The following is a 190,896-nucleotide window of genomic DNA, read 5'->3' on the forward strand; positions in this document are numbered from 1 at the left end:
GCACAGGTTGGTCTTGCCCGAAAGGCACGACTTACACTGGCGGCATTCGGGGGTGTAGAGCGGGATGACATGATCGCCCGGCTTCACCGAGGTGACGCCGGCGCCGACCTCGCGCACGATGCCGGCGCCTTCATGGCCGAGGATCGAGGGGAAGATGCCCTCGCTGTCGAAGCCGTCAAGCGTATAGGCGTCGGTGTGGCAGATGCCCGTCGCCATGATCTCGACCAGAACCTCCCCAGCCTTCGGCCCCTCAAGGTCCACTTCGACGATTTCCAGGGGTTTCTTCGCTTCAAAGGCGACAGCGGCACGGGTCTTCATTTTGATCCTCCGGAGTTTCACGGAAGCGTTAGCCGGTCAGAGCATCATCGGGAAGCCTGTCCCGTGCAATCGGAAGGGACCTCTTATTTTCATTTGCGTTATGGTCTCACCCGATGGAATCGGCCACATAGCCGCCGATATGCGGCTAATAGGCTTTACCATTGCCCTGCTCGCTTCGTTGCTCGGGCCGGGCGTTGGACACGCTGCGTTACCGATCACCTTGTGCGAAGGCGTCTGGCTCGATGCGGTGCGGAGCCGTCCGGTGCCGGTGCGGATCCGCATGCCCGGGGGTGGAGGCAAGGTCGGAGTGATCCTGTTCAGCCATGGTCTCGGCGGATCGCTCGATGCGGGAGCGATCTGGGCGCATGGCTGGGCCGAAGCGGGCTTTGCGGTGATCAACATCCAGCATCGCGGCACCGACAGCGCAATCTTCGGCAAGCCGGGCTTCCGGTCGGCGCTGAACGGCGAGCAGCTGATTTCACGAGTGCGCGACATCCAGTTCGTGATCAGCGAGCTCGGCCGGCGCAAGGCGCAGGACCGATGCGACCTCGACCGGATCGATCTCAGCCGAATCGGCGTGGCGGGCCACAGCTTCGGCGCGCAGACGGTGCAGGCGATCGCCGGGCAGCGCTTTTCCGCCGCCATCGAGCCCCCTCTCGGCGATCCGAGAGTCCGCGCCGCCGTGGCGCTGAGCCCTTCGCCGCCGCTCAGCGGATCTCCCGAAGTGGCTTTTTCGACGGTTCACATCCCCTTTCTGTCGATAACAGGCACAGAGGATGCGATTCCCTTCGTCACGCCGATCACCGCGCGACAGCGCCAGGAACCGTTTCGGTTCATGCCGGCCGGCGAAAAATATCTGCTGGTCTTGCAGGGCGCCACCCATGAGATGTTCGCGGGCCAGATCATCCACACGATGCTCAATGGCGAACCTACACCCTACATCCGGGAGACCGTGATCGCCGCGACGGTGGCGTTCTGGAGGGCGACGCTCGACGCGGACCGGGGGTCGCTGCGCTGGCTGCAAAGCCCGGAGGGTCTGCGCGCCGAACTGCGGCCAAGGGACCTGTTCGAGAGCAAGTAGACCCGCCGGTCGTTCAATGGAAATCGCGCGACCGGGGCAGGATGCGCACATCGCGCGGGTGGCTGCCGCGTTCGACATGGTTGCGCGGCGCCTGAGGGTGCTCGAACTCATCGGCGCGTGCCAGCGTGATGGTGGGGCTATGATCCTCGGACAGCCGACTGAGCTCGGCGGTGCGATCATGGACGCGCGACGCCATCAGGTGGACGACGCCCTCGGGGCTGCGCTGGATCTCGCCCTCGACCACCATCAGCCGCGACGCCATCACCGCATGCCGCTGCATCTCGAACAGCCGCGCCCACATCAGGACATTGGTGATCCCGGTCTCATCCTCCAGCGTGATGAAGATCGCCTTGCCCTCCCCCGGCCGCTGGCGGACCAGGACGACACCGGCGACGCGCGCCTTCACCCCGTTGCGCGCCGCGCTTGCCTCGCGGCAGCTCAGCACGCCCTCGCGCCGGAAACCCTCGCGCAGGAACTCCATCGGATGGCCTTTGAGCGACAGCCGGGTCAGCTGGTAATCGGCGGCGACATGCTCGGACATCGGCATGACCGGCAGCATCGCATCGGGCTCCTCGCCAAGCTCGCGCGCCTTGACGGCAGCGAACAGCGGCAGTTCGCCATCAGGGGTGCGCCGCACCTCCCACAGCGCAGTGCGGCGGTCGAACCCGATCGAACGAAACGCATCGGCATCGGCCAGCAGGTGTAGCGCCCGGCGCGGCAGCGATGCGCGCCGGGCAAGCTGCTCGATAGTATCGAAGCGCCCACCGGCGCGGGCTTTGCCGATCGCCTCGGCCCAAGCCTGGCGGAAGCCATCGATTTGGCGCAGGCCGATCCTGAGCGCGAGGGCTCCATCGCGCGCCAGCTCGAGGCTGTTGTCCCAGTCGCTCGCATTGATGTCGATCGCGCGCACCTCGACGCCATGTTCGCGGGCATCGCGGACGATCTGCGCGGGAGCGTAGAAGCCCATCGGCTGCGAGTTGAGCAAAGCGCAGGCGAACACTGCCGGATAGCGGCATTTTATATAGGATGAGGCATAGACCAGCAGCGCGAAGGACTGGGCATGGCTTTCGGGGAAGCCATAGCTGCCGAAGCCCTCGATCTGCGTGAAGCAGCGCTCGGCGAAGTCGCGCGGATAGCCTCGGCCGACCATGCCCTCGACCATCTTGGTCTTGAACTTCGGCATGCCACCGGCGTTGCGGAACGTGGCCATGGCGCGGCGCAACTGGTTGGCCTCGGCGTCGCTGAATTTCGCCGCGACGATCGCCAGCTTCATCGCCTGTTCCTGGAACAGCGGCACGCCCAGCGTCTTGCCGAGCACATCCTCCAGTTCGTCAGCATTGCCATGATCCAAGTGAGGCCTGGGATAATCGATGTTCAGCCGGCCTTCGCGCTGCTCCTTGCGGCGCTTGAGATAGGGATGGACCATGCCGCCCTGGATCGGCCCCGGCCGCACGATCGCCACCTGTACCGCCAGGTCATAGAGCGTGCGGGGCCGTAGCCGCGGCAGCATGTTGATCTGGGCACGGCTCTCGACCTGGAAGACGCCGATGCTGTCGCCGGTACACAGCATGTCATAAACATCGGCCTGGTCCTCGGGGATCCTGTGCAGCGCATAGCGCTTGCCGAGATGCGTATCGATCAGGTCGAACGCCTTGCGGATGCAGGTCAGCATGCCCAGCGCCAGCACGTCGACCTTCATCAGCTGCAGGGCGTCGATATCGTCCTTGTCCCATTCGATGAAGGTGCGCTCGTCCATTGCACCATTGTGGATCGGCACGGTCTCATCGAGCCGGTCCTCGGTCAGCACGAAGCCGCCGACATGCTGCGACAGATGGCGGGGAAAGGTCAGCAGTTGCTCGACCAGCATGTTGAGCCGCGCGATCTCGACATTGCCGATATCGAAGCCGGTCTCGTGGAAACGCTTCTCCTCCATCTTCGAGGAGAAGCTGCCCCAAATCGTCGAGGTCAGCTTCGTGGTGACATCCTCGCTCAGCCCCAGCACCTTGCCGATCTCGCGCACCGCGCTGCGCGGCCGATAGTGGATCACGGTCGAGGCTATGCCGGCGCGATGGCGGCCGTAGCGCGCATAGATATGCTGCATCACTTCTTCGCGCCGCTCATGCTCGAAATCGACGTCGATATCCGGCGGCTCGTTGCGATCCTCGGAAATGAAGCGCGAGAAGAGCAGCTTGTGCTTGACCGGATCGACCGAGGTGATGCCGAGCACATAGCAGATCACCGAATTGGCGGCCGATCCCCGCCCCTGGCAGAGGATGCCCTTGCTCCGCGCGAACTTCACGACATCGTGGACCGTCAGGAAATAATAGGCATATTTGGCCTGGCGGACGAGCTTGAGTTCGGTTTCCACCAGCTCGGCGACCTCGGGCGCCGGATCCTCGCCATAGCGTTCGCGCACCCCTTCGGCGACGAGATGCTCGAGCCAGGCCTGGGGCGTCCAACCGGACGGAACCGGCTCATGCGGATATTCATAGCGGAGCTGGCCGAGGTCGAACTGGACTCGTTCGAGCAGTCGCAGGCTTTCGGCAAGCGCCTCCGGATAATGTCTGAACAGCCGCGCCATCTCGGCCATGGGCTTGATGTGGCGCTCGCCATTGGCGGCGAGGCGGGTTCCCGCCTCGTCGAGCCTGAGGCCAAGACGGATGCAGGTGACGACATCGTGGAGCGGGCGCTGCTCGGCGGTGGCGTAAAGGACATCGTTGGTGGCGATCAGCGGGATGCCGATATCGCGCGCCAGCTTGGCGTGCCTGGCGATGCGGCGGCGGTCGGGACCGGAATAGGATGTGGCGAGGCCCAGCCAGACGCGTCCGGGCGCGGCATGGTTGAGGATCGATAATACTCTCCCCAGACCGTCACCCCAGCCCTTCGACTGCCTGCAAGGCAGGCGCTCAGGATAAACTTCAGCCAGAGGCTGAAGGCTGGGGTCCATGTCTGTCTTCACTAGGGATAGTCTGGGAGGTGAGCTCTCAACCTTCCCTCCTGCCGCAAGAGACATGGATCCCAGCCTTCGCTGGGATGACGAAAATGGGAGAAGAAACGACGCAGGAGCCAGCGGCCCCTGCCATTTCGGATGCAGCCTTGCGCCGACATCCCCGAGCTTCAGCCCCTGCCCCGCCGGCATCACGATCAGCAGCAGATCATCGAGATGATCGAGCAGGTCGCCCAGATAGAGGACGCAATCGCCCTTGATCGCGCGGCGATTACCGGTGGTGAGGAGCAGGGTCAGCCGCCCCCACCCGCGCCGGGTCGCGGGATAGGCAACGATGTCCGGCGTCCCGTCGGCAAAGACCAGCCGCGCGCCGGCCACCAGCCTGAAGTCGATATCGGCCCCGCCCTCCGCCGCCAGATTGGCGCGCGCCGTGCGCAGCGCCTTCCAGGCGCGCACCACGCCGGCCACCGTGTTGCGGTCGGCGATGCCGATGCCGGCATGGCCCGCCGCGATCGAAGCGGAGACCATGTCCTCGGCCGCCGAAGCGCCGCGCAGGAAGGAGAAGTTGGTCGCCGCGACCAGTTCGGCGAAGGTGGCGGCCTCGGTCATGCGAACAGGCCGTGGATATACCAGGTCGGGATCTTCGCCTCGCGGCCGTAGAGGCCGTGGCGGAACAGCCAGAAGCGGCGGCCCTGCCTGTCCTCGACCCGGTAATAGTCGCGCGCCATCCCAGCATTGTCGGCCCGGCGCCACCACAGCGCCCCAATTCGCTCCGGCCCTTCGGCCAGGACGATGTCGTGCAGCCGCTGCCGCCAGCGGAACTGGCGCGGCGGGCCGTCCGGCACAGAGGCGAGGACCTCGATCGGCTGGGGTGGATCGAACAAATGGGTGGGCCGCAGCGGCGGCTCGCCGGGCTCGGGCGACGGCCAGCCGCCGGGCGGCGCTTCCCCGATCGCGGGAAAGGCCAGCACCGCCTGCTCGGGAATATGGCTGTCGCGCGGCGCAAACCGCCGCACGCGGTTGCGTCCGAGCCGGGTCGACAGCCGATCGAGCAGCTGGGCCAGCTCCCCCTCGGCGATCGCCCCGCCTTCGAGCGGCAGCTGGAGCGGTGCCAACGGTTCGAACAGCGGCACCGACAGCCGCACCAGATCGAAGCCGAAACCGGGATCGACCGGATCGGACAGCGTCTCCAGCCGCTCGTTGAACAACCGCATCAGCAGCGGGACATCGCGTACCGGCAGTCCGGTCTCGATCCGCAGGCTGCGCACCAGCCCGTCGGTGCGGAACAGCTGCGCCTCGAAGCGCCGCCCGCCGCGATGCCCCTCCTCCATTCGCCGCGCCGCCTGCTGGGCCAGCGCCTCGATCGCGGCCAGTGCGGGATCGACATGACCGATCGGCTCGGCGAAACGCCGTTCGAGCACGAGCGCCGCTTGCGGACGCCGCGCGGTAATGCGGATGTCGCGCCCGCCCGAGATCCTGTCGAGCCGGTCGGCAGCGTCTTCCCCAAAGCGCGCCGACAGCAGCTGCGACGGCCGAGCGCTGAGATCGGCGAGGCGCTTGAGCCCGGCGCGGCGCAGTGCCATCGCCTCCCCGGCCTCGAGGCCCAGGGCTTCGACGGGCAGCATGGCCGTCGCCTCGGCGGGATAATGCGCCAGCGCATGCGCCGCATCGGGGGTGTCGGCGAGCGCGCTGCGGACATGCATGCCGAGCCGCTGCAGCCGCGCCACCAGGTCCTCGCGCAATCCCGCCTCGCCGCCGAACAGATGCGCGCAGCCGCTGATATCAAGGATCAGCCCGTCGGGCGGATCGAGTGCCACCATCGGCGTGTAGCGATCGCAGCCGTCGGCGATCCGCTCGATCCATTCGCCATCGGCGCGCATATCGATATCGACGACGCCGAGATCGGGCATCCGCGCCCGCGCGTCGGCCAGGCTGAGGCCGGGCGCCAGCCCGAGCGCCAGTGCAGCCCGGCTGACGGCGGCCAGCCGCATCGCACCCTTCTGCTTCTCCACCAAAGCGAACGGGGCATCAGGCGGAAAGCCGGGCTGGACCGCTCCCGTCCGGATTGCCCGCGCCAGCCGATCGGCCGGCAGGAAGGGGAAGCACAGCGCCAGATAGCGTCGCTTCCCGGAAGACATGCTCGTCACGATTCCACTCCAGACAGGCGCGTACCCCAGCCAGTCCCCCGCGATGCCGCAACAACTCGATCTCGATCGCCGGATGGCCAGGCGCACCGGCCTCGAGCGCCGCCGACGCCAACGATCGCACCCGCCAACGGCTATAGGCGGCGCTCGGGACCGGCTCGGCCTCGGCGCGCAGCAGCAGCACGGTCACCCCTGATTTCTCGGCCGCGACCGCGAGCCGCCGGCTCACCGTCAGATCGAAGCCGCGTGCCGCCTTCCAGGGCTCGATCAGCACCGCCGAGACATCGGCACAGCGCACCGCATCGCCCGCGGCGCGCAGCAGCGCCGCCTCGTCCGGCGCGACGATCTCGATCAGCCGAGACGGATCCAGGCCGAGATCGGCGAGCCCCGGCCCGTAAAGTGCCCCACCGGCACGCACCGCTCCATCCTGCCGCAGCCAGAGCAACGGCCCTTCCCCCCGTCGTATCGCCAGCATCAGCGCGGTCCCGGCCAGAGCCGCGCGATCGTCCGGCTCGGCAGCGAACAGCTCGTGCAGCTTGCCGCACGGCAAACCACCCCCCAATTGCGCGTCGAGCGGCTCGGCGCCCAACGCAAACAGCGTGGCTTCCGGGGGCTTCGGCCCCTCGATCGCACAGATGCGCGATCTCAGGGCGGCCAATAAGATCCGCGACTCATCCATGGTTCTTGTTTTGTTCTTATACTCCCTTCAACAAGGGAGGAGTCAAGGATGCACTAAAGCTGGTAGTGAGGTAGTTTCAAATTGGGGTTATGGAAACTCATCCTCGGGTCAGTCTCGCTAACCCCGCTCGACGTTATCGGTCGTGTGTTGTGGGAGTGCCCACGCAGATTGAAGCCTGCTTGTCCCATGCGCCGCCTCGATCCAAACACGCATCGACATCGAGGAAATTCTTGAGGGAGCGAACGGCAAAAATGGCTGACAGCGTTGCCACTATTATCACAAGGACAGCCACCCTTCGTCTCATCTCAGTATCTCTTGTTCAGACCGTTGGGCCTAAAATGATCACATGCCGCAGTACATTGATGCGCTCCCGAACCCCCTTCGCGAATGCGCCGTCCCGCACTCCGGCCTGCCACGTTCGCCCGTTGATCCGCGAGAGAGGCGGACCTAGGGTCACCTTTGATACGCTGGTCCACGATTTCTCGCCCATTGCTTATCGTTCGCGCGACAGCCTCTCCTGTTTCACCTAGCGACGATGCTTCGCAGTTGGCTTTGCAATGAAAGTATTTGTCCGCGCCGATCGTGTTAGCATCCCTCATATCTCCGTAATTACGAAAGAAATTGCCACCTGCCTTGGCTGCCTCTTTCAAAACTCGCCCATCTCGCTCGCCTTGCGCGCGCATCGCCTCATACTCATTCCAATTCGAATTGCCGAGTTCGGCAAGTTGAATGGGCTTTTCCTCTCCAAGACGCCTGATGGACTCAAGCTCCTCATCGCGCTTGCGATCCAATTCGTCCCAACTCGCGATTCCCGCGCGATTCTGCTTGCCGGAATTCCGACCTGTGAGCTTTGCCTCATCTCGCTCCTCGTCGAGATAGATGACGTTCCAATTCTCATCGACGCGAAACGGCCTAGGCATCTTGCCGTCAGCCCCAGGCAGCGATTTGATTCCGGCATATCGATAGTAAACCATGCGAGTCTCCGCGCTCGAGAATAGAACATAGAGTGAACAAAATCAAATCCTACATTGCAAGTAGAATCTGCCCCCCCGCCCTTTCGATCTTGATCCGGAGTAATAGACCAGTGCTCGGCTTATCTGCGGCGGCCATACCCACCTAATGAGCAGGTCGTTGTCTTCCATTACAAGATCGAAGCGTTGAATAGATGGATCTGCCGCGTTGATGAAGTTCATTTCAGATGGTGATGATGGGATACGGTCGTACCTCACCTCTTTCTTACCTGCGAAATATGCATGGAACGTGGCATTTTTCGTTCCGTCACTGGTGACTCGCCAACTATTTAGGCCGCCAGCCCATTTATCAAAATCCGACTTCAAAATGCCGAACAGTGACCCATCTTCTCTGAAACTGACTCTCATATCGATAGCGAGCGGCCCGCTTCCCAATCGCCAATCTCCTGTGAGCCGTTCAACCGGCAATTGCGCGAGCACGGTTGGGGCTGGAGGGCCTATGAGCGCCCGCGCATCCATCGCATCCAGAAGAGAGCGAGCTTTGACAGCCGCCGAAGCTGCGTCTGATGAGCTCTCAGAGTCCTTGACGACACTCTCGACGAAGCTGTCATACTCCTTTCCGCACACAGCTTGTGCGGCTTTCATATGAGCTTCCGGCGAACCGGCGTCTTGACGACGATCATAAGCTCCTCGGGCGAAGCACATCACATAGGCTTCATACCGATTCTTCGACTCCGCCGAGTAGCGTTCTTCGAATATGTTCAAAGGCTGAGACTGCGAGACAATTTCTGCCAAAAGAAGTGTGGCTAGGATCATCGAGCGTCATCCCCGTCGGCGAGGCGTTCGGTCTAGTATGCCTGATACGGGGATGCAAAACGTCGCTGAAAACCGGAGCAGCGCTCGTATTTGGTTAGCCAAACTGACGCCAGAAGAGGCGAGAGTCGATTTTCAATAACCGGGTTGGGCAAACTACCTCACCACCCTAAAGCTAGCTCGCCGCGCCGCGCCGCCATGGATATCCGGGGAGCTGCCCTGCGAGCGGCCAGAGGACGTTGATGGCCAATCCGCCGATCACCAGCGCCGCAGCCACCAGCTTCCACGCAGGCAGCGACTCTCCCAGCAGCAGCGCCGAGGCGCCCATGCCGAATACCGGCACCAGCATCGCCGTCGGCGTGATCGTCGCGGCCGGATGGCGCGACAGCAGCCAGCCCCAGGCTGCATAACCAAACAGAGTGTTGCCGATCGACTGCCACAGCACTGCCGCCCAGGCTTCCGGCCCCGCATGGTTGACCGCAGCGCTGATCGCTGGCCATCCCTCCATCAGCAGCGAGCCCATAAACAGCGGCGGGATCGAGAACAGGCTCGCCCAGACCACGAAGGAAAGCATGTTGGTGGCGCCGCTCGCCTTGGCGACATGATTGCCGCCGGCCCAGCCCATCGCGGCGAGCAGCACCAGCCCGAGGCCCAGCGGGGTAGCGCTGCTGTCCCCATGCAGGATGATGATCGCGATGCCGATCGTCGCCATCACCAGCGCCACGAGCTGGAACGGCCGGACCTTTTCGCCGGTGAAGGCCATCGCCAGGCCGATGGTGAAGAACACCTGGCTCTGCACCACCAGCGAGGCGAGGCCCGGCGAGATATGGCCGTTCATCGCGATATAGATCATGCCGAACTGGCCGAAGCCGATCAGCACTCCATAGGCGGCCAGCGCCTTCCACGAAACCGCCGGCTTGCGGATGAACAGGGCCGGTAGCAGCGCGAAGCAGAAACGCAGCGTCGCGAACAGCAAGGGCGGCAGCTCGTCGAGCCCGATCCGGATCACCACGAAATTGGTGCCCCACACGACAACGACCGCGAGCGCCAGCAGCAGATGGCGCAGCGGCAGGCCCGGCGATGGAGCAGTGGCGTTCATGCGGCGGCCATATCGGGCAACCGACCGGAACGCCATCCGGACAATCGCGCTTCATTGTCTTGCCTTCCCTGGCGCGAAGTGGGCCTTACCCCCGCGCCTCGCGCGCCAACAGCGCCCGCTTGCGCTCGACGCCCCAGCGATAGCCTGAAATCGAACCATCGCCACGCACCACCCGGTGACACGGCACCGCCACCGCGAGATGGTTGGCGGCGCAGGCGCCGGCGACGGCGCGGACCGCAGCGGGATCGCCGACAGCTTTGGCAAGCTCGGCATAGCTGCGGGTCTCGCCGGCCGGAATCGCCTGGAGCGCCTGCCACACGCGGCGCTGGAAAGCGGTCCCGCGAATGTCGAGCGGCAGCGCCAGCCCTTGTGCCGGTTCCTCGATCATCGCCACCACATGCGCGACCTTCTCCTGGAAGGCGATATCGGCGGCGATCATCCGGGCATTGGCGAAGCGCCGTCCGAGATCCCCAACCAGCGCGTCGTCATCGTCACCGATCAGGATGGCGCAAATCCCTCGCTCGCTTTCCGCCGCAAGCACCCGGCCGAGCGAAGATGCGCCGATTCCATAACGGATCTCGGTGGCGGCGCCGCCCTTGCGATAGGCCGCGGGAAGCATGCCCAGGGCAGCATCGGCAGCAGCGTAGAAGCGCCCGCTCGATCCGAAACCCGCCTCGTAGAGCGCCTCGGTCACCTGCGTGCCGTTCCCCAGCGCCGCGCGGACTTTCCGCGCCCGTTCGGCATCGGCATAGCCTTTCGGCGTCAGGCCGGTGACGCTGCGGAACAGGCGGTGGAAATGGTGCGGGCTGAGCCCTGCCCCGGCGGCGAGTTCGTCGAGCGACAACGCCTCCTCGGCCTGCTCGATATGGCGGCATGCCGTCGCGACCAAGGCGGCCTGGCGCTCGGCAAGCGGCGCCTCGTTGGGCCGGCAGCGCTTGCAGGGCCTGAACCCGGCAGCCTCGGCCGCAGCCGCATCGGCATGAAAGGCGACATTGCGCCGATTGGGCGTCCGTGCGCCACAGGCCGGGCGACAATAGACGCCCGTCGTCGCCACCGAATATACGAAGCCATCTGCCCGCGCGTCCCGCGCCAGCACCGCTTCCCACCGCGGATCATCGATCGTCAACGTCATCGCCGATACCTTTCGCACATATTGCCTGTGCGATCATCTGGCACCTATGACGCCGGGACGCCTCCCGGCGCTTGCTTTCGAATCGAGAAGACCCGCCGGCAGCTCTCAGGCGGCTGCGCGGGCCTCGGCTTCGCCTTCGCAATCGGGGCAACGGCCGCCGTGAGGATAGGCGGCATCGGCATTGTGCCAATGCCCCACCATCGCCTCGAAAATCTCTATTCCCTCGCCATAGCCGAGGCCGCGCAGCACATCGTTCGTCAGCAAATCGATCGCGCGGTGCGCCGCATGGCCGTGCATCGTCTCCACGATCAGACGCGCGCGATCGGCAAACTCCTTGGCGGTCATCAGGGGAGCGGGCTTGGTCATCGCCGCGCCCTAACGCCCAAAACCGGCCATTTCAAGGCTGAGCTGTTCAGGGCCGAGTGGACGGCGGCGTTACGGCCTCGTCGCGGCAGAAGCCCTCGCCCTGCTGGATCATCAGGCAGTTCTGCTTGCCCGCCAACCATTTCAGCCTGGTCTCGTCGCCGGTCGCCGCGCGGATGCTCTCGGGCCGGCCATTGCGGGTGAAGCGGATCATGTCGCCATCCGCGGTGCCGTCATAGCTGTTGGTGCCGTCGAGCAGCGTCACGCTCAAGATGTAATGGCCGTGCTCTCCGGCCGGCTGGATATCGAGCATCAGCCCCTCGACCCCGATCCACTTGCCGACCCAGGCATCGGTGGGCAGCGCCGTGGCGGCGCTGTTGACCGTCGGATCGACGTCGTCGATCATCTCGTCGGCGGCGACGTTGCCGGTCTCGGCGACATTGTCGATCGGATGGGCATCCTCGCCCTTGGCGCACGCAGCCAGCAGGAGGACCGCGGCGAGGCTTGCGCCAAGACAGGCAGATGTGCGGATATTCATCGGGTCAACTCCCTGCGCGCGACTGCCACCGCTTCAAGAGGTCATCGCGGGCGAGGTCAACAGCAAAGATGGCGGCGCCCATTATGATGGAGCTCGGCATTGCGATAACCGGCTATCATCCCTAGAGACCGGCCAGCACCCGACTCGTCAGCACTGGACAGGATATATGGCCGAAATCGTTGCCATCGCATCCGATCATGCCGCGTTCGACTTGAAGGCCGCGCTCGTCCTGTGGCTTCGCGAAGAAGGCCATGAGGTTCGCGATCTCGGCCCCGACAGCACGGCATCGGTCGACTATCCCGATTATGGCTATCGGCTCGCCGAGGCGATCGCCGCGGGCGAAGCGACCAAGGGCATCGCCCTATGCGGTTCCGGCATAGGCATATCGATCGCGGTGAACCGCCATCCGGCGGCGCGCTGCGCGCTGGTGTCCGAAGTGCTGTCGGCCAGGCTCGCACGCGAGCATAACGATGCCAATGTCATCGCGCTCGGCGCGCGGCTGATCGGCATCGAGCAGGCCAAGGCCTGTGCCTCCGCCTTCCTGTCGACACCGTTCGGGGGCGATCGCCACGCCCGCCGCGTCGACAAACTCACCCACCCCCGTTTCCATAAGGAACCCGCATGAGCAGCAAGCCCGCCGCCACCCTTTCGGACGTCCAGCCCGACGGCTTCTTCACGCGCGGTCTCGCCCAAGCGGATCCGGCGGTGTTTGGCGGCCTCCAGCAGGAAATCACGCGCGAGAAGAAGCAGATCGAGCTGATCGCATCGGAGAACATCGTCTCCAAGGCGGTGCTCGAGGCGCAGGGCTCGGTATTCACCAACAAATATGCCGAGGGCTATCCGGGCAAGCGCTATTACCAAGGCTGCCACCCCTCGGACGTGGTCGAGCAGCTGGCGATAGACCGCGCCAAGCAGCTGTTCGACTGCGGCTTCGTCAACGTCCAGCCGCATTCGGGCGCGCAAGCCAATGGCGCGGTGATGCTGGCGCTGACCAAGCCTGGCGACACCATCATGGGGCTCAGCCTCGATGCCGGCGGCCACCTCACCCACGGTGCCAAGGCCGCGATGTCGGGCAAATGGTATAACGCGGTGCAATATGGCGTGCGCCCCGACGATCACCGTATCGACTTCGACCAGGTCGAGGCGCTGGCCCGCGAGCACAAGCCGACGCTGATCATCACCGGCGGTTCGGCCTATCCGCGCCACATCGACTTCGCCCGCTTCCGCGCCATCGCCGACGAGGTCGGGGCGCTGTTCATGGTCGACATGGCGCATTTCGCGGGCCTGGTGGCGGGTGGAGTCCACCCCACCCCGTTCGGCCATGCCCATGTCGTCACCACCACGACTCACAAGACGCTCCGCGGCCCGCGCGGCGGCATGATCCTGACCAATGACGAGGCGATCGCGAAGAAAATCAACTCGGCGGTGTTCCCCGGTCTTCAAGGCGGCCCGCTGATGCACGTCATCGCCGCCAAGGCGGTCGCGTTCGGCGAGGCGTTGCAGCCCGACTTCAAGGCTTACGCGGCGGCAGTGGTCGAGAACGCCAAGGTGCTCGCCGCGCGCCTCAAGGAACGCGGCGCCGATCTCGTGTCGGGCGGCACCGACACCCATCTCGCGCTGGTCGACCTGCGCCCGATCGGCGTCACCGGCCGCGATGCCGACGAAGCGCTCGAACGCGCGAGCATCACCTGCAACAAGAACGGCGTTCCCAACGATCCGCTGCCGCCGGTCAAGACGAGCGGCATCCGGGTCGGCTCGCCGGCCGGTACGACACGCGGCTTCGGCCCGGCCGAATTCCGCGACATCGCCGACATGATCGCCGATGTGCTCGACGGCCTCGCCAAGAACGGCCCCGAGGGCAACGGCAAGATCGAAGCCGACGTCAAGGCGCGGGTCGAGGCGTTGTGCGATCGTTTCCCGATCTATCCGGAGCTTTGATTTGATCCGCTCACGCGGATGCGGGAGCAGGCCGGTGCCGTGCGCCCGTAGGGCACAATAATGCGCTGCCCCTTCTGCGCCCATGACGACAGCCAGGTGAAGGACAGCCGCCCCACCGACGACGGGGCGGCGATCCGGCGGCGGCGGCAGTGCGAGGGATGCGGTGCGCGCTTCACCACTTTCGAGCGGATCCAGCTGCGCGAGATGACGGTGGTGAAAAGCGAGAACCGGCGCGAGCCGTTCGACCGCTCGAAACTCGAACGCTCGATCCAGATCGCCTGCCGCAAGCGTCCGGTCGACCCTGTCCGGATCGAGCGGCTGGCCACGGCGATCCAGCGCCAGATCGAAACCCTGGGCGACAACGAGATTCCCGCCAGTGCGGTCGGCGAGATGGTGATGGACGGCCTCAAGGCGCTCGACAGCGTCGCCTATATCCGTTTCGCCAGCGTGTATAAGGACTTCCGCGAAGCCAAGGATTTCGAGGATTTCGCCGGTGCGGTAAGCGAGGCGGGGCGGGAGTGAACATTCCAGCTTCCGTCCCATCTTCATCGGCCCGCTCATCCTGAGTAGGGGCTGAGCTTGGCGAAGCCCCGTATCGAAGGACCCTTAAAGTGAGTTTCTGGGCCTATATGCTGCGCTGCGCCGACGGCAGCTTCTATGTGGGTCATTCCGATGATCTGACGAGCCGGATCGCTCAGCATCAATCCGGCGCCATTACTGGTTATACGCAAAACCGCCGCCCCGTCAGTCTGGTGTGGTCCGAGGAGTTTCCGGAGCGCGATCAGGCTTTCGCGGCGGAAAGGCGGATCAAGGGCTGGTCGCGCCTCAAGAAGCAGGCTCTGATCGATGGCAACTGGTCCGCCCTCACGCGGCTCGCCAAGAAGTCGAGCATCCTTCGAGACGAGGCTTCGGCAAGCTCAGCCTCTCCTCAGGATGAGCGGCAAGAAATGCGGAAGCCGCAAACAGCAGCCAGCCCCCCCGTCATCGTCCTCGTCCGCCCCCAGTTGGGCGAGAATATCGGCAAGGCCGCGCGCGCGATGCTCAACTTCGGGCTAATCGAGCTGCGATTGGTCAGCCCCCGCGACGGCTGGCCCAATCCCGATGCAGGTCCAGCGGCCTCGGGTGCCGATATCGTTCTCGAGCGCGCCCAGGTTTACGACAGCGTGGCGGAGGCGACCGCCGATTGCGCGCATGTCTATGCGACGACGGTGCGCAAGCGCGGTGTGACCAAGCCGGTGGTGACGCCCGAGGCGGCCGCCGCTGATATTCATACGGAGAGCGGCCGTAGCGCGATCCTGTTCGGGCCCGAGCGATCGGGTCTTGAAACCGACGATGTCGCCTTGGCCAGGACGATCATCACCGTCCCGATCAATCCCGAGTTCGGCAGCCTGAACCTCGCGCAGGCGGTAATCCTGATCGCCTATGAGTGGTCCAAGGGCGTCGAACTCTCTTCGCCGCCAGCGGTAGATCTCGATCCCCCCGCACCGCAGGAAGATCTTGACGGCCTGATCGACCATCTCGATCGGATGCTTACCGACACCGGTTATTTCTTCCCACCGGACCGCGCACCGGTCACCAGGCGGACGCTGCGCAGCCTGCTGACGAAGCCAGCGTGGAACGCTCAGGAAATACGGACGCTGCGCGGAGTTCTCAGTACTATCGACAAGCCGCGCCGGCGCTGAAATGCTGCGGCGCCGCGAATATATCCCCTAAATCATCGGACTTACATGGTTGATGGGCGGTCACCCTGATTGTAAACTAGATGTAAATCCCAGTTTTCCGCGGAATCTTGCATCGATCTTCGAAATGTCGTAAGTATCTTGGATTGCGTTCTGTGATCGGGGGATCTGTGGTCATGCGTATCAAGCTGTTCGCCCTCGCGGCGGCTGCCATTGCCTGTGCGGCGGGAGGGCCGGCTCAGGCTGCGAACCTGCTCGTCAACGGCGATTTCGACCTGGTCACCATGACCAATGGCAATGCCCAGCATTCGACGATCTTCGGTGATGGCACCGATGGCCTCCCCACCCTGACGGGCTGGACAACCACTGGCGGCTACAACTTCGTCATGATGGACAATCCCAGCTATTTCGGGGGCGGCTCGCTGACCGGCGCCGATGATCTGTTCGACGGGGCCTATACCACCGCCAATCCCGGCGATTCCCGCTTTTCGCTGTGGGGTCCCGATACATTCGGCAGCCCGGAGATGAACGGCCTGACGAACAGCCCGATCACCTCGACCGGTGGCGGCGGCAATTTCATCGCTGCGGACGGCGCCTATCTCAACCGTCCGATCGAGCAGGTCGTGACGGGCCTCCAGATCGGCCGGCAATATCACCTGACCTTCGCTTGGGCCGCAGCCCAGCAGCAGGGCTTCTCGGGCGACACCACCGAAGGTTGGACCGTCTGCTTCGGCATCTGCTCTTACACCATACCAAGCGGCGAGGAGGGCAGCACCGTCTTCGATCCGGGTTCCGAATTCTACACGACCCACATCGAAGCCAATGCCAGCCATGGCTTCGTTCCGTGGCAATATGAGAACATGACCTTCACCGCGACCGCGACCACGCAGACACTGTCGCTGCTCGCTTATGGTACGCCGATCGGCCAGCCGCCCTTCGCGCTGATCGACAACGTCAATCTCTCGGTGCCCGAGCCGTCGACCTGGGCGATGATGCTGATCGGCTTCGGGCTTGTCGGCGGGGTGATGCGGACGCGCCGCCAGCCATTGACGGGCCGGCGCGCGCTCAACGCGCAGATCATCTGAAAATCGATCCCCGCCGGCCGACGGCTGACAGGACAGCCGCCACGCCCTAGGATCGGCGGCCGGCCGTTTTGGAACCAGGGCGGAACAACATGTCCCCCGAGCTGATGCACCTGCTGCTGATCCTGAGGAGCCAGATCATCTGGCTGTTCCTCCTGATCGCGCTGTTCGTGCCGCTCGAGCGCCTGTTCGCCGTGAACCGACAGCCGACTCTTCGTCCGCAGATGCTGGTCGACCTCGGCTATTATTTCCTGACCGGCCTGATTCCAACGCTGATACTCGCCTTCCCGTTGGGGGCCATCGCCGCGCTCTCACGACAGCTTGTTCCGGATAGCTATTTTCTCTGGGTCGCGATGCTGCCGATCTGGATCCAGATTGCCGCCGCCTTCGTGATCGGCGAACTGGGCTTCTACTGGGGCCACCGGGCGATGCACCAGGTGCCGTGGCTATGGCGCTATCATGCGACCCACCACGAGCCGGAGCGGATGGACTGGCTCATCAACAGCCGTGCCCATCCGATCGACATCATCTTCACGCGGATGTGCGGACTGTCGCTGGTTTCGATCGCGGGCTTCGGAGCGCCGGGATCGGGATCGGGCAGCAGCATACCGGTGCTCGTGCTGATCGCCGGCACGGTGTGGAGCTTCTTCATCCACTCCAATATCGGCTGGCGGCTCGGCTGGCTCGAACATGTCCTGTCATCGCCACGCTTCCACCATTGGCATCATTCGCGGATCGATCACGTCAACCGCAACTATGCGTCGATCCTGCCCTTGTACGACCGGATATTCGGTACGCATCACCTGCCGCCAACGGCGTGGCCCCCCAGCTATGGCATTGCCCCGGAGAACCGGCCTGACATGACGATCGCCGAACCCGAAGCGGGGGACCCACCCTAAAGCAATGATCGTCTGAGGTGGAAGCGCGTGGCGCTTCCGCCGAAAGCGTGAATCAAGGTCTAGGATTGCCGCCTGTCGAACGTCTCGAACTCATAAGCGATCGATCCCTCCACCAGCATGTCGTACAGCTGGTAGGCAAGCTTCGGCGGAAAGCCCCGGTCGTTGGCGACCTTGACCGCATGCGCCACCACCGCCGCCTTGCGGACTTCGTCGCGCACGGCGTCGCGGCTCGGCTTGATCCGCGCGGCCGCCTCGATATAGCGCATTCGTTCGGCCAGCAGCGTCACAACCAGCGTATCCAGCGCATCGATCGCGGCGCGGACCTGGCTCATATCGGTGCAATCGGCGGCGGGTACGGTTTTTTGGTCGGTCATGCGCGGCCCTTAGCGCGGTCCGGCAGGCTTGACTATCCGCCCTTTCGCCGCCATAGGCCCGCCTTCGCAATAGGCCCCACACCCCGGTGAAGTGGTGGCCCTGCCGTTCGCAAGGACCAAGCAGAGCGAAATACCGGGAAAGAACCGTCCCTGCCGAAGCTGGGACGAAAACGTTGTAGCGATTGAAGGAAATATCATGACGAAGCGCACCAGCGCCAAGTACAAGCTCGACCGTCGCATGGGCGAGAATATCTGGGGTCGTCCGAAGAGCCCGGTCAACAAGCGCGAATATGGTCCGGGCCAGCACGGTCAGCGCCGCAAGGGCAAGATGTCGGATTACGGCATCCAGCTGAAGGCCAAGCAGAAGCTCAAGGGCTATTACGGCGACGTCACCGAGAAGCAGTTCAAGAAGAACTACACCGAGGCTTCGCGCATGAAGGGCGACACCTCGCAGAACCTGATCGGCCTGCTCGAGCGCCGCCTCGACGCCGTCGTCTATCGCGCCAAGTTCGCGCCGACGATCTTCGCCGCGCGCCAGCTGGTCAGCCACGGCCACATCCGCGTCAACGGCGTGAAGTGCAACATCGCGTCGCGTTTGGTGAAGCCGGGCGACGAGATCTCGCTGGGTTCGAAGGCGCAGGAAATGGCGCTGGTGCTCGAAGCACAGGGCCTGTCCGAGCGTGACATTCCCGAATATATCGCCGCCGACGGCGGCTCGAAGGTCACCTACGTCCGCGTGCCGACGCTGGACGAAGTGCCTTATGCCGTGAAGATGGAACCGAACCTGGTCGTCGAATTCTATTCGCGCTGATCGGTCCCGAATCGGGGAATTACAGAGGGCGGCCTTCGGGTCGCCCTTTTTCGTTCAGGGGGCGTAGGCGCGCAGGAAGATGTCCATCGCCGCATCGGCATCGGCGGCGATAAGCTCGGGCGTCGGCGCCTCCAGCTGGCCGAGCAGCAACTGCTGGTAACATCCCGAGACGCACAGGCTCGTCAGGACCTTCGCGGCCCGCATCGGATCGTCGCAGCGGAGCAGGCCACGCTCCATCGCCGACTCGACAAAACCCTCGAGGAGGGCGTGAATTGTGGACGGCGCACGCTCGTAGAAAATAGCTCCCATCTCCGGGAAGCGGCCGGCTTCGGCATGCACCAGCCTGTGCAGCGCGATCGCTTCGGGACTTGTGACCTTGTGCAGGTAGCTTCTGCAAAAGGCTCGGAGTGTCCGCTCAGGATCCCCGCATGGATGGAGCAACGTCGAAACCTCGAGGCGATACGCCGATGTGGCGCTGTCGAGCACCGCCTCGAACAGAGCCTCCTTCGACGGGAAATAGCTCCATAGCGTAGCCTTCGACCCGCCGAGGGCCGCTGCGATGCCGGACATCGTCGTCGCGGCATATCCTTGCTCAAGGAACGATCTGCGGGCAACCGCCAGAATGGTCTCCCGGCGATCGAGCCGCCTGGCCTCCCTCCGCCCCAATATCGGCTTTTCATGTACCATGATCATTACCGTACTATATGGTACAGATCAGCATTGACAAGTGGCCAACTTGGGATCACATGCCGAAATAATACCAGGCAGTACGGTTTCATATGCATTCGAATCGGTTCTCGATGTCCCGCCTGACCTTAGCCGCCGCGATGGCGGCTTCGCTAACGGCGTGCGCGGCCGTGCCAAATCTCGGAGCCAGACCCCAGATCCGCTCGGCAGCGACGATGGCGGCCGAGCGAAGCCTGGCGACTCCCACGTCCGCTGATTGGCCGGATGGCGACTGGTGGGAAAGCTATGGCGACGTCCAGCTTGCGCAGCTTATCGACGAGGGCCTCAAAGGATCCCCTGATGCCGTCGCAGCGGCAGCGCGCTTCCGTCGCGCGCAGGGACTGGCGCAGGCGGCCGGCGGCTCCCTGCTTCCGTCGCTCGACGCACAGGGCAAGGGCGGCGTGGAAAAACAGAGCTATTATCTCGGGATTCCACCGGCTTTCGTGCCGCACGGCTGGAAGGACACCGGACAGGCGGCACTGAACTTTTCATTCGACCTGGACGTCTGGGGCCGCAACCGCGCTGCTCTCGCCGCAGCAACCTCCGAAGCGGAGGCGGCCCGGATCGAGCAGGACCAGGCCCGGCTGATGCTCACCACGAGCATTGCAGCAGCCTATGCAGACCTCGCGCGGCTCTACGCCGAACGCGATGTGCAGGCAGCGGCCATTGAGCTGCGGCTCGCGACCCAGAAGCTGGTCTCGGATCGGGTCAGGACCGGGCTCGACACCAGGGCTGAGCTCAAGCAGGCGGACGCTGGCGTTCCGCAGGCGCGAGCCGAACTGGCCGAGATCGACGAGATGATCGCGCTGGGCCGCAACCAGCTCGCCGCCCTCGTCGGTGCCGGCCCGGACCGCGGATTGACCATAGCCCGCCCCTTGCTGACAAGCCTCCATCGACCTGGCTTGCCCGCACAGGTGACGACCGATCTCATCGGCCGGCGACCGGATATCGTGGCGGCGCGGGCGCGAACCGAAGCTGCCGCAAGCCGGATCAAGGTCGCACGCGCCGATTTCTATCCTTCGATCAGCCTCGGCGCACTTGTCGGGGTACAATCGATTGGGCTGGAGAATCTCACCAAGGGCGGATCGCTCTTCGGCAATGCAGGACCTGCCGTGAGCCTTCCGATCTTTCATGGCGGCGCCTTGAGCGGCCGCTATCGCGAAGCGCGCGCACGCTATGACGAAGCGGTAGCGGATTATGACAAGACCGTCATAGGCGCCTATCGCGAGGTTGCCGACGCCGTGACCAGCCAGCGAGCGCTGGCCGATCGCCTCGACCAGTCTCGCCAGGCGCTCGCCGACTCCGAGGAGGCCTATTCGATCGCCCGCAAGCGCTACCAGGGTGGATTGTCGACCTATCTCGACGTGCTGACCGCCGAAGAGCGGGTATTGCAGGCGCGCCGCTTCGTCGCCAATTTGGGCGCCCGCGCGTTTGCACTCGACGTCATGTTGGTCCGAGCGCTTGGCGGAGGCTTCACGACCACTACCGCACATCTTGCCAAGGACAGGCCCAATGGCTGATGCCGATCCAGTGACCAAGCCTTCGGATGCCTCGATGCACGAGCTTGAAGACGCCGCCAAGGCTGTTCGGCTGCAGGCGCGCAAGACCTGGTTGACGCGACTCGCGCTTGCCGTGGCGGCGGCCGCCTTGCTCTATACGCTCTGGTACCTGCTGATCGGCCGCAACCATGTCAGCACCGACAACGCCTATGTGAATGCCGAGGTGGCCCAGGTGACACCACTGCTCTCGGCGCAGGTCCTCTCGGTCACCGTCAGCGACACCCAGCCGGTGCGGCGCGGCGACATATTGGTGCGCCTGGACGACAGCAACAGCCGGATTGCCTATGCGCAGGCGGAGGCGGAACTGGCGCGCGCCAGGCGCATGTTCCGTCAGGCGTCGGCCACCAGCACCTCCCTGTTGGCACAGGTCGAAGCACGCCGCGCCGACATCGCGCGCGCCGAGGCCCAGCTCGCCAACGCCCGCGCGGATTACGACAAGGCCCGCATCGATCTCGATCGGCGCCTCGAACTTCAGCCCTCGGGTGCGGTGTCGGGCGAAGAGCTGACCAGTGCGCGCAAGGCGTTCGCGGCCGCTCGCGCCAATCTCGACGTCGCCCGGGCGGGCATCGCCCAGGCGCAATCGAGCCGCGGTGCCGCATCAGGCGAACTCGCGGCCAACCAGGCGCTTGTGTCCGGCTCGACGATCGAAACCGATCCGATGGTGCTGGCCGCGAAAGCGAAGCTCGAGGCTGCAAGGCTGGATCTCGATCGCGCCGTCATCCGCGCGCCCATCGACGGGATCGTCGCACGCCGGCAGGTTCAGGTCGGGCAGCGCGTTGCGCAGGGCACCTCGATCATGACCATCGTGCCGCTGTCGAAGGTCTATGTCGAAGCGAACTTCAAGGAACGGCAGCTCCGCCGCGTGAAGCCTGGCCAGCCGGCAACCCTGACGGCCGACATCTATGGTGGCGATGTCGAATTTCATGGCCGGGTCGTCGGCTTTTCGGGGGGCACCGGCTCCGCCTTCGCCCTGATCCCGGCGCAGAATGCGACCGGCAACTGGATCAAGGTCGTCCAGCGCGTGCCGGTGCGGATCGAACTCGATCCCAGGGAGCTCGCCGCGCACCCATTGCGGGTCGGGCTGTCCATGGAAGCCGAAGTCGACGTCTCCGGCGACTGAGCTTCCATGGACCACAGGGAAACATATGACCTGGTCACCGGACGGCGCAGGTTCCTCGCCACCATCGCCTTGGCGTCCGCCAACCTGATGGTCATCCTGGACCTGACAATCGCGAACGTGTCGGTGCCGCATATTGCCGGCAACCTCGGCATATCACCCAGCCAGGGGACGTGGGTGATCACCTCCTATGCGGTCGCCGAAGCCATCTGCGTACCGTTGACCGGCTGGCTCGCCGAACGCTTTGGTGCGGTGAGGACATTCGTGCTGGGCGTGCTCGGTTTCGGCATCTTCTCGGTGCTGTGCGGCATGTCCGTCAGTCTGGGGATGCTCATCGTCTGCCGGATCGGGCAGGGAATATGCGGCGGTCCGCTAATGCCGCTCACCCAGACGCTGTTGCTTCGGCTGTATCCGCCGGAAAAACGCGCCCAGGCAACGACCCTTTGGGCGATGACATCCTTCGTGGGACCGGCGCTGGGCCCAATTCTGGGCGGCACGATCAGCGACAATATAAGCTGGCACTGGATCTTCTTCATCAACGTGCCAATCGTCGCCTTCTGCGCCATCACCGCCTACAGGCTCGTGCGGCCGATCGAAACGCTGACCGTCAAACGGCCGATTGACATAATCGGACTGGCCCTGCTCATCACCTGGATCGGTGCGTTTCAGATCATGCTCGACATAGGTCGCGAGCATGACTGGTTTGCCGATCCGACCGTCTTGGTCTTGGGGATCGTCGCCGGGATCGGATTCCTCGTTTTCGTAATCTGGGAATTGACGGAAGATCATCCGATCGTCGACATCAGGATGTTCCGTTACCGCGGATTTTCGATCGGTGCGGTGTCGCTCGCGATGGGCTTCGGAGCCTATTTCGCGGGGATCGTGGTCATACCCCAATGGATGCAGCTGTCGCTCGGCTATACCGCCACCCAGGCGGGCTTCGCCACCGCATTCACAGCTATGTCGGGGATAGTCGTAGGACGCTTCGCTCCGCTCCTGGCAACGAAGATGGATCCGCGGATCATCCTGTCAGCCGCCCTGGTCTGGATCGGCATCGCGACGCTGCTCCGTACCAATTGGACCAGCGGAGCGGATTTCTGGACGTTGGCGCTGCCCCAGATGTTGATGGGCTTGGGCATGCCCTTTTTCTTCGTGACGGTCACGACGATGACGCTGGGATCCGTCGCGCCGGAAGAGGTCGCATCGGCTGCCGGTCTTCAGAACTTCGTGCGCACGATAGCCTTGGCGGTCGCGACGTCGTTGACGATGACCTACTGGGATGACCAGGCACGGAGCTTCGGCAGCGATCTGGCCGGAAAAATCCACGCCGACGTGACCAGCGCCGCGCTGACGGCCAGAGGTTTCTCGACCGAACAGACCCGCACGATCATCGCGCAACTTGTCGACAAGGAGGCGCTGACCCTTGCCACCGACAAGGTATTCCTGATCGTCGCGCTAACGATGTGGCTGATCGCAGCCTGGGTGTGGCTGTCCCCCCGCCCGAAGGGCAATGTGCCAGCCGAGGCCGCCTTGCACTGATCGAGCACAGGCGATCCCGTGCGTAAGAAGATCGGTCAGGGGTCCAATCCCTGCTCCAGCGCGTCCTCGACCTTCTCGAGCCATATGAACTCGAGCTTCTCGCGGGCATTTTGCGGGATGTCGTCATAGTCCCGGCGGTTGCGGGCCGGCAGCATGACACGGGTTATGCCAGCGCCTGCCGCAGCAACGACCTTCTCCTTTATGCCGCCGACCGGCAGCACCAGTCCCCGGAGCGATATCTCGCCGGTCATCGCGGTATCGCTGCGCACGGTCTTGCCCGTCAGCAGCGAGGTCAGCGCCATGAACATCGCCACCCCGGCGCTCGGACCATCCTTTGGCGTGGCGCCGGCGGGGACGTGGACATGAACGTCGCTCTTCTCGAACGATGTGGCATCGATTCCCAGTGCGTCGGCCCGGCTCTTGACGAGGCTGAGCGCTGCCTGCGCGCTCTCCTTCATCACGTCGCCGAGTTGCCCCGTCAGGATCAGCCGCCCGGAGCCGGACATGCGGCTCGCCTCGATGAACAGGATGTCGCCGCCCACCGGCGTCCATGCCAGCCCGGTGGACACACCCGGCACACTGGTCCGCTGTGCCACCTCATTCTCGAATATATGGCCGCCGAGTATCTCGGTCACATCCGCCTCACCCAACGCGACATGGGTCGCGCTGCCCTCGGCGATCTGGACTGCCGCATGGCGGATCACCTTGCCGATCTCGCGCTCCAGATTCCGCACCCCCGCCTCGCGGGTATAGTGGCGGATGATGGCGCTCAGCGCGGCGCCGTCGATCTCGACCTGCCCGTCCGCCACACCGTTCGCTTCGAGCTGGCGCCGCACGAGATAACGTTCGGCGATGCGGAGCTTCTCCTCCTCGGTGTAGCCGGCGAGCGAGATGATCTCCATGCGGTCTCGCAACGGCCCGGGGATGGTATCGAGCATGTTCGCCGTGGCGATGAAGACAACTCGGCTGAGATCGAATGGAACGCCGAGATAATTGTCCCGGAAGCTGTTGTTCTGTTCGGGATCGAGCACTTCGAGCATCGCCGAGGATGGATCCCCCTGGATGCCGCGGCCGAGCTTGTCTATTTCGTCGAGCATCATCACGCAGTCGCGCGTGCCCGCCTTGCGGATCGCCTGGATGATGTTGCCGGGCAACGCGCCGATGTAGGTGCGGCGGTGGCCGCGAATCTCCGCCTCGTCATGTACGCCTCCGAGGCTCACGCGCACGAACTCGCGCGCCATCGCCTTCGCGATCGACTGGCCGAGCGAGGTCTTGCCCACGCCGGGAGGGCCGGCGAAGCAAAGGATCGGCGCCTTCCCCTCCGGCGCGAGCTTGCGCACCGCCAGATATTCAACGATCCGGCGCTTGATCTTGTCGAGCCCATAATGATCCGCGTCGAGCTGCTCTCGGGCCTGGGCGATGTCGATCGGCTTGGGATCGGGCGTCGCCCAGGGCAATTCGGTCAACCAGTCGAGATAAGTGCGGATGATGCCATGTTCGGCGGCGCCGTCGGGCATCCGCTCGAGCCGGCGCAGCTCCTTCGTCGCCTGCTTCTCGATATCCTCGGGCATGCCGGCCTTGGCGATGGCATCGCGGAGTTCGGCGATCTCGGCGGAATTGCCTTCGTCCTCGCCGAGCTGACGCTGGATCTCCGCCATCTGCTCGCGCAGCAGATGCTCGCGCTGGCGATTGCCGAGTTTCTCCTGCACGCCGCGGCCGATCTCCGCGGACAGACGGAGCACTTCAAGACGTTGCGCGAGCAGCGCCAATACGCGGTCGAGCCGCCTGTCGAGGGCGACAGTCTCCAGTATCTCCTGCTTCTCCTCAGTCGTTATGTCGAGATAGGCTGCCGTCATGTCGGCAAGCGACGCCGCGGATGCGATGTTCTGGATGGCGTCGCTCAGCCCTTGCGGCGCCTGCGGCAGAAGCTGCACGGTTTCCAGTGCCTGTTTGCGCAGGTTGATGAACCGCGCCTCTATCTCAGCGCCTTTGGTCGATGGCTCCTCGATCCGCTCGATCCTTGCGACGAGGAACGGCCAGCCATGCAGGAACTCGAGGACGCGAAAGCGCGACTCACCCTGCACGATGAGGTGATTGGATTCATCGGGGCCGGTGATGTAGCGCAGCACGTTGGCGACCGTACCCATGCGGTGCATGTCGAGCGCCGTCGGGTCCTGCAGTTCCGCGTCTCTCTGGGTGAGAATGCCGACCGGCCGGCTCTCACGCACCGCCGCCTGGGCACCGTTGACCGAAGCGGGACGCCCGATCGTCAGCGGCATCACCACATCGGGAAACATCACGAAGTTGCGCACCGGCAAGATGATCATGGCGTCGGCCGGCAATTCCGGCATCGTTGTGCGGATCTCGACAGCCTCCGTCCCCGCCTCCGCGCGGTCCGTTCCAGTCAGGGCATCGGTCATCTGCGTGCTCCCCCGTTTGCCTTGTGCAACGTCACCAGCAGGCAGCCATTGAGGCTGGACCGGCGCACCGCCTCATAGCGGCCGGCAGGCAGCGGGAGCCGGCGTTCGAAGCACCCCTGCGGAAGTTCCAGGCGATGGATCTTCGCGGTGCGGAGTTCGGAGGGAAGGATCCGCGAGCCGCGCACGATCAAGATGCCGTCTTCGATCACCGCCTCGGTCTGCTCGACATCGACGCCCGGCAAAGCCACCAGCACCAGCACCTGGGCGTCGGTCTCGAGCATGTCGGCGGGCGGCTCCCAGCCGGGCGCACCACCCGCCGATCGCACCGGTGCGAAAGATTGCCGGTTGAGGCGCTGGACGCGATCGATCAGATCGACGGCGTCTGCCCACATCCAGTTGCGTGTACGACCGGTCATTGGCGAGTCCTCTCTCGTGGCACGGAAGCGGATCGCGCGGACGACCCGGCCACTCTCTTCCTAATAAGGAAACGGCCAGCGCTGATTTCAAGCAGCTGTGGCGAGTGATACGCTTGGCGATCGTGACGGTTCCGGCAGGCACGCGGCCTGAATGGCGGTGCGCGGAAAAACGCATGGTATACAACCACATGTCTTGTGCTTATGGTAAAGTTGAGCGCCCGGGTTGGGGGACCCATCAATGGACTTGCCGATCATCCTGGTTGTCGAAGACGAGAACATCATCCAGGCGGTCATCGAGGACGCACTCGTCAATGCAGGCTTTGCCGTCATGCTGGCCGGGGACGGCCCCGGCGCGATGGCTGCCCTGGAAGGCGACGGTCAGCCGGATGCAATCGTAACCGACATTCGGCTGGGAAGCTCGATCTCGGGCTGGGATGTCGCGCGCCATGCGCGCGAGCTGAAGCCGAACATCGGGGTCGTGTATATCAGCGCCGACAGCGGCGTCGAATGGCACTCCCAGGGCGTACCCGGCAGCTTATTCATCCAGAAGCCATTCGCAGAAGCCCAGATCGTCACCGGCGTGTCCACGGTGATCAACAATGCCGACAGAACGCCGCCAAGCTGAGCCGCCGTGCACGCTGTCGTGCCGGACAGCGAACTGATCGGTAAAGGGCGCTGGCCACATGGTCCCTTATGCGAAGCCGGATACGGTGCTCGCAGCGATCGATCGAGCTCACCAGCGGGCGACTAAGGTCGCTCCCGCGGGCGAGGAGATCATCGCAAATGTGACGAGGCGCGGCCGCGCGCATGGCTTCCTGCTCGAAGCTCCGCCGCAGAAGTGCTATGAGGTGACACTGACAAGCGGGGCCCCCGAAGGAGAAGAAAGACGGAAAGTCTCGCCATCCGCAGCCGCGCCGAAGAGCAGATGGATGCCGACGATCTCGACCCGGCAACCTATGCCGCCGTTCTGCACGATCTTGCCCGAGTGAACCGGCTGACATTCACCACGCAGCCCACCCTCCGCTATCTCGCGGGCGCAACGATGGGACTTCGCAATTTCCGCCTGCTCGACGTGGGCTTCGGTGCCGGTGACATGCTGCGCGATATCGGCCGTTGGGCGCGCAAGCGCGGGATCGGCGCTGCGCTCGTCGGCGTCGACCTCAACCCGCGCAGCGCTGCGATCGCCCGCGCCGCCGACCGAACCGATCTGGATATCCAGTATCTCACCGGCGACTATCACGATGTGCCCGGACCGTTCGACTTCATCGTCAGCAGCCAGGTCACCCACCACATGACCGACGACCAGCTGCGCGAGTTCATCCGGCACATGGAGCAGCATTCCAAACGCGGCTGGCTGATCAGCGACCTGCATCGCCATCGCTTCTCGCACGCCGGCTTCCCGCTGCTCGCCCGCCTCATGCGCGTCCACCGGATCGTCCGGGAGGACGGCACCCTGTCGATCGCGCGGTCCTTTCGTCCCGCGGAGTGGCAGTCGATCCTTGCCGATGCTGGCATCTCGGCCGACCAGGTCAGCATCGTGCGGCGCTTCCCGTTCCGGCTGTGCGTCGAACATGTGCGGTGACGGCAGGATGCAGGGCGTGCATCCGGGCGGGGCGCCGGCATGGTCCTGATCCTGCCGCGCCGGCCCATCGGCGTCGCCGCGGTCGCCGATCATTATGACGAACTCGACCCTATCTACCGGGCGCTGTGGGGCGAGCATGTCCATCATGGGCTGTGGCGATCCGGACGGGAGACGGCAACCGCCGCCGTCGAGGCCCTGAGCGACGCCGTGGCCGATCGCCTCGCCTGCAGGCCGGGCGAGCATGTCGTCGACATAGGTTGCGGCTATGGGGCAACCGCGCGGCGGCTGGCCGGACGAGGTTTGCATGTAACCGGCTTCACCCTGTCCGCTGAGCAGGCCGCGCACGCCCCACCGATGCCCAACGTCACGCTCCATTGCCGCGATTGGCTGAACAATGGCCTGACATCCGCCAGCTTCGATGGGGCCTATGCGATCGAAAGCACCGAGCATATGGCGGACAAGGCGACCTTCTTCAGCGAAGCCCGCCGGGTCCTTCGGCCGGGAGGCCGGCTGGTCGTCTGCGCGTGGCTTTCCGCCGAGGCCCCCAAGCGCTGGCATGTCCGGCACCTGCTGGAGCCGATCTGCCTGGAGGGGCGGCTGCCGTCGATGGGCAGCCGATCGCACTATCTCGATCTCGCCGCACAGGCCGGCTTCGCCTGCGAGCAGCACCAGGATCTCAGCGCGCAGGTGGCCCGGACCTGGACGATATGCCTGCGGCGCCTGCTCCGCGCGATGATGACCGATCCGGACACCCGCAGCCGCGTGCTGCGGGCGCGGAATCGGCTTTTCGCGCTGAGCCTGCCGCGCCTCATCCTGGCCTATCGCACGGGTGCGATGCGCTATGGCATGTTCACGTTCGTCGCGTAGCAGGTGGCCCTGCTCGCCTGGAGATCGGGATCGTGCAGGCCGAGCAAATCGTGGAGCGTAATCTGGCTCATCCCGGCATTCGGTCCGGCGCACGAACACATCGCCATCACGCCGGCGCGCTCGCTCTCACCCGGCCTGCATCCCTGCCATCCGAAAGATACCGCCGGAGCAGGAGTATCGCGGCACCGGCATGAACAAGGCCCCCTGGTACCCACATGATGAGACCGGCAAGCGCCTGGTCCTCGGTAGGCGTGACACCGAACGGCATCATGCCCATGGCGGCGTAGGCCGAGTACCAGGGGCTCGCCGAAAGCGCCATGAGCGCGCCGAGCGCCGCGCCGATCACCGACGTCGCGAACAGGCACAGGGCGGCCAGGGCGCGATTGGGCGTGCGCAGCATTGCCCACCAGAATAGCAGCGCGGTAATGAGGAAGGATAGGTGCTGTGCCACATGCCAGCCGGGATGACCGAGCGCGCGGTTGAACAATGGCGGTGCGTGCCACGCCCACAGCGCGGCGGCCTGGAGCGCGGTCGCGAGCCCGGGGCTGGCAAGGCGCCGCACGAATCGCCCTGGCGACGCCAGTACCGCCCGCATGGGTCTGGAAAATGCCCACAGCATGACGCCCCATGGCCGCGACAGCGGCAGCAGCAGCGCAGCGACCAGCATGATCAGTTCATGCTCGATCATATGCAGGGTAAAGCTGCGCTCACCGGCCTCGTGTAGCGGCGAGATCAGGGCCAGAGCCAGAACGAGCCACCCTGCCCCGAATGTCGCGGCACTCCTCCAAAGGCTTCGGCGCGCGCGCAGGCGCGTGAAGCCGATCAGATACACAGCGAGCGCCAGCGCCAGCGGCCCGATCACGCCCGGATCCAACGTCCAGCCCGGCGGGCCGGCTGCAACGGCATGGGCACCACCATGGGCATGGGCCGCCGAGGCCGTGAACGACAATAGCAGCAGAGCCGTCAGGCGTGACATTGCGGGAGAATGAAAGAGGATGCGGTCTGAAAGATGATCGCAAGGAGGAAGATCACGGCGGCAAGTTCGCCGGTGCCTGCCACGAAGCGGCGGCTGCCGGCATGGGGCTGGGAGAGGTCGCCTTCCGCGCGCCGCCAGATCGGCCAGGAGAGCGCAGCGCCGAGGAGCAGGATCGCCGCGCCAGCCAGGCCGAAGACGCAGGCGAGAAGCGTCGCATGGCGGCAGTCGAGCTGGACGAAGTCCGATCCCAGTTGCTGCGACATAAACCAGCCCGCAATGCCGCCGATCCAGGCCGACCAGGGTCTCAGCCCGCTCATCCGTGCAGCCTCGGCACCCAGTAGATCATGCCGTAGACGAGCACCCAGCTCGCGGCGATGAAATGCCAGTATAGCGCGTTCTCGCTGGCATCGACGAAGCGACGGCCCTTAAGGCCATGGCGGGTGTGCATGAGCGCCGTCAGCACCAGCGTATCCACCCAGTCGGTGATCAGATGGACTGTGTGCAGAAACAGCAGCGCCCAGGTGATCGAGCCATAGGCGTTGCGATCCCACCCGATATTGAGGTGATCGAACTCCAATGCCCGCGTGGCGAAGATCGGCAGGACGACCAGGCTCATCACGACAAGCCCGATCCTAACTCTGGCGATGTCCTCCATTTCCGCGGCGCGTTTCACCCAGATGTTGGGCAGTTCCGATAGCAGCAGCAGGACCAGCGTCACCGTTCCCCACAGCAGGTCCGGCGGCAAGGCGCTGGCAGGCCATTGCCGTTCCTGCGCCATAAGGAAGAAATAGGCGGCGAAGGCGAGCGCAAAACCCGTTCCCTCGATCGCCATGAAACCACCGGTCCCCCACCAGGTCGTGCTGCGATGGCCGAAGGCATGATCGGGCAGAGCCGATGCGTCACCGGTGAAGCGCGGCTCACTCATCGCCCTGCTCCGGCAACGGCTCCAGCGGATCATGCGGCCAGAACCAGAAGATCAGCGGCACGGCCATCAACAGGGTGCCCCAGATCACCGCCCAGGGATTGAAGATCGAGCCCAGGAACATGATCGTGGTGGCGATTGCCGCGAAGAAGGGCCAGCCATTGGGCGGCGGGCTGGCTTCACGCAGATCGGGAACGGCATCGATGCCCGTGGTCAAGAGCAACTCGCGCTTGTCAACCTGAAGACCGGGAATGACCTGGCGATCTTCATCCCACAGGGGGGTGCGGCTCTCGACGCGTGGAATGTGGGCGAAATTATAATTGGGCGGCGGCGAGCTTGGCAGCCATTCAAGGCTCGAAGCATCCCAAGGGTTGGGGCCGGCAGCCCTGCCCTTGCGATAGCTGATGGCAATATTGCCGATGAACAGCAGCACCGAAGCGGCAAACAAGAAGGCTCCGACGGTCGAGATCAGGTTGAGCGTCGACCAGCCGGCGCTGGCGGGATAGGTGTAGACGCGACGGGGCATGCCGAGCAGCCCGGTGAGGTGCATCGGGAAGAATGTCAGGTGAAAGCCTATGAAGGACAGCAGGACGTTCCACTTCCCCAGCGGCTCTGCCATCAGGCGGCCGGTGAACTTGGGGAACCAGTAGGTGACGGCACCGAGCAGCGGGAACACCGAGCCCCCGATCAGCACATAATGGAAATGGGCGACCACGAAATAGGTGTCGTGGAGCTGGAGGTCGAGCGGAACGCTCGCGACCATGACGCCGGTGAGCCCGCCCATCACGAAGGTGATGATGAACGCCACGACCCACAGCAGCGGCGTTTCCCATCGCGGCCGGCCGCTCCAGATCGATGCGATCCAGCAGAATATCTGCACGCCGCCGGGGAGCGCGATCATCATGCTGGCGGCGGTGTAGAAACTATAGCCGACCCTCGGCAGGCCGGTCGCGAACATGTGATGGACCCACAGGCCGAAGGCGAGCAGCCCGATCGAGACCACCGCCAGCACCATCAGCGGATAGCCGAACAGCTCGCGGCGAGTGAAGGTCTCGGTCATCTGGCTGACGAAACCGACCGCCGGAATGAAGATGATATACACCTCCGGATGCCCGAAGAACCAGAACAGATGCTGCCATAGCAGTGCGTCGCCGCCCTCGGTGGGATTATAGAACTGCGTGCCGATCAGCCGGTCGGAAATCAGGAAGGACGAGGCCAGCATGACCGCCGGCATTGCGAAGACGATCATGAAGCTGGTCACCAGGATCGACCATGCGAACAAAGGCATGCGGTTGAGCGACATGCCGGGCGCGCGCTGCTTGAGGATGGTCGTGATCAATTCCACCGCGCCGGCCAGGGCGGCCACCTCGGTGAAGGTGATGAGCTGCGCCCACACGTCGGTGCGCTTGCCCGGGCTATATTCGGGGCCCGAGAGCGGCACATAGGAAAACCAGCCCGCTTCCGGCCCGATATTGAGCACGAAGGCGATCCACAGGAAGATGCCGCCGAACAGATATATCCAGTAGCTGAAGGCATTGAGCCGCGGAAAGGCGATTTGACGCGTGCCCATCATCAGCGGGATCAGGTAGACGGCCATCGCCTCCATCACCGGCACGGCGAACAGGAACATCATCGTCGTGCCGTGCATCGAGAAGAGCTGATCGTAGCGATCGGCGCTGATCAGGCCGCTGTCGGGCGTGGCGAGTTGCAGACGCATGAGCAGAGCCAGGATGCCGCCGAGCCCCAGGAAGACGAAAGCTGTGACGATATAGCGTCGGCCGACGCGCTTGTGATCGACGGTCGTGATCCAGCCCCACAGGCCGGGGACGTCGGACCAGGTCTTCTCGAGCGCCTGGTGCAGGGCATCGCCGGTGAACTCCGGCCCGTCGACGCGGCTCATCGCAGCGTCTCCAGATAGGCCGAGGTCGCGTGCAGTTCGTCGGTGTCGAGCGGCACGCGCGGCATGTGGCTGCCGGGCTTGATCGCCTGCGGGTCGTCGATCCAGCGTTCCAGCCACGAACGGACGTTGGGAAGCTCGCCCGCGGCCAGCGTCGCGCGGCTGGCGATCCGGGTCAGATCGGGGCCGACCGTCCCGAAGGCGGGCGTGCCGGTGATTGCATGGCATCCCGCACAATGACGCCCGGTGACGATGGCGTAGCCGCGCTTCTGCTCATCGGTGACGGGTACAGGCGCGGGCTGAAGCGAGCGACCGTACCAGGTTGCGAATCGGGCCGGCGTCTCGACCAGGATGTCGAGTGCCATATGGGCATGCTGGAGACCGCAGAATTCGGCGCACTGCGCTCGGAAATGGCCGGTCTGTCGCGGCAGCAGCGCCAGGTCGGTGGTGCGGCCGGGGATCAGGTCCTGCTTGCCGGCAAGGTTGGGAATCCAGAGACTGTGGATCACATCGTCGGAGGCCAGCTCGATCTCGACGGGTCGGCCGGCCGGCAGATGCAGTTCGTTGGCGGTGATGACGGTCTTGGAGGGATTGTCGTCCTGATATTCCACTTCCCACCACCATTGCTGCGCGGTCATCTTGATCCGCAGCGGCTTTTGCCCGGCGCCGGCGAAGGCGAGACTGCGATCCGCGAAATAGCTCCCCAAGGTCAGCACGGAGAGCCCGATCGTGATGAGCGCCGCCCAGCCGGCGACGCCGACGCGCAGCTTCTGCTCGCGATCATCGTCGCGATCCCTGCGCCAGATCGCCCATCCCAGGAACAGCAGCACGAGAAAGAAGAAGAAACCGGTGATGCCAAGAAACACATCGAAGAGCTGATAGATGATCGCGGCATGGTCACCGGCCGGATCGAGCGCGGACTGGTTCACGCTCACCGCGCTCCCGCATCTTCGCTGCTGTCGTAGAGCGGCTTGCTCTTCTCCAGGGCCAGCGACTTGGTGTTGGCCAACGTGTCGGAACGGCTCGGCGGAACATCCTTGGGCACCTGTCCGGCCATCGAGCGGACATAGGCCGCGATCTGCCACATCTGCTGCTCGGTCAGCAGCCGCCGGAAGCTCGGCATGCCATTGGGCCGCCCCTGGATCAGGGTGGCGACGATCTGCGGGCTCGACGAACCGTAGATCCATTCGTCGTCGATCAGCGGCGGCCCGATACCGCCGCCGCCATGGGCATGGCACTCGACGCAGTTGAACTCGGTGTAGAGGCGCTGGCCTTCGCTGACATGGAAAGCGTTGGTTTCGAAGCGGGTGATCCGCGGGTCCGGCGCGTCCGGCGCCGCTCCGCCCGCAACCACGGTGGTCGTCGTCGCCAGCCGCATCTGGCTGAACGGCACCGGCGGGTGGGTCTCGCGCGTCTCCCGGTGGCAAGCCGCCAGCAGCGCGAGGAGCAGCAACGCGGGAAAACGCATGACCCCTTTCCTTATTGGCCGGTGGTGAAACTTTGCTGCGAGCCGAAAGTTTCATGAGCGAACTTATTGATTTCAGGGAAATAATATATGTTAGCAAGGGGGCTAGCGATCACCGGTCTGATGCTGGCGGCGGGGTGCCATCGCGGCACCTCCTCCGGCCGCGCCGATGCGCCGCAACCCACGTCGGAGACGGCCCGCCAGGCCCTCGCCGCCGGCCGCGCCGTCGCCCCCGCGTCCGCCTCTCCCGAGGATGACGGGATGTGGACGATGCCGAGCAAGGATTATGCGAACACCCGTTTCAGCGGGCTGACCCAGATCACCAAGGCCAATGTCGGCCAGCTCCAGATCGCGCTGACCTTCACCTCAGGCACTACGCAGGGGCAGGAATCGGCGCCGATCGTTGTCGGCGACACTCTCTATCTGGTGACGCCTTATCCCAATATCCTCTACGCGATCGACCTCAACAAGGCGGTCGACCCGACATTGCCGGGCGGTGTCGCCAAATGGCAGGTGAGGTCGATGGCGGCGGCGGCCTCGCAAGGCGAGGCCTGTTGCGACGGCGTCAATCGCGGGCCGACCTATGCCGACGGCACCGTCTATTTCAACACGCTGGATTCCTACACGGTCGCCGTCGACGCGAAGACCGGCAAGCTCAAATGGAAGACCCCCGTATGGGATTACACCAAGGGCGAGACGATGACGATGGCGCCGTTCGTCGTCGGCAACAAGGTCATCGTCGGCAATTCAGGCGCGGAGTTCGGCGCGCGCGGCGGCGTTGCGGCGCTCAACGCGAGCGACGGTTCGATCGCGTGGCGGGCTTATGCGACCGGTCCGGACAGGGACGTGTTGATCGACCCCGCTGTCTTCAAGCCATTCTACGCGCAATATCGCGGCAAGGATCTGGGCCGGACGAGTTGGCCGGGCGAGGCCTGGAAGATCGGCGGCGGCGGCACCTGGGGCTGGATCAGCTACGATCCCGACCAGAATCTGATCTTCCACGGCACGTCCAACCCGTCGCCCTGGAACCATGCGGTGCGCCCCGGCGACAATCTGTGGACCGACGCCGTGTTCGCCCGTGATCCGCAGACCGGAAAGGCGCATTGGGCGTACCAGTACACCCCGCACGACCTGTGGGATCATTCGGGCGTGAACGAGAATATCGTCCTCGACCTGCCGTGGCGCGGGCAGGCGCGGAAGGTCATCATCCGGCCCGAGCGCAACGGCTATATCTATGTGCTCGACAGGACGACCGGCGAAGTCCTCGCCGCCGATCAATATGTGCCGAACACGGTCTCGAACGGCGTCGACCTCAAGACCGGCCGCCTCCGCCACAAGCCCGAGATGATTCCGCAGCCGGGCAAGGTGGTGCGCAATGTGTGCCCCAATGCGCCCGGCGCGAAGGACTGGAGCCCGAGCGCGTTCAGCAAGGTCACCGGCTGGCTCTATGTGCCGCACAACAATCTCTGCATGGACTGGCTGCTGGGAAAGCCGAATTATATCCGGGGCACCCCCTATATCGGCGTTACCCCCCGCTTCTTCCCCGGCCCTGGCGGCAACGCCGGCGAATTCATGGCCTGGGATCCCGTCAACCGCCGCAAGATCTGGACGATCAAGGAACGCTGGCCGGTCTGGAGCGGCGCCGCGGTGACCGCGTCGGGCATCGTCTTCTATGGAAATCTCGAGGGCTGGTTCAAGGCGGTCGACGCCGACACCGGCAAGCTGCTGTGGCAATATCAGACCGGCTCCGGGATCATCGGCCAGCCGACCGTGTTCCGCGGCCCCGACGGCCGGGAATATGTCGCGATCATCTCCGGCATCGGCGGCTGGATCGGCTCGATGGTCGCGCACAACCTCGACCCGCGCGATCCCACCGCCGCGAAGGGCTGGGGCAATATGACCGCGGACCTGAAGAAGATCACGACCAAGGGTGCGGGAACGCTGTTCGTGTTCGCGATACCGCCGGCGGGCCGGCTGGCTCGGCAATAGTCCTTGCCGTCAGATCAGGATTCTCGCCAGGCCCCAGACGATGAGCACCAGGCCGGCACCTCTTGAAACCGGCAGGCTGCCCGGCAGGAGCTTCTCGGCTGTGACTAGGGCTGTCAGCGCGGCGATCCACAGGAAGTTCATGACGCCCCCGACGAACAGCAGCGCCATCAGAAGCCAACAACATCCTATGCAATAGCCGCCGTGCATCAGGCCAAGTCGCAACGCGCCGCCGACTCCCGGTCGCCAGTGTCGTGACAGAAATGCGGCAGGGGACCGGCAATTGCTGAGGCAGGCGTTCTTCATCGGCAGAAGCTGATAGAGCCCGGCCGCGATCAGGGTCGCTCCGGCCAGGGATGCGTGGCTGGACCGCATCGTCGCGCCGTTCAGCAGTCCTGCCCGTATCGCCCATATCTGCAACAGCGCGGCGAGCGCGGACATGCCCAGCCAGGCGAGCAGATAGCCTGACAGGAACACAGCCGAGCCGGCGATTGTGGACTGACCGCCTCGCTCCCGCCGGACGCGGCCATAAAGCAGGATCACGGGGGCAGCGGAGGGCAGCATCATCGCCGCCATCATCACCCACCACATGGCAAGGGTGAGCAGAAGAGACGGCGGAGGCGAGCGCGGCATGCCAGCCATGCCAGCCATGCCGCCTTCGTCCATCGGCATAACGGCGCCCGTCATGGTCCAGAGCCACGCCAGTCCCGCGAGCAGGGCAATCGCGCCGAGGATGATCGTCCGTTCCTTCCGGACCATCCGTTCCGTCAGCGCGGACCGGTCAGCTGCGGACAACGCCATGGCTGTCGAGATGGATATGGGCGAACTGGCCGTAGCTGTCGCGAAGGTCCAGGCTCATCGGCCCGGTCACCCTGCTCGAGGCGCTGCCGATGTCCGCGACCGCATATTCGAACCCTTGAGGCAGGACGATCTGGGCACGGGTCTCGGCCCCGCTGGCCTTGTTGCGGATCGGCTCGCCTGTCATCTCGACATAGCCCTCGATGACCAAGCGGCCCCGTCGGCCATCGATGTCGAGGTCAAGGTCGATATCGGTGAACACCGGCGGATGCATCGTTTCGATGGTCGAGCTATAGACTGCGAACATCGTCGCGAACGGGTCGGTATCCTGGCCGGTCATGATCCTGAGCAGGGCGTCACGCTGCTCGTCGTCGGCGCGGTCTTCCAGGAAGGCGAGCGCCTCGCCGTGCCCTTCGTGGATCGGCCCGGGCCATTTGAAAACCGCCGCGATCCGAAGTCCGTCAAGACGCGTCTCGCGATAATGCCCCTCATCGATCTGGATGCCGGCCACCGCGTAGCAATGGCCCTTGTCGGGGAGACCATCGAATTGACAGTTGCAGCCATAGTCGCACGAGCAATTGACGAGCTCTCGACCCTTGAACTCCCATATGGCCATGGATGCCTCCCATAAAGGTTGGACTCGATCCATTTAGCACAGAACAGCGCACATCTGAAGGACCAGCAGAGGTTTCCGGGGCGCTTTCGACCTACGAATATTACGCGCCCCGCATTTTGTTCGGAGCCCGATCGGTTCGAGCGCGTTATGAGTGCAAATGTGAGGAAGTTGCGTGCGAAAAAACCTTGTTGCGTTGCTGCTGTCAATTTCAGTGATCGCCTTGTCGAGTTGTCATGGTCTGCCTAGCGATGGCGAGGCGAGCGGGGCCGAAGCGCCGGCGGCCTGGACACGGGACAGCGCAAGCCAGCTGAAGAAGGCGATCGAAAACCGTGCCGCGCACGGCCTGGACCGGATCTCGTTCGGGATCGACGCCGATCCGGGCAGCGTGGAGGACGACGCTCGGCTTACCCAGGCCGCATTGGCGTTCGCCGGAGCGCTCGGGCGCGGCGTGACGGACCCCGAGAAACTCTATGCGCTTTACACCGTGCCCCGGCCGAACCCCGATCTGAAGCGCGGCCTTGCAATCGCCCTCGCCTCCGGCAAGCTCGAGCAATGGTTCGAGAGCCTCGCGCCCCAGGACCCCAATTACCGCAAGCTTTCGCAGCAATATCTGGCCTTGCGCGAGAGCGACGGGAGCGGAACGCCGAAAATCCCTCCGCCTCCGGAGCCGATAAAGGCTGGCGCGCGCGATCCGCGCGTCCCGGCCATCGCGCGGCAGTTGATCGAGTATGACTATCTCGCCCCGCAAGCGTTGCCCAACCGTTATACGCCCGCGATGGTCGCCGGCGTGAAGAAGATGCAGGCGGACTACGGGATCAAGGCGGACGGCGTGATCGGGAGCGATGTGATCGCGATCCTCAACCTCTCCGACGAGGAGCGTGCGCGCGCCATCGCCGTCAACATGGAGCGCCTGCGCTGGCTGGAGCGCAGCCCGCCACCCACCCGGATAGACGTCAACCTCGCCGCGGCGCGGCTGAGCTATTGGCGCGACGGCAAGATCGTCGATATCCGCCGGGTCGTCGTCGGCCGGCCCGACCGGTCGACGCCGCAGCTTCAATCGCCCATCTACCGGCTGGTCGCCAACCCCACATGGACGGTGCCTCGCTCGATCCAGGAGAAGGAGATCGCCGCGAAGGGCCCAGCCTATCTCACGGCCAACAACATGTTCTGGAAGGACGGTTGGATCGTTCAGGGCTCCGGCCCGAAGAATTCGCTCGGGCTGGTCAAGTTCGACATGAAGAACGAGCATGCGATCTATCTCCACGACACGCCCGCGAAGCCGCTGTTCAAGCTGCCACAGCGCCAGAGAAGCCATGGCTGCGTCAGGGTCGAGGATGCCGTCGGATTCGCCGACATGCTGGCCCGCGACAACGGGATCCTGGAGCAATGGCAAAAGGCCCGCGCGGGCAACGAGGAGGCTTATGTGCCGCTTCCGAAGCAGCTTCCCGTCCGGATGCTCTATCAGACGGTGCTGTTCGATGAGACAGGCGATCCGGTTCTCAGGGCTGACCCCTATGAGTGGAATGACCGTATTGCCGCCAGGCTCGGCTTCTCGCCGCGTGCGACATATCATCTGAAGTCCGGGGAAGATGATCTCGGGCCGTGATTGCAACGCCGCCAACCGGGCGCATGATCGCCTTGGCTGTTGCACTGACGATCGGAAGCCAACAGAAGGGGAAGGATGAGCGCTGACCAATCCGCGAATCCCACGCCCAATCGCCGCATCGCGCTGCTGATCGATGCCGACAACGTCTCGCACGCGAAGATCGCCACGATTCTCGCGGAATTGTCGAAATATGGCACGGCGAATATCCGTCGGGCTTATGGTGACTGGGGCAGCGCGGGGCTGAAGGGCTGGAGAGACAAGCTTCACGCCTTTGCCATCCGGCCCATCCAGCAGTTCAGCTACTCGACCGGCAAGAACGCCACCGATATCGCGCTCGTCATCGATGCCATGGAGCTCCTCTACACGCAGGATCTCGACGCCTTCTGCATCGCCTCGAGCGATGCCGATTTCACGCCCCTGGTGATGCAGCTCAAGGCCAATGGGCACGATGTCTATGGCTTTGGCGAGCGCAAGACGCCCGACCCTTTCGTGAACGCCTGTACCACTTTTCTCTATCTCGACAGCCTTGCCGATGCCGAGGCGCCAGCGCCGCCCGCAGCCCCCCCGCGCTCCCCGAACAAGACGCCCAAGGCCAAGGTGACGGAAGAGGCCCAGCCCGGGCCAGCCGCGGGCCCGAACCGATCGCTCGCGCAGGATGCGGCGCTGGTCATCGCGCTGCGCGGCGGTGTCGAGGCGGCGGAGCGCGAGGACGGTTGGGCATTGCTGTCCACCGCCGGCAGCGCCGCCAAGCGGCAGGCGCCGATCGACCCGCGCAACTACGGCGTCAAGAATTTCCCCGCCCTCTTCGAAGCGACAGGGCTGTTCGACATCGTCAAATGCGAGAACGGCCAGACCTACGTCGCCGACAAGCGCAACAAGGACCGTACCCCACGACCGAGCATTTAGAGGGGCCCGCCTTTAATATGAACCGCTCATCCTGAGTAGGGGCTGAGCGGGAAGTGCTTCAGATCAACAGCACGCGGCTCTAGGCAAGGGCATGGAGGCTCGTACACGGCAGGATCCCGGACGCCCCCGATAAACCGGGAGCCTCGCGGCAAGCGGCCAGGCCGGAACCTTTTTCCGAAAAACAGTGAACCGAAACACCTGTCTCGGGCACTCACTGCCACGCTGGAGCGATTTTCCAGTCGGATGGAATCCATCTGACGGCTCGGAAATCGCGGTAAAACAACAGTCTGGAGCGGCCGACCCGGTGCAACCGGCAGTTCGTACAACGGCATGTCTTCCGGCGCATCAGCCAACGGCTATGGCTATGGCGGCTACGGCAGCCAGATATATGGCACGCCGGGAGACGACACGCTGACCGGCGGCACCGGTGACGATCTCCTCGATGGCGGCAATGGCCATGATGTTCTCCTGGGTGGCGGCGGCAACGACCGGCTGAATGGCGGCGATGGCAATGACCACCTCTTCGGCCAATCGCCCATGGGCGGAGCCGATGGCGCCGACAGCCTGAACGGTGGCGACGGAAGCGACTATCTCCAGGGCAATGCCGGCAACGACATGCTCGACGGCGGCATCGGATCGGATCGCATGAACGGCGGCGCCGACGACGATGCGATGACCGGTTATGTCGGCAACGACACGATGAACGGCAACCGCGGCAATGACATGGTCGATGGCGGCGACGGCAATGACTCGCTGCGCGGCGGCCAGGGCAATGACACGCTGAGCGGCGGCGCGGGCAGCGACATCCTGTCCGGCGACCTCGGCCAGGACAGCCTTGCCGGCGGCGGCGACAGCGACGTCTTCCTCTTCTCCGGCCAGGCCTCGCCGATCGCCACCCCCGACAGGATCGCCGATTTCGATCCGGCGGCCGATCGTCTCGCGCTCGGCTTCGCGCCGGCGGCGCTGTTGACGGGCGCATCCCAGGCCGATCCTGCGGCCGCAGCCAGCTTTGCCCAGTCGCTGCTGGACGGCCACGCCGGCGACCAGGAGGTGGCCGCGCTGGCGGTAGGCGCGGACACCTACCTGTTCTACTCGAGCACCGGCGGCGCGACGGCCGATTCCGCTGTGTTGCTGGCCGGGGTGAACGCGGGCGCCGTCGTGGCGGGAGATTTTATCTGAAGGCGTGGGTGACGCTGGGTCGGAACGGATAGGTCTTTCCGAAGGTAAGCGCCTCGCGGCAGCCGTTAACCCTCGTAATTCTTGCCCCCCACTGAGTCGGGACTAGCAATCGCGTCATAAAGCCCGCGCTGGAACCCGTGGAAGGTAGCACGGATCTCAGCGACGGACCCCAGCTCGCGCACGGCATCGCCCGGCGATCCATATTTCAACTGAAGCAATTCGGGCAGCTTGTCGGGGTCCAGTTCGCTTTCACCGACCAGCACATATTGTGCCAGCACGAAATCGAGAAACGCGCGCTGGCGCGGCTCGTAATGGGCCAGGATCGCATCGCGCCGTCCACCCGCCCGTTCAACCCGCTTCAATGGCGCGCGCAGGAAGGCGATATAGGCCAGCACGTCGAACAGATCGCTTTCCTGCGCGTCGGTCGCAGTTCGGATCGCTTCCAGTTGGTCCCCGGCAAAGCCGCGTTCGGCCAAGCCTTCGATCAGCTTGCGGCGCGTGTCCGGCTGGCTCCAGATCGCGCGCAGTTCGTCTTCATCCTTGAACAGCTCCGGCAGCTTGCCGAACAGGGCTTCGATGAACTGCTGGGCGGAAACCGGCTTGCCGTCTTCGCTCCAGAACGTCGTCGCACTGATATGCTGGAAGGTTCGTTCCTTCCCGTCGGCCAGCTTGATGACCAGCTTCTGCTTCGGCGGATCGGGTTCGCCGGGCGGTTCGGGCGGTTCGCCGGGCGGGTCTCCAGGGCGCGGCGGTTTCGGCGGTTCTGGGTCCAGCGGCTCTCCGTCCCATTCGGGATCGTTGAAGTGCTCATAGGCCTTCACGAAATCGAGGATCGTGAAATAGTCCTTGCCGTCGAACAGCCGCGTCCCGCGCCCGATGATCTGCTTGAACTCGATCATCGAATTGACGGGCCGCATCAGCACGATGTTGCGGACGTTGCGCGCATCCACCCCGGTGGACAGCTTCTGCGAGGTGGTCAGGATCGTGGGGATGGTCTTGTCATTATCCTGAAAGGTGCGCAGCCACTGATCGCCGATCGCGCCGTCCGAGGCGGTCACACGGACGCAGTAGTTCGGGTTGGTGCTGGTCTTCACCTGATTGATCAGGTCGCGCACGATCCCGGCATGTTCCTGCGTCGCGCAAAACACCAAGGTCTTTTCGCGCTGGTCGATCATGCCCATGAACGTCCGCACGCGATATGCCTCGCGCTCGCGGATTTCGATGGTGCGGTTGAAATCGCTTTCGGTGTAGCGCTTGCCGCCTTCGACTTCGCCTTCGATCACCTGATCGTCAGGCGTGAAGACATAGTCGTCGATGGTGGTGCCGATCTGGCGGACCTTGAACGGAGTCAAATAGCCGTCATTGATCCCCTCTTTCAGCGAATATGTGTAAACCGGCTCGCCGAAATAGGCGTAAGTATCGACATTATTCTTCCGCTTGGGCGTAGCGGTCAGGCCAATCTGCACGGCTGGCGCGAAATATTCGAGGATCGCGCGCCACTCGCTTTCGTCCTTCGCGCCGCCCCGGTGGCACTCGTCGATCACGATGCAATCAAAGAAATCGGGAGGATAGTCGCCGAAATAGGGCGCGGGATCGCCATCCGCGTCGGTACCGCTGGTGAAGGTCTGGAAGATGGTGAAGAACACGCTAGCGTTCTTGGGCACCGCGCCCTTCTTCTTGATCTCGCCCGGCTTGATCCGCGCCAGGGCGCCATCATCGAAGGCGGCGAAGCTGTTGTAGGCCTGATCGGCGAGGATGTTGCGATCGGCCAGAAACAGGATGCGCGGGTGCCGGGTAGGGGCTTCCTCGCTGTTCCAGTCGGCCAGGTTCCAGCGGGCATGAAACAGCTTCCACGTGACCTGGAAGGCCACGGCGGTCTTGCCGGTGCCGGTGGCGAGGGTGAGCAGAATCCGAGTCTTCTTCGCACTGATCGCTTCCAGTACGCGCTCGATGGCGTTGTGCTGATAGTAGCGCGGTTCGAACCGCCCACCGCCGGTTTCATAGGCCACGGCAGCGAAGCGGTCGCGCCAGGCGTTGGCGGCGGCGAATGTGGCGTCCCACAACTCCTGCGGTGTAGGAAAGGCATCAACCAGCGCCTCGGCCCCGGTATCCATGTCGATCCGGTAAATCTGCTTGCCGTTGGTAGCAAAGGCGAAGCGGGTGAGCAGGCGGGCGGCATAGTCCTTCGCCTGTGCTACACCCTCGGTATAGCTTTTAGTCGCCGCCTTGGCTTCGATCGTGGCGAGCCGAGTGTTGCGATAGACCAGCACATAATCGCAACTGAGCGGTTTGGCTCGCTTGGCCTTCCCCATAATCCGACCTGGCGCGATCACCTCGCGGCGGGTGCGGCTGCCATCGACGACGCCCCAGCCGGCCTCGCGCAGCGCGGGGTCGATCAGTTCGGCGCGGGTCTCGGCTTCATTCATGCGGCAATGGTTTCCAGCCTGGTGGCGGTCAATTTGCCGGTGAACGCGTGGTGTAGGAGGGATTGTTCGAGAGCTATCAAGGCTGAAAGCTTTTGCCGAAATATGCGTTCGAGATCTTCGACTTGCGCTCGGATGGCATCAAGTTGCTTTATCATTCGGTCTTGTTCCGTTAGATTAGCCGGAAATGATAAAAGCACCTCACGAATTTCTTCAAGGTGTAGATTTGGAACGCCGGTTCCTTTTAGCCGTTTGTTGAACTGAGATTTCGCCACGGGCGAGTTGATAAAATACAGCAGAAATTCTGGTCGGATTACCGGCAACGCCCTAAGACAAGCCAAGCTCACATATATGTCGAATACAGTGTCTCTGTCGACGATTGCAGCAACACCTGTAGTGCCATTTTTAGCTAACAATATATCTCCGCGCTTAGGTGCAACGCGTTTGTGCATTTTAGCGTGCTGATCTTCATCAATATACTTGACGTTATCCCAATCAATCCTGCCACTTGTCACATTGCGCGATGAAAGAAACACGATTCCTTCTTTAAAATATTTTGGCGTTTGATGGGTACCATCCGTAATTTTTTCGCAAACATCCTTCAGACGGCATTTGACCCAACCTTCACTTTGTTGAGTGAAGGTGGAATGGAGGTAGCTTCCAAACAAAACCTGCGCATTGATGAGGTTCTTTTCGGCGTCAACGGTTGCGGCGGCGATGGTGGCGAAGGCCTCATCCAGCACCGCCACAATCTGCCGCTGTTCTTCGAGTGGAGGCAGGGGAATAGGGAATTTGCCAAGGGCGGAAGAAGCAAGTTCCTTAAAGGTCGCGCCCGTCCCAAGGTCGTTTAGAGCTTCCCGGCTCAAAAAAAGGAAGTAGTAGAGGTATTTCGTGTCCAGATGCTCGTTCGGCACCAGCCCACGACAACCTTGGTTGAAGGCCATCGGAACTTCGGGGATGGCCAAATGCCCTATCGGAGCGCGGGTGGACATGATCACCGCGCTGACTGGCACTTGCCGGGCCGAGGAATTTTTCAAGCCGGCTTGCGTGATGGTGCGCGCAGTTTGGTGGATGTACGGCGATTTGAGTTTCCCCATCTCAGCGGGCGTCAGCCAAGCGACGTCACCCTTCCAATAGTCGGCAATGCCGCTCTTGGGCGTGCCGCCATTCACAATGCGACACACTTCCGCAAGGGGAACAGCCTTCACAGCAGCCCCCTCACCCGCGCCAGAATCTTCGCACTCTGGGCATCCAGAGCCGCAATATCGGCCAGTATTTCCTGCGGACTGCGAAGCGCCTCGGCTTCGGGCGCATTGGGGTTGCGCACGGTCAGGTCGAAAGTCGCGGGATCGAGCGTATCCGCCGCCACGCTCCATGCGTTCGGCCCTTCGGCGAAGCTCGCCTGCCGATCGACGAAATCCACCATGTCAGCATCGTTCAGCGGGTTGGTCTTGCCCATGTTGCGGCCAGGATCGAGCCGGTAATACCAGATGCTGCGGGTAGGCTCACCCTTGTCGAAGAACAGCACCACGGTTTTGACGCCCGCGCCCTGAAAGGTGCCGCCGGGCATGTCGAGCACGGTGTGCAAGTCGCAGCTTTCCAGCAATTCCCGCCGTAGCGCCACGCTGGCATTGTCGGTATTGGACAGGAAAGTATTTTTGATAACCACCGCCGCCGATCCGCCCGCGCGCAGCGACTTGATGAAGTGCTGGAGGAACAGATAGGCGGTCTCCCCGGTCTTGATCGGGAAGTTCTGCTGGATTTCCGGGCGCTCCTTGCCGCCAAAGGGCGGGTTGGCCAGGATAACGTCGAAGCGGTCCTTTTCCTGAATGTCCAGCACCTGCTCGGCCAGCGTGTTGGTGTGGACAATGTTGGGCGCTTCGATCCCGTGCAGGATCATGTTCATCGTGCCGATGACGTAGGCCAGGCTCTTCTTCTCCTTGGCGAAGAAGGTGCGCCTCTGGAGCCGTTCGAGGTCGCCGGCTGTCTTCGCCAGCGGCCGGAGATATTCATAGGCTTCGCACAGGAAGCCGCACGAACCCGCTGCCCCGTCATATACGGTATCGTTCAGCGTCGGCTTCACCACCTTGATCATCGCGCGGATCAGCGGGCGCGGGGTGTAATATTCGCCGCCGTTGCGCCCGGCGTTGCCCATGTTCTTGATCTTGGCTTCGTACAGCTCCGAAAGCTCATGCTTCTGAACCTGGCTGCCGAAAGACAGTTCATCGATCGCGTCGATCGCGTCGCGCAGCGAGTAGCCGGACTGGAACTTGTTGCGGATTTCGCCGAAAATCTCGCCGATCTTGTATTCGATGGTGTCGGCGCTGGTGGCACGGCCCTTGAACCCCTCTAGATAAGGGAACAGCTCGCGGTTCACATAGGCGATCAGGTCCGGCCCGGTCCTGGCGCGGTTATGATCCAGCTTGCCGCCGGCATCCTTCGGCGCGGCCCATAGGCCCCAGCGATGCGCGGCGTCGATGATCGGGGTGTAGGCCTGCCCGCGCAATTCGGCCTCCATGGCGCGGGCAAACTCCAGGTCGTCGAGATATTTCAGGAACAGTAGCCAACTGGTCTGCTCGGTGTAATCCAGTTCGGACGCGCAACCGGCTTCCTTGCGCAGAATATCGTCGAGGTTTTTGAAGGTCTGTTCAAACATGGCGTCAGCTAGCAGGGCTTCGCGCGGTGCCGCAAGCGCCGGTGGATTAGCCGCTTTGGAGACAGGCAAGTCTCGGCGCTCTCCGACCATGCGTGTCTCCCCTTGTCCTTGACATGTAGGACCTCGAAGGCTGGAATAACTCCCATTTCACACGCGGTACACTCGCGCTGTGAACGCTCATTCTCATGACTGGATATAGCACCCGTTGCCTGTTCGGTTGCCGCATGGTTTCACCCTGCGCGGGGCGGGTCGGCGGGAAAAACTTAAAAAACGAACACACAACCCCATGCACCCGGAAAACTGCGAATCATTCGCATCTAGCAAGGCAATCGCAGTCCCGGTTTGCCGACGCCTCCCCCTCGCTTCCCCCTCTGGAAAACGGCGGGCAAGCGCCTCGGAACGATGCGCCATCCTATCGCGATCAAGGAAATGGTGCGCTTACAGGACTCGACAGCGGTGACTTTCCTATTTGAAATTAATGACCTTTTTTCGGCCACGGGGCCACGTGGCCCCAACGGGCCCCCCAAAAAATTCAGGCCTCGAACCTGCGCCGGTTGCCCGCTGCCAACTCTTTGAAGTCATTGGCTGTTTTTCGGCCCGATTCGGCTTCCAGCCCAGCCGATGCGGTCGGCATTTTCAAAGGCGGACTCATATAGCTCGATCTATGTCGTTGTTATTCAAAGTGATAAAGGTTGTGAAAAATGTATGCGCGGCATTGTGGCCCCCAAAATCGATGTGCTGGTATGCCACGCCGTCACGCCCAGACCGCTAGCTGATCGGGCGTGCCGTCTGGGCATTAAAAGTTGTTCGGCATGCCACGGATCATACATTTGGCGCAGCGAAATGGTATGTCCGTGTTATTGCCGGTGTTGGGCCTTTTCTAGAAACCTCTGAAGCCCAGCAACCGGCACAAGGGTAATTGCCCCGACCTTGACGATCTCGATCTCACCGTCTGCAATCAGCTCGTAGAGTTTCGATCGCCCGATGCCGGTCATGCGGCAGGCCTCCTTGATCCGAACCGTCAGCGGCTGGAGCTGGACATGGGTCACTGCTGCCCATCCTTCGCTTTGGTCGCGGCTAACAGCCGCGGCACGCCGCGATTGTTCGCGAGCCGGCGCGCGACCTGATCGATGAACTGCTGGTAGCGCTGCCGACCAAGCTGCCCGGTCTCCTGATCGAAAGGCGGCTGGTGCGCGGTCAGCGTGAGCTGATGCGCAACAAACAGATCGAGCATTTCGGCTATGGCGCCCAGCATGGCTTCGCTGCGCTGCGCGATCCGCTGCTGCCGGTCGAGCCGTGGCCCGAAGCGCTCGTCGATCTCGTTGCCGGCCTTGCGCTCCATCCAGGCGCGCAGGGCATCGGTCAGGATCGCGGTTTTCGACGTGCCGGGCTTTGACGCAAGGTCGTCCAATGCCCGTGACAAATCGTCGGGCAGATAGAATTGGTGGCGGATCTTGGCTGTCTGCATCGGACCACAATAGCTGCCGCTACCATCGTTGATGATGGTGCTGATGGGCGCTGTTGGGCTCCGCGTGGGGCGATCAGGAGACACCCAGCCCCCGGCTGCGGCCGATCGTCCAGCTGATCCCACCGGTCTCGCGCATGATGCCCGATACCTGCTTGCCGATCGCCTTCTCAAGCACCGGTCGCCAGGGCACGAGCGTGAAGTCACGGGCTTTCTCGATCAAGGCGTATTTCCCGTCGCCAATCTGGATCTGTCGGCGATAGATGCCCTCGACCGGCTGGCCGTGTTTTGCCTCGGCGAAGGGTATGCCCAGCTCCTCGCTCAACTGACCCGCCACCCGGCGCAGGTCTCGCTGCCGGAGCGTCGCCAGGAGATTGGCGCGCACGCGGATATTCTCGCCCTCGCCGTCGGCCAGTTGCTGCTCGACCAGCCATTGCCGCCGAAGGTCGAGCGCCTTGCGCACCTCCGCACCAAAACCCCGCCCCGTCGGTGTCGGGTTCGGAGCGGTAATCTCCCGATCGAGCCAAGTCACGCCATCATGCCGCGCAAGCTGGTCGACCGGCGTGGTAGACAGCGTCTCGATCGTGACCGGTTGGTCACGTAGCTTGCCGCGCTCCCAGGCTTCAACCCGCGCCAGGTGATCGGGCGCGATGGTCCAGCTTCCGTCGGGCCGGCGCTCGACGCCATCCGTGCCCCGGCGGAAGGCTTCGAGCCGGCGCACATGCGTCTCGGCAAAGGCTTCGGTCGCGGAAGAGTCATGTTCGAGATGCAGATCGACGCTGTAGCTGCCGCCATGCGCGGCGGCGATCTCGGCGACGGTACGATCGACCGGCCGCACGGTCACGGCGGCAGGCGCAATCCTGACGATGGCCCGTGTACTGGTGGCCGGGGCATCAATCCCGATATCGACATAATTGCTGAGACCATCGGCGCCATCGACGATCAGATAATGGCGGTCGGCAAACTCGTCGGCCAGGCCCCGCGCGACCACTTTGCCGATAATCGGGGCGGCTTCACCTCCGGCCGGATCATAGATGGTGTAATCGGCCGGTGATCGCTCGGGCGCGCGCTGCGTCATGGCGCGCTGCATCGTGCGGATGATGTCGCCACGCTCGCCCATTCGGCGCAGCGTTTGTTCAAGAGCGGCATCGAGCCGCCAGCTTCCGCGCCCCTCCTCGCTCGCCAGCCCCATCCGCCCGAGCGTCTGGAGCCGCCCGGCGCGCAGCGATTGCTCCACGCCCTCGGGATGGGCGGGACGGACCAGCCCGTCCTCGCCGACCGCCTGCAACAGACGCCGGTCGATCCCGGTGAAGCGCTCCTGCTCAACCTCGCGCAAATTGGTGCGCAGGATTTCTTGGTAGCTTCGCGGCCCCAGGTCGAGGTCGACCAGTTCGGCGGCACGAGTACGCAAACCCTGGGTCATATATTCGCGGGCGATGATCAGATCCTTGCCGCGATCATCCTTGCCGCGCACGATGACATGGGCATGGGGATGCCCCGTGTTGAAGTGATCGACTGCCACCCAGTCGAGCTTCGTTCCCAGGTCCTGCTCCGCCTGGGCCATCCAGCGGCGGACCAGTGGTTTCAGATCCTCATATTCGGCGCCATCCTCGGGGGCGACGATGAAGCGGAACTGGTGGCGATCGCCCTGCCCGCGTTCGAGGAAGGCTTTACCGTCGACGGTCTCGTCGCCCCGGCCATAGAGCTGGCCGCGCTCGCCATCGCGCGTGGTGCCGTCGCGCTGGAGATAGCGCAGGTGAGCGACCGCCGCGGCCTGGCCCTTGCCGGCGAGCTTGACGATGCGGGCTTTGACCACGACGCGCCGGCCAGTCCAGCCACCGCGCGAGGCGAGTATGCGCCCCACCCCAGAACCGCGCCCGATCCGTACGCCGGTAAAGCTACTCGCCTTCCTCTTCACCGTGCCGCCCGCGCGGTTGACCGCGCCGCGCATGCGGTGTGCGAACGGACGGTCACTTCCCAAACGGCCAAGCCAGAGTTCGAACGGATCGTCGGGCATCACAGGAACCTCACCAGGCAGGATCGCCGCGATGAGGTGATGACCGCGCTGCCGTTCAAGGTGCTCCATAGCTGGCACCGTCGCAGCGCCCGGCTCTGCGCGATTCCCGGCCGGCATGGCACTGGGGTGGAGGCAATTGCCGGTTCAGCCCCAGCTTATGCCTCCTCCTTAAACGACGTGCAGACGCCAGTTTCTGGGTCTCATGGAGGCACAGCTTTCAATCTTGCCATCCCACCCTCACCCCATTCTTGCACTATGTTCGCTATTTGTTCTGTTCTTCCTGCCCTGCCGAATCATGAAGAGGACCATGTCAGTGGGCGTTCAAATCGAAGCGATCGATGGTCACTCGTTGAGACTGACCGGTGATGTCGAGACGCTGCTCGACCTACCCGCGCGGGCGAAAACCGAAGAATTTTCGCTGGCGATTTCCGACGGCAGTCTGATCCGCGGCTACTATGATGCCGGCAGCAATGGCTGCCGATTTTCCATCGCCGTCGAGGGGGCCGCGATCATCAAAATCGCACGCGAAGATAGTGGCGATCGGCTCGAAATTGACTGGCGGATCGACTGGATTACGCTCGCCTGCGGCAGCGATACGCTGTGCCCGATCGATGCCGTTGACGCGCAGGATACAGGAGGACTCGTGCTCGACGTCGACGCGCAGGTGGCAGCCTAACGTGTCATCTGCTTATCGGCACAGCGCATCCCCAACATCTTGCATCTGGCGCGCGCAGAAGGAATCTATCCGACTGTGGGCGGACTTCGCCATGCATGTCAGGGCGTAGACCCTGTTTAGATTTTGAAGCCGCCCCATTCTGCGGAGAGTGGTCATGGCAACAGACAGCGGAGTTTGGGCAGGGCTCGACACCTCGACCCGAACGTTTCGCGTTTGCCTCATCGATCGGCAAGGCGAACTGATCAAGGAAGAGACGGTCCCCGCTTCGATCGATGATCTGGAGGAAGCCCTTGGCGGCTATGGCCCGCACATCGTCTCGATGTGTGCTGAGACGGGCACAACGTCGATGGACATAACCCGAAAGCTGAGAAATCGCGGATACAACGTGACAATATACAACCCTCGGCATGTCCACAATTTCATCCGCGTAAGATTGAATAAGACCGACGATAATGATGCCAGGGGATTGGCCGAAATCGCGCGAATTGGCGGAGAGTATTTACACCACTCCTACCTGAAATCGGTCGATCACATGTGCATCAGGAATCAAATCGTGGTGCGTGATTTGTTGATCAAGCATCGCAAGGGAATTGAGCGTGTGATGTTCAGCATCATGCACATGCATGGCGTGCGGGCAGCGGGTCGGATTTTCTCTGAAACCTCATTGCAGCGTGAAGTTCAGGGTTTGATTGAAACGATCAGCCTCGATTACGGAGACAACATCCGTAAGCAAATCCTGCCACTTCTCGAGCTTGCAATCGCGCTGCGGCGCATGGTGCGCCAGCTGAATTCGGAGCTCAGGCGCATCGCGCTAAGCGACCCGGTTTGTCGACGATTCCTGGAAATTCCTGGTGTTGGCGTCCTGAGCGCTCTCTCGTTTACCACCGCGATTGGCGAGCCACACCGCTTCCAACACGTGACCGATGTCGGCGCATTTCTGGGCCTGACACCACGTACTTGGCAGACCGGTAAGTACCGCCGTCGATTCGGCATTTCCAAGGCCGGAAGCCCCTTAACACGCAAGCATTTGTTCAGCGCCGCCAAAGCGATGCTCAATTCCCGTAAAGACGTCCCTTTAAAACAGTGGGCACTCAAACTTGCGAAACGGAGCAATCGCCGAAAGGCCATTGTGGCCCTATCCAGAAAACTGGCGATTTTGATGTTGGTAATGTGGAAAAATGGCACTTCCTATGAGCAACGCCCGGTGGTGACCATATGAGGCAGCGCGGGCAGCCGAAGACTCCGAAATTCGTCGAAAGGCTGACAACCTTGCATTAATTCGTGGAGCTCGGTGCTCATCGGAGAGCGAGCCATTTCTTGGCTCGCTCTCCGTCAAATTTAGCAAGCCGGGTGCTGAGAACGTGCAAGAGAACACGCGCCGACACCTTTAGCGATGATCGCCTGGACATTCGCACCGGCCACCCGGCAATGGACTCGTATCTCACACTATCCGCGCGCAACGCGCGGAAAGAAACGACCTAAGCCGCTTTGGCGAGGGTCTCGATTCGCATCTCGCAGGCTTCGCGCACCAGGGCCTGCAGCAGCGTCACCCGGGCCGCGATCCAAGCGAGTTGCTCGACGTTGATGCGATAGGACCGCGAATAGCGCGCCTTCACATAGGCGTCGCGCAGAAGCGCGTAATAGCGCTTCTCGAAGCGGGTTTCGCGTGGCCAAACAGCTTTGAGCGAGGGTTCCAGTTCCTCCGCCAAGTCACGTAGCCGGTTCAGATTGTGGGTCTTGGGACTGTACAGCGTCCGGACCAGAAATAGGCAGTGATAGAAGCGTTCGGTGGCCTGATGAAAGTCAAAGGCCGCTTCCTTTAAATAGCCTTTCGCGAGGTCTTCATTGGCTATTTCCAAACGGCGGCGCGCGCTCTCGAACCACTCATCAAAATAATCCTGCGTCTCTTGCAAGGCCTGCGCGGGAGACAGTGGCTGTGGGTCGGCGAAGGGATGGCCCGGCTCCTCGAACAGCACGATGCCGTCGCGCACGATGTCCATGAAGAAATAGCGGCCGAGCCTGAGCTTCTCGTTCACATCGTCGAGGCTGTGATAGATCAGGCTGACGGGCGTGCGCAGCACGGTGCCCGCCGACAAGTCGGCGAGAAGCTGGCTTTCGGTCTTCTCCCAGAATTCGGCGAGGTCAGTCAGATCGTCATGATTGACGACGACCAGCAGGTCATAGTCCGAGAAATAGCGCCCGACCGGATCTTCGATCCAGTCGCCGCGCGCATAGGAACCGAACAAAATGACCTTGAGCAGCTTGCCGTTGCGGAAGCGCGGCTGGGTACGCTGCGCGGTCGCGCGTGCGAACCAGGTGCGCACGATCTCGACCACGTGCGCCAGTTCGCGCTGCTTGCCGTCAGGCAGATGATCGAGGCCGGTCTTCATCGGAACAGTCCTAACTCGGCATGACACATTCGCCAACCGTGCCGCGCGCAGACGGCAAGATTGGCGGTGAAATCATCGCCTTTGTCGCCATTTCTGCCACCAATGCCGATGCGGTGGGGCTTCGCCATGCCGTAGATGGTAATTAAGCTTGCGCAGGGCGCGGACCATCTGGCACTCGACAGCTTTGACGGAAAGGCCGGTTACTTTCGCGATCTGATCATAGGACATGGCATCCAGCCGCACCGCCAGAAATATCTCGCGGCGGAGCTTGGGCATCGACAGCAACGCCGCTTCAAGTCGTACCAATAGTTCGGGATCGGGTGCCCCGCTTGGGATCGGATCGACCGGTTCGATCGATCGCTCCAGCGCGCGCCGGGCGCGCTGCGTCATGTCAGGTTCGGGGGTGTCGGTCATGGGATATCTCCCATACAACAAGAGACCGGCGCCCCGCAGACCGCCGGTCAATGAAGGTCACGCAGCCTGCGCCATGGGCGCGACATCGCTCCCGGCTGTGCCCGCCGGGGTCGTTGCCTCGGTCGTGCTGGCCGTCCGGTTGACGCTCGCGACGCCACCACGTTCGGTGTAGCTGGTCGCCGGGAACCGTAGCCAGCGCGGCACCCAGCCCTCAACCTTGGTGCGGCCATTGGTGCCGTCGAGGCAGTCGCGGATGATCTGGCGTTTGACCTTGCCGGTTTCCTTGATGTTGGCGTCGGCAATCTCCTTGCCCGCCACCTCGGCCAGCATCGCGTCGATAACCTCGCGGTCGCGAATGCCGTCGAGCAAGGCAGCATCGGCCTGCCAAACCTCTGCCATGTCGATGCCAAGCTGGATCCCCAGCGCATCGACAAGATCACTGCGGGCATCGAGCGTTTCGCCCATCACAACCGCCAATATGTCCATGACCGTCGCATCGTCGAGGGTGGACAGCTTGGCGAGCAGGCCGGTCAGCGTGCCGCCGCCCCGCGCGATGGTCGGGCTATCGGGATCATAGTCCAGCACCGCCAGGAGCTTGCGCCGCTGGGCATCGAACCGCGCCTCGGACAGGCTGTTCTCGACGCTCTCGACAATGGCATCGGACCCACGCTGCGTTTCGATCCTGACCGTCCAGAGGGATGATCCCGCAATCATATGCGCGACCGCGACGCGCAGGCAGATGCCGGGCATGGTGATCATCCGCGCCCTGACGGCGGCATGACGGTGCAGGTCGATGTAGCCCTGTTGGCTGCTGCTGATCTCGGGCCGCTTGGGAGTGTCGATGGGTTCGCCCCCTTCGGCCCTGCTCAGGACATGCTTCGCGAGCTTGCGCGCCTCCCTGACGGTCACATAGCCCTCATGGAAGGCAACGTCACCGCGCGCACTGACGACGACATAAACCTTGCCGCCCTTGCGCTTCGGGCAACGCTCATGCTCCCAGCTGTGGAACGGCTCACCCTCCGGCAGCAGGACGACATCGCTCCACCCCGCCTCGCGATAGGTCTCGACGCGGGCCTCGATCGCTTCATTCTGCGCGGTCCAGAAGGCCGCGACATCGGCGAAATAGCGATCCTCGCCGAACAGGTCGGAGACGATACCGCCGCTGTAGCCATCGACATCGAACAATGCGGCACTGACCGGGATCGACACACCGCCGAACACCCACGCCTTCAGGGAATGGCCAGTCGGACAATAGTTGTTCGGATCGTCAAGCAACGCCAGCCATTGCTGCTGCTGCGCCTTGGTCGCGAGGGTCAGGTGCCGCACGGTGGCCGCATCGATCTCACCGCGCCGGTAGTGGTTGCGAATGCGCGGGAGCAGGTTGCCCAGCGCGAGCGTCCGTTTCACCTGCAACTCGGTGAGGCCAAAGGTAGTCGCGATATGCTCGGGGGTTCGCCCTTCGCGCACCAATCGCGTGAAGCATTCCCAGCGGGTCGCTTCATCGGGATCGAGCCGAGCGATATTCTCGATCAGCGAGGCTTCGAGGGCCGCCGCGTCGTCGCCTGCTTCGATCACCGCGCAGGGCAATGCTTCTGCTTCGCCGGTTTCCTGCGCCACCGCCAGCGCGGCCTGATAGCGCCGCTTGCCCGCGACAATCTCATAGGTGTCCGGTGTGCCGTTATGTCGCACGATGAGCGGGACCAGCACGCCGCGTGCGCGCACCGAGGGCAGGATGTTGGAAAGGTCGGCCTTGCCCTTGCCGCGTATGTTGGCAACCGAAACGGCGAGGTTGGCGATGTCGATATGCCTGAGTTCCATGGTCTTCACTCCTTCAAACCGCCGCAACCGGCGCCGGAATGGCGGGTGGGCGGCAGGAGCGAACCGGCAGGCCCGCCGACAGAGCCGGGGTGCATCCGCAGGACCGGAACGCAGTGGAGGACTCGGCGAAGCCGAGTTGCGGCCCGGCGCGGCGGGCCTAAAGGGCAGCGACGCCCACCCGCCAGATCGACGCCGCCAGGCCAACGCCGCCCCGCCGTGAAACGCCAACGGCGTGAAACGCCAACGATCTTTTCGAATTTCGGTCTGACTGTGATCGCCGACTTAACGGACATCCGGCCCGATCAACGGTGTGACTAGAAGCTGCCGTTTGAGAGGGCGGCCCTTCCCAGAGATCCGCCCACAGCGTTGATTGTTAATTAGGTGGATCAGGGATATCCCTTTACCCATGAACACGATTGGGAATTTATTGGCTTCGCTGGATGCGCGCCCTCTGACGGCAAGCTGGCCGTTGTACGAATGCGATTCCCATTTTGATCTAGGATTCCACTTTCCGTGGAATGATAGCGATGCGTTCTGCCCTTCTGCGAGCCATCACGCATTGGCTCACCAAGGAATAGGCGTGTGGGATTGCGACCTCGCAGACAATACACTGACGTGGTCGGACGGGGTCTACGAACAATTCGGTCTGCCTCGGGGGTAGTGCCGCTTCTCGGGAGACTGCCGTGTCACTGTATGAGGAAGGCTCGCGTGCCGCGATGGAGCGACTAAGGGCGTATGCCATTCAACATCGACGGGGCTTCACCCTCGACGTTGAGATACGCCCAGCGGATGGAGGAACCCGGCGGCTGCGACTTATCGCTGCGCCGATTTGCGTCAAGTCTCGGCCGGTAAGGCTGCGGGGTGTCAAAATCGATATCACATCATAGATCGGCGACTTCACTTTCCATTGCCCGGCCACGCCGACAAGCGGCCGCTCCCCGTCTCCGATTAGCATATCGAGAACTGCCATACGTTCAGGCACTCGCCGATGACAGCAACTGGGCCGCTAGCGGACTGGCAGGTCTCGAGAAGAACTTCGGGATAGCTGCCGTTCACGCGCGCCGATCTGATTGGTCTGCTTGCGCCTTAATAGCGGACGATCGTCGGGCCTTTCCGGTTTCCGAAAGCGGACAGTCGGCTTTCAGTCGCGGCCGAGGCAGCTTGGCGTCAGCATTGGGTGGAAGGTGGACGCTAGAAGCCAGCCTTCAAAAGGGTCTTTCGAAGACGCTGATCATCCTAAGGGAGAGCAGAAGCCCGTCGGTGCGGGGGGATTGCAAATCTTCCGGGCGGCAGCCGACGGCGATCGCCGGCCTGGCCACTGGTCGATCTAGCCGAGCGCGCGACGGATGAATTCCGTCGCGGCGTTGAGGCCGTCCTGGCCGACGCTGTGCCCGACCCCTTGCGAAACCTGGGTCTCGACCGCGACCCCGGTAGCGGTCAGCGCGGTCTCGGCGAGCTCCATCGAATGGAATGGCACGACGTCGTCCGCAGTGCCGTGGATCAGGAGCACTGGCGGGCGGCTGCGGATCTCGGGCTCCAGCCTGTCTGGCGCGACGAGCATCCCCGAGATTCCGACGATGCCGGCGACAGCTCGCGGCCGCCGCAGGCCGACATGGAGCGACATCATCGTGCCCTGGCTGAAGCCGACCAGGACGAGGCGATCGTCGGTGAGCCCGACCCTTTCGAGTTCGCTGGTGATGAACGCATCGAAGGCAGGGGTTACCGCCGCAGCGCCGGCGGCGCGCTCGGCCATCGAGAAGGTCTCGATCGGCCACCACTGATAGGCGGCCGCCATATGCGGCATCTGCGATGGGGCATGGGGCGCCACGAACGCCGCGTCCGGTAGGGCGGGCTGGATCATCTCGGCCAGCGCGATGAGGTCGTCGCCGTTGGAACCATAGCCGTGGACCAGGATGACGAGCGCGATCGGCTTCGAGCCGGACAGCGGAGGCAGGCGGGGGCCATCGAGCGGCACGATATTCCTTTCAGACGGGGCGGGATGATCAGGGCTCTCCTACACGCTAGCTCAGCATAATGTCGGAACGCAAAACGCGATGCTCCGGCTAGAAATCTGCCGCGCCTGCAAGAACATGGCTTGCTCGGATGGTCATTACAGAATTGAGTGCCGAAACGACCTGGACCTCGGCTAGCCGAGCACAAGGCCGCAGACGCCACAATTTAGGTGAGAGAGTCGCATGGGGAACAAGCCGAAGATGAAAGCTACGCAGGCGATCGGCCACGTGTCGTCTATCGCGGCGCTGCGATCGTCAGCCATCGGGGGATCCGTCTCTTTCGGTATAGAGGATGCTGGGCTTCCCGCGATTGACGCTCTCCAAGCAAATTGGATGGCTCAGCTGGATGGCTTCGCCTTCTGGCGCGCCGCAAGCGATGGGACCTATCGTCCCGACAGAGGCCTCTGGCTCCCTCAGCGGCGGGCGGTCGCCTTCGCGCATGCCTATTTGGCGGCCTGGGACACCGGCGCTGCCGCGGAGCAGGCCGCTCTCGTCAAAATGCCGACCGGAACAGGTAAATCCGCGGTGATCGCAACTTTGGCCTGTGCCTCACCACGGGTGAAGAAGGTCCTCATTCTGACGCCCCGCGAAGGGTTGGTCAGCCAGATGCGCCTCGATCTGTCCTTCCGATTTTGGGGCAAGGCCTTTGGGGCGGTCTACGACGGGGAGGCTTTGCGCGAAGGCGTTGATCAGACAGAAATCGAGCGCGTCGGGAAGGCGGTAGCGGGTGGCAAGATCGCTCCAGCGCGCGCCCTCGAGGCGGCGCAATATGGCAAAATCATCAACGACGCAGAGGCCGGCAAGGATCGGCAGATCCTGGTAGGCACATTCAACGCCTTGCATCGCGTGTTGGGTCTCGAGCCGCCACCGCACCGCGACTTCCACGGCCGCAACGCGCCCGAACCGGCGGCAAGCCTGAGCGGATTGCCGGGAGGCCCCGATGCCCTGCGAGATCTTCTGGCCGAGGTCGACCTCGTAATCGTCGACGAAGGCCATTACGAGCCTGCCTATGCATGGTCGCAGGCCGTTCGCGCCCTTGGTTGCCCGACGATCATCTTCTCTGCGACGCCCTATCGGAATGACTATAAATATTTCAAGATCGACGGAAGTTTCGTCTTCAACCTGCCGTGGGACGAGGCTGTCGGCCAGCGCCTGATCCGCGACGTTCGCGTGGAGCCCCCGTTGGCTGTCACGGGTGCCGCACCGGCAAACCCGACGCGCGAAGCGTTGTTCGTCCACCAGTTTCGTAAGACGTTCGCGGCAATACCCGAAGGCAAGAAGGTGATCGTGCATGCCGCGACCTTCAAGTCGCTCGCCGCCCTTCAACGTGCCTTTTACGAGATGCTGGGGCAACCGGCGGCACTCATCCACGATGTCGCGACCAAAGGCGGCAACGCCAAGCTCGGCCTCGATGGCCTCGCCGAAACCGCCGTCGAACAACTCAAATCGCTGCGCTTCGAGAAGGTCCGGGTCGCGGTCAAGGACCAGCAGGCCAAGACCACCCGGATCTGGCTCCACCAATATAAGCTGCTCGAGGGCATCGACGATCCCAGCGTCGTCGAGATCTGGCTCCTCGATCCCTTCGGTTCCGCCCGGCAGCTCGTCCAGCAGATCGGTCGCGCCACCCGCTTGCCCGACCTGCACGACGCGACAGGCCAGTACGCTATCGTCCGCGGCAGCACCGGGAGGATCGATCGATATGTCGGTGCGCCGACCGTGCACGAGCAGATCGGCGAGCGCTGGCAGAATTACCTCGCTTATGAGCGATATGCGGCAAGCGAGGTCGACATGGCCTTCCGGGCCGAAACCCAGTTGCTGGCAAGCGTCAAGCGTGCCGCCCCGGCAGTCCAATATATAGCGCGGGAGTTTCGGGGCGGGCATCTGCTCGACGAGACCCCGACAATGGCCGCCTTCATCCTGCCGCGCCGTGCGAGCGTGCATGTTCTCGAGGGCATGCCGAAGAGCGTGAAGACGGAGACGCTGGACGGGCTGGCCGCGGCGTTTCGCGAAGCGATGCTGCTCGAGGAGCGCTTCGATATTTCGGAGGTCTCACCACCCGCCGGCCTCGAGGTCGACTATGCCGATGTGCGGATGATCCGGTACCTGCTGTGGGGCAATTCGCGCTATCTCGCACACCACCACATCCCCGAATGGCGGCTCGGCGTGGCCGTCATCGCGCGGGCTGGCCCCCATATCTTCCTCCTCGATACCGAGGGCGTGCCGATCGACAAGTCCCGCCTCAAACTGCTGGCGCCTCCGACCGAGGATTTACGCCGGCTCTTCCCTGACACCAAGAGCGACGCCGCGCTCCGCACGCGGATCGTCGAGACCGCGGCCGCAGGCCTGGATCTGGGCGAGCGCGGCCTCCGGTCGCTGCGCGTTCGGCGGCATGCGATGGAAACCGGCTATTTCGATCTGGCCGAAGCCAGCCAGGTACCGACGTCGATCAGCGGGATCGCACCGCATGACGGCGGCACCGCGCGCCGGCGACTGTCGCTGGGGACGTCGAGCGTGGCTGACAGCAGTTATGCCTATCTGGCCGTAGACAAATGGCTCGCATGGGTGCGCGTGATCTCGGCGGCGATGACCGCAGACGCGACGAAGCCGCACCAATATTTCAGCCGTTTCGCGCGCGAGGTGCCGCCGCCGTCATCCGGAGACGGCAAGGCCAAATCGATCCTGCTCGATCTGTGGGGGGTCGTCGATGAGGTCGCCAGCGAAGAGGCTGATGCTAAGGGCTGGGACGAGAACAAGCTCAAGGCCCTGCTTGATCACGACACCTGCTGCGAGGTCAAGGACGTCGTCGACGATGAAGGCAATGTGATCGGCCAGGCGTTCGAGTTCGGACCATATCGGCTTGCGATCGAATATGTTTACCGCGGTACCACGCCACCGCGGGGCCGATACAAGATCGAGGGTGAGAAGCTCGATCAAGCTGTGACCGGGGGCGAGACCGCCAAGGATGCCGGCGTCGAGCTGCACGAGGATGATCGTGAGTTCGGTCGCAAGCTGCCAACCTCGTTGATCCGGATCATCAACCAGCAGCAGTCGTTTCGTGTCATTCCGGCAAGCGGTGACTGCGTCTACTCGACAGGTCATTTCTACAAGCCCGAGCTCAACCAGTCGATGCTCGAGATTCTGGAAGGGTCGGCGCATACCAAGACTGTCCTCAGCGAGAAGGGGGACACGCGCGTCAAGGATGCGGCGAAATGGAACACGCAGACGTTGTTCGGACTGGTTTTTGGGTGGCTCGACGGAAGCCTTCCCAAACCGGCCGAGCAGTTCGGCATCGATCTGATCGCTTCGCAGGTGATCATCTGCGACGACAGCACTGTCGAGACCGCTGACTTCTATGCGGTCGACCCAGTCGCCCGGCGCGTGATGCTCATCCACGCCAAAGCGTCAGAAACCCGCAATCCCGAAGCTGCGGCAGGCAAATTGCAGGACGTCACCCGCCAGGCCCAGGCGAGCCTTGCCTTCGCGGGTTCTGCGGGGGTGGGCCTCGCGAAGCCGTCAGGCTGGGATGATGACTGGTCCGTCAAGTTAAAGGATGCCCCGAGCAAGCCTGTTGTGAAACAATCCCGTCTCCTCAAAGGATCGCTGACGATCGACGAAGCCCATAAGACGCTGGCAGCCGCGCTGGCGGACCCGTCCTATCGCAAGGAGGTGATCATGATGACCAGCGGCCTTCTCAGCGCCGATGCGGCGAAGAAGGCCTTTACCCGGCGGAGCACTCAGGATCTCCAATTCCTCTATTTCCTGGCCGGCGCCCGGACCGCCTTCGATCGCGCCGGGGTGCGATATCGCATCATCTGCAACCCTTGACGGGCACCTATCCCAAGCTCGCATCGGCGAAAATCCTGTTCGGCGACCGCAAGCGCCTCGCGATTGATGATCTGCCTCATTCGCTGTTCGAGGAATGTGATGAGATCGAAACCATGCGAAATCGCCTGATCCATGACGGTCTACTCGACGACATGCCCAACGCCTTTGAGGTCTGGACAGCGGGTGCCGTGACTGAGTGCTTTCTTCTCCTGCCCGACAGGACCGGCCGGCGCCTTGATCGCTATAAGGGACGGAGCCTGTTCTATGGCCGCGAGACAAGATCAATCTGCGCCTGCCGACACTGATCTCGACGTTCAATGCGCGGATGGTCGTCACCTTGAAGGACATCCACCGCTCTTTGATTCAGCGCGGCGCGGTTCGTGACGAATAGCGACAACTCGGTTTCGGACGCTATTGTCCGTTCGACGCTGTGCGTCGCTCTTTTCGTATCGCGCGGGTCTGATATAGCAATGCCGCAAAGGGGGGCCGGGTCTGCGGCGCCGATGGACGGTGGGCCCGGAGTGATGCATGCGCGGTAAACAGCCAACCGTAGCCAGCTTGTTCGCCGGATGCGGCGGATTTGATCTGGGTTTCAAGTCGGAAGGCTTCCGCCCCGTCGCGGCCTTCGACATCGACCCGATCGCCGTCGGCACGTTCAACGCAAATATCGTCGATGTCGCGAGGGTGTGCGACCTCTCGGATACCACGCCGCAAATATCGGCGGACGTCCTTCTCGCCGGATCGCCCTGCCAAGGATTTTCGACCGCTGGCAAGCGCGCGCTGGAGGATCCGCGCAACAATCTCCTGGTTCGCGCGGGCGAAATTGCCCTGACCGTCCGGCCAAAGGTCTTTGTGCTGGAAAATGTGCCGGCGGCGATTTCTGGCCGCCATGGCAGCCGTTGGGAGCAGGTCGAGGCGATGCTCCGCGCGGGCGGATATATGGTTGAGCGGATCGTCGCCGAGGGGCCGGCGAGCGGCGTTCCTCAATTGCGCAAGCGCTTATTCCTGCTGGCCTGGCGGGGCGATATTCCCGTGCGGTGCGATCTACCGCCGCGGGCGAGCCCTCCGCTCCTAGAGACGATTGGCGGGATTGGCGACGCCTCGGGCCATGATCCGCTACCGTTCAGGCGTGGCTCGCGGGAAGCGCATATCGCGGCGAGGATCGGACCGGGTCAGAAACTGTGCAATGTCCGCATCAGTCCAGCGGCCGTCCACACCTGGGATATTCCGGAGGTCTTTGGCGCCATAACCCCAAGCGAAAGAAGCGTGCTTGAGGCGATCGTGCGCCTGCGGCGCCGCGACCGGCGACGCGATTTCGGTGATGCCGACCCGGTTGAGATCGAGCGCATCTGTTCGCATCTCGGAAGCTGTTGCCATGCCGAGGTGGAGCGCCTCATCTCGCTCAATTATCTCCGGTGGGTAGGCCACTATATCGATCTGAAACATACCTATAATGGTAAATTCCGACGTCTGTCGCTCGATGGCCCATCGCCAACCGTCGATACCCATTTCGGCGATCCGGCGCTCTTCCTGCATCCACGCGAGCATCGCGGGCTGACGCCCCGCGAGGCGGCGCGGATACAAGGATTTCATGACGGGTTCGACTTTGGTGACGTCAAGGCGCGCGCCTTCCGCCTGATCGGCAACGCTGTCCCTCCCCCCATGGCAGGGCGACTCGCGCATTTTGTGCGCAACGCGCTCCTGCCGGTGGCAGCATGAGCGACCGGCTCCGCACGCTTCTCGCCCGCTGGGGGCTCCATGATTGGGCCGAGGGCGAAGAAGCCCTGCTCGACCTGGAGTCCGTGTTATACTTGGGACGCCGGGTGTGGGACGATTATGAACCCGCGCAGTTCGACCGCTTCGAAAATCGGCTGGATCGCTGGCTGCACAACGTCGATGACGAGCATGACCGGCTCACCCTTTTTCGACTGCTCGAAAGACTGTTCTTCGTTGGCCGGCCCGAATTTGAATCGCTGTGTCGCGCGGCCTTTCATGGCCCCGTTACGCGCTGGCTTGTCGACCAGTGCGATATCGACATCGCCGATGCGGCGGCGGGCGATCAGATCGGGACGGCCGTCGAACGGACATGGTTCTGTCCCGCGACCGACAGCATGCGGATCAACGCCTTTTTGAAGGTCAACGGGCTCACGGGAAAATCTCACCGGCCCGAATGGCGGTCGTTGTGCAAATTCGGCGATGTCGACAAAATAAAGAGCTATCTTAAAGTCGAAGATGTGCAACGCCTCGTGCTGCTCGAGGATTTTGTCGGAAGCGGCACTCAAATGGGGAGCGTGTTGCGCTTCGTCGCCAACAATTTTCCCGACATTCCGGTCCTCGCCTGCCCCCTTGTGGTCTGCCCTAAGGGCGACGCGGTCTGCGACAAGATCATGACCGACCATGCCATGATCAGCTATGAACCGGCGCTCAGGATCGCCGCCGACACGCTCATCGCCGCCGATCCCGTAGCCGACGAGGCGCCGTTATATGGTAAGGTGCGCGACCTGACGCTGCGCGTGAAGGCCCGTCTCAGCCCGACCGAACCGGATGCCGCCTCGCAACGCCACCATGGTTATAAAGGAACCGGCGCGGTCGTCGCGCTCTATTCCAACTGCCCGAACAACTCGCTGCCGATCCTCTGGGATGCTACCGATGGCTGGAAACCACTTTTCCCGCGGCTGAAGCGCGCATGACGATGCAGATCAATCCCTTTTTCGAGGTCTATGTCGGCGACCGCCTGACTAGCAGCGAGTTCGTCGGAATTTTCAGTCCCTTTCTCGTGGAACATGCGCAGGCGCTATTCCTGCCCGGCAACGTCGTCGTGAAGGGCATACAGGGGAGCGGCAAGAGCATGCTCCTGACCTTGCTCAAGGCAGAAGTCCGTCGCGAATATGGGCGGGCAATGGCACCTTTTCCTGTCCAGGGCGCAACCGGCGACTTCATCGGCGCCGGCATCAACCTCGCGCACGATAACGCTATGGATTTCGGATATCGGCGGCTCACCGACGATCCGGAAGAGAATGCGCTGCTCTTCGCGGATTTCGTCAATCACCATATCCTGCTCGACCTGTTCGAAGCGCTTCGCAAGCTCTCTGAGCCGGGCCGCGAGATCAAACATTACCCGGTCGTATCACTCAATCCCGAGCGGACGCACGATTTCGCGCAGCGCGTCCAGGCACATCCGGTGTTTCAGGGATTTCTGGCCGGCTGCGCGACGATCGCGGAGATCGAGGCGCGGATGCGGCACCGGATCAACGCCTATGTGCGCTATCTGCACCGGAACGATCGCCAACTCGACGATGACGTCCGCGCGACGAAGACCGACATGGGCACACCGATTTCGACCATCGTCGCCGAACTCAAACGGGCCGGCATCATCGCCGAAAAGCTGCCCGTCTTCATCCATATTGACCAATATGAGGAACTCGCCAACATCGCGTCACCCGACGAGCGGACGCCCGATTATCGCGCGGTAATAAATCGGGCCTTGGCCCGCCGCGACCCCGCCATCTCCTACCGGATCGGCACGCGCGGCCACGCCTGGCGCGACCATGGCCGTATCCTTGGAACGACCGCGCGGCTCGAGGAGGAACGGGACTATAAGTTCGTTGACCTCGATCTGCTGCTAAAGCGCCCGGAAAATCCCAAGACCTATATTTTCCCGAACTTCGTCGCCGATGTCTTCGCACGGCGGTTGCGGCATGTCGGATTGGCGTCGGACGACGCGAAAGGCGACAAGCTTCTGGGTATTATCTTCGGTAACGGCATCGCGCCCCAGGAAAAGGCGCGCCGCTATGGCGGGCGGAACCCGGGACGCGCCGTCAAGGTCGATCCGGACTGGCCCGAACCATTTTCGGCGGCGCTCAGGGAAATAGTCAATGGCGAGCCTCTCGACGCGCGGCTGCTGGAGGCCAGGGCGCTGCAGCGGATCGACCGGACGGCACCCCGGGCAACCCGATTGCTGCCCGCCGAACTGACGATGGCCATCCGCGACGATGTCGAACGCGAATGGTGGCGCAAGGAACGGGTCGAACTGGCCCTCGTCCAGATTGCTGGGCGCTGCCAGGAGCGGCCGATCTGGTCGGGCAAATCCGAGGTCATTGAGCTGAGCGGCGGCAATATCCTGACGTTCCTCAACATCTGTCAGAATATCTGGGACACGAACAACCAATTGGGCCGCCGCAGCCGCGACACGGGGCTGGCGCGGATCGAGGACGACCTGCAGGCCATCGGGATACTGAAAGCCAGCGAATATTGGCTGCGCAAGATCCTGCGCGAGACCGGGCGCAGCGGCGACCGTAGCCGTTTCGTCCAGCTGCTGGGAACCTTTCTCGCAAGGCGGCTTCATGCCGACCGGCAAATGAGCAATCCTGGTCACAACGGCTTTTCGGTTCCGGACGACGAACTCGCCGCTCCCGACTTCGCCTTTGTCCAGGACCTGCTGTGGGAGATGGTAGATTATGGAAGCTTGGTGGCATCGAGCCACACCACCAAGGAGAAGGACCGACTAGCGCGGACGAAATTCTATTTGAATCCGGTGCTGTGCCCGCATTTCCGCATCCACTATAAGCGGCTGAAGGAGCCGATCTACGTCCATGCCGCCGAGGTGGCCGGCTGGATGGCCGAGGCGAAACTGCCGGTGCCCGAAGGCATTCGACAAAGCCGGCCGAATGGCGATCCCGCCCCGCTGCCGCTGTTCGAGGCCTGAACAATGCAGCCCTTTCGGCCCTGGGGACAAATCGACTGGCTGCTCGGCCGTCTCGAAGGTAAAGCTTGGTCGATGGTCGGCTGCTGCGGGACGGAGAAGCGCAGCATCAGCCTGGCCAGACATTTGGGACGGGCCGCGCTCGACCAAGTCCGCATGGTCGAAATCCACGACCCGCAGCCGCTCGATCGAGCTGCGGTAGAAGAGCGTCTGGCCGAGAACCGGGCGGCGCTCGCCGCCGCAGGTTATGCTGCGGAAGAGATCAAACCGGCACCGCTCGTCGCCGACCTGGACATGATCACGGGCATCGTCGCCGGACTCGTCGAGGCGGGGAGTACAAGCCTGCTCATCGACCTGACGTCCCTACCGAAACATTGGTTTTTCCCACTCATCCGTGCGGCGCTTGCCGAAGCAGCGATAGAGGACGTGATCGCCTGCTACACGGCGGGGGTTGGATATGCGGCGACCTTGTCGGAAAATATCTCCCCGCTTCGAGTCCTGCCGAGCTTCGCTGGAGATGCCGCGCGCGACCGCCACGGATCGCTGATCATCGGTATCGGCTTCGAGCCAACCGGCCTCGATGCCTTGCTCGCGGAGCAGGCGTCGGATGCGATCCGGCTGATCTTCCCCTTCCCGCCGGGTCCGCCCGGGCATCATCGAAATTGGATGTTCGTGAAGCATATCGAGGAGCTCACCTCGAAAAATCAGATCGATCCCCCGGACCGGGTCCACATCCACATGTATGATTGCTCCCAGATCTTCGACGCGTTGTGCGAGATGACCGATGGCGGGACGATCAGTTCGGCGATCGCCCCTTATGGTCCGAAAACGGTGTCGCTTGCCATGTGCCTGTTCGCGTTGGCGGTCGAAGCAGCGGAAAAGCCGGCGGTTCCAGTCTATTATGCCCAGCCCTTGCGCTATGCCCTCGACTATACGGCGGACGCGGCGATGCGTGGCGACTCACCCGACGCCGTCGGCTATTGCCTACGGCTTGCCGGTCGAGATCTCTACCGCGTTGCATGACGCCAGTTGTTTCCTATATGTTCCAATTTCCAAGAGTCGCATCTCGCCGATCCCATAATGGAGATTAGCAGCTGCGCAGCGTGTGAAGGATCTAGAATGACTAGCGGAACGCCCGAAGCCGAGATTATGGCGGCGCGCGCGCATATGAGCGAAACTCGGCGTCCCACGGTTGCCGCGCTTGAGGCAATCCTCCAGACCGAGCATCCGGTCCTCGATCACGGCTTCGTCAGGGTCATCGATTATATGGGCGACGATGCTGCGATCGTGCAGGCCGCGAGAGTGTCCTATGGACGCGGCACCAAAAAGGTGAGCGAGGATCGGGCGCTGATCCGCTATCTAATGCGTCACTGGCATTCGACCCCCTTCGAAATGTGCGAGATTAAGCTGCATGTGAAGTTGCCGATCTTTGTCGCGCGGCAATGGGTCCGACATCGCACCGCCAACATCAACGAATATTCGGCGCGCTACTCGATCCTCGATCGGGAATTCTACACTCCCTCCCCAGACCAACTCGCGTCGCAGACGACGACCAACCGCCAGGGTCGAGGCGCCGTGCTTGACGAGGAACAGGCAGCGCATGTGCTCCATCTGCTGCGGGACGATGCCCAGCGGTCCTACGCCACCTATCGCTGGCTGCTCAATGAGCCCGACGATCCGGACCATGATGCCAACCGGACGGGGCTGACGCGCGAACTCGGCCGGATCGGGCTCAGCCTATCAACCTATACGCAATGGTATTGGAAGACCGATCTTCACAATCTCTTTGGATTTTTGCGGTTGCGCGCGGATCCGCATGCCCAGTTTGAAATTCGCGCGTATGCCGAGCTCATAAGGGACATAGTCCGGCAGTGGGTGCCGGCCAGCTATGAAGCGTTCGACGACTATCGAATGAACGCGGTCTCGCTGTCAGCCGCTGAGGCGGATGTTGTGCGTCAGGCTCTAGCGGGCACCGCCTTGACGCGCCCGGCCAATATTTCGGCGCGGGAATGGTCGGAGTTCGTGACGCGATTTGACATAACTGCAACCTAATAGCGGTCATATAGGTGCCGCGTGATCGACGTCCGCTTTTGCCCCCTTCTTGTCCAAGAGCAGACTGTCCGGACTGTCCCAAAGTTGGTCGTTTACGGCGCGACCGTCGTCAGATGAACCAAGGGCAGCTTTTAGGCTTGCCTGGTTGATGGCTGAATGGCCGATATGAAGGCGCGTTGCCGACCGGCAGCTTATGCCAAAACGGCCCTTCCGCTTTTGGGCCGTTAGCTGACCGGCAGCATTGAGGGCGCAAACGTCAGAGAGCAGACGAACACCGTTTAGAGGTCGAGGGACGCCCCGTTCTGCCGGAGCCAATCCTTCCTCTCTCGGTATCGCGGCATGACCTTGTCCACCTCGTTCCAAAATGCGTCCGAATGATCGCGGTGCCGCAAATGGCAGAGTTCATGGACGACGATATAGTCGATCACCGTTTGTGGTGCCATGAGGGTCTTCCAGTGGAAATTGAGCGCCCCGCCACCACCGCATGATGCCCAGTGATACCCAAGTTCCTTGACGGCCACCTGGCCCGGTTCGACACCGACGCAGGGCGCGAGTTGCCGAACGCGTTCGGTGAAGATCTGCATGCCCTTCCTCGCGTAGAAGTCACGGAAAGCTTTTCTTGCCGCAGCCGCGCCCTCGCGAGCGACAAATGTTTCCGACAACTCCCAACGCCCGTTCTTTAGGCGTAGCGGCACATCCAAGTCTTCAATGAATTTGAGCCGATACGAACGCCCGAGATAAGCGAATCCCTGACCCTGAACCAGTGGGCGATGACGGCGGCTTGAGTTGAGGTCCTCCCATTCCGCCAGTGAGCGGTGGACCCACAAAGCGCGCTCGGCGACGGCTTCGCGGACTCTTTCGTCGTCTATGCAGTTAGGCGCACGCACGATCACATCGCCGGAGCGTTCGATCACGATATCCGCGGTCTTCCGGTCGCTGCGTATCAGCGTGAACTCTATATCTTGCGCACACATTTTCATGCCCGCAACAGCTCCACGTGCCGCTTCTCCGCCAGCTTCACTAATTCCACGGCAATTCGCTGGTGTCGGTCCTGAACAACGCCAACGCCCGACACCATCAATTCCGTGTCGATGTTGGCACGCAGTCGCCGAACCCGATCGGGCTTCCGCCAAAAGTCGACGATCACGATGGCTTCGCGGATGATGGAAACCAGTCTTGCCAAGAGTGCATCGACCATCGCAGAATCTTCCAGCGAGAGCGTCGCTCCGTCACCAATCAAATCAAACAGGTTATCCCGGAAAACCATAACCTCAGCGGATTGCGCCGCGATAACTTTAGCACGGCCGGAGCGGATTTCGGCCCGCAGTTCCACGTAGGCTTCGGTCAGGATTTTCCAGTCTTCGCCATGCTTGGCGATCAGCGAGTCGAGCTTCTCGCTCATTCGCTTGAAGAACGCCGGGTCCTCGTCGAAGTGAATGGTGCAGTGCTTACGGATGGCGTGTTCCATCTCGCTGGCCTTGGCACGCGTGCTCCCCTGAGCGTGCCCCGTCACTCGCTTGACGAAGTCGGGGTCGAGCAGCTCCACCGGCGGAATCTGCGGATCGATTCCCAGTTCGATCAGATGCTGATTGATCAGCGCCGCAACCTTCTGGCCCACACCGGCAAAGTCGATGGAATCATCCTTGAACCGCTCCTTGGTCATGCGCATCAAATAGCCGAGCCGCCGCGCCGGGCCGCGATACCGCTGGGCGCCGGCACCCGGCAGGACTAAATCTAGGCTCATCAGGAATTTCTTGAGATAAACTTCAAAATCCGCGCGCGCTTTGATGGCTTCCAGTGCGTCGATGGCCTTATGGACGACGCGCACGTCATCGTCGGGACTGGACATCGTGCCGGTCACGAACGCCTCGATGTCAGGCACACCAAGCCCCTGAAAATGCTGGAGCAGGCGGCGATAGCGTTCCTCCAGAATCGGTAGCTCGGACGTCAGGTTCTTGAAGCCGGCGTTGAGATCTTCGGCATCTTCGTCGGCGTAGATCTTCAGCGCGTCGGTCAAATGGTTGGCGAGCCCGATATAGTCGACGATGAAGCCGCGCTGCTTGCCCTGCGTCACCCGGTTAACGCGGGCAATGGCCTGGAGGAGGTTATGCTCCTTCAGCCGTTTGTCGATGTACATCACCTGCTCGACCGGCGCGTCGAAGCCAGTCAGGAGCATGTCGCAGACGACGAGAAAGGCCACTCCGGTGTTCGCCTTGTCATACGCGTCCAGGTTGAATGGCTGGCAGAAGCTTTCGACTGCGTTCAGTTCCTTGGCGTCCCGGCGCGCTGCGATGATCTCCGCGGCTTCGTTGGTCGCGTCGGATGAGACGACCACCGCCACCTTTAGAAAGGCGATTCGGCGGATCAAATCGTCGTCCGGCGCGGCCTTTGCCCGCTCGGTCGCCAATCGCTCCTGCAAGGCTTGGCGCAACGCCCGCTGATACCGCACGGCAGCAAGCTTCGACTGGCACACCACCTGCGCCTTGAAGCCATTGGGCAGGATATTGTCGATATAATGCCCGACCAGGTCGCGAGCGATGGCGCCGATGCGGCTTTCGGCCTCCAGAATGTCGCCGGTCGCGCCGTATTTCTTCTTGATCGCGAGCAGATCTTCGGGCGTCCGCTCTTCGAACAAGTCCTCGAAAGCCTGATCGAATTCCGCCTTGTCGCGAAGCGCGGTGTTGGCGGTGCGGCCTTCGTAGAGAATCTGCAGGGTCGCCCCGTCCTCCACCGCGTCCATCAGCTTGTAGGTATCGATATACTCGCCGAAGCGCTTGACGGTTCGGCGTCCGCCATGGCGCTCGGTCTTGAGCGGGGTGCCGGTGAAGGCGATCCGGGCGGCATTAGGGAAGGCCTCGAAGAGATTGTCGCCCATGTCGCTGCCCTGGGTACGATGCGCTTCATCCACCATGATCAGAATCCGCGGAGACGCGTTGACCACGCCAAAGCTTTCCGCGCTGGGCGGCGGGGCATAGCGGCCCAGCTTTTCGCGAAAGCTGTCGGGCAGGTCGTCCTTCGCCTCGACGAATTTGTGGACCATCACCATGTTCACGTCGGAGGCGAGCGAGGCGAGCACGTCGCGCACCGCGGCCCGGCTCTCCACCAGATTGATCTTGCCGCCGATCAGTCGCGCGGTGGCGGATAGCTGGTCCTCAAGGTCCGCCCGGTCCACCACCATGACGATCTTGATGTCGTTGAGGTCGCGCGACGCGCGCAGCATCCGCCCGACGAAGACCATGGTCAGCGACTTGCCCGAACCCTGCGTGTGCCAGATCACCCCGCTGCGCTCCGCCGGCGTTTCGCCGGTGCGCAGGCGCTCAACGATGCGTCGCGCAGCGCGATGCTGCTGGTATCGGGCGAGCACCTTCACGCGCTTGCCGCTCTCGGTATCCTTAAATACCGAGCAGGTGCGCAGCATGTCGAGCAGGCAGTGCGGGTTGAGCAGGCCTTGGACCAGTTCCTCCTGCGCGCGGATCGCGCCGAGCGGCGGGGCGATCGTGGCGTACCGGTCCGGCCAAATATCGCGCCAGCTGTAGAAATGCTCGGGCGCGCTGGTGATGCTGCCGAACTCGGCCGCCTCGCCGCAGGTGCGGATGACGGCGAGGTTGGGGTAGAATAGCCTAGGCTCGCCCTCGCGCAGACCGGCGCGCGCGGTTTCGGACCGGGCGTCGCGATAGCGTCGCAGCTGGACATAGGCTTCGTGCATCGGATTGGCGTTGTTGGCGTCACCGATCTTGGCCTCGATCACCACCAGCGGCAGCCCGTTCACAAACAGCACCACATCGGGGATGATGAAGCCCTTGACGCAGCCGGGGGTATCGACGCGGAACTGATTGATCGCGTGAAAGCTGTTGCGTTCGGGGTTGGCGAAATCGATCAGGCGGACGGTCGGGTCCTTTTCCCCCGTCACTTCGTTGCGATCGACCTGCGCCTTCATCAGCAGCGCCTGCACCGCCTCATTGGCTTCGAGCAGGCCCTTGCCGGGCTGGCGGAAGATCTCGTCGGTCAGCCCGGCGAGCTGCCGCTCTGTCAACCATTCGATGCCATCGGGCAAGGCATTGATCGCGCGGACGCTGTCGCGGAATATCCGCGGCAGGATCAGGTCGCGGAAGCTGGTGCGCAGCGATCGGGCCGGGTCCTGCGGGATCGTCTGGTTGCCCTGGTCGATCACCGTCCAGCCCAGCCCGGCGAGCTGGGTCAGCAGCGGCTTTTCCACATGGGCATATTCGCTCATGCGGCGGCGCTTTCGAGGAGCGGGGCGACGGAGACGTTGCCGGTGATCAGGTCTTGCATGAGACCGGCTTTTTGGAGGCGGAGCACCTGCAATTCTGCCGCTAATGCGCTTGATAACATGCGATGTGATTTCAGACGCATTGCAATCTCGGTTTGCTCGGCATCGGAAGGTGCGGGAGCGAGCATCGATTTGACGTCGCGCAAGTTGATCCCTTGAACGGCGTTTCCCAAGGTATTGTTCTTCAAGTACATCGCGGCTGAATGTGAGCACAGAAACTCGCGGAAGAAATCCGAACATCCGTGCTTTATGGCTAGCCTGGCTGTGTCCTGGGTGATGTTCGCTCCGGTCAGCTCGGCTGGTACAATGGCAGTGCGCCCAACTGTCCCGCGTATCGTGATAAGAAGATCGCCCTCCTTGAGGCGGGATCGCGCATATTCTGCGTCGATTTTGGGCGAGGTTCTAAGCAACCCACTTCGAATGATCTCGCCGCCACGTATGTCTCGCACCTTGATCACCGGTATTCCATCGGGGAAATCAGTACCAGGCATCAGGATGCCATAGGAAATAGGCCGATTCGGATCGACCAGCTTTTCGAACGGCAATGCGTCCCATCCCAACGGCAGCCAGCCGAGTTTAGTCTGGTGGTAGAGATGCGGTGCTTGATCGCGGGGTGGGCGCAGCTGTCCGTGATCGTTCACACCGCGCGTGAACAGGTCTTGCATCAGGCCGGCGCGCACTTGCTCCTGCTTGGCGATCAGCGCTTCCACCGCTTCGATCTGCATGTCGACCGCGCGCAAGATGCGAGCGATGTAATCTTGGCAATCTTCGTTTGCGGGAAATCGAATGACGATCTTTCCCAATTTATTCTTATTTAGCGTCGCGCCTTTGATCGCCGAGTCGGTGATGGCAGCCTTGGCCGCGCTTGGCAGTGAATAGAACAAAAATCCGGTTGAGATTTCACGTGACTTGGGTGTGATCGCGACGATCGCCTCGTTGGTGAACAGGTCGCAATCGGCAATAGCGACCTCTCCAATTGTGAGCTTGAAGGTCATCAGGACGGTGCCCCTCTTTACCTGCTTCACGTTGGAGCGCCTTACTCCGAGGTCGGTAATTCGTTCGCTCGTTTCGGCTAGGCGGCCAGCGCGCAGATCCGCGATCGAAACCCAAGGATAGCCATAGCCATTGACGTCCGCCCAATAGGCCGGGATGTCACGCGACGGCGTGCCGCCAATATCCATATTGACCAGTTCCCCGAGCGGCTTCTCGACCCACTCAGACATACCCCAGCGCCTCCAGATACCCATCCAGCTCCGCCGCCGCGGCGCGACGCTTTTGCTCGATATCCCTCACCGTCACCGCATATTTGTCGTGCAGCTTCTCGACCGCCGCCGTCACCGTCCGGCGGTCCGCATCCAGATAGGCGCGGTAGGTGGCGAACAGGGAATTGCGGAAGCGCAGCAGGATCTGCGCGCGCGCGGCGTCCGGCGTTATCTTAGCGCGGGCGGCGGCGACCAGCTCCTCGCGCCGCTTCTCCGCCACGCGTAGCTCAGCCTTTAGCGCCTTGGCCTCGTCTTCCAGCTTCTTATGCCGGGCAAGGCGGATCTCGGCATCGGCCAGCGTTTCGACGATCGCCTGGCCTTGCTGCGCCAGCGCGCGGACGGGTTCGGCAAAGTGCGATGTGCTGCGGGCCTTGCTTGCCGCCGCCGCCAGCGCATGAACGGCAACGAAATCGGGATCCCCCAGCTTGCCCAGCTTCGCCGCACCCTTCGGCAGCCGCAGTTCGGTGACGAGAGCGGGCGCTGCGCCCTGCGCCGCCTTTACCAGCGCTTTCAGTTCCGCGCCCTGGGCCTTGAGCAGCTCTTTCAGGTCCTTGACCTGAGAGGAGGACAGCACCCCGCTGTCCTCGTCGTCCTCATAGCCTTCCTCGTCCGCCGCGGCGAACAGCGCCTGCACCTCGTCGATGCGCGCGCGCTTGGCCGCCAGTTCCTCGATCAGCTCCGGAAATTCGCTTTGCAGTATCTCGTCGTCGGGGATTAGCTCGGCGCCCCAGCCGCTCGCCGCGACCGATTTGAGATCGGTCTTGAGGCTGTCTATATAGCGCGCCATGCCGCCGCGGACCTGAAAGGGGTTGAGCAGCGTCTGATCGTCGAAGGCCTGCGCGATCTCGGCCATCAGTCCGCGCCGGAGCGCATAGACATTGTCCGCCTGCCCATTGCCCGCCGCAACCATCTGCATCTGCGGCTCGACTGTGCACCACCAGTCCTCCAGCCGGCTCATGAACGCCCGGTGCGCGGCAAGCACCCCCGGGTGCCACTTGACCAGCTCTGCGATGTCACGATGCTTCGTGATCGCTGCGGCAAAGTCGCAATAAGCGGCATCGCCCACGCGAGGCGCAAAGCAGGCCTCGTGCAACTCCGAGTAGTTGATCCAGTGGCGTTCCAATGCGTCCACCTCCACGACCGGCACCCCGCCATGGATGTGCGCGCGCACATCCTGAGGCTCGGGCGGCGGGGTGTTATCGACATAGCGGCGGATATTGCAGTTGTACTGCTCGGCCTCGATCTCCGCGCGGGGCACGACGCGGGCATAGCCTGGCACATCCTCGCGCTTGCGATACACCTCGACGATCTTGGCCATGTCTTCGGGCCGCAGGAAATTCTGCGCCTTGCCTTCGCGATATTCGCGGTCGGCGTTGATGAATAAGACGTCGTTGCGCTCGGCGGCATGCTCCTTGTTCATCACCAGGATACAGGCGGGAATGCCGGTGCCGTAGAACAGGCTGGATGGCAGGCCGATGACGGCATCGAGCCAACCCTGCTTGATGAAGTGCTCGCGCGCCTCCTTCTCTTCACCGCCGCGAAACAGCACGCCGTGCGGCATGACCGTGGCCATGCGCCCGTCCGACTTGAGCACCGCCAGCATGTGTTGGACGAACATGAGGTCCGCCTTCTTGCCCTTCTCGGGCATCCATTTTGCGAAGCGGCTTTTGAACTCCATGTCCTTGGCGCTGTAATTCTGGCTGAATGGCGGGTTGGCCAACACCCTGTCGAACCGGGTCAGCTCGTCGCCGGTGCGATGCTGCGGCTTGGCGAGCGTGTCTTCCTGGCGAATGTCGGCCGACTGAATATCGTGCAGGATCATGTTCATTTTGCAGATCGACCAGGTGGTCCCCTGCGATTCCTGCCCGGCGAGGGTGAGGTCGAACGGATTGCCGCCATTGTCGCGGACGTAATCGCGCGACTGGATCAGCATGCCGCCCGATCCGACGGTGGGATCGTAGACCGACATGTGCGGCTGAGGATCGACGATTTCCACCATCGTGCGGACGACGTCGGACGGGGTGTAGAACTCGCCGGCCTTTTTGCCCGCTGAGTCCGCAAAATACTTGATCAGATATTCATATGCCGCGCCAAGCAGGTCCGGAAACTCAAAGTTCTCGTCGCGCAGCGGGATCTTCTCGAACACTTGTATGAAGTCGACAAGGGTATCGTCGCTCAGGGTGCGCTGACCGATCTTTCGGTTGAAGTTTATGTGCTCAAGGACGTCTTCGAGCTGATCCTTGTTGTGGCGCTCAAGCTCGCCCAGCGCGGTATTTAGTCCGTTGCCGACATCGTCCTTCAGATGTCGAACGGTCTCCCAGCGGGCCTCTGGCGGCACGTAGAACGTGTACTGATCCCGGCTTTCGAGAAGCGCCTCGAGTCGAGGCGGATGCAACCCGCGCGCCTTAAGCCCAGTGGTTAGGCGCTCGCGCTGTTGATCGAACAGATCGCTGCAGCGCTTCAGGAACAGAACGCCGAAGATATATTCCTTGTACTCCGAGGCATCCATGTTGCCGCGCAGTTCATCGCAAGCCTTGAACAGGAGGGAAGTCAGCTGGGAAAGGGTCAGTTTCGTCATTTTTGGCCTTGGCGCTCCTTTCAGAGCGCTCTTGCCGCGTTCGAGCAACGCCGTCGATAGCCTTCGGGTATGGCGAGAGGGACAGCCGACGTTAGCGGTCGTTTATCCCGCTGGCGTAGGGCTGCTTTTGGGATTTGCTGCACCGTGCTCTAATGGCAGCAATTGGGGCGCAAAGCTGTCCTGACGCTCAGCGGCATTGAGCGGGCTATCCCGAGCCCGGAGCCATAACCTGCCGTTCCGGAGTGTCCGACATTTTGGACATCAGCACTCGGCCAAATGCCTCGCATTGCCACCGTTTGCCATAAGCCCGGCCTGCCTCCCGAAAACCAATGCGCAGGACGGGGCGAAAACCCGGCGATCCTCAACCTCGCTTGCGAAACTTCGGCCGCAGGACTTTTGCGCCGTCGCGCAATTGATCCAGATGATCGGACCACCATTGCGCCATCCGGACCCGTTCTTCCCAGTGGCTTCCACGATGATAGGCAGCGCGGACCTGGTCGCGGTCGCGATGGGCCAGCGCGCGTTCGATTGCGTCTGGATGCCAGCGGCCGGATTCGTTGAGCAGCGTACTGGCAATAGCACGGAAGCCGTGCGAGGTCATCTCGTCCCCGCCATAGCCGAGCCGGCGTAAAGCGACATTCAGAGTGTTCTCGCACATCGGCTGCTTTGACGTATGGGGTGCCGGAAATAGATAGTTTCCGCTATTGCCGATCTCACGCAGACTCCGGAACATTGCGAGCGACTGCTTGGAAAGCGGGACGACATGCGGCTGTCCCATTTTCATCTTCACGGCGGGAATTCGCCAGACGGCGGTGTCAAAATCAAACTCGCTCCACTCTGCTTTCCTCAGTTCACCTGGGCGAACGAAGACGTGGGGCAAAACTTCAAGCGCGATCTTGGTCTCGGGTCGACCGCTGTATCCTTCGATTGCCCGCATGAGTTCGCCGACCTTCTTGGGTTCAAGAATTGCGGCGTGGTGGGTGACCTGGGGAGCGATCAAGGCGCCTCTCAGCACGTCCGCTGGATTGCGATCAGCTCGGAGAGTCGCAATCGCATAGCGGAAGAGCCTGCCTGAAAAAGCCCGCAGACGCTGAGCGGTCTCATGGTGACCCCGCCGTTCCACCCGCTTGAGGGCGGCAAGAAGTTCGTGCGGCGTGATTTCCGAGATCGGTCGATGACCGATATCTGGTTCGAGCAAATCTCGAAACCAGCGCGCCTTTTTGAGCGTCGACGCGGCCTTCCGTTCGGCTTCCATCTTGTCGATATATTCGTCGGCAATCAGCCGAAATGTATTTGCGGCCGTAAGGGCTGCCTCGACGATGGCCTGACGCTTTTCCGCTGCAGGATCGATCCCCTGTTCGATCTTCTCGCGGGCCTCGTCTCTGAAGGCGCGGGCTTCTTGCAGCGAGACGTCCGGGAAGCGGCCGAAGGACAACTTCTTCTCGATGCCGCGAAAGCGATATTTAAACCGCCAGAGCAGCGATCCCGAAGGCTGGACAAGCAGGAGCAGGCCTTTTCCATCGGCAACCTTGTACGGCTTTGCTCTCGGTTTGAGGGCGCGAATCTCGACCACAGTCAACATTGGGGGCCACCATAGCTTTCCGGTTAGGGGCCCCCGAGAAAAGGCCCCCAAATCGACCGGATGTGGGTGGATTTGGGTGCACGAACTCGGACGGCCGATACCCAATTTTACCAGATTTTCTGCGGGTTTACGAGGATTTCACGCCCGTTTTTGACCGGGTCCTGGTGCCGCTTACAGGACTCGAACCTGTGACCCCCGCATTACGAATGCGATGCTCTACCAACTGAGCTAAAGCGGCTAGCCGGAGGGCGGCCATTAACAGCGGTTGCCGGCTTGTTCAAGCGCTCGGTCGCGGTGGCGTCGAAACGAATTTCGCGGCCTTTACCAATCCTCAACCCGCGGCAGAGCATGGTCGCGGCCTATCGCGCCTTTCCGATCAGGCGCGCCGCTGTGCCAGGGGCCCGAACATGGAAGATTATCGCTCGTTCAATGCAGAGGATCTGGCCGACTGGGATTTTCCCGCAGCCGACGAGCCCTGCATGGACATGCCGCCGATGATCGGCACCGACGAGCGGCGCATGCATGTGCGCGCCTATGAAATGTGGCTCTCGCTGCTCGACGGCCGCGACTATCCCGCGATCGGCGATCTCGATCTGGAGGTGCTCGACGAGTTCGGCCCCTATTCGGTGCTGCTCGATTTCTCGGTCGACCGGGTCAACCCGGCGATCGCCTATCTCGGCCGGGCGCTGCGCGAGGAAGGCGGGCTGACGGCGGAGATCGAATCGGTCGCGGACGTCCCGGCCCGCTCGGTGCTGTCGCGGCTGACCGGTCATTATAACGAAATCCTCGACAATCGCGCGCCGGTCGGCTTCGAGGCGGAGTTCATCAGCCAGCGCGGCCAGCCGATGCTGTATCGCGGCATCCTGATGCCCTATTCGTCGAACGGCGCGGTGATCGATCTCATCCATGGCGTGATCAACTGGAAGGAAGCCGCGGAACAGGCGCTGGCCCCCGATATCGTCGAGGCGGTGACCACCGCCTTTGCCGGGCCTGCGCGCCCGCTCACCGAACTGGTCGCCACCAGCGAGCGTGCCGCCCTGGCGGAGGCCGGCGAACTTCCGGCGCTGGCCGATCTGGTCGACGATGCGCGCGCCCTGGCGGGCGAGGCGCGCGACAGCGAAGGCCGCACCCGCCACGCGCTCTACCGCGCCCTCTCCTTCGCCTATGACGTAGCCTTGGCGGCCGAGATCGACCCGGACGGCCTGGCGCCGCTGCTGGCCGGCGCGGGCATCGTGCCGCAGGCGCGCGCGCCGATGACGCCGATCGTCAAGCTGGTGTTCGGCCGCGATTATGACCGCAAGCGGCTCACCGAGTTCGCCGCGGTGCTCACCCACGCCCGCCGGCTGTGCCTTGCCGCCGGCCGGGTCGAACAATGGCTGGCGAGCCTCGCCGGCGGGATCAAGGGCGTCGTCGCCGCCGAGCGCGGCGAGCGCCGCCCGGCCCTGAAGGTCGACCGGGTCCAGTCCGCACGGATGATGGTGGGCAGCGCCCTGCCCCGGGCGATCGTCGATCTCGGCGATGTCGAGGGCGATATCATGCTGCTCGTCGCCCGGCGCGAAGCCGACGGGAAGGTGGCGATCGTTTCGCGCCCGATCGTCGATCGCAGCGCGGTGGACAAGGCGCTGCAGCGCTTCATCGCCTGACAAAATTGCGCGAACGCCCCTGCCCCGGTCAGGAAATGACCGACGCGGGCGGTTCTCCGTACATCCATTGCAAATGTCGCCGCCGCGGAGTCGGCTTCTTGTGGCCGTCATGCCGCGGGTCCATATCGGGCCGTTATCCCCATCGAGACAACCCGGCCCGAGCCGGGACGGGGGAAGCAGGAGCGGTGCTTCATGGACGGCAAGACGACGGTGCGCGCGGCAGCGGACAAGACTGACTTCACCGGCATCTTTCAACAGGCGCTGACCGCGGGCGCGCTGCCCGGCGAGGTCGCGGATCTCGACGGCGCGCAACTCGCCCAGGCGGCCGCCTATCTCGCCCAGACCGCCTTGCGGCGCCAGCCGGGGCACCCGGCCATCGCCATCCAGACCATCGCCGGCAATAGCGACGGGCATCGGCTGATGCGGATCGCGGTGGTCAATGACGACATGCCGTTCCTCGTCGACTCGGTCGCCGCCACCCTCGCCGCCCAGGGCATCGAGATACGCCGGCTGCTCCACCCGGTCGCCGCGATCCGCCGCGACGAGGACGGCCATCTGTCGGCGGTGCTGCCGCAGGGGTCGACCGGCGAGCGCCGGGAATCGCTGATCTATCTCGAGGCCGAGCGCGTCGACGCGCGCGAACGCCAGGAGCTTGCCCAGGCCATCGCCGCGGTGCTGGCTGACGTCCGCGCCGCGGTGCGCGACTGGCCGCAGATGCAGGTGGCGATGCGCGACGATGCCGAAGCGCTGCCCGATGGCGAAGGCGCGGCGCTGCTGCGCTGGATGCTCGACGCGAACCTCACGCTGCTGGGCCATATCGTCGCGCCGGCGAAGGGCGAAGCTCGCGACAAGCTGGGCATATTGCGCGTTGCCGATCGCAGGCTTTGGCGCGACCAGACGGCGAAGGCGGCCCTCGCCTGGTTCGAGCAGGGCGGCGTTGCGCCGTTGCTGGTCAAGAGCGACTGCCGTTCCACCGTTCATCGCCGCTCACCGCTCGATCTCATCGTCGTGCCGGTGCGCCGCGGCAAGGAGGTGATCGCGCTCTCCATCCACGCCGCCTTGTGGACCAGCGCCGCGCTGCGCGCGCCCACCACCGAGATCCCGCTGCTGCGGACCCGCCTCGCCGCGATCGAGGAACGGCTTGGCTTCGATCCGAAAGGCCATGCCGGCAAGTCGCTCCACCACGCCTTGACGGAACTCCCGGCCGACCTGATGCTCACCTTGCCCGCCGAGGCGCTCGAGCGGGTTGCGCTGACCGCGATGTCGCTGATCGACCGGCCGCGCCCTCGCCTGGAGATCGCACGCTCCACCCTGGGCGAGCATCTCATCGCGATCGTCTGGCTGCCGCGCGAGCTGCTGACGACGGGACGCCGCGTCGCCATCAGCGAGATGCTGACCGAAGCGTCGGGCGCGACTCTGTCCAACTGGTCGCTGCACCTGGGCGAAGGCGATATCGCCCAGCTTCGCTACATGCTCGATCTGCCGGCCGGCGCGGAGGATCCCGAAAGCGCGCCACTCGACGCGCGGCTGACCGAGATGCTGCGCGGCTGGGAACCCGCGGTCGAGGCGCGGCTGGCCGAAATCGAGCCGCACAGCCGGGCGGTGCGGCTTGCGATCGATTATGCCGCAACCTTTCCAAGCGCCTATCGCACCCACTCGAGCCCCGCCGAAGCCGCCAGCGATATCCTGCGGCTGGCGGCGCTGGCCGATGGCGAAGCGCGCAATTGCCGCCTCTATCGCAGCGACAAGGATCCCGAGAACCGGCTGCGGCTCAAAATCTACCGGCGCGGAGGGTTGATCGCGCTCTCCGAGGCGGTGCCCGTGCTCGAGAATTTCGGCTTCCGGGTTCTGGAGGAGATCCCCACGGCGCTCGAAGGTGGCCGGACCGATTTCATCCACGAGTTCCGCGTGGATCTCGCCGATGCCGAGACGGCCGCCCGGCTGCTGGAGCGCAGCGCCATCGCCGAGGCGGCGATCGCGGCAACCCTCGAAGGCCGCGCCGAGAACGACCTGTTCAACGAGCTGATCGTCACGGTCGGCCTTTCTCCCGACGAAGCGGTGCTGTTCCGAGCCTGGTTTCGCTATCTGCGGCAGACCGGCTTCGCCTATGGCCTCGGCACGGCCGTCGAGGCCCTCAAGAAGGCGCCCGACGTGGCGCGAAGCATCATCGCCTATTTCCGCGCGCTCCATCATCCGTCGCGCCGCGACAAGGGTGAGGCCGATCGCATCAACGGTGAAATAGAGGCTGGGCTCAAGAAAGTCAGCGCGATCGACGACGATCGCATGCTGCGCCGATATCGCGCCGTCGTCCGCGCGACCCTGCGCACCAACGCCTTCTCGCCAGCGGCCGCGGAAGCGCTCGCGTTCAAGATCGACTCCAGCGGCATACCCGGCCTCCCCGCGCCGTTGCCGTGGCGAGAGATCTGGGTGTATTCGCCGCGGGTCGAGGGCATCCATCTGCGCGGCGGGCCGATCGCGCGCGGCGGCCTGCGCTGGTCGGACCGGCGCGACGATTTCCGCACCGAAGTGCTCGGGCTGATGAAGGCACAGGTCGTCAAGAACGCCGTTATCGTGCCGACCGGGGCCAAGGGCGGATTCTATCCCAAGCAGCTCCCGCCGCCCGGCGACCGCGACGCCTGGCTTGCGGAAGGCACGGAGAGCTACCGGATCTTCATCCGGGCGCTGCTGTCGGTCACCGACAACATCGTCGAGGACAAGGTCGTGCATCCGGCCAAGGTCGTCATCCGCGATGGCGACGATCCCTATTTCGTGGTCGCCGCCGACAAGGGTACCGCGAGCTTCTCCGACGTCGCCAATGCCATTGCGATCGAACGCGGCTTCTGGCTCGGCGATGCCTTCGCCAGCGGCGGGAGCCACGGCTACGACCATAAGGCGATGGGCATAACCGCGCGCGGCGCCTGGGTCTCCGTACAGCGGCACTTCGCGGAAATGGGCGTCGACGTGCAGAATGATATCGTCCGCGTCGCCGGATGCGGCGACATGTCGGGCGATGTGTTCGGCAACGGCATGCTGCTGTCGAAGACGCTAAAGGTGATTGCGGCCTTCGACCATCGACACATCTTCCTCGATCCCGATCCCGACCCGGCGAAAAGCCATGCCGAACGCACGCGGCTGTTTGCGCTGCCGCAGTCCAGCTGGGCGGATTATGACGCCAGGCTGATCTCCAAAGGTGGCGGCATATTCCCGCGCGACCAGAAGGAAATCCCGATTTCGGCGCAGGTGAAGGCCGCACTCGATATCAAGGAGGACGTGCTCGACCCCTCCGCCTTGCTCGCGGCGATCCTGAAAAGCCCGGTCGACCTGCTGTGGTTCGGCGGCATCGGCACCTATGTGAAGGCGAAGTCCGAGACCAACGCCGAGGTCGGCGATCGCGCCAACGAGGCGCACCGGGTCGATGGCGAAGACATACGGGCCAAGGTGATCGGTGAAGGCGCCAACCTGGGCGCGACCCAGGCCGGCCGCATCGCCTTCGCGCTCAAGGGCGGGCGGATCAACACCGACTTCATCGACAATTCGGCTGGGGTCGACTGCTCCGACAACGAGGTCAACATCAAGATCGCGCTCAATCGCGAGATGCTGGAAGGCCGGCTCGGCTTCGATCAGCGCAACGATCTGCTGGAACGGATGACCGCCGATGTTGCCCATATCGTGCTGGAGGATAACCGTCTCCAGACGCTCGCGCTGTCACTTGCCGAACGCGGCGGTGCCGACGCATTGCCATCCCAGCTTCGCGTCGTCGAGATTCTGGAGGCCACGGGCCGGATCAATCGCGGCGTGGACGGCTTCGACAGCAACGACATGCTGCTGCGGCGGGCGCAGGACCATCGCGGCCTCACCCGGCCGGAGCTGGCGGTGGTGCTGTCGCACGGCAAGCTGGCTTTGCAGGATGCGATCGAAAGCAGCGACCGCAACGCCGATCCGATGCTGGCGCCGCTGCTGCACGCCGCCTTCCCCCCGGCAATGCGCAAGGATTACCGCGATGCGATCGATGCCCACCGGCTGCGTCCGCAGATCATCGCCACCAAGATGGCGAACCGGGTCATCAACCGTCTCGGCATCGTCGCCCCCTTCGAGATGGCGGAGGAGGAGGGCTGCTCGCTCGCGCAGGTGGCAGCGACCTATGTGACCGTCGATACGCTGTTCGATCTCGAGCCGCTGTTCGAACGGATCGAGCGCGCCGTCATCGGCGAGCAGGCGCGGCTCACCCTGCTCGACAGCCTCGCCGAGATCGGCCGGTCCCACGTAGCCGACCTGCTTCGCAGCATCGCCCCGGACACAGACATCGGCACGATGGTGGCGATGCTCCGCCCTGGCCTCACCAGGCTGGACAAGGCGCGCGGCGAACTGATCAAGACCGAGGCGCGCCAGCAGTCCGATATGCTGCGCCAGCGGATCGCCGCCGAGGGCGTCGACGCGTCGCTGGTCGAAGCCGTGGTCCGGCTCGCCGAGCTCGACGGGGCGATCGGCACGGCCGCGCTGGCGAGCGAACTTTCGGCTGACGAGGTGGACGTAACCCGCGCCTATGTCGTGCTGGGTGAAGCGCTCGGACTCGACTGGGCGAAGGCGGCGGCGGCGCGGTTCCGCAGCGCCGACGCTTGGGAGCGCCTGCTGGTTGCCGGGCTTACCCGCGAGTTCGGACAGATCCGTCTCGACTTCCTGGCCCGCCGAGGCAAGAACGGCCCGGCCGCGGCCGTCAGCAAGTGGCTGGAGGCGCAGCAGGCACGCGCAGGGCAATTCCGCCAAACCGTCGCCCGCGCCCGCTCGGCTGCCGCGCCGACCGCCGCCATGCTCGCCCAGATCGCCGCGCAGGCGCGCACACTGCTGATGCGGTGAACGTCGCTATTCCGTTTCGCCGCGGCACGGGTAAGAAGGTCAGCCTATGAGCGATGCTACAGAACTGGCGGAAGGCAATGATCGCCGCCTCAACCGCCTGGTAGCGATCACTGTCGTGCTGCTGTCGGTTGCGATGGCGGTGGGCAAGATCAAGGATGACAATATCGTCCAGGCCATGCAGGCCGCGCAGGCTGACAAGATCGATCGATGGGACGAATATCAGGCGACGCGCATCAAGGCGCACGACCAGGGCATCGCCGCCGCGTTGCTCGGTCAGTTTTCCGCCCGAACGGCCCGGCAGGCCGCGCTCGATGCGGCGGCATCGTCGAGACGTCATGAGGACGAGTCAGCCATGCTCAAGCGCCAGGCGATCGAGGCACAGGCCAATTATGACCGGCTGGGCTATCGCGACGATCAATTCGACCTGTCGGATGGCTTTCTCTCGATCGCCGTGGCGGTTGCGGCGATCGCCGCCCTGGTGGAAAGCATGGCGGTGCTCGGCATCAGCTGGGCAGCCGCCGGGTTCGGACTGTTGTTCCTCGTTGCCGGATATGATGGACTACCGATCCACCCCGACCGCCTCGTCTCGTTCCTGACCTGAGACGACGGGGCGCCGGCCTTCGGATCAAAGCCACCGCCATGCCTTCCCGGATGCGCCCCTATTTCAGGATCGCCTCGCGCGTCATCATGTCGCCAAGAATGGTGCGGATCGCGGCGCGGGCCGCCTGCTGCTGCGAAGCCTGGGGCAGCGGGCCGTTGACCTTGGCCATGGTCGCGTAGACCTCGGCCGTCGATCGGTCGAAGGCAGCCATGTTGGCATATTCGGTGAGGAGGAGGATGTCGGGCTCATCCTTGCGCGGATCGGTGACGAGCAGCACCTTGTAAGACAGGATATAGCCCGCTTTCTTGAGCGCCTCCTGCTGCGGTTTCCACGATGTCGAGAGCCAACTCATATAGTCGTCGAAATGGCCATCCACGGTCTTGATCTGGCCGAAGTCCCACACGCTTCCATTCTGGAAGGATGGAGCATTCTCGTCGGCGGCGGCCATGGCGGGAACGGCTGCCGCCAAGGCGAGGGCGGCGAACATCAAAGGCAAGGTGCGCATGTGCTTACTCCATCGATTGGTGGATAATCAGCAAAGCAACGGAAGCTTGCGCCTCTGCAGCGGCAGTGCGCTCGCATCGAATAGTTTCAGGGTGCGCCTTCGCCGCACGATCGTCAACGATCGACCGGCTGCAGGGGGAAGCCAGAACGTTCGTTACGGATCAGACTAGGCGCGGGCCCCTGCGTGACAACTGTACATTTTTGATCAACGCCAGTCTGGATCAAACGATCGCGAAAGCGGCTTCACCTCATGTTGGCACGCCTTGAGAATGAAGCTCCGGCCGCGCGCGAAGGGTTCCCGCGGTCGAGGCGAGCAGTTGGACCAACTGCGCAGCGTAGATATGGCGGATGAACGCGCCGGCACCGTCGGTGAAACATATTGCACCGCGTTCATCGGCTTCTATCAGCCCTTCGGCCCGCGCATCGTCGAACAACCGACGCACGTGGACGCGCGAGATTTCGAAGCGGCGGGCAATCGATGCCACGGGGAGAGACACCGGCTCACGTGGCGGAAAATCGGTCGCGCCGTGCGGGCTGGTCATCAGCATCCAAGCAATTTGCGACCCCGCATGGCGATGCATGAATATCCGGAAATAAGGAGAATCCTGCTGACTGGCGCGCGATGCCCCGAGCAGGCCTTCGCTCTGGATGCGGTTCAGGGTGTCGATGACCTCTGGCCGATCCAAGGCGTCGAGGACGTGCTTCGCCCCCGGCTCGATGATCGCTGCAGCCGATACCGCCGCGCGCAGGTGGCTGGCCCAGGCGCTGTGGAAGCTGGCCGTCGGGACGTAGCGGACCGCTCCGCACCGGCTCTGGTCCTTTGCTGGTTCGATATAGCGGAGATGCAGCAGGTAGAGCAGCACCGATCGCGCCCTTCCCGGACTGAGGAGGCCAGATCTCAGACATATCCGCTTCAAGGCAGGCAAGGTGAGTTCCCCGGCGCCGTGCAGGTATAGTGCCCACATGGCAGCGACATAGCGGCCGGCATCCTTGAAAATTCCGCGCAGGCCGTTGTCGACGCAGATGTCGAGCATGTTCTTGGCCAAGGCACGCGCCGCAGCCTGAAAGCGCGGATGAGCCAGCAAGCGGGAACAACCAAGCAGCGGGGAGCCCCCGAGCGCCTCCCATTCCAGCAGTGCGGTGATGTCGCCGTCGAACATCATCCCAGCCCCTCCCCGGAACACCATATCCCATCCGGAACGAAGCCGGCTGATCCGACACATACAAGTATTTTCGGCACGCGCACATGCCATGGCGTGCCTGAACAGCTTAAGTCATTGTCACGCCGCGTATTGCACGCTTATTGTGGGAGCGCAGGGGACGCTTCGGATCATTTGCCGGCCATCGCGCGGAGGTCGGCCATCATCCGCGGCCATTCCCCTCGCCTGCGGCTGACGGGAGGCAACGGCCGATGTGCGTGACTGTAAAGGGGAACGGCTTCGCATGTCCTTTTCCCACATGCACCATGAAGCCGATGCCGTTCGGACGGCACCGGCGGGCTAGCCGTTGAGCAGCTTCAACTACATCATGCTCGCCATGGCGAGCATTGCGATCCTCCTGTTCGCGATCCTGCTGGCGATACTGGTACGGCGGACGCGCGGCAGGGGCGGCTTCGMGCCGCCCGAGCCCCGGCGCGTATCACCATCACCGCCGCCGCTGCACCCGATGGCCGCCGCGCCCTCAGTGGCGCCCGCGCCCGCGGAACCTCGCCAGGATCATCCCCTCTATGCGCCATGGCGCTTGATCGAGCGCAACCTGGCCAATTCCGGGTCGGCCGGCGGTCCGCTGTACCGTCTGCGACTGGTGCCCGAGGAGGTCATGCCCACATGGCGCGCCGGCGCCGTCGCGCACATCTATTGCGGGCCCGCTGCGGAAGTCATCGAGCACCCCGCCTCCGCCGCGGCGCTGGCAGGCGACTATATGATCGGATCGCTTCCGGCCGAAAATGCGGTCGAACTGGTGGTACGGCTGTGCCCCGCCGATGGTCCCAACGCGGGCCGCCGGTCGCGCTGGCTGTGCGAGGACCTTCAGACCGGCCAGCAGGTTGCGCTCATGCTGCGCGAGGAGCCCGACTTCTTGCCGCCCGCCGACGCGGTGCCGCTGATCCTGGTCGGCAACGCCACCGGGCTTGCGGGCTTGCGGGCGCACATCAAATCCCGCCCCCCGGGCACGCGCAACTGGCTGATCTTCGGGGATCGCAATAGCGCCGATGACCATGTGTTGGCGGTCGAGATCGCCGAATGGGTGTCGAGCGGCCACCTCGAGCGCTGCGATCTCGTCTTTCCGGGCGACGGCCAGGAACAACGGCTTGTCACCGACCAGATCGAAGACGCGAAAACGCCGTTGCTCGACTGGGCGCTGGCGGGCAGCGCCATCTATGTCTGCGGGAGCAGATCGATGGGCGATGACGTACATGCCGCGCTGACACGGTTTCTCGGCGACGAGGTGCTTGAAGTGCTGGCAGATGGTGGGCTGTACCGGCGTCTGCTCTACTGATTCAGTCGACCCGGGCCGCCCTGCGGAAAAGCCATACCCTGATCGCGCTGGCAAGATTCGGCAGATCTTCGTCCGCCACCCGTTCCGCGTCGATCCGCGCCACAAGTGCATTCAGCGGCAACGCTTCGTCGGCAGCAGCGCGGACGAGCGCCTCCCAGAAGACCTGCTCCAGCGTGATGGAAGTGGCATGCCCGGCGATGTTGACCGAACGCTTGACCGGACCTGCCACCCCCGGCGCCTCAGTACATGTGCTGGCCGCCGTTGAGCGACATCGTCGAGCCCGTGACGAAGCCCGCATCCTCCGCACAGAGGAAGAGCACCCCGCGGGCGATCTCCTCCGCCTGTCCGAGCCGGCCGACCGGCACTTTGGCAATGATCTTGGCGAGCACGTCCTGCGGTACTGCGGCGACCATGTCGGTGTCGATATAGCCAGGCGCGATCGCGTTGACCGTCACCCCCGCCTTGGCGCCTTCCTGTGCCAGCGCCTTGGTGAACCCATGGATGCCCGACTTGGCGGCGGCATAGTTGACCTGGCCATATTGGCCGGCCTGGCCGTTCACCGAACCGACATTGACGATACGGCCCCAGCCGCGCGCGCGCATGCCGGGGAACGTCGCTTTTGCCATATTGAAGCAACCGCCGAGATTGGTGTCGATCACCGCTTTCCAATCGTCATAGGTCATCTTCAGGATGATGCCGTCGCGCGTGATGCCGGCATTGTTGACGAGGATATCGACGGGGCCGAGCTCAGCTTCGACCTGCTCCACGCCATTGAGGCAGGCCTGATGATCGGCGACGTCCCATTTGTAGCTCTTGATGCCGGTTGCCGCGGTGAAAGCCTTGGCGCGCTCATCATTACCGGCATAGTTGGCGGCGACCGAGATTCCGGCATCTCTCAGCTTCATGCTGATAGCCTCGCCAATACCACGGGTTCCGCCGGTAACGATTGCCACACGCGCCATTACGTTTCTCCCTCAGATTCGAGCCGATGCTAGAACGTCAGGGAACGAAACGAAACCGCGAATAATAGGTATCGTCGCTCGCTGGCGCCTATTTTCCCGCCTTCAGCCAGCCCTCGAGTTCGGCGGCAATCAGCCGCTCCAGCATCGCGACGCCGGCTGCACTGTCGTTGAGGCAGGGCAGGTAAGCGAAGCGCTCCCCTCCAGCAGCGCGAAACTGCTCGCTCCCGCGTATCGCGAGCTCTTCCAGCGTCTCGAGGCAATCGGCTGCAAAGCCGGGCGCGACGACAGCGATCCGCTTGATCCCCTCGCCGCCCAGTCGGGCGAAGGTCGCCTCGGTCGAAGGCTCCAGCCAGCGCGCTCGACCGAAGCGAGACTGGAACGAGATCACCAGATCGCGTCCCAGAGCCTCGCCCAACAGTCTTGCAGTTTTCTGGCAGTGGCAATGATAGGGATCGCCGAGCTCGAGCGTTCGGCGCGGCATGCCGTGGAAGCTTGCCACGAGGACGTCGGGCGTGAAGTCCAGGCCTGCGAGGCTCTCGGAAATCGACGCCGCAAGCGCATCGATATAGACCGGATGGCCATGATAGGGCGGCAGGATCCGCAAGGCGGGTTGCCAGCGCATCGCCGCGATCGCAGCGAAGGCGGCGTCGGTGACGCTCGCGGTCGTCGCGCCGCAATATTGCGGATAGAGCGGCGCGAGCAATATGCGCTCGCAGCCTTGCGCCTTCAGCGCCGCTATCCTCTCGGCAATTGCCGGTCGGCCGTAACGCATCGCGTGATCGACGATCACCTCGCCGCCCCATTTCTCGCGCAACGCCGACGCCTGCCGAGCCGTTATCGCGGCCAGCGGCGAACCGGCCTCGGTCCAGATCTGGGCATAGGCATGCGCAGACTTCCGCGGCCTGACGTTCAGGATGATACCGCGCAGGATCGGCTGCCAGAGCAGCGACGGAATCTCGACGACGCGCTTATCGGACAGGAACTGGGCGAGATAGCGGCGCACCGCTGGAGCGGTCGGGGCATCGGGCGTGCCCAGGTTGACGATCAATACGCCGATCCGCGGCGCCGGCACCGCGGGATGCCGGTCGGGAGAGGGGGTCATGCGTCGGACAGCCTCAGCGGAAGGTGGCGCAAACGCTTGCCTGTGGCCGCGAAGACCGCGTTGGCTATCGCGGGTGCAACCGGCGGCACCGCGATCTCTCCGACGCCACCAGGCGGCAGATCCGAGGGGATGATCTTCACGCGTATTTCCGGCGTGTCGGTGAGATAAGGAAGGCCGAGACCATCGAAATTCTGCGCGTCCACCTTTCCATCGCGCAGAGAGATCGCGGTGCCCAGCCCATTGCCGAGGCCCCAAACGATGCCACCCTCGATCTGCTGCCGGACGATATCGGGATGGATCACCCGGCCGACATCGGCAACCGCCGTAATGCTCGACACCCTGATCTGGTCGCCCTCGATCCTGGCCTCGGCGAGAACCGCGACATGGCTGCCGAAACAACTATGTACCGCCAGCCCCTGCCCGATGCCCGGCTCGCCGCCCTGCCACGCCCCGACCGAAGCCGCCATCTGCAGGCAGCGCGCAAGCCGGGGCTGCTGGCCCAGCGCCTGCATCCGGAAGGAAAGAGGATCGAGCCCGGCGCTCAGCGCCAGCTCGTCGATGAAGCTCTCGGTGAAGAAGGCGGTATAGCTGTTGGCGACCGACCGCCATAGGCCGGTCGGTACCCCGGTCGTGACCGCGGCGTGGTCGATGGCGAGCGCAGATATCGCATAGGGCGGCTCCGCACCCGTGATCGCGCCGCGCTCCGGAGCGTAGCTTGGCTTGGCGGACTTGCCCATCAAGCGGTCGACCATCTCCGATGTCGTCGATGGAGCCGCGATCTTGGCCGACCAGGCTGCGATGGAACCGCCTGGCCCCACCCGCGCTTTCATCCGCGCCAGCGCGGGAGGGCGGAAGCGACTGTGCTGGATATCCTCGCGACGAGGCCAGATCAGCTGGACCGGCTTGCCGATCTTGCGCGCGATGATCGCAGCCTCGACGGCGGCATCGACTTCGCTCTTGCGGCCAAATCCGCCGCCGACAAGCGTAGGGTAGATAATGACCTGATGCTCGGCCAGGCCGACGGCTGACGCGACCGCGGCACGCGTCAGCGGCACGGCCTGCAATGGAGCCCAGATTTCGAGTTCGCCATCCTTGACACGCGCCGTGGCGGTCAGCGTCTCCATCGGCGCGTGCGCCAGCATCGGCACCGAATAGCTCGCACTGACCACGCCTTGTCCGCTGAGCGCCGCGTCGGGATCGCCACGCTCGCTGAAGCGCTTGAAGTCGCTGCTATCGAGAGCCGCTGCCAGCGCCCGCGAGACAGTGCGGTCGTCCGGCCGCGGTCCCGCTGTCTCGAACTCCACGGCCAGCGCCTGCAGGCCGCGATCTGCAGCCCACCAGTTGGTCCCGACCACGGCAACCCAGCCTGGATTGGTGACCACCGCCATCACCCCCGGCGTGGCCTCGGCATCGGCGGTCGTCATCTTGACAGGACGCGCGCCGCCATAGGGGCCATGTGCGATGGAGGCATAGACCATGCCGGGCAGGCGAACATCCGCGCCGAACTGGGCCGACCCGTCGACCTTCGCCGGCAGGTCCAGCCGAGGCACCGGCTGGCCGACCAGCGTCCGCTCGGCCGCCGTCCTCAGCGTCACCGGATCGGGTGGCGAGAGCCGGGAGGCCGCCTGGGCCAGTTCACCGAAGCGAAGCCGGTCGCTCCCGCGCACGACGAAGCCTGCCTCGGTGTCGCAAGCTTTCCAATCGATGCCCCAGCGCTCCGCGGCCGCCATGCACAACAGGCTGCGCGCGACCGCTCCCGCCTCGCGCAATCGGCCTTCGAAGTTACGGATCGAGGAGGATGCGCCAGTCATCGTCAGGTTGAGCCGCATAGCGATCTCGCGCGCCGCCCAGTGGCCAACCCCCTGCATCCAGCCAGGCAGGCGATGCTCGACTTCCATGTCGATCGGCATGCTATCGGCATAGAGCGGGTTGATCGGCGCCGGTTCCACACCGACGGTCCGCCAGTCGGCGCCCAGTTCATCCGCCAGGATCTGCGGCATCGCGGTGTAAACGCCCTGCCCCATCTCCGCCTGCGGCACCGCAACGACGACCCGTCCGTCTGCACCGATCTTGAGGAAAGCATTGAAGACGCTCTCACCGGGCGCCGCGACCAGGTTTGGAGCATAATGCCGCGGCCACACCGCCCAGCCCACCAGCAGGCCCGCCGCAGCCCCGCCGCCGACCAGCAGCTTGCGTCTGGTGATCCCGCCGGCCTTGCCCGGCTCCCTCTCCCGATCGACGCGTTCGTGCATGGCGGCATGATAGGGAGCCGCGCAAGAGGATGCCAGAGCAACTTCCTCCTCAACGGCGTTGAAGAAGCCGCTCCACTGGCGCATGAGCGCGGGCATGTCGTTGCTGTCCCGACCCGCCGCCGCTTCCCCGCGCCCTCGCGCGCTCGCCAACTGGCTGCTGTTCGTCGCGGCGCTGGTGTTCGCGATCGTCGTGGTCGGCGGGATCACCCGGCTGACCGAGTCGGGCCTTTCGATCACCGAGTGGAAGCCAATCCGCGGCATCGTCCCGCCGCTGAACAAGGCCGAATGGCAGGCCGAGTTCGAGAATTACAAGACGATCCCGCAATATACCGCCTTCAACCTCCACATGACGCTGGAGGGGTTCAAATCGATCTACTTCTGGGAATATCTCCACCGGCTGCTCGCCCGCGGGATCGGCTTCGTCCTCGCGCTGGTGATGCTCGCCGCGTGGTGGAAGCGTGCCATCCCGGCCGGCTATGGCTGGCGGATGATCGCGATCTTCGCGCTCGGCGGACTGCAGGGCCTGATCGGTTGGTGGATGGTCTATTCCGGCCTGTCGGCACGGACCGAAGTCAGCCATATCCGGCTTGCCACGCATCTCCTCGCGGCGCTCCTGATCTTCTCGGCGCTGCTGTGGACCGTCCTCGACCTTCGCCGCCTCGCCCGCGATGGCAGCGCCGGGCCGGCCCGGGTCCCTGGCCTCGCCCTCGCCGCGCTGCTGATCCTGGCGGTGCAGATCATGTTGGGCGCTTTCGTGGCCGGACTGCGCGCCGGCTATGCCTTTGCGAGCTGGCCGAAGATGGGCGAGGACTGGTTTCCCTCGGGAGGATGGAACCCGGCGCTCGGCTTCGCCAACCTCTACGACAATCCAATCGTGGTGCAGTTCGTCCATCGCTGGTGGGCCTGGGCCGCCGCCATCGCCGCCCTGGCCGTTGCCGGCGCCGCCCGAAGCAAGGGCGCCAAGGGGCCGGTTTACGCTGTCGCCACCTTCATTGTCCTTCAGATCGGCCTTGGCATCGCCACGCTGATGACCGGAGTAGACCTGCATGTCGCCATCGCGCATCAGGCGGTGGCGGTGCTGCTGCTCGGGTCGCTCCTATGGGCAGCGCACAGCCTCACGGCACCTAACGGTATTATAATACCTCATTAAAATAAGCCCATTTTGCTTGACTTATTTGGCCCCCATGCGCATTAGCGCCCCGTCAACGCCGTCCTTTGCCGGGCGGCGTCATTCGTTTGTGAAACAAGAAGGTCCAAGCCCATGAAGGCGCTGATGAAGACCACCAAGGTGGCGACACCGCATACGGTGGAAAAGAAGTGGCACATCGTTGACGCGGAAGGGCTGGTCGTCGGCCGCGCCGCTTCGATCATCGCCAACATCCTGCGTGGCAAGCACAAGGCGAGCTACACGCCGTTCATCGATTGTGGTGACAACGTCATCATCATCAATGCCGAGAAGGTTCGCTTCACCGGCAAGAAGCTGAGCCAGAAAGTCTATTATCGCCACACCGGCTATGCCGGCGGCATCAAGGAAGCCCACGCGGACAAGATCCTCGAGGGCCGCTTCCCCGAGCGCGTGCTCGAAAAGGCGATCGAGCGCATGATCCCGCGCGGCCCGCTAGGCCGCCAGCAGATGCGCAACCTGCGCATCTTCAAGGGCACCGAGCATCCGCATGAAGCCCAGAACCCCGAAGTCCTCGACATCGGGTCGATGAACCGCAAGAACAAGGTGGGCGCATAATGTCCGATAACCGCCAGTCCCTTTCCGATCTCGCCTCGCTGACGGGCGCGCCTGTCGAGCCCGTCGCCGCCGGCGAATCCGCTCCGGCCTACACGACCGACGAAGGCCCCGCCGCTCCGGCGCCGATCGTCTCGACGATGCCGCTGCGCGAGCAGATCATCGACGCGCAGGGCCGCGCTTATGCCACCGGCCGCCGCAAGGACGCCGTCGCCCGCGTGTGGATCAAGCCGGGCACCGGCAAGATCACGGTCAACGGCCGCGACCAGGAAGTCTACTTCGCGCGTCCGACGCTGCGTCTCGTCATCAACCAGCCGTTCGGTGTCGCCGAGCGTCAGGGTCAGTATGACGTAATCTGCACCGTCAAGGGCGGTGGCCTTTCCGGCCAGGCCGGCGCGGTCAAGCACGGCATCAGTCAGGCGCTGACCAAGTACGAGCCCATCCTGCGCGCGCCCGTCAAGGCCGCCGGTTTCCTGACCCGCGACAGCCGCGCGGTCGAGCGCAAGAAGTACGGCCGCGCCAAGGCACGCCGGAGCTTCCAGTTCTCGAAGCGCTAAGAGCGATATCAGGCCGGGCTATGCCCGGCGGCTCGGAGAGCGCGGCGTTGGACAACGCCGCTCCGGGCAACTGCTCCAAACGATACGGGCTGCCAGCAATGGCGGCCCGTTTTCGTTTTCGGGCCTCGGCGAGGCCTTGATCAGGCTCTACGCGATCGAAGCGTCAGCCCTTCGGCTTGGTGTAGGGCACGAACTCACCAAGACCCAGCGTCCCGGTCGGGAAGAACATGCTCGGGTCGAGCAGCCGCACGATATCGATGCTGCACAGGTCGCTGCTGTGCGTATCCGTCAGCAGCACGTCGTTGCGATCGAGAAAGTCCGCACCGCTTCTAGGACGGTTCACATACAAGGTGCTGCCGACCCTGTAGAGGATCGCCGTCCGCTCGAAGATCTGGCTGGAATCGATCCGGTGCAGCGGGATGCAGTTGACCGGCTTTCCCGCGACCCGCCCGTCCAACGCCTTGGCGAGCCGGGCTTCGGCATCTACCCTGGCCGCCTGGACCGGGATCGATGCCGCCATCAATATACCGCTTATCAGGCACAGTGTAGCGCGCATGGCACATTCTCCATTGATGCTGGCAATATGGGGTTCAGCAACTGAACTGACAATGACCAGACGGAAGCGCGATCAGATTCCCTTGGCGAGCTATTTCCTTGCTCTCCGATGAACGCCGGAACCGGGTCGTTTCTAACCCGTTGCAATAGATAATTATGGAGGAGTTCTCGTCATGAACAAGTTGCTAGCAGTGGGGGGAGCGGTCTTGCTCACGGTCGGCACAGCCATGCCAGCCTCGGCGCAGAGCGCGCCGCATATCCTGCGCGGCGCGGGCATCGGCGCAGCCGGCGGCGTGGTTGCCGGTGCGCTGATCCCCGGCCTGTCGGTGGGCGAAGGCCTGTTGATCGGCGGCGCGGGCGGTGCGCTGTACAATACGGTGATCGATAAGGGCCATCATCGGACCTATCGCAGCCGCAGCTACGCCTCGTCGCGCAACCACGCCTCTGCCCAGACGTCGACGGCGCCACGCTATCGCAGCTATCGCCACAACTGATCCGGAAGGAAGCGATGAGCGCCAGGCCAGCGCGGGCGACCATTCTCCTCGCGCTGGCGCTTGCCGCTACCCCCGGCAGCGCAGGCGCACGCAAGCCGACCATCCCGCCACCTCCGACTGGCGAACTGCTGCTGGACATGGCCGACCCGGTCATCGTGTTGGAGGTCGGCCGGGTGACGCTGAGGCTGCGCGTCGGCCTTGAGCAGAAAAGACTGATCGAGCTCAATCCCGACGCAGCCGAACGACTGCGCACCGATCCGCCCGATCGCAGCTTCGCCTTCGAGCCGGGCTTCGAGGCGCAGGTCGGGCGGGAGACGCTCAAGGGGATCCAGGCGACCGTTCCCGTCACCATCAACGACAGGAAAATGATCGTCCAGGTCGCCTCGCATGGCCGCGCCTGCTGTGTCGGCGTCGATGGCGAGATCGGCATGGGGCTGCTGCCATATGCAACGATCCACTTCGTGCGCGCCGGCGCAGGCGACCCGGGCCGCAGGGCCGATTTCCTGATCGACGACGACAGCGAACATGGCCCACAGGCGACCATATTGGTCGGATCCACGCCGATGTTCGTCCAATTCTCGCTCGAGCGGCCGGACAGCGTCGCAACGGCATCGGCTGGTGCGATACTGGCCCAGGCCCATGGCGGACGACTCGACGCGACCGGCAGCCCGACCGTGGCAGCCTTCGGCGTAGAACGCCCCACCGCCACGCTGAGCTTCCCGCGGCGGGTCGACGTCGCAGGCTTCGGCTTCGACAGGCTGCCGGTGCGGATTGCGGACTTTGCCGGCCGGTTCGATTTCCCGGCCGATCCGACGGAGCCGGGCGACATCGTCGTCAAGAAGAAAACGGAGCAGCAGGCCGCATGGCCTGTGGTAATGATCGGCCGCGACCGGATGGACCGCTGCAGCGAAGCGCTGTTCGACACCGTCGCGCACCGGCTGACGCTGCGCTGCGCCTTCGATGGAGCGACCTGAATGCGCTGGCCGACGAGGCTTTCGCTGATACTCAGCCTCGTCGCCGGCGCATCGGCGGCGTTTCCGGCCGGACGCGAACAGGCTCTCAATGCGCGTGTCTTCGATCGCGTCTGGACGCTGGTCGCCGATCGTTACTGGGATCGGTCGATGGGCGGCAACGACTGGGAGGCGATCCGCGAGAAATATTATCCCAGGGCACTGGCCGCGCGCGACCAGAAGCAACTCTACGCCATTATCAACAACATGCTCGACCAGCTCGACGACAGCCATGTCTACGCGACACCGCCGGGCGACATCGCCATATCGCACGAGCCTGCCGAAGATCGCGACCTGTTACCTGGCCGGCGGTTGGCCCGGATGCCGGGCGGCATCTTGCTGCTCGCCTTCGATCAGTTCGATCCGGGCGATGATCGCTGGATTGCCGACGCCATCGCCGGCACCGCCAACCTCAGCGGCGTGATCCTCGACCTGCGGGACAATAGCGGGGGACGCGACGACGTCCTCGACAAAGTCGCCGGCCTGTTCACCCCGAGACGCGAGGTACTGATCCGCCTTGCCGGCAAGACCGTCATCGAGGAAAAAACACGCGGCGCAGGGCCGCTGGCCTATCTGGGCCCGCTCGCCGTGATCGTCGGTCCGCACACCGCCAGCGCCGCGGAGATCCTCGCCTTCTTCCTCGACGAGAGGCGGCATGCCTATGTGGTCGGCGAGCATAGCGCAGGCGCGGTCACCGGCGGAGTCGACTATCGCCTGCCCGGCGGTGGCCAGCTGACGGTCGCCGAATATGATATCCGCACCGCCAGCGGCACGCGGCTGGAAGGCAAAGGCGTCACACCGCGATACCGCGTGCCGACGAACAAGGCGCCACATGACCTGGCCCTGGCAAAAGCAGTGGCGCTGATCAGGGGTGCGGGGGCCAAGGCTGAGGGTTAGGCGCTTGAACTCCAATCCTCGCCATGCTCATGCGGCTGCATGACGATCCGCTCCCTCTTCGTGACGCGCCTCTACGAGGCGATGATCGACAAACCCGATCTGCTCACCGAACTCGATCATTCGGTGAGAATGCTCGCCGCGGATGACCGCGCCGGCAGGACATGGTCGAAGGCGCATGGCTATCGCGGCTACACCTCCTATGCCTCGCTCGCCGACCTGCCGTCGCGCGATCCGGTGTTCGCCGACCTGGTCAAGCTTCTCAACGGCCATGTCCGCAGCTTTGCCGAGGCGTCGCACCTCGATCTGGCGCGGCGCCTCAAGCTCGACAGCCTGTGGGTCAACCTGCTGAAGCCCGGTGGCAGCCATTCCGGCCATATCCATCCCCACAGCGTCGTGTCGGGCACATTCTATGTCAGCGTGCCGCCAGGATCGGGCGCGCTGAAGCTGGAGGACCCGCGCCTGCCGCTGATGATGGCGGCGCCGCCGCGCACGCCCGACGCGCCTGAAGACAGCCGCAGCTTCGTCTATGCCGAGCCGCGCCCAGGCATGGTTCTGCTGTGGGAGAGCTGGCTGCGGCATGAGGTGCCGGCCGGCGACGGCAAGGGCGAGAGGATCAGCGTCAGCTTCAATTATAGCTAAGCAAGCCCGATGCTTCACGCCGGCGAGCGTTGCCTCAGCGTTGCGGCGCGACCAGCGCAAACTGGGCGCCCTGCGGATCCTGGGCATTGACGATCCACATCCCGCCGGGAACCTCCTGGGGGCCGTGCAGTATCTTCCCGCCATTTTCGGTGATGCGCGCGCCGGCCGCGTCGATCGCATCAACATGGAAATAGAACAGCCAATAGGGCCTGGCCGCGCCGGGATCGTTGAACATCGCTCCGCTGGTGACGCCAGAGGCAGAGCCCTCGGGCGCCGGCTCCTGCGCGATCATCTGATATGTGCCCATCGCGCCCATCTCCATGGCATCGGTCTTCGACCAGCCGAATAGCGACGCGTAGAAGGCGAAGCCCGCTGCCCAGTCGCTGCTGTGCAGTTCGTGCCAGTCGACCCCGCCGACCGTGCCCATCGGTACCGGCGGCATGCCTGGTCCGTCGGGCTGGAGGAAATTGAAGATCGCGCCCTGCGGATCGGCGACGATCGCGAAGCGGCCGACATTCGGGATCATCTCCGGCTCGCGATGCACCGAACCTCCGGCCGCGCGAACGCGCGGGAGCGCCGCATCGATATCGGTGACATGGATATAGCCGACCCAGCAGGGCTGCAGCCCATGCGCCGCGGCCTCGGCCGGGATCGTCATCAGGCCGCCCACGCCGCGCCCGCCGGCCTCGACGATCGTGTAGGGATCGGTCGGGTCTCCGAAGGGCTGGAGCGTCCAGCCGACCACCTCGGAATAGAAGGCTTCCGCCGCCGGCCGGTCGCTCGTCATGAGTTCGTACCAGAAAAATCTGTTAGACATATGCTGTCTCCCTTCAGGCGTTGGCCGCGGCGCGCTCGATCGTCGCGATGTCCAGCTTCACCATGCGAAGCACCTCGTTCATCACCGCCTTGGCCTTGGCGGGATCGGACATCATCTCTCCGAAATTGTCGGGGACGATCTGCCAGTGCAGGCCGTAGCGATCCGCCAGCCAGCCACATTCCAGTGGCTTGCCGCCTTCGAGCAAGGCATCCCAGACCCGATCGAGCTCAGCCTGCCCACGCGCGCCAAAGGCCATCGATACCGCGAGGCTATGCTCGGCGTCGATGCCCCCGTTCAGGGCCTGGAATTTCTGCCCGGCGAGGGTGAACTCCACCAGCATCACCGCCCCCTGGGCACCGCCCGGCGTGTCGATGGGGCTCTTGTGGACGGCATCGATGCGCGAGTCCGGCAGGATAGATGCGTAGAATCGGGCAGCTTCCTCGGCCTGATCCTTGAACCACAGGCAAGGCGTTATCCGCGACACGGCTTCTCCTCCTCGGCGCTCCGGGTGGCGCGCACACCCTATCCCTACTCCACCCTGCGTGACAGGTCTTTGCGACGCCCGGTGATTGCATCACGCCGAAGCTTGATGACCGTCTTGCCCTTATATTCGGCTTCCCCGAAGCGCGCGAAGCCAAGCTTCTCTGCAACCCGGAGCGAAGGCGCGTTTTCGGGATTGATGATGCAGACGGTACGACCGGGGCCGAGCTTTGCCTCGAACCAGTGCAGCATCGCCGCCGCCGCCTCGGTGGCATAGCCGCGGCCATGGACGTCGCTTGCCAGCATCCAGGCGAACTCGGGGTGGCTGTCGAAATCCTCGCCAAGTCCGCGGTGGAAATCTGCGAGCCCCACTTCGCCGATCACCCGCCCCGATGCCTTCTCCTCCACGATCAGAAGGCCGTAGCCGAGCAGCGCCCAATGACCGGCGAACCGCATCAGCCGATGCCAGCTGTCCTCGCGGCTCATCGGCGTCCCGTAGATTAACCGCACTGCTTCGGGATCGCTGGTCAGTTTACAGCAGGCCTCATAGTCGTCGAGCCGATGCGGCCTCAGGGTCAGCCGCGGCGTCTCGAGCACCGGCCCCATCGTCACTCGACGATTTCACCCGCATCGACGCCCCAGATATGGTCGACCTCGATATAGCCGGTCTTGCCGCCCGCATCGAAAAGGCACCAGTTGCTCTCGCATTTGCTGATCTTGCCGACCACGCCCGGTTCGGCGCGCCAGTTGAGACGTGCGGTGCTGCTGGGCTCCGCGAGCATCTGGGCGGGACTGTCGCCGGTCACCACCGCGGTCCGCTGGGCGCTCAGCAGCGTGGCGAGCATCCAGCCCTCGGTGCCATCCTGCTCCCGGATCCGGCGCCAGTTGCCATAGACCTGAAGCACTTTCACCGGCAGGTCGCGGCGGCGATAGCGCCACGTGGCGGGGTATGTCCGTTCGGGACCGGTCCGCATCAGCGCGTCGCCGGTCGCGATCGATGCCCAATAGGGTGTCTTGCGTTCCTGCGCCTCGGCTGCGCCCGCGACAGCCAGCATGCCGAGCATCGTGCAGCCCAGTTTGTTCAATGCAATTCCCCATTCACGAACCTGGGCGCCATAGTAGAGTCCCGCGGTCGCCGTTCAAGAGTCGAGACGCCCCGCTTGCGCTATGCCGCAGGCAGGATTAGCGACAGGCCATGGTCGAGCCTGAACGCCCCCGCCGTCCCAAGCTGGTCGTCACGCGCCGCCTGCCTCCGCAGGTCGAAGCGCGGATGAACGAATTGTTCGACGTCGAACTGAGCGAAGACGACCTGCCGCTGAGTGCCAAGGGGCTGGCTGGTGCCGCGGCGCGCTGCGACGTGCTGGTGCCGACGATTACCGACCATGTCGATGCGGCGGTGATCGCTGCCGGCAAGGGCCGGCTCCGGCTGATCGCCAACTTCGGCAATGGCGTCGACCATATCGACCTGCGTGCCGCCCGGGCAGCGAACATCATCGTCACCAACACGCCCGGCGTCCTCACCGAAGATACCGCCGACATGACGATGGCGCTGATCCTGTCGGTGCCGCGGCGGCTCGCGGAAGGCGAGAAGCTGGTGCGATCGGGCAACTGGACCGGCTGGAGCCCCGCTGCGATGCTCGGCCACAGGATCAACGGCAAGCGCCTCGGCATCATCGGCATGGGCCGGATCGGCCAGGCGGTCGCGCGCCGCGCACGTGCCTTCGATCTGACGATCAGCTATCATAATCGCCACCGCCTGCCCGAGGTCGTGGAGCAACAACTGGCGGCGCGCTACGAGCCCGATCTCGACAAGCTTCTGGTCGACAGCGACATCGTCTCGATCCACTGCCCGCACACGCCCGAGACCGAGAATCTCCTCGACGCGCGGCGCGTCGCGCTGCTGCCGCAGCATCTGTACCTGATCAACACCGCGCGCGGGCCGATCGTCGACGAGGAGGCGCTGATCCAGCGGCTTGAACGCGGCGAGATCGCAGGCGCGGGCCTGGATGTGTTCGCGCATGAGCCGGCGATCGACGCGAGACTGCTCGCGCTCGATAATGTCGTGCTGCTGCCGCACATGGGCTCGGCCACTTTCGAAGGGCGCGCCGCGACCGGCGAGCGCGTCATCGCCAATATCAGGCAATGGATAGACGGCGATCGCCCGCGCGACCAGGTGCTCGAAGGCTGGCTCTAATCGCCAAGATGAACGGCGGCGTCAGGCCCTGTTCAGTCCCATCCCGGTACAAAAACTACGCCAGATGAACGCCGGAACATTGTGCAGAAGGCCACGTTCTCTGACGCAGCATTACTGGAAGGGAAGATGTCATGAAGACGAACAAGTTCATCGCAGCGGCGGTCGCCCTGTCCGTAGCAGGTACCACCGCGCCGGCGTTCGCGCAGAGCGCGGGCCACATTCTCCGCGGCGCGGGCATCGGCGCAGCCGGTGGTGCTGTCGCTGGCGCCGTAATTCCTGGCCTTTCGGTCGGTGAGGGTGCGCTGATCGGCGGCGCCGGCGGTGCGGTCATCAACTCGCTCGACAAGAAGCATCGCTATTATCGTGACAGTTATGGCCGCAAATATTGGGTCGATAAGCACGGCCGCCGCCACTACAAATAAGGCCGACCCAGAAATGAACAGGGCCGCTCCAGACGGGGCGGCCCTTTTCGGTTGCAGGTCGGAATCGAGGCTGCGCTCAGCTCTTGATCTTCCACCCACGGGCGAGCGCCGCATAGTTGATCCAGGCCAGCAGCGCATTGAGCGCCAGCAGGCCGAGCGCGCCGACCATGATCGGCGAGTCGGTGGTGCCGAGAAACCCGTAGCGGAAGCCCGAGATCACATAGAAGAATGGGTTGGCGTGGCTGACCGCCTGGAAGCCCGCGTGCAGGCTGTCGATCGAGTAGAAGGTTCCCGACAGCAGCGACAGCGGGCCGACGACGAAGTTCTGGATCGCGGCAGCATGATCGAATTTGTCGGCCCAGATCGACGTCAGCACGCCGACCAGGCTGAGCAGCACCGCCCCCATCAACCCGAACCACATCGCTACCAGCGGATGCGCCGGCACCACATCGACGCCTGGCCAGAACAGCATCGCGATCCACAAGGCAGCGCCGACCAGCACCGCGCGGGTAACCGACGCGCCGACCAGCGCCAACAGCATTTCGCCGGTGGACAGCGGCGGCATCAGATAGTCGATGATCGTGCCCTGCATCTTGCCGACCAGCAGCGAGAAGCTGGCATTGGCGAAGGCAGCGTTCATCATGCCCATCACGATCAGGCCCGGCGCGACGAAGGTCGCGAAGGGATGACCCATCACCTCGCGACCGCCACGACCCAGCGCGACGGTGAAAATCACGAGATAAAGCAGGGTCGTGAAGGCTGGCGCCCAAATAGTCTGCAGGTGGACCTTGAAGAACCGCCTCACCTCCTTCACATAGAGGGCTCGCATTCCCCCCCAGTTGAAGAACGGGATAATCGGCTCGCCTGGCGGCGGGATCATGTTTTTTTTGGGCTGGTCGCTCATGGGCATTTCGCCTATCGGCTGACCGCCCCGCCTGCAAGAGCCTGGGGTCGCCCAGATGCGGGCAAGACCGAGGTAGACCATGTCCTGGACCGACGAACGGATCGATCAGTTGAAGCGCCTCTGGGGTCAGGGGATGACCGCCAGCCAGATTGCCGATGAACTGGGCGGCGTCAGTCGCAACGCCGTAATCGGCAAGGCGCATCGCCTCGGCCTCGAAGCACGGCCTTCGCCCGTCAAGGGCGGCGAGGCGCCGGCGAGCGGCATTCCCGCGACGCCGGCCACAGTTGCCGCCCCGCCCGCGCCCGAGAAGATCGTGGCAGCGCCCGCGCCGCGCCCGGCGCCCGCCCCCGTAGCGCCCGCGCCCGCCGCTTTGGTTCCGCCGCCCGAGCGTCCTGCAGCGCCGCAGGTGATGGTGCGCTCGATCGGCCCCGGCGGCTTCCAGCGCCAGACTCCGGGCGAGCAGACCGCACCGATCCAGCCGGCCCCGCCGCGCCGCCTCGTGCCGGCCAAGCCGTCGGCCGACATGGCCGGCAAGACCAGCCTGCTCGATCTGAACGACAAGATCTGCAAATGGCCGCTCGGCCATCCCGGCGAGCCCGATTTCCATTTCTGCGGCGAGGTCATCAATCCCGGCTTCCCTTATTGCCTCGAGCATTGCTCGATTGCCTATCAGGCGCAGCTGCCCCGCCGCGACCGCCGCCCGCCGCCGCCGCTGCCGTTCGGCGGCCCGCGCGTGCGCTGATTTCGTAGCCCTTTCCTGCAAAGGAGGGGGCTGCGAAGAAGCCGCCTTCCCTTTCCGGGCACCCGGGCCCTATAGTCGCCGCTAATGTCCGACGACGATCTCTTCGCCTCCGCTCCGTCCACCAGCTCCGGCACCTATGACGCCTCGACGATCGAGGTGCTCGAGGGGCTCGAGCCCGTGCGCCGGCGGCCCGGCATGTATATCGGCGGCACCGACGAGCGCGCGCTGCACCATCTCGCCGCCGAAGTGCTCGACAATGCCATGGATGAGGCGGTTGCCGGCCATGCCAATCGAATCGAGGTATCGCTGCAGCCCGGCAACCGGCTGACGATCGTCGACAATGGCCGCGGCATCCCGGTCGATCCGCATCCGAAATTTCCGGGCAAGTCGGCGCTCGAAGTCATCCTCACCACACTCCATTCGGGCGGCAAGTTCGACGGCAAGGCCTATGCCACCTCGGGCGGCCTGCACGGCGTCGGCGTATCGGTTGTCAACGCGCTGTCGACCGAGACCGTCATCGAGGTCGCGCGCAACAAGGAGCTGTTCCGCCAACGCTTTTCGCAGGGCCACGCGGTGACCCCGCTCGAAAAGCTCGGCGCCGCGCCCAACCGGCGCGGCACCAGCGTCTCCTTCGCGCCCGATCCCGAAATTTTCGGGAGTTCCGCACTCTTCAAGCCCGGCCGGCTGATGCGGCTAGCCCGTTCCAAGGCCTATCTCTATGCCGGCGTCGAGATACGCTGGCGCTGCGACCCGTCGCTGATCGGCGACGACACGCCGACCGAGGCGACCTTCCAGTTCCCCGGCGGCCTGTCCGACCATCTGCGCGAGCAGATCGGCGACCGCGAGTGCGCGACCAGCCAGTTCTTCACCGGCAAGCAGACATTCCCCGGCGAGAATAACGGGCTGGTCGAGTGGGCCGTCGCCTGGCCTTTATGGTCGGAAGGCTCCTACAGCTATTATTGCAACACCATCCCGACCCCGGATGGCGGCACCCATGAGGCCGGTCTGCGCGCCGCGCTGGTCAAGGGCGTGCGCGCCTTCGCCGACCTGGTCGGCAACAAGCGCGCTAAGGATCTCAGCGCCGACGATGTCGTCACCGGCTCCGAACAGATGCTGTCGGTGTTCATCCGCGATCCGCAATTCCAGAGCCAGACCAAGGATCGGCTGACCTCCCCCGACGCCGCGCGGCTCGTCGAGAATGCGGTGCGCGATCATTTCGACCATTTCCTCGCCGACAATATGGAACGCGGCAAGGCGCTGCTGTCCTTCGTCCTCGATCGTATGGACGATCGGCTGCGCCGCAAGGCCGAGCGCGACATCAAGCGCAAGACCGCGACCAGCGGCCGCAAGCTGCGCCTTCCGGGCAAACTAACCGACTGCGCCAACGACGCGCCCGACGGCACCGAGATCTTCATCGTCGAAGGCGACAGTGCGGGCGGCTCCGCCAAGCAGGCGCGTGATCGCAAGACCCAGGCGATCCTGCCGATCCGCGGCAAGATCCTCAACGTCGCCTCGGCCAACAGTGCGAAGATCGGCGCCAACCAGGAGATCGCCGACCTGATCCAGGCGCTCGGTTGCGGTACGCGCGAGCGCTGCAACGTCGACCTGCTGCGCTACGAGCGGGTCGTGATCATGACCGATGCCGACGTCGATGGCGCGCATATCGCGACGCTGCTGATGACCTTCTTCTTCCAGGAAATGCCCGACCTGGTCCGCGAGGGGCACCTCTACCTCGCCCAGCCGCCGCTGTACCGGCTGACGGTCGGTGCCAAGAGCCTCTATGCGATGGACGACGCGCACCGCGCCAAGATCGAGGCGAAGGAGTTCAAGGGCAAGAAGGTGGATGTCGCGCGCTTCAAGGGGCTCGGCGAGATGAACCCAATGCAGCTGCGCGAGACGACGATGGACCCGAAGACCCGCACGATGCTGCGTGTCACGCTCCCCAAGGAGTTCGAGGAACGGGCGAGCGTCCGCGACCTGGTCGATCGCCTGATGGGCAAGAATCCCGAGCACCGCTTCGCCTTCATCCAGGCGAACGCAGCGGCCGTGGACGACGAGGTGATCGACGCTTGAGGCCTGTGCTTGGAATCGTCTCTTGAATGCGGATCAGTAACGATATGAAGATTGGCGGGATTTTCTCCGGCTTGACGATTTGGTAACGAATAGCTCTCTAATGGGGACGACGTGATCGACTGGTTGATCAATCAACCTTCGTCGTGCGCTAGTAATTTGCTTGGACGCGTACAATATCCCGAAAACGGGAAGTGCGGAGAGGTGAAGATGAGCCTAGCGGCCCTCTTGATATTGCTGAGCGGCGTGATGATCCTGCTCGCCTTGGCTTGCCAACTTCTGATGCATCAGGAGTTGCACGGCCACTGGTTTCTATCTTCGCGCGCGGAAGCGGTGGCGGCCTTCACACTGCTGAGCGGATTGCTGCTGGGCGCCGGCCTGCTGGCCAGTTCGAAACTTGCCGCGGCCGCGCCGACGGCGCGGAATGATCCCCGTCCGCAGCGAGATCCGACGCCCCTGCCATGGTTCGCATCGTCAAGCGACCGCGATCGCGCAGACGCCGGGCCGCAATCGGCAGCCGAGCAGGCGTATCAAGCCGAAAATGCCCGGCCGGTCCCAGCCTTCGACGACGTCATGGGTGCGACCAGCCGGTGCCGCGCGACGACCGCGATGGTGATCGATCTGCTACGCCAGGGAGATGACAGGGCAGCCGACGCCGCCGCGACGGCCAGCCGGAATTGCAACGATGACAGTCGGGCGCTGGCCCAGCTTCCCTTGTCCCATTTGCCGAGGGAGCTGTGCGGCAAGATCGTCTCGGCAAACCAGGCGCTCAACAAGGACGCAGTGTCGCTAGTCATCGACGGCTCGCAGTTGAGCAGCCACCTCAACGATATCAGCACGGCGCAATCGACCTGCGGAATGGCGCTTCGGTCCTGAAATTTCGGTCTGCGACGATGCGATGCCCGGAGAGCGATGGATCAGATCATGACACAGCGTCAGCCCGTCGGGGCCATGCCGGTGAAAACCGCCAGCTGCGCTGCGAAGGCACGCTTATATGCGGGCCGCGCTTCGCCGCGGGCGACATAGGCGGCGAGGTTGGGATGTTCGTCCAAAAGGCCCGAGGACTTCAACCTGAGCAGCACCGACACCATCATGAGGTCGCCGACGCTGAAGTCGCCGTCGAGCCAGTCGGCATTGCCGAGCCGATCGGAAAGCTCGCCCAACCGGACTCGGATGCGGTCCTCGACTTCCGGCAGGCGCTGCTTGAACCAGCTCTTGTCGCGCTCCAGCAGCATGGCGATCTGGAGATCGAGAATCGGCGGCTCGACCGTATTGAGCGCGGCAAACATCCACGCGATCGCGCGCGCGCGGCCATTCGCATCGTCCGGCAGCAGGCCCGCATGATGCTCCGCGATGTGGAATATGATGGCGCCCGATTCGAACAGGGCGAGTTCGCCTTCTTCATAGGTCGGGATCTGGCCGAAGGGATGGAGCGCCCGATGCGTCGGTTCCTTCATCTCCGCAAAGGAAAGCAGGCGAACCTCGTAGGCCTGGCCCACTTCCTCCAGCGCCCAGCGGACACGCATGTCGCGTGCCAGTCCCCTGCCGCGATCGGGAGACCGTTCGAAGGCGGTGATGGTGATGGTCATCCTGGACTCCTAACGAGACAGCGGTCGGCTGGTTTCTTCGTTCGCCCCAAAGCCAGCCCCACTACCGTGCGACCCCGTGGTTACGATGCCCCGGGGGGACCATCGCCCCTCTCTGCCGTCACCCAGGCTGCTGGCAGGTCAGGTCCATCGGATAGCGCGGCATTTTGCTCCGTAACCGTCTTAACCGGCCCTTGGCGTCAGCGCCTCGTCGCGCAGCCCCCGCCAGATCCTAATGGCCTGCAGCGTCTCCGGTACGTCGTGGACCCGCAATATCTGGGCGCCCATCTGCGCGCCGTGGAGCGCCAGTGCGACCGAGCCGCCCAGCCGCTGGTCGACCGGCGCTTCGTTGGACAGCGCGCCGATAATCCTCTTGCGGCTGGCGCCGAGCAGGATCGGGCAGCCGAGGCCGTGAAATAGCGCAAGGCCGTTCAGCAGCTGGAGATTGTGGCGCAGCGTCTTGCCGAAGCCGATACCGGGATCGATGATGATCCGGCGGCGCGCGATGCCCGCCAACTCGGCGGAGGCGATGCGTTCGGCGAGCCAGTCATAGACCTCGATCAGCGCGTCGTCATAATGCGGGTGCTGCTGCATCGTCGATGGGTCGCCCTGATGGTGCATCAGCACCACCGGGCAATCGCGCGTGGCGAGCAGCGGCGCGGCCTGTGGATCATGGCCCAGAGCGGAAACGTCGTTGACGATCGCGGCCCCCGCGCCGAGCGCAGCCGCCATCACCGCCGCCTTGCGGGTGTCGATGGAGACGATCGCACCGGCCTGCGCCAGGCGGCGGACGACCGGCTCCGCGCGTGCGAGCTCGTCGCCTTCCCAGACCGGCTTCGCCCCGGGCCGGGTCGACTCCGCGCCGACATCGACGATTGCCGCACCGGCCTCCACCATGGCAAGCGCCGAGATCGCGGCAGCTTCGGGATCGTCGACATGGGCGCCGCCATCGGAGAAACTGTCAGGCGTCATGTTGAGGATCAGCATGACCTGCGGCTGATCGAAGCGCAGCGTGCGCGTGCCGAGCTGGACGGCCGGCCGCGGCGCCGTGATGCGGGCGATGGTCTGGCGCGCGCTCCAAGCCTGCTCGTCGCCAAGCCCGGCGATGAATCGTTCGACATCGCACACCGGCACAAGCTGCGAGCCGACCCGCTCGCGCCCCTCGACGGCGATCACTTCATAGGCCGAGAACCAGACAAGCCCGCCGGCGAGACGCGCGACTTCGCCGTCATGGCCGAAAGGGCTGGCGACGAAGGCAGCCGGCAGGAAGTATAATTGAGCGTAGCGGGGAATTGTCATCGGGTGCTTCCAGTCCCCAGCGCCCACCTGAAAGGCAGCCATCCCGAACTTGTTTCAGGATCCACCCTTCAGCTCGGGAGTGCTGTCCTGCGACAGAGCGGATGCTGAAACAAGTTCAGCATGACGTCGGACTATGTTTCTACCCGCCCATGCTCGCCAGGTGACGCTGCCGCACCGCATCGATCGGCTCAAGCCCCGTCGCGGTCTCGATATGCCAGAAGCTCCAGCCATTGCACGACGGCGCCCCCTGCAACTGCGCGCCCAGGCCGTGGATCGATCCGATTGCGCCGCAGCTGCTGGCAAGCACGCCATCGGCGCGCACCATCGCGCTCCAGCGGCGCCTGGTGTCCGTCAACATCGAACCCGGCGCGATCATCCCACTTTCCACCAGCAGGCCGAAGGCTATCCGCGGAACCGCCTTCTTTTCGGGAATGGACATCATCGCGCTCTCGTCGAGCGGCAGGGTCGCCGCGATCCTCTCGGACGCGACCTTGATATATTTATCCTCCCGCTCGATGCCGATCCAGCGGCGGCGAAGCCGTCGGGCGACCGCGCCGGTGGTCCCGGTGCCGAAGAAGGGATCGAGCACGAGGTCGCCGGGCTCGGTGCAGGCAAGCATGACGCGGTAGAGCAGCGATTCCGGTTTCTGCGTCGGATGCGCCTTGTGGCCGTCGTCGTCCTTCAGGCGCTCGCCGCCCGAGCAGATCGGCAAGGTCCAGTCCGAACGCATCTGGATGTCGTCGTTGAGCGCCTTCATCGTGCGGTAGTTGAAGGTATATTTCGCCTTCTCAGCCTTCGAGCACCAGATCAGCGTCTCATGCGCGTTGGTGAAGCGCGTGCCCTTGAAATTGGGCATCGGGTTCGCCTTGCGCCAGACGATGTCGTTGAGAATCCAGAAGCCTTCGTCCTGCAGCGCCGTGCCGACCCGGAAGATGTTGTGATAGCTGCCGATCACCCAGATCGTGCCGTCTTCCTTCAGGATGCGCCGCGCCTCGCGAAGCCAGTCGCGGGTGAAGCGGTCATAGACCGCGAGGCTGTCGAACTTGTCCCAATCATCGTCGACGGCATCGACTTGGCTGCCATCGGGGCGATGGAGATCGCCGCCTAGCTGGAGATTATAGGGCGGATCGGCGAAGATCATGTCGACGCAGCGATCGGGCAGCGCCGCCATGGCAGCGATGCAATCCCCCTGGATGATCTCGTTGAGCGGAAGCCGGACTTCGACCTTTGCCTCCCGACGCGCACGCCGCGCAGTCGGAATCTTCTCGAGAACACCCATAAACGACCAACCCCCTTCGGACCTGGCGAAAGGGTGAGTCATCACGACTCTCCGGTCAAGAACAATAGTTTGGCAGGCGAAGCTGGCATCACCGACGAGCCAGGCGAACGAAAGGAGTCCGATACTTCATATGGAGTCTCAACATGTCGCGCAGACTCAATACCTAGTGGTGTGGCACAGGAGACTCACCAACATGGGTTTCTCTCCACAGGCCGGGAACGGTGCCCGACAGCATTCGTTTGATGGCCATGAGCACGCTGCTGAACCATGTGCCTCCGATGGCACTGTGCGCGGTCGTCGCGCTGTGCGGCGGCCTGATCGGCGGCGCGAGCGCCGTCCACGGTCTACGGACCAATAGCTACGGACCGCTCGATCCGCCGGCCCTGATCACCCATGGCGACGAACCTGGCTATGCCCCAGCCAGTTCCGATCAGGAGACCTCGGTGCGCTGCGACGACTGCTCCGAGCGGGATCTCGGCTATCGCTGGGCGGTGTTGCAGGCCGTCCGCTCGTCGGCCGAATGCCCGAACGACAGCTGGAGCTTCAGACGGGGCTGCCTGGACTATACCGGCGGCGTCTGAGCATGGGCCGTTTCCTGATCCGGCCGGACGGAAACAGGCCTGGGAAACAGCGAATATTGCGCGATCGGCGCGAAGCTGCGGCGGTGGAGCGGCGACGGGCCCAGGCGCGACAGCGCGTCGAGATGCGACGGCGTACCATAGCCCTTGTTCTGCGCCCAACCATAGCCAGGATGATGCGCGTCATAGTCCGCCATCATCCGGTCGCGCTCCTCCTTGGCGATGATCGAAGCCGCAGCGATCGAGAGGCAGAGCGCGTCGCCGCCGATCACCCATTGCGACGGCCGATCCCAGCGCGGACAGCGATTGCCGTCCACCAATACCATCGCCGGTTCCAGCCCAAGTGCCGCGACCGCCCGCTCCATCGCCAGCATGGTCGCCCACAATATGTTGATCTCGTCGATCTCCTCGACCGTCGCGATACCGACACCGACATGCGCGACACCGCGAATCTTGCGGCAGAGATCGGCCCGCGCACCGGCGCTGAGCTTCTTGGAATCGTCGATGCCGCTGGGCACCTTGCGCCGGTCGAGGATCACTGCCGCGGCGACCACCGGCCCCGCCAGCGGGCCGCGTCCGGCCTCATCGACCCCTGCGAGGGGAAGAGGATGCGCTTTTTCGAGTTTGAAACTGGGTCCCGCCATCACCGTTCCATCATTCAAAACGCGCTGAGCATCAAGGGATCGGCGCCTCAGCCCACCGCAAGCAGGTGGACGCTGAACAGCGCCTTCGCGTCGAGCCAGACATCCACCGGCCGGAGCCCCGCGCCGCGGGCGAGAGCCTGGAAATCCTCGACCGAATATTTCCAGCTCTGCGCGACTTCGAGCCTCTCGCCCTCTGCGAAGTGGACGAGGCGGCTGCCGATGCTGACATCCTGCGCCGCGACGCTCTTCAAAGCCGCGCGCACACGGCCCTTGGCCGCATCGAAGTCGACCCGGTGCTCGAACAGCCGAATGTCGAAATCGGCGGGTAACTCGCGGTTGGCCCGCCTCAGCAAGTCGAACAGCCATTCCGCATTGAAGCCATGCGGATCGTCATAGGCCGATTCGAGAATCAGCACGCTTTTACGCAGATCCACCCCGATCAGCATCAGTGCCCCCGGACGCAATTCGCGCGCCCAGAGCGACAGCAGCGCCAAGGCGTCGGCCGGCGCGCAGTCGCCGATCACGCCGCCGGGCAGATAGGCGAGGCGGCGCCCTCCGCCGGCATTCGAGGGCATATCGAACGCCTCGCGCATATTGGCGCGCACAGCCTCGACCCAAAGCTTTGGATATCGCGCCTGGACGCGGCGGGCGTCCTCGAGCAGGGCGGCGTGCTCGTGATCGACCGCGACATAGCCCCACGGACGGTCAAGCATGGCGAGCAGCAGCGCCGCCTGCGCACCGAAGCCGCGGCCGAGGTCGATCAGTTGCGCGCACGGCCCCGTCGCCGCCGCGATCGCCCCCGAATAGCCGCGCAGGATCTCCAGTTCGGCACGAGCCAGATAATATTCAGGAAGAGCGGTGATCCGCAAGAAGGCCGGAGAGCGCCGATCGAGCAGCATGTAGTCAGCGACGCTTTTCTCTTCGCGCAGCACACCGGCGAGGAAAAGCGCTCTAAAGTCGCCAGGTGGCGGCCCATGATCGTGGAAAGCAGCGATCTCGGAGCGCCGCCCCGGGTCGGCCGCAGGATGATCGGTCAAGCAACGTCTCCGCACCTGACGAGCGCGCCGCGATCGCCATTTTCCAGCCCCCGATCGGATGCGTAACAGATGGCTCCGACGCTAAACAGATCGTTATGCTGCGTAAGCCGCCGAACGTACCGCTTTGGGTCATAGTGGCAGCGTGGCGCTGGCGGTTGGGCCGCTGGTCGGCATTCGGCGATTTTCCGTTCGCGGAGCGCCGAACTGGCAGAAGCGCTGGTGGGCCCGGCAGGACTTGAACCCGCAACCTAGCCGTTATGAGCGGCCAGCTCTAACCAGTTGAGCTACAGGCCCCTACCAGCGCGGCGTCGCGATAGCCGAGGCTTTCGCGCGCGGCAAGCGGCTCGCGCGACCTTGCCGGTGCTCAAACCGCTCCCTGCTCCGCCCGCCCGTCATCATGGCGCAGCGGCAGGCTCAGGTGGAAACGGGTGGTGTCGATCTCGAGCATGCCGCCGCTGGCGATGGCGAGGTTACGGACCAGGCGTAGGGCGAAGCCGAGACCGAGCACCGGAGCGTCAGGCCAGTTGCCGCCGGGATTATAGCCCGGGTCGAGCAGCATCTTCTCGTCACGGCCATCGAGCGCCCGCGGGCGCATGATCGTTAGCAGCAAATGGGTCGCGCGGCGCGGATCACGTTGCAGGTCGACGCTGATATGCTCGCCCTCCCCCGCCATCGCAATGGTTGCGGCCAGCAGGCGCGACAACATGCGCTCGACCGTCGGCGCATCGACCGCGACCGGCGGCAGCGTCGAATCTATGCGGAAAGCGAGGCCGCTCGCGCGCTCCCTGGCGACGGTTTCGAAATTGGCGTGGAGCCGGGTCAGGATGGAGGCCGCATCGACTGCCGACGGCCCGCCGGCCGCGTCGGCGCGCGCCGATGCGACGAGATCGAGATCCTCCACCGCACTGAGCAGCTTCTTGCTCTGTTCGAGGATGTCCTGGGCACGGCTGCGATAGGGTGCTGCTGCGGGGCCGCGCATCTGGCCTTCGATCATCTCCGAAAAGCCGATGATCGCGTTGAGCGGCGTGCGCAGTTCGTGAGCGAGCTGGCGGAGCGAATCGTTGCGGTTCGGGTCTGGTACCGCCGGATCGCCGCCCATGGCGGTGGCGCTCTCATCCGCCCGCGGCCGTCGCGCGGTGCCGCGATAGCCGCTGAAACGCCCATCCTTCTGATCGAAGAACGGTACTGCCGAAATGCGCCACTCGCCCGAGGCCGGCCCATGGCCCGCGATCGTGAGCCGCGCATCCCGGAACGGCGTACGGCTGCGGTAGGCGCCTGCCGCGTGGCCATCCACGCCATGATCGGTCTGATGCGCGGCAACCGCTATGGTTTCCCCTATCAGCGGCCCGCGCGGTGCGCCCTGAACCCAGGAGATCACCCCATCGACACCGGTCTCGAAGCGGAAGCCCGAGACCGACGCAACCGGTTCCGCGGGGTCGCCAGTTTGTGCCGGTTCGGTCGCGACACCCTCAGAGGGGCTCGTCTGCGGATGACGCGTCCGGAATGTCTCGATACGGGACAGAAGTTCGCGGATCTGGCTCTCGCTGTTGGACATCGGCATCGCTGCGGGAATCGGCGACACCGCCACTTGAGCGGATGCCGGCTTCGGGTCGCCACGATCCGGATCGGCAGGGATAGCATCCGGTTCGAAAGCGAGCGGACGCGCATCGCTGTTCCGCGACTCTGCCACCAGCGCCTCAATCGGCGCGGCAAGCGGCGCGAGGCTGGTCTGCGGCGTCTGCACCGGCCCCGGGATCAGGAAGTCGCTGCTCCCGAAGCGTTCGAGCGCCTTTTCCACGTCGGCGCCAAGATCGCGCCGATTGCGGAGCAGGTTGCGCGCGCTGGGGTTGAGGCGCGGCAGAAGGTCCAGCCATTGCTGGGTCGCCAGGATGACATGGCCGAGCATCGGCGCGGCGATATGCGGCAGATCTTCTGCGAACAGCAGGACGAGATCGGGCGGCACGCGGCGACCGGCCAGGCCCCGACCGGCGGCCAGCCGAAGCTCCACTGGCATCTCCGCCCGGACCGAGCGCAGGAAATTATAGGCGTCCGTTGCACGCGGCGCATCGACAAGCGGATCGTCGGCGTGATGACCGCGTCCCTGCGCGAGCACATCGACGACCTGACGCCACAGGACCGCCCGCGCCTCGGGCGTCGGCGCGGGCTGGGCGAGCAACGTGGCCAACATGTCATCGAAACGCAAAGCCCGTCTCCACTCGGCCACGGACATGATCCGGGCCATAACCGACGGCGCCAGTGTAAATCGCATTGCGCCGCCCGAAAAGGGGCGTTCGGCCAATAGGCACATGCTATTTTAATTGCACTCCGTCGAAACTTTATTCTAAGAATAGCACCTCATTTTGAAAGGTTGCTCCGTGGCTGCCCCCTCCCTTGATCAAGTCGATCGGACGATTCTGCATGAATTGCAGGAGGCCGGCCGCATGACCAATGTCGATCTCGCTCGCAAGGCAGGGCTGACCGCTCCGCCGTGCCTCCGCCGCGTCCGGGCGCTCGAAGAGGCCGGCGTCATCGAAAGCTATCATGCCCGACTGAACGCAGCGTCGCTAGGTTATGGCATAATGGTGTTCGCGCTGGTCTCGCTGCGCAGCCAGGCGGAAGAAGACCTGCGGCATTTCGAGGCTCATGTCGCCGCGCTCGCCGAAGTCCGGGAATGCCACATGCTGAATGGCGAGATCGACTTCATCCTGAAGATCGTCGCGCACGACCTGCAGGCCTTTCAGCAATTCCTGACATCGCAGCTGACGACGGCGCCCAACGTCGCCAGCGTCAAGACCTCGCTGACGATCCGCACCTCGAAGGACATTCCCGGAATCCCGGTGGACGGTCTGTAAATTGCGAGCCGCCCTCGGATGGCCAGCATCCGAGGGCGGGTACTTCATGCTGCGGGGTGCTCCGCCCAGGTCTTCCCATAGGCTGCGAGCGGCGCATAGGGCCCCGACTGGACTGCCCCGAATGCCGCTGCCGCGCCAGCCTTGTCTCCCGACTGGGCGAGCGCAAGACCAAGGCGGAAATTGGCTTGGGAGACATCGGCGCCGGGCTTGGTCAGGGCGAGCCGGTACATTTCCGCAGCCTTGGCGAAATCCTTGTAACCATATTCCAGGTCACCGGTCGTCATTACCGATTTGAACGTGGCCTTCGGTCCGCTCGCGGCGGACACCGCGGCTGGGATCGATGCCTTGTCGGGGGCGAGCTTCGGCTTCGACAAAGCGAGTATTTCGCGGGTATTCTGGCTGGTGGCCGGGTTCAGCTTGCCGGCGGACACGCCCTCGTTCAGCACGTCCACAGCCTCATTCGGGAACTTCAGGTACACCGCCAGGGCATAGTCGACATAGTTGGCTTGCGCCGACAGTGGCAAGACGCCCGCGGCGCGCGCCAGGCGCAGCAGATCCAGATCGGGTTCACCCGACAGCGCCGCGATCTGGCGATAGATGAACAGCGAGTCGTGCCAGTTCTGTTTGACCGGATATGCCGCCAGCCAAGCAGCGGTGATCTTGACGAATTCGGCCGGCATCTTCGCGCGCGAAGCCATATCCGCGCCGCGGCCGTACCATTCGGACGGCACCGGCTTACCGGCGGCGGCGTTCGCATCCATGACCTTCTGCAGCGTGGCGATCGCCTGGGCCGGCTTGCCGTTGCGGGATTGGCTGTCCGCAAGGATTGCATAGGCATCCTGCTCGGTGGACCCGGCAGCGAGCGCCCTGGTCAACGCGGCCTCCGCCTTCGCGTAATTCTTCCCCTGATAGGCGAACTGCCCCTGATACCAATAGAATTTGGCACGCTGCGGATCATCGAGCCGGTTGGCTGCTTCACCGGTGGCGATCATCTCGTCGAGGGCGGTCGCGAGCTTCGCCTGATCACCACTGGCCTGTGCCACGTTGAGCGCATATTGCGCGACGACATATTTTTCATCCGGCGTGGTGGCAACCGAACGAGCGCTCACCACGGCGGTCTCGGCAGCTGGGATATTCTTGGCCTTGAGCGCGGCGTCCGCTTCCCCGAGCGGCTTGCGGACGGCGTCACCGAGCTTGAGCGCCGGCGCAGCCGCTTCATCCTTCTTCTTTGCGAACGCGGGCGTACCCGGCGCAACTGCGGCSATCGCCATGCCAAGTGCGGCGATCAGCGCATAACGGGACGGTGAATTCATGCTTCAGGCCTCCTAAAAGGCGACCGATAAGGGGCCGGCCGCCCATAAAACACGCCGGTTGACTAATGGGTCCGTCGCCTGCGCACAAGCACAGGCGGAACGATCCGGCTTCACCCGTCGCGCTCTAGGCACCGTTGGCTGAATGAGGATTGAACCGGCGCGGTTGATTGGTCCGTTCGGGGGGACTAGGTCAGCGTGATGATCCTTCTTCTATCCCCAGCCAAGTCGCTCGATTATACGAGCCCACTACCCGATCTGACGCCGACGACGCCGCGTTTCGCCGGCGAGGCGCTGGCTACTGCGCAGGCCGCCGCGAAGCTCGGTCCGAAGAAGCTGTCCAAGCTGATGAGCATATCGGACAAACTCGCGAGGCTGAACGCCGACCGCTACGCCGATTTCGCCGCACAGGATGAGAGGCCCGCGCTCTATGCCTTCTCCGGAGATGTCTATGTCGGTTTCGAGGCCAAGAGCCTGGACCAGCCCGCGATCGATTTCGCACAGGATCATGTGCGGATCCTGTCCGGGCTCTATGGGCTGCTGCGGCCGCTCGACCTGATCCGGCCCTACCGCCTTGAAATGGGCACCCGATGGGCGCCGGGACGCAAGAAGACGCTCTACCAGCTGTGGGGCAACAAGATCTCGGGCGCACTCGCAGCCGATCTCCTGGCCGAGCGCTCCGATGTGATCGTCAATTGCGCGAGCAAGGAATATTGGCACGCCGTCGAGCAGGCGCCTCCCAAAGGGGTGCGGATCATCACGATCGATTTCCGCGAGGACGGACCGGGCGGCCTGTCGTTCAACAGCTTCGCCGCCAAGAGGGCGCGCGGCATGATCGCGCGCTGGATGTGCGAGCACAGGATCACCGACCCGGAGGGCCTGAAGGGTTTCGACAGCGATGGCTATTCGTTCGCCGCCGACGGTTCCGATGACAATATCTGGCGCTTCGTGCGCGATCGTGCCCGCCTGGCGGCGTAACGCTGTCAGGAACTTGGCCGGCTCCCGCCCGTTGACCGGGTCAATTTCATGGGAGCTGATCAATGAGCGGCGATCGACATCATGACGATGGCAGCCCAGCCCATCTGAGCACCGAGGAAGCGCGCTCCGGTGCGACGCCGCACATGACGCGCCATATCCTGGGATGGGGACTGGCGCTGGTCATCGTCGGTTTTCTCGCCGTTCTGCTCTACTATATGCTCAGAACCTGAGCCGCCATTCTGCCCGGCTCAAGCTGGCCCGCAACTGACAGCGCCATCGGCTCTAGCCTTCCCGACCGTCCTTCGTTAGGAGCTTTCTGCTTGCCCCGTTTCGCGGGCGCAGAATAGCTCTAACGATACGGACGAACATACTTTGGCCAGCGTACCGCCGCCCATCGAAAACAGCGATATTTCTCCGATCTCGATCGTAGACGAGATGAAGTCGAGCTATCTCGACTATGCGATGTCGGTCATCGTCGCCCGGGCGCTGCCCGACGTGCGCGACGGCCTGAAGCCGGTTCATCGCCGCATTTTGTTCGCCTGCCAGGAAGGCGGGTTCGTCCCTGGTCGCCCTTACCGCAAGTCCGCAAAGATCGTCGGCGACGTGATGGGCAATTACCACCCGCATGGCGACAGCTCGATCTACATGGCGCTTGCCCGCATGGCGCAGGATTGGGCGATGCGCGTCATGCTGATCGACGGACAGGGCAATTTCGGATCGATGGATCCGGATATGCCCGCATCGATGCGTTATACCGAGGCGCGGCTCAGCAAGCCGGCGATGGCCCTGCTCGAGGATATCGAGAAGGACACAGTCGACTTCGGCCCTAACTATGACGGCTCGCTGAAAGAGCCGCTGGTCCTGCCGGCCCGCTTCCCCAACCTGCTGGTCAACGGCGCCGGCGGCATCGCCGTCGGCATGGCGACCAATATTCCTCCGCACAACCTGGGAGAGGTGATCGCGGCCTGCAAGGCGTACATCGCCAATGGCGGGATAAGCATCGAGGAACTGCACGAGATCGTGCCGGGCCCCGACTTCCCGACCGGGGGCCTGATCCTCGGCAAGGGTGGCGCGCGCAATGCCTACCACACCGGCAAGGGCTCGATCATCATGCGTTCGCGCCATGTGGTCGAGGAAGGCCGTGGCGACAAACGCTCCATCGTTCTCACCGAAATCCCCTACCAGGTCGGCAAGAACGGCCTGGTCGAAGGCATCGCGGAAGCGGCCAAGGACAAGCGGATCGAGGGCATCAGCGACATCCGCGACGAATCCAGCCGGCTGGGCGTGCGGATCGTCATCGAGTTGAAGCGCGACGCCACGCCGGAAGTCGTGCTCAACCAGCTATGGCGCCACACCCAGGCGCAGACCAGCTTCCCGGCGAACATGCTCGCAATCCGCGGCGGCCGCCCCGAAGTGCTCACGCTGCGCGACATCATCGAAGCCTTCGTGAAGTTCCGCGAGGAGGTGATCACCCGCCGCTCGAAGTTCGAATTGGCCAAGGCGCGCGATCGCGCCCACATCCTGCTCGGGCTGGTCATCGCCGTCACCAATCTCGACGAGGTCGTCCGCATCATCCGCGGTTCGGCGAGCCCGGCCGAAGCGCGTGCCGCGCTGATTTCGCGCGAATGGCCGCGCGGGGAGATCGAACCCTATATCAAGCTGGTCGAGGCGGTAGAATCGATCGGCACGTCGCCGACCTACCAGCTCAGCGAGATCCAGGTTCGCGCGATCCTCGACCTGCGCCTGCACCGCCTGACCGCGCTGGGCCGTGACGAGATCGGCGGAGAGCTGGCGACGCTGGCGTCCTCGATCGCCGAACTTCTGCACATATTGAGCGACCGCGCGCGGCTCTACGAGGTGATGATCGAGGAATTCGACGCGATCCTCACCGAGTTCGCGACACCTCGCAAGACCGAGATCGCGCCTGCCGGCGACACGATCGACGACGAGGACCTGATCGAGCGCGAGGACATGGTCGTCACCGTCACCCATGGTGGCTATATCAAGCGCACGCCGCTCGAGGCGTTCCGGGCGCAGAAGCGCGGCGGCAAGGGTCGTTCCGGCATGGCGACCAAGGACGAGGACGCCGTCACCGAGCTGTTCGTGACAAGCACGCACACGCCTGTCCTGTTCTTCTCCGATCATGGCAAGGTCTACCGCAAGAAGGTCTGGCGCCTGCCCGAGGGCGCGCCACAGGCGCGCGGCCGGCCGATGATCAACCTGCTGCCGCTGGCGCAGGACGAGAAGATCACCACGGTGCTGCCGCTGCCGGAGGACGAGGAAAGCTGGGGCGCGCTGCACGTCGTGTTCGCGACCGCGCATGGCGGCATCCGGCGCAACTCGATGGATGCGTTCGCCAACGTGCCGACCAACGGCAAATTTGCGATGCGCTTCGACGAGGACGCGACCGATCGGCTGATCGGCGTCGCGCTGCTCACCGAGACCGACGACGTGATGATGGCGACGCGCGGCGGCAAGGCGATCCGCTTCGCCGCCACCGATGTCCGCGAGTTCCAGAGCCGCACGTCGACCGGCGTCCGCGGCATATTGCTCAAGGATGGCGACGAGGTGATCTCGCTTTCGATCCTCAGGGGTTTCGAGGCAACCACCGAGGAACGCGACGCCTATCTCCGCGCGGCTCCCTGGAAGGACAATGGCACCGAGCCGACCCTGCCGCCCGAGCGGATGAAGGAGTTCGAGGAAGCCGAGGAGTTCATCCTCACGGTCTGCGCCAACGGCTATGGCAAGCGCAGCTCGGCCTATGAATATCGCCGCACCGGCCGCGGCGGCCAAGGCATCACCAGCATCGACAATCTCGAGCGCAACGGCCCGGTGGTCGCCAGCTTCCCCGCGCATAATGGCGAACAGCTGATCCTTGTCACCGACCAGGCCAAGCTGATCCGCATGTCCGTGGGCGACACCCGCGTGATCGGACGCAATTCAGCTGGTGTCCGCTTGTTCCATGTCGCGGACAACGAGCATGTCGTGGGCGCTGCACGCATCGAGGAAAGCGAAGAGGAAGCCGAGGTCGACCTGAGCGACGGGACCACCGAAACCGCTCCGCTGGATGACGCCGAAGTGGGCGATGACCTGGCCGATGGCGGCGAGGCTTCGGAGGAGAACTGACGTCGGGCGCGGCGCGCTCGACGACCTCGGCTGCTTCAGGCGTTACCGAGCTTGCCCGTTCCCCACATCACCGGCTCTCGATAGACCCGCCGGTAAGCGGCGAAGAAGGCCGAGGCGGTGGTTGCGATCACGACCGGAACCATTGCGGCTTCGCCGATCCGGAACAGCCATGCGAATGGGTCATCGATCAGCCTGAGCCCAAGGCGAAGCCCTATTCCCACCGCCAGCAGCGGCAATATCGCGCCGATCACGAGGGCGAAGGTGGGAATCCAGCCGGCCTGGGCGTGCCCAAGTGACCTGCGCAGCGTCATTCGACGATCATCCGTGAACAGAGCCACATACCAGGGCAGGAACGGGATCGAGATGAACAGCCATAGCAGCAGGGCGCCGGCAGGAATGAACATCCGCCCGGTGCGATAGAGCGGGGCCAGCGCGTCGCCGAGGCTGGTGAGCAGGAATTTGCTCGTCAGCTGGATCGCCATCATGACCGTGGCGCCCCAGGCGACCCGAAGGTTCAGCCGGACCATATGGTGGCGGTCACCACGAAAGCGCCACCAGCGCAGCGCGTAGATCATGACGATGAGCATGATGACGGTGTCGACGATGTTCGTGCCGATCAGGAAGGCCTGCTTGTAGCCGGCGGGCACGCTGCCAAAGACGATCAGCGCCCGCCGCAGCAGTTGCCAGGCAAGCAACAATCCCATCACCACCGGATTGGCGCTCGCAAATCCATATGCACGACGATAGATCGCCCCGATAGCCGAGCCCATTTCAGTATCCCCCACGGCCCGCGTCAGCGGGCTCGCCCCAGGACGTTATCACTGTTCCGCAGCCCGAACTCAATAGCGCGGGAAAATCTTGCGGATCAGCTGTCCCTGCCAGGGACGACCATGATAGTTGAAGAAGAACCAGCCGTAGAAAGTCGTGAAGAACAGCACCACCGGCGCCAGCCAGTCCTGGTTGGCGCGCATATGCCGATAGAGCGCCAGATCCGCGGCGCGGCGGTCGTGCTCGGTGCCGCCGCCATATATGCCATAGGCATTGTCATGGGCACGGCAGCCGGCGTTCCGATTATGCTTGGAGCCGTCCATGAAGATGCAATAGTGACGCTCTTTGTCAGCCATCAGGCGAGTAAGCAGCGGCGATGCCGGCGTTCAAGCGCAAAATCTTCTATCTCAGCGGTTTCGATCCCAGGGGTGCACGCTTCTACCACCAACTCTTCGCGGAGCAGGCGGAGGGGTATAATCGGGTTGCGGACCGGCAGGTCAGCGTCGGCAAGCGCCGCCGCGAGCCGCCGCATTCGACGGCCTGGACGATCCGCGACGAGAGCCAGGACAGCGAGACCGACTACGTCTTCCTCGGCTGGGACGATGTGGTGCGCAGCCACTGGGTGAAGAACCCGCTGGCGCTGCTCAAGCGTTCGGTCGCGGCCTATTGGAACTTCACCCGCCTGCTCGACTGGCCGATCGTGCGGACCTTTCCGTTCGGCGTCAAATTCGCCTTCTACTATCCTGGCGTAACGACGATATTGCTGCCTATCCTGTTCGGCATCCTGCTGTGGTTGCCATTCGGCGCGCTGCTCGGCTGGCGTTGGGGATTGCTCGCGGCCGCGCTGATCGGCCTCGCCGTGGCGATGTTCGTGGTGAAGAAGATCCAGGGCTTCTGGCTGCTGCGGTTCATCATCTTCAACGACACGCTGGCCGGCGAACGCCTCCCCCCCGACGTCGACGCCCGCATGGACGAGTTCTCCGATCAGATCCACGCCAGCCTCGACGAGGACTGGGACGAGATATTGTTCGTCACCCATAGCAACGGATCGATCATGGCGGTGCCGATCATGGCCCGTCTGCTCGCTGCCAGCGGCGGAGCGCTGCCGGATCGCTTCAGCCTGGTAACGCTGGGCTCATGCATCGCGCTCATCGGCAACCGCAAGGACAGCAAGCGCTTCCACGGATTGCTGGATGCCGTCGGCCAGGGCGATTTCCGCTGGCTCGATATCGGATCGATCACCGACGGCGCCTGCATAGCGGGCATCGATCCGTGCATCAGCTGCCCTCGGCCGCGCAAGGCGCGCCTGTTCCAGACCAGCCCGCGCTGGTTCAAATATTGCGATCCGGCCAGCTATCAGGCGCGCCGGCGCAACAAATATGAGACCCATTTCGATTATCTGCGGACATTCGATCGGATCTCCCCGCTGGATTATATCGCGATAGCTTCGGGCGCGCGGCCGATCGAGCAGTCGATCGAGGCATTCAAGGCCGAGAACGATGCCTGATCATCAGGGACATGACGGGCGACAGAAACTGTTCACGCCCCCCTACCCCATACCGCACAAGAGCAAGGCATCGCTGCTCAAGCGTTTCCTGACCGGCTGGAACAGCTGGATCCACACGCTGTTCGACCGCAGCTACACGATGAAGATGGGCGAGATCCGCCTGCCCAAGCTGGACTTCTTCATCGCCAACGATCTGTCGGTGGTCGATCGGGTGATGGACGACAGGGACAGGGTCTTCCCGAAACATCGCTTCCTCAACGATCTGCTCGACCCATTGATCGGCAACAGCGTCTTCTCCGCAAATGGCCAAGACTGGGAAGATCAGCGCGAAATGGTCAACCCGGCCTTCGCGCACACGAACCTCAAGCGCGTCTTCCCGGCGATGCAGGCAGCGGTCGACGATCTGCTGGCGCACATCGCGACGCTCGATCGATCGCGGCCTCTCGAGGTCGATCCGCTGATGACCCACGTCGCCGCGGACATCATCTATCGCACCATCTTCTCGGTGAAGCTCGACCAGTCGAGCGCCGACCATATCTATCATTCCTTCCATCGCTATCAGAAGAATATCCAGCCGGGCGCGATGCTCCGGCTCTACGGCCTTCCGATGCTGGGCTATCGCAGGCGCGCCAAACGGGCCGCGGCAGAAATCCACGGCGTCTTCGGCCCCATCGTGAAGGCGCGCTACGACGCCTGGCACGATGGCGGTCAGGCCGGAGACGACATCCTCCAGTCGCTGCTGGGGGCTCGTCACCCGCGGACTGGCGAATCCTTCACCTATGGAAAGATCATGGAGCAGGTCTCGACGATCTTCCTGGCAGGCCATGAAACCGCTGCCTCTGCGATGACGTGGTCACTCTACCTGCTGTCCGAATGCCCGCATCTGCAAGAGGCGCTGGTCGCGGAGATCGAGCGGGAAACGGGCGGAGACCCGATCGCCTTCGAGCATCTCCGCGGGATGAACGGCATCCGCAATCTCTTCCGTGAAACGCTGCGCCTCTATCCGCCGGTCAGCTTTCTCGTCCGCGAGGTCACCGCCCCGACGACTTTCCGCGACAAGCTGGTCCAGGCGGGGGCGATGATCGTGGTTTCGCCGTGGCTGATCCAACGCAACCGCGACAACTGGAAATGCCCACACGCCTTCGCGCCTGAACGGTTTGAGGATCCGGAGGAAGCAGAAGCGTGCCGCCGCGCCTATCTGCCGTTCGGCAAGGGGCCCCGCATCTGCATCGGCGCGGGCTTCGCGCAGCAGGAGGGGATGCTCATCCTCGCCAGCCTGATCCGCGCGTTCCGGCTGCGCTATCCGGATATCGCCAAGCCCGAACCGGTGAGCAGGCTGACCCTTCGACCGAAGCGGGCGGTGCGGCTGTGGTTCGAGGGTCGCTGACCCAAGCCGTCATGCCCGCGAAGGCTGGCATCCATGTCCGTCGCGCGGTCAGATGACATCTGGTATGAGAGTGCTAGGCCCCAGACTTCGCTGGGGCGACGACTGTCACGGCCTCAGCAAAAGATCGTCCTTCTCGATCACCAACACGGAATTGGGTGACCAGCCGCGCCAATTGATGCGGGGAATTGCATGGCGGATCAAGGTCGCCGCATCGAATTCGCGTGTAAGATCATACTCATCTGGCAGCGCGAAGATCATGCCGAGCGTTCGCTGGATATCCTCGCCGCCGAAGGTGCGGACATGATCTTCCTGTCCGAATCTCATTAAAGCTTCGGACTCAGCGATCGGACCGAGATCCTCGCCATAGTGGCCGCCGCGAATAATCGGCACACAACAAATATGCTTGCCCGACGGTGTCAACGCTCGATGGAGATGGAACAGGATCGCCGTGATGTTGCACGGAATATGCTCCATCACGTGGGAATGCAGGATCAGGTCGTAACGTCCCGGAGGGAGACGCGCAGCATCCTCGACCAGATCGATCCTTCGGATGTTGGGTGCGAAATCATAGAGGTCCGGATCAATGTCGACGGGCTCATAACCATCGCCGTAGAGCGCGTGCAGGCGCTCCGCAAGCGGCCTTTCGGGTGCAATATGCAGCACCCGCAGACCCGGCCGGAGCATGCCATGCTTCTCCAGCATCAGCCACAGGAGCCGCGCACGCTCGTTCGATCCGCAATCCCCGCACTGCACGTGGCCACGCTGCTGTCGCGCGACGAATTCCGTGGACCCGCAGATGTTGCAGCTCAGCCAGCTCTCCTCCTTCCCGAGCCGCTCCAGCGTCGGGATGAGATCGTCGAAATGGTCGACCAATGCGGTCGCGTCGAGCTGGTCGTGCGGTCGGTCCGAGAAGCCGAAGGTCACAGCAACCGTAGGGATATTCGCGTTGCGCCCGGTGTCGGTATCGGTGATCGAGTCCCCCACATAGGCGGCGCGGCCCCCGCCGCATCTGGCAATCGCCTCGAACAGCGGCGCTGGATCGGGCTTGCGCACGGTCAAGGTGTCACCACCCACCAGCGCATCGAAACGGTCCTGCCAGCCGAGCGCATCGATGCATCGGCGCGCCAGCAACTCGGCCTTGTTGGTACAGACCGCGAGCTTGACCCCCCGCGCTGCCAGCTGATCCAGCGCCGCGTTCAGGCCTGGAAAAACCGTCGTACCATCGGCGATATGATCGAGATAATAGTCGATGAAGATGGGAAAACCTTCCTCGACCAGCGCCTCGGTCATCTCGCCGGTCGCCGCCAGCCCCTTCTGGAGCAGGGCGCGAGCACCATGGCCCACCATGTGACGGACATCCTCGGCCGGCACCGGCGGACGGCCGAGCACCGACAGGGCATGGTTCAGCGCGGCGGTAAGATCGGGGGCGGTGTCGGCAAGCGTGCCGTCGAGATCGAAGGCGACCACGTCGAAGGGGAAATCGGCTGTCATCGCGCGCTCCATCCTCGGCCGATATGGAAAAGGCAAGCGCTTCGTGGCAGACGACGCAGATGCAGACGCGCTCCTTCGCCGCGCTGATCCTTGCCGCAGGCAAGGGGACGCGCATGAAATCCGATCTCCACAAGGTGCTTCACCCGATCGCAGGCCGCCCGATGCTCGGCCATCTGATCGCGGCCGTCGACCAGCTGGGTGCCACAAAGAAGCTCGTGGTGACCGGCGCCGGGCGCGAGCAGGTCGAGAGCTTCGTGGCGCCGCTTGGTGTCGATGTCGCTACGCAGGAGCCGCAACTCGGCACCGCTCATGCCGTCCAGCAGGGCGCGGCGGCGCTGGCCGGCTTCGATGGCGACGTGCTGCTCCTCTACGGTGACGTACCGCTGGTGCGGCCAGAAACAATGGCACGCATGCTCGACCGGCTCAACGCCGAGGACCAGCCGGCCTGCGTTGTCCTCGGCTTCCGCCCGGCCGATCCGCTCGCTTATGGACGCATTCTCGTCCGGCACGACGGCATGATCGACAAGATGGTCGAGTATAAGGATGCGAACCCCGCCGAGCGCGCAGTGGATCTGTGCAATTCCGGGCTGATGGCCGTGCGCGCCGCAGATCTGTGGCCGCTGCTTGCCCGCGTCGGCAACAACAATGCCGCGCAGGAATATTATCTGCCCGACATCGTCATGATCGCGAAGGCAGACGGGCGTTCGTCGGCGGTAATCGAGGCCGAAGCCTGGGAGGTTGCGGGGGTGAATAGCCGTGCTGAACTCGCCCTGGTCGAGGGCGAATGGCAGAAGCGACGGCGGGACGCCGCTATGGCCGACGGCGCCACCCTGATTGCCCCCGAGACGGTGTGGTTCGCCCACGACACCGTCATCGGCCGCGACGTCGTGATCGAGCCGAACGTCTTCTTCGGCCCAAAGGTACGGATCGGCGATGGCGTCACCATCCATGGCTTCAGCCACATCGAGGGCGCAACGGTTCGCAGCGGCGCGGAGATCGGCCCCTATGCTCGGCTGCGGCCCGGCGCCGACATCGGCGAGGGCGCGAAGATCGGCAATTTCGTGGAGGTCAAGAACGGCCGCTTCGGCCCGGGCGCCAAGGCCAATCACCTATCCTACATCGGCGATGCCGATGTAGGAGCGAAGGCCAATATCGGCGCCGGCACGATCACCTGCAATTATGATGGCTTCCTCAAATATCGCACCGCCATCGGTGAAGGCGCGTTCATCGGATCGAACAGCGCGCTGGTCGCCCCCGTCACCATCGGCAGCGGAGCAATCGTCGCGGCAGGATCGGTGATCACGCGTGATGTCGAAGCCGATTCGCTGGGAGTTGCACGCGGCACGCAGGAGACGCGACCGGGCTGGGCCGGGCGCTTCCGCGAGGCGATGAAGGCGAAGAAAGCGACGAGGTGATTCCCGATCATGCCGACCGGAATTCACTTCTTTCCCACCGGCCCTTCAGAAAGGCTGCATCCGCCTGCCGACCGGGCTGGGTAGCGACAGAAGTGGCAATACTGCTCCCGCATTGTCAGCCGCGGTTAATAGTGCTTTGACCATCGGCGGGCTGGAATCGCGGGTAAGTGGGGCGTTCGTCGATGTGTGGCATTATCGGCATAGTGGGCAGGCAGGACGTGGCGGGCCGTCTCGTCGAAGGTCTTCGCCGGCTCGAATATCGCGGCTATGATTCGGCCGGCGTCTGCACCATCCACGATAATCGGCTCGATCGCCGCCGCGCCGAGGGCAAGCTCGACAATCTCGCCCGCAAGATGGAGGCCGAACCGCTCGCCGGCCTGATCGGCATCGCCCACACCCGCTGGGCGACGCATGGTGCGCCGACCCAGGACAACGCCCATCCTCATGCAACCGGCGAGGTTGCCCTGGTCCACAACGGCATCATCGAGAACTTCAAGCCGCTGCGCGACGAACTCGTCGCCAAGGGGCGGGTCTTCGAGAGCCAGACCGACACCGAAGTCGTCGCCCATCTCATCTCCTCGGATGTCGAGGCGGGAATCGATCCGGTCGAGGCGGTACGCACCAATCTGAAGCGGCTGCACGGTGCCTTCGCGCTTGCGATTCTGTTCCGGCAGGATCCGGACATGCTGATCGGCGCGCGGCTCGGCTCGCCGCTGGTTGTCGGCTATGGCGAAAATGGCGAAACCTATCTCGGTTCGGATGCGCTCGCGCTTGCGCCGCTGACCCAGCAGATTTCATATCTGGAGGAGGGTGACTGGGTCGTCATCACCCGCGAGAAGACCCAGATCTACGATCGCACGGATCAGCCGGTCGACCGCGCGGTGGTCAATTCGGGGGTTTCGAACCTGACCATCGACAAGGGCAATCACCGCCACTTCATGCTCAAGGAAATATATGAGCAGCCGATTGTCGTGGCGCAGACGCTCAAATCCTATCTCCGTCGGCTCGAGGGTGAGGTATCGCTCCCCATTCCCGACTTCGACCTGAGTGCGATCCGCCGCGTCACGATCGTCGCCTGCGGGACGAGCTTCTATGCCGGCATGGTTGCGAAATACTGGTTCGAGCAATTCGCGCGCGTACCCGTGGACCTCGATGTCGCTTCTGAATTCCGATATCGCGAGCCGGTCATGGAGGATGGCGGCCTCGCGCTCTTCATCAGCCAGTCAGGTGAGACCGCGGACACGCTCGCGGCTTTGCGCCATGCGCGGGCCGAAGGACAGAAGATCGCCGTAGTGGTCAATGTGCCGACCTCCACCATGGCGCGCGAAGCCGACCTGTTGCTGCCGACGCATGCCGGACCCGAGATCGGCGTCGCCTCCACCAAGGCCTTCACCTGCCAGCTGGCGGTCCTCGCCGCGCTCGCGGCTAATATCGCGCGCGCCAAGGGGCGCCTGAGCGTCCGCGAGGAAAAGGAAATCGTCCGCCATTTGTCCGAGGCTCCGGCCGCGATCAACGGCGCGCTGGCTTATGATCAGGCGATCGAGTCGATGGCGGGCGTGATCGCGGTGGCGCGCGACGTGCTCTATCTGGGGCGCGGCACCGATTATCCTTTGGCGCTCGAAGGCGCGCTGAAGCTCAAGGAAATCAGCTATATCCACGCCGAAGGCTATGCCGCCGGCGAGATGAAGCACGGTCCTATCGCCCTGATCGACGAGAATGTACCGGTGATCGTGATCGCGCCTTCGGGCCCGCTGTTCGAGAAGACCGTGTCCAACATGCAGGAAGTCCAGGCGCGCGGCGGCAAGGTGGTGCTGATCTCCGACTATGACGGGATCGCCGCGGCGGGCGAAGGCTGCATGGCAACGATCACGATGCCCAAGGTGCATCCGCTGATCGCTCCGATCGTCTATGCCATTCCGGTCCAGCTGCTCGCCTATCACGTCGCGGTCGCCAAGGGCACGGATGTCGATCAGCCACGCAATCTCGCGAAGTCGGTGACAGTCGAGTAACGGGGCCCCGATACTCGACGCGCCAGCGGCGGAAAGCCTCCGGAATATCCCCGCCAGCATGTACACGGCGCAACCAGAGCGCTATTTTTCGCAGTTGCGAAATAAAATCAGGGCGGTTAACCTACCCTTAATAGTTGTTGGTGGAACATCGTTTCGCCTACGAACACAACCTCAGTGCGGAGCCAACGATCGAATCACGCCGAGAAATCGGCGGAAATTAGCGAATGTTACATCGGCGTGAATTCTCAGCCAGCCTCTTGTATCGGTCAATTGGTCGCCAAGTCGTTGATCGTCTATCGAAGCGATGCCATCAGGGGTAGGCTAGTATTCCGCAACGCAGCAAAAATGGGGTGGATATGCTTGCTGATATTGAATCGGGGGCGATTCAAAGGATTAGCTTCATGGCCGATGACAGGAATACTGCGCGCAGATCGGCCCAGTTCGATGCCCTGGCGGTACGCGCGCTGGATATCGTCACCGCCTTGGGGCTTCTGATCTTTCTCGCACCGCTGATGCTGATCGTGGCGGCGCTCGTATATCTCGTGGATCCAGGCCCCATATTCTTTGCTCACCGGCGGCTGGGCCGTGATGGCCGGACCTTTCCCTGCCTGAAGTTCCGGTCGATGGTCGTCGATGCAGAGCAGCGGCTCAGCCACCTGCTGGCGACCGATGCGGCGGCCCGCGACGAATGGGCCCGCGATTTCAAGCTTCGTCGCGATCCGCGGATTACGCGGATCGGCAACTTCCTGCGCCGGACGAGCATCGACGAACTGCCGCAGTTCATCAATGTGCTGCGCGGGGAAATGAGCATCGTCGGCCCCCGTCCGATCGTCGAGGGCGAAATCCCGCGCTACGGCCGCTATTTCGCCGAATATAGCAGCGTCAAGCCGGGCATCACGGGCCTGTGGCAAGTCAGCGGGCGAAACAACATCCATTATCGCCGTCGCGTGGCGCTGGATGTCAGCTATGCGCGCAACAGGAACCTGGGGCTCGACCTTCGCATATTGGCGATGACCGTTCCGGCCGTGCTGCTGGCAAGAGGCAGCTTCTGAGATCGGGACGCTGGCAATCTGGACCGGCGCGGTTTCTCTCGAATATCGGCGCGCATCGGCGCATCGCGTCGCCCCTTTCCGCATGATCCATGACATGCTCAGCAGCATAAGATTGGCATGGCATGTTGCGTAGCCACCGCGCATCCGGCAATCCACAGACCAACGGACCGATCCATCGTGACGTGGCGCATAACGCCCGTCACGCACCGACGGCATGATCCACGGATATGCTTTCGGAGGAAAGGTCATGAATAAGGAGCGAACATGCGTTTAGCGATTATCGGCACGGGTTATGTCGGTCTGGTTTCGGGGGCCTGCTTTTCCGAGTTCGGCCATGAGGTCACCTGCGTCGATATCAACGAAGCGACGATCGCGAAGCTCAAACAGGGCGAGATCCCGATCTTCGAACCGGGCCTCGATGAGTTGGTGAAGCGCAACAGCCGCTTCGGCCGTCTCAAGTTCACAAGCGACATCAAGGAAGGTGTCCGCGACGTGGACGCCGTGTTCATTGCGGTCGGAACCCCCTCGCGCCGCGGCGATGGCCATGCGGATTTGTCCTATGTCTATGCCGCCGCCCAGCAGGTTGCGGAATCGATTACCCGACCTTGCCTGATGGTGACGAAATCGACGGTGCCGGTAGGGACCGCCAAGCATGTCGCGGCCATCGTCGCCAAGGCGCGGCCGGATATGACGATCGATGTCGCGTCGAACCCCGAATTCCTCCGCGAAGGGTCCGCCATCGAGGATTTCATGCGGCCCGACCGGGTCGTGTGCGGCACCTCGAGCGAGAGCGCGCAAGCGGTGCTCCGCAATATCTATCGCCCACTGTCGCTGCGCGAGGTCCCGATCCTGTTCGTCGAGACCGAGACGTCGGAAATGATCAAATACGCCGCCAACGCCTTCCTCGCGATCAAGATCACTTTCATCAACGAAATCGCCGACCTGTGCGAGAAGACGGGCGCCAACGTCCAGAATGTCGCGCGCGGCATCGGCATGGACAATCGCATCGGCGGCAAATTCCTGCACGCCGGTCCCGGCTATGGCGGATCCTGCTTCCCCAAGGACACGACCGCCCTGCTCAAGACCGCCGAGGACCATGAGAGCCCGATGCAGATCGTCAAGGCGACGGTGGACGTCAATAATCAGCGCAAGCGCATGATGGGGCGGCGCGTGATCACTGCGGCAGGCGGATCGGTGGCGGACAAGAAGATCGCTCTGCTTGGCCTGACCTTCAAACCCAATACCGACGATATGCGGGACTCACCCAGCATCGACATTGTACGCGTCCTCCAGGACAACGGCGCGCGGGTCAGCGCCTTCGATCCCGAGGGGCGGCACCAGGCCGAGAAGATGCTCGAGAATGTCGAGTTCGCCGAAGATGCCTATGACGCGATGCAGGACGCCGATGTGCTTGTCCTCGTCACGGAATGGAACGAGTTCCGTGCGCTCGATCTGGAGCGGGTGAAGCGGCTTCTCAAGAGCCCGACGATCGTCGATCTGCGCAACATCTATCGTCCCGACCAGATGCAGGCCGCAGGCTTCGCCTATACGTCGATCGGGCGCCCGTGAAAGCGGCGCCTCATAACGCCCTTATGGCGAGATAGATAAGGCTCCAGAGCACGACCGGGGATCCAATGATCAGGAGCAGCCGCAGCGCCCGCGGCGCCTTCTGAACATCGGGCGGGTCAGCGTATCGGCTCTGCCCGGGCAATCGTGGGTGGGGGGGCGCAAGACTTTCGTCAGGGCGCTCGATCGGAGCATCGATGGTCCGTTCGTCTGCTTTGTCAGCCTCGCGAACGCGGGTGATCGGCAATCTATCCTCTCCGTCCCCTGCGAGGGGCAGGCTTGTTGCCGCTCCGAGGCCTGTTGGTTGCGCGCCGATGCGCGCTTCCCTTTGATCCAAGCCCCGAGTGGCTAATCCAAGATAGGTACAACATTAGTCTAACTCAAGGAAATACGCGGAATTACGTGAGTCAGAATGGGTATGCGATGAACGGGAGCTTTCGGCGGCATTCAGCGCGGCCTCATCGCCCCGATGCTACTGGTCTCCCAACGCCTGTACAATATGAGGAGAGTAGCGATGCGTATCAAAGCTGCCCTGATCGGTGCCGCGGCGCTTGCCGCCACCGTCATTCCCGCCGCAGCCCCGGCCCAGATCGTGAGCTTCAGCATCTCAAGCGGCCATTATGATCGAGGCTATTATGGAAGCCCTTACGGCTATGCCTATGGCTATGGCTATCCCACCTACGCCTATGGATATGGCCGGGCTTACCCCTATCGCTATGACCGCGGCTATCGCGGTTGGGATCGCGATCGTTGGGATCGCGGCCGGCATCATGGTTGGCGCCACGAGCGTCGCCATGATCGACATGACCGGCGCGACTATTGGGACCGGGACTGATTGACGAGCCGGACGAGGAGGCGCCGGGCAACCGGCGCCTCCAAACGCGTCATCAGGCAGACAAATGATCCGTCGCGACATTCACCGCGCCGCCCTGTATGACAATTGTCAGGTCATAGCTGGCGGCGCTGTTCATGCGACTTGCTCATTTCGGCTTGCGGAACCGGTAGAGGAAACGGTCGGTCTTTCCGCGTATGGCCGGGTCGAACACAAGCTTGCGATGGTCGTCGGAGGTATTGGCGAGCAACGGACTGGCGGCTTCGAAGCGGAATCCCGCGGCGGCAAAATCGGCCTTCACGGTCGATGGATCGATGCGGTGAAGCTTGTCCACCAGCGCGCGGGTATCTCCCGCCGGCCCGACATGATCGATGATGCCGACGACGCCGCCGGGCTTCACCGCGGCGAACAGTTCCTTGAGGAAAGCCCGAGGATCGGTGCGGGGTATGCCATATTTCGCCGACTCCCAGTATAGATCGTGGTAGTTCAGGTTGATGATCACGAAATCGAACTGGCGCCCGCCGGCGGTGAATGCCTCGAACGGATAGCGCACGAAGTCGATGTCCGGGCGTCGCTCGGTCAGCGCTTTCCACACCTTCTGCTCGTCCGGATCGTTATAGAATTGCGCCGGTTCGAAGGCCGTGACCTTGCCCTTCGGCCCAACCGCAGTTGCCATGATCTCTGCCCAATAGCCGGAGCCGGTCATGATGTCGGCCGCGGCCATGCCAGCTTTGAGGCCAAGAAAGGCAAGCACTTGCGCAGGCTTGCGGCCGGCGTCGAGCGCGACCGCCTGGGCGGGGCGCCCGCTGGCGGACACCGCTGCGGATAGATAGGCCGGCGTTCCCGCCTGCGCCGCCGTGGCCAGGAGCAGCATTGCCCCCGCCAGCGCGGGGAACATCATCTTGAAACGCATGAGCCGTCTCTCCCTTGTTGAGGAACCATGGTGCGCCACGGGCGGAACCAGCTCAACGCCGGAATGTGGCAGTCGTCGACCGGGCAAGATGTTCGTCGAAAGACGCGCGCCGATCCGCTACGCTGGCCGATCACGCAACAGCGGCAACACAGGATTGGACCATGACCGACTCGCTCGACGACCGCATCATCGACACCCCGGAAGGTCCGATGCGCTGGGGCGACTGGAAGAAGAAGAACCCGGTGCAGGTGCCGTCGCGCCGCACCAAGGGCAAGAAGCTGCCGAACAAGATCCCGATGCGGACTGGCGAAAGCTGATCAGCGGCCGATCGACACGCTTGTAACAGGCGAACGGATCGACGCTTATCGCGGCACGTTCTTGTCGACTGGCGGTCAGCCGCCGCCATGTCCCAGCCGGGTGCCCCAGAAGACCAGGAAACCGAACGCGCTCAGGCCCGCCAGCAGCGCGGCAAGCTTCAGCCAGACCGCGAGCGCACCGCTCGTCGACGAAGCATCGGGGGGCTGGTCGTTCATCACATTTTGCTCGCTGCTGGCCAAGGACGGGGCGGGATAGCATGGCGAATGAGCACCCGCGCATTAAATCAGCCCTAAGGCGCAAATCTTTGCTATGGGGCCCGCATGCCATGTGGCGGCGCACGTCGTCGCCCTCTCTCCAGCCCATCACATCAACCAGGAAAATATCTACATGCCGCCGTTTAAGGACAGCTTTCAGGAACGCCTCGCCCGCGCCAACCAGGCCAAGACTACCGCGCTCGTCAAGCTGCGCGAAAAGCCGGCCCTCGATCCCGAGGTGGTTGCTGCGCGACAGGCGGCACAGGCCGCCCGCGAGGCCGCCAAGATCGAGGCGAGCGCAGCCAAGCGAGCCGCCATCGCACAGGCCAAGGCGGACAAGCTGGCGCGCGCCGCCGAAGCTGAGGCGCGCAAGCCCGTTCCCAAGACTGAAGCCGAGAAGAAGGCGGCCCGCGATGCCCGCTATGCCGCCCGCAAGGCGCGCTAGGTAGCGAGCATGATTCCGCTGGAATTGGTCGATACTGCTCGGATCCCAGGAACCGACGGCGAGCTACGCCTGATGCGTCGCGGCCAGGATCATATGATCCTGTTCGGCCGTAATGAACTGATGAGCAGCCGGTTGCGGGGATCCGAGGAAGCGTTGGCCACCCTCCCCTGCGAACGGCTTCAGGACCGGTCGCGGCCGCGCCTTCTGATCGGCGGGCTCGGCATGGGCTTCACCTTGCGGAAAGCGCTCGCGGTACTGCCGCCCAAGGCAGAGGTCGTCGTCGCCGAGCTGGTGCCGACGATCGTCGATTGGGCGCGCGGGCCTCTGGCCCATCTCTTCGGCGACAGCCTCGACGATCCGCGCGTTACCGTCAGGATCGGCGACGTGGGTGAGACGATCGCGGCAGCGGGCGCCGGCTTCGACGCCATCCTGCTCGATGTCGACAATGGGCCCGATGCGCTGATCCATCCGGACAATGGCAGGCTTTATGGCAAATATGGGCTGCGCGCCGCCCATGCTGCGCTTACGCCGGGCGGCGTACTCGCCATATGGTCGGCCTATCAGGACAAGGTCTTCGCGGAGCGCCTCAAGCGCGGGGGCTTCGCTGTCGATGAGATCAAGGTGCGGGCGACCGGGGTCAAGGGCGCGCACCATGTCATCTGGCTGGCGATGAAACAGAACGGAACGACGTAAGATTGAAGGCCGCCAGGGGCTGCTAGGCCAATTAAGGCACGGGCCGCCATCCCGTCGTTGCCCCCGCAGCCCACTGCCCCTATCCCGCCGCCATGACTATTTCGATCTTCGCCACCGGCACCAGCCGCGGCATCGGCAAGGCCATCGTCGACCGTTTCACCGGAGAGGATGTCCGACTTATCGGCCACCGCTCCAGCGATGGCGATGACAGCACACTTGCGGCCGATCTGCTCGATCCCACTGCACCTCGCAGGATCTGGGATCAGGCGCTGGCCCAGCTCGATGGCCGCATCGACGTACTGGTCAACAACGCCGGCATCTTCGAGGCCGCCTCGATCGACGCACCCGACGCTTCCTGGACCGAGGCGTGGAACCGGACGATGCAGATCAACCTTACGGCATCGGCTGAACTGTGCCGCCTCGCCGTCCTCCATTTCCGGCGCCATGGCGGCGGCCGCATCATCAACATCGCCAGCCGCGCCGCGTATCGCGGCGATAGTCCGTCGCATTGGCATTATGCCGCCTCGAAGGCCGGCATGGTCGCGATGACCAAGACGATAGCGCGCGGCTATGCCGCAGAAGGCATCCTGGCCTTTGCGCTGTGCCCGGGCTTCACGATGACCGGCATGGCGGAGGATTATCTCTCCAGCCGGGGCGGCGACAAGCTGCTCGCCGACATTCCGCTCGGCCGCGTGGCGGAGCCGCTGGAAGTCGCCGATACCGTAAAATTCCTCGCGCTCGACGCACCCGCTTCGATGACCGGAGCGGTGATCGACATCAATGGAGCAAGCTATGTCCGCTAAACGCAGGGAGCCGAGAGGCGATGAGGTAACCGGCTTCCCGTTCGCGCCGGATCGCGCCGGCAGCTGGAAGATCACCCTCCCCTGCACGAAGGCCGAGGCCGAGATGCTTGCCGGAGACGTCGTCGAGATCGCGCTGCTCGATCCGCAGCCGACACTGATGACGAGCGAGCCGGATCCTGCCCGGCCGGACGCCTGGCAGCTCGATGTCTATGTCGAAGGGAAGCCCGCCCAGGCCCTGATCGATCTGACCATGGCGCTGGTGCCGAGCGCCGCGGGGACCATGCCCGAGATCAGCCACATCCCCGAAGAGGATTGGGTGACGCTGTCGCAATCGGGTCTCGAGCCGATCCGCGCCGGCCGCTTCTTCGTCCACACGCCGCACAATGCCGATCATGTGCCCGAAGGATCGACCGGCTTCGTCATCGATGCGGGCCGTGCCTTCGGCACCGGCCATCACGAGACCACCACCGGCTGCCTGATGATGCTCGACCGGATGAAGCGCAACGGCCGGCGTTTCGCCGACATCGCCGATGTGGGAACCGGCACCGGCCTCCTTGCCTTTGCGGCGCGATCGCTGTGGCCGGCGGCGAAGCTGATCGCATCTGACATCGATCCGGTGTCGATCGACGTCACGGCTGAGAACGCGGCGGCCAATGGTATCCGCGTCGGCCGGGGGCGCGGTCAGGTCGAACTGGTGGTCGCGGCTGGGCTGGCCGACCGCCGGCTGAGGGCCCGGTTGCCCTATGATCTGCTGATCGCCAATATCCTGGCCGGCCCGCTGATCGAACTCGCGCCCATTTTCGCCGGCGCCGTGCTGCCCGGCGGCTCGCTCATCCTGGCTGGCCTGCTCGACAGCCAGGCCGAGGCCGTGGCCCGGGCCTATCGCCGCCAGGGGATGTATCTTGCTGATCGCATCGTCCTCGGCGACTGGCCGACCCTCAGGATGGTGAAGCGCCGCCGCTGAGTATTCGCCTCAATATTATGCAAGCATAATATCTCCTCGAACTGCCAGGTTCGGTGACCAAGCCGGCGCGCAGCCGGCTGCCGCCGCCACCGCCCGGCTTCTGGAACCGCCTTCGCTCCCGCATCGCGCGCCGGCTGCTCGGGCGGGTAACGACATTGGCGGAGGATTCAGGGCCTGGCCGCAGTCCCTGAGCATCATCATGCCTAGTTCGACAGGAGCGGTGATGGCGCGTCCGGCCCCGATCAATCCAAAGCGTGGGCGGCACCACAAGCGGGCATTATTCGGTATCTATCGAGATGTGTGAGCCGCCTACACTAGGACACAGTCTCGCGCAGTATCCGAAACTATACTCCGGTTACTCCCACTCGATCGTTCCCGGAGGCTTCGACGTATAGTCGTAGGTCACCCTGTTGATGCCCTGCACTTCGTTGACGATGCGGGTCGCGACGCGGCTGAGGAAGGACGAATCGAACGGATAGACGTCGGCGGTCATGCCGTCCGTCGAGGTGACGGCGCGTAGCGCGCACACATAGTCATAGGTGCGGCCGTCCCCCATCACGCCGACGGTGCGGACCGGCAGCAGCACTGCGAACGCCTGCCAGATCGCGTCGTAGAGCCCCGCGCGGCGGATCTCGTCGAGATAGACGGCATCGGCCTTGCGCAGGATGTCGCAGCGCGCCTTGGTGACTTCTCCCGGGATGCGGATCGCCAGACCCGGCCCCGGGAAGGGATGGCGGCCGACGAATATCTCCGGCAGGCCGAGTTCGCGGCCGAGTTCGCGGACTTCGTCCTTGAACAGTTCGCGCAACGGCTCGACCAGCTTCATGTTCATCCGCTCGGGCAGGCCGCCGACATTGTGGTGGCTCTTGATCGTCACCGAGGGGCCGCCGGTGAAGCTGACGCTTTCGATCACGTCGGGATAAAGCGTGCCCTGCGCCAGGAAATCGGCGCCGCCGATCTTGCGCGCTTCCGCCTCGAAGACCTCGATGAAGGTCTTGCCGATGAACTTGCGCTTGGCTTCGGGATCGGTGAGGCCCTTGAGCCCGTTGAGGAACAGGGTCTCCGCATTCACATGCACCAGCGGGATGCCGTAATGACCGCGGAACAGGCCCACGACCTGGTCCGCCTCCTCCAGCCGCATCAGGCCATGGTCGACGAACACGCAGGTCAGCTGATCGCCGATCGCCTCGTGGATCAGGACCGCCGCCACCGCCGAGTCGACGCCGCCCGACAGGCCGCAGATGACCTTGCCGTCGCCGACCTGGGCACGGATCTCCGCGATCTTGGTGTCGCGAAACTCCGCCATCGTCCAGTCGCCGGCCAGCCCGCAGACGTGCCGCGCGAAATTGGCCAACAGCTTGCCGCCATCGGGCGTATGCACCACTTCGGGGTGGAACATCATCGAATAGAAGCGGCGCTTCTCGTCGGTGGCGATGGCGAAGGGTGCGCCTTCCGAACTCGCGACGATCTTGAATCCTGGCGGCAGCACCTCGACGCGGTCGCCATGGCTCATCCAGACCTGATGCTTTTCGCCGATCTTCCAGAGCCCGTCGAACAGCGCCGAGTCGTCGACCACGTCGATGAAGGCGCGGCCGAACTCGCGATTGTCCGATGGCGCGACCACGCCGCCGAGTTGATGCGCCATCGTCTGCTGGCCGTAACAGATCGCGAGCACCGGCACGCCCGCCTCGAATATCTCCTGCGGCGCGCGCGGGCTGTCGTCCCACATGACCGACGACGGCCCCCCGGACAGGATCACGCCTTTCGGCTGCAGCCGCTCGAATGCGGCCGCGGCGGCGTTGAACGGGGCGATCTCGCTATACACGCCGGCCTCGCGGACGCGTCTGGCGATCAGCTGGGTGACCTGGCTGCCGAAGTCGACGATCAGGATCGAGTCGTGCGGCTGGCTGGGCTTCGGGGCGACGGAGGCGGGAAGCTGGGCTGTCATGGGGAGCCGATAATGGGGGACGGCGCGCGAGTCCAGTCACCGGATGGCGACCGATATGGGTAAGACGGGGCTTGCATCGTGACGGCAGTCATAGCAAATGGAACATATAGGGATCAAAACGTCGACCGAAGTCGCGGCCTGATCAGCGGGGGCAGCTATGAAGCATATTTGGATGGTGATCATCTCGATGGTACTCGTGGCCTCGGCAGCCGCGGCCTCGACCACGACCACGACCGGGACCGCCCCTCCCGCCAACTACCAGCATGTCGGCAGCGGCTTCATGTTCCCGCTGGCGATCGGGCCATTCCAGCGCAGCTCCCTCCAGCTGATTTCGCCGGATGGTCTTCACGTCGCCGCGCAATATGACACCAGCTCTGCCGGTCACGAAATGAGCGTGACCGTCGAGATCTATCCTGCCCCTTATATTCTTCCGGGAGCGCGCAACGCGCAAGTCGAGGCCGAGGTGTGCACCAACCATTCCACCAGCTTCGACGAGGAAATGAAAGAGGAGTATCGCGCCCGGCGAGTCAGTGTCGGACCGGTCGCCCTGCCTTCCCTGCACTCCGAAGGATCGGGCAGGCGCTCATCCTTCGAAGCGAAATCGAAACGCGACGGTGGGCAAAAGATCGAGACCTATCTGTTCTGCCCGATCGCCAAGGAATGGATGATCACCTATATCGCGATCGCGCCGGCCAAAAACGACCTGACCGCCGATCTCGCTCGCTTTGCCAACTGGTTTCCCTGGCCCGAACTTACCGTCACGCCGCTGGCGGGCGATCGCCGCACGACGATCGTCGCTCGTTCGACTTTCGGGGAGCCGATCTACTTCGTCAGGGGCGCGATTGTCAGCGGCTCGCAGCGGGACATGGATATCTTCAACGCCGCCGCGGCGTCGCTGGGTCTGGAAACGCATTCGGTCACTGATGAACCGACATCACAATATTTTACCGTCTTCAACCGTGACACAAGGGCTCTGGCCGCCGTCGACATGCTCCGCGCGGCTCGGGACGGCAAAATGGGCGCGCTGAAGCTCGATCTGATGCTTCTACCGTTGAGCGCCGCCAACGGCGCTGGCGATGAAAGCGATGCGATCGTGGTCGCGCCGCCGGACGGTATTGATGGGCTATAAGGCCACGCCTATCCGGACCGGCACAGCAGAACCGGCTCTTGGCCGGCAACCCAAGGCGGAAATCGCGCCATCGCGGCTTCGAACAGAGCGGATTCGACATGGCGCGCGAGCCATGCCTGCAACGCGGGTAGCGGCTGCAGGTCGAACCATTGCCGATCGGTCTCGGCAAACTGCCGCACGAAGGGCATGATTGCGATATCGGCCAGCGTGCGACGTGGGCCGCGCAAGTCGACCTGCCGCGCCAAGGCAGTTTCATAGCGTGCGAGCATCGCCAACCCGGCTGCTCGATGCTCGAGCGGATCGCTGCCGTGGCGGCCGGGATATTTGTAACGATCCAGATGATGCTTGAAGGGTCCGTCATTATTGGCGATCAGCGCCGCGTCGTCGCCGTCCATCCAGCCTTCGGGATCGTGACGCGCAAGCGACCAGCGCATGATGTCCAGACTTTGATCGATGACCTCGCCGTCAGGCAGGACGAGCACTGGCACCGTGGCTTTCGGCGACACTGCGATCATCTCCGTGGGCTTGGCCGAGAGCTTGACCTCGCGCAGTTCGCAGATTGTGCCGCTGACGATCAGCGCCATCCGCGCCCGCATGGCATAGGGACAGCGGCGGAAGCTGTAGAGGACCGGCCTTTCACCCATCCCGGGCAGGCCGCGCCGCGCCCACATGCAGCTCGCCGCGCGCCTCGGCGAGCCGGGTCTGGCGCTCCCGTTCGGCATAGCCGCTGCGCTGTGCCTCCGTCCGATCGGCATGACAGGCCGGGCAACTCACGCCGGCCGCATAGAGCGGCGAGGCAAGATCCTCCGCGGAGATGGGATGACGGCATCCGCGGCACAGCTGATAGCTGCCAGGCGCCAGGCCGTGCGCCACCGTGACCCGTTCGTCGAAGACGAAGCATTCGCCTTCCCACCGGCTCTCCTGGGCTGGCACCGTCTCGAGATATTTGAGGATGCCGCCCTGCAGGTGATAGACGTCGTCGATACCTTCGGCCTTCAGGAAGGCGGTCGCCTTTTCGCAGCGTATTCCGCCGGTGCAGAACATGGCGACCCTGGGCGCAGCCTTGTCGCCAAGCAATTCGTCGCGCTTCCCCCGGAACCAGGCCGGAAAGTCGCTGAATGAACGCGTCTCGGGATCGATGGCGCCGGCAAAGCTTCCGGCCTTGACCTCATAGTCGTTGCGCGTGTCAATCAGGATCACGTCGGGCTGCGCGATCAGCGCATTCCAGTCCTCAGGCGCGACATAATGGCCAACGCCGGCCGATGGATCGATGCCGGGCTCCCCCATCGTGACGATCTCGCGCTTGATGCGCACCTTCATCCGATGGAAGGGCATGCGGGCGGCCCGCGATAGCTTGGCCTCCAGATCGGCACAGCCGGGCTGCTTGCGCAGCTCGGCAAGGACCGCCGCAATGGCATCATCGGAGCCCGCGATCGTGCCATTGATGCCTTCGCGGGCGAGCAGCAGCGTGCCCTTGATCCCATGCGCGCAGCAGATCTTCGCGAGCGCCGTGCGCTTGGCTTCCAGATCGTCGAATGGCGTGAAGCGGTACAGCGCAGCGACGCAGATCGGGAGGGAGGGAGAAGGATCGTCGCTGATGATACACCTGGCGCGGCTGTGGGACGCCGCGCCTTCTAGCGACAGTCGAGCGTCACGGCCAGCTTCAGCGCGCTGCGAGGCGCTCGCGCAGCTGGACCGACTCGACCTGGCCTTCGCGGACGTCGCACAGGAACTGGCGATCACCGCGCTCGCCGCGGACCACCCCGTCGACCCGCCAGGCATCGTCGCCATCGCGACCTACGGAATCGACCGACGACACCGGCCCCTTGGCCATATTCTCGACGGCGTTGGTGCAGATCGAGGACACTTCACGCGCATCGTCGCCCGAGTCGCGAAGATCGTCGCGCTGGTCCGCACCCCGGCGCGAAGAGATGCCCTTGTTCTTGCCGACCGAGCTGGCCACCGCGATGGCACCGCCGGCGATCACTGCACCGAGCAGGATGTTTCCGAAGGTGTCGCCGCCGCCGTGATGATGGCGATAGCCGCCCCAATAGGGTCGCGCCTGCACCGGAGCGCTTGCGCTCGCCACCAGAGCCAATGCCGTTGCCGAACCGATGAATGTCTTGAACATGATCCACGCCCCGATGACTGATACGCATATTATGGCAGAGCTACGATTAGCCGCCAGTTGCTTGCGGTGAGCTGAATGGCATCCCCTGCGTCTCGGGCAGCCGATGCGTGTGCAGATGCCCTATTTCGGCAGCGCCATGCCCGTCCAGTGGCCGAGGAATGCCCACAGGTCGGCATATTCCTCGATCACCTTTTCGGTGGGCTTCCCCGAGCCATGGCCGGCCCGGGTCTCGATGCGGATCAGGTGCGGCCGCGAGCCGATGTCGGCGGCCTGGAGCGCGGCGCCATATTTGAAGCTGTGGCCGGGGACGACGCGGTCGTCGGTATCCGCGGTCGTCACCATCACCGCGGGATACTCGACGCCTGACCTGATATTGTGATAGGGGGAATAGCGGCGCAACACCCTGAAATCCGCCTCCTTGGCCGGATCGCCATAGTCGTCGACCCAATATCGGCCAGCGGTGAAGCGGTTGAACCGGAGCATGTCCATGACACCGACGCCGGGATTGGCCGCGGCGAAGAGGTCGGGTCGCTGGTTGATCACCGCACCCACCAACAGCCCCCCGTTGGAGCGCCCGATGGCCGCCAACCGCCCCTTGGCGCTGATGCCGCTGGAGATCAGATATTCGCCGGCGGCGATGAAATCGTCGAACACATTCTGCTTGGCCTCGAGCCGACCGGCATCATGCCACGCCTTGCCATATTCGCCGCCGCCCCGAAGATTGGCCACGGCATAGACGCCGCCCATCTCCATCCAGCCGAGCACCGCCGGAGAAAAGGCCGGAGTCACGGCGACGTTGAAGCCGCCATAGCCGTACAGCAGCGCCGGTGCGCCCGGCGGCGTGCTTTTCCTGCGGGCGACGAACATGGGAATGCGCGTGCCGTCCTTAGACGCGTAAAATCGCTGGTCGACGACATAGTCCGCCGGATCGAAGGCGAGCTTGGGCTGGATGAAGAGCTCCATCCGGTTGGTCGATGTATCGAGCCGATAGATGGTCGAAGGCGTTGCAAAGCTGGAAAAGCTGAAGAAGGTTTCGGGATCGCCGACCCGCCCGCCGAAGCCCGCGCCGGAGCCGACATCCGGCAGGTTGATGGCGCCGACCAGCGTGCCGTTCAATTCATAGAGCAACGCTTCGGTCTTCGCATCGCCGAGATAGGCGAGGATCAACCGACTCCCGACGAGCGAAACGCCCACAAGCGTCTCCGCCGCTTGGGGGATTATCTCCACCGCCTTCGGCCGCGGCCGCGAAACGTCGAGCATCACCACGCGCTGCCGCGGGGCGGCAAGATTGGTGCGGAAGAAGAGTTGGCTGCCGATGCTGCCGGCCAGCGCCCATTCGTGCCTGAAGCCGCGTATGAGCTTCCTCGGCCGGGGCTGGGCCTCAGCTAGATCGAACAAGGTCAGTTCGTAGCGCTCGTCGGTGCCGGCGCTCGACGTGACCAGCGCATAGCGGCCGTCCTGGGTCGTCTCTACCCGGTGGTTGAGCTCCGGCCTGGCCGGTGTCGCATAGAGCAGGCGGTCGGCTGACTGCGGCGTGCCGATCAGGTGATAATAGACCTGTTGATTCAGGTTGAGCTGTTGGAACGCGTCGCCATCCTCCGGCTCCGGGAACCGCGAATAGAAGAAACCCTTGCCGCCGCCGTCCCAGGCGAGCACCGAGAACTTCACCCACTTGATCTCGTCCGCGAGCGTCTTGCCGGTAAGAACGTCGAGAACGCGCAGCGTTCGCCAGTCGCTGCCGCCATCCTGGATCGAATAGAGCAGCAGATCGCCATTGTTCGACGGGCGCCAGTCGTCGAGCGCGGTAGCACCGTCGCTGGCCCATTGGTTGGGATCGAGCAGTTCACGCTCGCTCCCAGCCAGTCCGTCGCGCACCATCAGCACCGGTTGGTTCTGGAGCCCGCTATTATAGGCGTAGAAATAGCGCCCGCCCCGTTTCCGCGGCACGCCGTAGCGCTCATAGTTCCACAGCAGCTTGAGTCGGGCCTTGATTGCATCGCGACTGCCGCCGAGCGACCGGAGATAGTTGTCGGTCAGCTTGTTCTCGGCATCGACCCACCTCGCCACGGCCTTGTCGGTGCGCACGTCATTCTCGAGCCAGCGATAGGGGTCCGCCACGGCTTCGCCGAACTGCATGTCGACGATGTCGTCGCGCCTCGCCGCGGGATAGGTGATGGCAGCAGGCTGGGCGGCGGTCGCGGACAAGGTGATGCTCATCGTCAACATGGCAAGGAAGGTGGCGCGCACCTGGATCGGCGGCATCAGGCGGTGTCTCGCAAGCACGAACGAAGAGAGCCGCGAGCGTAGCGCCCGCGGCTCTCTTTGCAATGCCGTCGGTAACGAAACCGGTCAGGCGGCTTCGGCGACGTCCTCGTCGCTGGCGACCGGGCCCGAATCCTGGCCCTTGGCCGAGACGTCGCGATCGACGAACTCGATGATCGCCATAGAGGCTGCGTCCGAAGCGCGGATGCCAGCCTTGATGATGCGGGTGTAGCCACCGTTGCGCGATGCGTAGCGCTCGGCCAGCACGTCGAACAGCTTCCGGAGCTGGGTATCGTCGAGCAGGCGCGCATGGGCAAGGCGGCGATTGGCCAGGCCGCCCTTCTTGGCGAGCGTCACGAGCTTCTCGACATAGGGGCGAAGCTCCTTCGCCTTTGCGAGGGTCGTGACGATCTGCTCATGCTTGATGAGCGCTGCCGACTGGTTGCGGAACAGCGCGGTACGATGTGATCCGGTCCGCTGAAGCTTACGACCGCCTACGCGATGGCGCATGATTTTGTCCTTCGTTTGTCAGAGGGCCGTACGAGGTACCCCAAGCCAGGCGGCAGTTTAGGGCGCCGCCCTTTCCCTTTCCTCCCTCGTCATTCCAGCGAAAGCTGGAATCTCTCTTCCTTAGCGGAAGAGAAAGGGAGATCCCGGCTTCCGCCGGGATGACAGGCGGGAGGATTGCTCCTCCAACCTCATCAGAATTCCTGTTCGAGCTTCTTGGCCATTTCCTCGATATTTTCAGGCGGCCAGCCTGGGATTTCCATGCCCAGGCGCAGCCCCATCGAAGCGAGGACTTCCTTGATCTCGTTGAGCGACTTGCGGCCGAAGTTCGGCGTGCGCAGCATCTCGGCTTCGGTCTTCTGGACCAGATCACCGATGTAGATGATGTTGTCGTTCTTGAGGCAGTTCGCCGAGCGGACGCTGAGCTCGAGCTCGTCGACCTTCTTGAGCAGGTAACGATTGAGCTGGTTGGCATCGCCTTCCGGCTCCGCTCCCCCGGCTGCCGGCGAGGCGGTGCCCGCAGTCGGCTGCGAGATCGCCATGCCATCGTCGAAGTGGACGAACAGCTGGAGCTGGTCCTGCAGGATGCGCGCCGAATAGGCCAGCGCGTCCTCTGGGGTCACGGTGCCGTCGGTCTCGATCGTGAGGGTGAGCTTGTCATAGTCGAGCTCCTGCCCGACGCGGGTGTTCTCGACCTTGTAGGCAACCTGGCGGACCGGCGAATAGAGCGCGTCCACCGGGATCAGGCCGATCGGCGCGTCCACCGGGCGGTTCGCCGCGGCGGTGACATAGCCCTTGCCGATATCCGCGGTCAGCTCCATGTTGAGCGTCGCGGCATCGTCGAGGTGACAGATCACCAGATCGGGGTTCATCACCTCGATGTCGCCGGTGGCCGCGATCATGCCCGCGGTGACTTCGGCGGGGCCCGTCGCGGAGAGCTGAAGGCGCTTCGGCCCCTCGCCCTGCATCTTGAGCGCGATCTGCTTCACGTTGAGCACGATATCGGTCACGTCCTCGCGCACACCCGCGAGCGACGAGAACTCGTGAAGCACGTTCTCGATCTTGATCGAGGTGACGGCCGCGCCCTGCAGCGAGGACAGCAGCACGCGGCGCAGCGAGTTGCCGAGCGTCAGGCCGAAACCCCGCTCGAGCGGCTCGGCGACGAAGGTCGCCTTGCGCTTGCTATCGCCGCCCGACTTCTTTTCGAGGCCGTTCGGCTTCTTGAGTTCCTGCCAGTTCTTTGCGTTGACAGCCACTGTGTTCCCCTTGGGGTATGGCAGGCGCGGAAGGCAACCTGCCGGAAATCGTTGAGAGCGGAAGGCACGCGGCCTTCCGCGCCGGATCAGACGCGGCGACGCTTCGAAGGGCGCACGCCATTATGCGGGATCGGCGTCACGTCGCGGATGGACGTGATGTGGAAGCCGACCGCCTGCAGCGCGCGCAGCGCCGACTCGCGGCCCGATCCGGGACCCTTCACCTCGACCTCGAGCGTGCGGACGCCGTGCTCGGCGGCCTTCTTGCCCGCGTCTTCGGCGGCGACCTGGGCTGCGTAAGGCGTCGACTTGCGGCTGCCCTTGAAGCCCATCATGCCTGCCGACGACCAGGCAATCGCATTGCCCTGTGCATCGGTGATCGTGATCATCGTGTTGTTGAAGCTGGCGTTCACATGCGCGACGCCGGCGGTGATGTTCTTGCGCTCGCGGCGGCGAATGCGCTGAGGTTCACGTGCCATGTTATCCGTTTCCTACCTGAAGGAGCGAGCGCCGGAGCGAAAGCCCGGCGCTCAAGCCCATTACTTCTTCTTGCCGGCGATCGGCTTGGCCTTGCCCTTGCGGGTGCGCGCATTGGTATGCGTGCGCTGACCGCGGACCGGCAGGCCCTTGCGATGACGCAGGCCGCGATAGCAGGCCAGATCCATCAGGCGCTTGATGTTCATCGCCACCTGGCGGCGAAGATCGCCTTCCACGGTATAGCTGGCGTCGATCGCCTCGCGGATCTGGAGCACTTCCTGATCGCTGAGGTCCTGGACGCGACGCTGCGGCTCGATGCCGAGCTTGGTGGTGATTTCCTTGGCCTTGGTCGAACCAATGCCGTGAATGTAGGTCAGCGCGATTTCGACGCGCTTGTTGGTCGGGATATTTACACCCGCGATACGTGCCACTGTGCTATTCTCCTGCTCCACGGTGCGGCTGGCAGACCGCTCCATCTCGACGCTCGCCCCATCGGACCGGGGCCGCCCCCCAGAACGCAGCAAACACGGCACGCGCGCGAAGCGGTACCGGTTGGAAGGTTAAGGGAGCGAGGGTCACTAGTCAGGTGATCGAGTCGTGTCAACCCGGAGGTCCGCGATCCGACGAAGATCCGCCGGATATGGGCTTGAGCCGCGTAATCGGGCAAGAAGAGATCGGAAATCCATGGGGGGCTCAGGTGATCGCGACGACCAGGCGGCTCGTTCCGTCCGACAGCAGCCGTTTCGGACATAATAATTTCGATGCGATCCGACTGACGATGGCGCTGCTGGTGGCCTTCTCGCACAGCTATGCGCTTCGCTTCGGCAACGAGGACCGCGAACCGATGTCGATCGCCACCAACGGCTTCTACAACAGCGGCGAGATCGGCGTCTGGGTGTTCTTCATCATCAGCGGCTTCCTGATTGCGCACAGCTACGAACGATCGGCTTCAAACCGCGCCTTCATGATCAAGCGCGTCCGCCGCATCTACCCCGGCTATCTGGCCGCTACCACGATCTGTGCCTTCGCGATCACCCCGCTGTTCGCGCCAGGTTTTACGATCGGGATCGGCGAAGTCGTGCGCACGATCGTGGGGAATCTGGTGCTTGCCAACCGCTTCCCCCTGCCCACGCTGTTCGCCGACAATCCGATCCCGGCGATCAACGGTTCGCTGTGGAGCATCAAATATGAGTTCCTCTGCTATCTCGGCGTGCTGATGCTGGGTATCCTCGCCCTACCGGTACGGCGCCTGACAGCGCTACTGGTCTATGCCGCCATTGTGGTGGCCTGGTGCTGGCTCGATCTCAGCGGCCGCAAACCGGGCGGCCCGGAACTGCTGCGCGCTGCGATCGGCTGGCCCTATCTCTGGTTCCAGATCCTTCCCAATTTCCTCGCGGGCATGATCGCTTACCTCTACCGTGACAGCATTCCGCGCTCCACGCTCCTGCTCGGCACGGGCGTGATCGCCTGCTTCACTGCTTTCCACTTCGGCGGCCGCGGCGCCATCGGCATCGTCGCGGCGCATCTGCTCGCTCCGCCCGTTCTCGCCTACCTCATGCTGTGGTGCGCCTTTCACCCCGCCATCGCGCTGTCGGGCGCCGCTCGCTACGGCGATTTTTCCTACGGTACCTATCTCTATGCCTTCGTCATCCAGCAGATGCTGGTCGCGACGCTCGATCTGTCCTTCCCGCTGTTCGTGCTGCTATCGCTGATCCTCGCGCTCTCCGCCGGCGTCGCCAGCTGGTGGGTAGTGGAGCGTCACTTCCTTAGGCACGGAGCCCCCGCCCGGCATCTCGCAGCCAAAGAAAGGGCGCCCGCTCATCTTTGAGCGGGCGCCCTGTCCTTCAGTCCGGGATCGGGGCGATCACACCACCCCGTAGGCCAGCATCGCGTCGGCGACCTTCTTGAAGCCGGCGATGTTGGCGCCCTTCACATAATCGATATGATCGGACCCGGCCGAGCCGCCATATTCGACGCAGCGCGAGTGAATGCCCTGCATGATGTCGATGAGGAGGCGCTGCAGTTCTTCTTCCTTCCACGAGATGCGGGCCGAGTTCTGGCTCATCTCGAGACCGGATACCGCGACGCCGCCGGCATTGGCGGCCTTGCCGGGTGCGAACAGGATCTTGGCCTTCTTGAAGACGTGCGTGCCATCCAGCGTGGTCGGCATGTTGGCGCCTTCCGACACCGCGAAGCAGCCATTCTTGACCAGCGTTGCGGCTTCTTCGGCGTTCAGCTCGTTCTGCGTTGCGCAAGGCACCGCCACGTCGCAGGGGACGCTCCACGGACGCGCGCCATTGCCATGGAACTGGGCGCCCTTGAACTCAGTGACATATTCCGAGATGCGGCCGCGGCGCTTGTTCTTGAGATCCTTGATCCAGTTGACCTTCTCCTGCGAGATGCCGTCCGGATCGTAGATATAGCCCTCGGAATCCGACAGGGTCAGCACCTTGCCGCCGAGCTGGTTGATCTTCTCGGCCGCATGCGTGGCGACATTGCCCGAACCCGAGATGACGGCGTTGAGGCCGACCATGTCCTTGCCCTTGGTCTTCAGCATTTCGAGCAGGAAGTAGACGGCGCCATAGCCAGTGGCCTCGGTGCGGATCAGTGAGCCGCCATATTCGAGGCCCTTGCCGGTGAGAACGCCGGTGAACTCGTTGGTGAGGCGCTTATACTGGCCGAACATGTAGCCGATCTCGCGGCCGCCCACGCCGATGTCGCCGGCGGGAACGTCGGTGTCAGCACCGATGTGGCGATAGAGCTCGTTCATGAAACTCTGGCAGAAGCGCATGACTTCGTTCGCGCTCTTGCCCTTCGGGTTGAAGTTCGAGCCGCCCTTGCCGCCGCCCATCGGCAAGCCGGTCAGTGCGTTCTTGAAGGTCTGCTCGAAGGCGAGAAACTTGAGCACGCTCTCGGTAACCGACGGATGGAAGCGGATGCCACCCTTGTACGGCCCGATGGAATTGTTGTTCTGGACGCGCCAGCCACGCTGCACGCGGATATTGCCGCTATCGTCTTCCCAGCAAACGCGGAAGCTGATGACGCGGTCGGGCTCGGCGATGCGGCGCAGGATCTGGTATTTGTGATACTGCTCCTTATCGGCGATGAAGTCGAAAATGTCCTCGGCGACTTCCTGCACGGCCTGCGCGAACTCCGGCTGGCCTGGATTGCGCTTCTTTACACCCTCGACGAACGACGCGAGATCGACATGATCAGAAACTGCCATTGGTTATCCCCTGCTCCTAAGACGCTGACCGTATCCCCGTGAGACTCGGCGTCCGTGACCAGAGGCATCCCGCGATTCCGTTACGCTAGCAAGTGCTTTCAGTGGAAAAATAATGGCATGACCCAGCTTCGGCGCCGGGCAGCGACAATGGTCCAGACCCGTAACTTATGAGGCCGTGATGGTGCGAAAGCGGGATGAGGCACGAGGAGGACGGTCGAAGGCGTGGCGGCGCCACGTCGAGATCGTTCGACGCTGCGGATCGCCCGCTTCCGCGCCACCCGAAGGGCAAGGGGAAAGAGCGCCCGTGGCCGCGTTGCGCGCTTGTCGGATAGCGCTGCTATCCGCCTGCGCTTGCGCCTTGCCACGAGCCCTCTTTCCCCTTGTCACAACCTCATAAGTTATGGGTCTCGACCTTAGAGTTGTGCCGACTTGCGGGCAGGCAGACAGGCTGCCGAAAATAGGCGCCGTCGCCTTACCAATGCTTCCAGAAGCCCAGCACCGAATCCAGTACCGTCACGGGCACGCCCAATCCGAGCGTCAATATCACCGCGAGGATCGCGATGAGCCCGGCCCAGGAATAGGCCCGCCTGGCAAGACTGATCACATAAGCCAGCCATGCCAGCCCCTCGCGCCGGGCCTTCGAGGATCGCCTCCGTCTACGCCGCCTAACCGGTTGCTGTTCCATTATGCAGGGAACATGCACCAAAATGCGTCAAAGCCAAAGTGACTTTGACGACACTCGGCCCGACAGTCGGTCAGGCGCCCAATATTCCCGCGATTGCGGCCGACACTTCATTCATATCGGCCATGCCGTCGACCCGCTGGACCAGCCCACGCGCTTCGTAGAGCGGCAGTATCGGCGCGGTCTTTGCCCGATATTCGGTCATGCGCGTGCGAACCGTTTCTTCGTTGTCGTCCGGGCGTCGCTTGAACTCGGCGCCGCCGCATTTGTCGCAGATGCCGGCGACCAGGGGCTTCTTGAAGGCATCGTGATAGCCCTCGCCGCAGCTCGCGCAGGTATAGCGGCCGGTGATCCGCTCGACGAGCGCATCCTCATCGACGTCCAGCTCGATCACATGATCGAGCGTGCGGCCGCGGCTTTTGAGAATCTGATCCAGCGAATGGGCCTGCGCCTCGGTGCGGGGATAGCCATCGAAGATGGCGCCTTCGTCCGGCGCCATGCTGTCCAGCTTCTCGCCGATCAGGCCGGAAACGATCTCATCCGAGACGAGTTCGCCCGCATCCATGACAGCCTTGGCCTTGAGGCCGACCGGGGTGCCGGCCTTGACCGCGGCGCGCAGCATGTCGCCGGTCGAGAGCTGCACCATGCCGCGATCGGCGACGAGTTTGGACGCCTGCGTACCCTTGCCGGCGCCGGGCGGTCCCAGCAGGATGATATTCACGAACGGTTGCTCCCCGCGAAATTCTGAAAGATCACCTGCGCTGCCCCCCCTTTAGTTTCGCCTTCTTGATAAGGTCGCCATATTGATGCGCCAGCAGATGGCTCTGGATCTGCGTGACCGTGTCGATGGTCACATTGACCACGATCAGCAGGCTGGTGCCGCCCAGCGCGATGCCCAGACCGTAGTGCGAAGTGACATATTCAGGCACCAGGCAGATGAAGGTCAGATAGGCAGCGCCGATCACGGTGATGCGCGTCAGAACATAATCGAGATAGTCGGCGGTATTCTTGCCCGGCCGGATGCCGGGGATGAAGCCGCCATAGCGCTTCAGGTTGTCCGCCGTTTCTTCCGGGTTGAACACCACCGCGGTGTAGAAGAAGCAGAAGAAGATGATCCCCGCGGCATAGAGAGCCATGTAGAGCGGCGTGCCGTGGTGGAGATACTGGTTCAGCGCGATGATGAAATCGCCCCACATGCTTTCACCCGCGGCGCGCTGGCCAGCGAACTGGCTCACCGTCAGCGGCATCAGCAGCAGTGACGAGGCGAAGATCGGCGGGATCACATTGGCGGTGTTGATCTTGAGCGGCAGGTGGCTCTTGTCGGCCTGCATATGGCCCCGAGCGGTTTGCCGTTTGGGATATTGGATCAGCACACGGCGCTGGGCGCGCTCCATGAAAACGATGCCGGCGACCAGCGCGACCACGCCCACCACAGCGGCGATGATGAACACCGCCGAGAGCGATCCGGTCCGGCCGCCTTCAAACAGGTTCGCCAGCGCGGTCGGCAGCTGCGACACGATACCGGCCATGATGATCAGCGAAACGCCGTTGCCGATGCCACGGCTGGTGATCTGCTCACCAAGCCACATCAGGAACATGGTGCCGCCGATCAGCGAGATCACGGTGGTGGCGCGGAAAAGATAGGGATCGACCACGACCGCATCCATCCCGGCGCTGGCACCCCAGCTTTCAAGGCCCACGGCTATGAAATAACCTTGGATCCCGGTCAGCAGCACCGTGCCGTAGCGGGTATATTGGTTGAGCTTCTTGCGCCCGCTCTCGCCTTCCTTCTTGATCGCGGCAAGCGTCGGCGACAGCGAGGTCGCCAGCTGCACCACGATCGAGGCCGTGATATACGGCATCACGCCGAGCGCGATCAGCGACATGCGCGTCAGCGAGCCGCCCGAGAAGGCGTTGAAGAAATCGAGCACGCCACCTTTGGTGGTGTCGAACAGCGATGCCAGCGCGCGCGGATCGAGCCCCGGCAGCGGCACATGGCTGAGCAGACGGAAGACGATCAATGCGCCCAGGGTGAACCACAGGCGCTTCTTGAGCTCGGTCGCCTTGGCGAACTGGCCCAGATTCACATTGGCGGCCATTTGTTCGGCTGCGGATGCCATAGTATTCACTGACCCCGGAAATGGAAACGGCGGGGGAGCCGATCAGCCCCTCCGCCGCCTCATATAGTGTTCGCGTCGGGCTTGTCTAAGCCCAATGCGAGGCGGCTCAAGCTTTGGCCGCAGCCTTCTTGGCTTCCTTGTCGGCAGCGCGCACCTTCTGGACGGTGCGATGCTTCGCCTTCGCCTTGTCGGCGGCGGCCACGACCTCGATCACCTCGACCGAACCGCCGGCCTTCTCGATCGCCGCCTTGGCGCCGGCCGAGATTCCGGCGACCTTGAACGACAGCTTCGCCGTCAGCTCGCCCTTGCCGAGCACGCGCACGCCGTCCTTGCCGCCACGGGCCACGCCGGCCGCCTGGAGAACGGCATGATCGATCACGCCGCTGGCCTCCAGCTTGCCGGCATCGACCAGCTTCTGGATCGCGCCGAGGTTCACCTCGGCATAATCCTTGGCGAAGATGTTGTTGAAGCCGCGCTTCGGGAGCCGCATGTGGAGCGGCATCTGGCCGCCTTCGAAGCCCTTGACGGAGACGCCGGAGCGGCTCTTCTGGCCCTTCTGGCCGCGCCCGGCGGTCTTGCCCAGGCCGGAGCCGATGCCACGTCCGACGCGCACCCGGCTCTTGCGGGCGCCTGCATTGTCGCGGAGATCGTTCAGTTTCATTTTGTGCACTCGCTTTCGCTATGTTCGCGCTGAAAATGATGGAAAGGGGCGGACGGCCTTCACCATCCACCCCGTTTCATCGCGGCCCTCCCCCTAGGGGCAGGACCATCGAGGATCAATCCTCGATTTTGACCATATGCTGGACCTTGGAGATCATGCCACGCACGGCCGGCGTGTCCTGGAGCTCGCGGGTCCGGTGCATCTTGTTGAGACCGAGGCCGATCAGCGTCGCGCGCTGATCGTCGGGGCGACGGATCGGCGAACCGATCTGCGTTACCTTGATCGTCTTGTCAGCCATCGTCACTTACTCCGTGATCGCCGCGGCATCGGCCTCGGCAACCGGAGCCGAAACACCGCCACGACCCAGCAGGTCGGCGATCTTCTTGCCACGGCGCTGCGAAACCGACTTCGGCGAAGTCTGCTCGCCGAGCGCCTCGAAGGTCGCCCGGATCATGTTGTACGGGTTCGAGGTGCCGACCGACTTGGTCACGACGTCATGGACGCCGAGGCTCTCGAAGATCGCGCGCATCGGACCGCCGGCGATGATGCCGGTGCCCGGAGGCGCGGTGCGGACCGTCACGCGGCCGGCGCCGAAATGGCCCTTGCCGTCATGATGCAGGGTCCGGCCCTCACGCAACGGAACACGAACCATCGCCTTCTTGGCCGCCGCGGTCGCCTTGGCGATCGCTTCCGGCACTTCGCGCGCCTTGCCATGGCCGAAGCCCGCACGACCCTTGCCGTCGCCCACGACGACCAGCGCCGCAAAGCCGAAGCGCTTGCCGCCCTTCACCGTCTTCGAGACGCGGTTGATGTGGACAAGCTTCTCGATCAGCTCTTCGCCCTGATCGTCGGTGTTCTTATTGCGATCGTCGCGACGGCCACGGTTGCCGTCACGGCCACGGCCGCCACGATCGTTGCCACCGCCGGCGCCACCGCCACGACCACGGCCGCCACGGCCTCGACGCTCGCCCTGGGGCTCGGCGCCAGGTACGGCTTCCGCTGGGGCTGCTGCCTGGATTTCGGTTTCGTCAGCCATTTAGAACTCCAATCCGCCTTCGCGGGCAGCATCGGCCAGCGCCTTGACGCGACCATGGAACAGGAAGCCGCCACGATCGAACACCACCTGGGTGACCCCGACCGCCTTGGCACGCTCGGCGACACGCTTGCCGACCGCTGCCGCCGCTTCCGCGGTGGCGCCGGTGCTGCCCTTGACATCCTTGTCGAGGGTCGACGCCGCTGCGACCGTGCGGCCGGCCTCGTCGTCGATGACCTGAGCGTAGATATGACGGCCCGAACGATGCACCGAGAGGCGCGGACGCATGCCGCCCTTCGAGCGAAGCGCGGTACGAACGCGCCGACGGCGGCGCTCGAAAAGAGAAAGACCCTTGGCCATTACTTCTTCTTCCCTTCCTTGCGGAAGATATACTCGCCGGCATATTTGATACCCTTGCCCTTGTAGGGCTCGGGCTTGCGCCAGCGGCGGATTTCGGCGGCGACCTGGCCGACCTGCTGCTTGTCGATTCCGGAGATATTGACCGTGGTCTGATCCGGCGTCGCGATCGTGATACCCTCGGGGATCGCGAAGTCGACATCATGGCTGTAGCCGAGCTGCAGCTTCAGGTTCTTGCCCTGGACGTTGGCGCGATAGCCGACGCCGGTGATCTGAAGGGTCTTGGTGTAGCCCTCCGTCACGCCGGTCACCAGGTTCTGCACCATCGTGCGCTGCATGCCCCAGAAGGACCGGGCGCGCTTCGTCTCGTTGGCTGGCAGGACCTGGATATGGCCCTCCTCGATCGCGTAGCTGACCTCGTCGGCCAGGCTCAGCGTGAGGGCACCCTTCGGGCCCTTGACCGAAAGCGTCTTGCCTTCGATCGAGGCGGTGACGCCGGCCGGTACGGGGACCGGCTTCTTACCAATGCGGCTCATCAGAAGACCTCCGCGAGAACCTCGCCGCCGACATTCTGCTCACGCGCTTCCGCGTCGGACAGAACACCCTTTGGCGTCGAGACGATGGTGATGCCCAGGCCGTTGCGAACGCGCGGCAGGTCCTTCGAACCCGAATAGACGCGGCGACCAGGCTTGGAGACACGGGCGACATGCTGAATAGCAGGTTGCCCTTCGAAATATTTCAGCTCGATGCGCAGGCCGTTGTGACCGGCGAGCTCTTCCTCGCTATAGCCACGGATATAGCCTTCGCGCTGAAGCACGTCGAGAACGCGGGCACGCAGCTTGGAAGCGGGAGAAGTCACGCTGTCCTTGCGGGCGCGCTGCCCATTGCGGATGCGGGTGAGCAAATCACCCAAGGGATCGGTCAGAGCCATCTTCTATCTTCCTTACCAGCTCGACTTCGTAACGCCGGGGATCAGGCCCTTGTTGGCCAGATCACGCAGCTGAATACGGCAAAGCCGGAACTTGCGATAATAAGCGCGGGGACGGCCCGTCACTTCGCAACGGTTGCGCACGCGGGTCGGATTCGCATTGCGCGGGATTTCAGCCAGCTTCAGCCGGGCGATCAGCCGCTCGGAATCATCCTTGCCTTCGTCGTCCGCGATCGCCTTGAGACGCGCATATTTGCCCGCATAAGCCTTGACCAGCTTCTTGCGACGCTCGTTCTTGTTGATCGAACTCAGTTTCGCCATGACTTAAGTTCTTCCTTCTCTGAGCAGACCGCTTACGCGGCCTGCTTCTGATCCTGATTTTCCACCGGGAAGGGGAAGCCGAACAGACGCAGCAGCTCGCGCGCTTCATCGTCGGTCTTCGCCGTGGTGGCGATGATGACATCCATGCCGCGGATCTTGTCCACCGAGTCATAGCTGATCTCCGGGAAGATCAGCTGTTCCTTCAGGCCGGTAGCATAGTTGCCGCGGCCGTCGAACGACTTGGGGTTCAGTCCACGAAAGTCGCGAACGCGAGGCAGCGCGACGGTAACGAAGCGGTCGAGGAACTCGTACATGCGCTCGCGGCGGAGGGTGACCTTCGCGCCGATCGGCATGCCCTCGCGCAGCTTGAACTGCGCGATCGACTTCTTCGCCTTGGTGATCACCGCCCGCTGGCCGGCGATCTTCGTCATTTCGTTCGCGGCCTGCTCGACCTTCTTCTTGTCCTGGGTAGCCTCACCAACGCCCATGTTCAGGACGATCTTGGTGATCTTCGGCACTTCCATGACGTTCTTGTAGCCGAACTTCTCGGTCATCGCCTTGATGATGGTGTCATCATAAAGCTTCTTGAAGCGCGGGATGTAGGCATCAGCCATTGATCGTCTCCCCGGTCTTGACCGCGACGCGGACCTTCTTGCCATCCTGGACTTCGAAGCGAACGCGCGTCGGCTTGCCGTCAGCGGTCGCGATCGCGACCTTCGAGACATGCATCGGCGCTTCGACACGCTCGAGACCACCCTGGGGGTTGGTCTGGCTCGCCTTGCGATGGCGGGTCGAGACATTTACGCCCGACACGATCACCTTGCCGTCCTTCGGAAAGGACTTGGTGACTTCGCCGGTCTTGCCCTTGTCCTTGCCGGACAGGACGACGACGCGGTCGCCCTTCTTGATCTTAAGCGAGGACATTACAGCACCTCAGGCGCGAGCGAGATGATCTTCATGTGGTTCTTGGCGCGGAGCTCGCGGACAACCGGGCCGAAGATGCGGGTGCCGATCGGCTCACCGCTGTTCTTGTTGATCAGGACGGCGGCATTGCCATCGAACCGGATCGTCGAACCGTCCGGACGGTGAATGTCCTTGGCGGTGCGCACGATGACCGCGCGATGCACGTCACCCTTCTTGACCTTGCCGCGCGGCGCCGCTTCCTTGATCGAGACGACGATGACGTCGCCCACGGTCGCGAAACGGCGCTTGGAACCGCCCAGCACCTTGATGCACTGCACCCTCTTGGCGCCGCTGTTGTCAGCTACGTCGAGGTTCGTCTGCATCTGGATCATTGTTCAGACCCTTCCGTAATCAGGCGTGGTTCGGCGTCGCGTGGGTATCAACCCGCTCGATCACCTTCCACGACTTAAGCTTCGAAATCGGCGCGGTCTCTTCGATGCGCACCGTCTCACCCTCGCGATACTGGTTAGTCTCGTCGTGGGCGTGATACTTCTTCGACCGCTTGATGATCTTGCCGTACATCGCGTGCTTCACGCGACGTTCGACCTTCACCACGACGGTCTTGTCGGTCTTGTCGGAGACCACCGTTCCGGTCAGCACGCGCTTCGGCATGGCTGGCGCTCCTTACTTTGCAGCCGCAGCATTACGCTGCGTCTGCAGGGTCTTGATCTGCGCGATGGTCCGACGGACCTCACGCACGCGGCTGGGCTTCTCGAGCTGGTTGGTCGCAGCCTGGAAGCGCAGGTTGAACTGCTCGCGCTTCAACTCGCCCAGTTCCTGGGAGAGCTGATCGTCGGTCTTTGCAGTGAGATCGGCAATCTTCGCCATCTTATGCGTCCTCGTAGATGGACTCGCCGAAGCGGGCGACCACCTTGGTCTTGATCGGGAGCTTCTCCATCGCGCGCTCGAAGGCGACGCGGGCAAGCGGGCCGGGCACGCCGTCCAGCTCGAACAGGATGCGGCCGGGCTTGACCCGCGCGGCCCAGAATTCCGGCGAACCCTTGCCCGAGCCCATGCGGACTTCGGCGGGCTTCGACGAAACCGGAACGTCCGGGAAGATGCGGATCCACAAGCGGCCCTGGCGCTTGATGTGGCGCGTGATCGCGCGGCGGGCCGCCTCGATCTGGCGTGCGGTGATCCGGTCCGGCTCAAGAGCCTTGAGGCCGAACGCGCCGAAGTTCAGCGTGGCGCCGCCCGGGGCGTTGCCATGGATCCGGCCCTTGTGGGCCTTACGGTATTTAGTGCGCTTTGGTTGCAGCATTTCTTATCGCCTTCTGACACCGATTGTCCGGTCGATCAGGCGACGCTGATAAGGGAAAATCCCTTATCGCGCCGGCCGGACCCCCGACGTCTGAGCTTCCATCATCAGCCTGTCCTGGGCCAGCGGATCGTGGCCGAGAATCTCGCCCTTGAAGATCCAGACCTTGATCCCGCACACGCCATAGGCGGTGTGGGCTTCGGCTTCGGCATAATCGACATTGGCGCGCAGCGTATGCAGCGGCACACGACCCTCGCGATACCATTCGGTCCGGGCGATCTCCGCGCCGCCGAGGCGGCCAGCGCAGGTGATCCTGATGCCCTCGGCACCGAGACGCAGCGCCGACTGAACCGCACGCTTCATGGCGCGGCGGAACGCGATACGACGCTCGAGCTGATCGGCGACGCCCTGGGCCACGAGCTTCGAGTCGATCTCGGGCTTGCGGATCTCGACGATGTTCAGCGAGACTTCCGACGAGGTCATCTTGCCGAGCGTGCGGCGAAGCTTCTCGATGTCGGCGCCCTTCTTGCCGATGATCACGCCGGGGCGTGCGGCATAGACCGAGATCCGGCACAGCTTGGCAGGACGCTCGATCACGACCTTGGAGATCGCGGCCTGCGGGATCGCCTTCATGATGTGCTTGCGGATCTTGAGATCCTCGAGCAGCAAACGACCATAATCGGCACCGTCGGCGTACCAGCGGCTGTCCCAGGTGCGGTTGATCTGCAGCCGCATGCCGATGGGGTTGGACTTCTGACCCATGTTATTCAGCCTCTTCCTGCTGCTCGCGCACGACGACACGAAGACGCGCGAACGGCTTGATGATGCGGGTCGACTTGCCGCGGCCACGCGTTGCGAAGCGCTTCATGACGATCGACTTGCCGACCGAAGCTTCCTTCACGACGAGCGCATCGACGTCGAGGTTGTGGTTGTTCTCGGCATTGGCAATCGCCGAGGCGAGCACCTTGCGCACGTCGATGGCCATCGCCTTCTTCGAGAAGGTGAGGATGTTCAGCGCGTCGCCGGCCTTGCGGCCGCGGATCAACGCGGCGACGAGGTTGAGCTTCTGCGGGCTGCCGCGGACGGTGGTGGCGACCGCAAGGGCCTCCTTGTCACCGACCTTGCGCGGGGATGCGGGCTTCGACATCAGCGCTTACCCTTCTTGTCGGCATGGCCGGGGAAGTAGCGCGTCGGCGCGAACTCACCCAGCTTGTGGCCGACCATGTCCTCGTTGACCGAGACCGGCACGAACTTGCGGCCATTATAGACGTTGAACGTGAGCCCAACGAACTGCGGCAAGATGGTCGAGCGACGCGACCAGGTCTTGATCGGAGCGCGCGCGCCACTGTCCTGAGCGCCTTCCGCCTTCCTGAGAAGGTGGAGATCGACGAACGGACCTTTCCAGACGGAACGGGCCATGGATTACCTCTTCTTCTTCGCGTGGCGCGAACGGATGATGAACTTGTCGGTCGACTTGTTGTGACGCGTGCGCGCACCCTTGGTCGGCTTGCCCCACGGCGTGACCGGGTGACGGCCGCCCGAGGTCCGGCCTTCACCACCGCCGTGCGGATGGTCGACCGGGTTCTTGGCAACGCCGCGGGTCAGCGGGCGCTTGCCCAGCCAACGGTTGCGGCCAGCCTTCGCGAGGTTCTGGTTGGCGTTGTCGGGGTTCGACACCGCGCCCACCGTGCACATGCAATCCGACCGGATGTAGCGCTGCTCGCCCGAGTTGAGGCGAACCATCACCATGCCCTTGTCGCGACCGACGATCTGCACATAAGTGCCCGCCGCTCGTGCGATCTGACCGCCCTTGCCAGGCTTCATCTCGACATTGTGGACGATCGTGCCGACCGGCGCCTGGCCGATTTCCATCGCGTTGCCCGGCTTGGTGTCGGTCTTCTTCGCCGCGACGATGACGTCGCCGGTGGTCAGCCGCTGCGGTGCGATGATGTAGGCGAGCTCGCCGTCCTCATACTTCACCAGCGCGATGAACGCCGAACGGTTCGGGTCATATTCGAGATGCTCGACGGTAGCGGGCTGATCCCACTTCCGACGCTTGAAGTCGATGATCCGGTACTTCTGCTTGTGGCCGCCCGCGATGCCACGCGCAGTCGCATGGCCCATATTGTTGCGGCCGCCCGACTTGCGCTTGCCTTCGGTCAGCGCCTTGACGGGCTTGCCCTTGTGCAGTGCGGACTTGTCGACGAGGATCAGGCCGCGGCGGGCCGGGCTCGTCGGGTTATAATGCTTCAGCGCCATGGCGTCAGATTCCCGTCGTAACGTCGATGGACTGGCCCTCGGCCAGCGTCACGATCGCCTTCTTCACGTCGGAGCGCTTGTAGGGGGTGCCCTTCCAGCGCTTCGTCTTGCCTTTTGCGACGATCGTGTTCACGCCCGTCACCTTGACGTTGAACAGGGCCTCGACCGCAGCCTTGATCTCCGGCTTGCTGGCATCGCCGGCAACCTGGAAGACCACGGCGTTATGCTCCGAAAGCAACGTCGACTTCTCGGTGATGTGGGGCTTGAGCACCACGTCATAGTGGCGGTTGTCCACCACGCTGTCCTGCTTCTTAGCCATTGAAACGCGCCTCCAGCTTCTCGACCGCGGCGCGCGTCAGCACCAGCGTTTCATGCTTCAGGATGTCATAGACGTTCGCACCGACGGCCGGCATCACGTTGAGCTTCGGGATGTTCGAAGACGCCAGCGCAAAGCCGTTGTCGACCATGTCGCCGTCGATGACGAGCGTCGTGTTGCCGAAACCCAGCTTGCCGATCTGCGCGAGCAGCAGCTTGGTCTTGGGCTCCGAGACGGTGAGCGTGTCGAGCACGACCAGCTTGCCGTCCTTTGCCTTCGACGACAGCGCCATCTTCAGGCCGAGCGCGCGAACCTTCTTGTTGAGCGACGGGTTGAAGTCGCGAACCCGCGGACCGTGCGCCTTGCCGCCGCCGATGAAGATCGGGGCGCGGCGATCGCCGTGACGAGCCGTACCGCCGCCCTTCTGGCGACCGAACTTCTTGCCCGAACGGGCAACGTCCGACCGCTCGCGAGCTCCGCGGGCAGTGCCGCGGCGCTTCTCGAGCTGCCAGGTGACGACGCGGTGGAGGATGTCGGCGCGGGGCTCGACGGCGAAGATCTCGTCGTTGAGCTCGATGTCGCCCGATGCCGTGGCGTCGAGGGTCTGAACCTTGACCTTCATGATCAGCCCTCCTGGCCTTCAGCCGCTTCAGGCGCCGCGGTGACTTCCGCAGGCGTCTCGGCGGGCGCGTTGTTGCTGTTGGCCGCGGACTTCAGGCCGGCCGGGAATGGCGCGTCCTTGGGAGCGGCGATCTTGACCGAGTCCTTGACGAGCAGCCAGCCACCCTTCGAGCCGGGCACCGAGCCCTTGACGAAGAGAAGGCCGCGCTCAGCGTCGGTCTGGACGATTTCGAGGTTCTGCTGGGTGCGGTTGGCGGCGCCCATGTGGCCGGCCATCTTCTTGTTCTTGAAGACCTTGCCCGGATCCTGCCGCTGGCCGGTCGAACCGAGCGAACGGTGCGAGACCGAGACGCCGTGGGTCGCGCGCAGGCCGCCGAAACCCCAGCGCTTCATGCCGCCCTGGAAACCCTTGCCCTGGGTGCTGCCCTGGATGTCGACGAACTGGCCCGCGACATAATGGTCGGCGGAGATCTCTGCGCCCACGTCGAGCAGACCATCTTCCGACACACGGAATTCGGCGACGAAAGCCTTCGGCTCCACCTCGGCCTTGCCGAAATGGCCGCGCTCCGGCTTGCTGAGATTCTTTGGCTTGGCCGAGCCGGCGCCGAGCTGAACCGCGACATAGCCATCACGATCCTGTTCGCGGCGAGCCACGACCTGTACATTTTCCAGCTGCAGGACGGTTACCGGCACATGCCGGCCATCATCCTGGAACAGGCGGGTCATCCCCATCTTCTTAGCGATCACGCCAGTGCGCATGATCCGTTCCCTTCAAACAGAGGCTCGCGTTAGCGGCGAGCGTGCCACGAAAAAAGCTCCGGTATGAACCGAAGCCTCCAGCCCAACATGGTAGTGACCCCCGCCCGGGCTCGGTTTTTCGCATTGCTGCGAAAAGGCGGGGACCAGGACACCGGCACCTTTCCGAAGAATGGGCCGGTCGGTATCCCTAACTTTTCCGCCAAATCTCGATCCCGAGGGAGAGAAAAGGCAAACGCGGGACCGACTCGATCCCGCGTGGAGCCGGCCTCTTAGGCCAGTTTGATCTCGACATCAACACCTGCCGCGAGATCGAGCTTCATCAGCGCATCGACCGTCTGCGGGGTGGGCTGCACGATATCCAGCAGCCGCTTGTAGGTCCGGACCTCGAACTGCTCGCGCGACTTCTTGTCGATGTGCGGGCCGCGGTTCACGGTGAACTTCTCGATGCGGGTGGGCAACGGGATCGGACCACGGATGAGAGCGCCGGTACGGCGGGCGGTGTCTGCGATGTCGCCGGTAGCCTGATCGAGAACTCGATGATCAAAAGCCTTCAGACGAATACGAATATTCTGCGTTTCCATGTCCACACCGATGCGAAAGAGCCGCGCCTTGCCAAAGAGAAGGCGACCCGGTGGGCCGCCCTAACCTCCGGCGGAGGCAAAAATATCAATCAAAAGCGCACCGCCCGACTCCCGGAGGAGCCGAGCGGTGCCGCCCTATATTACTTCGAGATCGCGCTGACAACCCCGGCGCCGACGGTACGGCCGCCTTCACGGATCGAGAAGCGAAGCCCCTCTTCCATGGCGATCGGGGCAATGAGCTTGACGCCGAGCTGGACGTTGTCGCCAGGCATGACCATCTCGGTGCCCTCGGGCAGCTCGACGGTGCCGGTCACGTCGGTCGTGCGGAAGTAGAACTGCGGACGATAGTTCGCAAAGAACGGCGTGTGACGGCCACCCTCTTCCTTCGACAGGACGTAGACTTCCGAGGAGAAGTCGGTGTGCGGCTTGATCGAGCCCGGCTTGCAGAGAACCTGGCCACGCTCGACCTCTTCACGGCCGACGCCGCGGATCAGCGCGCCGATATTGTCGCCGGCCTGGCCCTGATCGAGCAGCTTGCGGAACATTTCGACGCCGGTCACGACGGTCTTGCGGGTATCCTTGATGCCGACGATCTCGACTTCCTCGCCAACCTTGACGATGCCGGTCTCGACGCGGCCGGTGACGACCGTGCCGCGGCCCGAGATCGAGAACACGTCCTCGATCGGCATCAGGAACGGCTTGTCGAGCGGACGCTCGGGCTGCGGGATGAACTCGTCGACGGCCTGCATCAGCTTGAGGACGGCGTCATGGCCGATCTCGGGCTTGGTGCCGTTCAGGGCGCAGACGGCCGAACCCTGGATGACGGGGATGTTGTCGCCATCGAAGTCGTAGGACGACAGCAATTCGCGGATTTCGAGCTCGACGAGCTCGAGGATCTCGGCGTCATCGACCAGGTCGACCTTGTTCATGAACACGACGAGCTGCGGCACGCCGACCTGGCGGGCGAGCAGGATGTGCTCGCGGGTCTGCGGCATCGGGCCGTCGGTGGCGGACACCACGAGGATACCGCCGTCCATCTGGGCGGCGCCGGTGATCATGTTCTTCACATAATCGGCGTGGCCCGGGCAATCGACGTGCGCATAGTGGCGCTTCTCGGTCTCATACTCGACGTGCGCGGTCGAGATGGTGATGCCGCGCTCGCGCTCTTCCGGCGCCTTGTCGATGTTGTCATAGCTGGTGAAGGTCGCGCCGCCGGTCTCGGCGAGCACCTTGGTGATGGCTGCCGTGAGCGACGTCTTGCCATGGTCGACGTGTCCGATGGTGCCGATATTGCAGTGCGGCTTGGTCCGCTCAAACTTAGCCTTAGCCATTTTTCGCCTCTTCTCTTCGAATCAATTGCCGGACGCGCCGCCCTGTGCGGACGCGCCCATAACTACAAATTTGCGATTATGCCAGCTTTGCCTTGACCTCTTCGGCCACGTTCGCCGGCACTTCTTCATAATGCGAGAACTGCATCGTGTACTGGGCCCGGCCCTGGGTGAACGAGCGGAGCTGGTTCACATAGCCGAACATGTTCGCCAGCGGCACCTGAGCCTCGACAACCTGCGCGTTGCCGCGGGTGTCGGTGCCCTGGATCTGGCCGCGACGGCTGTTCATGTCGCCGATGACGTCGCCGAGATAATCCTCGGGGGTGACGACTTCGACCTTCATGATCGGCTCGAGCAGCTTGATGCCCGATTTCTGGGCCGCTTCGCGCATCGCGCCACGGCCGGTGATTTCGAACGCCAGCGCCGACGAATCGACGTCGTGGTACGCGCCGTCATAGAGCGTTGCGGTGAAATCGATGATCGGAAAGCCGATCAGCGAGCCCGAAGCGGCGATCTCGCGGATGCCCTTCTCGACCGACGGAATATATTCCTTCGGAATATTGCCGCCCTTCACCTCGTCCTTGAAGATGACGCCCTGTCCGCGCTCGCCCGGCTCGACCGACATCTTGACGCGGCCGAACTGGCCCGAGCCACCCGACTGCTTCTTGTGGGTGTAGTCGACCTCGACCTTGCGGCCGATCGATTCACGATAAGCCACCTGCGGCGCGCCGATGTTCGCCTCGACCTTGAACTCGCGCTTCATGCGATCGACGAGGATTTCGAGGTGGAGCTCGCCCATCCCCTTGATGATCGTCTGGCCCGATTCGGCGTCCGACGAAACGCGGAACGACGGATCTTCGCGCGCCAGGCGATTGAGGGCGATGCCCATCTTCTCCTGGTCGGCCTTGGTCTTCGGCTCCACCGACAGCTCGATCACGGGGTCCGGGAACTCCATGCGCTCGAGGATGATCGGTGCGTTCTGCGCGCAGAGCGTGTCACCGGTCGTGGTGTCCTTGAGACCCGCCAGGGCGACGATGTCGCCGGCATAGGCTTCCTGGATGTCCTCGCGGCTGTTGGCATGCATCAGCAGCATGCGCCCGACCTTTTCCTTCTTGTCCTTGACCGAGTTGAGCACGGTCGTGGCGGCGTCCATCTTGCCCGAATAGATGCGGGCAAAGGTGAGCGTGCCGACGAACGGATCGTTCATGATCTTGAAGGCGAGCGCCGACATCGGCGCGTCGTCGGTCGCCGGACGGCTGTCCGGCGTCTCGCCATCGAGCTTGAGGCCTTCGACGGGCGGAATGTCGAGCGGGCTCGGCAGATAGTCGACGACGCCGTCGAGCAGCGGCTGAACGCCCTTGTTCTTGAACGCCGAGCCGCACAGCACCGGCACGAACGAGAAGTTCAGCGTTCCCTTGCGGATCAGCTTCTTGAGCGTCGCGACGTCGGGCTCGGTGCCTTCGAGATAGGCTTCCATGACGTCGTCGTCCTGCTCGACCGCCATTTCGATCAGCTCGGACCGCGCCGTAGCAGCCGCATCGGCCAGCTCCGCCGGGATCTGCTGATATTCGAACTTGGCGCCAAGCGATTCCTCGAGCCAGATGATCGCGCGGTTTTCGACCAGGTCGACGAGGCCCTTGAAGCCGCCCTCGATGCCGATCGGGAGATAGAGCACGGCCGGACGGGCGCCGAGGCGGTCCTTGATCATCTCCACGCAGCGTTCGAAGCTCGCGCCGGTGCGGTCAAGCTTGTTGACGAAGCACATCCGCGGCACCTTGTACTTCTCGGCCTGCCGCCACACCGTCTCCGACTGCGGCTCCACGCCGGCGACGCCGTCGAAGCACGCGACCGCGCCATCGAGGACGCGCAGCGAACGCTCGACTTCGATGGTGAAGTCGACGTGGCCTGGCGTGTCGATGATGTTGATGCGGTGATCGTCCCAGAAGCAGGTCGTCGCGGCCGACGTGATCGTGATGCCGCGCTCCTGCTCCTGCTCCATCCAGTCCATCGTGGCGGTGCCCTCATGGACCTCGCCGATCTTGTAGGACTTGCCGGTATAATAAAGGATACGCTCGGTCGTCGTCGTCTTGCCGGCATCGATGTGGGCCATGATGCCGATGTTGCGATATTTATCGAGCGGGTGGCTGCGGGCCATGATCTTAAAACTCCGATGTCGGGGAGGGCTTTGAAGGCCCAGCCCCGACGATATGGGAACCTACTGTTACACTTTCGAGGCCCGCCCCTCGCGGAGCAGGCCCGATAAGCAACGCTGTTACCAGCGGTAGTGCGAGAAGGCGCGGTTCGCTTCCGCCATGCGGTGCGTGTCTTCGCGCTTCTTGACCGCGTTGCCGCGGTTGTTCGCGGCATCCATCAGCTCGCCCGACAGGCGACCGGCCATGGTGTGCTCGGAACGGGCACGCGCGGCGGCGATCAGCCAACGGATGGCCAGGGCCTGCGAACGCTCCGGACGGACTTCGACCGGGACCTGGTAGGTCGCACCACCGACGCGGCGGCTGCGGACCTCGATACCGGGCTTCACATTGTTGAGTGCGTCATGGAACACGCCGAGCGGCTCGCGCTTCGCGCGGGTCTCGACGGTTTCAAGGGCGCCATAGACGATGCCTTCTGCGACGGACTTCTTGCCGTCGAGCATGACACTGTTCATGAATTTGGAGAGCACCTCATCACCGAACTTCGGATCGGGAAGGATGATGCGCTTTTCTGGGCGACGACGACGAGCCATTTCGATCTACCTCTTACTTAGGACGCTTGGCGCCGTACTTCGAACGGCTCTGCTTGCGGTCCTTGACACCCTGCGTATCGAGCACACCGCGCAGTACGTGATAGCGCACACCGGGAAGGTCGCGCACACGGCCGCCGCGGATCAGGACCACGGAATGCTCCTGAAGGTTGTGGCCTTCACCTGGGATGTAGCTGATCACCTCGCGGCTGTTGGTAAGGCGGACCTTTGCCACCTTACGCAGCGCCGAGTTCGGCTTCTTCGGGGTCGTCGTGTAGACGCGCGTGCAAACGCCGCGCTTCTGCGGATTCTTGTCCATCGCAGGGACCTTGGACTTGGCCTTCTGCGGCTCGCGACCCTTGCGGATCAGCTGATTGATCGTTGGCATGAAGCCCTTCACCTCTAAGAGAGTTACTTTACCAATGCCCGACTTGCCTTTCCCGGCCCGAAAAATCAGGCCATACGGAAATGCACGAAAGCCCCGGCGGTCATTACGACCCCCCAGGCCCTCACACGCATCAGCAATGTTCAAGCTCCCAGCTGCGGCAAGCCACCCCTGGGAAGGGCGCGCCTATAGAGAAGGAGTCGGATTGGGTCAACCAGTCGAAGCCGGCCAAATCGTCGCCCGGCTGTCGACTATAGGGCGGACCCCGCCGTTCCGTCTCTGGTCTCCGCTTCGATCCAGGCAAGATAGTCGCTGGATCCCCCAACCACCGCCAGACCCATGAACTCGGGCAGTTCGTAACTGTGCAAGGCCTTCACCCGCGCCTCGACGCGTGCGGCCAGCGCCGCACGCGTTTTGATGACAAGGACGTGCTCCTCGGCCCGCTCAATCGCGCCCTGCCAGCGATAGACGCTCATTGCCGGCAGAATCTGGACACAGGCGGCAAGCCGCTCGCCGACCAGCGCTGCCGAGATGCGATCGGCCTCCTCCCGTGATCCACAGCTGGTGGTCATCACCATGGCCCCCTCCATCACGCGCTCCTCTCCGGCTTCGCCTGCGGCTTGATATAAATGGCGCGGATCGATGGCCACCGCGCCCGCAGCTCGGTTTCGACCTCGGCGACCATCGCCTCGATCCGGCCGGCCGGCACGCGATCTTCGAAATCGACCGACAGGCCCACGAAGATGTTTCGCGGCCCCAAATGGATGGTCACGATCTCGTTGACCCCGGTCACCTCCGGGCGCCGGTCGACCGCGGCGCGCACGGCCGCTTCCAGCGCGGGATCGGCCGGCTCTCCGATGAGCAGGCCCTTCGACTCCCGCGCCAGCGCCAGCGCCACGCCTGCCAGCGCGCACCCGATCACGACGGAGGCGACCCCATCCCAGCGTGGATCACCCATGATCAGACTCAGCGTGATACCGGCGCCTGCCACCAGCAGCCCGAACAAGGCCGCCGTGTCCTCGAACAGCACGATGAAGCTCGGCGGATCCTTCGAGCGCCGAATCGCCTGCCACCAGCCGAAATCGCCCCGCGCAGCGTCGAACTCCCGCATGGCGATGAACCAGCTGGTACCCTCGAGCAGGAGGGAAATGGCGAGAACCACATAATTTATCAGCGGCGATCGAATCGGCTCCGGTTCCGCGATGTGCTTGACGCCCTCATAGATCGACAGCCCGGCGCCCGTTGCGAAGATCAGAATCGCGACCACGAAACTCCAGAAATAGAGTTCGCGGCCATAGCCGAACGGATGCCTCGCATCGGGCGGTCGGGCGGATCGCTTCTGACCGTAGAGCAGCAGCAACTGGTTGAGGCTGTCCACCACCGAATGGAAGCCCTCGGTCAACATCGCCGAAGAGCCCGAGATCGATGCCGCCACGAACTTGGCCACCGCGATACCCAGATTGGCTGCGAGCGCCGCAAAGAGCGTCAGGCGACTATTGGGTTGTTCGGCCATGAGGCTCCTGACGTGGCTGCATCGATGCCGAAACGCGCCCGATATGGAAAATGTACCATCGCAGCTTTATTCGATTGCGAGGAGACTAAGAAGTTCCCGAGCAAAATCGTCTATAATTGCGCCCTGTCGATGGATCGGCAGCAACCCTCGGTCGTTTCTTCGTGGACTGGGAGGTTCACGATGTTGAGTTTCGGCGCATCCCTTCGCAACCGTCCAGCTCACGTCAGCAGCCCAGCGTTCACGCGACGGTTCGGGCGGCGCGGAAAGCTGCGCTACTGGCTCGCCGCGCTGCCGCTGGTCGCAGTCGCGGCTGCGACCTTCGAAGGCCCCGCGCCGGCGAAGATGTCCAGCGACGGCGGCGCCCGGCTGGCCGCTCCCCAACAGCAGGGCCGTTGGTCGATCGACGGTGCCAGGCAGTTGATCGAGATGATCGAAGACGCCGCCAAGGACGGACTGAACCCAGCGGACTATCACCCCGAGGCGCTCCGGGCGGCGATCACCTCGAACAGCACCGGCGCGCCGCTCGATGCCGCGGCCACCGCTTCGGCGCTCGGCCTGGCGCATGACTTCGCTTATGGCCGCATCGACGACAAGGCCGCCTTCGACTGGCACTTCGCACCACAGGCCGATGCGAGCCTGCTCGCGGCCGATCTCGAAAATGCCGTCGCGTCAGGGCAGGTCGCAAGCTGGCTGCGCACCCTGCTCCCTGACAACGAACAATATCGCGCATTGAAAGCCGCCTATGCAGCGACCAACCCGTCCGACGAAGCTGCCCGTGGTCAGCTGCGCGCCAATCTTGAGCGGTGGCGCTGGATGCCGCGGTCGCTCGGCGAGCGCTATATCTACGTGAACATCCCCAGCTACCGGCTGGAACTCATCGAGAATGGCGTCCGGCAGGCGAGCTATAATGTCATTGTCGGCGCGCCAAGGACCCCTACACCGCAGCTCGCGCTGCAGGCCCAATCCGTGGTGGCCAATCCCAGCTGGATCCTGCCGCCCAGCGTGCTCAAGGAAGGTGGGTGGTACCGGAAAGGCTATAGCGTGTCGCGCCGCAGCGACGGAAGCCTGATGGTACGCCAGGCGCCCGGTCCGCGAAATGCGCTGGGCCGCATCAAGATCGACATGCCGAACTCAATGGCGATCTACCTGCACGATACGCCTCATAAGGCGGCGTTCGATCGCGCCGACCGGGCGCTCAGCCATGGCTGCATCAGGGTACAGAATATCGAGGAGCTGGCGGCGATGCTGAGCGGTGGCACCGATCTCGACGATGCCTTGGCGGAGCCTGCGAAGACCAGGGTGCTCCAGCTCCAGAAGAGCGTTCCGGTCTACCTCGTCTACTTCACCGCCCAGGCGGAGGCCGACGGCACGGTCAGCCTGCTCGCCGACCCTTATCGACGTGACCAGGCGTTGCTCGAGCGCATCGGCAAGCCGGGCGACAACCCGGTTCGAATGGCCGCTCGCTAACGCGCCATCGATCTGCAAACCTTCTGCCAAGCTCACGCTCCATACGGCGAACCGTGCCGGAAAAGCGGCCAGCCTGCATAAGCACAGGAACTAATGTGGCCTAGGCCAATGAAATAGTTAACCCGATCTGATAAGGTCCGACCCTTGTTAGCGTAAGAGCGGGTTGGGCAAATTGCAGAACATCATCGACACGCCGGTCAGCCGGCGCGGATTACTGGGTTCAGCTATTTTCGGTGGATTGGCGCTCGCAGTGACCGGCACTTCTGTGGCAGCACCGCTGCTGCCGGCGGCAAAGCTGCGGCCTGAAGTACGGGCGCGGGCACTTGCCGCGATGAGCCGCCATGTCGGCAGCATCAAGTGCCGCGACCTGATCGGCATCTGCGATTTCGATGATCCGTCATCGACACCGCGCTTTCACCTTCTCGACGTGGCATCGGGCAAGGTCGACAGCTTGCTCGTCGCACATGGTCGTGGGTCCGATCCAAGCCACACGGGCTGGCTGCAGAAATTCTCGAATGCGATGGGGTCCGCAGCCTCGTCGAGTGGCGCCTTCGTGACCGCCGAAGAATATTTCGGAAATCATGGCCGCTCGCGCCGGATCGATGGCCTCGATCCCACCAACAGCAACGCGCGCTCGCGCGCCGTCGTCATCCACGGCGCCTGGTATGCGGAGCGGGAAATGATCGCGCAGCATGGCAAGCTCGGCCGCTCCGAAGGCTGCTTCGCCTTTGGCGAGGGTGACTTGGCCAAGGTGATGGCGCGGCTCGGACCGGGCCGCCTCATCTACGCCGACAAGATCGACCGTGCCTAAAATGAGTCGAACCGCATGATCAAGCATGATCAAGCGGCTGTTGCGATTCCGGAAAATGCTTTAGATTCAATCCTATCTGGTCAATAAAAAGGGGACTGGATAGTGACTGGATCTGCTTTTTATCGATGGTTGGGCCACATGGCCCTTGCCGTCGCCGCGATCACCGCCCCCCTGCTCCCGGCACACGCCGCCAGCCCGCTTGGGGCGCCGCGCTTCGCAGCGGTGCTGATGGACGCCGACACGAGCGAAGTCCTGTTCTCCGAACAGGCCACCGCAATCCGCCATCCAGCCTCGATCACCAAGGTGATGACGCTCTATATCGTGTTCGATGCGCTCGACGCAGGGCGGCTCCGGCTCGATGACCGCGTTATGCTGTCGGCGCATGCGGTCAGCCAGCGCCCCTCCAAGCTCGGCCTGGGCATCGGTCAGTCGCTGTCGGTCGAGGAAGCGATCAACGTCGTGGCGGTGAAATCCGCCAACGACGTGGCTGTCGCGCTCGCCGAGAAGATCGGCGGCAGCGAAGCGAACTTCGCGCGGATGATGACGGCGAAGGCGCGCGCCCTCGGCATGCGTCAGACGGTTTTCGCCAATGCCAGCGGCCTGCCCGACCCCGCCCATTTCACCTCGGCGCAGGATATCGCCATCCTGTCCGCATCGATGATCCGCAATCATCCCGATCGATATCGCTGCTTTTCGGAACAGAGCTACAGCTATGGCCGGCTGCGGATGGCCAACCACAACAAGCTGCTCGGCACCGTCGCCGGTCTTGATGGGATCAAGACCGGCTTTACCAACGACAGCGGCTTCACCCTGACCGCTTCTGCGGTGCGCGGCGGCCGCCGGCTGATCGCGGTGGTGCTGGGCTCACCCTCTGGATGGCAGCGCGATCGCGACATCACCGCACTCCTCAACGCAGGATTCACCGCGCTCGATATTCGTCGCAGCGGCGGCACCGAAGATATCCCGGCGCTGCTCGCCAGCAGCGGCTTCGCCCTCAACCGCAGCCTCCGCTCAGCCCCCCGCATCGCCGCGATCGATATCGAGGAAGGCGACGGCGAATAGTCAAGTCCCTCCGCATAACGAGAGGGCGTCTCGTCGAAGGCCATGACTGAGATCCCGGCCGCGACGAGACAGATAAAGGATGGGGCAATGGATTGGACGGGCTGAGGGCCCGTCCTTTTTTGGTCCGGCTATTGCAGGATGAGCCGGCGGCTCGGCGCGGTATAGGAGGGCTCGCTCCGCGTGATAATCAGCCTGTCCAGCTTGATCGGCTTGCGCAACGCTTCTGCTGCCGGACGCGGCACATGGCGCAATTCGCACGCGACCAGTCCATGCGCATGGGCTGCGATCACCAACGCGCCGGCGCCGAGCAACAGATTCTTCCCCAGGCCCAAGGCTGCCTCCCTGATGACGCCTCTATCCGCACACAGCATAGCAGCAGGTCGGCACGCCCCCACAGCATGATTCTGCCAATCGCCACAGGATGTCGACCAACAACATCCGTGGCGGCCGGCCTGTCGGACTACATGTGGAGCGTGCGGCCGAACGCCGCCAGCACGCTCTCGTGCATTGCCTCGCTGATCGTCGGGTGGGGGAATACCGTTCCCATGAGCTCGGCCTCGGTGGTCTCCAGAGTCTTGCCGATGGTGTAGCCCTGGATCATCTCGGTCACTTCGGCACCGACCATATGCGCGCCGAGCAGCTCGCCGGTCGCCTCGTCGAACACGGTCTTCACAAAGCCCTCAGGCTCGCCCATCGCTATCGCCTTGCCGTTGCCGATAAACGGAAACTTGCCCACCTTGACCTTATATCCGGCTTCCTTCGCCTTGGCTTCGGTGAGGCCCACGGAGGCGACTTGCGGCCTGCAATAGGTGCACCCCGGGATATTGCGCTTGTCCATCGCGTGCGGATGCTGGCCAGCGATGTGCTCGGCGGCAATGACCGCCTCATGCATCGCCTTGTGCGCCAGCCACGGGCCGTCGACGACATCGCCGATCGCATAGATGCCTTCCACGTTGGTCCGGCAAAACTCGTCTACCTTGATGTGGAAGCGCTTGTCCGGTTCCACGCCGACCGCTTCCAGCCCGATCTTCTCGACGTTGGGCACGATGCCGACGGCGACGATCACATGGCTGAATTCCTCGGAGGTGACCTTGCCGTCCTTGTCCTTGATCTCGGCTGTGACGCCCGCGGCCGTGGTCGAGATCTTCTGTACGCCGGCTGACGTGCGAATCTTCATGCCCTGCTTGGTCAGCGCCTTGGTCATGAAGGCGCTGACCTCCTCGTCCTCGACCGGCAGGATGCGGTCGAGCATCTCGACAACCGTCACATCGGTGCCGAGGTCGCTGTAGAAGCTCGCAAACTCCAGCCCGATCGCGCCCGATCCGATCACCAACAGTTTCGTCGGCATCTCGGATGGGGTCATCGCGTGGCGATAGGTCCATATCCGTTTCCCGTCGGCCTTGGCAAAGGGCAGGTCGCGAGCGCGGGCGCCGGTCGCGATGATGATGTTCTTCGCCTCCAGCTCGGTCTTTGCCCCATCGCGGGTCACGGTCAGCTTGCCTTTTGCTGTGATCTCGCCATCGCCCATGTGGACGGTGATCTTGTGCTTCTTCATCAGGCCGGTAACGCCCATGTTAAGCTGCTTGGCGACACCGCGCGAACGGCTCACCACCTTGGCAAGATCGAACGACGGCTTGCCCGCATCCAGCCCGAAATCGGCGGCGTGGAGCATGTGGTGGTAGATCTCGGACGAGCGCAGCAGCGCCTTGGTCGGGATACAGCCCCAATTGAGGCAGATGCCGCCAAGCAGCTCGCGTTCGACGATAGCGGTCTTGAGACCCAGCTGGGCTGCACGGATGGCTGCAACATAGCCGCCCGGTCCCGAGCCGAGAACGATAAGATCGTAGGTTTCCGCCACCTGACTGCTCCTCACTTAAGGCTGTGCAACGACGGCACGTGGCCGCCCATCATCATCGATCGCGACGAACGTCATCGTCGCATGGGTAACCTTCTCGCTCTCAAGGCCCGCCCGCGCGCGCCGCCAGGCCGTCACGTCGATCTTCATCGATGTCCGCCCGACCGACATCAGCTCGGCATAAACCGACACGACGTCGCCGATCTGGACAGGCCGATGGAAGGTCATGCCGTCCATCGCCACGGTCGCGGTGCGCCCCCGGCTATGGGTCGACGCGACCGTACCGGCCGCGAGATCCATCATACTTACCAGCCAGCCGCCGAAGATATCCCCATTCGCATTGGTATCGGCTGGCATCGCCACCACCCGGATCGCCGGCTCTCCACTGGACGGCAATGCCTCGCCGGGGTCGGCCATCAGGCAAGCATGCTCAGGGGATTTTCGACCAATCGCTTGAACGCCGCCATCAGCTGTGCGCCGACCGCGCCATCGATGGCGCGGTGATCGAAGCTGCCGGTCGCCGTCATGATCGTTGCAGTCGAAAGCACATCGTCGACGATGTAAGGCCGCTTCTCGCCCGATCCCACCGCCATGATCATCGCCTGTGGCGGGTTGATCACCGCGGTGAAGTGTTTGATGCCGAACATGCCCATGTTCGAGATCGAGGCGGTGCCGCCTTGATATTCATCGGGCAGGAGCTTGCCCTCCTTCGCGCGCTGGGCAAGATCCTTGGCTTCGGTCGCGATCGCGGCAATGCCCTTGGTGTCGGCGCCCTTGACGATCGGCGTGATCAGCCCGCCGGGGATGGCCACGGCGATGGAGATATCCGCGCGCTTGTACTTCACCAGCATGTCTCCCGCAAAAGAGACATTGCAGTCCGGTACTTCCATCAATGCGATCGCCAGCGCCTTGATCAGCAGATCGTTGACCGACAATTTGACGCCGCGGGTCTCAAGCGACTTGTTCAGATCGCTCCGCAGCTTGAGCAAAGCGTCGAGGCGGATATCTACGGTCAGGTAGATATGCGGGCTCTGCTGCATCGATTCGGTCAGCCGCCGCGCGATGACCTTGCGCATGCCCGAAAGCTTGACGACTTCCTGCGGGATTTCGCTGGAAATGGCGCTGGCCGCGGGCGCGGGCTTGGCTGCAGCTGCGGGAGCCGCGGCAGCGACAGCAGCGCCTGCAGGCTTTGCGACACCCTGGGGCGCACCGTCGAGGTCGAGCTTCACGATCCGCCCGTTGGGGCCGGAGCCGGTGATTACGGTTAGATCGATGCCTTGCGCTGCCGCCAGCCGCTTCGCGAGCGGGCTGGCCTTCACCCGCTCATTCGATCCAGCCGGCGTGGCAGCGAGCTTGGGAGAAGGCGCAGGGGCCTTCGCTTCGCCGGAAGACGGCGGTGTCGGCTGAGCCGCGGCAGCAGGCTTCGTGTCTTCCTGGGGCTTTTTCGGTGCGGCCGCAGGCGTCGTCGCGGCGTCCTCATCTTCGCCCTGGATCAGCGCGATCACCGCGCCGACCTTCACGCCCTCGGTCCCTTCAGCGACAACGAGCTTCGCAATTGTCCCCTCGTCGACCGCCTCGAATTCCATCGTCGCCTTGTCGGTTTCGATTTCAGCGAGCAGATCGCCCGACTTGACGACGTCACCCTCCTTCACAAGCCATTTGGCCAGGTTGCCCTCCTCCATGGTCGGCGAGAGCGCGGGCATCTTCAACTCAATTGGCATATTATATGTCCCCTGAGGGCGGAAATGGGGTCGATGCGGGTTTCTCTTTCCCGCTCAATGTGACGAGGTCAAGGGCTAGGATGGGGCGCTTGCGCAAAATGCTCAAACGGCGCACCGTTCAATCGATAGACGGGGAGCGGAACGGGCGTGCGTACCTACTTGGTGGTCATCGACGACAACGACGCGTCGCGCGTGGCGCTGCGCTTTGCCGCGCGCCGTGCCACCAAGACTGGCGGCGCGGTCGAGATCCTGGCGCTGGTGGCCCAACAGGAGTTCGTCCAGTGGGGGGCCGTGCAGGCGGCGATGGAGGAGGAGGCCCGGCTCCGCGCCGAAGCCATGGTAGCGCAGGCTGCGAGCGCCCTGATCGAGGAGACCGGCATCATGCCGTCGATCACCGTCCGGCAGGGCGATCCCGTTATGGCGGTCCGCGAGATTCTCGCCGAGCAGCCGCATGTCGCGGCGCTGGTGCTCGGTGCCCCCGCCGGCGGGCCGCCGAGCAAGCTGATCGGCCATTTCGCCGGCGCCGAGGCCGGGCAGATGCCCTGCCCGCTGATGATCGTGCCGGGCTCGCTGAGCGAGGAAGCGCTCGACCGGATGAGCTGAACCGCGTTGCCGCTTGGACCTCTCCGTCAGCCGGCAATCCGCGGGCCGAGCACGGCTACCAGCTCCGCACAACCGGTCACATCCGCCGCATCGAACCGCCCCGCCACCGGACTGTCGAGATCGAGCACGCCGATGAGCCGCCCCTCGTGCACGATCGGCATCACCAGCTCGGACGCGGAGGCTGCGTCGCACGCGATATGGCCGGGAAAGGCATGCACGTCGGCTATGCATTGCGGCTCGCGCGTCGCCGCAGCGGTCCCGCACACGCCCTGGCCGAACGCTATCCGGATGCACGCCGTCTTCCCCTGGAACGGGCCGAGCACGAGCTCATCATCGATCGCGCGATAAAAGCCTGCCCAGTTCAGGTCGGGAAGATATTCCCAGATCAGAGCGGCCGCATTGGCCATATTGGCGATCGCGTCGGGCTCATCCGCCGTCAGGGCCGCCAGCGCCGCCGCCATGTCCGCATAAAGCTCCGCCTTGCCGCCATGCTGGTCGATATCGAACTCGTACATCATTCCGGTCTGGCCCCGCTTCGCTTGCGCTTCAACCCGCTTGCGATATCGTCTCGCCAATATTGCGGGGGAGCTTGCCATGACGATGTCCTTTTTTCGACTGATCTGGCTGTTGCCGATCATGTTCGCCGCCCATGTCGCGGAAGAATATCTCACCGGCTATCCAGCCTGGGCGACCGAGGTCACGGGCCAGCCCATGGAGCTGCCGACCTTCCTCGCCAGCAATGCCGCCTTCATCGTCGTCATGCTGCTGCTGACGCGCTGGGCCGCTAGATCGAAATCGCCGGCCGCGATCTTCTGGCTGCTGGCCTGGGCGGCCGGCAACCTGTTCTGGAACTTCGTCTATCACCTCATGAGCGTTGTCGCCTATGACAGCAGCTCGCCTGGAATCATGACGGCGACGCTGATCTACCTTCCGCTCTCGCTGGCGACATGGCGCGCCGCGCTCGACGAAAAGCTGATCCGGCCGGCCGCGCTGCTCGGGGCGATCGCAATCGGCGGCGCCTTCATGGGCGCCGTCACGGCCTTCGGCATCTATCATCTCGGCGGGGTGTGATCCGCTTCAGTCTATCGCGGGTTTTCCGCGCCCGGCCTTCACCCCGGACCGCTTGGACTTGCCCTCGAGCCGCTTCACCTTCGACGAGAAGCTTGCCTTGGTCGGCTTGCGCCGCTTCGGCACGATCGTCGCCTGGCGAATGAGATCGAGGAGCCGCTCCAGCGCGGCCTCGCGGTTGCGCGGCTGGTCGCGATATTCCTGGGCCTGGATGACGATCACGCCGTCAAGCGTCAGACGGGAGCCCGCGAGCTTCTGCAGGCGGGCCGATACCGCGTCGGGCAGCGAGGGCGAGCGCCGGGCATCGAAACGCAGCTCGACGGCACTCGAAACCTTGTTGACGTTCTGCCCGCCCGGCCCACTCGCCCGGATGAAGCGCTCCTCGATCTCGTCGGCATCTATCGAGATGTGATCGGTCACGGCGATGCGCGGCATGGCGGTCAGGCCGGGTCGGCGAAACCCAGCGCGGCGAAGCGCTCGGGCAAGGGCGCCCGGGCGGCGATCGGCGGCTTGCCGTCGCGCGGCACGCTGATCGCGAGCGCGTGGAGCAGGGTTACGCCGCCGCCCCGGCCATAAACCGGATCGCCGAGAATCGGCACGCCGATGCCGGTCGCGGCATGCACGCGGATCTGGTGCGTGCGGCCCGTTGTCGGCTTGAACTCGACCAGCGCCTTGCCGCCGGACGTGGCGACCAGCCGCCAGGCGGTGCTGGCAGGCTTGCCCCTGGGGTCGCCGACCATCCGCCAGCCGCTCTCGCGGGTCGAGACTTTCACGAGGGGAAGGTCGATCATCCCCTCGGTGGCCGTCGGCACACCGTCGAGGATCGCAAGGTAGGTCTTCTGCACCAGCCCCTCCTCAAAGGCGAGTGCGAACCGTTTGTGGGCCTTGGGATTGCGCGCGAGCAACAGGCAGCCGGAGGTATCGCGGTCGAGCCGATGGACCGCGCTGGGCCAGCGCTTGAAACCGAAGCTGAGCGACTGGAGATGGTTCTCGATGCTGATGCTGCCGTCGCGCGGCGCATCGACCGGCAAGCCGGATGGCTTGTCGATCACGATAGCTTCGCCATCGATGAAGAGGATATGTTCGTCCAGCATCGCGCGCTCATGCACGTCTGCGGCCGTCACCGCAATCGAATGCGGATGGCGGCCCCGCTTGCCTTTCGCGCCGGTTGCCTCTATGCGCGCCCATCCCGTCTGGTCATCCCTGGAGGCAGACGGGTCTTGGAAACTCAAATGCGAACTGGAGACATGTTATGAGCGAAGTGCTCGACCTGTCGGCCGAGGCGCGCGATCGGGCAGGCAAGGGAGCCTCCCGAGCCATGCGTCGTGAAGGCCGCGTCCCCGCCGTTATCTACGGCAACAAGCAGGAGCCGACTGCGATCCACCTCGAAGAGAAGGTGCTGATGAAGATGCTCCACACCGGGCATTTCTTCAACAGCGTCGTCATGCTCGACGTGGCCGGCGAGAAGATCCGCACCCTGCCGAAGGACGTCCAGTTCCATCCCGTCACCGATCGCCCGCTCCATGCCGACTTCCTGCGGATCGGCGAGCATTCGAAGGTGACCGTCAACGTCCCCGTCCACTTCATCGACGAAGATCTGTCGCCGGGCATCAAGCGCGGCGGCGTGCTCAACATCGTCGTGCATGACCTTGGACTGTCGGTCGACGCGGCCGAGATCCCCGACGAGATCACTATCTCGCTGAAGGGCCTCGAAGTCGGCGACAATATCCACCTGTCGCAGATCACCCTGCCGAAGGGCGCCACCGCGGTCGATCACACCGACATCACCCTCGCGACGATCGTCGCCCCGTCAGCTCTGAAGAGCTCCGAAGGTGGTGAAGACGCCGGCGAAGCTGGCGCCGAGGGCGCCGAGGGCTGATCTCCCTCCCTTCGACCGAACAGAGCCCCGCCCGCGCAAGCCGGCGGGGCTTTTTCTTTGCGGCAATCGTCATCTGGTATGGCGGGCCGTGAGGGGATAGGACACCGCCATGCAAATCTGGGTCGGTCTCGGCAATCCGGGCGCGCAATATGCGATGCATCGGCATAATGTGGGCTTCATGGCGGTCGACACGATTGCCGAGCTCCACGACTTCGACCCTTGGAAGAAGCAATTCCAGGGCTGGGCCGCGGCGGGCCGGATCGGTACGCAGCGCATCCTGCTGGTAAAGCCCGCGACCTTCATGAACGACAGCGGCCGATCGGTCGGCGAAGCGATGCGCTTCTTCAAGGCGGAGACCGGCGACGTCACCGTTTTCCACGACGAACTCGATCTCGCGCCGTTCAAGGTCAAGGTGAAGACCGGCGGGGGCACCGCGGGGCACAATGGCCTGCGTTCGACCGAGGCCCATATCGGAAATGCCTTTCGTCGCGTCAGGATCGGCATCGGCCATCCCGGGCATAAGGATCGCGTGACCGGCCATGTCCTGGGCAATTATATGAAGTCCGAACTCGATCCGCTCGCCGAGATGCTCGGCGTGATAGCCCGCGAAGCGCCATGGCTTGCCTCGGGAGAGGACGCCCGCTTCATGAGCGAGGTTGCCCTGAAGCTCGTCGGCGACTGAGCCATTTAACGATTGTGTTCACTATCTCGCTGTCGGATTATCCGCAGCATGTCGCTGACGCTCTGGTACCACCCCTTCTCGTCCTTCTGCATGAAGGCGCTCATCGCACTGTACGAATGCGGCGCAGCGTTCGATCCGGTCATCGTCGATCTGGGTGATGAACACTCCCGAGCCGCATTTTACGCGCAATGGCCGCTCGGCAAGTTCCCGGTCATGCGCGACGAGGCGAGCGGGGAACTGGTTCCCGAATCGACGATCATCATCGAGTATCTCGCGCATCATTATCCGGCCGCCGGGCTGATCCCGGCCGAGCCTGCCGCCGCGCGCGGGGTACGGCTCTGGGACCGGCTGTTCGACGACCATGTCCATCATCACATGCAGAAAGTCGTCGCAGACCGGCTTCGCCCCACGGCCTCCCGCGATCCAAGCGGCGTTGCCGAAGCGCGCGCGCGGATTCGCCAGTCCTATGACCTGATCGAACGCCATATGGAGGGGCGTGAATGGGCGGCCGGCGACTTTTCCATGGCCGACTGTGCCGCCGCTCCTGCGCTGCACTATGCCTGGAAGGTCGAGCCTTGGGGCGACCGGCCTGCGCTGTCCGCCTATTTCAGCCGTCTTGCCAGCCGTCCGTCCTTCGCGCGCGTTCTCGCCGAGGCGGAACCCTACGCCGATTTCTTTCCGCAGGAATAGGCCTCGCCGCGTTCATAGCGCGGGGCGGCGCGAAAGTCCGTTTATCGGCGGTTCAGCTTGGGCGATTTAAATTTCTCGCCCTGATTCCAACAATGGAGGCAAAGCCATGCGTTTTGTTCGGACCGCCATCATTGCCACCGCCGCCACGGCGGCTCTCGCCGGAGCGGCCATCGCCGCGCGTGACGACAGCAAGATGATGCTGGTCGCCCTGCCCGACGGCTCCGTCGAGCATATTCGCTATGAAGGTGATGTCGCTCCGCAAGTGATGTTCGTGCGTGATCCCGCGCCTGACCCGATCTTCGTTGCGGCCTCAGGCCCCGGCTCCGCTTTCGCCGAGATGGAGCGCATCTCGGCGGCGATGGAAGCGCATGCCCAGGCTATGATGCGCCAGGTCGCGGCCATGCAGGCTCAGATGTCGGCGGCCGACGGCAGGGGCATCTTGATGACGAACGCAGCGGGCCGGCCGGTCGGCGTGATGCACTATAGCTATGTGTCGAGCACGACCACCGCCGACGGTTGCACCCAGACGGTCCAGTACAGCTCCGACGGATCGAGCAGCCAACCGAAGCTGATCCGGACCAGCGCGGGACCATGCGGCACCGCCAAGGCCGCGCCGGCGGTCACGCCGACCAGCGCGGCTCCGGCTGCCAAGCCTGCACCGAAGATCACCCCCGCAAGCGCGCCCAAGCCGCTGGCGCAGTTCACGCCGTCCAGAACCTGATCGCTCTCGATAGCACATCAACAAGGCTTCGAAGCATGCTTCGGGGCCTTGTTGATACCCAGGTCGCTTCCACTGGCCTTTGTCGTCGCCACCGGCTATCGCGCGCGCATTCGAACAGGGCTTGAGGCAATATGGGTTTTCGCTGTGGAATCGTCGGGCTGCCGAATGTCGGCAAGTCCACCCTCTTCAACGCGCTGACGGAGACGGCGGCCGCGCAGGCGGCCAATTATCCCTTCTGCACGATCGAGCCGAACATCGGCCAGGTGGCGGTGCCCGATCCGCGCCTGTACGAAATCGCTAAGATCGGCGGCTCGGCCAAGATCGTCGAGACCCAGCTTGCCTTCGTCGACATCGCCGGCCTGGTGCGCGGCGCGTCGAAGGGTGAAGGGCTTGGCAATCAGTTCCTCGCCAATATCCGCGAGGTCGACGCGATCGTCCACGTGCTTCGCTGCTTCGAGGATGGCGACGTCACCCATGTCGAGGGCAAGGTCGATCCGATCGCCGACGCCGAGACTGTCGAGACCGAGCTGATGCTGTCGGATCTCGAAAGTCTCGAGAAGCGGGTGCCCGCCTTCGTCAAGAAAGCGGCGCAGGGCGACAAGGAATCCAAGACTGCCGCCGCGGTGCTCGGCCAAGCGCTCGAACTGCTACGGGAAGGCAAGCCCGCCCGGCTCACCCAACCGAAGGATGACGACGAGGCGCGCATTTTCTCACAGGCGCAACTGTTGACCGCAAAACCGGTGCTTTACGTGTGCAACGTCGACGAAGGATCGGCTGCCGAAGGCAACGCGCTGTCGGCCCGCGTCTTCGAAAAGGCGAAAGCCGAGGGCGCCAAGGCGGTGATCGTCTCGGCCGCGATCGAGGCCGAGATCGTTACGCTGGATCCGGCCGACCGCGCCGAGTTCCTGTCCGATCTTGGCCTGTCGGAAACCGGGCTCACCCGCGTTATCCGCGCTGGCTATGAACTGCTCGACCTGATCACCTTCTTCACCGTCGGCCCCAAGGAAGCTCGCGCCTGGACTGTCGAGAAGGGCGCAAAAGCACCGAACGCCGCCGGCGTGATCCACAGCGATTTCGAGCGCGGCTTCATCCGCGCCGAGACGATGGGCTATAAGGACTATGTCGCGCTGGGCGGCGAGGCGGCGGCGCGCGAAGCCGGCAAGCTGCGCTCCGAAGGCAAGGAATATATCGTCCACGACGGCGACATCATGCTGTTCAGGTTCAATGTCTGATGCGCTATTTCGAGGATTATGATGAGGGGAGGATCGAGCGCTTCGGCGCTTATCCGGTCACGCGAGAGGAAGTGATCGAGTTCGCTTCCAAATATGACCCCCAACCCTTCCACCTCGACGATGCCGCCGCTGCGGCCAACCCGATCTTCGGCCGGCTCGCGGCGAGCGGCTGGCACAGCTGCGCCATGGTCATGCGAATATTGACCGACCACTGGACCGAGCAAGGCCATTTTTCGCTGGGTGGCGTCGGCGTCGACGAGTTGCGCTGGGTGAAGCCGGTTTATGCCGGTGATACCCTCAGCGTCGAAGCCGAGATATTGTCGAAGAGCGCACCGCGCTCGAAGCCCGAAATGGGCTTCGTGAACTTCCGCCTGACCGTCTTCAATCAGCATGACGAGGTCGTGATGACAATGAAGGTCACCAATATCCAGAAGCGCCGCGCGGCCGAGGGCTAGCCTGGCCGGAGGCCTCGTGCGGCCTCCGCTGCACCAACCGCTACCAGATGAGCGGCAGATACTCGACGCTGCCATTCACGCCCGTGCGTATCCTCGGCGGATCATCAGGATCGAGTCCGAAGTCCGGGATGCGCGGCAGCCATTCCTCCAGCAGGATCTTGATCTCGATCCGGGCCAGCATCGATCCGGGACAGACGTGCGGCCCGGCTCCGAAGACGGTCTTGGTGTTCGACTTGCGCCGGAAGTCGACCTTCAGAGGCTCGGGATAATCCGCCGGGTCGACGGCTGCGAACGGCGTCGCCAGCATCACCTTGTCGCCCTTCCGCATGGGCGCTCCATGGAAATCGATGTCTTGCACCACGGTCCGGCCGGGATTGGTGAGCGCGAAACGGCGAAGGAACTCTTCGGTAGCCGACGCGACAATCGCCGGATCCTCCACGAGCTGGCGGCGATGATCCGGGTTCAGCGCGAGGAAATGCATGATGTGGCCCATCATCGACGCTACCGTATCGAGACCACCGATCAGCAGCAGCGCCGTCACGCCGACCGCCTCGTGCATGGCGATCGGCCGCCCTTCCACCTCGGCGGTAGCGATCTTGCTGATCAAGTCGTCGCCCGGATTCACGGCACGCGCGGCAACATGCCTGCCGGCATATTCGAAAAGCTTGGCCATCGCTTCATGCTTCGGCGAATCGACGGCGACCTGTGCGTTGGCAAGCGGCAGCAGAGTGAGACGATCGCTCTCCGGCAGGTCGACCATCTTCATGAAAATGCGGATCGGCAGGTGTTGGGCGAAGTCGGTGACGAACTCGCAGCGTCGCATCGGCTTCAGCTGCTCGACCAGCTCGATCGCCAGCGCGCGCGCTTCCTGTTCACGGGCCTTGAGAGCGGTTGCCATGAAGGCCGGCGAGAACAGCTTTCGAAAGATCTGCTGGCGCGGCGGATCCGCTTCGATCGGGACGAGCTTGGGCCGGGCAGGATCGACGGGGTCGACCGACGCTCCCTGCGCCGACGAGAAACGCGAGAAATCGGCGAACGCCTCGGCGAGGACCTGGCGATTCGCGATGATCCAGTGCCCGCCATTATACGGCGACCAGAACACCGGCGGCACGCCCCGGTCCTGCCACCGCGCGTAGGAATCGTGATAGCTGGCATCGCCGACCAGCGGTCGGTAGCCATCGAAGTCGAGCACGAGGCTCTCGGGCACATGGTTCGGGATCGGCGATCTGGTCGCAGGCTGGGGTGCGTTCATACTGGTCTCCTGCGGCATCGTCGCAGGGGCGATAATCTCTTACAACCGGAGCGGCAGATCATCGCAAATGAGATGGTTGCACCGCCGGGGGTGCTTATGCGGTGTCGGTGGAGTTATCCGGTGGCTCGAGCGTAGCCAGGCAGGCGGCGTACCTGCCGATGATGTGAGGATGGGTCTTGGACGAGATCGAACAATTGCTCCGGCTGGACGGCAAGGTAGCACTGGTGACCGGTGGGGGCCGGGGCATCGGCGCCGCCGCCAGCACGTTGTTCACCCGCGCAGGCGCCGGGGTCGCCGTCTGCGACATCGACCCGGACACCGCGGCTGACGTGGCAAGCCCCTTGCCGGGCGCACGGGCATATCAGGCGGATATCTCCGACGAGCAGGCCGTCGAACAGCTTTTTGCGCAGGCAGTGTCTGACTTCGGCCGGCTCGATATCCTCGTCCATGTGGCGGCGATCTTCCCAAAGCGCCCATTCCTGGAGATGACCGCTGCACAATGGGACCAGCTTCAGGCGGTGAATACGCGTGGTACGTTTCTCGTCATGCGGGAGGCGATCAAGGCGATGAAGCAGGGCGGGCGCGGAGGCGCGATCGTCAACGTCTCCTCCGTCAGCGGCGAACGGGCTGCGGTCACGCATAACAGCTCCTATGGCGCCTCCAAGGCGGCGGTGACCAACCTCACACGGTCGGTCGCGCTCGAGGTCGCCAGCGACGGGATCCGCGTAAACGCGGTGCTGCCCGGCGGCGTCGCGACGGAAGGGGCGAAGGAGGCCACCGACCTGATGAAGCAACAGGGGCTGCAGATTGGCGGACCGATGACGATCCCCGGGCGTCTCCCGCTCGGTCGAATGGCCGAGCCGCTCGAGATCGCCAATGCCTGCCTGTTCTTCGCCGCCCCGGCCTCTTCTTATATCACCGGGCAGGCGCTGGCCGTGGATGGCGGCTTCCTGATCAGCTGAACAGCCTCGGCGTCAGCGTCGCCAGACGCCGACGCGTCGCTACCGGCCAGGCTTCGCGCGCCGTTATAATGGCGCCGTCAAGCGCATGGTCGCAGCCTTCCCGGCAGGCTGTGCCGCCATCGGTGCGGCCCGCCACCGCGGCAACCAACGCCTGGGCACGCGTGACATTGGCGTTCATGATCGCGATCACCGTAGATACGTCGACATGATCGTCGGACCAGGCGTCATGATCGGTCACCATCGCCACGCTCGCATAGCAAAGCTCAGCCTCGCGGGCGAGCCGGGCTTCCGGCAGTCCGGTCATGCCAACCACGTCACAGCCCCAGCTTTTGTGGAGCAGTGATTCGGCGCGCGTGGAGAATTGCGGGCCTTCGATCACGAGCATCGTGCCCCCGATCCGATGCGCGCCACCGTCGGAAAGCAGCGCCGCTGCGACGGCATCGCCCAGCCTGGCGCAGGTCGGGCAGCCGAACCCCACATGCCCGACGATGCCGTCTCCGAAGAAGCTGCGCCCGCCGCGCACGGTGCGATCGACATATTGATCCACCATCACGAAGGTGCCCGGCGGAACATCTTCCCTGAACCCGCCGACCGCCGACACCGCCAGGATCTCTGTGCAGCCCGCCGCCTTGAGCGCCGCGATGTTCGCGCGATAGTTCACCTCGCCAGGCGCCATCCTATGGCCTCGTCCATGGCGCGGCAGGAAGGCGATCTCGCGCTCGCCGATCGTGCCGATGAGCAGCGCGTCCGATGGCTTTCCCCACGCGGTATCGACATCGATCCACTCGCCATCGGCGAGCGCCGGCATCCGATAGAGCCCGCTGCCGCCGATGAGGCCGAGCCGGTTGGTGGTCATTGCCGGCTATCTCCTGCCAGAATATGAGAAACGAAAAAGGCCGCCCGGCTTCGCCGGACGGCCCCTTTTCTCATCGAGCCGCATAGGCTCAGTGCTTAATGCCCGCCCAGATGTTCCGGTAGGACAGATAGGCCAGCGTGGTCGCGATCAACAGGAAGATGATCACTGCGAGCCCGGCCCGATGCCGCGCCTCGAGTTTGGGCTCGGCCGTCCAGGTGAGGAACGCCGCGACGTCCTTCGCCATCTGGTCGACGGTCGCCTTGGTGCCGTCGGCGTAAGTCACCTGCCCATCCGCCACCAGCGGCGGCGGCATCGCGATGTTGAGGTTCGCGAAATAGGGGTTGTAATGCAGCGACGGCGGCGTCTTCGAATCCGGGAACTTCTTGAGCAGTTCCGCGGGCTGCGCCTGATAGCCGGTCAGCAGCGAATAGACATAGGCCGGCCCGTCATGACGCGCCTTGGTCATCAGCGATAGATCCGGCGGCAACGCGTTGTTGTTGCCAGCCCGCGCCGCGACCTCGTTCGGATAGGGCGACGGGATCTTGTCCGCAGGCGTGCCCTTGCGGGTCGCCGGCTCGCCGGTCTCGGGGTTGATCGAGGGAACCTCGGTCGACCAGCCCTTGGCAATCGCCTTGACCTCGGGATCGGTGAACCCGAGATCCGCAAAGTCGCGGAACGCGACCTGATGAAGCGAATGGCAGGCCGAGCAGACTTCCTTGTAAACCTGGAAGCCGCGCTGCAGCTGCTGGCGGTCGAACTTGCCGAACGGCCCGTCCGACGCGAACGAGACTTCCTTCGGGTGAAGGTGGAACTCGTGCTCGGCGGTGGGCTGCGGCGGCTCGCTGATATAGGCGGCCGCGCCCATGATCAGCGAGTAGAGCAGGATCCCGGCAAAGCCGAGGCCTACCAAGAATGCGACGGGACGAACCATGGTCTCTATATCCCCTTTAGGCCTGCGTGCTCGTCGAGAGCGTTGCGCCGCTCTTTCCTTCCAGCACCGCCTCGGTGATCGAGTTGGGCAACGGCAACGGACGCTCCATCCGCGACACGATCGGCAGGATGATCAGGAAGTGCGCGAAATAATAAGCTGCGGCGAGCTGCGAGATCATCACATAAGGCTCTTCCGCCGGCGATCCGCCGCAATAGCCCAGCACGATCACGTCGGCGCACAGCAGCCAGAAGAACTTCTTGAACGCCGGGCGATAATTGCCCGAGCGCACCGGTGACTTGTCGAGCCACGGCAGGAAGAACAGCAGCAGGATCGCCGAGAACATCGCCACCACGCCCAGCAGCTTGGCCGGGATGCCGAAGATGTTGAAGGTGAAGGCGCGCAGGATCGCGTAGAAGGGCCAGTAATACCATTCGGGCACGATGTGCGCCGGCGTCGAGAGCGGGTTGGCCGGGATGTAATTATCCGGGTGGCCGAGCGCGTTCGGCGCGTAGAACAGCACCAGGCAGTAGAGGATCAGGAACACGCCCAGTCCGAAACCATCCTTGGCGGTGTAATAGGGGTGGAATGGAACCGTGTCCTGCGGCCCCTTCACCTCGATGCCGGTCGGATTGCTCGAACCGGGGATATGCAGCGCCCAGATGTGCAGGATGATGACACCCGCAATCACGAACGGCAGCAGATAATGCAGCGAGAAGAAGCGGTTAAGCGCGGCGTTATCCGGCGCGAAGCCGCCCAGCAGCCAGGTCTGGATCGGCGTGCCGACAATCGGGATGGCGCCGAACAGGCCGGTGATCACCTTGGCGCCCCAGAAGCTCATCTGCCCCCAGGGAAGCACATAGCCCATGAAGCCCGTGGCCATCATCAGCAGATAGATGACGAGGCCGAGCAGCCACACCATCTCGCGCGGCGCCTTGTACGATCCATAATAGAGGCCGCGGAAGATGTGGAGATAGACCACGATGAAGAAGAAGCTCGCGCCGGTGGCGTGCGCGTAGCGCAGCATCCAGCCCGAGTTCACATCGCGCATGATGTGCTCGACCGAGTCGAACGCCACCGCGCCATTGGCGGCATAATGCATCGCCAGGATGATGCCGGTGATGATCTGGATGCCCAGCGCAGCGCCCGAAAGCACGCCGAAGTTCCAGAAATAGTTCAGGTTGCGCGGCACCGGATAGCCCGCACCGATCGCATTGTAGACGAGGCGCGGCAGCGGAAGCCGCTCGTCGAGCCACTGCATCATCGGATGCTTAGGCGCGTAATGATTTGCCCAGGGGAAGCTCATGTCGTTCTACCTCAGCCCACTGCCACGACGGTGTCGGATTTGAAGGCATATTTCGGCACTTCGAGATTCTTCGGCGCCGGGCCTTTGCGGATGCGCGCGGCGGTGTCGTAGGACGAGCCGTGGCAAGGGCAGAAATAACCGCCAAACTCGCCCTTGATCTCGCCTTCGCCGGCCCCCAGCGGAACGCAGCCGAGATGGGTGCAGACACCCATCGTGATCAGCCACTGCTTCTTGCCGCCGACGGTACGCTGCTCGAGCGTCTGCGGATCGCGCAGCGACGCCGGGTCCACCTTGTCGGCAGCGGCGATTTCGGCCGCAGTCAGGTGGCGGACGAACAGCGGCTGCTTGCGGAAGATCGTTTTGATCGCCTGGCCTTCCTTGATCGCCGAGAGATCGACCTCGATCGACGCCAGAGCGAGCACGTCGGCCGAAGGATTCATCTGATTGATCAGGGGAAGCAAGACCGTCGCGGCGCCGACGCCTGCGAAACTCACTGCCGCTATGTTAATGAAATCACGGCGACGGACGCCGTTTCCGGCGTCTTCGCCGGGCGTATCTATATGTTCGAGCGTCGCCATTCCGGAACCCTTGCGCTGCCACGATGCTGGCGCGTGCGACGAGGGTAAGAGCGAACTGCCATTGCCCCCTGCGCATGCGCGACCGCCCGCAAAATCCCCGGCGGCTGCGCGCTGATAGCGCCGGTTCGTCGGCTTTGCCAATCCCATTTCACGATTATTGCCGCATCGCGACACATTCCGATATCAGCAGGAACATGCGGATCGCCCTATACCAGCCGGATATCGCCGGAAACGTCGGCACAATTCTCCGACTCGCCGCGTGTCTCGGCGTCGCCATCGACATCATCGAACCTTGCGGATTCGCCTTTTCGGATCGGGGCCTGAAGAGATCCGGCATGGATTACGCTGCGGACGCGGACATTGTCCGCCATGCCGACTGGGAAGCGTTCAACAGCGGCAGGCGCGGCCGCATCGTGCTTCTATCGACCCGCAGCGAGCTGACGCTCGTCGATGCCTGCTTCGCGGCCGATGACATATTGCTGTTCGGGTCGGAGGGCGCAGGTGTACCACCCAGCGTCCACGATCAGGCGGATCTGCGCGTCTGCATTCCGATGCGGCCGGGTTTCCGGTCCTTGAATGTCGCGGTCTCGGCTGGCATCGCGCTCGCCGAAGCGCTGCGACAAACCAAAGGATGGCCCGAATGACATTGCAACTCGATGCTGATCAGGCGGCGGCACGGGCCTGGTTCGAGTCCCTGCGCGACCGTATCTGCGCCACGTTCGAGGCGATCGAGGCCGAGGCCGGCAGCGACGCGCGCTTCACTTACTCGCCCTGGAATCGCGATGGCGATCCAGAAGCCAAGGGCGGAGGCGGCGTCCAGGGACTGATGAAGGGCCGGGTGTTCGAGAAGGTCGGGGTCAACGTCTCGACCGTCGGCGGCGCCTTCGCACCCGAATTCGCCAGCACCATCCATGGCGCAGGCGCCGACAATCCGGCGTTCTTCGCGACCGGCATCAGCCTCGTCGCGCACATGGCCAATCCGCACGTTCCAGCGGTCCACATGAATACCCGCTTCCTCAACACCACGAAGCGCTGGTTCGGCGGCGGTGCGGACCTCAACCCCCCGCTCCCCTATGCCGCGGACACCGAAGCCTTCCACGCGCGCCTGAAGCTCGCCTGCGATACACATGCGCCCGACTATTATGAACGCTTCAGCAAGTGGGCCGACGACTATTTCTGGATTCCGCACCGCCAGGTCCATCGCGGCGTGGGGGGCATCTTCTACGACCATCTCGACTGCGACGGACCAGCCGACTTCGACGCCCATTTTGCCTTCACGCGTGATGTCGGCGATGCCTTTCTCGACATCTTCCCGAAGATCGTGCGCGCCCGCATGGCCGCTACGGCGACCGAGGACGACCGACGCCGCATGCTCGCCTTCCGCGGCCGCTATGCCGAGTTCAATCTCGTCTATGACCGGGGAACATCGTTCGGCCTGAAGACCGGGGGCAACATCGACGCGATCCTGATGAGCCTGCCGCCGGTGGCGACATGGGAGTAGCGGACAGCATCCACGACCTGGCAGGGAGGCTGAAACAAACGCGATGCCGCTGACGTCGGTCCCTTCGCACATGATAGCCACCATCGTCACATCTCTGGAGATGCGCGAACGGCCAAAGGCACGGATGCTGCCGGCGGCACCGTTCCGGCTGACGCGCTGGAAACAGCCCGGCGCTGCGAAATATCAGGCGCTGTTCCGCCGCATCGGCGAACCCTGGATGTGGTTTTCAAGGCTGGTGATGGCCGAGGACGAGTTGCTCGCGACCATCCATCATCCTGCGGTCGAGATTTATGCGGTGGAGGATCGGCGGGGGATCGAAATCGGGCTGCTGGAGCTCGATCGCAGGCAGCAGGGCGAGGTGGAAATCGGCTTTTTCGGGTTCGTCACCGAACTGACCGGCAAGGGTCATGGCAACTGGCTGATGGCGCAGGCGCTGGCGCTGGGCTGGCGTCAGGACACCAGGCGGATGTGGGTCCATACCTGCACGCTCGATCACCCCGGCGCGCTCGGCTTCTACCGGCGGCACGGCTTCGTCGCGTTCGAGCGCGCGGTCGAGACCTTCGCGGATCCGCGACTGGCAGGTATATTGCCGCGCGAGGCTTGCCCGCACATCCCGGTGCTTGGGTAACGCGATTTGCAGTCAGCTGGAATCAGCTGACGACTCGGAAACCACGGTAGAACAACAGCATGGAGCGGCTAGCCCGGTGATCAAGGTCTAGGCTGAATCGACATTCAGCACCAGAAGCTGAGGGCAGCGAGGCATAGGCTAGCGAGATAGTTTTGCGGGATGCGATCGTATCGTGTGGCGATACGGCGTAGCTGCTTGAGTTTACCGATGGTCCGTTCGATGCGATTGCGCAGC

The 190,896-nt window shown here is 63.8% G+C and carries 190 protein-coding genes and 2 tRNA genes; 77 read left to right on the forward strand and 115 right to left on the reverse strand.

All coding sequences use genetic code 11. The features are described 5' to 3' along the window. On the reverse strand, positions 1–318 hold a 318-nt coding region (locus AC1DQK_RS14675), incomplete at its 3' end, for an alcohol dehydrogenase catalytic domain-containing protein (RefSeq protein WP_477871780.1). A gap of 139 nt (positions 319–457) precedes the next feature. Here AC1DQK_RS14675 and AC1DQK_RS14680 point away from each other — a divergent pair. Next, positions 458–1,399, forward strand: coding sequence for an alpha/beta hydrolase family protein (locus tag AC1DQK_RS14680; protein ID WP_477871782.1), 942 nt, complete (start codon positions 458–460; stop codon positions 1,397–1,399). Between the two features lie 13 nt (positions 1,400–1,412). Here the strand turns inward: AC1DQK_RS14680 and AC1DQK_RS14685 are convergent, their stop codons facing one another. The 9 genes from AC1DQK_RS14685 to AC1DQK_RS14725 all read right to left on the reverse strand — a co-directional run bounded on the left by AC1DQK_RS14685 (position 1,413) and on the right by AC1DQK_RS14725 (position 12,085). Further along, positions 1,413–4,955: an error-prone DNA polymerase gene (locus tag AC1DQK_RS14685; RefSeq protein ID WP_477871784.1), complete on the reverse strand. Its 3,543-nt coding sequence runs from the start codon at positions 4,953–4,955 to the stop codon at positions 1,413–1,415. Continuing rightward, the gene (locus tag AC1DQK_RS14690) at positions 4,952–6,484 is read right to left on the reverse strand and encodes a Y-family DNA polymerase (RefSeq protein WP_477871786.1); all 1,533 of its coding nucleotides are present in this window, start codon (positions 6,482–6,484) and stop codon (positions 4,952–4,954) included. Before AC1DQK_RS14690 ends, AC1DQK_RS14685 begins: the two co-directional genes overlap by 4 nt. Next, entirely contained in the window at positions 6,375–7,148 is a 774-nt protein-coding gene (locus AC1DQK_RS14695; RefSeq protein WP_477871788.1) for an ImuA family protein, read from the reverse strand. Before AC1DQK_RS14695 ends, AC1DQK_RS14690 begins: the two co-directional genes overlap by 110 nt. Positions 7,149–7,474: 326 nt before the next feature. Continuing rightward, positions 7,475–8,143: a hypothetical protein gene (locus AC1DQK_RS14700; RefSeq protein WP_477871790.1), complete on the reverse strand. Its 669-nt coding sequence runs from the start codon at positions 8,141–8,143 to the stop codon at positions 7,475–7,477. Between the two features lie 42 nt (positions 8,144–8,185). Next, a complete protein-coding gene (locus AC1DQK_RS14705) occupies positions 8,186–8,956 on the reverse strand; it encodes a hypothetical protein (protein ID WP_477871792.1) in 771 nt (256 codons plus the stop codon). Positions 8,957–9,128: 172 nt separating this feature from the next. Further along, positions 9,129–10,052, reverse strand: a complete 924-nt coding sequence (locus AC1DQK_RS14710) for an EamA family transporter (RefSeq protein WP_477871794.1) — start codon at positions 10,050–10,052, stop codon at positions 9,129–9,131. An 85-nt stretch (positions 10,053–10,137) separates the two neighbouring features. Further along, on the reverse strand, positions 10,138–11,184 hold the full coding sequence (ada, locus tag AC1DQK_RS14715; RefSeq protein WP_477871796.1) for a bifunctional DNA-binding transcriptional regulator/O6-methylguanine-DNA methyltransferase Ada: 1,047 nt from the start codon (positions 11,182–11,184) through the stop codon (positions 10,138–10,140). A gap of 105 nt (positions 11,185–11,289) precedes the next feature. Further along, positions 11,290–11,550: a hypothetical protein gene (locus AC1DQK_RS14720; protein ID WP_477871798.1), complete on the reverse strand. Its 261-nt coding sequence runs from the start codon at positions 11,548–11,550 to the stop codon at positions 11,290–11,292. 46 nt (positions 11,551–11,596) lie between these two features. Then, positions 11,597–12,085, reverse strand: a complete 489-nt coding sequence (locus tag AC1DQK_RS14725; RefSeq protein WP_477871800.1) for a hypothetical protein — start codon at positions 12,083–12,085, stop codon at positions 11,597–11,599. 166 nt (positions 12,086–12,251) lie between these two features. Between AC1DQK_RS14725 and rpiB the strand changes: the two genes are divergently transcribed. The 6 genes from rpiB (at position 12,252) to AC1DQK_RS14755 (ending at position 17,683) form a co-directional block, all read left to right on the forward strand. After that, the gene (gene rpiB, locus AC1DQK_RS14730) at positions 12,252–12,710 is read left to right on the forward strand and encodes a ribose 5-phosphate isomerase B (RefSeq protein ID WP_477871802.1); all 459 of its coding nucleotides are present in this window, start codon (positions 12,252–12,254) and stop codon (positions 12,708–12,710) included. Next, positions 12,707–14,023: a serine hydroxymethyltransferase gene (glyA, locus tag AC1DQK_RS14735; protein ID WP_477871804.1), complete on the forward strand. Its 1,317-nt coding sequence runs from the start codon at positions 12,707–12,709 to the stop codon at positions 14,021–14,023. The genes rpiB and glyA overlap by 4 nt, the downstream gene beginning before the upstream one ends. A 60-nt stretch (positions 14,024–14,083) precedes the next feature. Beyond that, complete coding sequence (nrdR, locus tag AC1DQK_RS14740; RefSeq protein WP_477871806.1) at positions 14,084–14,545, forward strand: transcriptional regulator NrdR; 462 nt, start codon at positions 14,084–14,086, stop codon at positions 14,543–14,545. Positions 14,546–14,634: 89 nt separating this feature from the next. Further along, positions 14,635–15,705, forward strand: coding sequence for a TrmJ/YjtD family RNA methyltransferase (locus tag AC1DQK_RS14745; protein WP_477871808.1), 1,071 nt, complete (start codon positions 14,635–14,637; stop codon positions 15,703–15,705). Positions 15,706–15,878: 173 nt separating this feature from the next. Further along, positions 15,879–16,787 (forward strand): PEPxxWA-CTERM sorting domain-containing protein, encoded by a 909-nt coding sequence (locus AC1DQK_RS14750; protein ID WP_477871810.1) that lies wholly within the window; start codon positions 15,879–15,881, stop codon positions 16,785–16,787. Between the two features lie 89 nt (positions 16,788–16,876). Then, complete coding sequence (locus AC1DQK_RS14755; protein WP_477871812.1) at positions 16,877–17,683, forward strand: sterol desaturase family protein; 807 nt, start codon at positions 16,877–16,879, stop codon at positions 17,681–17,683. Between the two features lie 59 nt (positions 17,684–17,742). Here AC1DQK_RS14755 and AC1DQK_RS14760 read toward each other — a convergent pair whose 3' ends face one another. Further along, positions 17,743–18,057: a chorismate mutase gene (locus tag AC1DQK_RS14760; protein WP_477871814.1), complete on the reverse strand. Its 315-nt coding sequence runs from the start codon at positions 18,055–18,057 to the stop codon at positions 17,743–17,745. Positions 18,058–18,253: 196 nt separating this feature from the next. Between AC1DQK_RS14760 and rpsD the strand changes: the two genes are divergently transcribed. Beyond that, positions 18,254–18,868: a 30S ribosomal protein S4 gene (gene rpsD / locus AC1DQK_RS14765; RefSeq protein ID WP_477871816.1), complete on the forward strand. Its 615-nt coding sequence runs from the start codon at positions 18,254–18,256 to the stop codon at positions 18,866–18,868. 54 nt (positions 18,869–18,922) lie between these two features. On the opposite strand, the gene AC1DQK_RS14770 is transcribed toward rpsD, so the two are convergent. After that, a complete protein-coding gene (locus tag AC1DQK_RS14770) occupies positions 18,923–19,555 on the reverse strand; it encodes a TetR/AcrR family transcriptional regulator (protein ID WP_477872132.1) in 633 nt (210 codons plus the stop codon). A 92-nt stretch (positions 19,556–19,647) separates the two neighbouring features. On the opposite strand from AC1DQK_RS14770, the gene AC1DQK_RS14775 reads away from it, so the two are divergent. From AC1DQK_RS14775 to AC1DQK_RS14785, 3 genes are read left to right on the forward strand one after another with little or no spacing between them, the layout of a single operon-like run. Next, on the forward strand, positions 19,648–21,114 hold the full coding sequence (locus AC1DQK_RS14775) for an efflux transporter outer membrane subunit (protein WP_477871818.1): 1,467 nt from the start codon (positions 19,648–19,650) through the stop codon (positions 21,112–21,114). Further along, positions 21,107–22,273: an EmrA/EmrK family multidrug efflux transporter periplasmic adaptor subunit gene (locus AC1DQK_RS14780; protein WP_477871820.1), complete on the forward strand. Its 1,167-nt coding sequence runs from the start codon at positions 21,107–21,109 to the stop codon at positions 22,271–22,273. The genes AC1DQK_RS14775 and AC1DQK_RS14780 overlap by 8 nt, the downstream gene beginning before the upstream one ends. A gap of 6 nt (positions 22,274–22,279) precedes the next feature. Next, a complete protein-coding gene (locus AC1DQK_RS14785) occupies positions 22,280–23,809 on the forward strand; it encodes a DHA2 family efflux MFS transporter permease subunit (protein WP_477871822.1) in 1,530 nt (509 codons plus the stop codon). Between the two features lie 35 nt (positions 23,810–23,844). Here AC1DQK_RS14785 and lon read toward each other — a convergent pair whose 3' ends face one another. Together lon and AC1DQK_RS14795 are read right to left on the reverse strand one after the other, a co-directional pair. Further along, positions 23,845–26,229: an endopeptidase La gene (lon, locus tag AC1DQK_RS14790; RefSeq protein WP_477871824.1), complete on the reverse strand. Its 2,385-nt coding sequence runs from the start codon at positions 26,227–26,229 to the stop codon at positions 23,845–23,847. Further along, positions 26,226–26,645: an Hsp20/alpha crystallin family protein gene (locus tag AC1DQK_RS14795; RefSeq protein WP_477871826.1), complete on the reverse strand. Its 420-nt coding sequence runs from the start codon at positions 26,643–26,645 to the stop codon at positions 26,226–26,228. Before AC1DQK_RS14795 ends, lon begins: the two co-directional genes overlap by 4 nt. Before the next feature lie 244 nt (positions 26,646–26,889). On the opposite strand from AC1DQK_RS14795, the gene AC1DQK_RS14800 reads away from it, so the two are divergent. The 3 genes from AC1DQK_RS14800 (at position 26,890) to AC1DQK_RS14810 (ending at position 29,094) form a co-directional block, all read left to right on the forward strand. After that, a complete protein-coding gene (locus AC1DQK_RS14800) occupies positions 26,890–27,270 on the forward strand; it encodes a response regulator (RefSeq protein WP_477871828.1) in 381 nt (126 codons plus the stop codon). Between the two features lie 300 nt (positions 27,271–27,570). Next, the gene (locus tag AC1DQK_RS14805) at positions 27,571–28,227 is read left to right on the forward strand and encodes a methyltransferase domain-containing protein (RefSeq protein WP_477871830.1); all 657 of its coding nucleotides are present in this window, start codon (positions 27,571–27,573) and stop codon (positions 28,225–28,227) included. Positions 28,228–28,266: 39 nt separating this feature from the next. Further along, positions 28,267–29,094, forward strand: a complete 828-nt coding sequence (locus AC1DQK_RS14810) for an SAM-dependent methyltransferase (protein WP_477871832.1) — start codon at positions 28,267–28,269, stop codon at positions 29,092–29,094. Positions 29,095–29,200: 106 nt separating this feature from the next. Here AC1DQK_RS14810 and AC1DQK_RS14815 read toward each other — a convergent pair whose 3' ends face one another. From AC1DQK_RS14815 to AC1DQK_RS14840, 6 genes are read right to left on the reverse strand one after another with little or no spacing between them, the layout of a single operon-like run. Beyond that, on the reverse strand, positions 29,201–30,070 hold the full coding sequence (locus AC1DQK_RS14815; protein ID WP_477871834.1) for a cytochrome c oxidase assembly protein: 870 nt from the start codon (positions 30,068–30,070) through the stop codon (positions 29,201–29,203). Beyond that, on the reverse strand, positions 30,058–30,387 hold the full coding sequence (locus AC1DQK_RS14820) for a hypothetical protein (RefSeq protein WP_477871836.1): 330 nt from the start codon (positions 30,385–30,387) through the stop codon (positions 30,058–30,060). The genes AC1DQK_RS14815 and AC1DQK_RS14820 overlap by 13 nt, the downstream gene beginning before the upstream one ends. After that, the gene (locus AC1DQK_RS14825) at positions 30,384–30,995 is read right to left on the reverse strand and encodes a cytochrome c oxidase subunit 3 family protein (RefSeq protein ID WP_477871838.1); all 612 of its coding nucleotides are present in this window, start codon (positions 30,993–30,995) and stop codon (positions 30,384–30,386) included. Before AC1DQK_RS14825 ends, AC1DQK_RS14820 begins: the two co-directional genes overlap by 4 nt. Then, positions 30,988–32,892, reverse strand: a complete 1,905-nt coding sequence (ctaD, locus tag AC1DQK_RS14830; RefSeq protein ID WP_477871840.1) for a cytochrome c oxidase subunit I — start codon at positions 32,890–32,892, stop codon at positions 30,988–30,990. The genes AC1DQK_RS14825 and ctaD overlap by 8 nt, the downstream gene beginning before the upstream one ends. Beyond that, entirely contained in the window at positions 32,889–33,818 is a 930-nt protein-coding gene (locus tag AC1DQK_RS14835) for a cytochrome c oxidase subunit II (protein WP_477871842.1), read from the reverse strand. Before AC1DQK_RS14835 ends, ctaD begins: the two co-directional genes overlap by 4 nt. A 2-nt stretch (positions 33,819–33,820) precedes the next feature. Next, positions 33,821–34,357: a c-type cytochrome gene (locus AC1DQK_RS14840; protein ID WP_477871844.1), complete on the reverse strand. Its 537-nt coding sequence runs from the start codon at positions 34,355–34,357 to the stop codon at positions 33,821–33,823. 87 nt (positions 34,358–34,444) lie between these two features. On the opposite strand from AC1DQK_RS14840, the gene AC1DQK_RS14845 reads away from it, so the two are divergent. After that, a complete protein-coding gene (locus AC1DQK_RS14845; RefSeq protein WP_477871846.1) occupies positions 34,445–36,343 on the forward strand; it encodes a PQQ-dependent dehydrogenase, methanol/ethanol family in 1,899 nt (632 codons plus the stop codon). A 9-nt stretch (positions 36,344–36,352) separates the two neighbouring features. Here AC1DQK_RS14845 and AC1DQK_RS14850 read toward each other — a convergent pair whose 3' ends face one another. Both AC1DQK_RS14850 and AC1DQK_RS14855 read right to left on the reverse strand, forming a co-directional pair. Continuing rightward, positions 36,353–37,141 carry a DUF2182 domain-containing protein gene (locus AC1DQK_RS14850; protein ID WP_477871848.1) on the reverse strand — a complete coding sequence of 263 codons (789 nt, stop codon included), beginning with the start codon at positions 37,139–37,141 and terminating at the stop codon, positions 36,353–36,355. Continuing rightward, a complete protein-coding gene (locus tag AC1DQK_RS14855) occupies positions 37,122–37,754 on the reverse strand; it encodes a DUF1326 domain-containing protein (protein WP_477871850.1) in 633 nt (210 codons plus the stop codon). The genes AC1DQK_RS14850 and AC1DQK_RS14855 overlap by 20 nt, the downstream gene beginning before the upstream one ends. 172 nt (positions 37,755–37,926) lie before the next feature. On the opposite strand from AC1DQK_RS14855, the gene AC1DQK_RS14860 reads away from it, so the two are divergent. The 3 genes from AC1DQK_RS14860 (at position 37,927) to AC1DQK_RS14870 (ending at position 41,445) form a co-directional block, all read left to right on the forward strand. Then, positions 37,927–39,360 carry a L,D-transpeptidase family protein gene (locus tag AC1DQK_RS14860; RefSeq protein ID WP_477871852.1) on the forward strand — a complete coding sequence of 478 codons (1,434 nt, stop codon included), beginning with the start codon at positions 37,927–37,929 and terminating at the stop codon, positions 39,358–39,360. Between the two features lie 75 nt (positions 39,361–39,435). After that, complete coding sequence (locus AC1DQK_RS14865) at positions 39,436–40,266, forward strand: NYN domain-containing protein (protein ID WP_477871854.1); 831 nt, start codon at positions 39,436–39,438, stop codon at positions 40,264–40,266. A 330-nt stretch (positions 40,267–40,596) separates the two neighbouring features. Beyond that, the gene (locus AC1DQK_RS14870; RefSeq protein WP_477871856.1) at positions 40,597–41,445 is read left to right on the forward strand and encodes a calcium-binding protein; all 849 of its coding nucleotides are present in this window, start codon (positions 40,597–40,599) and stop codon (positions 41,443–41,445) included. Positions 41,446–41,510: 65 nt separating this feature from the next. Here the strand turns inward: AC1DQK_RS14870 and hsdR are convergent, their stop codons facing one another. From hsdR to rlxS, 6 genes are all read right to left on the reverse strand, one after another. Next, on the reverse strand, positions 41,511–43,871 hold the full coding sequence (hsdR, locus tag AC1DQK_RS14875) for an EcoAI/FtnUII family type I restriction enzme subunit R (protein WP_477871858.1): 2,361 nt from the start codon (positions 43,869–43,871) through the stop codon (positions 41,511–41,513). Further along, positions 43,868–45,076, reverse strand: coding sequence for a restriction endonuclease subunit S (locus AC1DQK_RS14880; RefSeq protein ID WP_477871860.1), 1,209 nt, complete (start codon positions 45,074–45,076; stop codon positions 43,868–43,870). The genes hsdR and AC1DQK_RS14880 overlap by 4 nt, the downstream gene beginning before the upstream one ends. Beyond that, the gene (locus AC1DQK_RS14885; protein WP_477871862.1) at positions 45,073–46,524 is read right to left on the reverse strand and encodes a class I SAM-dependent DNA methyltransferase; all 1,452 of its coding nucleotides are present in this window, start codon (positions 46,522–46,524) and stop codon (positions 45,073–45,075) included. The genes AC1DQK_RS14880 and AC1DQK_RS14885 overlap by 4 nt, the downstream gene beginning before the upstream one ends. Before the next feature lie 857 nt (positions 46,525–47,381). Then, entirely contained in the window at positions 47,382–47,573 is a 192-nt protein-coding gene (locus AC1DQK_RS14890) for a helix-turn-helix domain-containing protein (protein ID WP_477871864.1), read from the reverse strand. After that, the gene (locus tag AC1DQK_RS14895) at positions 47,570–47,992 is read right to left on the reverse strand and encodes a CopG family transcriptional regulator (RefSeq protein ID WP_477871866.1); all 423 of its coding nucleotides are present in this window, start codon (positions 47,990–47,992) and stop codon (positions 47,570–47,572) included. Before AC1DQK_RS14895 ends, AC1DQK_RS14890 begins: the two co-directional genes overlap by 4 nt. Positions 47,993–48,065: 73 nt before the next feature. After that, a complete protein-coding gene (rlxS, locus tag AC1DQK_RS14900; RefSeq protein WP_477871868.1) occupies positions 48,066–50,075 on the reverse strand; it encodes a relaxase/mobilization nuclease RlxS in 2,010 nt (669 codons plus the stop codon). 133 nt (positions 50,076–50,208) lie between these two features. Here rlxS and AC1DQK_RS14905 point away from each other — a divergent pair, with 133 nt between their 5' ends. Both AC1DQK_RS14905 and AC1DQK_RS14910 read left to right on the forward strand, forming a co-directional pair. Next, on the forward strand, positions 50,209–50,682 hold the full coding sequence (locus AC1DQK_RS14905) for a hypothetical protein (RefSeq protein ID WP_477871870.1): 474 nt from the start codon (positions 50,209–50,211) through the stop codon (positions 50,680–50,682). A gap of 154 nt (positions 50,683–50,836) precedes the next feature. Beyond that, on the forward strand, positions 50,837–51,901 hold the full coding sequence (locus AC1DQK_RS14910; RefSeq protein ID WP_477871872.1) for an IS110 family RNA-guided transposase: 1,065 nt from the start codon (positions 50,837–50,839) through the stop codon (positions 51,899–51,901). Positions 51,902–52,160: 259 nt separating this feature from the next. Here AC1DQK_RS14910 and AC1DQK_RS14915 read toward each other — a convergent pair whose 3' ends face one another. From AC1DQK_RS14915 to AC1DQK_RS14930, 4 genes are all read right to left on the reverse strand, one after another. After that, positions 52,161–53,072, reverse strand: a complete 912-nt coding sequence (locus tag AC1DQK_RS14915; RefSeq protein ID WP_477871874.1) for a HEPN domain-containing protein — start codon at positions 53,070–53,072, stop codon at positions 52,161–52,163. Positions 53,073–53,144: 72 nt separating this feature from the next. After that, the gene (locus AC1DQK_RS14920) at positions 53,145–53,486 is read right to left on the reverse strand and encodes an RNA polymerase sigma factor (RefSeq protein ID WP_477871876.1); all 342 of its coding nucleotides are present in this window, start codon (positions 53,484–53,486) and stop codon (positions 53,145–53,147) included. Between the two features lie 57 nt (positions 53,487–53,543). After that, positions 53,544–55,304, reverse strand: coding sequence for a ParB/RepB/Spo0J family partition protein (locus AC1DQK_RS14925; protein ID WP_477871878.1), 1,761 nt, complete (start codon positions 55,302–55,304; stop codon positions 53,544–53,546). Positions 55,305–56,631: 1,327 nt separating this feature from the next. Beyond that, entirely contained in the window at positions 56,632–57,279 is a 648-nt protein-coding gene (locus AC1DQK_RS14930; RefSeq protein ID WP_477871880.1) for an alpha/beta hydrolase, read from the reverse strand. A gap of 370 nt (positions 57,280–57,649) precedes the next feature. Between AC1DQK_RS14930 and AC1DQK_RS14935 the strand changes: the two genes are divergently transcribed. The 7 genes from AC1DQK_RS14935 to thyX all read left to right on the forward strand — a co-directional run bounded on the left by AC1DQK_RS14935 (position 57,650) and on the right by thyX (position 67,895). Then, on the forward strand, positions 57,650–61,141 hold the full coding sequence (locus tag AC1DQK_RS14935) for a DEAD/DEAH box helicase (RefSeq protein WP_477871882.1): 3,492 nt from the start codon (positions 57,650–57,652) through the stop codon (positions 61,139–61,141). After that, the gene (locus AC1DQK_RS14940) at positions 61,138–61,446 is read left to right on the forward strand and encodes a hypothetical protein (RefSeq protein ID WP_477871884.1); all 309 of its coding nucleotides are present in this window, start codon (positions 61,138–61,140) and stop codon (positions 61,444–61,446) included. Before AC1DQK_RS14935 ends, AC1DQK_RS14940 begins: the two co-directional genes overlap by 4 nt. A gap of 223 nt (positions 61,447–61,669) precedes the next feature. After that, the gene (locus tag AC1DQK_RS14945; RefSeq protein ID WP_477871886.1) at positions 61,670–62,860 is read left to right on the forward strand and encodes a DNA cytosine methyltransferase; all 1,191 of its coding nucleotides are present in this window, start codon (positions 61,670–61,672) and stop codon (positions 62,858–62,860) included. Then, the gene (locus AC1DQK_RS14950) at positions 62,857–63,831 is read left to right on the forward strand and encodes a phosphoribosyltransferase-like protein (RefSeq protein ID WP_477871888.1); all 975 of its coding nucleotides are present in this window, start codon (positions 62,857–62,859) and stop codon (positions 63,829–63,831) included. Before AC1DQK_RS14945 ends, AC1DQK_RS14950 begins: the two co-directional genes overlap by 4 nt. Next, positions 63,828–65,846, forward strand: coding sequence for an ORC-CDC6 family AAA ATPase (locus tag AC1DQK_RS14955; RefSeq protein WP_477871890.1), 2,019 nt, complete (start codon positions 63,828–63,830; stop codon positions 65,844–65,846). The genes AC1DQK_RS14950 and AC1DQK_RS14955 overlap by 4 nt, the downstream gene beginning before the upstream one ends. Before the next feature lie 153 nt (positions 65,847–65,999). Continuing rightward, on the forward strand, positions 66,000–66,866 hold the full coding sequence (locus AC1DQK_RS14960; RefSeq protein ID WP_477871892.1) for a hypothetical protein: 867 nt from the start codon (positions 66,000–66,002) through the stop codon (positions 66,864–66,866). Positions 66,867–66,962: 96 nt separating this feature from the next. After that, positions 66,963–67,895 (forward strand): FAD-dependent thymidylate synthase, encoded by a 933-nt coding sequence (gene thyX / locus AC1DQK_RS14965; protein WP_477871894.1) that lies wholly within the window; start codon positions 66,963–66,965, stop codon positions 67,893–67,895. A 278-nt stretch (positions 67,896–68,173) separates the two neighbouring features. Here the strand turns inward: thyX and AC1DQK_RS14970 are convergent, their stop codons facing one another. From AC1DQK_RS14970 to AC1DQK_RS14995, 6 genes are all read right to left on the reverse strand, one after another. Next, positions 68,174–68,875, reverse strand: a complete 702-nt coding sequence (locus AC1DQK_RS14970; protein ID WP_477871896.1) for a M48 family metallopeptidase — start codon at positions 68,873–68,875, stop codon at positions 68,174–68,176. Further along, positions 68,872–72,129, reverse strand: coding sequence for a type I restriction endonuclease subunit R (locus tag AC1DQK_RS14975; protein ID WP_477871898.1), 3,258 nt, complete (start codon positions 72,127–72,129; stop codon positions 68,872–68,874). The genes AC1DQK_RS14970 and AC1DQK_RS14975 overlap by 4 nt, the downstream gene beginning before the upstream one ends. Continuing rightward, positions 72,126–73,409, reverse strand: coding sequence for a restriction endonuclease subunit S (locus tag AC1DQK_RS14980; RefSeq protein WP_477871900.1), 1,284 nt, complete (start codon positions 73,407–73,409; stop codon positions 72,126–72,128). Before AC1DQK_RS14980 ends, AC1DQK_RS14975 begins: the two co-directional genes overlap by 4 nt. Next, entirely contained in the window at positions 73,402–76,026 is a 2,625-nt protein-coding gene (locus AC1DQK_RS14985; protein ID WP_477871902.1) for an N-6 DNA methylase, read from the reverse strand. The genes AC1DQK_RS14980 and AC1DQK_RS14985 overlap by 8 nt, the downstream gene beginning before the upstream one ends. 361 nt (positions 76,027–76,387) lie before the next feature. Beyond that, complete coding sequence (locus AC1DQK_RS14990) at positions 76,388–77,608, reverse strand: tyrosine-type recombinase/integrase (RefSeq protein WP_477871904.1); 1,221 nt, start codon at positions 77,606–77,608, stop codon at positions 76,388–76,390. A 162-nt stretch (positions 77,609–77,770) separates the two neighbouring features. Then, a tRNA-Thr gene (locus AC1DQK_RS14995) sits at positions 77,771–77,846 on the reverse strand. 169 nt (positions 77,847–78,015) lie between these two features. On the opposite strand from AC1DQK_RS14995, the gene AC1DQK_RS15000 reads away from it, so the two are divergent. The 3 genes from AC1DQK_RS15000 (at position 78,016) to AC1DQK_RS15010 (ending at position 84,706) form a co-directional block, all read left to right on the forward strand. Continuing rightward, on the forward strand, positions 78,016–79,251 hold the full coding sequence (locus tag AC1DQK_RS15000) for a PAS domain-containing protein (RefSeq protein ID WP_477871906.1): 1,236 nt from the start codon (positions 78,016–78,018) through the stop codon (positions 79,249–79,251). Positions 79,252–79,443: 192 nt separating this feature from the next. Next, a complete protein-coding gene (locus AC1DQK_RS15005; RefSeq protein WP_477871907.1) occupies positions 79,444–84,105 on the forward strand; it encodes an NAD-glutamate dehydrogenase in 4,662 nt (1,553 codons plus the stop codon). A 46-nt stretch (positions 84,106–84,151) separates the two neighbouring features. Beyond that, a complete protein-coding gene (locus tag AC1DQK_RS15010; RefSeq protein WP_477871909.1) occupies positions 84,152–84,706 on the forward strand; it encodes a DUF4337 family protein in 555 nt (184 codons plus the stop codon). A 58-nt stretch (positions 84,707–84,764) separates the two neighbouring features. Here AC1DQK_RS15010 and AC1DQK_RS15015 read toward each other — a convergent pair whose 3' ends face one another. Next, a complete protein-coding gene (locus AC1DQK_RS15015; RefSeq protein WP_477871911.1) occupies positions 84,765–85,211 on the reverse strand; it encodes a hypothetical protein in 447 nt (148 codons plus the stop codon). 247 nt (positions 85,212–85,458) lie between these two features. Beyond that, positions 85,459–86,373, reverse strand: a complete 915-nt coding sequence (locus AC1DQK_RS15020) for a hypothetical protein (RefSeq protein ID WP_477871913.1) — start codon at positions 86,371–86,373, stop codon at positions 85,459–85,461. A 343-nt stretch (positions 86,374–86,716) separates the two neighbouring features. On the opposite strand from AC1DQK_RS15020, the gene AC1DQK_RS15025 reads away from it, so the two are divergent. Further along, entirely contained in the window at positions 86,717–87,706 is a 990-nt protein-coding gene (locus AC1DQK_RS15025; RefSeq protein WP_477871915.1) for a ferredoxin reductase domain-containing protein, read from the forward strand. A 1-nt stretch (position 87,707) separates the two neighbouring features. On the opposite strand, the gene AC1DQK_RS15030 is transcribed toward AC1DQK_RS15025, so the two are convergent. The 4 genes from AC1DQK_RS15030 to AC1DQK_RS15045 form a co-directional block, all read right to left on the reverse strand. Continuing rightward, the gene (locus AC1DQK_RS15030) at positions 87,708–87,935 is read right to left on the reverse strand and encodes a ribbon-helix-helix domain-containing protein (protein ID WP_477871917.1); all 228 of its coding nucleotides are present in this window, start codon (positions 87,933–87,935) and stop codon (positions 87,708–87,710) included. A 10-nt stretch (positions 87,936–87,945) separates the two neighbouring features. Beyond that, the gene (phbB, locus tag AC1DQK_RS15035) at positions 87,946–88,668 is read right to left on the reverse strand and encodes an acetoacetyl-CoA reductase (RefSeq protein ID WP_477871919.1); all 723 of its coding nucleotides are present in this window, start codon (positions 88,666–88,668) and stop codon (positions 87,946–87,948) included. A gap of 88 nt (positions 88,669–88,756) precedes the next feature. Then, positions 88,757–89,770 carry a ferrochelatase gene (gene hemH / locus AC1DQK_RS15040; protein WP_477871921.1) on the reverse strand — a complete coding sequence of 338 codons (1,014 nt, stop codon included), beginning with the start codon at positions 89,768–89,770 and terminating at the stop codon, positions 88,757–88,759. Further along, positions 89,767–92,022, reverse strand: a complete 2,256-nt coding sequence (locus AC1DQK_RS15045) for a xanthine dehydrogenase family protein molybdopterin-binding subunit (protein WP_477872134.1) — start codon at positions 92,020–92,022, stop codon at positions 89,767–89,769. Before AC1DQK_RS15045 ends, hemH begins: the two co-directional genes overlap by 4 nt. A gap of 82 nt (positions 92,023–92,104) precedes the next feature. Between AC1DQK_RS15045 and AC1DQK_RS15050 the strand changes: the two genes are divergently transcribed. The 3 genes from AC1DQK_RS15050 (at position 92,105) to rpsI (ending at position 94,317) form a co-directional block, all read left to right on the forward strand. Further along, the gene (locus AC1DQK_RS15050) at positions 92,105–93,172 is read left to right on the forward strand and encodes a COX15/CtaA family protein (protein ID WP_477871923.1); all 1,068 of its coding nucleotides are present in this window, start codon (positions 92,105–92,107) and stop codon (positions 93,170–93,172) included. 111 nt (positions 93,173–93,283) lie between these two features. Further along, entirely contained in the window at positions 93,284–93,763 is a 480-nt protein-coding gene (gene rplM, locus AC1DQK_RS15055) for a 50S ribosomal protein L13 (RefSeq protein WP_477871925.1), read from the forward strand. After that, entirely contained in the window at positions 93,763–94,317 is a 555-nt protein-coding gene (gene rpsI / locus AC1DQK_RS15060) for a 30S ribosomal protein S9 (protein ID WP_477871927.1), read from the forward strand. The genes rplM and rpsI overlap by 1 nt, the downstream gene beginning before the upstream one ends. A gap of 163 nt (positions 94,318–94,480) precedes the next feature. On the opposite strand, the gene AC1DQK_RS15065 is transcribed toward rpsI, so the two are convergent. Then, positions 94,481–94,873 carry a hypothetical protein gene (locus tag AC1DQK_RS15065; protein ID WP_477871929.1) on the reverse strand — a complete coding sequence of 131 codons (393 nt, stop codon included), beginning with the start codon at positions 94,871–94,873 and terminating at the stop codon, positions 94,481–94,483. Between the two features lie 172 nt (positions 94,874–95,045). Here AC1DQK_RS15065 and AC1DQK_RS15070 point away from each other — a divergent pair, with 172 nt between their 5' ends. Genes AC1DQK_RS15070 through AC1DQK_RS15085 form a run of 4 tightly spaced genes read left to right on the forward strand, consistent with a single transcriptional unit; the run spans position 95,046 to position 97,912 of the window. Continuing rightward, the gene (locus AC1DQK_RS15070) at positions 95,046–95,366 is read left to right on the forward strand and encodes a hypothetical protein (RefSeq protein ID WP_477871931.1); all 321 of its coding nucleotides are present in this window, start codon (positions 95,046–95,048) and stop codon (positions 95,364–95,366) included. A gap of 14 nt (positions 95,367–95,380) precedes the next feature. Then, positions 95,381–96,340: a hypothetical protein gene (locus tag AC1DQK_RS15075; RefSeq protein ID WP_477871933.1), complete on the forward strand. Its 960-nt coding sequence runs from the start codon at positions 95,381–95,383 to the stop codon at positions 96,338–96,340. Further along, positions 96,341–97,273 (forward strand): S41 family peptidase, encoded by a 933-nt coding sequence (locus AC1DQK_RS15080; protein WP_477871935.1) that lies wholly within the window; start codon positions 96,341–96,343, stop codon positions 97,271–97,273. Positions 97,274–97,312: 39 nt separating this feature from the next. Next, positions 97,313–97,912 carry a TIGR02466 family protein gene (locus AC1DQK_RS15085; RefSeq protein ID WP_477871937.1) on the forward strand — a complete coding sequence of 200 codons (600 nt, stop codon included), beginning with the start codon at positions 97,313–97,315 and terminating at the stop codon, positions 97,910–97,912. A 34-nt stretch (positions 97,913–97,946) separates the two neighbouring features. Here the strand turns inward: AC1DQK_RS15085 and AC1DQK_RS15090 are convergent, their stop codons facing one another. From AC1DQK_RS15090 to AC1DQK_RS15105, 4 genes are read right to left on the reverse strand one after another with little or no spacing between them, the layout of a single operon-like run. Continuing rightward, positions 97,947–98,729, reverse strand: coding sequence for a VOC family protein (locus AC1DQK_RS15090; protein ID WP_477871939.1), 783 nt, complete (start codon positions 98,727–98,729; stop codon positions 97,947–97,949). A gap of 13 nt (positions 98,730–98,742) precedes the next feature. Beyond that, on the reverse strand, positions 98,743–99,213 hold the full coding sequence (locus AC1DQK_RS15095; RefSeq protein WP_477871941.1) for a VOC family protein: 471 nt from the start codon (positions 99,211–99,213) through the stop codon (positions 98,743–98,745). 44 nt (positions 99,214–99,257) lie between these two features. Beyond that, a complete protein-coding gene (locus AC1DQK_RS15100; RefSeq protein WP_477872136.1) occupies positions 99,258–99,815 on the reverse strand; it encodes a GNAT family N-acetyltransferase in 558 nt (185 codons plus the stop codon). Positions 99,816–99,817: 2 nt separating this feature from the next. Beyond that, positions 99,818–100,294 carry an SH3 domain-containing protein gene (locus AC1DQK_RS15105; protein ID WP_477871943.1) on the reverse strand — a complete coding sequence of 159 codons (477 nt, stop codon included), beginning with the start codon at positions 100,292–100,294 and terminating at the stop codon, positions 99,818–99,820. A 110-nt stretch (positions 100,295–100,404) separates the two neighbouring features. On the opposite strand from AC1DQK_RS15105, the gene AC1DQK_RS15110 reads away from it, so the two are divergent. Next, positions 100,405–101,403: a 2-hydroxyacid dehydrogenase gene (locus AC1DQK_RS15110; protein ID WP_477871945.1), complete on the forward strand. Its 999-nt coding sequence runs from the start codon at positions 100,405–100,407 to the stop codon at positions 101,401–101,403. Between the two features lie 131 nt (positions 101,404–101,534). Next, positions 101,535–101,825: a hypothetical protein gene (locus AC1DQK_RS15115; RefSeq protein ID WP_340313374.1), complete on the forward strand. Its 291-nt coding sequence runs from the start codon at positions 101,535–101,537 to the stop codon at positions 101,823–101,825. Between the two features lie 76 nt (positions 101,826–101,901). Here the strand turns inward: AC1DQK_RS15115 and AC1DQK_RS15120 are convergent, their stop codons facing one another. Continuing rightward, complete coding sequence (locus AC1DQK_RS15120; RefSeq protein ID WP_477871947.1) at positions 101,902–102,729, reverse strand: ABC transporter permease; 828 nt, start codon at positions 102,727–102,729, stop codon at positions 101,902–101,904. Between the two features lie 79 nt (positions 102,730–102,808). Here AC1DQK_RS15120 and AC1DQK_RS15125 point away from each other — a divergent pair, with 79 nt between their 5' ends. The 3 genes from AC1DQK_RS15125 to AC1DQK_RS15135 all read left to right on the forward strand — a co-directional run bounded on the left by AC1DQK_RS15125 (position 102,809) and on the right by AC1DQK_RS15135 (position 106,417). Then, positions 102,809–103,471, forward strand: a complete 663-nt coding sequence (locus AC1DQK_RS15125; RefSeq protein ID WP_477871949.1) for a GcrA family cell cycle regulator — start codon at positions 102,809–102,811, stop codon at positions 103,469–103,471. Positions 103,472–103,555: 84 nt separating this feature from the next. Then, complete coding sequence (parE, locus tag AC1DQK_RS15130; RefSeq protein WP_477871951.1) at positions 103,556–105,544, forward strand: DNA topoisomerase IV subunit B; 1,989 nt, start codon at positions 103,556–103,558, stop codon at positions 105,542–105,544. A gap of 207 nt (positions 105,545–105,751) precedes the next feature. Beyond that, positions 105,752–106,417, forward strand: coding sequence for a hypothetical protein (locus tag AC1DQK_RS15135; protein WP_477871953.1), 666 nt, complete (start codon positions 105,752–105,754; stop codon positions 106,415–106,417). Between the two features lie 59 nt (positions 106,418–106,476). On the opposite strand, the gene AC1DQK_RS15140 is transcribed toward AC1DQK_RS15135, so the two are convergent. The 3 genes from AC1DQK_RS15140 to AC1DQK_RS15150 all read right to left on the reverse strand — a co-directional run bounded on the left by AC1DQK_RS15140 (position 106,477) and on the right by AC1DQK_RS15150 (position 109,705). Next, on the reverse strand, positions 106,477–107,130 hold the full coding sequence (locus tag AC1DQK_RS15140; RefSeq protein WP_477871955.1) for a glutathione S-transferase family protein: 654 nt from the start codon (positions 107,128–107,130) through the stop codon (positions 106,477–106,479). Positions 107,131–107,310: 180 nt separating this feature from the next. Next, the gene (gene folP / locus AC1DQK_RS15145; protein WP_477871957.1) at positions 107,311–108,426 is read right to left on the reverse strand and encodes a dihydropteroate synthase; all 1,116 of its coding nucleotides are present in this window, start codon (positions 108,424–108,426) and stop codon (positions 107,311–107,313) included. 139 nt (positions 108,427–108,565) lie between these two features. Next, on the reverse strand, positions 108,566–109,705 hold the full coding sequence (locus AC1DQK_RS15150; protein ID WP_477871959.1) for a DNA methyltransferase: 1,140 nt from the start codon (positions 109,703–109,705) through the stop codon (positions 108,566–108,568). Positions 109,706–109,953: 248 nt separating this feature from the next. Between AC1DQK_RS15150 and AC1DQK_RS15155 the strand changes: the two genes are divergently transcribed. Further along, positions 109,954–110,286 carry a hypothetical protein gene (locus tag AC1DQK_RS15155; protein ID WP_477871961.1) on the forward strand — a complete coding sequence of 111 codons (333 nt, stop codon included), beginning with the start codon at positions 109,954–109,956 and terminating at the stop codon, positions 110,284–110,286. Here the strand turns inward: AC1DQK_RS15155 and AC1DQK_RS15160 are convergent. The 4 genes from AC1DQK_RS15160 to AC1DQK_RS15175 form a co-directional block, all read right to left on the reverse strand. Continuing rightward, positions 110,268–110,927, reverse strand: coding sequence for a ribonuclease HII (locus AC1DQK_RS15160; RefSeq protein WP_477871963.1), 660 nt, complete (start codon positions 110,925–110,927; stop codon positions 110,268–110,270). The genes AC1DQK_RS15155 and AC1DQK_RS15160 overlap by 19 nt on opposite strands. Before the next feature lie 47 nt (positions 110,928–110,974). Continuing rightward, on the reverse strand, positions 110,975–111,964 hold the full coding sequence (locus tag AC1DQK_RS15165; RefSeq protein ID WP_477871965.1) for an L-histidine N(alpha)-methyltransferase: 990 nt from the start codon (positions 111,962–111,964) through the stop codon (positions 110,975–110,977). A 217-nt stretch (positions 111,965–112,181) separates the two neighbouring features. Beyond that, a tRNA-Ile gene (locus tag AC1DQK_RS15170) sits at positions 112,182–112,258 on the reverse strand. Between the two features lie 70 nt (positions 112,259–112,328). Continuing rightward, the gene (locus AC1DQK_RS15175; RefSeq protein ID WP_477871967.1) at positions 112,329–114,167 is read right to left on the reverse strand and encodes a sensor histidine kinase; all 1,839 of its coding nucleotides are present in this window, start codon (positions 114,165–114,167) and stop codon (positions 112,329–112,331) included. Positions 114,168–114,339: 172 nt separating this feature from the next. Between AC1DQK_RS15175 and AC1DQK_RS15180 the strand changes: the two genes are divergently transcribed. After that, a complete protein-coding gene (locus tag AC1DQK_RS15180) occupies positions 114,340–114,816 on the forward strand; it encodes an Lrp/AsnC family transcriptional regulator (protein WP_477871969.1) in 477 nt (158 codons plus the stop codon). Positions 114,817–114,860: 44 nt separating this feature from the next. Here the strand turns inward: AC1DQK_RS15180 and AC1DQK_RS15185 are convergent, their stop codons facing one another. After that, positions 114,861–116,129, reverse strand: a complete 1,269-nt coding sequence (locus tag AC1DQK_RS15185) for a tetratricopeptide repeat protein (RefSeq protein WP_477871971.1) — start codon at positions 116,127–116,129, stop codon at positions 114,861–114,863. A gap of 198 nt (positions 116,130–116,327) precedes the next feature. On the opposite strand from AC1DQK_RS15185, the gene yaaA reads away from it, so the two are divergent. From yaaA to gyrA, 3 genes are all read left to right on the forward strand, one after another. Continuing rightward, positions 116,328–117,104: a peroxide stress protein YaaA gene (gene yaaA / locus AC1DQK_RS15190; RefSeq protein WP_477871973.1), complete on the forward strand. Its 777-nt coding sequence runs from the start codon at positions 116,328–116,330 to the stop codon at positions 117,102–117,104. A 62-nt stretch (positions 117,105–117,166) separates the two neighbouring features. Next, complete coding sequence (locus AC1DQK_RS15195; RefSeq protein ID WP_477871975.1) at positions 117,167–117,334, forward strand: hypothetical protein; 168 nt, start codon at positions 117,167–117,169, stop codon at positions 117,332–117,334. A 142-nt stretch (positions 117,335–117,476) separates the two neighbouring features. Next, on the forward strand, positions 117,477–120,230 hold the full coding sequence (gene gyrA / locus AC1DQK_RS15200) for a DNA gyrase subunit A (RefSeq protein ID WP_477871977.1): 2,754 nt from the start codon (positions 117,477–117,479) through the stop codon (positions 120,228–120,230). Between the two features lie 35 nt (positions 120,231–120,265). On the opposite strand, the gene AC1DQK_RS15205 is transcribed toward gyrA, so the two are convergent. Beyond that, positions 120,266–121,000 (reverse strand): hypothetical protein, encoded by a 735-nt coding sequence (locus tag AC1DQK_RS15205; RefSeq protein ID WP_477871979.1) that lies wholly within the window; start codon positions 120,998–121,000, stop codon positions 120,266–120,268. 69 nt (positions 121,001–121,069) lie between these two features. Then, positions 121,070–121,354, reverse strand: a complete 285-nt coding sequence (locus tag AC1DQK_RS15210) for a hypothetical protein (RefSeq protein WP_477871981.1) — start codon at positions 121,352–121,354, stop codon at positions 121,070–121,072. A 20-nt stretch (positions 121,355–121,374) separates the two neighbouring features. Here AC1DQK_RS15210 and AC1DQK_RS15215 point away from each other — a divergent pair, with 20 nt between their 5' ends. Both AC1DQK_RS15215 and AC1DQK_RS15220 read left to right on the forward strand, forming a co-directional pair. Then, entirely contained in the window at positions 121,375–122,505 is a 1,131-nt protein-coding gene (locus AC1DQK_RS15215; RefSeq protein ID WP_477871983.1) for a hypothetical protein, read from the forward strand. Further along, positions 122,498–123,892, forward strand: a complete 1,395-nt coding sequence (locus tag AC1DQK_RS15220) for a cytochrome P450 (protein WP_477871985.1) — start codon at positions 122,498–122,500, stop codon at positions 123,890–123,892. Before AC1DQK_RS15215 ends, AC1DQK_RS15220 begins: the two co-directional genes overlap by 8 nt. Before the next feature lie 105 nt (positions 123,893–123,997). On the opposite strand, the gene gph is transcribed toward AC1DQK_RS15220, so the two are convergent. Continuing rightward, positions 123,998–125,383, reverse strand: coding sequence for a phosphoglycolate phosphatase (gene gph / locus AC1DQK_RS15225; RefSeq protein ID WP_477871987.1), 1,386 nt, complete (start codon positions 125,381–125,383; stop codon positions 123,998–124,000). 59 nt (positions 125,384–125,442) lie between these two features. On the opposite strand from gph, the gene glmU reads away from it, so the two are divergent. The 5 genes from glmU (at position 125,443) to AC1DQK_RS15250 (ending at position 132,260) form a co-directional block, all read left to right on the forward strand. Continuing rightward, positions 125,443–126,798, forward strand: a complete 1,356-nt coding sequence (glmU, locus tag AC1DQK_RS15230; RefSeq protein ID WP_477871989.1) for a bifunctional UDP-N-acetylglucosamine diphosphorylase/glucosamine-1-phosphate N-acetyltransferase GlmU — start codon at positions 125,443–125,445, stop codon at positions 126,796–126,798. Positions 126,799–126,980: 182 nt separating this feature from the next. After that, positions 126,981–128,807 (forward strand): glutamine--fructose-6-phosphate transaminase (isomerizing), encoded by a 1,827-nt coding sequence (glmS, locus tag AC1DQK_RS15235; RefSeq protein ID WP_477871990.1) that lies wholly within the window; start codon positions 126,981–126,983, stop codon positions 128,805–128,807. 401 nt (positions 128,808–129,208) lie between these two features. After that, the gene (locus AC1DQK_RS15240; protein ID WP_477871994.1) at positions 129,209–129,859 is read left to right on the forward strand and encodes a sugar transferase; all 651 of its coding nucleotides are present in this window, start codon (positions 129,209–129,211) and stop codon (positions 129,857–129,859) included. 264 nt (positions 129,860–130,123) lie between these two features. Then, the gene (locus AC1DQK_RS15245; protein WP_477871996.1) at positions 130,124–131,428 is read left to right on the forward strand and encodes a UDP-glucose dehydrogenase family protein; all 1,305 of its coding nucleotides are present in this window, start codon (positions 130,124–130,126) and stop codon (positions 131,426–131,428) included. A 511-nt stretch (positions 131,429–131,939) separates the two neighbouring features. After that, positions 131,940–132,260, forward strand: a complete 321-nt coding sequence (locus AC1DQK_RS15250; protein ID WP_477871998.1) for a hypothetical protein — start codon at positions 131,940–131,942, stop codon at positions 132,258–132,260. A 145-nt stretch (positions 132,261–132,405) separates the two neighbouring features. On the opposite strand, the gene AC1DQK_RS15255 is transcribed toward AC1DQK_RS15250, so the two are convergent. Further along, positions 132,406–133,170, reverse strand: a complete 765-nt coding sequence (locus AC1DQK_RS15255) for a class I SAM-dependent methyltransferase (RefSeq protein ID WP_477872000.1) — start codon at positions 133,168–133,170, stop codon at positions 132,406–132,408. Positions 133,171–133,331: 161 nt separating this feature from the next. Between AC1DQK_RS15255 and AC1DQK_RS15260 the strand changes: the two genes are divergently transcribed. Continuing rightward, positions 133,332–133,487, forward strand: a complete 156-nt coding sequence (locus tag AC1DQK_RS15260) for a hypothetical protein (RefSeq protein ID WP_477872002.1) — start codon at positions 133,332–133,334, stop codon at positions 133,485–133,487. A gap of 75 nt (positions 133,488–133,562) precedes the next feature. Here the strand turns inward: AC1DQK_RS15260 and AC1DQK_RS15265 are convergent, their stop codons facing one another. After that, a complete protein-coding gene (locus tag AC1DQK_RS15265) occupies positions 133,563–133,703 on the reverse strand; it encodes a hypothetical protein (protein ID WP_477872004.1) in 141 nt (46 codons plus the stop codon). Between the two features lie 172 nt (positions 133,704–133,875). On the opposite strand from AC1DQK_RS15265, the gene AC1DQK_RS15270 reads away from it, so the two are divergent. The 4 genes from AC1DQK_RS15270 (at position 133,876) to AC1DQK_RS15285 (ending at position 136,647) form a co-directional block, all read left to right on the forward strand. Beyond that, positions 133,876–134,187, forward strand: a complete 312-nt coding sequence (locus AC1DQK_RS15270; protein ID WP_477872006.1) for a DUF6481 family protein — start codon at positions 133,876–133,878, stop codon at positions 134,185–134,187. Positions 134,188–134,196: 9 nt separating this feature from the next. After that, a complete protein-coding gene (locus AC1DQK_RS15275) occupies positions 134,197–134,880 on the forward strand; it encodes a spermine/spermidine synthase domain-containing protein (RefSeq protein WP_477872008.1) in 684 nt (227 codons plus the stop codon). Positions 134,881–134,972: 92 nt separating this feature from the next. After that, complete coding sequence (locus AC1DQK_RS15280) at positions 134,973–135,683, forward strand: SDR family NAD(P)-dependent oxidoreductase (protein ID WP_477872010.1); 711 nt, start codon at positions 134,973–134,975, stop codon at positions 135,681–135,683. Then, complete coding sequence (locus AC1DQK_RS15285) at positions 135,673–136,647, forward strand: 50S ribosomal protein L11 methyltransferase (protein ID WP_477872012.1); 975 nt, start codon at positions 135,673–135,675, stop codon at positions 136,645–136,647. The genes AC1DQK_RS15280 and AC1DQK_RS15285 overlap by 11 nt, the downstream gene beginning before the upstream one ends. 355 nt (positions 136,648–137,002) lie before the next feature. On the opposite strand, the gene guaA is transcribed toward AC1DQK_RS15285, so the two are convergent. Further along, positions 137,003–138,595, reverse strand: coding sequence for a glutamine-hydrolyzing GMP synthase (gene guaA / locus AC1DQK_RS15290; protein WP_477872014.1), 1,593 nt, complete (start codon positions 138,593–138,595; stop codon positions 137,003–137,005). A 280-nt stretch (positions 138,596–138,875) separates the two neighbouring features. Here guaA and AC1DQK_RS15295 point away from each other — a divergent pair, with 280 nt between their 5' ends. Continuing rightward, a complete protein-coding gene (locus AC1DQK_RS15295) occupies positions 138,876–139,724 on the forward strand; it encodes a hypothetical protein (RefSeq protein ID WP_477872016.1) in 849 nt (282 codons plus the stop codon). Between the two features lie 8 nt (positions 139,725–139,732). Here AC1DQK_RS15295 and AC1DQK_RS15300 read toward each other — a convergent pair whose 3' ends face one another. From AC1DQK_RS15300 to rpsM, 8 genes are all read right to left on the reverse strand, one after another. After that, entirely contained in the window at positions 139,733–140,368 is a 636-nt protein-coding gene (locus tag AC1DQK_RS15300; protein WP_477872018.1) for a glutathione S-transferase, read from the reverse strand. Beyond that, positions 140,361–141,323 carry an oxygen-dependent tRNA uridine(34) hydroxylase TrhO gene (gene trhO / locus AC1DQK_RS15305; RefSeq protein ID WP_477872138.1) on the reverse strand — a complete coding sequence of 321 codons (963 nt, stop codon included), beginning with the start codon at positions 141,321–141,323 and terminating at the stop codon, positions 140,361–140,363. Before trhO ends, AC1DQK_RS15300 begins: the two co-directional genes overlap by 8 nt. A gap of 64 nt (positions 141,324–141,387) precedes the next feature. Further along, a complete protein-coding gene (locus tag AC1DQK_RS15310; protein WP_477872020.1) occupies positions 141,388–141,855 on the reverse strand; it encodes a hypothetical protein in 468 nt (155 codons plus the stop codon). A gap of 120 nt (positions 141,856–141,975) precedes the next feature. Beyond that, positions 141,976–144,117, reverse strand: coding sequence for a prolyl oligopeptidase family serine peptidase (locus AC1DQK_RS15315; protein ID WP_477872022.1), 2,142 nt, complete (start codon positions 144,115–144,117; stop codon positions 141,976–141,978). Between the two features lie 87 nt (positions 144,118–144,204). Continuing rightward, on the reverse strand, positions 144,205–144,627 hold the full coding sequence (gene rplQ, locus AC1DQK_RS15320) for a 50S ribosomal protein L17 (RefSeq protein ID WP_340317069.1): 423 nt from the start codon (positions 144,625–144,627) through the stop codon (positions 144,205–144,207). Positions 144,628–144,818: 191 nt separating this feature from the next. After that, on the reverse strand, positions 144,819–145,880 hold the full coding sequence (locus AC1DQK_RS15325) for a DNA-directed RNA polymerase subunit alpha (RefSeq protein ID WP_477872024.1): 1,062 nt from the start codon (positions 145,878–145,880) through the stop codon (positions 144,819–144,821). An 86-nt stretch (positions 145,881–145,966) separates the two neighbouring features. Further along, positions 145,967–146,356 (reverse strand): 30S ribosomal protein S11, encoded by a 390-nt coding sequence (rpsK, locus tag AC1DQK_RS15330; protein WP_011952170.1) that lies wholly within the window; start codon positions 146,354–146,356, stop codon positions 145,967–145,969. A gap of 60 nt (positions 146,357–146,416) precedes the next feature. Further along, positions 146,417–146,785 carry a 30S ribosomal protein S13 gene (rpsM, locus tag AC1DQK_RS15335; protein ID WP_046194300.1) on the reverse strand — a complete coding sequence of 123 codons (369 nt, stop codon included), beginning with the start codon at positions 146,783–146,785 and terminating at the stop codon, positions 146,417–146,419. 266 nt (positions 146,786–147,051) lie between these two features. On the opposite strand from rpsM, the gene AC1DQK_RS15340 reads away from it, so the two are divergent. After that, on the forward strand, positions 147,052–148,182 hold the full coding sequence (locus AC1DQK_RS15340; RefSeq protein ID WP_477872027.1) for an acyltransferase family protein: 1,131 nt from the start codon (positions 147,052–147,054) through the stop codon (positions 148,180–148,182). Between the two features lie 36 nt (positions 148,183–148,218). On the opposite strand, the gene gdhA is transcribed toward AC1DQK_RS15340, so the two are convergent. The 31 genes from gdhA to AC1DQK_RS15495 all read right to left on the reverse strand — a co-directional run bounded on the left by gdhA (position 148,219) and on the right by AC1DQK_RS15495 (position 168,405). Next, a complete protein-coding gene (gene gdhA / locus AC1DQK_RS15345) occupies positions 148,219–149,580 on the reverse strand; it encodes an NADP-specific glutamate dehydrogenase (RefSeq protein ID WP_477872029.1) in 1,362 nt (453 codons plus the stop codon). A 472-nt stretch (positions 149,581–150,052) separates the two neighbouring features. Then, on the reverse strand, positions 150,053–150,265 hold the full coding sequence (locus AC1DQK_RS15350) for a hypothetical protein (RefSeq protein WP_477872031.1): 213 nt from the start codon (positions 150,263–150,265) through the stop codon (positions 150,053–150,055). A gap of 70 nt (positions 150,266–150,335) precedes the next feature. Further along, entirely contained in the window at positions 150,336–150,983 is a 648-nt protein-coding gene (locus AC1DQK_RS15355) for an adenylate kinase (protein ID WP_477872033.1), read from the reverse strand. Positions 150,984–151,014: 31 nt separating this feature from the next. After that, positions 151,015–152,382, reverse strand: a complete 1,368-nt coding sequence (gene secY / locus AC1DQK_RS15360; protein WP_477872035.1) for a preprotein translocase subunit SecY — start codon at positions 152,380–152,382, stop codon at positions 151,015–151,017. Between the two features lie 106 nt (positions 152,383–152,488). After that, positions 152,489–153,043 (reverse strand): 50S ribosomal protein L15, encoded by a 555-nt coding sequence (rplO, locus tag AC1DQK_RS15365; RefSeq protein WP_477872037.1) that lies wholly within the window; start codon positions 153,041–153,043, stop codon positions 152,489–152,491. Positions 153,044–153,158: 115 nt separating this feature from the next. After that, complete coding sequence (gene rpmD / locus AC1DQK_RS15370) at positions 153,159–153,341, reverse strand: 50S ribosomal protein L30 (RefSeq protein ID WP_340317061.1); 183 nt, start codon at positions 153,339–153,341, stop codon at positions 153,159–153,161. A 6-nt stretch (positions 153,342–153,347) separates the two neighbouring features. After that, complete coding sequence (rpsE, locus tag AC1DQK_RS15375) at positions 153,348–154,079, reverse strand: 30S ribosomal protein S5 (protein ID WP_477872039.1); 732 nt, start codon at positions 154,077–154,079, stop codon at positions 153,348–153,350. Continuing rightward, a complete protein-coding gene (gene rplR, locus AC1DQK_RS15380) occupies positions 154,080–154,436 on the reverse strand; it encodes a 50S ribosomal protein L18 (protein ID WP_477872041.1) in 357 nt (118 codons plus the stop codon). It lies immediately after the preceding gene. After that, a complete protein-coding gene (rplF, locus tag AC1DQK_RS15385) occupies positions 154,436–154,969 on the reverse strand; it encodes a 50S ribosomal protein L6 (RefSeq protein WP_477872043.1) in 534 nt (177 codons plus the stop codon). Before rplF ends, rplR begins: the two co-directional genes overlap by 1 nt. Continuing rightward, a complete protein-coding gene (gene rpsH, locus AC1DQK_RS15390; RefSeq protein WP_477872045.1) occupies positions 154,969–155,364 on the reverse strand; it encodes a 30S ribosomal protein S8 in 396 nt (131 codons plus the stop codon). The genes rplF and rpsH overlap by 1 nt, the downstream gene beginning before the upstream one ends. Positions 155,365–155,376: 12 nt before the next feature. Further along, positions 155,377–155,682: a 30S ribosomal protein S14 gene (gene rpsN, locus AC1DQK_RS15395; RefSeq protein WP_477872047.1), complete on the reverse strand. Its 306-nt coding sequence runs from the start codon at positions 155,680–155,682 to the stop codon at positions 155,377–155,379. A gap of 32 nt (positions 155,683–155,714) precedes the next feature. Continuing rightward, positions 155,715–156,296: a 50S ribosomal protein L5 gene (gene rplE, locus AC1DQK_RS15400; RefSeq protein WP_477872049.1), complete on the reverse strand. Its 582-nt coding sequence runs from the start codon at positions 156,294–156,296 to the stop codon at positions 155,715–155,717. Continuing rightward, positions 156,289–156,606: a 50S ribosomal protein L24 gene (gene rplX, locus AC1DQK_RS15405; protein ID WP_477872051.1), complete on the reverse strand. Its 318-nt coding sequence runs from the start codon at positions 156,604–156,606 to the stop codon at positions 156,289–156,291. Before rplX ends, rplE begins: the two co-directional genes overlap by 8 nt. Further along, positions 156,606–156,977 (reverse strand): 50S ribosomal protein L14, encoded by a 372-nt coding sequence (gene rplN / locus AC1DQK_RS15410; RefSeq protein ID WP_011952186.1) that lies wholly within the window; start codon positions 156,975–156,977, stop codon positions 156,606–156,608. Before rplN ends, rplX begins: the two co-directional genes overlap by 1 nt. 19 nt (positions 156,978–156,996) lie before the next feature. Next, complete coding sequence (gene rpsQ, locus AC1DQK_RS15415) at positions 156,997–157,257, reverse strand: 30S ribosomal protein S17 (protein ID WP_477872054.1); 261 nt, start codon at positions 157,255–157,257, stop codon at positions 156,997–156,999. 12 nt (positions 157,258–157,269) lie between these two features. Continuing rightward, positions 157,270–157,473 carry a 50S ribosomal protein L29 gene (rpmC, locus tag AC1DQK_RS15420; RefSeq protein ID WP_477872056.1) on the reverse strand — a complete coding sequence of 68 codons (204 nt, stop codon included), beginning with the start codon at positions 157,471–157,473 and terminating at the stop codon, positions 157,270–157,272. 1 nt (position 157,474) lies between these two features. Further along, positions 157,475–157,906: a 50S ribosomal protein L16 gene (gene rplP, locus AC1DQK_RS15425; protein ID WP_477872058.1), complete on the reverse strand. Its 432-nt coding sequence runs from the start codon at positions 157,904–157,906 to the stop codon at positions 157,475–157,477. Positions 157,907–157,969: 63 nt separating this feature from the next. Then, complete coding sequence (gene rpsC, locus AC1DQK_RS15430) at positions 157,970–158,665, reverse strand: 30S ribosomal protein S3 (RefSeq protein ID WP_477872060.1); 696 nt, start codon at positions 158,663–158,665, stop codon at positions 157,970–157,972. A 1-nt stretch (position 158,666) separates the two neighbouring features. Next, positions 158,667–159,050, reverse strand: a complete 384-nt coding sequence (gene rplV / locus AC1DQK_RS15435; RefSeq protein WP_477872062.1) for a 50S ribosomal protein L22 — start codon at positions 159,048–159,050, stop codon at positions 158,667–158,669. Continuing rightward, positions 159,050–159,322 carry a 30S ribosomal protein S19 gene (gene rpsS / locus AC1DQK_RS15440; protein WP_046194320.1) on the reverse strand — a complete coding sequence of 91 codons (273 nt, stop codon included), beginning with the start codon at positions 159,320–159,322 and terminating at the stop codon, positions 159,050–159,052. Before rpsS ends, rplV begins: the two co-directional genes overlap by 1 nt. 3 nt (positions 159,323–159,325) lie before the next feature. Then, entirely contained in the window at positions 159,326–160,162 is an 837-nt protein-coding gene (rplB, locus tag AC1DQK_RS15445) for a 50S ribosomal protein L2 (protein ID WP_477872064.1), read from the reverse strand. A gap of 4 nt (positions 160,163–160,166) precedes the next feature. Further along, positions 160,167–160,481: a 50S ribosomal protein L23 gene (locus tag AC1DQK_RS15450; RefSeq protein ID WP_477872066.1), complete on the reverse strand. Its 315-nt coding sequence runs from the start codon at positions 160,479–160,481 to the stop codon at positions 160,167–160,169. Continuing rightward, a complete protein-coding gene (gene rplD / locus AC1DQK_RS15455; protein ID WP_477872068.1) occupies positions 160,474–161,100 on the reverse strand; it encodes a 50S ribosomal protein L4 in 627 nt (208 codons plus the stop codon). The genes AC1DQK_RS15450 and rplD overlap by 8 nt, the downstream gene beginning before the upstream one ends. A 2-nt stretch (positions 161,101–161,102) precedes the next feature. Continuing rightward, positions 161,103–161,858 carry a 50S ribosomal protein L3 gene (gene rplC / locus AC1DQK_RS15460; RefSeq protein ID WP_477872070.1) on the reverse strand — a complete coding sequence of 252 codons (756 nt, stop codon included), beginning with the start codon at positions 161,856–161,858 and terminating at the stop codon, positions 161,103–161,105. A gap of 269 nt (positions 161,859–162,127) precedes the next feature. Further along, the gene (gene rpsJ, locus AC1DQK_RS15465; RefSeq protein ID WP_011952197.1) at positions 162,128–162,439 is read right to left on the reverse strand and encodes a 30S ribosomal protein S10; all 312 of its coding nucleotides are present in this window, start codon (positions 162,437–162,439) and stop codon (positions 162,128–162,130) included. 140 nt (positions 162,440–162,579) lie between these two features. Then, entirely contained in the window at positions 162,580–163,770 is a 1,191-nt protein-coding gene (gene tuf / locus AC1DQK_RS15470) for an elongation factor Tu (RefSeq protein WP_477872073.1), read from the reverse strand. 76 nt (positions 163,771–163,846) lie between these two features. Further along, positions 163,847–165,922 carry an elongation factor G gene (gene fusA / locus AC1DQK_RS15475; RefSeq protein WP_477872075.1) on the reverse strand — a complete coding sequence of 692 codons (2,076 nt, stop codon included), beginning with the start codon at positions 165,920–165,922 and terminating at the stop codon, positions 163,847–163,849. A 117-nt stretch (positions 165,923–166,039) separates the two neighbouring features. Next, positions 166,040–166,510: a 30S ribosomal protein S7 gene (rpsG, locus tag AC1DQK_RS15480; protein WP_477872077.1), complete on the reverse strand. Its 471-nt coding sequence runs from the start codon at positions 166,508–166,510 to the stop codon at positions 166,040–166,042. A gap of 13 nt (positions 166,511–166,523) precedes the next feature. Next, positions 166,524–166,895: a 30S ribosomal protein S12 gene (gene rpsL / locus AC1DQK_RS15485; RefSeq protein WP_340317024.1), complete on the reverse strand. Its 372-nt coding sequence runs from the start codon at positions 166,893–166,895 to the stop codon at positions 166,524–166,526. Positions 166,896–167,143: 248 nt separating this feature from the next. Then, positions 167,144–167,482, reverse strand: coding sequence for a divalent-cation tolerance protein CutA (gene cutA / locus AC1DQK_RS15490; protein WP_477872079.1), 339 nt, complete (start codon positions 167,480–167,482; stop codon positions 167,144–167,146). After that, positions 167,482–168,405 (reverse strand): cation diffusion facilitator family transporter, encoded by a 924-nt coding sequence (locus AC1DQK_RS15495; RefSeq protein WP_477872081.1) that lies wholly within the window; start codon positions 168,403–168,405, stop codon positions 167,482–167,484. Before AC1DQK_RS15495 ends, cutA begins: the two co-directional genes overlap by 1 nt. Positions 168,406–168,585: 180 nt before the next feature. Here AC1DQK_RS15495 and AC1DQK_RS15500 point away from each other — a divergent pair, with 180 nt between their 5' ends. From AC1DQK_RS15500 to AC1DQK_RS15510, 3 genes are all read left to right on the forward strand, one after another. Beyond that, on the forward strand, positions 168,586–169,872 hold the full coding sequence (locus AC1DQK_RS15500) for a L,D-transpeptidase family protein (protein ID WP_477872083.1): 1,287 nt from the start codon (positions 168,586–168,588) through the stop codon (positions 169,870–169,872). Positions 169,873–170,044: 172 nt separating this feature from the next. Continuing rightward, the gene (locus AC1DQK_RS15505) at positions 170,045–170,683 is read left to right on the forward strand and encodes a murein L,D-transpeptidase catalytic domain family protein (protein WP_477872140.1); all 639 of its coding nucleotides are present in this window, start codon (positions 170,045–170,047) and stop codon (positions 170,681–170,683) included. A 138-nt stretch (positions 170,684–170,821) separates the two neighbouring features. Continuing rightward, positions 170,822–171,745: a D-alanyl-D-alanine carboxypeptidase family protein gene (locus AC1DQK_RS15510; RefSeq protein WP_477872084.1), complete on the forward strand. Its 924-nt coding sequence runs from the start codon at positions 170,822–170,824 to the stop codon at positions 171,743–171,745. A 128-nt stretch (positions 171,746–171,873) separates the two neighbouring features. Here AC1DQK_RS15510 and AC1DQK_RS15515 read toward each other — a convergent pair whose 3' ends face one another. From AC1DQK_RS15515 to AC1DQK_RS15530, 4 genes are all read right to left on the reverse strand, one after another. Next, complete coding sequence (locus AC1DQK_RS15515; protein ID WP_477872086.1) at positions 171,874–172,077, reverse strand: hypothetical protein; 204 nt, start codon at positions 172,075–172,077, stop codon at positions 171,874–171,876. 128 nt (positions 172,078–172,205) lie between these two features. Continuing rightward, on the reverse strand, positions 172,206–173,603 hold the full coding sequence (lpdA, locus tag AC1DQK_RS15520; protein ID WP_477872088.1) for a dihydrolipoyl dehydrogenase: 1,398 nt from the start codon (positions 173,601–173,603) through the stop codon (positions 172,206–172,208). Positions 173,604–173,618: 15 nt separating this feature from the next. Beyond that, a complete protein-coding gene (locus AC1DQK_RS15525; protein ID WP_477872090.1) occupies positions 173,619–174,017 on the reverse strand; it encodes an acyl-CoA thioesterase in 399 nt (132 codons plus the stop codon). After that, positions 174,017–175,321 carry a pyruvate dehydrogenase complex dihydrolipoamide acetyltransferase gene (locus AC1DQK_RS15530; protein WP_477872092.1) on the reverse strand — a complete coding sequence of 435 codons (1,305 nt, stop codon included), beginning with the start codon at positions 175,319–175,321 and terminating at the stop codon, positions 174,017–174,019. The genes AC1DQK_RS15525 and AC1DQK_RS15530 overlap by 1 nt, the downstream gene beginning before the upstream one ends. Positions 175,322–175,468: 147 nt before the next feature. Here AC1DQK_RS15530 and AC1DQK_RS15535 point away from each other — a divergent pair, with 147 nt between their 5' ends. Beyond that, positions 175,469–175,924 (forward strand): universal stress protein, encoded by a 456-nt coding sequence (locus AC1DQK_RS15535; protein ID WP_477872094.1) that lies wholly within the window; start codon positions 175,469–175,471, stop codon positions 175,922–175,924. Between the two features lie 26 nt (positions 175,925–175,950). On the opposite strand, the gene AC1DQK_RS15540 is transcribed toward AC1DQK_RS15535, so the two are convergent. Then, a complete protein-coding gene (locus AC1DQK_RS15540; protein ID WP_477872142.1) occupies positions 175,951–176,439 on the reverse strand; it encodes a GAF domain-containing protein in 489 nt (162 codons plus the stop codon). A gap of 79 nt (positions 176,440–176,518) precedes the next feature. Here AC1DQK_RS15540 and AC1DQK_RS15545 point away from each other — a divergent pair, with 79 nt between their 5' ends. After that, positions 176,519–176,995 (forward strand): HXXEE domain-containing protein, encoded by a 477-nt coding sequence (locus tag AC1DQK_RS15545; RefSeq protein ID WP_477872096.1) that lies wholly within the window; start codon positions 176,519–176,521, stop codon positions 176,993–176,995. Positions 176,996–177,001: 6 nt separating this feature from the next. Here AC1DQK_RS15545 and arfB read toward each other — a convergent pair whose 3' ends face one another. Beyond that, positions 177,002–177,427: an alternative ribosome rescue aminoacyl-tRNA hydrolase ArfB gene (arfB, locus tag AC1DQK_RS15550; protein ID WP_477872098.1), complete on the reverse strand. Its 426-nt coding sequence runs from the start codon at positions 177,425–177,427 to the stop codon at positions 177,002–177,004. 5 nt (positions 177,428–177,432) lie between these two features. Next, positions 177,433–178,086: an RluA family pseudouridine synthase gene (locus AC1DQK_RS15555; protein ID WP_477872100.1), complete on the reverse strand. Its 654-nt coding sequence runs from the start codon at positions 178,084–178,086 to the stop codon at positions 177,433–177,435. A gap of 158 nt (positions 178,087–178,244) precedes the next feature. Between AC1DQK_RS15555 and AC1DQK_RS15560 the strand changes: the two genes are divergently transcribed. The 6 genes from AC1DQK_RS15560 to AC1DQK_RS15585 all read left to right on the forward strand — a co-directional run bounded on the left by AC1DQK_RS15560 (position 178,245) and on the right by AC1DQK_RS15585 (position 182,651). Continuing rightward, positions 178,245–178,871 (forward strand): 50S ribosomal protein L25/general stress protein Ctc, encoded by a 627-nt coding sequence (locus AC1DQK_RS15560; RefSeq protein ID WP_477872102.1) that lies wholly within the window; start codon positions 178,245–178,247, stop codon positions 178,869–178,871. 109 nt (positions 178,872–178,980) lie between these two features. Beyond that, complete coding sequence (pth, locus tag AC1DQK_RS15565; protein ID WP_477872104.1) at positions 178,981–179,553, forward strand: aminoacyl-tRNA hydrolase; 573 nt, start codon at positions 178,981–178,983, stop codon at positions 179,551–179,553. A 48-nt stretch (positions 179,554–179,601) separates the two neighbouring features. Then, positions 179,602–180,243 (forward strand): glutathione S-transferase family protein, encoded by a 642-nt coding sequence (locus AC1DQK_RS15570; RefSeq protein ID WP_477872106.1) that lies wholly within the window; start codon positions 179,602–179,604, stop codon positions 180,241–180,243. 106 nt (positions 180,244–180,349) lie between these two features. Continuing rightward, positions 180,350–180,964, forward strand: a complete 615-nt coding sequence (locus tag AC1DQK_RS15575; protein ID WP_477872108.1) for a hypothetical protein — start codon at positions 180,350–180,352, stop codon at positions 180,962–180,964. A gap of 131 nt (positions 180,965–181,095) precedes the next feature. Continuing rightward, positions 181,096–182,196: a redox-regulated ATPase YchF gene (ychF, locus tag AC1DQK_RS15580; RefSeq protein ID WP_477872110.1), complete on the forward strand. Its 1,101-nt coding sequence runs from the start codon at positions 181,096–181,098 to the stop codon at positions 182,194–182,196. Next, positions 182,196–182,651 (forward strand): MaoC family dehydratase, encoded by a 456-nt coding sequence (locus AC1DQK_RS15585; protein ID WP_477872112.1) that lies wholly within the window; start codon positions 182,196–182,198, stop codon positions 182,649–182,651. Before ychF ends, AC1DQK_RS15585 begins: the two co-directional genes overlap by 1 nt. A 40-nt stretch (positions 182,652–182,691) precedes the next feature. On the opposite strand, the gene AC1DQK_RS15590 is transcribed toward AC1DQK_RS15585, so the two are convergent. Further along, positions 182,692–183,903, reverse strand: a complete 1,212-nt coding sequence (locus AC1DQK_RS15590) for a cytochrome P450 (RefSeq protein ID WP_477872113.1) — start codon at positions 183,901–183,903, stop codon at positions 182,692–182,694. A gap of 176 nt (positions 183,904–184,079) precedes the next feature. Here AC1DQK_RS15590 and AC1DQK_RS15595 point away from each other — a divergent pair, with 176 nt between their 5' ends. Next, entirely contained in the window at positions 184,080–184,865 is a 786-nt protein-coding gene (locus AC1DQK_RS15595; RefSeq protein ID WP_477872115.1) for an SDR family NAD(P)-dependent oxidoreductase, read from the forward strand. Here the strand turns inward: AC1DQK_RS15595 and AC1DQK_RS15600 are convergent. The 4 genes from AC1DQK_RS15600 to petA all read right to left on the reverse strand — a co-directional run bounded on the left by AC1DQK_RS15600 (position 184,858) and on the right by petA (position 188,533). After that, entirely contained in the window at positions 184,858–185,721 is an 864-nt protein-coding gene (locus tag AC1DQK_RS15600; RefSeq protein WP_477872117.1) for a phosphorylase family protein, read from the reverse strand. The genes AC1DQK_RS15595 and AC1DQK_RS15600 overlap by 8 nt on opposite strands. Before the next feature lie 88 nt (positions 185,722–185,809). Continuing rightward, a complete protein-coding gene (locus AC1DQK_RS15605; protein WP_477872119.1) occupies positions 185,810–186,652 on the reverse strand; it encodes a cytochrome c1 in 843 nt (280 codons plus the stop codon). A gap of 16 nt (positions 186,653–186,668) precedes the next feature. Continuing rightward, a complete protein-coding gene (locus tag AC1DQK_RS15610) occupies positions 186,669–187,955 on the reverse strand; it encodes a cytochrome b (RefSeq protein ID WP_477872121.1) in 1,287 nt (428 codons plus the stop codon). 11 nt (positions 187,956–187,966) lie between these two features. Further along, positions 187,967–188,533 (reverse strand): ubiquinol-cytochrome c reductase iron-sulfur subunit, encoded by a 567-nt coding sequence (gene petA / locus AC1DQK_RS15615; RefSeq protein WP_477872124.1) that lies wholly within the window; start codon positions 188,531–188,533, stop codon positions 187,967–187,969. Between the two features lie 194 nt (positions 188,534–188,727). On the opposite strand from petA, the gene AC1DQK_RS15620 reads away from it, so the two are divergent. The 3 genes from AC1DQK_RS15620 to AC1DQK_RS15630 are packed head-to-tail and all read left to right on the forward strand — an operon-like array spanning position 188,728 to position 190,662. Then, positions 188,728–189,177, forward strand: a complete 450-nt coding sequence (locus AC1DQK_RS15620) for a tRNA (cytidine(34)-2'-O)-methyltransferase (protein WP_477872126.1) — start codon at positions 188,728–188,730, stop codon at positions 189,175–189,177. Then, positions 189,174–190,034, forward strand: coding sequence for an oxygen-dependent coproporphyrinogen oxidase (gene hemF / locus AC1DQK_RS15625; RefSeq protein ID WP_477872128.1), 861 nt, complete (start codon positions 189,174–189,176; stop codon positions 190,032–190,034). The genes AC1DQK_RS15620 and hemF overlap by 4 nt, the downstream gene beginning before the upstream one ends. Positions 190,035–190,077: 43 nt before the next feature. Further along, complete coding sequence (locus tag AC1DQK_RS15630) at positions 190,078–190,662, forward strand: GNAT family N-acetyltransferase (RefSeq protein WP_477872130.1); 585 nt, start codon at positions 190,078–190,080, stop codon at positions 190,660–190,662. Positions 190,663–190,896: the final 234 nt, after the last annotated feature.

It is taken from the genome of Rhizorhabdus sp. P4_G5, assembly GCF_056401065.1.

What these genes read in the sequence shown, in the direction of transcription:
- AC1DQK_RS14680 (WP_477871782.1), top strand. Translation starts at nt 458, where the DNA reads ATGCGGCTAATAGGCTTTACCATTGCCCTGCTCGCTTCGTTGCTCGGG.
- AC1DQK_RS14685 (WP_477871784.1), bottom strand. Translation starts at nt 4,955, where the DNA reads ATGACCGAGGCCGCCACCTTCGCCGAACTGGTCGCGGCGACCAACTTC.
- AC1DQK_RS14690 (WP_477871786.1), bottom strand. Translation starts at nt 6,484, where the DNA reads ATGTCTTCCGGGAAGCGACGCTATCTGGCGCTGTGCTTCCCCTTCCTG.
- AC1DQK_RS14700 (WP_477871790.1), bottom strand. Translation starts at nt 8,143, where the DNA reads ATGGTTTACTATCGATATGCCGGAATCAAATCGCTGCCTGGGGCTGAC.
- AC1DQK_RS14705 (WP_477871792.1), bottom strand. Translation starts at nt 8,956, where the DNA reads ATGATCCTAGCCACACTTCTTTTGGCAGAAATTGTCTCGCAGTCTCAG.
- AC1DQK_RS14710 (WP_477871794.1), bottom strand. Translation starts at nt 10,052, where the DNA reads ATGAACGCCACTGCTCCATCGCCGGGCCTGCCGCTGCGCCATCTGCTG.
- ada (WP_477871796.1), bottom strand. Translation starts at nt 11,184, where the DNA reads ATGACGTTGACGATCGATGATCCGCGGTGGGAAGCGGTGCTGGCGCGG.
- AC1DQK_RS14720 (WP_477871798.1), bottom strand. Translation starts at nt 11,550, where the DNA reads ATGACCAAGCCCGCTCCCCTGATGACCGCCAAGGAGTTTGCCGATCGC.
- AC1DQK_RS14725 (WP_477871800.1), bottom strand. Translation starts at nt 12,085, where the DNA reads ATGAATATCCGCACATCTGCCTGTCTTGGCGCAAGCCTCGCCGCGGTC.
- rpiB (WP_477871802.1), top strand. Translation starts at nt 12,252, where the DNA reads ATGGCCGAAATCGTTGCCATCGCATCCGATCATGCCGCGTTCGACTTG.
- glyA (WP_477871804.1), top strand. Translation starts at nt 12,707, where the DNA reads ATGAGCAGCAAGCCCGCCGCCACCCTTTCGGACGTCCAGCCCGACGGC.
- nrdR (WP_477871806.1), top strand. Translation starts at nt 14,084, where the DNA reads ATGCGCTGCCCCTTCTGCGCCCATGACGACAGCCAGGTGAAGGACAGC.
- AC1DQK_RS14750 (WP_477871810.1), top strand. Translation starts at nt 15,879, where the DNA reads ATGCGTATCAAGCTGTTCGCCCTCGCGGCGGCTGCCATTGCCTGTGCG.
- AC1DQK_RS14755 (WP_477871812.1), top strand. Translation starts at nt 16,877, where the DNA reads ATGTCCCCCGAGCTGATGCACCTGCTGCTGATCCTGAGGAGCCAGATC.
- AC1DQK_RS14760 (WP_477871814.1), bottom strand. Translation starts at nt 18,057, where the DNA reads ATGACCGACCAAAAAACCGTACCCGCCGCCGATTGCACCGATATGAGC.
- rpsD (WP_477871816.1), top strand. Translation starts at nt 18,254, where the DNA reads ATGACGAAGCGCACCAGCGCCAAGTACAAGCTCGACCGTCGCATGGGC.
- AC1DQK_RS14770 (WP_477872132.1), bottom strand. Translation starts at nt 19,555, where the DNA reads ATGGTACATGAAAAGCCGATATTGGGGCGGAGGGAGGCCAGGCGGCTC.
- AC1DQK_RS14775 (WP_477871818.1), top strand. Translation starts at nt 19,648, where the DNA reads ATGCATTCGAATCGGTTCTCGATGTCCCGCCTGACCTTAGCCGCCGCG.
- AC1DQK_RS14780 (WP_477871820.1), top strand. Translation starts at nt 21,107, where the DNA reads ATGGCTGATGCCGATCCAGTGACCAAGCCTTCGGATGCCTCGATGCAC.
- AC1DQK_RS14785 (WP_477871822.1), top strand. Translation starts at nt 22,280, where the DNA reads ATGGACCACAGGGAAACATATGACCTGGTCACCGGACGGCGCAGGTTC.
- lon (WP_477871824.1), bottom strand. Translation starts at nt 26,229, where the DNA reads ATGACCGATGCCCTGACTGGAACGGACCGCGCGGAGGCGGGGACGGAG.
- AC1DQK_RS14795 (WP_477871826.1), bottom strand. Translation starts at nt 26,645, where the DNA reads ATGACCGGTCGTACACGCAACTGGATGTGGGCAGACGCCGTCGATCTG.
- AC1DQK_RS14805 (WP_477871830.1), top strand. Translation starts at nt 27,571, where the DNA reads ATGGATGCCGACGATCTCGACCCGGCAACCTATGCCGCCGTTCTGCAC.
- AC1DQK_RS14810 (WP_477871832.1), top strand. Translation starts at nt 28,267, where the DNA reads ATGGTCCTGATCCTGCCGCGCCGGCCCATCGGCGTCGCCGCGGTCGCC.
- AC1DQK_RS14815 (WP_477871834.1), bottom strand. Translation starts at nt 30,070, where the DNA reads ATGTCACGCCTGACGGCTCTGCTGCTATTGTCGTTCACGGCCTCGGCG.
- AC1DQK_RS14820 (WP_477871836.1), bottom strand. Translation starts at nt 30,387, where the DNA reads ATGAGCGGGCTGAGACCCTGGTCGGCCTGGATCGGCGGCATTGCGGGC.
- AC1DQK_RS14825 (WP_477871838.1), bottom strand. Translation starts at nt 30,995, where the DNA reads ATGAGTGAGCCGCGCTTCACCGGTGACGCATCGGCTCTGCCCGATCAT.
- ctaD (WP_477871840.1), bottom strand. Translation starts at nt 32,892, where the DNA reads ATGAGCCGCGTCGACGGGCCGGAGTTCACCGGCGATGCCCTGCACCAG.
- AC1DQK_RS14840 (WP_477871844.1), bottom strand. Translation starts at nt 34,357, where the DNA reads ATGCGTTTTCCCGCGTTGCTGCTCCTCGCGCTGCTGGCGGCTTGCCAC.
- AC1DQK_RS14845 (WP_477871846.1), top strand. Translation starts at nt 34,445, where the DNA reads ATGTTAGCAAGGGGGCTAGCGATCACCGGTCTGATGCTGGCGGCGGGG.
- AC1DQK_RS14850 (WP_477871848.1), bottom strand. Translation starts at nt 37,141, where the DNA reads ATGGCGTTGTCCGCAGCTGACCGGTCCGCGCTGACGGAACGGATGGTC.
- AC1DQK_RS14855 (WP_477871850.1), bottom strand. Translation starts at nt 37,754, where the DNA reads ATGGCCATATGGGAGTTCAAGGGTCGAGAGCTCGTCAATTGCTCGTGC.
- AC1DQK_RS14865 (WP_477871854.1), top strand. Translation starts at nt 39,436, where the DNA reads ATGAGCGCTGACCAATCCGCGAATCCCACGCCCAATCGCCGCATCGCG.
- AC1DQK_RS14870 (WP_477871856.1), top strand. Translation starts at nt 40,597, where the DNA reads ATGTCTTCCGGCGCATCAGCCAACGGCTATGGCTATGGCGGCTACGGC.
- hsdR (WP_477871858.1), bottom strand. Translation starts at nt 43,871, where the DNA reads ATGAATGAAGCCGAGACCCGCGCCGAACTGATCGACCCCGCGCTGCGC.
- AC1DQK_RS14885 (WP_477871862.1), bottom strand. Translation starts at nt 46,524, where the DNA reads ATGTTTGAACAGACCTTCAAAAACCTCGACGATATTCTGCGCAAGGAA.
- AC1DQK_RS14895 (WP_477871866.1), bottom strand. Translation starts at nt 47,992, where the DNA reads ATGCAGACAGCCAAGATCCGCCACCAATTCTATCTGCCCGACGATTTG.
- rlxS (WP_477871868.1), bottom strand. Translation starts at nt 50,075, where the DNA reads ATGGAGCACCTTGAACGGCAGCGCGGTCATCACCTCATCGCGGCGATC.
- AC1DQK_RS14905 (WP_477871870.1), top strand. Translation starts at nt 50,209, where the DNA reads ATGGAGGCACAGCTTTCAATCTTGCCATCCCACCCTCACCCCATTCTT.
- AC1DQK_RS14910 (WP_477871872.1), top strand. Translation starts at nt 50,837, where the DNA reads ATGGCAACAGACAGCGGAGTTTGGGCAGGGCTCGACACCTCGACCCGA.
- AC1DQK_RS14915 (WP_477871874.1), bottom strand. Translation starts at nt 53,072, where the DNA reads ATGAAGACCGGCCTCGATCATCTGCCTGACGGCAAGCAGCGCGAACTG.
- AC1DQK_RS14920 (WP_477871876.1), bottom strand. Translation starts at nt 53,486, where the DNA reads ATGACCGACACCCCCGAACCTGACATGACGCAGCGCGCCCGGCGCGCG.
- AC1DQK_RS14925 (WP_477871878.1), bottom strand. Translation starts at nt 55,304, where the DNA reads ATGGAACTCAGGCATATCGACATCGCCAACCTCGCCGTTTCGGTTGCC.
- AC1DQK_RS14935 (WP_477871882.1), top strand. Translation starts at nt 57,650, where the DNA reads ATGGCTCAGCTGGATGGCTTCGCCTTCTGGCGCGCCGCAAGCGATGGG.
- AC1DQK_RS14945 (WP_477871886.1), top strand. Translation starts at nt 61,670, where the DNA reads ATGCGCGGTAAACAGCCAACCGTAGCCAGCTTGTTCGCCGGATGCGGC.
- AC1DQK_RS14950 (WP_477871888.1), top strand. Translation starts at nt 62,857, where the DNA reads ATGAGCGACCGGCTCCGCACGCTTCTCGCCCGCTGGGGGCTCCATGAT.
- AC1DQK_RS14955 (WP_477871890.1), top strand. Translation starts at nt 63,828, where the DNA reads ATGACGATGCAGATCAATCCCTTTTTCGAGGTCTATGTCGGCGACCGC.
- AC1DQK_RS14960 (WP_477871892.1), top strand. Translation starts at nt 66,000, where the DNA reads ATGGTCGAAATCCACGACCCGCAGCCGCTCGATCGAGCTGCGGTAGAA.
- thyX (WP_477871894.1), top strand. Translation starts at nt 66,963, where the DNA reads ATGACTAGCGGAACGCCCGAAGCCGAGATTATGGCGGCGCGCGCGCAT.
- AC1DQK_RS14970 (WP_477871896.1), bottom strand. Translation starts at nt 68,875, where the DNA reads ATGAAAATGTGTGCGCAAGATATAGAGTTCACGCTGATACGCAGCGAC.
- AC1DQK_RS14975 (WP_477871898.1), bottom strand. Translation starts at nt 72,129, where the DNA reads ATGAGCGAATATGCCCATGTGGAAAAGCCGCTGCTGACCCAGCTCGCC.
- AC1DQK_RS14980 (WP_477871900.1), bottom strand. Translation starts at nt 73,409, where the DNA reads ATGTCTGAGTGGGTCGAGAAGCCGCTCGGGGAACTGGTCAATATGGAT.
- AC1DQK_RS14985 (WP_477871902.1), bottom strand. Translation starts at nt 76,026, where the DNA reads ATGACGAAACTGACCCTTTCCCAGCTGACTTCCCTCCTGTTCAAGGCT.
- AC1DQK_RS14990 (WP_477871904.1), bottom strand. Translation starts at nt 77,608, where the DNA reads ATGTTGACTGTGGTCGAGATTCGCGCCCTCAAACCGAGAGCAAAGCCG.
- AC1DQK_RS15000 (WP_477871906.1), top strand. Translation starts at nt 78,016, where the DNA reads ATGGAAGATTATCGCTCGTTCAATGCAGAGGATCTGGCCGACTGGGAT.
- AC1DQK_RS15005 (WP_477871907.1), top strand. Translation starts at nt 79,444, where the DNA reads ATGGACGGCAAGACGACGGTGCGCGCGGCAGCGGACAAGACTGACTTC.
- AC1DQK_RS15010 (WP_477871909.1), top strand. Translation starts at nt 84,152, where the DNA reads ATGAGCGATGCTACAGAACTGGCGGAAGGCAATGATCGCCGCCTCAAC.
- AC1DQK_RS15015 (WP_477871911.1), bottom strand. Translation starts at nt 85,211, where the DNA reads ATGCGCACCTTGCCTTTGATGTTCGCCGCCCTCGCCTTGGCGGCAGCC.
- AC1DQK_RS15020 (WP_477871913.1), bottom strand. Translation starts at nt 86,373, where the DNA reads ATGATGTTCGACGGCGACATCACCGCACTGCTGGAATGGGAGGCGCTC.
- phbB (WP_477871919.1), bottom strand. Translation starts at nt 88,668, where the DNA reads ATGGCGCGTGTGGCAATCGTTACCGGCGGAACCCGTGGTATTGGCGAG.
- hemH (WP_477871921.1), bottom strand. Translation starts at nt 89,770, where the DNA reads ATGACCCCCTCTCCCGACCGGCATCCCGCGGTGCCGGCGCCGCGGATC.
- AC1DQK_RS15045 (WP_477872134.1), bottom strand. Translation starts at nt 92,022, where the DNA reads ATGCACGAACGCGTCGATCGGGAGAGGGAGCCGGGCAAGGCCGGCGGG.
- AC1DQK_RS15050 (WP_477871923.1), top strand. Translation starts at nt 92,105, where the DNA reads ATGAGCGCGGGCATGTCGTTGCTGTCCCGACCCGCCGCCGCTTCCCCG.
- rplM (WP_477871925.1), top strand. Translation starts at nt 93,284, where the DNA reads ATGAAGGCGCTGATGAAGACCACCAAGGTGGCGACACCGCATACGGTG.
- rpsI (WP_477871927.1), top strand. Translation starts at nt 93,763, where the DNA reads ATGTCCGATAACCGCCAGTCCCTTTCCGATCTCGCCTCGCTGACGGGC.
- AC1DQK_RS15065 (WP_477871929.1), bottom strand. Translation starts at nt 94,873, where the DNA reads ATGCGCGCTACACTGTGCCTGATAAGCGGTATATTGATGGCGGCATCG.
- AC1DQK_RS15070 (WP_477871931.1), top strand. Translation starts at nt 95,046, where the DNA reads ATGAACAAGTTGCTAGCAGTGGGGGGAGCGGTCTTGCTCACGGTCGGC.
- AC1DQK_RS15075 (WP_477871933.1), top strand. Translation starts at nt 95,381, where the DNA reads ATGAGCGCCAGGCCAGCGCGGGCGACCATTCTCCTCGCGCTGGCGCTT.
- AC1DQK_RS15080 (WP_477871935.1), top strand. Translation starts at nt 96,341, where the DNA reads ATGCGCTGGCCGACGAGGCTTTCGCTGATACTCAGCCTCGTCGCCGGC.
- AC1DQK_RS15085 (WP_477871937.1), top strand. Translation starts at nt 97,313, where the DNA reads ATGACGATCCGCTCCCTCTTCGTGACGCGCCTCTACGAGGCGATGATC.
- AC1DQK_RS15090 (WP_477871939.1), bottom strand. Translation starts at nt 98,729, where the DNA reads ATGTCTAACAGATTTTTCTGGTACGAACTCATGACGAGCGACCGGCCG.
- AC1DQK_RS15100 (WP_477872136.1), bottom strand. Translation starts at nt 99,815, where the DNA reads ATGGGGCCGGTGCTCGAGACGCCGCGGCTGACCCTGAGGCCGCATCGG.
- AC1DQK_RS15110 (WP_477871945.1), top strand. Translation starts at nt 100,405, where the DNA reads ATGGTCGAGCCTGAACGCCCCCGCCGTCCCAAGCTGGTCGTCACGCGC.
- AC1DQK_RS15115 (WP_340313374.1), top strand. Translation starts at nt 101,535, where the DNA reads ATGAAGACGAACAAGTTCATCGCAGCGGCGGTCGCCCTGTCCGTAGCA.
- AC1DQK_RS15120 (WP_477871947.1), bottom strand. Translation starts at nt 102,729, where the DNA reads ATGAGCGACCAGCCCAAAAAAAACATGATCCCGCCGCCAGGCGAGCCG.
- AC1DQK_RS15125 (WP_477871949.1), top strand. Translation starts at nt 102,809, where the DNA reads ATGTCCTGGACCGACGAACGGATCGATCAGTTGAAGCGCCTCTGGGGT.
- parE (WP_477871951.1), top strand. Translation starts at nt 103,556, where the DNA reads ATGTCCGACGACGATCTCTTCGCCTCCGCTCCGTCCACCAGCTCCGGC.
- AC1DQK_RS15135 (WP_477871953.1), top strand. Translation starts at nt 105,752, where the DNA reads ATGAGCCTAGCGGCCCTCTTGATATTGCTGAGCGGCGTGATGATCCTG.
- AC1DQK_RS15140 (WP_477871955.1), bottom strand. Translation starts at nt 107,130, where the DNA reads ATGACCATCACCATCACCGCCTTCGAACGGTCTCCCGATCGCGGCAGG.
- folP (WP_477871957.1), bottom strand. Translation starts at nt 108,426, where the DNA reads ATGACAATTCCCCGCTACGCTCAATTATACTTCCTGCCGGCTGCCTTC.
- AC1DQK_RS15150 (WP_477871959.1), bottom strand. Translation starts at nt 109,705, where the DNA reads ATGGGTGTTCTCGAGAAGATTCCGACTGCGCGGCGTGCGCGTCGGGAG.
- AC1DQK_RS15155 (WP_477871961.1), top strand. Translation starts at nt 109,954, where the DNA reads ATGAGCACGCTGCTGAACCATGTGCCTCCGATGGCACTGTGCGCGGTC.
- AC1DQK_RS15160 (WP_477871963.1), bottom strand. Translation starts at nt 110,927, where the DNA reads ATGGCGGGACCCAGTTTCAAACTCGAAAAAGCGCATCCTCTTCCCCTC.
- yaaA (WP_477871973.1), top strand. Translation starts at nt 116,328, where the DNA reads ATGATCCTTCTTCTATCCCCAGCCAAGTCGCTCGATTATACGAGCCCA.
- AC1DQK_RS15195 (WP_477871975.1), top strand. Translation starts at nt 117,167, where the DNA reads ATGAGCGGCGATCGACATCATGACGATGGCAGCCCAGCCCATCTGAGC.
- AC1DQK_RS15205 (WP_477871979.1), bottom strand. Translation starts at nt 121,000, where the DNA reads ATGGGCTCGGCTATCGGGGCGATCTATCGTCGTGCATATGGATTTGCG.
- AC1DQK_RS15210 (WP_477871981.1), bottom strand. Translation starts at nt 121,354, where the DNA reads ATGGCTGACAAAGAGCGTCACTATTGCATCTTCATGGACGGCTCCAAG.
- AC1DQK_RS15215 (WP_477871983.1), top strand. Translation starts at nt 121,375, where the DNA reads ATGCCGGCGTTCAAGCGCAAAATCTTCTATCTCAGCGGTTTCGATCCC.
- AC1DQK_RS15220 (WP_477871985.1), top strand. Translation starts at nt 122,498, where the DNA reads ATGCCTGATCATCAGGGACATGACGGGCGACAGAAACTGTTCACGCCC.
- gph (WP_477871987.1), bottom strand. Translation starts at nt 125,383, where the DNA reads ATGACAGCCGATTTCCCCTTCGACGTGGTCGCCTTCGATCTCGACGGC.
- glmU (WP_477871989.1), top strand. Translation starts at nt 125,443, where the DNA reads ATGCAGACGCGCTCCTTCGCCGCGCTGATCCTTGCCGCAGGCAAGGGG.
- glmS (WP_477871990.1), top strand. Translation starts at nt 126,981, where the DNA reads ATGTGTGGCATTATCGGCATAGTGGGCAGGCAGGACGTGGCGGGCCGT.
- AC1DQK_RS15240 (WP_477871994.1), top strand. Translation starts at nt 129,209, where the DNA reads ATGGCCGATGACAGGAATACTGCGCGCAGATCGGCCCAGTTCGATGCC.
- AC1DQK_RS15245 (WP_477871996.1), top strand. Translation starts at nt 130,124, where the DNA reads ATGCGTTTAGCGATTATCGGCACGGGTTATGTCGGTCTGGTTTCGGGG.
- AC1DQK_RS15250 (WP_477871998.1), top strand. Translation starts at nt 131,940, where the DNA reads ATGCGTATCAAAGCTGCCCTGATCGGTGCCGCGGCGCTTGCCGCCACC.
- AC1DQK_RS15255 (WP_477872000.1), bottom strand. Translation starts at nt 133,170, where the DNA reads ATGCGTTTCAAGATGATGTTCCCCGCGCTGGCGGGGGCAATGCTGCTC.
- AC1DQK_RS15260 (WP_477872002.1), top strand. Translation starts at nt 133,332, where the DNA reads ATGACCGACTCGCTCGACGACCGCATCATCGACACCCCGGAAGGTCCG.
- AC1DQK_RS15265 (WP_477872004.1), bottom strand. Translation starts at nt 133,703, where the DNA reads ATGAACGACCAGCCCCCCGATGCTTCGTCGACGAGCGGTGCGCTCGCG.
- AC1DQK_RS15270 (WP_477872006.1), top strand. Translation starts at nt 133,876, where the DNA reads ATGCCGCCGTTTAAGGACAGCTTTCAGGAACGCCTCGCCCGCGCCAAC.
- AC1DQK_RS15275 (WP_477872008.1), top strand. Translation starts at nt 134,197, where the DNA reads ATGATTCCGCTGGAATTGGTCGATACTGCTCGGATCCCAGGAACCGAC.
- AC1DQK_RS15280 (WP_477872010.1), top strand. Translation starts at nt 134,973, where the DNA reads ATGACTATTTCGATCTTCGCCACCGGCACCAGCCGCGGCATCGGCAAG.
- AC1DQK_RS15285 (WP_477872012.1), top strand. Translation starts at nt 135,673, where the DNA reads ATGTCCGCTAAACGCAGGGAGCCGAGAGGCGATGAGGTAACCGGCTTC.
- guaA (WP_477872014.1), bottom strand. Translation starts at nt 138,595, where the DNA reads ATGACAGCCCAGCTTCCCGCCTCCGTCGCCCCGAAGCCCAGCCAGCCG.
- AC1DQK_RS15295 (WP_477872016.1), top strand. Translation starts at nt 138,876, where the DNA reads ATGTTCCCGCTGGCGATCGGGCCATTCCAGCGCAGCTCCCTCCAGCTG.
- AC1DQK_RS15300 (WP_477872018.1), bottom strand. Translation starts at nt 140,368, where the DNA reads ATGGGTGAAAGGCCGGTCCTCTACAGCTTCCGCCGCTGTCCCTATGCC.
- AC1DQK_RS15310 (WP_477872020.1), bottom strand. Translation starts at nt 141,855, where the DNA reads ATGTTCAAGACATTCATCGGTTCGGCAACGGCATTGGCTCTGGTGGCG.
- AC1DQK_RS15315 (WP_477872022.1), bottom strand. Translation starts at nt 144,117, where the DNA reads ATGCCGCCGATCCAGGTGCGCGCCACCTTCCTTGCCATGTTGACGATG.
- rplQ (WP_340317069.1), bottom strand. Translation starts at nt 144,627, where the DNA reads ATGCGCCATCGCGTAGGCGGTCGTAAGCTTCAGCGGACCGGATCACAT.
- rpsK (WP_011952170.1), bottom strand. Translation starts at nt 146,356, where the DNA reads ATGGCACGTGAACCTCAGCGCATTCGCCGCCGCGAGCGCAAGAACATC.
- gdhA (WP_477872029.1), bottom strand. Translation starts at nt 149,580, where the DNA reads ATGGCAGTTTCTGATCATGTCGATCTCGCGTCGTTCGTCGAGGGTGTA.
- AC1DQK_RS15350 (WP_477872031.1), bottom strand. Translation starts at nt 150,265, where the DNA reads ATGGAACAGCAACCGGTTAGGCGGCGTAGACGGAGGCGATCCTCGAAG.
- secY (WP_477872035.1), bottom strand. Translation starts at nt 152,382, where the DNA reads ATGGCATCCGCAGCCGAACAAATGGCCGCCAATGTGAATCTGGGCCAG.
- rplO (WP_477872037.1), bottom strand. Translation starts at nt 153,043, where the DNA reads ATGAAACTGAACGATCTCCGCGACAATGCAGGCGCCCGCAAGAGCCGG.
- rpmD (WP_340317061.1), bottom strand. Translation starts at nt 153,341, where the DNA reads ATGGCTGACAAGACGATCAAGGTAACGCAGATCGGTTCGCCGATCCGT.
- rpsE (WP_477872039.1), bottom strand. Translation starts at nt 154,079, where the DNA reads ATGGCTGACGAAACCGAAATCCAGGCAGCAGCCCCAGCGGAAGCCGTA.
- rplR (WP_477872041.1), bottom strand. Translation starts at nt 154,436, where the DNA reads ATGGCCAAGGGTCTTTCTCTTTTCGAGCGCCGCCGTCGGCGCGTTCGT.
- rplF (WP_477872043.1), bottom strand. Translation starts at nt 154,969, where the DNA reads ATGAGCCGCATTGGTAAGAAGCCGGTCCCCGTACCGGCCGGCGTCACC.
- rpsH (WP_477872045.1), bottom strand. Translation starts at nt 155,364, where the DNA reads ATGGCTCTGACCGATCCCTTGGGTGATTTGCTCACCCGCATCCGCAAT.
- rpsN (WP_477872047.1), bottom strand. Translation starts at nt 155,682, where the DNA reads ATGGCGAAACTGAGTTCGATCAACAAGAACGAGCGTCGCAAGAAGCTG.
- rplE (WP_477872049.1), bottom strand. Translation starts at nt 156,296, where the DNA reads ATGGCTGATGCCTACATCCCGCGCTTCAAGAAGCTTTATGATGACACC.
- rplX (WP_477872051.1), bottom strand. Translation starts at nt 156,606, where the DNA reads ATGTCCTCGCTTAAGATCAAGAAGGGCGACCGCGTCGTCGTCCTGTCC.
- rplN (WP_011952186.1), bottom strand. Translation starts at nt 156,977, where the DNA reads ATGATCCAGATGCAGACGAACCTCGACGTAGCTGACAACAGCGGCGCC.
- rpsQ (WP_477872054.1), bottom strand. Translation starts at nt 157,257, where the DNA reads ATGCCGAAGCGCGTGCTGACCGGAACGGTGGTCTCCGACAAGACCGAC.
- rpmC (WP_477872056.1), bottom strand. Translation starts at nt 157,473, where the DNA reads ATGGCGAAGATTGCCGATCTCACTGCAAAGACCGACGATCAGCTCTCC.
- rplP (WP_477872058.1), bottom strand. Translation starts at nt 157,906, where the DNA reads ATGCTGCAACCAAAGCGCACTAAATACCGTAAGGCCCACAAGGGCCGG.
- rpsC (WP_477872060.1), bottom strand. Translation starts at nt 158,665, where the DNA reads ATGGGTCAGAAGTCCAACCCCATCGGCATGCGGCTGCAGATCAACCGC.
- rplV (WP_477872062.1), bottom strand. Translation starts at nt 159,050, where the DNA reads ATGTCGAAGCCCGCATCCCCGCGCAAGGTCGGTGACAAGGAGGCCCTT.
- rpsS (WP_046194320.1), bottom strand. Translation starts at nt 159,322, where the DNA reads ATGGCCCGTTCCGTCTGGAAAGGTCCGTTCGTCGATCTCCACCTTCTC.
- rplB (WP_477872064.1), bottom strand. Translation starts at nt 160,162, where the DNA reads ATGGCGCTGAAGCATTATAACCCGACGAGCCCGGCCCGCCGCGGCCTG.
- AC1DQK_RS15450 (WP_477872066.1), bottom strand. Translation starts at nt 160,481, where the DNA reads ATGGCTAAGAAGCAGGACAGCGTGGTGGACAACCGCCACTATGACGTG.
- rplD (WP_477872068.1), bottom strand. Translation starts at nt 161,100, where the DNA reads ATGAAGGTCAAGGTTCAGACCCTCGACGCCACGGCATCGGGCGACATC.
- rplC (WP_477872070.1), bottom strand. Translation starts at nt 161,858, where the DNA reads ATGCGCACTGGCGTGATCGCTAAGAAGATGGGGATGACCCGCCTGTTC.
- rpsJ (WP_011952197.1), bottom strand. Translation starts at nt 162,439, where the DNA reads ATGGAAACGCAGAATATTCGTATTCGTCTGAAGGCTTTTGATCATCGA.
- tuf (WP_477872073.1), bottom strand. Translation starts at nt 163,770, where the DNA reads ATGGCTAAGGCTAAGTTTGAGCGGACCAAGCCGCACTGCAATATCGGC.
- fusA (WP_477872075.1), bottom strand. Translation starts at nt 165,922, where the DNA reads ATGGCCCGCAGCCACCCGCTCGATAAATATCGCAACATCGGCATCATG.
- rpsG (WP_477872077.1), bottom strand. Translation starts at nt 166,510, where the DNA reads ATGGCTCGTCGTCGTCGCCCAGAAAAGCGCATCATCCTTCCCGATCCG.
- rpsL (WP_340317024.1), bottom strand. Translation starts at nt 166,895, where the DNA reads ATGCCAACGATCAATCAGCTGATCCGCAAGGGTCGCGAGCCGCAGAAG.
- cutA (WP_477872079.1), bottom strand. Translation starts at nt 167,482, where the DNA reads ATGGAGGGGGCCATGGTGATGACCACCAGCTGTGGATCACGGGAGGAG.
- AC1DQK_RS15495 (WP_477872081.1), bottom strand. Translation starts at nt 168,405, where the DNA reads ATGGCCGAACAACCCAATAGTCGCCTGACGCTCTTTGCGGCGCTCGCA.
- AC1DQK_RS15500 (WP_477872083.1), top strand. Translation starts at nt 168,586, where the DNA reads ATGTTGAGTTTCGGCGCATCCCTTCGCAACCGTCCAGCTCACGTCAGC.
- AC1DQK_RS15510 (WP_477872084.1), top strand. Translation starts at nt 170,822, where the DNA reads ATGGCCCTTGCCGTCGCCGCGATCACCGCCCCCCTGCTCCCGGCACAC.
- AC1DQK_RS15525 (WP_477872090.1), bottom strand. Translation starts at nt 174,017, where the DNA reads ATGGCCGACCCCGGCGAGGCATTGCCGTCCAGTGGAGAGCCGGCGATC.
- AC1DQK_RS15530 (WP_477872092.1), bottom strand. Translation starts at nt 175,321, where the DNA reads ATGCCAATTGAGTTGAAGATGCCCGCGCTCTCGCCGACCATGGAGGAG.
- AC1DQK_RS15540 (WP_477872142.1), bottom strand. Translation starts at nt 176,439, where the DNA reads ATGTACGAGTTCGATATCGACCAGCATGGCGGCAAGGCGGAGCTTTAT.
- AC1DQK_RS15545 (WP_477872096.1), top strand. Translation starts at nt 176,519, where the DNA reads ATGACGATGTCCTTTTTTCGACTGATCTGGCTGTTGCCGATCATGTTC.
- arfB (WP_477872098.1), bottom strand. Translation starts at nt 177,427, where the DNA reads ATGCCGCGCATCGCCGTGACCGATCACATCTCGATAGATGCCGACGAG.
- AC1DQK_RS15555 (WP_477872100.1), bottom strand. Translation starts at nt 178,086, where the DNA reads ATGCTGGACGAACATATCCTCTTCATCGATGGCGAAGCTATCGTGATC.
- AC1DQK_RS15560 (WP_477872102.1), top strand. Translation starts at nt 178,245, where the DNA reads ATGAGCGAAGTGCTCGACCTGTCGGCCGAGGCGCGCGATCGGGCAGGC.
- pth (WP_477872104.1), top strand. Translation starts at nt 178,981, where the DNA reads ATGCAAATCTGGGTCGGTCTCGGCAATCCGGGCGCGCAATATGCGATG.
- AC1DQK_RS15570 (WP_477872106.1), top strand. Translation starts at nt 179,602, where the DNA reads ATGTCGCTGACGCTCTGGTACCACCCCTTCTCGTCCTTCTGCATGAAG.
- AC1DQK_RS15575 (WP_477872108.1), top strand. Translation starts at nt 180,350, where the DNA reads ATGCGTTTTGTTCGGACCGCCATCATTGCCACCGCCGCCACGGCGGCT.
- ychF (WP_477872110.1), top strand. Translation starts at nt 181,096, where the DNA reads ATGGGTTTTCGCTGTGGAATCGTCGGGCTGCCGAATGTCGGCAAGTCC.
- AC1DQK_RS15585 (WP_477872112.1), top strand. Translation starts at nt 182,196, where the DNA reads ATGCGCTATTTCGAGGATTATGATGAGGGGAGGATCGAGCGCTTCGGC.
- AC1DQK_RS15590 (WP_477872113.1), bottom strand. Translation starts at nt 183,903, where the DNA reads ATGAACGCACCCCAGCCTGCGACCAGATCGCCGATCCCGAACCATGTG.
- AC1DQK_RS15600 (WP_477872117.1), bottom strand. Translation starts at nt 185,721, where the DNA reads ATGACCACCAACCGGCTCGGCCTCATCGGCGGCAGCGGGCTCTATCGG.
- AC1DQK_RS15605 (WP_477872119.1), bottom strand. Translation starts at nt 186,652, where the DNA reads ATGGTTCGTCCCGTCGCATTCTTGGTAGGCCTCGGCTTTGCCGGGATC.
- AC1DQK_RS15610 (WP_477872121.1), bottom strand. Translation starts at nt 187,955, where the DNA reads ATGAGCTTCCCCTGGGCAAATCATTACGCGCCTAAGCATCCGATGATG.
- petA (WP_477872124.1), bottom strand. Translation starts at nt 188,533, where the DNA reads ATGGCGACGCTCGAACATATAGATACGCCCGGCGAAGACGCCGGAAAC.
- AC1DQK_RS15620 (WP_477872126.1), top strand. Translation starts at nt 188,728, where the DNA reads ATGCGGATCGCCCTATACCAGCCGGATATCGCCGGAAACGTCGGCACA.
- hemF (WP_477872128.1), top strand. Translation starts at nt 189,174, where the DNA reads ATGACATTGCAACTCGATGCTGATCAGGCGGCGGCACGGGCCTGGTTC.
- AC1DQK_RS15630 (WP_477872130.1), top strand. Translation starts at nt 190,078, where the DNA reads ATGCCGCTGACGTCGGTCCCTTCGCACATGATAGCCACCATCGTCACA.